Genomic DNA, 230,686 nt, shown 5'->3' with positions numbered 1-230,686 from the left:
TAGAACCGATGTTACCGCTGATCAACATTATATTCTTATTGCTGATATTTTTTATGGTATCTGCGCATATTGCGACGCCCATTACTGGGATTACGCTCCCCAACCAGTCAAAGGAAAATCCATTAGAGCACCAAAACAGTTCACAAGATAAGTGGCTTTTTGTCAGTAAAGACGGTGAATTAACTTATCAAAAAAACACCATGGACATCAAAACTTTAGCGACAAAGTTCAACGATATAGAAGAGCTTTCATTATTGGCAGACAGTGAGATAACGACAGGAATGTTAGAAAAAACAGCCAAAGAGCTCAGTAAAGCGGGAGTTAAAAACATCAAACTAGTCACACAGCTATCGCTGCCGAAAAAACAGGATGAGTCATGAACTGGCAAGCAAAGCCTATCGCGACAATAGTGACAGGATTAACTTGTGCGCTGTATTTTAACGTGATTTTTTGCGAAGAAATAGAAAGAGGCGGTAGAAAAAATCATCAAAGCTTGCAAGTAGTTGATATGAAATTGACCTTTGCAAGTCCGCTGGCAAATAAAAACACAAAAAACAATCAACAAAGCCCATCACCCGAAGTGTTGCACAAACCCCCAGAGCCAATTCATAAAACGCCTGTACTTAAAGCTGTGGCCACAATTAAAAAACAGGTGAAACACTTAGTTTCCGTATCGGTACAAAAACCTGTACCTGTAAAAAAGGTCGAGATAGAGCTGGCGAAGAATAATAACAATACAAAACCTAATGAAAATGATGTCGAAAAAAATAACGAAGCTACAACGATTGAAAATAGTAGCGAGTTATCGCATCCCCCCTCTCTCGTTAAAAGTACCAATAGTGTTGAAAGGAAGCCAAGTACTGGCGTGGAATCAGCTTTGCAGTTATACATGACGCAAGTGCGTGATTATATTGCTAAACACAAGCGATATCCTAAAGAAGCTAAAATTAGAAGACACCAAGGAAGAGTGAGCATCAGCTTTATTATTGATGCCGATGGGCGGGTATCGGAATCTAAAATAGTTAAGTCTTGCAAGAGTCGTTACATTAATAAAAGCGTTAAAGTATTACTTTCAAAACTCAGATTTAAAGTAGCACCGAAGACAATAAGACATCAATTTCCTAAGACTATTTTATTGGAAGTAAATTATCAATTTAGCTAACAAATTATCTAACCGTTTCAGCATCAGTACAGTAAACGATGATGCCTATATATCTCCTATCATTAGCGTTAACGCGCATAGTTGTTAGTGACATAAATTAGACCTGTGCAGCACTATAATATTTATCCTTTCAATCAAGCTATCCGCCACAATACATTGGACACAGCATGCAACATTTCATTTTTAAGCCATGGACGGCAATCATCGCCTTGGTCGCAGTTATTAGCTCTGCCGCTATTTTAGCAACATCACCAACCCAAGAGTTGTCCGCACAAACGGAAAAGGTATTATCGGTAAGTGTTATTGATGTTTTACCACAAGTATTTACGCCAAGTTATCAAGCTTTTGGAAAAATTGAGTCGCCTCACCTATTATCATTGACGGCTCAAGTTGAAGGAGAAATAACGTATATTAATAAAGCATTTATTGAGGGAGCCCACCTTTTAAAAGGCGAAATAATTTATCAAATAGATGGCAGTGACTATCGACATAAGTTAAAGCAACGGAACAGCGAATTAAAAATCGCTCAAGCGAACTTACAGTTAGAACTTGGTGAGCAAAAGGTTGCAGAAAGAGAGTATCAGCAAATTAGTGCTGATTTCAGTGGTGAAAACATCATTTTGCAAAAGTCACTGATGTTGCGTCAACCACAATTAGAAACAGCAAAAGCAAATGTTACTATCGCACAAAGCAATGTGAATCTTGCTAAAAAAAATCTGCAAAGGTGTGTTGTCGTCAGCAGTGAAAACTATACCGTATTAACGAAAACGATTTATCAAGGAAGTTTTGTTAACAAAGGCGATAATTTGGGAGAATTGGCGCAACTTTCAATATTACGGGTTTCACTCGCTGTTCCCAGAGATATCGCGACAGTGTTAAGCATAAACCAAGTCGTTAATATTTCAGCTGAGAGTAATAACAGTCATCAAGCATTGGTATCACAATTATCGCCTAACTTGCATGATAATAGCCAATTGCAACAAGTTTACCTGAGCATAATAAACCCAGAAAAACCCTTCATCTTGGGAGAGTTCATTACTGCCGACTTAACATTAACACCACAAAAAAACACGTTAAAAATACCGCTTAGCGCGATTGACGATAGTGTTTTCTGGGTTGTAAACGAAGACAATAAACTATCGGCAAAAGCTGCAAAAATTATTTGGCAAAACGAGAGCTATGCCATTATTAATAACAATATAGCCAAAGGTGAATCAATCGTTACCAGTGCAATTGCAGGTGCACAAGAAGGCATGCTAGCAAATATCGTGACGGGAGTTTTGTAATGACAGCAAAGAGCTTAATGAAAAGCAAGAGCATAACGTCAAATAAAAGCATACTGTCAGCTCCTTCACTTTGGATGATTGATAACCCTATAGCCTCAAGCTTATTAACCTTTTCGATTATTATTCTTGGCTTACTGTCGTTTAATAGTATTAACCAAGAGAGTAGCCCTTCGTTTCAGATTAATGAAATTTTAATCGAAACAAGTTACCCGGGTGCCACGCCAAAAGATATCGAACAAGGTATCATTTTAAGCATTGAACATCAGTTAAGAGACAATCCTAATATTGACCGAATAAGCGCCAATGCCTACGAAGGCTCAGCTGAAATCATAGTAGAGTTAATTGAAGGCGTTAACCCTGACACTATATTGTCGCAAGTTAAAAACAGTATCGAGGGCATAAATAGCTTCCCCGTTGAAATGGAAAATCCAACGATTACCTTTGTTGAGGAGCTTGACAGTATTGTTGAAATTGGACTGCATGGTAATGTATCAGAATTGCTGCTCTACCGTGAAGCCTCACAACTAAAACAAGCGATGTTAGACGCACTTGATTTAGCAAAAATTGACATCCAAGGTGCACGTTCCCCTGAAATAGTCATTGAACTTAATCAAGTAAAATTACGTCAATATCAGCTCACTTTAGCGCAAGTTTTATCTAAAGTGAAAACATCGGTGACCGATGTACCTGCTGGAAGTATTAATACGCAAGGTGGTGAAATTTTAATTCGAACCTTGGGTCGAAAAGAATTATCCGAGCAGTTTTCAGACATAACTATCATTACTGACGACAGTGGCAATAGCGTGACACTCGCTGACATTGCAACCATTAGCGATAGCTTTCAAGGGCAAATAAGACCGTTTAAAGTCAATAGTGACGCAGGATTAGAGCTAAAGGTTTATCAAAATAAAAACAGTAAACCAATAGAGATAAGTAAAGAAATTAACGCATTTATTACGGACTATCAATCAGAAATACCCGCAGGATTAACGTTAACCATACTGCAAGATCAGTCGGATCCTTTTAGTCAACGTATTAACTTGTTAATTAGTAACGGTCTTATTGGCATGTTGTTGGTTATCTTAGTGCTATCCATTTTTCTTGATTTAAGATTAGCTTTTTGGGTAAGCATGGGCATACCTATTTCGATTATCGGCACCTTAGGACTTATGCCATTACTGGATATTCCTATCAATATGATCACCCTCTTTGCTTTTATCATTACCTTAGGAATACTGGTTGATGATGCGGTAATTGTTGCTGAAAACATTTACCTGAAAATACAGCAAGGTATTACGATGAATATTGCTCTTAAAGATGGTGTGAAAGAGATGACTTTACCTGTGGTATTTTCAGTGACAACTAACATTATTGCGTTTATCCCTTTGCTGTATGTACCGGGTGAACTTGGTGTTATGTATAAACCCATGACCTTACTCATTTTCGCCATTTTTACTGTCTCGCTTATCGAAGCCTTATTGATTCTACCCCTTCATTTACGACATATTGACAAGCCAATGCGTTTTCGCGTTATATCTAACGTTCAAGCTCATTGCTTTAAGCGTTTCGATCACCTTAAAACAGCCATTTATGCTAAGTGGTTAAGAACCAGTTGTAATAACCCTGTTACGATAATTATCATCTTCTTATCACTGGCTACACTGGTTTTCTCGTGGGTTTATAGTGGCCGAGTTGATTCAAGCTTTGTGCCTAAAATTGAATCTACACGAATAGATGCCGAGGTTGAATTTCCAACGGGCGCGCCGTTAAAAAATAAAATCGACATTATTAATTATATTGAAGCGGCAGGTATAAAAGCTATTGAGAGCTTAAACGGGCAAGACGATTATAAGTTTCGCATGCAAGATATTGGCTCAAGCAGTGGTTCGTCAACTTTTATGATTGTTACAGATGATCAACGCAACTTTACCGCTAAAGAGTTTGTCGATGCTTGGCGGATAAATATTGGTGAAGTACCTGGCGTTAAATCAATTTTCTTTGATTATCAAGTTGGTCCAGGTGGCGGCAAAGAACTGGTAATAGAATTGGGCCATAAAGATGCTGATATATTAACCCTTGCTGCCAAGGAGTTAATGAACGGACTCAATAGAATATCAGGCGTAACTGACATTGATAGCGCTTTGATGGATGGCAAACTCCAATACAACCTTACGCCAACACCGTTAGGAAAAAGTCTTGGTTTTAACAGTGACAATTTAGGTGAATTGATTCGTTTACGCTTTTTTGGTGGCGAAGCCATTCGACAAATAGTGGCGGGCGACGAAGTAAAAGTAAGAGTGATGATGCAAAGAAGTCAGCAGTATTATGCCAATCAACTCAACCGATTAATCATTACGGCGCCTAATGGCGACAGTGTAGAATTAAGCCAAGTTGCCAGTATTACCACCACTAAAGCAGCCACAAGCATTAACCGTGTTGACGGCATTCAGTTAGTGGAAGTTACCGCCAGTATATTACGACAAGTAGCCAGTGCCTCGTTGATACTCAAAACGATTGAAGAAGACTTACTGAGCAATTTAAGCGCTAAATACCCAGAGCTTGAGGTAGAACTTGGCGGTGAGGCTCGAATTGAATCTAAAGTTAATGCGGAAATAATAAAAGGCATAGGCCTAGCATTCGCGCTTATTTTTGCCATGTTAGCGATAATATTTCGCAGCTATCTGGACGCTATTTTAGTACTACTTATTATTCCCTTTTGTTTGGCAGCCGCTATGTTAGGGCATATTGTGATGGGTTATTCGTTTAGCGTGATGAGCTTATTTGGCATGATTGCGCTTTCTGGTTTAGTTATTAATGGCTCATTCGTTATGTTGCTTAAAGTTAAAGCCTTGAGAAAGGAAGGTATGGGTCATAAAGAGGCGGTAATTGAAGCTGCTTTGAATCGCTTTCGCCCTGTGGTACTAACAGCAGTAACCACTGCAGCGGGTTTATTTCCTATGCTGTTTGAAACATCAACACAGGCATTATATTTAGTGCCGATGGTCATTAGTTTAAGTTTTGGTTCAGTATTCTCTATTGCCACAATTTTGTTGTTAAGCCCGGCAATGTTTACGTTATCAGAGCAATTTAAAGTCAATAATGAAAAAACTGAATCACTAACCAAGTCGACTATAAATACCTCGAAGGTAAGAGCATTCGGTTAGATATATCATCAAGGATTAAAGTTATTTCAATGCCGATAGGGTTTTGTTAATTTTATTACTCAAATTAACAAAACCTACATAAATATTAATTTTAGCGTTCTCTAAATTTTAGTGAAAATCACCTGACTCCAGCTTTATCGAGCAACTAAGGCATAAGAGCCAACTATCTATTGCTTATTTCTAATCGATTTTAGAGTCTATCGAGGTAATAAATTTGTTAAGGAGATTTAAGCCATATGACCACTCACCAATATTTGAATCTGCATTAACATGCTTCAAATCACCAACAATAGTTAAATCGCTCCCCCAAATATCAACAAAGTACTTAGATCTATCAAGTGTCGAGTATGGGTCATTTGTACTTGCCAAAAGCATACTAGGAAAGGGTAACTTCTCTAATGGAGGTAATTGATAGCCTGATATCTCCTTTGGAAAGTGCTCACACTGTACATCTGGTACCGCTACCATAAATGCACCAATTATATTGGCAGAGTACTTTTTACTCCATTCTACAATGGTGCTGCCACCCAAACTATGGCTCACTAAGAGAATAGGCCCATCTATAGATTGAACAAGCGCATTAAGACTTTCTATCCAATCAACACAATTTGGATTGTTCCAATCCTCTTGTTCAACCCAATAACTATTTTTTGTTATTTTGCACCATGAATTCTGCCAATGTCCCTCTGTCGAATTTCCATATCCTGCAACAAAAACGGTACTAAACATTATTTTTCTCATTTAATTAATATAAATTTGTGTAACTAAAACCCTAACAGGCTTACTAGTCGGATTATACCTGTATTGATGCCTTAAACATCCCAGACTAAATTATTATTTAGCCATTCAACGTCCCCTATCTACTAACTCGTTGCTAAAACAGTCAATACTTTATGATATGAAAAGGTGCTGTTATTAGATAGAAGCTAGCGATGTTCTCTAAGTAAAACATTCTACAAACACATTGTTACCATTTTAAAAGTTACTTTTAAAAAAATCGTTTTATAATTTATTAATAATAAATTTTTGAAACAACTGACGTTATCAACGGTCTATTGAAATACAGTGTATTAATGGAATTCAATATGAATAAAAGTTTTATAGCGTTATTTTTTATCACATCACTTATTACTACTAATAACGCAGTGGCTAACTCGGCGATAAACAAACTTGATAACCCAATAACCCAAGGCATAAACCATTTAGGTTTAACGGTCTCCAATTTAGAAAAATCTACACAGTTTTTTACAGAGACATTGGGTTGGAAAGTCGTTGGTGGTTATGATGATTATCCGTCAAAATTTGTCACTGATGGCAAACTATTTTTGACACTCTGGCAAGTAACACAGCCAGAAGAAAGTATCGCCTTTGACAGGAAAAATAACGTTGGTCTGCACCATTTAGCCTTAAGTGTTGCCAGTATAGAAGATTTAAATACGCTATATGAACGTTGTAAAAAGACAGATGGTGTCATTATTGAATTTTCACCTGAGCCTAACGGTGATGGTCCAACTATTCATATGATGATAAGAGAGCCAAGTGGTAACAGAATTGAATTTGCTGTTACGCCTAAATAAACATAATAATCACTGTGATGTTAGATTAGAACGATGTCGAAGTGTTAGCCATCCATCATAGTGATTTACTATTTTAAGCTATTGAAAATATCGCTGATAATGCAATTAGGTATACTAGTAATCAGACTGAAGTGCCCATTTACCGTTATAAGGCATTATCGTTAGTACTTTTAAACCGATAAATTGAAAGGGCTAGGCGCCTCGCTCATACTGCCAAAAAATAAGGAATAAACATGTTAACAAAACTTAAAAACTTCTTTAGCCAAGAGCTAAAAATTAATGACCAAGAAGATACACAAGATAAAATTCAGTTAGCCGCTGCTATATTACTCATCGAAGTTAATAGAGCAAGTTTAGAGAAATCATCTATTGAACAACAGGCAATTAAAGTCGCACTCGGAAAATCCTTTAATTTATCAGGACAAAAGCTTGATTCACTGGTTGAGCATGCAACCGCCCACGGTGAAGATGTTACCTCGCTTTACCCGTTTGTTAAGTTAATTAATGAAAATTATAGTGGCCAACAACGCGTTCAACTGGTGAAGACTCTTTGGGAGGTAGCATTAGCCGATCAAAAAATCAGTATTTATGAAGAACATTCCATTCGCCAAATTTCAGATTTACTACATGTACCGCACAGTGACTTTATTAAAACAAAATTGGAAGTATTAGAGTTAAACACTTAATTACTATTAGACTGCCAACACTATTAAAAATAACAAAGTAGTCATATGGCTGATTAATGCAGTTCTATTATTCAAGCGCGAGAATACATATCAAAAAAATGAGATAAAATGAATTTATTAATGGAACATGCATTAACCGTTTTCATGGCTTTTTTTGCCATAATGAACCCTATCGCCAACACCGCAGTTTTCGCAGGATTAACCGGAGATAAAAATAAGCTTGAACAGAGAAAAATTGCAGCTAAGGCCTTAATTATTACCTTTATAGTTATTGCTAGCTTTGCAATTTTAGGTAAATCAATCTTTCACTTATTTGGTATAACGCTCCCAGCGCTGCGAATAACCGGTGGTATATTAGTCTTTATTGTCGGTTACCATATGCTTCAAGGTTCCGGTTCTAAGCTTCATCATACCCAAGGTGATGATAGCTCTGATTCTGATGTAGCAGTGTCTCCATTGGCTGTGCCACTTCTTGCAGGACCAGGCACCATTGCCACAGCAATGAATTATTCATCATCTAACGGATGGATGGAAATAATAATCACCCTCTCAGTATTTGCAGCTTTATGCCTAATTACCTTTATTTGTTTTATCTTTAGTTCGCGTATTTTAGCCGCTATAGGTAAAAGTGGCTTGAGTATTGTTACTCGATTGATGGGGTTAATTTTAGCTGTCATAGGCGTTCAGATGTTATTAGTTGGAATCAAAGCAGTCATTAGCACGCTAGGCTAAAACATCGAGAAACAACATTAACGCTTCAAGTATGCGCTCAAAATTATGATTACTAAACCGAATGATTCTAACTGAAATTAACACAGTAACAGAAGATAGTTGACCATCCGTTAACGCGGGTAGTGCAAAGGTTGTACTGCTCAGTTAATGAAGATTAGCCTTTCTATCATCAACTCGATTTAATCATTCTATTGAGTTCACCTTGCTTTTTAGTCATCAATACACCAGCAATCATGGCATACAATAATGTTAATGACCAAAGCTGCATTTGAATTTGTACTAAATTATCAATGCTATCTCCCATCTGATTTAACCGCAAAAAACCATTAATTGCTGGCGTTGATGGAAAGAATTGAGTAATGATATTAATCACTGTAGGCATGTTGGATGTAGGCCATATAAAACCAGCTGAGAATACTAAAGGAAGCGAGCTTAATAATACAACAAGCGTTGCTAGCTCCTTTCTTGGTATTAATAAACCAACGACAGTACCTAAAAAAATCACAGAAAGTAAAAAAGGAAAAGCCAGTGTCATCAAATCAGGAATGGTGGCTAAGCGATTGATACCATAACTTTCAAAACTGTACCCAAAATAAAAGCTGAACAACACTAAATAAATAGTCAACATCAATAATGAGCGAACAAGCAAAACTCGCCAAACAGGATAAATAAGCCAGTAACTTGATTGTAATTTTGAAATTGGTTGTGATTTCACTTTATTTTCATACTGTCCAGCAGTGAGTAGGCCCAAAGCAATAAGCAAGGTTTGATGTAAAATTAAGACAAATACAGCTGGAACAATATAGTTTAAATACCCTAAACTAGCGTTAAAAGTGGGTTTAAGATTCAAACCAATTGCGGAATACTGTGAAGAAGCTAAAGCAATATTATCTCCTCGCATCACCATTCGACTTACTTTAACTTCAGCTGCTAACGTTGATGTTGAACGAACCAGCCCTTCAATGACAGTACCATAAACTAAAAAATACGAAGCGTTGCCTGCAAAAAGTAAATGTGGGCTTTTCTCAAGAAGTAAATCACGATAAAAATGTTGCGGGATCAGAAGAAACCCCGTTATATGTCCCTCAATGAGCAAGGCCTTCGCTTCTTCAATACTATAGACTTGCTGGGTAATATTAACTTGTGGTGTAGCATTAGCCATGCGCTCAATAGTGCGACTTAATTGGCTATCATCCAAATTAATCACAGCAATACTTTGTTCTTGTGGCGTTTGGTTAATATAAGGCAAAGGGTAGAGAAATGAATAAATGATCACGCCGCCAAATACGGTAACGAGTAAAGGAATATTAGTGAAGATAGCGTAAAATTCGCAACTTATTAATCGTTTCCAAGTCATAAATTACAACCTTTTTCGATAATTTCTTTCTTTGCTTCATGTAAACTATTTAAGCGTTGGCGTTTCTCAACCAGTAATTTTGCAATATACAAGCCACTCACAAAAGTGATTAAAGCAACAAAGCTTCCAATACTATGATTAAGGGTTGTTGCATAATTCACCTGCTGAATTTGTACGGTTATATAATGACTAATAGGTAATAAGGCCCGCCACAGTTGCGCTAATAAAGGCATATCGGTTGTTGGAAATGTGACGCCCATAAAAGCAAATGCAGGGGCTGCGAATCCCGCCACCAAACTCATGGCACGTGTGACATCAAGGGTAATAAAGAAAAATAACGTCGCAACACTTGCGCAGGCTAGGACCAAGAAAAATTGAGCTAATATCAATAAAAGCCAACTTCCATGCATGGGCCACTGAAGTGTGCCGTAAAACACACTGAGATATATAATACCCTGCATCCAAAAAATTAAAATATACGGGATTAACCTTTTCAGTTCTTCATTAAAATTAAGATGAGCAAGCCATTGTTCTAATGAAGAATTTTGCAGAGGTCTTGCCCAGACAAGTACGATAGTCGCAATAATAATAATTTGCCACATAGCAGGAATAACCGCAGTAACAAGAAATTGACCATAATGCGTATTAGCATTAAATAATGGCGATATTTGTGACGAAATAGGTAGTGCTTCCCCTATCGCTTGTTTTACGTTGCCACGCGTATTTGCTAAGTTTTTAAAGGTTTCTATTTGGGCGACATAAGTGCCATGAGCACTTAGCATGGCCGAATTAATTAACTTACCAATCAAAATGAACTGACTATTATAAAAGGCTGTCACTTGAGGCATTTTGCCCAACAAGGTGTTTTTTTCTAAGGAATTTGGAATAATGACTAACGCATAGATACTCCCTTCTCTAAGGGCTGCATTGGCATGCTCCATGGAGTTAAAATGCTTTACTACGGCTAAGGTAGGACTGGCATTATAATATCGTATGAGCGAACGTGATACTGAACTGTTGTCATGATCTACTACACCAATAGGTAAATCGCGCGCAATACCTGCAGAGAATACGCCCCATATCGCGATAGCAAGTATTACTGGCAACCAAAAAAGCAATGCTTTTAACCAAGCATCATGACAAATTAATTGCCATTCATTTTTAATGGTTTGTAATAGCTTCACGTTACTATTTAGTCACACTGGTTAGTAATACAGTCATACCGACTCTTAACAAAGGAATGTGCTCAAGTGGTCTCGCTTCAACTTCAAACGTTCTCATATCAAAGCCTTGAGCGCTATCTGTTGCTCGCCAAGTAGCAAAGTCACCCATAACAGAAATATGCGATATTTCAAAAGTAAAATTCCCCTCGCCTAGCGCTGGAATGGCCACTTCTATTTTTTGCCCTTTAGGGAAGTCTTTCAATTTATCTTCTCTAATATGAAAAATGGCCCATGCGTCATTTATATCTACAATAGTAACGACAGGAAAACCTTGAGGGGCTAATTCTCCTTCTTGAAGTAATACCTGACTGACTTCACCGTTATGCCAGCTTTCTATTTTAGTATCTGCAATGTAAGCCTCAACTTCGGCTACAGCACCAGCGGCCATATTCTCTTTTTCTTTTGCCGCTCTTTTTACTTCGTCGCGTGCGCCTTCTTTAGTTAGGGCATACATTTGATAAGCGGAGCCTTCATTATATTTTGCCGCTTGCCATTGCGTATAAACTTCATCACGCTTTTGCTCGGCGACAATACCATCGTTAAATAAGTTATTGACTCGGTTATAGGTTTTTTCCATTAACTCATTCGCTGCTTTTGCTTTTTCCCACTGAGTTTTAGCTGCGGCTATCTCCTGAATTCTTGCACCTTTTTCCGCTTGTTCAGCTAATGCCCCAGCTGCTTTTTCACCTGCTTTTGCTTGTTGAAGTTTTGCTTGTATCTCAGGACTTAACAGGGTGAATATCATCTGTCCCCTTGATACTTTATCCCCTTTTCTGACAAGTACTTGCTCTATTCGACCAGGTATTTTCGAAGATATACTAAAGTTTTGCGCCTCAATCTGACCTTGTATTCTTTCAGGGAGTGGCTGATAAGCTTGATAAAAAGTATAAATCAGCCAAATCACTAAAGCGATTATCATTAAAATTATTGGCCAAGTTCTGCTTGTTTTTTTCAAATTGTGCATCACTATTTAACCTCTATACCTTGATAAGATTGATAATGTTTAAAGTTATGAATGTCTACGCTTAATGCGAGTAGCTTAGAAAGAGATAACATGTATTGATACGCGGCAACAAAGCGTTGGGTTCTTATACTCGCAACAAATAATTCTGCATCCACGACATCTATTGATGTTGATACCCCCTGTTTAAAGGCTTTAGTGCGTAACCTTAAGTTTTCATTTGCTAAGGCTAAACTTGATGCAAGACCTTGATATTCTTCTAGAGATTGATTTGCTTCTCGGTAGGCTTTTTCCACCAAAACAGATAAATCTTGTACGGCTTGTGCTTTAAGATATTTTATTTGCATTACTGAACTATGCGCTGCTTTCATTTTTCCTGAACGACCAGAGGTATCGAGAATAGGGATCTTGACCCCAACCCCGATTTCCCAATCAGGTGCGATTTGAGAAGCTAAGTTATCTTCCTCATACAAGTTATAGTTTCCATAAAGATAAACTTCCGGATAATATTTACCTTTCTCTATCTCGATTAATCCGACTGCTTGTTTCTCTTTAGAATCAAGCATTTTTAGTGCTGGGAAATCAGCTAGTGATTTATCTAAATAGTTAGACATTTGAGGTAATGATTCATTAATGAATAGTGTCGTTGTAGGCGTGATTTTTGCTCGGGTTTTAAGTAATCGACCTAAGGCGATTTGTGCGATTTCAGCATCTCGAAGTGATTTTTTTCGCTCTACTTGTGATTTATCTAATGAAACCTGTGCTTGTAAACGTTCTAGTTTATTTATTTGCCCTTGTTCTTCTAGTTTTACAGCATTTTCATAGTGCGTCTTTAAACCTTGCTCTACATCTATTCTCGTTTGAAGTACTTGCTCAGAAAGTACTACTGCAAAATAATACTTCACTAAGTCTTCAAATTTTTCTAGCTGTTTCATCGTCAGTAAATGACTTGCTTCATCATTTTGGGCTTTAGCAATTCCTTGAACAGCACTGACACGTCCTCCTGTGTAAACAGGCCATAAAGCACGGATTGAACTAGTGAAAATATCACGTTCAGATAAAGTCGAAGTAAAAAAGCTATCTAAGTTATCTGTCGTGATACCAAAGGCTTCATTGATACTATCAATAGGCATGCTCGCTATCACTTCAGAAGGTCTAACTCTAACGGCATGGTCTAAACGCGTGTAGTTTGCCCCTATAGAAATACTGGGTAATAACAGGTCACTTGCGGCTTCCTGTAAATATTGAGATCGTTCAATATTTTGTTTTTCTGCCGCGAGTGCGTCACTTTCTTGCAGTACAGTTTTCCATGCTTGGGAAAAAGTGAATGTCTGAGCCAAAATCGGCTTACTTGATAAGCTTATAACTAATATTAAAACTGCCAGTAAAACTACATCATGTTTCATAATATAACCTATCATTTACCTTGTTTATCAAGCTGATAATAAACTCTACTCTCTATCATCTAGACCATAATTACAAGCATCTAAATATTTATTCAACCTAGCTTGTTAAAGTAAACTGCAATTAAGAAGTAAATAGAAGAAGTATTATTAGACCCAAATCAGTGATAAATTTATGGTCTCGTTGGATGAATTAATAACTAATAATTCATCCAACGAATCCTATTTATTGATATTTGATTTAAGAAATAAAATTAACAACAGCTATATTTCGATGTAATGAGTTTGAAAGGCACAAATTAATTGGAATGTGACAGGAGGAAAAACATTTGGCTGCACAGTCAACGATTAAGACGCTAAACTGACACTCAAAATTGAGCGCCATATTTAGCTTAAAAATCATTTAACTAATGAACGTTACTAACTAGTTTAGGCGTATTCGCCCACAAATAGCCGAGTGCACTACTATAAATTTAAAAACTGAAGGGATTTCAGCAATGCTCTAATTTGATGAAACTTTGTTACTATTTAATTGAGATTTAGTCATGATTTCTTCGTACATCAGTAGAGTCTCTTTAGCCAACGCCCCATATTCAGGGTGTCGAGTTACAATGGCGATAACTTGGTGGGTGTCCATTAAGACCTGCTCTAGGTAGGTTAGATCATGTTGTTCGAGTACAGCACCGTTACCAACTTTCTCTTCGAGCTGTTTAATTCTTGGGTAGCGTTCATGTTCAAAACGTTTGAGGAGTACTGCTATCACTCCTTTATCTTTTTGCTCTATATCCATATTACTTCCTATTGAATTGTCTGTTCCATAGAGTATGGGCTTAAAAATGATTATTTCCAATAACAACAAAAAAATACTACTAGCCGACGTTTTCTTGATTTTATTGATAACTTTACTAAGACACCTAGGTATCTAAAACAAAGTCCTAAACCTCATGGTCATCTGTGTTATCAATTAGTTTCTAAATTGGATAGGTTATCAAATCATCACAGCTATTGGTTCCCTAGTGACTTGCAGTCGTTAGCCAGTAAGGGAACTTCAACTATGTGAACTACATCTTTTTCTTTTTACTTACGGGTTTAACTGAAAAAGGATTGCTCGCTGTAAACTGGCTACCAGTAATATTGCTATCATTGATTGGCATTTCAATACTTACCAACCTAGGTAAACCTCGGCATAAATCGCGTTTTGTGCGGAAGAGACTGGCTTCTGCGGTATCATTATCTAGGCGCTTTAATCGTAAGTTAAAATTTTTCTCGCTAGTACAGCCATTAGACTTCACTAAAAACCATAAACCATCAGCTTTGATATCAAAACCATAAATAACTTCAAGAGAGTTAGCTTGTGTGGCCACGTTATCTTTCTTTTCTTCTGCTGATATAGCTGAGCAAGCTGATGTTGTCATAGCAAGCAATAATAGCAGCATGCTCTGAGTAGACTTTATTGATTTACTCATAAATTTCCTTAATAAAAAGATAAATGAGTGGGGAACGAACAGTGCCCACTCTAACAAAATATTATTACTTACGACTTCTTAGTGATAAAAATAACAACGAGAATAGCAGTATAAAAGCTCCTGCACCGCCGCTCTTTTTGGCCTCTACAGTATCTTTAGTCTCGGTAGTATCTTTAGTGATGGTTACACTTCCCACTTTACTTGAAGTAGCACCCTGCTGGTCCGTAACGATTACTTTAAAGGTAACGTTACCTGCTTTATCACCTGCAACAAACGTTGCTTGAGCTGAAGTAGCATTATTAAGCACAGAGCCGAGTTTATCGCCAACTAACTCCCATTTAAAATGAAGAGTATCACCCTCCTCATCTGCACTTTTAGACGCATCTAATGACACTTCCTTCTGAACTTTTACTGCATAAATGCTCTTAGATAAGTTAATAACAGGAGCAGTGTTCGTTGTACTATTTTGTACAAGATCAATATAGGCTTTATTAAAACCTACCTCAGCATCATCATCCGTCTCATCTTTTGAAAAGATAAAAGCAATTCGATCAGTACCAGGGGTTAAAACAACTTTTTCTTCTTTAAATATGGTTTGTGTTACACCCGTTGCGAAAAACTCTGTTTTACGACCATTAAGCGCTATTTTTAGACCATCATAGCCTTCTTCAGCTTGTACTATATAGTTAAACGAAAAATCGTTAACTTCAGGATTTTTAATAATCGCTAGTAAGACTGAATTCTGTGAATTGATAATATCGCCCGATTCGACGGCATTATCACCTCTGAGTACTTGAGTCGTTTGTGCTTGCCAAACTGCATCACCGCCAGAATACCATTCAATATCGTCATTATTAATATCGAGTAAAGTTTTCATGTCTAAACTTGTTTTTTCAAGGGCATTAATAGCAAAGAATTGCTCTGCTAAGCTATTCTCTGGATGAGTAGTACTAACGCTGATATTAAAACCCCCTTCGCCTAATTCAGTGCTTGTCACTTTAACGGTAAACTCACAGCTCTCATTTTGCTTTAGTGCTGCACTATTACAATTGTTCGTCTCAACTGTAGGCTGCGAAACCTTGTTTAAATCGGTGAACTTAATATCTGTAATCGTATATTCTGTTGCGCTTAAATTCTTAAATTTCAAGGTAGCAATGTCTTCATAACCATTTTCAACATAACCCGGATTAGGTTTTTGTTGGTATGATACGCCAGCTTTCTTTTCTTTTATCCAATCAAGGAACTTTGAAACACGCGCATACACCCCTGGAAAACCAGCTACAGCACATCCTTCACCAAAACTAACGACACCAGCTTGATACCACTCTCCGTTTTTATTTATCACTAACGGACCACCACTGTCACCTTGACATGAATCTTTACCGCCCAACTCAAAACCAGCACAAAGCATTTGTTCGGTAAGCCCCCCGCCATATGCAGCATTACACTTATCTCGGTCGAATAACGCAACGTCTACCTTATGCAAAACAGTAGGAAAAGACTGATCATCAACTGACAAGTTCCCCCAGCCCATCACCGTTAATAGATCGCCTGTTTTCAATAAGGATTCAAGTTCTACTGTTAAGGGTTTAATCGGCGTAACATTGGTAATAGCCGTTTCTAATTCAAGTATTGCGATATCATTGTTGGTAGCAACAGAGTCATAGTCTTCATGCATATAAATTTGCGCGACTTTATAACGAACTCCGGTAGTGCGATCTTTAAGATTGTGTTCACCAACAACCACATCGATGTCTGAAGCGGTAGATCCATCAACACAATGTGATGCGGTTAATATATAGTGACCACCTATAAAAGAAGCACCACAAAAAGGTGATATTTCTCCGCCTTCTTTAGTCGATGAAGCAATTAAGCCAGTAATAAACGGGTAATCGTCTTTTTTAGCTGCTACACCATTGATAATTCGTTGCGTTGCAGTTCTCTTTATGTGATCACCTGAATCCGAGGAAGGTGCTCCCGAACTGGTTTGGCTATAAAGAGTGATAGCTGAGCTAACAAACGCGATCACAAAGGTATTAAATTTCATTAAGTTTATTCCAAAATATATTACCGGTTAGGCAAAAAGGTACTGGTGACACCGAATAGTTATCAGGCTCTTACAGAGTAAGCCGATAAAGCAAGAATTCCACTCGTAAACCTAGCTAAATATCATATTAAAAACACATAAATGACTTAACGGTTTAGTTGTTGGTTGTTACATCTACACTCTATTTTTTCCTATTGAATAATATCAATATTTTTATTATTAACAATAGAATGCCATCAGTATATTTACATAATATTAACATTGTTTTACGTTATAATTAAGATAAAATTATTTAGTTGAATTTGAGACATTATTATCCTGTAAAAATTCAACTATTTTTTTGTAATCGCGGGAGGGGATTCTTTGTAAGCGTAGTATTTGATAATAAGGAGCGAGTATTGTTATAAACGCTATATTTTAAAGACGGTGCTAGACCACTGTTTAAATCGTACGAACAAAGGCAATAATGACCTTTCTACTAAAACTTGCACGCATGAATAGCATATAAAAATAAGGGAAAGCACACGCTATTCCCTTATAAAGTAAGATATTCTGCCAATTTGCTAAGCACTGTAAACGATTAATCTTCTAGTCGCTTAGCAAAAATTCTGTATCGACTTTTAGCCACTCAAACGTTAAATCAGCTACGAAACAATAAAACTGACCATGATCATGCTTATTCACTTGTTGAGTAAAGTCACTTAGCCAAGTCATTAAATAACTATTAATGAAATTAAGTTGTTGTTCAGACCCACTGGTAACACACAGATGAGCAATATAAGCCAAGATAACTGCAATATGATCGCCGGGTTCTGGAAAATCACTGTGTATTTGTAATTTGTTGTCCGTTAGAAATTCGGTCATTTGCTGATGAAGTTCACCAAACAGTTGAGCTTTATTTTTTTTACTTTTTGAACCTGACTCATTTATAGCGGCATTGCTTAGTTTTTCACTTGGTTCTCCACCTTGCTCGACGCTAAGGTATTGACCTGCATATGGCGACACGCTCGTTCTACCATCGACTAAGAACAAACCACAAAAGTCAGCAGCCAATTCAAGTAATGATTCCTTACTGTTCAGCTTGACTAATTTAGTATTAATCTCATTTACCGATGCAGACAAGCTTGGATCAAGCGCAAGTGATTTTAAAAAACTTTGCCCTTGAGCTGATGTTAATTGTGCCACTAAGTCACTAGTGACTTCTTTAGCAAAGAGTGAGGAGAGAAAGTTATACACTATCGCTCTTGCTTCTCTTTCTTCAGAAATTTCTTGTGCTGTTTCTTGGCTTACATGACTCATGCGCCGATCTCCAATGGTCCTTGAAATGAGGTTACTGGCGGCAATTTACCGCTAAACTTTTCATAATCTACTAAACAAGTATAGGCTGAACAAGCTTGAGCTAATTTAGATGAGCCAATATCTTGCGTTAAAGTATTAGGATCGCCATAACTACAAATCGCTCCCACTTTTGCGCCACCCGTAATACTACCATCATCGCCAACGGGTCCATACCAAGCGCCCTCATGAATCCGAATAACACCTTCAGGGAAGTTAGCACTTACCACTGCGCCAGCAAGTAATTGGCCTCGATCGTTAAATACTCTCACCACATCGCCATTTTTAATGCCACGGTGCTTAGCATCTGCTGGATTTAAATAAACCGGCTCTCTGTCTTGTACCGTGTAAGTATCTCGATATTCTTTTGATTCACACATTTGTGAATGCAAACGTTTGTCTGGGTGACAAGACTGCATCCAAATAGGGTGTTTATCTGAGCCAGGACCACCGTGACTGCGTTCTGATTTTTCCATCCATGTTGGGTGGCCTTTACAATCATCATATTGATAACGTTCTATTTTTCTACTGTGTATTTCAATCATGCCAGAAGGCGTGCCTAACGGATTTATTTCAGGATCTTCTCTAAAAGCAGCATGTCGAGTCCACGGCTTACCTTCACCAAAGTGTACATATCCATCTTGCCAAAATTGCTCAAATTCAGGCATAACAAACTTACCGTCATTGGCTTTTTTACAATCATTATATAATTTTGTTAGCCAATCAAACTCATTCATACCGCGGGTATATTCTTTTTCTTTGCCTAACACTTTGGCAAAGCGAGTGAATATTTCATAGTCAGATAAGCTATCAAATAATGGTTCAACCATTTTTTGCATAGCAAGCAAGCCACGATTGGCATAACTACCATAAATATCGATATCGTTTCTTTCCATGGTAGTACAGGCTGGCAGTACAATATCTGAGAAACGACAGGTTGCCGTCCAGTTGATATCGATACTGACCACACATTCCAGTTTATGAAATGCTTTTTTCATACGGTTTCTATCTTGATGATGGTTCCAAGGATTGTTCCCTGAGAAAATCATCATTTTAATATCAGGGTAAGTCACTTTAGCGCCATTGGCATCAATCACTTTGCCCGGCTCTAAAATCGCATCTATCCAACGGGCAACAGGAATAGTACTACTAGCGCCTTTAAAATCAGTGCTGTCAAATATCGGCTTTTGACCTTCATCTACATTGCGAGGAAAGGCACCCGGTGCTGCAGCGCCAGAAGAAGGTACACCAATACCAGAATAATGATGACCATAACTAATTCCACCACCAGGTAAACCAATTTGACCTATCATGGTCGCTAATACAGCAGCCATCCAATAAGGTTGTTCACCATGTTGCTGACGCTGAATACACCAACCCATTAATAATTGTGTACGACCAGCGACCATGGTTTTAGCGAGTTCTTTAATTACGTCGGCAGGTACAGCCGTAATTTTTTCTGCCCATTCGACTGTTTTAGCAATGCCATCTTCTTCGCCCGTTAAATACGGCACAAAGCGCTCAAAACCTAAGCTGTAACCTTTTATGAAATCTTTGTCATGTAAGTCGTTGGTGTAAAGCTCATACGCAATAGCGAGCATTAAGGCTACATCTGTTTGTGGATTTACATATATTTTTTCACAACCTAAGTAATCTTGAGTTTTTGATGCCACGGGATCTATGCTGATCACGCGGATCTCACCTTTTTTTACTTTTTCTTTTAGCTGAGCAAGATATTCAAAACTTTCATGGGTTTCAGCATTCCAGCCAACTTGTAAGTTTTTATAAGGGTCGTTTGCCCATAATACGATTGTCTTAGCATTATCTAAAATTAATGGCCATGATGTGCCTTGGGCATAAACTTCGGTTGAGCCTAAAACATAAGGTAAAATTGTTTGACCTGCACCCGTGGAGTAATCCCCAATTTTTTTAACAAAATTACCGTGCATACCAACAGCTCGTTGCATGTGGCTAGTACAAGAGTGTAACTGCCCGGTGGCACGCCAGCCTGTTTGTCCTGCGTGTAAACCAGAGGGGCCATAATTTGTTTGTATTTCATCAAGTGATTGTTTAAACAAGGTTAATGCTTGATCCCAAGTGACTCTAACAAAACGAAAATCACCGCGTTGACTGGTATCACTTTTATGACCTTTTAATAAAAAGTCTAAGCGAACCATAGGGTAGCGAATACGTGATGGATTATAAACTAAGCCTTTAATTCCGTTGATCATATCGGTTGGATATTTATCTAAATCAAATGGTTTTACTTGATCAATAACACCATTTTTACGTTTCATTTTAAAGGCACCAAAATGAGAACCTGTTGTTAGCCAATCGTCACGGTTTTTAGCTCCTATTTTTGCTAAAGCGGTCAATGGTGTCAAAACCGAAGCAGTGCTAATTACGGTAAATGATGTCGCTAAAATGCCTTTTAAAAAATTTCTTCTTTTCATGATACTTAGCTCCGATTAATGTTCTTTTTTAACAAAAGTTGATGAATGTTGTTGTAGATATTTTTGTACTAATGCTTGGGTATCTTGGTCCATGTTGACAAAAGCTATCATGCCTTGGAACATGCCTGGCCAAGTATTTGCGTCAAAGTGAGCTTCGTCTGGTTGCGTGTGGCAAACACTACAGCTGCTTCTAAAGGTTGTACGAGCATAATCCCAAAGTGGCTGTTGCTCGGTAATTAGGTATTCAGCATCAGTCCATAATGTTGTTTCAACACGTTGCCATTTCAAACCGGTCATCTCGTCTTCTTTTTCTTCAAAGCCATTGATGACACCTTCAGTTTTTGCCGCTTCTTTTGATAATTGTGCTGTTAACATATTGATACCAAAGTCATAATAAATAACTCGGCCAGCACCAATTTGTTTACGCCAACCACTAATTGAAACTTTAACTCTGTTCTCTTTGCTCTCTAATATTTTAACCTTGGTTGCGACATTTAACGTGCCTGCTTCTACATCACCTTTAGCGCTAAAAAATAGTGGCTTGGTCAATGCACTGAAGTAGTATTGTTCATTGGTGAATTTACTTGGTCCAGTGCCTACTTCAGCAATTAACTGCGGTGCTCTTGCGGTTCCCATATCGGGTAATATGTGTGCGATCCCTTTGTGGCAATCAACACAGCTTTGATCTTTTTCGGCGGCACGCTTCATTTGTTTTTGCGCCAACTTAGACATGGTGTCCCATTTCATCGAGTCATAGTTGTGACAATTCTTACAAGCCAACGAGTCATCTCTCTCGAAGCGAGCCCATTCACGTGACGCCATTTCTAAACGTTTATCTTCGAATTTTTCACTGGTGTTAACGGTGTTAAAAACCCAACCCCAAACATCACTGGATGCTTCCATTTTTCTAGCAATTTTACGACCCCAGCTATGTGGAACATGACAGTCTGGGCAAGTGGCACGTACGCCAGAGTGATTAGACCAATGCACTGTTTTTTGTAATTCTTGATAAGGTTTACTTTCCATACTATGACAACCAATACAGAATTCTTCAGTATTGGTTGCCTCTAAAGCGGTGTTGAATCCACCCCAAAAAACAACGCCCATAATGAAAGCTGTTAAACTGATGGAGCCTAAGGTTAAGTATTTGGCTGGCGTATTAAGTGTTTGCCAAAGGTTTTTGAGCCATTTCATGTTGATAATCCTCGTTATTCTTAATTTTTTACTTTGTTTGAGAGAATGCTAGTGGCTTTCCTAATGAGGAATTACGCCGCCAAATGCCTGAATTAACCAAATAATTAGGCCGTAACCACCAATAGCGAATACGCTGAGTACGGGAAATAGCACTACAATAATGAATCCTAATGCCTTAAGTTCTTTACGCTTTTTCTTTTCACCTGTTTCTTTGTTTATTTGTTCCGTGGTCATGTCGAAACTCCTCGCTTAATCAATATCTGGGATGTTTTTTGAATGACTTATCGTTTCATTCAAAGTTTTTTGATGAGCTAATTATAGTTGAAGAATGTGAATGACCATGAACTAGGAAATGACAGCTTGCGTGAAGTTGTGAAAAGATATGAACAGAAATGTTTATATTCGAGCGACTTGAAGAGACATAAGCTAAGCAACTGAAGAGCTTTAAGTACTGATAATTTTTATAACCGTAAAATGACAAAAACAGCAAAACTGTTAAGCTTCGCTGCTCTTCTGTCTTTTATTTATTACTTAAACACTAAACCGTCTAAACTAGGTAGCTTAGACCTGCTTTGTTAAAGTAGGTGACTAAAAGCTTTTGCTAACACTAAAAACAAAGCGTTCATCAAAGATTTTTTGGCCTTGTTCAGAGCCATAAACTTTATGTGAGCTATCAACATCTGAGTCGTGATAACGCACATCAACATTAAGGCCATAAACGTTTTTACTTATACCTAAGTTCCAATGAGCCCAACCTTCAGCACCTTCTCCTGATAGTTCTTGATAACCAATAGAGCCAGAAAGTTTAATACCATTATCAAACGTTTTGCTCGGGTGAACAGCGTAGTTAATACCGCTCCAGCCATCAACACCAAACCAATCATTTAGGGTTGGAGTTACTTCAAGTTCTATTTTTACAGGACCAAAGTCTTTAGCAACCTTCATCCAAAGTTCGGTATAGTCCATGTCTTCTACGCCCGGATAGGTATAATGAAAGACAAAAATATTGTAACTAATATCACTGTCGCCAAAAGTACCAAATTTGCCAATATACGGCGCTAGTACGGCTCTAATGTCAGGGGTAGATTCAAACTTATTGGTTGCGCCAAATACGCCCGCATAAACACCATTTTCATGAGTCCAGGTAAAGCTACCTTTAATGGCTGGAATATCGCCATCACCTGTTTCCGATTCACCACGAAATACGTAATCGGTTGCCATTTCTAGTGAACCACTGAAAGTGCCATTAAATAGTTCTTCTTTACTTTGTTCGCTACTTGCTAAAAAAGGGCAAGATAGTAACATTGTGCCAATTAGTACGCGGTTTGCTGTTTTTATTACTTTATTCATAACTTAGAACTCCAAAATTGATATAAATCAGATAAACTATTTTTGATGGCGTTATTGTATCGCTCAGTTATGAACAGCATTGTGTGGTTAAATGAACACAATATGTAAAAATGCATAAATACCAATTCAATTAAGTTATTCTCACTCAGCGAAAATTATTTGATTTGGTATGACTTATTGATAGTCTGTTACTTGGTGGTGTTGGTTTACTTCTGATAACAGTAGGATAGGAATAAAGCTTGAACGATAAACATATTTTAGTGGTAGAAGATGAAGCGATAACACGAGCCAAACTGGTGGGTTATTTCCAACATGCTGGTTATCGAGTTAGTGAAGCGGAAAATAAAAGCCAAATGATGGTGGTATTGGAAAATCATCACATTGATTTAGTCATGTTAGACATTAACTTGCCTGATGAAGATGGCTTGATGATCACTCGAAACCTGCGCAGCCATTCGAACATTGGCATTGTGCTTGTGACCGGGAGAACTGACTCTATCGATAAAATTATTGGTTTAGAAATGGGCGCTGATGATTATGTTACTAAGCCTTTCGAGCTAAGAGAGCTGTTAGTTCGCGTTAAAAACATTCTATGGCGCATATCATTAACCGAGCAAAAATCTGTTATAGCTACAGAAGATGAGGAAGATGACGATTTATTTCATTTTGGTCAATGCAGCTTTGATATTCCAAAACGAAAGTTGCTCAAAAATAATATTCCAATAAAACTAACTAAAGCTGAATACGATATTTTAGTGGCTTTTGTCGCTAACCCTAGCCGAGTACTCAGCCGTGATCGATTACTTAATTTAATTGAGCATAGAGTTGATGCACCCAATGATAGAACCATCGATGTGCTGGTTCGTCGTTTACGTCACAAAATAGAAGATAATCCGAAAGAGCCACAGATTTTCACGACGATTCATGGTGAAGGGTATTTATTCGCCGCTGATATTACCTAGCTTAACAAATAATTGATGTCATCAATGATCAAGCTTAAATACTACTAGCGCTTATTTTACTTCAGTAGCTTTAATACTATAAATAGGCTTAAAGTTACTTGGTGACAATGACAATTCAGTCTTTAGTTTTTTTATAGTCGCTTGATCTATCGTGATAATTGTAGGTGCCTGCAAAGTTTTCACCTTCCCTATTTTTAGGTAATCAACGGCTTGGTTAATGGCCATTTTACCTTGCAGTACCATTTGATCTGAATTGGCCATTAATATTTTATGACGCTTAATACCACGATAAACGCCATGGCTAAGGTAATGACTTAGGATCTCAGGTTGTTGTTCTTTAGGTAACCTTCCGACCTCATTTATTGCCATTTCAGCCATCACAGCATTGCCCGCTAAATAATCGATGTTATTATATTTTTTCAAGGTGTCTTTGAGCAAAGAAAACTGAGTTATCTTCTCATTTAAGCCGTGCTCGATAGCGATTATTTCAATAGGACTATTCACAAGTGCGGCTTGTAAACCTTTGGTAGATTGTAAACTGCCCCCTCCCCTTTTAGGGCCAGGAAACCAAGCAAGTGTTGCTGGTGTAGTATTGAAATTATTTTGATGGTGCTTAACCAGATATTCTCCCAACTGATAACCCATTTGATACCAAGAGACACCCGTTCTGCCACTAATATTGTTCGTGGCTATTTCATTTACTAAGGCAAAAACTGGCGTATGCTTGTTAACTTGTGCAAGTTTTTGATTTAATGCCTCAAAATTAACCGAGCCTACTAATATTGCGCTTGCTTGCCAATGAATACATTGTTCAATTTGTCTTAACTGTTCATCCTTATTCTGGTAGCCTCCGGCATCTAGGACTTTTAATTCAATTGATCTTTGTTTTGCCTGTTCAGTCATGCCAAAATTGATGCTAAGCCAATAAGAATCTTTTAGATGAGGGTAGACCGCACATAATTTAATTTTTCCTGTGGATACTTTACTTGTTGATAGCTCGCTTACTGCTATTGTACTCGTTGCACGATTGTTATTTAACTGGTCTTGATTAGCTGCGACTGCTGTTGATAAGAAAAACAAACAATAAACAATGTTGAGTAGTAGCACTAAAAGTATTTTCACAAAAAACTCTATTTAAAATTAATACACGGGCCGTGTAAAAGAGGATATTACATTGCACTTTCGTCGAAGTATAGGTAACAAACTATTATTTGCCTTTAGCTTTGTTGCGGGTTTACTGCTGTTTGTGAGTATTGTCGCTTGGAATGGTCTCAGCCTTATTGCCAGCACTGGTGATATTATTACTCAACAAACCTTACCTACCCTTTCAAGTGCAAGAGAATTAGCGAACCTTAGTTTGCAAATCACCCATAAGACGACGTTATTAAAAAATGTCACCGATGAAGAACAGCGTCAGGAAATCAGTCAGACATTAACATTGCTACATTTGGCGGTTGAAGATAAATTTATTGCTCTTGAGTTACTCAATCTCAACAAGAAAAATTTACCTTCGTTAATTAGTTTAAAGAAAGATATTAACCAAGGCATTGAGCAACTTGATCTCTATGCCAAAAATAAAATCACCAATCAACAACAACGTGATCAAGCCTTTACTGTGGTGAAAGCATCGGTTCATGAGATTTCTGTTTTATCTCAATCACAGGTAGCTAATGCGAGTACCTTTGCGTTAGTTCGTTTATCAGGGCTTTATGATTTAATTGAGCAGAAAAGTAATCTGCTACAAGCAAAACAAGATATTGATTTAATCATTGATGAAGACCTTAATTTACTTGATAAAATGGCCGCGTTAGAGCGAAATGCTTTGGAGTTAGAGCAAATTGCTAACTTGGTTATTACCACACAACAGTACCAGCCGCTTAATGAGCTAACCCACAATAAAAACAGACTAGTGTTGCTGATATCAAACTTAGTGGATTCAATTACTGATCCCTACAGAGCTAACTTGGCCAATATCGCACTTATTAAGCTTAATTTATTTGATAACTTGCTTGATAATCAACAAAGAGCCATTGAATTGGATCAAAAACAAAGCTTACTTCACCAACATATTTCTAATCAATTAACGCAATTAAACCAAGGAATATTGTCACTGGTTGAAAAGCAAGGTGAGTTAGCCAAAAAAACCAGTCAACAACATCAAAAATTGGTTTCTTGGTCCCAGAACGTATTTTTAATTACCACCTTATTATCCCTTATTGTCATTGTCTTTGTGATGTGGAAGGTGGTTTATCAAGGTATTGTTTTTAAGCTGCAAAAGCATACCGACGCAATAGAAAGATTAGCCGCTGGTGATTTAGAGATTACGGTCGAGTCATCAAATGATGAAGAGTTAAAACATTTAGCTGAAGCGCTCGATGTTTTTCGAGAGCATGCGATTAAAAAGCAACAGCTTGAGTATGAGCAGCTTCAAACAGAGCAAGAATTACGTTTGCATAAAGAAAACCTTGAGCAATTGATAAATATTAGAACGCAAGAGTTAAGGTTTACCAATGAGAAGCTAAACAGTGAATCTAAAGCGCACGCCTTAGCAAAGCAGCAAGCAGACGAAGCTAATAGAGCTAAATCGGTATTTTTAGCGAGCATGAGTCATGAAATACGTACGCCAATGAATGGCATGATCGGCACATTAGAGTTGTTAACCGATACCAAGCTCACGTCAGAGCAGCAAAAGTATGCTCAAACTATTTTATATTCAGGCGAAAGTTTATTAGATATTCTGAATGATATTCTTGATTATTCAAAAATTGAAGCAGGCCATATAGCGCTTTCTTACCGTGCCATTGATTTAGGCAAGCTAGGGGAAGATGTCGTGCATTTAATGCGAGCAAGAGCGCAGAATAAATCATTGCAGCTGCACTTTGAAAAAAAAGGAAATATTGAAAACTGGCGCGTTGCTGATTTAGGTAAGTTACGACAAATATTAATAAACTTGATTAACAATGCCATTAAGTTTACTCAACGGGGCAGTATTGTTTTATCAATAGGCGTTAATGATGAAAGTAGTTCTGGAGATTCAGAGGTAACATTTTCAGTGACTGATACCGGCTGCGGTATTGCTAAAGACAAGCAAGCTGACGTTTTTCAGGCGTTTACTCAGGTAGATAATCTTCAAAGTGCTGTCGGCACAGGCTTGGGTCTAGCAATATGCCAGCGACTTGTCAGTGCAATGCAAGGCACTTTATCTCTTGAAAGTGAAGAAAATCGTGGCAGTTGTTTTGCCTTTACGATTCCATTAGCTCGAGCTTCAGCAGAAGCGATTAGCGCACAGCAAGTACTATTTTTGCCACCACAAGCGTTATCTCAATATTATCAGGTGCTTATTGTCGAGGATAATGAAATAAACCTTGATGTCGCCTGTGCCTTGGTTGAAAAACTGGGTCATAAAGTAACAGCCGCCAAAGATGGTGCTAGCGCGCTGAAATGTATGCACAACAATCGATTTGATTTAGCCTTACTCGATATCAATCTACCTGATATTGATGGCGTGACTTTATCTCAACAACTCAAGGTTATTGCGAAAGAAAAGCAGACTCCTTTCAAAACTATTGCAGTGTCAGCTCATGTTTTTAATGAAGATATAGCTAAATTTATAAAGTCAGGCTTTGATGGTTTTGTTGCCAAACCCGTGCAAATGAAAAAATTAAAACCAAGTATTGCCAAAGTAATGTTTAATGTTAGAGGATTCGTTAATCAGGAAGTCGAAGGTGGGGCTGAGCAAGAAACGGAACCTTGTCTTGAACTAAAAGTTGAAATGCCTGAAGCCGTAGTCATTGCTTCAACGAATAAGGACTCTCTAGTTGAAAGTCAGGAGCTTAGTGAATTTTTATTATTTGATGCCGATATTCCCAACCAAGATATTGAGTACTTGGGCAGTGATAAAGTAATACAACTTACTCGGTTATTTTGTCAACAAATAGATAACGAATATAGTAATTTTTCAAGTTTATCGGCCATTGATCAACACGCAAAATTACATAAACTTAAAGGCGCTGCCATCGGTTTAGGTTTGGTTCGGTTATACCAACTTTGTCACACACTTGAAATCAACACTGAAGATAATAAACTGACCTCTTCACAGTTACTTATGATTAAAGATTTAGCTCAATTATCGAAGCAATCGCTTAATCAATATGCGCAAAGCCTTAAAAATATTTAGCATTGAAATTCTTTGGATAACAAAAACTGACATCTGACTAAACATCATCCTCTTCCGCTTTTAATCCCCAAACTCTTTTGCCGTATTGGTTTGGCTCAATGACTGAAAATTAAAACTAGTTATCTGCCAATAAAGCAGTAAATAACACCAATACATTCGCATCCGAAGGGGTTCCAGTAGGTAAATTTACTATTTATCCATCACCAAAAATAATTTTAGTAGACCTCTACTCTAATAGGTACAACTTAACCTTTGATAACCCCTTAAATTAATGACGATTCTAATTGATGATCTGATAATTCATATTTAGCTAAAAGATAATTTTTATTATCTTTTTTTAAATAAGTTTTGGTATTTTGAATCGACTCAATCAATATTTCTTTGCCAATAGCGTCTATCTTTAATGGATTATTCGTTAATAGATGTAGACTCGAAACATTCAGTGCTTTGAGCATATTTATTGCGTCATCATAGTTTCTATCATCGTCATTGAAGCCTAGTTTTCTATTCGCCTCATAAGTATCAATCCCCTGCTCTTGAAAAAGATATGCATCTAGTTTGTTATATAAACCTATGCCTCTCCCTTCTTGTCTCAGGTATAAAATTATCCCGCCATTATCTTTCATTATGTTGATTGATTCGTCTAACTGTTCACCGCAATCACATCGAGAAGAATGGAATAGATCGCCCGTCAAACATTCAGAATGAACTCTTACTAAAGGAGATTTCTGCTGTTTGTCTGCGCTTTTAAATACTATGGCAATATGTTCTTTATCATCAACAAGACCAGTAAAACTGATGATTTCTGCCGGAATATCTTCTTTTATACTTAACTTTACCCGTGCTCTTATTGCGGGTATGCTTTCATTTAACGTCATATTTATAACCTAGATTAAATCGATTAAGCTCGCTGCCATTTAAAGCAATAACGAAACTAAAATAAGTTTTATCCAATCTTTTACTTTTCATTGTCTAACTGAGTTCTAACAATAGAACTGAATATTGACCAAGTTGAACTAGCACAAAAACCGTACTACAAAATATTATTGCGGATAAAACTAAATACATTAGATACTTTGAAAATGAGGATAAAAATAGTGAATACAAGGTTTACTGGTAAATAATTGCTTTAGGGTTAATCAATTAAGGTATGAGTCCCATGTAAAATACTGCTAAATTTAACATCTTTTACGCCGTTGATATCGAACCATCACGTTGAAAATTATAACTAAATGATATAAAAGTAACCACCTCCGAATAGCTCAGAAGTTAATTATGCTCATTTTTATTTATTTGTGAATCAATCATTTTAATGGTGTTATCAATCACTGATAACGCATGCTCAAATTCACTTTTTTTCTCTTGCGCCAGGCGAATAGCAATAGAGAAATTATTTTTGAACATCGTGGTAAACACTACATCTGGGGCGATTATCTTTCCAGATTCAAAATCCATACTCTTATTAACTGCTGGTGCTGCATGAATCATCACAAGATTAGCCTGAGTATTTTCAAGTCGTTCTGTAATTTCATAAGTACGTTCAATTTCTTGCAGATTTTCAATGATTTCTTTGCTATTAACGTATTTGATTTCACCACTATAAACTAACGTTTGAAAGACACTGCTTTGTCGCCTAAAATCTCCATATTCGAGCAAGCGAATAACTTTACTTGCTAGGACCTCAAGATTTTCCTGATCATTTTCATTGATTAATTTCATCCCAACTAGATAATCATCTATTCGCTCATTCATACCATATATTTCTGCTGAAAGTTTTTCTTTATCTGCGGATAATTGGAGTTTAATAGTTAACAAATAGTGATGTTCGATTGCTTTTTTTTGCTGTGCTAAATCATAATTATTAACCTGAAGGGCAATGAGAATTCCAGTAACGACTAAAAAAATCTCACCAATGGCATAAAGACAATACTTACCAAACTTACCATCTCTAATAAGCGCATTTCTCACCTTTTTAAATTGTATTAGCATGACAATACCTTAAAGAGTTAATGATTAAATTTGGACTATCTGTGAGTTATATACCCGTTACCATTGATATTATAGTTGCCTAAGCACCTACTTGATTCAAAAGTGATACGCACATATTACTTAACTTGAGCAGCTCAATGACTAAGGTATTGAAAATATATTATCAATCCTGCAAGGGGCTTTTTATTTATACTGTCATCAAAGCATTGTATTTGGATGACAGGGTGAATAATCTCCAAGCGACCTTATAACGTTAGCATTATTCCCTATATGGCTCTCGACTTAGCTTATTTTGTCATTGTTTATAACAATCGATTTAGAGCAAAAATCATCAACTATTGATTCTTTATTCTGCCATGACATACCAAATAATAACCTTAAAATATTGACCCTTTTAATAAGTAGCTCATAGAGTAAGGCGCAAATAACAAAGGTACCCACCACTATGGTCAAAAACTCAAGAGTTCCAGACATGCCCCAATCGATCACGTAGAAACCAAAAATAATGATGACGGTTTGATGCAAAATAAAAAATGGATAAACAATGCTATTACAATACTTAAGGGAGCTATTGGTATAGTTCAGGTACTTTCTAGCAAAACCAATAATTAACGCTATCCAAGACCATTTAACTAATATTTCAACTATCCCCCAAACTAAACCAGTATCGAATGGAAACATCTCATTAGGTAAAAGGAAGAGTGTTAATAAAACAGAATAACTCGCTAGGCCTATTGCTAAAGATATAAAACGATTCTCTTGAAAAGATAGCCATATTTTCGGCATTCGGACAAAAATTAATCCCATGAGCACGGCAAAAAGAAAGATTGCGTGCCCATACCAATCATCGTAGAAAGTATGAGTGACTTCATGGTTATTGAAGGCGAAGAAAATAACAAAATAAATGGTTAGTGGTAACCAGATAATACGCGAACTTTTGGTAAGGAATTTTTCAATTTTTTGCAGTATTACTATACCTTTTTCACTATTAATAAAGGCACAAAGAGGTAACAACAAAACGGTATAGTGGAACAAGTACAACACATACCACATGTGATTATACGTTGGAAATGGAGCGTTCATACGCTTATCCCATGCGAAGGTAAAATAATGTGAACTCCAAAACTGCCAGAAGTTTCCCTCAAAAACACCTTTTTGAATCGCTTCATAATACGATTGTGGGGCTACAACAATAGCAATAGCAAAGAGAAGTGGTAGATATAACTTAACAATTCTTTGCCAGGTAAAAGACTTAAGTGGCATTTTAGTTATCATATAACTGATTGCCACACCTGAAACAAGAAACAGAATATCAAGTCGCCATTTAGAGCTAAGTATCATGATAGTTTTCAAAAAAGTGCTGTTATAGCCACTTTCAATATGAAAACCCCAATCAACAAACATTAATGCGCTGTGATAGAAAACCAAAAATGCGAAGGCTAGTATTCTGATCCAATCTAAAAAATACAGTCGGCTTCCGAGATTATTTTCCAGGTGTTTATTTAGTACTTGTGTTGTCATTTTGATTTTATCCTCTGCTCATTTATGCTGAGAATAGAAAAACAGAGCTAAAAAATAAATGACTAAGGGACAAGTGGGTCTTTGGACGTGTTAACAAGGAAACATGCCATTAATAAATGGTGTATTATTTTAATTAACTACTCAGCCGAGTCATTGTAAAATATGCAAACTCTGAAAGCTCTGCTACATTTTTATTCCACCATTACCGCTAAGCAGATTCTGATAGGGCTTGTTTCACTTTCTATCGTCGCTTTTTTTATCACACAAACCGCAATAGCCGATCGTAAAGAGTCGCTATCATGGGAACCTTGGCTTTTAGAGTACAGCGCTGTTTATTGTTATGGCCTAGTTTGTCCAATCATTATTTTTTGCTGTAAAAAGTGGTCACTAGATGAAACGCATAGATATAAATCAATGCTAAAAGTGGCGATTTTGTATATCCCATTTACCTTCCTTTTTATCTCACTAATGATCGGAACAAGGCATTTAGCCTATTTATTAATTGAGGGTAGGCTTTGGGATAACGGTGATTTACTTACAAGGTATATCTATGAATACCCTAAAACGATAGGCTTCTATTGTGCCATCGTATTCGGCGCTTACACTAAAGTTTATTTTGAAACATACCAAAAAGAACAAATTCACGCTGCAAAACTCAACGAGCAATTACTCACCGCACAAATAGCTGTTTTAAGGAATCAATTACAGCCTCATTTTTTGTTTAACACCTTGAATCTTATTTCTAGCACTATGTATCAAGATGTTGATAAAGCCGATTCAATTATTATGCGTTTAGGAAATCTACTGCGTTATTCATTAGCTGCAGAACAAAAGCCTTGGGTAACCTTTAATGAAGAGTTACAGGCTATGACTTCATTTTTAGAAATAGCTCAGTTACGCTTTGGTGATAGATTATCTACAAAAATAGAAATTGAACCACAAGTAGAATCCGTTTTGATCCCTGCAATGTTACTACAGCCATTACTCGAAAATGCCGTGAAATATGGTATTGAGCCTTCTGATGATATGGGCGGAGTTCACCTTAAAGCCTATAGTGAAGATGGGATGCTTTGTATTACTATTATGAATCCATTACTCGAATATGAAAACCAACAACCTTCTTTTGGTATTGGTTTACAAAATACCAAAGAAAGACTCGAACTGTTATATGGTGATTCGGCAAACGTTTCACTTGTTCAACAAGGTAACAACTCCATTATATTAACACTGACTTTACCTATGCAATAAACCCGACATAGCTTATCTAACAGGCATATTAAAAACACTGCTAAAAGTAATTGTCTTTGTTAGGATAGGATATAAATGCCCTACTCTTTTTATAGGTTAATAACATGTCAGAACTCGCTCAAGTCTCTAGCTCGTACAAGGTACTTGTTGTAGATGATGAACCTGCTGCACGTCAAAAGCTTATTCACTTTCTAAAAGAACACAGTGATTTTGACGTCGTTGCAGAAGCAAGAAATGGCGTGGAAGCACTAGAGTGCATTGATAAGTTTACCCCATCATTGGTCTTTTTAGATATTCAAATGCCCAAACTGGATGGCATTTCTGTCGCCAGTAATTTAGAGTTTAACAAAGAAGTTTCCATTGTATTTGTGACTGGTTTTAATGAATATGCGATAAGTGCATTTGAGTTAAATGCGGTTGACTATCTCCTTAAACCCTATGACAAAGCTAGGTTAGCTAAAACACTTAATCGCTTTCGTGAATTTTCTGGAACAACACAAAAATTTGATATTCCAAAGCTTGTGCAAGATTACCGAACAGACCAGCACTACCCAAAAACTTTACTATTTAAAGCTGAAGGCTCAATTGAAGTAGCGAAAGCAGATGAAGTTCAATGGATTGAATCTTCGGGTAACTATGTAAAAATTTGCCTTGAAAGAACGGCATTTATTGCCAGACAAACATTAACTGGCGTACAGAGTCAGTTAGACCCCACTATTTTTGTACGCATACACCGTTCGCACGTGATCAATATTAATGAAGTTATTCAAGTGACTCCCATTAGCAAAGGTGATCATACCTTACAGCTAAGATCAGGAACTGAACTAAGGTTATCTCGAGCTTACCAAGAGAACTTCTTTAAGGTATTCAACCTTACCTCAATATAAAATTCATTTCTTCAAGCTCGACTAGACCCTGCCTACTATGTATTGATTGTTATGTCCCCTGAACACTCAAACAACCCGACTCATCCCTATCATATTTATTCTCATTCACCGCTTATCTAGACTTGTGCTTTAAATTATGGGAATTGAAAGGGGTAAAATTAGCACTATGTTGCTCTAAATTCTGACCATCACGATGAAAAATTTAGTTTATATTATTTAATCTTCACAGCGGTGACAAAGGGTGTGTTGCTGACACAAGCGGTAATTCCAATAATGACCGCCTGCAATAACCGTCGATCCCACTAGGGTAAGTGCCTTTTCCCAAAATTCGTTACCTATCCATACTGCGAGAACTAATAAAATTAATCCCAAAAAGCCAATAAATAGTAATCTATAACGTTTATGCTGCTTACACCCCATAAATAGTGCGTAAACACTTGTCGGAAGAACAATTATTACCATCCAAGTATGAAACGCTTCATTGTTGAGTTGTAATACCATAAAACTTGGCAGTAATAGCAATAGTAAAGGCAAAGCTAAACAATGAATAGCGCAAGCAATTGATAGCGTAATTGCCATTTTATCAGTAACATTTTCTATTTTTATCATCTTTTAACTTCCTGACCACTATAGGTCTTTTTTATAATCTGTTTTTTAATAATCATAAACGCATTATTTTACGTTCAGCACTCAGTGTCACGACACCTTGTTTTGTATCTGTTATCCACATCGCACGAATTTTCTGAATTCCTGAAAACTGTTCAAAAGCAAGTACAGTAATAGCTGATAACGTTGATTTTTCTTCACAGTGATAGCGATAATTTGCAACTACTTGGCTGTGATTTTCATGACTTGTATCTTGATCGCTGTGAGCATCATGTGCTTTTTTGTTGTATTTCGGCTGATGTTCATGCTTATTTTCATCAAGTTTTATTAAACCTGATACATCAATCGCAGTATTAATGAGCGTACAACCACCACCTGAGAAAGAAAAAAGTGCTGCGGCATTACTCAATAGTGCTTTAGCATTATTAACAATCGTAATCTCTTCTTTGTTGCTTGCTTTATGCTCAAAACCAAAGAGATTGACCGTTGGAGAAATCAACTGAATATCCAGTATTCCTCCTTCAATCGCCATCGTCATTTCAGATAAACCATGTACATGGGCATTTAAGCTAGTGCCTTGTTCGTGCTTATTTTTTGCATGAACGTTTTGACCTAATAAAAAGACATTTAATAGTATTATATTTAACAAAAATGATACTAACTTTTGTACTTTCACTTTTAAATTTCCCTTCACTAACAATGTTTAATCGTTAATAAAATCAAGCGTTAATAATAAACGACGTTCATTTAGTAAACCTTCTGGCTGAACGGGTGAGCGATGTACTAAACCGGCACCTTCATTATCATGCCAAAACTCACCTTTGAGTAAGGCGACATCACCTTCGCTCAGTTGACGAATATCATCAGAGCTATCAAAAAGACCTGATTGTTCATCTGATTTACCTTGGTTTCCCGCACCTAATTTATTGCGGTCAACCAACTGATGAGGAAGCCACTCTGTGGCAATTCCATGATATGTTGTTACCAGTCGACACGGAATTCGATCAAAGTGAAATCTGGGGCACATAGCACGGTCGAGTGCCGTTAATCGTAATCCAACCTCTTTGAGATCAAACAAACAGCAAAACATATCAACCAATAGTGTTATGTCATCGCTCAACCTCCTCACAGCGATCGTCTCACCTAACGCATTACAAAGCGTAGCATGGACAGTTTTTACGCTAACTGCCTCTGCAATTTTTACTCTTACACCCGTTTTTAAAATCTCATCCACAGCCAGTACTAGTTTGTCAGACAATTTACGTTGCCAAATTGCAATATTGGTGTCATCTCGATAAATATCGGTAAATGACTCAGGCGAGTCACTTTCACTGGCACGTTTTGTCAGTGTTTCAGGTAAGAGTAGACTTGTTGATTGACTTTCATTAATAGTATTTATTGTATTCACGCGCTTTCACTCCACTCTGGAAACGGATCACTTAATGTTGCCCAGTAATTTTTCCCTTTTAGTAATTCATCATCTGTCAACAGGCATTCATTGAGTGCATTAGTCATAGCCCCTTGATCTAGTTGCTGACCAATGAACACTAATTCTTGACGCATATCACCAAATGGCTCAACCCACTGCTTCTCTATAGCGTTCAATGACTCCTCATCGATAGGCCAATCTTTTTTGGGCACCGATTTCCAGAACATAGCAGCAAAACCATAATGAGCAATGCCACCTGCCTGATTCCATTGACCTGAAAATTGGGGACGAGTGGCCAACCAAAAATACCCTTTGGAACGAATTAATTTACCAAATTTTTCAGTGTCATGAAGAAAGTGATAAAATTTCTCAGGATGAAACGGACGGCGAGCAAGAAAACTAAAGCTACTAATACCATATTCTTCGGTTTCAGGAATGTGTTCACCTCGCATCTCCTTCAACCACCCTGGCGCGCTCTGGGCGCGTTCAAAATCGAACAAACCAGTACTCAGCACTGCATCAATATCGACTTGACCTTGAGTAATAGGGCTGATTCGGGCATGGGTATTAAGCGTTTTCAGTATTGCTATTAGGCGATCAATATCAGAAATATCAACCAAGTCGGTTTTGCTAATCAAGATGACATCGGCAAATTCAACTTGGTCAACGAGTAGATCAGAGACACTACGTTCGTCTTCTTCCCCTAACGACTCTCCTACTTCTTGTAAAGAAGATGCCTCTTCGTAATCCTTTAAAAAATTTACCGCATCAACAACCGTAACCATAGTATCCAGTGTTGCCACATCTGATAATGAAATACCGTCCTCGTCGGAAAAAGTAAAGGTTTCGGCTATCGGCAATGGCTCAGAAATACCCGTAGATTCAATAACCAAGTAATCAAATCGTCCATCTTGTGCTAATTTCGTAACCTCTAAGAGAAGATCTTCACGCAATGTACAACAGATACAGCCATTACTCATTTCAACAAGCTTTTCATCGCTGCGGTTGAGAGATACTTCGTTAGCAACCGTAGCTGAATCGATATTGACTTCACTCATATCATTAACGATGACAGCCACTTTTTTACCTTGACGATTATTCAAAATATGGCTTAGTACTGTGGTTTTTCCGGCACCGAGAAAACCCGATAGAACAGTAACCGGTAACTTATTTTTGTGAAGCATGAGAGCACTCTCTGTTTTTATACCCAAACTACATGAAGATGCAGGTTTCAGCTGGAATTAGAAACGTCTTTAGGCAAGGCATTGATTGAAGAGAATAGTTATTCTATTGTCAAAATCAATAACGCAGCAAAAAGCGTTTAAAAACCAGCCCTGCGGGGACGTCTGAGCAAGCCATGCTCTTCGTTGTCTCCTTTTTTAAGAAAATAACCCTTAATAAAATGAGACGTCTTGATCATGAATCGCTCAGGTGTCCTGAAACACGCATATTCAAGTAGCTTGGGTAAATCATTAAAATTGACTAGAAGAACCATCCAGACATTAAGCTATTATGTTATAACATCACAATTATTTAATAAAGCATTATTGTGATATTATAACACTAAACCGATCTAGTTATTTTATTTTTGAGAGAACCTTGAAGGTTAATTGTATTGCATTGCTCTAATGAGAGATTGATCTAATGAATTAGTAATTAAGTGGCAAGCCGTTATCGCTAGTGATAATAGTGAATATCTAAAATTTACGTACCCTTAATCTTCGTAAATATAAGCCTTATTAAGCTGCAAACTATATGTTGATTTTCCTAGGAGGCTATCTGTTGTATCAATACTTAAAACCCCTTGAAACCAAAACGCGTCGTATAAAGAGGTTACTTCAATGCCCGCCGACGATTTTACGAAGATAATTTGATTTGGCGGCGGTGGTGGCATATGTAAGCATGCTCCAAAGTAGGGAACAATAAAGAATTGCGTTACCCGTTGTTTTTCATCTGTTTCTAGAGGCACGACAAAACCTGGAAGTCGAATGCTTTTACCATCAAATGTCTCTACAATCCTTGTTGATTCTAGCGCCTGTTGATACCTTTTTGCTGCTGCATCGGTTGAACTAACCCCTTTTAATGACTCCATATTATCGTTTTCTGATTGATCTTCTATATCAAACAAAAAGTCTGGCGGATTAAGTAATACCGCTAAATCATCAGCCGGGATTAATTCGGTCCATTCTATGTCGGTATACTCAACCTGTGCTCTTACCGTTAAACTAAATGTTAATACCACTAGCACAAGGATTATTGAGCATAAAACACATCGGCTATTCATTTTATCCAAATCACAAATTTTCTTTCCACCTTAGCCATCAATGTTATAACATAACATAAAACAGAAGCGGATAGGAATACCTATGCTGTGATTATCGAAGGTGAATAAGATTTGTCAACACTTGCTATCAACTTACAAAATATACACCACTATTATAAAGATACCCCTGCCAGTTATGCTGGGTTATCTATTGCTCAATGGCAAGTCGATATCACTGAACGTGTATTCTTACATGGAAGTTCTGGTTCCGGGAAAACCACGCTTTTAAATTTATTGTGTGGAATTTTACTACCAACGTCAGGCAGCGTTAGTCTATTCGATCATAATATCAGTGCGTTATCAAACAGCCAGCGGGACTTATTTAGAGCAAAAAATATTGGCGTGGTATCTCAAAAATTTAATCTTATCCCGTATCTATCGGTGCTTAAAAACATTCAGCTCGCAGCCTACTTCGCCAAAAATTCAAGGCCTGATGTGAATTCTGACGTGCAAACATTGCTTAACGCATTGCAGTTACCCAGTAATATTATGCACAGACAAGTTAACCAATTGAGTGTTGGACAGCAGCAACGCGTCGCAATTGCCCGCGCTCTGATTAATCATCCACGATTATTATTAGTTGATGAACCTACCTCGGCACTCGATGCATCGGCAAAAAATGCATTTATGGACTTACTTATGCAGATCTGTGACAACACTAAAATCACGCTTATTTTTGTCAGTCATGATGCCTCCTTGTTGCATCATTTTGATAGTAACCTCGACATTACTACATTGAGTAAAACTGAGGAAACCATGTCATTATGATATTACTTTCTGTTGCCTGGCACAGCTTATTAAGCCGAAAAAAAACGGCCATCTTGACCTTCATATCATTAACCATCAGCATTGTAGTATTGCTAAGTATCGAACATATTCGCCTGCAAGCAAAAGAAAGTTTTAATCGTACTATATCAGGCGTAGATTTGATTGTCGGCGCGCCTAGCGGTCAATTAAACTTATTGTTATATTCTATTTTTAGAATGGGCAGCCCTGCCAATAACATTAAGTACACGAGCTTTACCATGCTCGAAAAGCGACAACTAGTTGACTGGGCTATCCCTATTTCTCTTGGCGATTCTCATCGTGGTTTTCGTGTTATTGGCACGAATAACAGCTATTTTACTCACTATCGCTATGGTAAAAAACAGTCCTTAAAATTTGAACATGGCGGTAAATTCTCATCCTTATTTGACGTAGTTATCGGTGCCGATGTTGCAAAAGAACTTAATTATAATTTGGGCGATGAAATAATTATTGCTCATGGTATTGGCAATACAAGCTTTACCAAACACGAGCAAACAGCTTTTGTAGTAAGTGGTATTTTAGCAAGCACTGGCACGCCCGTTGATAAAAGTGTTCACGTAAGTTTAGGTGCCATTGAAGCGATCCACTTACCGCCATCAGCATTAAAAAAATGGCTAATAAATCCAGAAAAAACACCACCCGTACCTAAAAGTATTACGGCTGTTATGCTTAAGCTAAAAAGTAAATTATCAACATTTGGATTACAGCGAGAGATTAATAACTATCCAACAGATAGATTAATGGCAGTTTTGCCTGGTGTTGCCATGACAGAGCTGTGGAGTTTGATGGCAACCGTTGAAAATTTGCTGCGCGCCATAGCGGTGCTAGTGCTTATTTCATCCTTGTTTGGACTCACAACTATGTTGTTGGCCTCAATGAACGAGCGTCAAACAGAAATAGCAGTATTACGCATGTTAGGGGCTAGTCCTGTTACCCTATTACTGCTAATTTTGTTAGAAGCCGTTATTTTAGTAAGCCTAGCAATCATCATGTCAATAGTAGTACTAACACTCGCACTTTATAGTCTTGAGGCATGGTTGGCTGCTGAATTTGGTTTGTTTTTAAGTGATGATATTTTTACCATGGAATTGATGTGGTTAATCTCCATGATATTTATCGCAACATTGATTGTGCCTTTGTTGCCAGGAATAGCAGCATATAAGCATGCTTTACACGCTCAACTTTCAAGTCATTAAACATTGAACACTGTCTGATTTCTCAGACAGTGTTTTTGTAGCCTAAAATTTTATAAAATTAATCTTCTACGCGAACGACCCAAACATCATGTTCGTCTGCATGAATGATTTGTAGCCAAATACGGTCGCCTGATTTGGCATCATAATCATCTGACAAATAAACTTTACCGTCAACTTCTGGTGCATCCATATATGAACGGCCTACAATACCAAACCATTCACCTCATCAACAAGAATAAGGTATTCTTGACCAATGCGTGCTTGTAATTTATCGCTACTGATTTTCGCTTGCACTGCCATAAAACGTTGCAGACGGTCTTCCATTACTTCATCTGAAACATGATCAGGTAACGCATTAGCGGTAGCACCTTCAACGGGTGAATATTTAAAACAACCAACTTGGTCTGAGCTGCCAGGACGTTTCATTAATTTTAAGATACGTTTGTTAGCATGTTGAAAAGGAATATCTAAATACAGCAGTATTTTACCTTCAGCCATTAATGGAATGATTTTATCAACATGCGGATACGGATAAACATAATGAAGACTAATCCAAACGCCCTGCTTTGCTAATTCTTCACATAACTGCTGCATATGTGTTTTAACGGGCATGCCATCCCAGAAACCTGTTTTGTGTTTAACATCCACACCGTAAGCAGAGGTATCTTGTGAGATAACTAATAACTCTTTAACGCCAGCTTTTACTAAACGCTGTGCCTCATCTAACACATCACCCACTGGACGTGAGTCTAAATCACCACGCATTGATGGAATAATGCAGAAAGTACAACGATGATTACAGCCTTCAGATATTTTTAAATAAGCATAATGTTTAGGCGTTAATTTGACACCTTGTGGAGGTACTAAATCAATAAATGGATTAGGTTTAGGTTTAGGTTTAGCTACATGCTGATGTACTTGGCTTAATACTTCATCATAAGCATGAGGACCAGTAACCAACACTTTACCATCTGCAGCTAACGGCTCGCCGATGGTATCTAAAGATTCTTATACTGCCGAGTCAATAAAACCACAGGTATTTACGATGGCTTGTTCTCCATCATCGTAGCTATTAGTTACATCATAACTTTCAGTACGAAGTTGCGTAAGAATACGCTCCGAATCTACCAAGTTTTTCGGGCAGCTAAGCATACTTACACCAATCCCACCGGAGAGCTTTATTATTAAAGGCTTTGTTAATTTTTTGGCCGCTTTCAGCGAAGTTAAGCCAGTTGGTTTGATTAAGAATACTCGCTATTTTTCTGCAAAAAAAAATTATAAAGCGTATTTATTGATATTAATTTTTCTTGTATGGCTAGGTTAGAATAATTCTGTTGCTTTGCGTATTTACCTCTGAGTACTCCAAGAAGACTTAATACGGAGATAAAATGATTAAACTTATTCAACTTTCTGTTTAAAAAAAAACCATTCTTTAATCATACCAACAACCAGTTAATCTCACTGGTTGTTGGTATTTTATAACTTACTTTCTAAATAATCTTAAACCTGCAATTAGCAAAATAAAGTACCCAAAAGAGCCACCACTACTTTTTTCTATAGTGGGCGAAACTTCTGGCTCAGGTGCTGTATCAACATTATTAACCGTTACAGTTCGTGTATCACTACTAACTTCATCAATCCCGTCTGTAACAAATACTTCAACGGTTAGTGTTGTTGTGCTTGTAACGCTTGGAGCTGTAAATGTAACAGTATTAGTAGTTGAACCTATTAGTGTTACTGTTGCACCATTCACAACCCAACGATAAATAAGCGTATCGTTATCGGCATCTGTAGCGTTAATAGCTAGTGTCACAGTAGTGCGCTCATCGACTGCTTGGTCTACCGTAATATCCGTAATAACTGGTGCGGTATTAGGAGTAACTACTACTGCGATAGAACTGGTTACTGTATTTAAACCATCTGAAACTTCTAACTGTAAAGTGATTGTTTCTTCTCTATCTACATTTGGAGTAGTAAATATAATAGTTGCTGTATCGGTGTTTGTTAGCTCAACATCTGTACCATTAAGTTGAGTCCAAGTATAAGTAAGTTCATCACCTTCATGGTCTAAAACTCCAGCTATAATAGTCACATGGTCTGTTTCTTTTACGGTAATAATTTCTCCTAAAGTAATCACAGGAGCTTGATTAATGGCTATGGTTTCATCTGAAAATTGAATGAATTCAATATTAGTTAAGGTGTCTAAACCTTCGTTGCCACTTGGTAAAGTTAAAACAGTTACACTATTTCCAACATATTCGATTTCATATTGCACTTTCTCATTTGCGTAGACAGCAGTGTCAATGCCTGCTCCACCATCTATCAAGTCGTTACCACCATAACCTTGAATTTTATCATCCCCTGCATTTCCATTTAACTTGTTTGCCGTATAATTACCAATGAGTACATCATTATTGCTACCGCCTTCTGCGTTTTCAATACGAGTACCATAATCTATGGATAGGTTATTGTAACTGCGGTTTAAGTGTTCACTTTCAGTATCAGGGTCAAAGAAACCAGTTGGCCTAGACGCTATGGAACTAAAAGCGCCAGGGTGTAGATCTATAATATTACTACGTTGAGAGTTCACCACACTGATGGTATCTTCACCATCCTTATCAACAATCATTTGATGAAAATCATAACTATCATCATAGTTGTATGTCATATTCGGATCAGTTTCTACTTTGAAAGGTTTACCATAAAGGTGCTGTAGCATAACAATGTCATACTTTTTTAAAGTTGTTGGTGCAAAAGTTTCAGAAGATAAACCTGTTGCTTTTGGTGCCATCACTGAATAAAAGTCATTATTATTCTCTTGACCATCATTCCATCTCGTTAAACCGATAATTCTGCTTATATCGCGGAGTATAACCGCTTTAGATCGAGCAAAATCATGCTTATAGTCAATATCGTCATTTTTAACTCTTAAATAAAAATCATGATTAGGATTTAAATAGTGTAATGCATGAGACTGGCTAAACGTTACGGTTCGCCTATAACTATAACGTATGTAATCAGCTTCATCTATTGGCGGAACATTACTACCAGACCCAGTGTAAGCTCCAATTCGAAAAACAAAATCCGAATTTTCTCGAGTAAATTTTTCTTCAAAAGTAATTCCAGAAACTTCGCTGATGTGTGTAAGAACATCAACAATGACATCTTTTTCATACTGATAAAAATCACGCTGAATGTCATCTGGAAAAACATAGCCCATTTCGTCGCCTGTAAAACCATAAGTTATGGTAACGGGCGTTCCTAATTCTTGATTAAAATTCCAACGGTTGCCATCAGAATAAAGCATTTGTTCTAATAAATAAGGCTTTTCATGGAATCCACTTTGAAAATACACATGCTCCTTATTTAAATCTAGGTCTTCAGCAGCAGAGGCTATAGCTGGGATAGTTACAACAATGATGAATAGTGCTGAGCGCACAAAGTGTTTGAGCATATTAAATCCTTTAAGTATAAATTCCATATCTTTATTAGATAGATACAGTAACACTGTTAAAAACTTGAAAAATAAAAATTAGTTTAATAAATCTAAAAATATTGTTCACCGACAACTTTTAAATCACCATCAACCTCTTTAATTTCATAACTATTGTGTTTTTTAAAACTAACGACAAAACCTCCATCTTCTAATATTTCAGTTTTTTTAAATCACAATTAAGCATTTTTAAAATACGTTTCATTTGCGGGTCAGCACTTTCATGCATGACTTTGTTAATTTCGAACATTTCTTCATTCATCTAGTCACGTAAACCACCTAAATCACTATTTTTATCTGCGATACACGCTTGTTGTGCAATTTCACTGGCTTCATCTTTTGGGTCGCCACAAGCCGTTAAGGCTAAGCTAGCTAAAATCGAGATGATTATTGTTTTTTTCATAATAATTTATCCTTTTAAAATATGTTGTTTTCGTAATAAGCTGATGCGAGGGTTAAAAAATAAGTAGATAAAGCAACACAACCGATACCGAGAACACTGCTACTTTCACTTGTTCACGTTTGAGATTGGGTTGTTGCTGGCAAATAATATCTGCCGCTTTATCTAGCAGTGCATTTACCAAAGGTTTGATGATTTGATAGATATATTTGATTGCTCCAATAGCCTTGGTAATTACCGACACAACAAACGCTTTAACACTGTTTACAAGGGAAGGTTTTTTATTACTTTCTAGCTTGGCTTGAATGTTTGTTACTTCGTCTTGGCTTTCATCAATTGGCTGGCCGGTTATGGCAGCTTTTAACTGTTTATTCTCTTTATATCGAGGAGAAAAAACACAGCCGCTAATACCGACAAACGCGACTGTTAATAATATACTTGCCAGTGATATTAAATCGTCAGCACTGTTGATAGGCAAACCTTGAACCATACCTTTTATTGAACGTACAAAGTGTTTGAACTCAAAGTCACGCCCTCTTATTTCTCTTGCTGATTTTGCCAAGTCATAAATATCGTAAAGCTGAGTTAAAAACCAACCAACAACAAGAGCCACAAAAACTAAAGATACCCATCGTGAAGCTGTGCGGCTAAAGCCAGTTAAGTTAACAAGCACACCAATGGCTGCAATAATCAACAACACCATTGGGTTGGCAAGATTGTATAAACTTAATGTTTCATTAGACCAACCGCCTAAATCGGCCAAAGGTAAGAAAGATCCTACGATAAAAAGTATGAAAAAAGTGGTTCCTAGTTTGTTCATCCCTTGAAAATGGCTTAACGCATTAGTTTTTTTGTAGCTCACGATTTGTTGATTTTCCATATTTACAGATTACCTTCTCAAAAATTATGATGCCACCTTAGACTCTTATTTTTAAAACGAAAAGACACGTTGTAATGAACTAAAAACGAAAAAAATATAATGTTTATTTTTTGTTAAATAAACGTCCATTAAACTAGAAGCATTAAATGTCACGTGTTAGCATATTTATAACAACTCAAATAAAAACAGATATATGGACATAAAATATTTATCAGACGTGCCGGTAACTGAACTACTCACTCAATGGCAAAATGGCGATGAAACTGCATACGATGAATTGTTTATTCAATGCTACCAACAGTTTCGACATCAAATACGCAAGAGCAAAATTCAAAACCTAAATAACCAACAAACTAATGTCAATCAAGTCTCTGTTTGTATTGATTCAACCACTGATATTATCAATCACCTCTATCCTCGGTTAGGCAAAGTGACCAGTGCAAAACTTGATAACAGAGCAGATTTTTATCGACTTATTGGCAAGGTTGTTTATTCAATAATGAAGGATCAATCTCGCAGTAAAAATGCGCAGAAAAACACCCTACCTCAGGAAGAAAAACAGCCTGAATACGACTGTAATATTGCAGAAACAATGTGTGACTTGGAACGCGTTTATAATGCGCTGGTACAGGAGAAACCCCGGGCAGCAGAACTTCTTCAGCTCAATGTTTTTGCTGGATTAAATGCAAAGAAAATTGCTGATATGTACAATATATCTCTGCGTACAGTACAAAATGAACTCAAATTTGCGCATGCTTGGTATCATAGCCACTTCAACGGGTTTTAACCTATGTCTTTGCTTTATAAATTATTTACAGAATATTCTAGTTTGCCAAAAGAATTATTAGCGCAGAAAATGACACAACTGCACCAACAAAATCCAACAGTAGCAACCGAGTTATCCCGCTTATTAGATTACCGTGGTACTTCAGTTAACGAGATGCTCGAATACTTACATTTAGGAATCATTAATAACGAAGATACAAGTATTCGTATCGGACGCTTAATAAACAACAAATATAAAATTACAAAACTGCTCGGACAAGGTGGTATGAGTGATGTTTACCTAGCGGAAAGAACAGATGGCTTAATTAACCACACCATAGCCGTAAAATATTTTGCCTTGGCTGACTCAAACAACACAGCACTAAAGATGATAAAAAAAGAGGCACAAATACTCGCTGATTTAGACCACCATCACATTGCGAGTTTTATAGATATTAGCCATGATAATCATCAAGAGCCTAACATTATGATGGAATACATTGACGGTATTACTTTATATGAGTTCCTTAATACTTCGCCAAGTGAGGAAGCCAAAGAACAGGTTAACACTAGCTTAAAAGCGGCCATTGAACATGCAAAAAGCAAAGGTGTTGAACATGGTGATTTAAGTAAAAACAATGTACTGGTAGATATTAATGGTAACGCCAACATCGTCGATTTTGATATCGCTAATTTTAGCGATTCAACGACGAATGACACACAACCTTTATGCGTATAATGAATGTTAATTTGACGCCAAATAACGCTATAAATTTACTGGTACGTTTCTATCACAGTAACATGGGCTTTATTTGGTTTTTATTAGCGTTATTTTTTATTCGAAGTACGTTTATTAATTGGAATTACATTCCGTCTGCGTCAATGAACCCCAACCTAATTGAAGGTGATTATGTCTTAGTAAACAAACTCGCTTTTGATATTAAAATTCCTTATTGGGGTAAAAATATATTCCCGATAAATAATCCACAACGTGGTGATATTGTCGCTTTTGACAATAAAGGGTCATTATTTGTTAAACGAGTAATGGCAATACCCGGTGACACAGTACAAATTATTGACAATAATTTTTATATCAATGGCAGCATACTCCCCTTGAAAGCCACGACAATGGACGTTATCAAAAACAAAGAACTGCCCTATTCAAGTAAGTATTCATTTAGTGCATACCAAGAAACTAACAATATATCTGCTTCAAAAACGAAAAATTATAATATTATTTTTACTAGTGACTTACCTGATTATATTAAAAGTAGCTTAGTCACAAATAGTCCTCAATTCACTGTTCCAATTGGTAAGTACTTCATGATTGGAGACAACCGTAACCTGAGCCACGACTCACGTTATTTTGGCACTATAGAAAGAGAACAAATTGTTGGTAGTATTGACCGTGTTTTATTTAACTACCATCAACTGTGGAATAAAGTAACCCAACAACAAAAAATTGATAAGCTGAGGCTTTGGCAACAGCTTAACCCGTAGCTTATACGCATTAAAAGAACAAAATTAACCACATAGGGAAGTTGTATGCGAGTAGAGTTTATAGAAGCATTTTATATGGGAATACCTTTGGCTATTCTAATCAAGTTTCTCCATGGTTGGCTACACAACGACATTTTTCCAAATGAACCTTACCCAACAATGGATTTAATTTTAGTCATAGCGATCACATCACTTATCTTAAGTGCAATTGGCGCTGTGATATTTACTTGGTTCAAGTACTCAAGCATTGGTCTAGGGTTATTTGTTTCACATACCTTTCCCTTTTTTACTTATATATTTCCAAGTTTATGCCTTATAGGCATCATTTTTCACGTTTACGACAATAATGCTCATTACTCAAAGTAAGCAAACTTAATAATAAATACCATTAAAGGCTCAAGATGACACTGAATAAAAATTACAGTAATAAATTACCCTTCATTATTGGTATAACAGGGCACAGAGACCTGCTATGCCTTAAAAGCAATAAAACTTCACATGTCAACCTTGAGCCTATTAAAGAACAAATAAAGGCCGCGTTAACACATTGGCGAGATCAGTTTAATGATCCAAAGAATGATTCCAATAATACTCCTATTTGGATCATGTCAGGCATGGCTGATGGCGCGGATTTACTAGCCATTCAGGCAGCAGAAGAACTCTGGCATGATAAAGAATGGCCGAAAGAATCTTTTAGAATCATTCCATGTCTACCTATGGAACAAAGTGCTTTTACTAAAGATTTTTCAGAAGATAGCCTATTTACAGTTAAAGAGTTTGAAAAAACTTTAGATGACTATAAAAACAATCAAATATTACTCAGACACGGTTTAACGCAAGAACAATATAATTTTGCATTAACCGATATGAATTACGGCGAATGGAGAAACTCATTATATTTAAATTTAGGTGTATTTATTGCTAAATATAGTAATGTCTTATTAGCTCTGTGGGATGATGAAAAGTCTGATGGTTTGGGCGGCACAGGTGATGTCGTTAAAATAAAATGTGGAGTTAACGCTAAGTGGCCAGAGGGCGCTGAAAATAAGGCATTATCCCATTTTAGCGACTTTGATGGGCAACTAGGAGGCGTTGTTCACCACATACCTGTAATAAGAAAGGAAATTACGCAAAAAACTGCTGATAATATTGAATTAACGCGTGTTGACAAGTCAATGGGTAAAGCTGTTTTTCCTACTGAACACCAAGACTGTAAATTATATGTTTCTCATAATATAGCTCAAGGGAACATTTCGTCATCAACAAATCTCAATCAAACATTCTTGACCGAGGAGTTTGTTGAATTAATCCTACAACTAAACAAATATAATAACCAAGAACTCTCTAGTTTTGATATTTCATCTGTTAATCCTAAAGATGAAGAAGAACTCGAAGTACAACAAATTAGTCTTGGTGAATCATTTTCCACATTTAAAAGCGCAGATAAAACGGCTGAAAACCTCCAAACTAACTATAGAAGCATCACACTTTGGTTTGTATTTTTTGCATTATCAGGCTTTGTTAGTTACGAGCTAACATCTGCTTTTTTAGATAAGCCATTGGGCTTGATATTAAATTCAATGATTATTATTGCCATAATTACCGGTCTATTGATAAAGAGAGCTGCGAATAAAAAACAATCCAAATGGCACTTTCAAATCGCAAGAGGAATAGCTGAAAGCATGAGGCTGCGAGGCTTTTTGAATCTTGCGAACATCGCACCTACTAGTTCTCCACTCATACCAAGAAGATACCGAAAAAAGTTACCTATTTTAAATCATGCAATCGAAGTAACAGAATTACACTGGTGGAAAAATCCAATACAACAACAGCTAAACAGTGTAAGTAAACACTGGTTAAATGGACAAATTGGCTTTTTACAAGCGAGGCTAGACCTATCAAAAAATACTGAACAGCCTAATAGCAGCACCATAAGTAAGTTATTAAGCTCAGTTAATCCCAATAATATAAAGACAAAATTAAAAACATTTTTTTATAAGCGACCTGCCAGAGCTGAAGTAACGCTAACAAAGTGGACTACCATTTTGTTTTGGATTACTTGTTTATCTGTTATTAGCATGTGGGCAGCACAAATTATTTTATTGCAAAATGACACTATTAAAAATGGCGATTTATCAACATCAAACTGGGTAATGTTTGGCATTCAATTTTCATTACTACTAACAGCTGTCACTGCCTTATGGAATGAACTCGCAAACTACGGACATACAGCCAACGGTTATTTAAATTTACTTCAATTATACAAAAGAGCTGATCAACTTATAACGCAAGAGATTACAAACTCAAATATTCAGCCTTGCTCAAAGTATAATCAAGTACTTGAAGAGCTAAAATTTTTAAATAAGAAAATTAAAAACACTGACCCAAGTAATTGTTCTGACTTATATTCAGCATACAAAGATGCTTTATCTAAAATTGAAATAGGTTTAGAACAACCGTCAGAAGATATGGACAATGAAACGATTGAAAATCTGCTAATTGAATTAGCAAAAGAAGCAATGCAAGAGCATGCAGAGTGGAATCACTTTGAGTCATTAAGTGATTTAAAAAATAAAAAATAACTATTTAAAATTTTAATTATCAAAGAGATTCTATGCAAAGTTCAATAGTATTATTGGACTTACTTAGGAGAGGTGCTAATTAAAAAATAAGCTAGAAGCGGCCAAACAATATTAAGGGGCGCTTATTGAATTTAGACAAGTCTAATTTATTTGGGACTAATAATTTTAGTTAAATGACCTCCGGCAGAGCCGGAGGCTTATTAGATGACAGCCTAGAAGGCTTAAAGTAAGCGCCCGAGGCGCATTAACCCCCCAACTTCAGCTGATCCCGCTCTACGTCCTGTTTTTCTTGATTACGGATATATTCCCTCACCATATTTTCATCAAGCCCAACCGTGGATACAAAATATCCTCTAGCCCAAAATGCTTCACCAGTAAAGTTTCTTTGCTTTCCTTTAAATGTTCTCGCTATTGAGATCGCACTTTTTCCCTTTATAAAACCAACAACATTGGAAACTGCTAACTTCGGTGGAATACTCAAGCACATATGAACATGATCTGGCATTAAGTGTCCCTCCTCAATAATCACGCATTTTTGACGAGCCAACTCATGGAACACTTCCCCTAAATGTTTTCTGATTGAACCAAATATCATTTTGCGTCTTTTTGTAGGTATAAATACAATATGGTATTTACAATCCCATCCTGTATGGGACAAACTCCTATAATCTCGCATAGGTTTTCCTTCTTTCTCTTGGTCGAGATTAAAGGATACCTATACCGCGGTATAGGTAGAACCTATGTGAGTCTCCCCGGCAGAGCCGGGGGTTTACCTGCATTAATTAATTTATAGTGACCCTGTAACAGGTTTAGTTACAGACTCAAAACACCATCCTAGATTATTGCTACTGAGCATCTATAACTAGCGGCTCTATCCCTTCAAAATCTATACCTAATGCTTCACCTCTAATTGGAGGGAGTTTTTTATCGTTGCCATTGTAAACGTGTACTTTGGCTTCAAATACACCGCCAGATAGAGTCGACAATACGTCATTTTCAGAAAAGTAACCGCAACTAATCGACTCTTGTTGGCCATTTTCAGATTGAAAAGTTGCAGTCACTTTCACGACGGCAGTATTCCCCTCATTTAAAAAGTTAATAGATGGTATTATGTTAGGATCGTGGGAATAAGATAAAATGTTGTAATTTTTCTGTTCAAGATAACTTCGCACGACTTGAATTGCAAAGTCATAATTTTCCCAAGCAGTCATAACAGAAGAAGGCAAAGGCTCTTCGATACATCGATCAACTATCTCCATTGAAATTTCATTTCTTAATCCACTGCCACTATATATAGGTATGTAGTGTTCAGCTTCTTTTTTCATTTTCATCAAACAAGGGATTAAGCCGTTTTTTTCACAAAACCCACTAAAATGTTGATAGTTGCCATAGGGAGTCTCTGTATCAACAAGATCCAATAACACAAAATAAAGTTTTGTTCCCAATCTGAACCCTAAGTGGGCCGGCGATATACACTCTTTTCCAGTATAAAGCCAAGTAGAAAGCTTATTATCATTCGATGTACCTAAATCGTACATAAGCGTATCTTGAATATGTTTACCAGCATAATGAAGAGCTTTTAGAAATTCAAAGTCTTTAGGGAACTGCTCAATAATATACCGTTTATCTTTCGTCTCAGAGTTACTTAGTAGCGTCTTAACTTTGACAATAGTTGGATGGTCACTTCTAAGTTGCTGTTGCCAATCTTCCAATAATTTATGACATTGAGATTTAAATGCTGGATATAAATTAGAACTTGCAGCTACGGAGGTGAACAAGTCAATAAGCTCAATAAAGGTCTGATTGCCAGGAGGAAGCTGCGCTAGCATTATTTTCCAGCTTTTGTTCAGATACTCACCGGCTTTCTTATCATCATTTAATGCTATATGTAGACACGCTAGGTAAAATAGAGGCCGAATAAAGTACGCATGATTTTCACCATAAGATTTCAATAACTTCTCAATAGCTACATTAAATAAATGAATGGATAACTCACTGTCAGATAGTTCTGTGCCACATAATGTGGTGAGCTTAAGATCCTCAAGTCCCCAAATAGTTGTTCTAGGCCTTGATTGCTTAGATTGTATTATTTTGAATATGGCAATAGCCAATTGTAAAGTAGCATTTTCTTCTTCTATGTCCTGGCCATTAAGACTTCTTATAGAAGCAATAGCTTTAATGCACAAAAGGTACGATTGCTCGTACCTTTCCTGTTTTGTATTTATTGAAGCAGCAAGCGTATATAATTTATTTTCCATAAGGCGCTGAGAATCAGGTAACTGATTAACTCGCTCCAATAAAAAATTAGCTACTTGAACAGCATTTTGAATGTCGCCAAATAAAAGTTCATTTTCTACAAATATCAACTGATATTCAAACATTAAAGCAGCAGAAGTATCTGATACCTTTGATAGCTCAGCGAGTAGTCGCCGAGTGAGCATTGTAGCTATCCAAGTCATTCTATTGTAGGCAATATAATCTATCATAGATTTAAAAGCTGTTGGTAGAATGTCTGTCATTAACTCTTCAAAGCGAACGTTTTGAATAAAATATTTTGATGAATCAGCATGCCCGTTAGAGTCTTTATCAAAAGCCGTTAATAGCTCTTTAAAAACAGCAGTGCTATGTTGATAACATTTGATAAGGTTTGAGATCTCAGTCACATCATTGCCAAAGAGCTCAAAAATATCTAATTCATCATTTTTCTTCAGCTCTATTAACCGCAGCTTTTGAAAAATTCGCTCTGTAACATCTTCTGATCTATTTGATGAACAAAAATCAATCAGTGTCTGTCGAACTTTCATTTCATCAACCATTGATAAAGAAGCGCTAATAAGTGCGTTGTGCATTATTTTTTCCTTACCTAAAGAGCGGAATAAATAAGGTCTTACACTGCTTAAAACTCGACTTAAATAGTGACGCGAAATTTGGTGTAATTTACTATGGCTGTTTGCAACGTCACTTTTATCAGCCAGTAAAGCACCTATTACTGTTTCATCTAATCCGTTATGAGAGGCTGCTAATAAAGCCATTAAATTAGAAATAATATTGGGATGTTTATCGTCCGAAAACTCTCCATCAAGCGCCTGCAATATATGTTGAAATAGCGACTGGACTTCTTTATGAGCGAGGATATTTGCAATATCTAGCTCTAGTCGATGATGACTAGACCTTAACCTTAACTCTTCGAGAATTATATTTAAATACAAAGGTAAATCAGTAGCATCAGAGTTTACTATTTGCTCATAATTATCTGCAGAATGATACTTTCTATAGTTAGTCGAATAATTTTTTATGATGCCGACTTTTTCTTCTAGAGATAACTTTCCACATTGAAAAACCTCAAAACTTGTATCGTCGAACGCTAACTCTAGTGTAGCGCTTATGATCAAAATGATATTTTTTGAAAATTTTAACCCCTGTATTATTTTTATTGCCTCTTGGGGATCGTCTAATTGATTTACAGCATCAAGAATCAGAATAATAGGCGCTTCATCTCGACTGTATGAAACTTCGTTTAACTTTGTAGACAGGTAAAACCAAAGCTCTTCATTTGAATAGCCCTCTTTAGTATCATTCTCCACATTTAGGTGAGAGGATAATTCAACAAGAAGATTTTTTCTCCATTGTGTCAAGTTTATGCAATTGTCATTACCCAAATAATGCTCAAAAACTAATGCGTCTGATATTTGCTGTGGTAGGTATCTAACTAGATCGGCCATTAATGTACTTTTACCCGTTCCTGACTCTCCTTGAACCACACATAAACGAAGCTCTTCCTCATCTAGCCTGTTTTTGCAATGTGTTAACACCTTGGCTCTTTCTAGCTGTCGTGGAACGAAGTTATTAAGCTTTTGATATGCAAAAACCTGATTATTACGAGCTATTGATTCTTCAACGAGCTCAGTATTAGGGAACCTATCGTCTAGTGCTTTAAGTAGCTGCTGTTTTACCGAGTTTCCAAACTCTTCGACAGACTGGTAACCATCTATAACAACACTGTCTTTTTTGGTCTCAAATAACTCTTGTTTGAATTTCTGTAATAAGTCGCCACTGTCGTCATAAAATAGTGCTTTATTCAAATCAGGTGATCTTAGAAAAAGACTTTGAGTTAATTCTGGTGAACGAAAATATAAAAGAGTTTGTAGCTTGCTTTGTTCACTTAGTAATAACCCATAACGAAACTCCATTTCAGTAACGCTAATATTTTTATTACCTAATACATTAGAAATGTTCTGTTGTTCTTTATTTGAAAGTAAGGGTTCTAAATCTTCTTGCTCTGGAACCCAGCCGTAACGTTCACCTAACATCCCGATGAAAAAAGGTGGATACTTTTTACACCGTTCAATTTCTTCAAGGCAAATATTCACTGCCTGACCGACTTTCGACTCTTCTTCCGTTATTCCCCATCTTAAGTCAATTTCGGTGAAACCAACGTTTCGCTTTAAACATTCATCTTTTATTTGAGGAAATACATTTTTAATTAAATATTCCCTTTCTTCATTCATGTCATTGAACGTTGAAGATATAAATACTCTAATTTCACGATTGCTATTAACTTCTTTAACCATTTTCAATATCCTTATCACAAATTTCTAGTTATTTTTTATGTTGTTAGTCACTGAGCGATTCAAAGTAGCTCCAATTTGAATTTTCTAACATGGCTTATTTTGCTAACTCTATTAATAGCGTTTCTTTTTTTCTTAATTTCGGAACTTGTTTTTGGTTTACCCTTTTCATTAAATTTTTTAGATTCTTTATCATGTGAAAATCAGGGAAGTCGAATGCTCATTATCTATCAAATATGAGGTTAATCTCCTCACCTAATAATGACTCTTTATCAAGTAAGGTTTCAGCCACCAATGTTAGCTGTTGATAATGATCTTTTAGCAATTGCTCTACCTGCTGCTCAGATTGGTCTAGCCATTGTTTAACGGCCTGTTGAGCATTAGCTAATAAGTCACTTTCTTCAAACTTAGTGAGCATGGCAATATTAACTGGCCCAACGGTTGGTTCAATGCCCCCTTCATAAATAGCATGCATGGCAAGCTGAGTCGCTTTTTCTATATCGTTTGAAGCCCCGGTACTGACTTCTTCACAGTCTCCTGTACAAAGTTTTTCAGCCACCCTACCCGCTAACAATACTTGCAGTTTATGCATCACCCTACGTTTTGAATAACTTTCATATTCTTCTGAGGCACGGGTGGCAACAAAACCTAGCGCCTGGTTTCTTGGTTCGATGGTAATAAAATCTATCGGCTGCTTAGGAAAGAGTAATTTGTACGCTAATAAATGTGCTGCTTCATGATAGGCAGTACGACGTTTTTCTTCTGCCCCTAAGAAAATATGGTCAGAAGGAGCGCCGTAAACAATGCGGATCATGGTTTGTTTAATATGCTCAGTGGTTAATTGTTGGTTCTCGCCTACGGCTTGATAAATCGACTCACGCAGCACTTGATCTATTTCAGCTGATGACATGCCTTGTGCAGACGAAACTAATTGTTGTAGCTCTGTTTCTTGCCAATTCAGTTTATGTTTGCTGGCAAAACGCTTAAAAAAGATCAGTCGGGCATTTTTATTGGGTAAGTCACAATAAATTGTTTCATCAAATCGACCCGGACGAGTAATAGCGCTATCAAGCAACTGCGGATGATTAGTAGCTGCCATAACAAATACAGGAACTTCAGCGATTGAAAAACCATCCATTTCAGTAAGTAACGCATTAACCGTTAGATTTTTGTCTCTTGAACTGCCATCAGAATTATCGGTTCTTTGTGCGGCGATAGCATCTATTTCATCAATAAAAATAATTGAGGGTGCATATTTTCGCGCTGTGGCAAATAATTGTTTGATGTTTTCCGTTGTACCGCCGCTATGAGGCGTTGACAGCTCCGAAGCCGCAACACTAAAAAAAGGCAACTCACACTCCCCTGCAACAGCTTTTGCTAACAGGGTTTTTCCCGTTCCGGGAGGGCCAGAAAATAAAAAACCTGTCGGTATTTTTATACCAAAATTTAGCAGTTTTTCCGGAGCCTTTAACCAGCTAACTACCTCAATAAGGCGACGTTTAGCTCTTTCTAAGCCGATAACATCATCAAGTGAATTATCAGGCAGGCTATGATTAAATAAACTGGTTTCTTGCAAGTCTTTGGATTGTATAACCTGACGATAAGATAGGTTGGTAAATGAAACATCGAGTACCTTGTTATTGTGCTCTACTCGACATTGATACTCTAGCGTCTCATTACGCGTTGTCATACGTAATAGAGTTTTTTCCATAGTAAGGAAATAGTTAATTCGTTTAAGCATGGCTGGAAACGACAGAGAAAATGTGGCTAAATCCAATTCAAAATGCTCTCTTACATTATGATTTAGTGTTTGTTCTTTCAGGTTGTCTATTTGTATATCTACCACGCGGTAGCTGAATATTGGTATGCGACTGTTAATGCAATGAACGTGCTCTGTGATTTCATTTAAAGACAATTGACCATTGGCAATCGATTCTATATCAACTAAAAAGGCATCAGGTCGATGTTGCTCCAGCATGGCTCTTATATCTTCAAAACTATCAACAATGCTAGCTGAGAGTGAAAATTCAGACTGTGCTAGTTGGGCTTGAAGTCTAGTGTCATTGTCGAATAACACTAATTTTTTTACATCAATATTTGGCATATTTTCAGTTACACTGACAGCACAAGAAATTGGCGACATATCTTCAGTAATTAGGCTACTTGCTTTAACTAAAATGTCAGCCTTGAGCTTGGCCAAGCAACTTGTTAATTTTCTTGCCGTTATTTCAGGAGCCAAAGATTGCAACAAAAATGAGGCAAAGTTTTCTGGCCATTTAAAATCAAGCATCTCTTGGTAGTCATTGATTTTGTTGAGTTCTTTTTCTGCTAAATAAACAAAATGATTAATCTGTAAAGGAGAAAATGCTACTGAATAGCCTTTAGCTAGCCTATTAATTAATTCAACCGAGAGCTTGGTTTTAGTTGCCGGATTTTCTGCATGCCGTAATACATCAAAAATATTCAGTTGATGTTTTTGATGATTATTTGCTAGTACTTCCTGACCGAGGTTTGTTGTAAAAATAACAATACACTGGTCAAAGCTGATAAATTCTTGACTGGTTTGATCTTGGGCTATGCCTTTATCCAAAATACTAAGTAGTGATTGAGTAACATTTGAATGGGCTTTTTCTATTTCATCAAAAAGTAAAACCTGCCTTGGTTGTGCTCTTACGGCACTTGTTAAAACGCCAAGGTTAGCCTCATTGTATTGTAAACCGCTACCAAACAATTTCATCCCATCTTGCTTGTCTGCATACTGCTCCATATTGAAGGTAGTAAAAGCATATCCAGATTGTTCATATTGATTTAGCAAATCACAAAAAATAGAAGAGAGATAGGTTTTACCTACACCTGATGGCCCTGCGAAGGTAAATATCAGCCTTGGTCCTTCACTTAAAGCAATGTTGGAGGTGAGGTATCCTTTCGTTAAACTTTCAATAGCCTCTCGCTGGCCTATAACTTGTTTGTTTAAGTCAAGTTTGAGTTGTTGTTCAACTTTGATTGCTTTACTAATACGATTGCTGCATTGATTTAACACCGCAAGTTCCGCAATAATGTGATGTTTACATTTTAATAATGCTTCAATAAATAATGAGTCATTAAACTCGTTATCAATAAAAGAAAAATCACAGCAAGATTTTAAGTTTTCATTGAGTACAAGTTTAGAAGCAAAGCTTTTTGTTATTTGATACCAGTTTTTAGTCGTGTCATTGTTTACCGAAAAACTTCGGGTAACAGCCTTATGTTTTAGATTTTTCCGCGCATGGTAAACATCGTCAGGCATTAACACTTGACTTGGCTGGCACTGAAATTGGCTTGCCAAGGCTGCCAAAAAGCTTGGAGTACCAATAAGTGCAGAAAGCACCAGTTCACAGTCAATTTCAGGTAGATCTGTTACCTTAATATTTTGTACTTCAACTGATGGATGTACGGATAGGTAGGTTGAACAAGCTAAAACTGACAGTTCTTCAAAAAAATTCTGCGTAGATGATTTTAGCCTTACATACTGCTCTTTCAGCTTAAACGGTTGTCGTTTAAGCGCTTCACCACCTTCTATGTCGCCATTTACTGATAGATTATCCTTATACCAATAACTTTCTGCTACTTCTATTTGTGTTTCAATAAAGTCTTCATCTAACTCCAGCTTGAAAACTTGCAAATAATGCTGATAAAACTCTGCATTATCGTCTAAACTTTGTCTTTCTGGTATATTTTGCAAATACTTACGAAACATTGTTACTAAAGACTCTATCTCTACAAAACAGGGACGGTTATCTTCAATCTGCTCAATTGCATTATAACCTCCCAATTCTTCAATAATATTTAGCGCAATATATTCATCGATAAATTCAATATTTTCTGCGGCCAAATAACACAATGATTCTGTTTGCTTAACTAACTGACATTTCAATACTTTACCTTCAAGCTTGGTGTTTTTGATAGCCAACTTGATATAAAGTAAAACCAACGGCAGAACTACATCAGATTGCTCTAACATAGAATTATCCATTAGCATTTCCGAGCATTGTACTTCGCGATATTCAAAAAAAGTGTTAAGTAATTTTTTTAGATTCATTGTGATTATCTCTAATTTCGGGTGTACTTAGAGTGGGGGATAGTTCAGATACTTATTTTTTGGCGTGCCCAAGCCAAAGGCTAACTGATACTAGTAGAACTATGATGGCCATATATAAAATTTCAACAATATTTTGAGGCTTGATTTCAACAAGATATGAGAATAGCTTTATGACTAAAATCATCACAATAACCTTACCCAATTTTGCTTTTAGCTCATCAATACTACTAATTTGAAAGGCCTTTGACTGGTGTTTATTAGACTCTTCGATAGAACTGATAAATAGTTCATACAAACCAAAGGCAAAGATAAAGAGGATAGAAGAAAGTAAGAATGTATCAAGGATCTCGATCACCATGAGTACTAGATTATCTCGGGAAACATCTGAACTATGAGTAATTAGGTAGGAGAACATTCCTTGTAATAAGTGAAACACCTCGACACAACCTAATAAGATTAAAGTTGCCGCTGTGATCACACAACAAACAACACCAAAAAGTAGAAGTAATCTGCTACTCCAAAGCAAAGACTCAAAACGCTTTTCCATTTAACATCCTTATAAAAATAACTTTATTTTTCAATAGCATGATTGTGCCGCTTATGTTTTAAAATGTCAATTTCGTGTCAATTTAATGTCAAGCGTGGATCCTCTTGTAAATTTATATCGAATATATAAGTCAAACCTGCTGTCTAAACTTACATTTCACAGCTTTGGAGAATATTTACATATAGATTTTTAATTGAAACATACCTACTATGAAAGGAGAAACATTCTGAGCAGCATATTCTTTTATATGCGGGAAGACGTTACTTTGTAGTATCTCCCTTTCTCTTTTAAAGTCACTAAAAGTTGAGCTTATAAATAATCTAAACGTTTTTGAGTTAAACATATGAAAATTCCATTTATTGTTATTTAGCATCCCTTTTAAAATTATTATAGGGATGCCCGTTTAATCTAAAAGATAGGATATAACCTGATTCATTACTTCTGCTATATTCACTGTTTCTACTTGAATAAATCACATTACAAATCTAACCAATAGCTGTCATCCTCATAAATATTGTCTAAATCATTTAAGTAATCATTTAGTCGTGCCTGATTAATCGAATGAGCATAGTTACTTTGATACAATTCTAATTTATCTGAAAGAATACAGAGCTGCTGTCTGTAGAAATCAAATGCGACTTCATCAAAGTCAAATCTTTGGTTCTCATCATATTGAAACTGTTTTTTGTCATCTATTGTAATTGAATCATAATTTATCATCGCCTTTTGAACACCATCTGAAAAAAAGGCTTCGTAGGCATACGTAAAGTCCTCCTTGAAAGTGATTCCATGGGGTACATATAACTTCCTGGAGGGTCTACCAGTTGTGCTCGATGAATGATAAAAAGATGTTTTCTCTATAAAGAGTTTCAGCCGTAGCAAACACCATTGGAATAATTTCTGACTTAGTTCTAAATCTTTATGCCTTTTTATTGTAGAGGTGAGATGAATACATAAAGCAGACATCGCAGTCATATCATCCATATTTTTCACATCACGGAATAGTTTATTAATAAAAGCAGTTTTTAAATTATATAAATCTTTATACTCCTTGTTAAAAGGTAGAGGTCCGCTTGTAAAATTGGCGAACTTTCCAACGGTTAATTCTCTGTATAAATCTAATAATTCCCTACTGTTAGGATCTAATGTAAGAAGACTTTCTTCACATTTTATAGCAAAGGTATATAATTCAAGAATGCTTTTAATAAAACTTGAAGACAATGTGCAACTATCTGATTCTCCAGTTTCATTAGTAAATGTATACTGACCTTTTACCTCCCTGTTTTTATTTAGATTACTTTGTAGAAACTCACGCCAAAATACATCATTGAGGTTTTCATTTAAAAATTGGGGTCTGCACATTGGTTTCACATCGCCAACATTTAAAACTATCATCAATAACCAGTCATTACTTTTCTCACATCCATTCTTAGCACCATATTTTAAAATTTGGAAGGAAAGCTCTTCCCTAGCGTCAATATGCTTGTCATTTAAAATAATAGATACTACGTAAGCGTAATCCACCACCGCGTCAACTTTTATTATCCTTAATGCATCATCCAACTTATTATGAAACAATGAAAACATCATGAATGGCACGTCCATCAGTGACTTTTTAAAAGACTTTTCAGGTAAATCTTTATAATACATAAACAATAATGCGTAAAATTTTTGATAATCAGCTTCATCAAAATGAAAGCTATAAATGTTATTATCAATATATTCATCAATTATTGAAAGATCCCCTTTACCTATATCTTCTATCATCAAAGGAATCATATCGGGATTATTGCTCTTGCTGTATAAAGTGACCAATTTACGGCGGCACTTAGCGTTGCCAAAAGCAGCGCCACATTCAAGCATTGATATCTGTTCCTCTATTGATAAATGACCTTCATCAATAGAGAAATGTGAAGGATTAAATTTTAGGGTCCTATAATAGTCATATTTACTTAACAAACGTATCAAATCATAAGCACTATCAAAATAATTTAATGCTATGTTTTCTTGATGTTTCCTTATTCCAAATTCATGATTAGCAGTGAATCCTCCCTTTGTTCCCTCGAAGAATAAATGCCAATTGGCAAGGCGTTTTCTTGACCGACAACACCCTTGTTCTTCACCCGCCTGTAGGTAGTTCAAGCTTTCTCGTATATCTAGTGCAGGTATGCTATTGATTGTCTGATAATCTTCTATGTCATAGTCGAAATGCTTACAAGCTAACCAATAAATAGCAGGCAAATATCCTAAAACAGCCAATTTTTCTATTTGTTTAATAGCCTGTTCGGTATTTTTGTTTACTGAAATTTGTGTTAAACAAAATACATATTTTTCAGCCGTAGTTAACTCATTGTAATATTTTATTTTTTGTGAGATTTCGGTGACAAACTTATTTGAATGTTCTATGCCGTACTTTTCTTTTAAAAACTGGGTTGGGCAGTTTTTATTTTCAATATTATCGTCGAATAACAAGCCTAGGTGATATGTAGCCCGCATGTCACCTAGCTCATGTGCTTTAGTATAATATTCGGTGGCTTTATCTTCATCGCAACCATATTGATTATCATCGGCTTCATAAATTTGCCCTAATTCAAAAAAAGCTTCTCTACAATTGTTTCTAGCTTCATTTTCAAAATGATGATAAGCAATTTCAGTTGATATTTTTAATCCAAACCGGCCTTTTATATGAAATTTAGCCAACACAACATAGTCCATCGCGCTTTTTAACACCTTACGCTTTAATGTGTTTTTATATTCAATTGCATCACTATCGTTCCAAGGCATGTCTAATTTTAAATATGCATCTTCGCTCGACAATGCTGTACCAGACACGTTAACAGAGTGCGATACGGGTAAAATACTTTTTGCTTTTGAATCTTTTGAATAAATACGTTTATACAGTTTATTTAATATTATATGAAAGCATTGTTCTGATAAGTCTGTAGGAAACATTTGGAATTGTATGGGTTTCAAGGAAGGTACTAAGTCAAAACACGTTTTTATTTCTTCTACTGTTACACCTATACCAATAGGAATAAGTTTATTATCTTTAAGTGCCCAGTTCAGCTCTTCAATAATAAAATTATCGCCATTACAATTACCTTCAACCACTCTAGCAATGTAATCTTGAGTAAAAATTGCAAAAACATAATCGGATTGAGTAACCGAGTGTTGTAATTCATCGACCCAATTTTGTCCGGGCAGTAATGATTTTTTATCAACAAAAACTTTAAAATCATTGTCTTGCAAAAAACGAGATAACTGAAGGGCGACATTATCATCGGCCTTTACCTTATAACTTATAAAACATTCAAGCATCTTTATACTTCATTCCATTTATCGTATTTATTTCAAATAACATACTGTAATGCTACTGAATAAATAGTGTATTAATTTCGTCACTCAACAGAGATTCTTTCTCTAATAATGTATTAGCAACTAACTCAAGTTGGTGGCAATTATCATTTAATAATTTTTCTACACTTTGCTCTGCTGTAATTAACCATTGCTGAACAGCTTTTTGTGCCTTTGCTAGCAACTCGCTTTCTTCAAATTTGGTTAATATGCCCACATTTACGGGGCCTACACTTTCTTCTATACCGCCATCGTAAATAGCATGCATGGCAAGTTGTGTCGCTTTTTCAATATCGTTTGATGCGCCCGTGCTAATTTCATCAGCATTATTAGTGCAAAGCTTTTCTGCCACACGGCCAGCAAGTAAAACTTGTAATTTATTCATTACTCGGGTTTTCGAATAGCTTTCGTATTCTTCAGAAGCACGCGTAGCGACAAAACCGAGTGATTGGTTTCTTGGTTCTATGGTTGCAAAATCAATTATTTGATTCGGAAATAGCAGTTTATAAGTGAGCAAATGCGCGGCTTCGTGAAAAGCTGTTCGGCGTTTTTCTTCTTTACCTAATTTAATATTTTCAGACGGAGAGCCATATACAACTCTTACTATGGTTTGCTTAATATGCTCAATGGTTAACGGTTTCTCGGTACCTACGGCTTGATATATGGCTTCTCGCAATACTTGGTCTATTTCAGCCGACGACATACCTTGCGAAGATGATACAAGCGCGGTTAAGTCTGATTGTTGCCATTGCAGGTTCTGTTTTTGGGCGAATTTTTCAAAAAATATGGTGCGCGCTTCACTGTTGGGTAAATCACAAAAAATCGTTTCGTCAAAGCGCCCTGGTCGCAAAATGGCTTTGTCTAATAATTGTGGGTAATTGGTTGCCGCCATTACAAAGACAGGTGATTCAGAAGATGAAAAACCATCCATTTCAGTTAACAGTGTATTTACTATTGCATTACGTTCTCGTGAGTTACCTTGACTGTCTTCTGATCTTTGTGAAGCTATTGCGTCAATCTCATCAATAAAAACTATTGATGGTGCATATTTTCTAGCAACTGAAAATAACGCCATTATTTTTTCAGATGAACCTCCAATTATTGTTGATGAAAGTTCAGACGCAGAAACACTGAAAAAAGGTAAGCCACATTCGCCAGCAACAGCTTTTGCTAAAAAGGTTTTTCCCGTACCCGGCGGACCTGCAAATAAAAATCCTGTTGGTATTTTTACGTCGAAGTTTTGTAACTTATCAGGAAATTTCATCCATTCAATTACATCTAACAGTCGATTTTTAGCTCGCTGCAAACCAATAACATCATCAAGTTTTTCTGTAGGTAAACTCTGATTAAAGAAGCTAGTTTCTTGTATATCTTTAGATTCAATAACTTGATTAACTGACAATTGATGAAATGAAACATCAAAGTTTTCTATTTTACCAACTTGCTCTTGCTCATCGTTTTCTAACTGCTGATTTGTTATTTTACATTGGTAGTTTAGTTTTTCGTTTCTACTTAACATGCTAGACAATGATTTTTCAGTGGTTAAATAATAGTTAATTCTTTCTAACATTTCGTAAAAAGTAGTATCTAAATGATTTAGTGCTAGTTCAAAGTGCTCCCTTATGTTTTGATCTCGAGGTACTGAGTCAATATTACTCTCTCCGATAATTCGGTATGAAAACAAGGGAATAATAGAGTTAACAGCATGAACTTTATTAATGATGTCATTTAACGACTCAACAGCATGATCAACTGATTCAGTATCAATTAAAAAAGCGTCAGGTCGATGAAGCTTTAACATTTGCGCAATTTCGTCAGAATTATTCATTACATGAATATTCTTGTCTGAATGTGAGATTGACAATTCATTTTGCAGCCGATTGTCATTATCAAAAAGTAATATACTTTGGGCTACTAGCGACTCTTCATTGTCTTCAACATTGATAATATATTTTAGTGCTGTTGTATGCTCACCTACATTTGGAGCTGACTTGGTCAAAATTTCTGATTTAAGTTTAGCTACACACGTTGTTAATTGCCTTACGGTAACTTCTGGGGATAAACGCTTTAACAAAAATGAAGAAAAACTTGTCGGCCAACTAAATTGTACACCTGCGATATTCTCACTTTTATTATTCAACGCTTTTTCAGCAAGCGAAATCAAATGGTTTGTTTTTAAAGTGGAAAATGGAATTGAATAACCTTTTGATAAACGGTTAATGAATTCAATTGATAATTTAGTTTTGGTCGCTGGGTTTTCAGCATTTCTTAGTACATCAAATATATTTACCTGATGATTTTGTGCATTTTTAGCTAAGACATCTTGGCCAAGGTTAGTGGTAAAAATAACAATACATTGGGTAAAATCAACGGGTAAAGTAAGCGTTTGGTCAATAGCAACGCCACTATCTAATAGTGTAAGAAGCGATTGAATAACATTTGAATGCGCTTTTTCTATTTCATCGAATAATAAGATATGCCTTGGTTGTGCTTTTACCGTGCCGGTTAATACACCAACGCCTGAATCTATGTATTCAGAGCCAGAGCCAAATAATCTTGCGCTATTTTTTTCATTATTAAACTGTTCCATATTGAATGTACTAATAGCATAGCCAGAATGCTCACATTCATTTAAGTAATCACTGAAAACATTAGCTAAAAAGGTTTTACCTACACCTGATGGCCCTGCAAATGTATAAATTAAGCGTGGGCCATTTACCTTGCTTATACATGAGGTTAAATAGCCGTTAGCTAAATGTTCTATCGCTTGTTGTTGACCGGTAATTTTACTGTTTAGATACTCGGTTAAATTTTGTTGAACAAACATTGATTTTATTGTGTGATTAACTAACTTATTTGAGCGTGATAAGCTCTCTATACTCTCACTTTTTAGATCTAATAAAGCTTTAACAAATGTGAGTAGGTTCAATTTTTTTTCATTAAAAGCTATGCTTAAACAGTTTTTAATATCGGTTTTTATATCAAGTTTAGTTGTGTACTTTTCTGCAAGCTGATACCAACTTTTTGTATTATTTGCACTATCTTGCAGGGTACGCGTGCCTACTGAATCTTTAAGTAATTCACGGTTTTTATAAATGACAGATGGCATAACAATTTGAGAAGGCTGACAATCAAACTCGTCAGCAAGTACCTTAAGTAATTCTGGCGTGCCTATGATGGCTGATAACAATATTTCAGTGTCTATTGTAGGTAAATTATTGGTATTAATTTCTTGTATTTTAGCTTCTGGTGATGAAGACAAGTATTTCGCGCAAGCAATGAATGTCATTTCATTGAAGAAATTTTTAAGCTTACGATCTAAAGAGATATAATCTTTTTCAAGTATAAACGCTGTCTGCTGCTCGTTTATCGTGTTTTCTGTTACCGGGGATGGTGCATCAATATTGTGTTCAGATTCCTTTAGTTCAGCATCTCGATTAGCAATAAATTGTTCTAGATCTTTAACTAAGCGATTTTTATCAATGTTTTTTGATAAAACCACAGAAAACAATTCATCTAAATAAGCCCCGTCATTTAACTCTTCACCTTCAGGTACTATTTTTAAGTGTTCTCGAAAATATTCAACAACAAGTGTAATATCAATATCTCCATCCAATTGACTTTCAAACCATTGTAAAGATTGATAGCCACCCAATACCTTAAGTACATGATGAGCAAGTCTTTCATCTAACAAGTCGAATTTATCTACTTTTAAGTAGGTCAATGATTCTGTTGTTTTTGATAACGTACAGACTAAGCAAGAATTTTCAAACGAGGTGTCTTTTAATGCAAACTTTATATAAGCCAAAACCACAGGCAAAAACACGTCTTTTTGGCTGGCAATACCGTAATCTAAAGCGGAGGTTGAACATTTAAGAGAATTATTATCAAAAAATGTTCTAACTAACATTTCACTAATCATACAGGTACCTATCTATTAATTATTAGAATAAATTAATTTTATTACTGAGTTTTATACTGAGCTATATCAAAATCAATAATATTGGCATTGCCATTTTTATCGACTAATACGTTGTTTAAACTGATATCGCCATGAGTTACGCCTTGTTTTACTACGTACCCTTTCGCCTCGTCTAATGTGGCATAAACCTGAGATAAAACCGTCTCATCAGGTTTTGTTTTTAAAAATGCGAAAAGCGTTTGACCTTGCACATATTCCATCATGATATTAGGTTCGCCATTATCGTCATAACCAATATCTATGAAGCTAGCGATGTAATGATGGTCTAGTTGAGCCAATATTTGTGCTTCTTTTTTTATCATTTGTAAGGCTGTTTCAAAGGTGTCGGCAAGCGAAAAATATTTAACCGCTACGATATGTTCTATTAACCCATCACACCTTATGGCTTTATACACATCACTCATACCACCTTGACCAATTAGCTCAACGATTTTGTATTTATTATCAATTATCCTACCTAACCTCAGTTCTGGCTTGTCTAAAAAGGTTAAAGGAGAAAATATTTTTTCAATCAAAACGCCTGTTGACACATTCCGTTGCTTTAATAATTGTGCTAACTGTTGGGCTTTTTTAGGAGATTCATTCTCGAGTTGACTAAAGCAGTTTGACTGTAAAGGTTTCTCAATAAGGGCAAGCTTTTGAAATAATGCATATAAGTCGTTCATAATAGCCTAAGCGCTCAATTCATCTAAATACCAGGCTTTCGCAAAGTTCAAATCATTATGAACAGTACGAACAGATATATTTAATAAGGATGCTATTTCTTCTACCGGTAATGCAGCAAACAGACTAAGATTTAAGACGTTATTACAGCGCGATTTTTCTTTTGATAAGGACTTATCAGCTAATACTAATTTTGCTAATAATTCTGAAGATGCTCCTTCAAGATTTTCAGGTGGTAAATTGTTACTTGAATTTCTTTTTTGTGAAGCGGCTTTTCGATACTGATCGTAAAGAATAGATTTAACGACTTGAGAAATTAATACATATAAATCTTTACGATTGCAGACTGTTTGTTCTCTATGAGCGGATAATTTTAGATAAGCGTCATGAACAATTGAAGTAGTTGTTTGAATACAAAAATCTAATTGCTTAATATTACTTGTTTTTTTTAATTTTTGTTTTCTAACTTCATGTTTAAAATGCTGATAACAGATTTCGAATAATTCATTGAATGAAGTACTACTGCCTTTCTTCCATTCAACAATTAACTCTGTTACTGGTGCTTTTTCATTAATAGTAGACTTCATGTATTAATATAAAACTTGAGTTTTATTTCCCTATATATATGAACGTATAGTTACGTAAAAACCTATAATATTCAGACAATTATTTAAATTTTTATTATGTATTTATTCGTATTGCATTATTAATAATAAAATACGTATCTATCTCAATTTCATCCTTTCTATATTCTACAAACAGCTTTAAAAATCACCAACAAGTGCGTTAGGGCTGTAATAGAACACATCATGTATTAACCTAAAACTTAATTTTTATTTTCCTATACCTATGAACGTATAGTTACCTAAAAACCTATGGTATTCAAACTATTATTAAAATTTGTTTTTATTTATTAGGATTGCATTATTCATAAAAAATTACGTATCTACCTCCATTTCATCCTACCTATATTCTATACCCAGTTTTAAAATAACCAACAAGTACGCTAGGGCTGTATCAAATACAAACCATAGTGATGCTAAATGATTTAAGGAGTAAATATGAAAAACAAGATATTTTTAACCGTTCCATTACTCAGCATAGCTTTGTTTGCATGTAGCGATAACTCGCTTACAGCAAAAGAATTAAGTGGATTATCAAAAGAAAATTTTGCGACAAAAGCTTGTGAAGAGATTGTTGCAGCTAATTTTGAACAATTGAAAGTGATCCTTGACGATAAGCACTTTAATAAACTTCAAAAAAAGTATGAAAAAAATTCTGATTCATGGAGCCAACTATCAGAAAAAATGACGTGCACAATTAAGACAGTAAAAGAGCTAAAAGGTAAAACCAAGTTTTACTTTGAACAAGGTGCTTTCAGCCTAGTTATTAAAGAAATAAACGACCTTTATCTGGTCGTAGATATTGATTAACACATCACTTTCAAAGGATATTTTTATGAAAATTAAAACCATTTTACTATTAGCGGCAACCACATTTTTAACTGCGTGTAGTACTCCTGAAGAACAAGCAAAATCATTGATAGCAGATTATTGTGATGCATTTAAAAGTAACGATATTGACACGCTTAAAACACTCACCAATGATCCAAACCTTGCCGAATATAACTTGATGTCAGACTCAGAAAGGAAGAGTACTACTTGTGGTAAAAAAGTAAAAAAATTATCTGAAGATAAATATATTTTTCTTTTAGGTGACAAGGTGTTTTCACTGCCAATTGTAGTTGAAAAAGTAGATGGTGATTTCATCATCACTGGCGTAAATATTTAATTTTATTATTTAAAATAACAAGGACACTCCATGTTTAAGAAAACTTTAACTGCAATTGGATTTTTAATCCTGTCATTTACTGCTTCTGCTGGTTTAATTGACACTACTAATGATAGCTTCATTGATCAAACTACTGGCCTAGAATGGATGGATTTTGGTGTTAATAACAAAGATACCTATGACTATGTGGCATCGCAACTAGATACTCGTGATGAATATGAAGGATGGCGATTAGCTACCAAAGATGACGTATATTCTCTGTATTCAAACACATTTTTAACTTTAACTGCTGATTATATCTCACATCTTGATAGTTATGGTCGCTCAACCGTTGGAGATGGGAAAAATAAGTCAGTGTCAGTTTTAGATAACCTATTCGAAAAAATGGGTTACAACCAAGTAGATAATCAAGGGAATGCATTTGAAATAAAATACGCTACAGGACTTTTTCAAGGTGATGATGGCTTATCCTTGTTTAAAACTTATGATTTGGTGGGGAGTTTCCGAAAAAGTAGAAGCCATGATCAAGTGGACTTTTACGATCATATGAGTTTTGATTATCTCAGTAATAATACTAGTTTAGTGTATTCAACCATGCTGGTGAAAAATAAAAGTTTAGCTACTGTGCCTGAACCTTCAACCTTAACTATTTTCGCTTTAGGCATGTTCGGATTAGCCGCTCGTAAATTTAAGAAAAAAAACTAATAAATTATGTAAATCAGTTTTAATGTAACCACTTTCAATTCATAAGGAAACTTAAAATGAGTGACACTATTCAGCAAGCAAGATTACAAAACAAAATGAAAAACCCAATTGTCGCATTGGCTTTAGGTTTTTTTATCCCAGGGGCAGCTCAAATGTATGCAGGAAACGTACTATGGGGAGCTATTAACCTTATTCTTGTTATTGTACTTGCAATAACAGTTATTGCCTCGCCTTTAGCTTTTATTATATGGTTAGTATCAATGTTCCTTGGGTATAAGGGAGCTAAAACGTTTAATGACAAGGTTCTGGATAACGCTGAATCTGTAATGAAATAGTTCTCTGTATACACTATTTAATAGGAGCGTTAATTACGTACAATTTACGCTCCTGGACTATCATCATTTTATCGTAATCATCAAACAGGCGCATAGATCCAAATTCTTACTATAAAAGCGGTTAAGACATTAAAAGATGCTGTTAACGTTTAATTTTTGCTAAATTGTTTCAGACACAAAAAAGCCCAGCTTAATTAAAGTTGGGCTTTTTGATATGCGCTAATTCATAACTAAGGTTAACTAAGGTCAAGCCAACCAAAATAAAATAAAGTAAAAGCAATATTAATCTTCAACTCTCATACTCCAAACATCATGATCATCAGCATGAATAATTTGCACCCAAAGTTGCTCGCCAAGCTTGGCATGTAAGTTAACAGATTAGACTAAAAATATTTAAGCGTTTTATTCAAAACGAAGTCCTAAAAATATAAACGTAACACGGTTTCAGCCACACAGGCTAAACGCTTACTGTTTTCAACTTCAATACTTACTTCATTAACAACTTCGATACTACGCTTCATAGGAACTAAATTAACTAGTTTAATACTGGCCCTAACTCGAGTACCCGCTTTAACCGGATAAGGAAAGCGCACTTGATTCAAACCAAAATTAATAACCATCTTTGCTTCTGGATAAGGGTTACTATCTAAATCTACTGAATTAGTTAACTTGGGAATTAATGACAAGGTTAAAAACCCGTGCGCTATTGTCGCTTTAAAGGGAGACTCTTTCGCTGCACGTATCGGATCGGTATGAATCCATTGTTTATCACCTGTAACTTCGGCAAATTGATCAATACACTCTTGCTCTACCTCATGCCAATCACCTACAAATGTTACTGTATCGATTTTTTCAAGCAGGCTTTTGTAGGTTTTTTCTGCTTGTGGTACTTGTATCAATACCTCCTCGGGTTTACTTTCTTCCGCATCTACAGGACTAAATTGAGAGAACCAAGGGTTATTTAGCGTATTTCTAAAAGGCATGGTGATTTTGTTATTGAATAAATTTGATAAGTTCTTAAATTTAGGCTCTAACTTGGCGATAAACTGATCATTTTGGTGTTGTAAATTTTTTCTCTTTTCTCTAATAAACGCTATAACTTTCATATAGTAGCCTTATCAATATCTTGATGCCTAAATTTATTGTCTATCCGTATTTTAAATTAACTATACACTACGACATCAATAAATTATTAAAGTGAATCCATTCTGTCTAGATCAACTCGGCTTTGGAGTATTTCAATTAGTACAAGTGGCAATAATAGTTAGGCTTAAATTGAGTTAAGCCTAACTTAATACGATTAATCTTCTACGCGAACGCCCCAAACATCATGTTCATCGGCATGAATGATTTGTACCCAAATTTGGTCGCCTGGTTTGGCATCATAATCATCTGACAAATAAACTTTACCGTCAACTTCTGGTGCATCCATATATGAACGGCCTACAATACCTAAACCATTCACTTCATCAACAAGAATAAGGTATTCTTGACCAATGCGTACTTGTAATTTATCGCTACTGATTTTCGCTTGCACTGCCATAAAACGTTGCAGACGGTCTTCCATTACTTCATCTGAAACATGATCAGGTAACGCATTAGCGGTAGCACCTTCAACAGGTGAATATTTAAAACAACCAACTCGGTCTAATTGTGCTTCTTCTAAAAAGTTTAATAACTCTTCAAATTCTTCTTCTGTCTCACCCGGGAAACCAACAATAAAAGTTGATCTTATCACCAATTCAGGACAAATTTCTCGCCATTTAGCAATACGCTCTAATACTCGGTCTGAGCTACCAGGACGTTTCATTAATTTAAGAATGCGTTTGTTCGCATGCTGAAAAGGAATATCTAAATAAGGTAATATTTTACCTTCCGCCATCAATGGAATGATTTTATCAACATGCGGATACGGATAAACATAATGAAGACGAATCCAAACGCCCTGCTTTGCTAATTCTTCACATAGCTGCTGCATATGTGTTTTAACGGGCATGCCATCCCAGAAATCTGTTTTGTGTTTAACATCAACGCCATAAGCAGAAGTATCTTGTGAGATCACTAATAACTCTTTTACACCCGAATCAACTAAGCGTTTTGCTTCACCTAATACATCACCCACTGGACGAGAGTCTAAATCGCCGCGCATTGATGGAATAATGCAGAACGTACAGCGGTGATTACAGCCTTCTGATATTTTTAAATAAGCATAATGCTTAGGCGTAAGCTTAACCCCTTGCGGCGGTACTAAATCAATAAATGGGTTATGTTCAGGTTTAGCGACATGTTCATGTACTTGAGCCAATACTTCATCATAAGCATGAGGACCCGTAACACCTAATACATTGGGGTGTAACTCAATAATTTCATCTTTCTTAACGCCTAAACAACCAGTAACCAACACTTTACCATTTGCAGCTAACGCTTCGCCGATGGTATCTAAAGATTCTTGTACTGCGCTATCAATAAAACCACAAGTATTTACAATCACTAATTCCGCATCATCGTAGCTATTGGTTACGTCATAACCTTCAGTACGAAGTTGCGTAAGTATACGCTCACTATCAACTAAGTTTTTTGGGCAGCCAAGTGAAACGAAACCAACTTTAGCGCCTTTTTTTGATGCGCCTGAGTCAACAACGGCTTGATGTTGCTCTGCAATCATTTTAGAGGGAATATCTAAAGTCGTTGTTTGGCTTGCGGCTGAATTACTGCTTTTCTTTGGTGTTTGCGGGTCGAATTGTTCTACGGTCATATTGCTCTCAACTTACTCTAATTTTTTGTAACAGGTGCTTTTTCAAGTATCTAATCAAGAGAAGAGCAGCGTCATAAATGGTGGTTTTAACGCCTTTATTGCAAACTCAGGGTGTTTGCTTAGGCGATTGTTCAATGCGCGGGATTATACAGGAATGTTTTGTTGGATGGTAATAATCGTACAAGTAAAAACAATGTAAAGAAAGCAATTTTAAAACAACATCTTACAAACATCATAGTGTCCGATTACTTTACACTAAGGATGTTGTGCTCGATAAACACTCAGCTATCATAGTGAAAATTAACAATTAAATATAGCTGGCTCAATTAATGCTACACAAAGGTACAATAACTAGAATCCATTTCTATTCTCAGGAATGTATTACAAGGGAAAATACGATGAATATGAAAATGTTAAAAGCGGCTTTGGCTGGCTTGATTTTATCTATTAGTGGTTTTGCTAATGCTGGAGTTATTCCATTAGGTAACTTAGAAGATGGTACTGTATTTTCTGGTACTGTCATCGGTGACGATGATAGTTTTATAGCTTCACTCGGTGATTATTGGACTTTTAATGGAGCCGCAGGTGACATAATTGATATTGATATTAACAGAACTGAAGCATCACCAGATTTAATTGCTACTCTATTTTTTGGTGATGTTACAGGGTTGGATGTCGATTCACTTAGCCCTGACGGTTTAATCAATGGGCTCCTTGTATCAAATGGTGTTTTTGGCCCATTAACAGTAATAGATACTCAGGATGATACGGAAAATGATTCGTTTGGAGGTCCTTTTGGAGATCCACGGTTTAATTTATCCTTATCTTCTACAGGCACTTACACCTTACTTGTAGCTACTTTGAGTGCCCCTGGTTCGTATGAAATAAGCACTACTGGGATTACATCAGTCCCAGAGCCTTCTACCCTTGCGATCTTTGCATTAGGCATTATGGGTTTAGCTGCACGAAGATTTAAGAAACAATAAGCCAAACTACTCACTTTTAAACAAAGCACCATAGATAGTGGTGCTTTTTTATTGCCTGTAATTTAGTTAAATTCCCCCTAATCGTTTGCTCAAAACACTACTTCGACAGTAACTTACGCTTATTACTCATACCCAATAAGCCAGTTATGCTAGAAAACTATTCAAACAAAGCATCAGTCAATTACATTACTCGACACCGCTTAATTAGACCGTTGTTCAAGTAGGTTAATTATAAGAGCATTAAAATCAACTACTGATTTTGATAATTCCCACTGGTTTATCCCCTCCTTCGCTACCTTCCTAAGTAAAAAGTGCCACAACTACATACCCGGTTCGAATGATAAACAATCAGTCAGTAGTGGCATTAGTGCTTTTAAAGATAAGAATACAAAAGGCAGTGAAATTGGTCAGTTAATCAGAGTATTTTGAGCAGACTGGAGAATTTTTGAAGTATTATTGAAATGCGGTAGTGGCTTTTCCGCTGCAAAGTAACGGATGAATTAGTTTAGGAAGCCAAGAGATACAAAACCCATCTTCACAGCGCAATTTGAGTCTTTATTTGCATCCGCTGAAAAATGAAACGAACCAGTTTATAACGGAGAATAAATATAAACTGGTTTATTTATTAATGCCTCGTATTAAAGCGCTCTAAATATTTGCTCCACACTATCTTTAGCATCACCAAATAGCATTTGAGTATTGTCCTTAAAGAACAATGGGTTTTGCACTCCTGCATAACCCGTACTCATTGAGCGCTTGAACACAATAACTTCTTTAGCATTCCAAACTTCAAGCACCGGCATTCCTGCGATAGGGCTAGTTGGGTCTTCGGCAGCAGCTGGGTTAACGGTATCATTAGCGCCAATAACCAATACTACATCAGCCTCAACAAAATCATCATTGATTTCATCCATACCTAAAACGATATCATAAGGCACTTTTGCTTCAGCCAGTAATACATTCATATGTCCGGGTAGACGACCAGCCACCGGATGTATAGCGAAACGAACCTTTATTCCTTTATTCATAAGTTGTTGGGTCAGCTCATAAACAGGATATTGCGCTTGAGAAACAGCCATACCGTAACCTGGGGCGATAATGACAGATTTGGCATTACGTAATAAGTCAGCAACCGCTTCCGCATGCACTTCTGTGTGCTCACCGTAGTCTTTATCGTTATCAATAACAACGTCTGTACCAAAACCTCCGGCAATGACACTGATAAAAGAGCGATTCATTGCCTTACACATAATGTAAGATAAAATAGCCCCTGACGAGCCAACCAAAGCCCCCGTAATGATAAGCAAATCATTACTTAACATAAAACCAGCAGCAGCTGCTGCCCAACCTGAATAAGAATTTAACATAGAGACAACAACTGGCATATCTGCACCGCCAATTGAAGCAACCAAATGCCAACCAAAGACCAAAGCAGTAATAGTCATTAAGAATAAGGCTATATTTGAACCGTCATGATTGACAAAAGAAAGTAGCAATAAAAAGCTGAAAATCCCTGCGGCTAAATTCATTTTATGACGATGAGGTAACATTAAAGCACTAGAGCTTATCGTTCCACGTAGTTTCGCAAAAGCGACAATAGAGCCAGTAAAAGTCACAGCACCAATAAATATTCCGATGAAAATTTCACTTAAGTGTATTTTCATAGCGGTGTGCTGGGCTGCCGTAAGCACAACACTATGCCCCGAATCAAAATAGCTATTAAAACCAACTAACATGGCAGCTAAACCTACAAAACTATGCAAGATTGCAACAAGCTCAGGCATTTGTGTCATTTCAACTTTATTCGCTAATCTCAGTCCAATTCCTGAACCAACAACCATCGCAATAATAATGATAAAGACATTAGAAACCCTTGGATCAATAATGGTGGCAAGTAAAGCGATAGCCATACCAGCCATACCAAATAAGTTCCCCCTTTGAGCCGATTCTTGTTTGCTTAAACCTGCTAAACTGAAAATAAATAATAAAGCAGCAATCACGTATGCTGCACTAATGAAGCCATTAGACGCTATTTGTGTAGATTCCATACTACTCCCCTACTTACTAAACATTTTTAACATACGACTAGTGACTTTAAAGCCACCGACAATATTGATAGTTGCCACTAAAGTCGCTAATGTGGCGAGTATCTGTACTACAATATTGTCCGAGCCTATTTGTAATAATGCCCCAACAATAATAATGCCAGAAATCGCATTGGTGACACTCATCAAAGGTGTATGCAACGAATGACTGACGTTCCAAACCACGTAATAGCCAATAACACAAGCAAGTACAAAAACAGTAAAGTGAGTAAGGAAATCTGCAGGAGCAATACTAGCCACCCAGCCAAATAACGCTATTCCAGCCCCTATAAAAGCATATTTTTTAATTGGAGAAGCGGCTTCTTCAATCGGCTCAGCAGCTTCAACTGTTGCCTTTTTCACGGGCGCTGCACTTACTTGAATAGGCGGAGGTGGAAAAGTAATTTCATTCTCTTTAACTACTGTCATATTACGAATGACTACATCATCAAAATCAATATCAAGCGTTCCATCTTTGTTCTTACACAATAACTTAGTTAGATTCATTAAATTATTAGCATAAAGCTGTGAAGCCTGATTAGGTAAACGTGACACTAAGTCAGTATAACCAATCACTTTTACACCATACGTATCAACAACTTTACCCACGACGGTACATTCACAGTTACCACCACCTGCAGCAGCTAAATCTACAATCACACTGCCTGCCTTCATTGATTCAACCATTTTTTCAGTGATTAATTTCGGCGCTGGTCTACCCGGAATCATCGCGGTAGTAATAATTATATCAACATCCTTGGCTTGCTCTGCAAACAACACCATTTCGGCATCAATAAATGCTTTACTCATTTCTTTGGCGTAACCATCACCCGAGCCAGTATCTTCTGGCTCTTCATAGTCGAGTTCAAGAAATTCAGCTCCCATGCTTTCTATTTGCTCTTTAACTTCAGGACGCGTATCAAAAGCGCGTACAATTGCACCTAAACTACCTGCGGTACCAAGTGCGGCTAGACCGGCAACTCCTGCACCAATTATCATCACTTTAGCTGGCGGCATTTTACCCGCTGCGGTTATTTGTCCTGTAAAAAAACGACCGAAATGGTGAGACGCTTCAATAACAGCACGGTAGCCCGCAATATTTGCCATTGAGCTTAAAGCATCCATTGGTTGAGAACGGGTCATCCGAGGTACCATTTCCATGGCTAAGGTAGTAATTGACTTGCTTCGCAGGGCTTCTAATAATTCGGAACTTTGCGCTGGCGCAATAAAACTAAGGAGTGTTGAGCCATCATTCATTAACTCAACTTCTTCTAGTGTGGGTGCGTTTACTTTAAAGAGTATTTCGCTTTGCCAGCAGGCTTTCTTCGTGACAATTTCTGCATTAGCATCGCTAAACTCTTGATCTGTAAAACTCGCCTTAGTACCCGCGCCTTTTTGTACTTGCACAGTAAAACCTAATTTAATTAATGCACTAACCGAGCTTGGTGCTGCTGCAACCCGACGCTCACCTAAAAAAGATTCTTTGGGTATACCTATTATCATTTGAATTTCCTTAGTATATATATGAATATTTTTTGCTGATGTGACTTGTTCAAAATTAATACAATAAGTTACTAAATTGCAAGATATATTTAAAAGCATAGCTTACTAAAGTGTTGCGCTTCAAAAATTTTTAGAGGAATGTCTAACCTGATTGTTCGGTGCTGGGTCAAGTTGTTTGGGCTTTTTTCGAATCACTCTATTGCCAGATGATTCTAAAAAACCTTAAACTTTTGAAATGTTACTTTTAAAGTATCTAATCAAAAGAACGGCAGTATCATAAATCGTGGTTTAATTGTATTTATTACACACTCAAGCTGCTACCGAAGGCTCTTATTTAATGTGTGGGGTTATTCAGATTTTTTAATGGGTAATAATTATTGCACTTGTAAAAAATATGTAAAATATAAAGCACTATTTATTAGTGCTTTTTTGATTATATAAAATGTAAACTTATACCGTAATTATTCGAATTACTGCACAGTTAGTCAGTTTATTATTTTCTCGTTTCGTCCTCGTAGGTATCTTTTTAGTAAATAACAAAGCTTATCAGTTTCCTCCGTCAATTAAGAAGAACTCAATTTCCAAAATAGAGGATGACTAAATAGCCTGATTTAATTATTAAAATATTTATTTATTATCAGATCTTTCTAAATCTTTTATTAGTCTAGGTATGTAACTTTCTTCGTCAGCACTAAGCCTATGATTATCAGCAACATCTAAGACTTCAGTTGCATTACAAATAAATACTCTTAGAGCCTCTATTCGCTGAGAGAACCATGATTCATCAGAATGCTCTCTCACCTCTTCTTTCAGTATTACCCGAGCACCTGGGTGGCTATAAAATGGTTCAGGTGGTATATGAGGAACAACATCACCAAAATTTACGACTCTAAAATGAGGACCTATAATTTTATTATTTAAACCCACCTTAAAAGCTTCATTTCCAGGTCTAAGGCTAGCGAAAGTATATATCCCATATACTCTATATTTATTTTCTATCAACATACCAGCATAAAGAGAGCTTAATGCGCCACCAAGACTATGTCCTGTGATCCATGTTTTTTTATTTTTTGATAACACACTATCTAGCAAGTTGGTAATGCCTATAACCGCAGGAAATAGGGAATCTTGAAAACCTTCATGAGCTTTAGTACCCTTTAAAGGTCCAGGGTCATAAACAGCCTGAAAGTTTGCAAACCAGTCTTTTAAGGCGTCGCTACCTCGAAAAACCGCTACAATATTATCTGCATTCGACATAACATAACATTGAGTATCTACATCTGGTTTTTTTACAATTTCAATTGCACCATTAAATTGATACCCCCAACTTTCGACTACTGAAGCTATTTTATTTTCATCTTTTTCATAAGCTAAATCACATGCGATTGCTAAAGACAACGACGTTTTTTCATCGTAAGAATCGGTTTGCTTTATTCCTTGGAACTTATCGTAATAATTCATAACTATTTCCCTTAGTAACAATCTATTAATTTAGAAGATATCATTCTGAAAAAGTCCTCGTTAATGGGGTTTAGCTTGTATCTCCAAAGCTACGACTTATCAACAATGAATACTAACTAGTTATACTAAGCATAAAAGGTTCACTCAACCCCATATGTATAATTATAATATACTAAAAATAGCAGAAAATTCGAGTAGTACAAAACACACACGTAAATAGTAGTGTTTATAGCAAAGCAAGTTAGGTACAGGTTGGTATTGTATTTAAATAATTAGAGTAGAGATGTCTAAAATTATATTTTCCATTGAATTAAATCACTGATTTTTAGTAGATTTCCAATCTCGATTAGAGAAGATTAATCATTAGTTTAATAAATTAACTGTCTACCGAAGTAAAGTGCTGCTTCAAAGCTTCAATAAACGCGGTGGTTCTTAGTGAAATGAACTTTCTATTCGGGTATATAACATGGAGATCAGCCCCTCCGGTGGTTCCTGTTCGATTAAAGTCATATTGGTAATTATCCATAACCGTCACTAAGCGTTTTGCTTTTAGATCCTCAGCAATATCCCAATATGATTTTAATGCAATACCGGCCCCTTCAATGGCCCAGCGCCTAATCAAAGCACCGTCATTGGACGCTCTCGTCCCTTGAATTGAAATTGAACTGTTACCAGCGGTACCTTGAAAGTGCCAAGTAGTTAGTGGTTCAGCCATACGAACCATGGTCAAACAATCATGCTGTATTAACTCTTCAGGAAGCACAGGTATGCCTTTACGCTTCAGATAATCAGGTGAAGCACACAATACTCGACGATTACTCGCCAATCGACGTGCTATCAGCGTGCTGTCTTTCAAACTGCCGAAGCGGATCCCTAAATCAAAACCGTTCCCTACTAGGTCGACAACACTGTCAGAAAGAAAGAGATAAGGTGTGATGCTAGGATGCTCTTCTACAAACCTTGATAACACGGGTGCTATGTGTTGTTGTCCAAGATCAGATGGTGCAGTTATGCGTAGTGCGCCTGTAAAGCTTGTTTGACCCGTTTGTAATGAAGTTTCGGCCTGCTCTACTTCCGCTAAAATTCGCTCGCAGGAAACGTAAAACTTACGTCCTTCATCGGTTAGTGAAATCCGGCGAGTTGTTCGGTTTAACAATCTAACGCCGTACCTTTCTTCTAAGCCATTTATACGCGCAGTCATTCTTGCCGGTGAAAGCCCAACTTCTCTACCTGCTGCAGCTAAACCTTCATTTTTTATGACCCGCACAAACAATTCAATATCACCGAGTTTATCCATATTATTTTATACCGCTCATATTATTCCGAATTAAGGAAGAATGTTTTAATAATTATGGCAATTGTTTTGTTTATGAGCAAGACCTATTATTTCATTAACAAAACTCATCACGAGCATTTAAGAAGGTATTACATGAATATTAATCACGTATTAGTACTAACGACAGACCTTAGAGCAATGGAGTGTTTTTGGGTAGATCTGATTGGTTTACACGAAGGAAAGCGGCCACCTTTTCCATTTAATGGTCTATGGCTATATAGCGATGACAATCCGCTTATACATATTGCAGAGCAACCCTCTTCAGCCTTTGGTAATGGTTCAATTGCCCATGTTGCTCTTGAAGGGGCTAATTACAACGCATTACTCAAACGACTTGATAATAGCGCTTATTCCTATACCGAAAAAGCTTTGCCTATTTCAAACGAACGACAGCTATTTATTATTGGCCCTGATGGTTTAACGGTAGAAATGCTTTTCCCACTTGACGAACATCAGGAACTAACAGAGAAAAAACAAACTCTTGTTTATGAAACTAACGAAAATTTTGATTTTTTAGGAGGCAAAATATTATGAAAAACTCAATTCTATTTAACGCAAAAAAACTAGGTACATTTGAAGCGAGCAATCGCGTTGTATTGGCGCCAATGACACGTTCTCGTACTGCTCAACCTGACGATGTGCCAACGGATTTAATGGCAGAGTATTATGCGCAACGCGCCAGCGCAGGCTTTATTATAACTGAAGCAACACAAATATCTTCTCAGGGAAAAGGTTATTCATTTACGCCTGGTATGTTTACCCCTGAACAAGTCACTGGTTGGAAAAAAGTAACCCAAGCAGTTCACCAAGCTGATGGCCATATTGTTTCTCAATTATGGCATGTTGGCCGTATGTCTCATGCTTCCTTTCATGTTGATGGACTGCCTGTGGCTCCTTCTGCAATTGCGCCTGATGCACAAGTATGGGTTGTGGGTGAGGATGGAATAGGACGCATGGTAGATTGCCCCGTTCCACGTGAATTATCAAAGCAAGATATTAAGGATATTGTTCTAGATTACCGTCTCGCTGCAAGCAACGCCATAGAAGCAGGTTTTGATGGTATTGAAATTCATGGCGGGAATGGTTACTTGATTGATCAATTTTTACGTCGTAGTTCAAACAAACGTAACGATGAATACGGTGGTTCAATTACTAATAGATTACGCTTTGTTATGGAGGTTGTTGAAGCGGTGAGTGACGAAATTGGCGCAAATAAAGTCGGCATTCGTCTTGCCCCATTTATTACTCAACGTGGTATGCATGATATTGAAGCAATTGATGCCATTTTACTTGCTAGTAAGAAGTTTAATGATTTGGGCTTAGCTTACATCCACCTTTCTGAGGCAGATTGGGATGATGCACCGCTAGTGAGTGACCAATTTAGACAGGCTTTACGGTTAAACTTCAACGGTAGCATTGTTGTTGCAGGTAATTACACAGCAAAAACCGGCGCGGATTTAATCGATTCTGGCTTAGTCGATTTTATTGCTTATGGTCGAAAATTTTTAGCTAACCCAGATTTACCTTATCGTTTTAAGCATGATCTGCCATTAAACGACATTACTGACCCATCAACATTATTTGGCGGCGATGCGCGTGGTTATACCGATTATCCACGTTATTCAGATCAAGCTTCAGTTGCGCAAAGCAATGATAGTACAAAACCAACAGCGGAAATATTACCTTAACGACTCGATAGTTATTATGCTGTGATTCCAATAACATAAAGATATAAGGTAAAGGAGTGATTACTCCCTTACCTTTCTCGCTAACAGATACTCGTTCTGGATCTAACTAGTGAATGCAGAACTTACAATTTTATATGCTGCTCAAAAATTGATAAGTACTCATCTTTACGATGACTCACTAATAACATGGTACTGTGCTTTTGTTCGGATAAGTGTTCTAAAAAATTAAGTACTCTATGTCGATTAAGCTCATCTAAACCTTGTGTCGGCTCATCTAATATCAATAAATAGGGAGATTTAACCAAAGCTCTAGCAATTAAAGCTAACCGTTGTTCTCCATAACTTAAGCTGCGAAAAGAACTATGTTGGTGTGCTAATAAGCCAATTTTTTCTAACCACTGTCGAGCAATTTCAATTTTATGCTGATCAGCTTGTTGATAAAGACCAATAGAATCATAAAAACCTGAAAGAACTACCGTTAGCAGATCGCCGTTTACGCGATATTGTCGGTGTAATTCAGCACTGACAATACCCATGTCTTTCTTGAGTTCCCAAATACTTTCACCTGAGCCTCGTTTATAGCCTAAAACATGAATGTCATTACTATAACATTGGGTGCAATCCCCAGTAATTAACTGCATTAAGGTAGATTTACCACTGCCGTTTGGACCTGTGATCAAGGTATGCTGCAATGGTTTGATGTAAACATCTAAATTTTCAAAAACGCTTACCCCTTTGTACTGAACTTTACCCTTACATAGTTTTACTAGATAGTCGTGCTTGAAGTCACACAATTCTTGCATGTTAGTTGGCCAACTAACATTGTCAGATACTGGCATTAACAATGCGTCTAACTGTCGTTTGGTTTCGTCACTTTCTAGTTTGCCGACAACATCAAACTGTCCTCGTTCAATAAAGGCGATATTGTTACACCACGCAGGAATATCTTGTCGATTATTTAGCATCAGTAACACATTAATGCCTGTTTTCGATAAGCGTTCTAATGCATTTGACAAAGCGATACAGGAAGCTTCATCTAAGCTATCAAAAGGGTTATCGCATACAAGAAGCTCTACGCCATTAAATATCGCCTGTAAGATTAAGAGCTTTCTCCCCTCACCTGTACTTAACTGTCGATAACCACTTTCAAGTCGGTGGCTCAAACCAAATTCACTGATCAGCACATCATTAAGTTTATCTTTAGGTAAAAAGTCTTTAGCTTTAGTACCAATATCATTGGCATCGGTATAATCAGAAGCATCCATTTTTAATTCATGCTCATAAACCTCTTGTTGGCTTTCAAAAGAAACCATTCCGACCTTATCTGCATGGGGTATTTTAAATTCATCGACTGAATCTGGCTGTAAAGTACCCGTTAAAAGCTGATCAAGGTATTGTTTTCCTGAGCCATTTCGCCCCAAAATACACCAACTTTCATTTTCAAGTACTTGCCAGTTTTTAATCGCTAACTTGGTGTGTTCAAAATTTGTAATGTTTATCATAAGATCGTTAGGCTCAATTCGAAGTTTAATAAAGTTTGTTTGATTAATAGCATTAAATATAATGATTTAGATTATGGTAACCTTGCTTTATATACTCTATCAACAGCTTTATTTGATTCCGCTAATGTCTTATAAACGAATAAACAGCACCCCATGTAATGCCTGAGTTCAATAACAAATTAAAAGCAAACAAAATCAAACGTTTGAATAACACATAAGCATTACATCATCTTCTATAGCCAATACCCACTGCCAATCAAAATGAACCGCTAGACTCTTAACACGTTAAAGTAACGATACGCTTATAAATGTAACTTAAAATCAGCAAGGGCCAGATATGGATAAGCAAAAAAACTTACGTCACGGTTAACTGACGTAAGTTGGGTTGATTTATAAGCTTATTGTTACTGCACAAAAATTCTTTAAATAACAAACTAACTAAATTGCTTATCTCGGTTGTGCTGGGCGGTCCAATCTTGCTGGTGAGCAATAGGAACAATGCCATAAGGGTTAATCGCCACATGACTCGCATAATAATGACGTTTAATGTGCGCTTCATTTACCGTTTTAGCGACGTTAGGTACTTGAAACAGTTCCAACATATAATTGTAGATGTTGCTAAATTCTTTGATCAATTTTAAGTTACATTTAAAATGCGTATGATATACCGAATCAAATCGAACTAATGTTGCCCACAAGCGCCAATCAGCCTCGGTGATTTCATCACCTGTTAAATAACGTTGTTTTGATAACTTTTCATCAATCTGTTCTAATGCGGCAAATAATTCGTTTACATTTTTGTCATAGGCTTCTTGCGTTGTCGCAAAGCCAGTTTTATACACGCCATTATTAATTTTGTGATAGACCAACTCATTTTCATGATCAATTTTTTCACGTAAGTGTTCAGGATAAAAGTCTAGTGTATTACCCGTAATGTCATTAAAAGCACTATTAAACATACGAATGATCTCAGATGATTCATTATTTACAATCACTTTATCTTTCTTATCCCATAACACAGGAACACTATTAACACCGCTGTAATCAGGATCTTGGGCTAGGTATTTTTCAGAGATAAATTTTCCGTCATATAAATTATCTCCCGTTGTGCCATAGAGCTTGGCGGACTCTTCATCATGCTTAAAACTCCAGCCATTTTCATGCATATCTGGATGAACCACACTTACGGTAATTAAATCTTCTAGCCCTTTTAATTGGCGGAAAATCAATGTGCGATGTGCCCATGGGCAAGCAAGTGATACGTATAAATGATAACGGCCAGCCTCAGCTTGAAACCCACCGCGTCCTGTTATGCCAGCACTGCCATCAGTGGTGATCCAGTTTCTAAACTGTGATTCTTTACGTTGGTATTCACCATCTTTTATACTGCTGTTCCAACTGTTTTTTACTGATTTCATTGTAGTATCTCTCTGTTATATGTGAATAAATATTAAAAGGAATTATTTGCTTTATTAACCTAAGCGCTGTTTCAATACGTTATCTAGTGCTAACTTACCTGCACCACTAAACATCAACGAAATTGATATAGCGAACAAAGCAAGTGCGAACTCATAACCGTTATTCGTCATAAATAGTCCATTGGCAAAATGCACACTAAAGATGGCGACTACCATGGTGATGCTAAGCATCAATGCTGCTGGGCGAACCAGTAAACCAATTAATAAAGCGATACCGCCGAAAAACTCTGCACAACCGGCTAATAACGCCAATTGATATCCTGGCTCAAGCCCTATTGATGCCATCCACTGACCAGTTCCTTCTAAACCATAACCGCCAAATGAGCCAAACAATTTTTGTGCGCCATGAGCGATAAAAATAATAGCGGTTGGAATTCTAAGGGCTAACGCAGCAAAACCAGCATTAGTTGTCATAAGTGTTTTTATAAAAGAGGTGTTCATTTTATTCTCCAAAGTTTGTTATTAAAGTTCGTTGTTGTTGTTCAATGAAGCTATTATATTTAAAGACTCTAACGAATAATAACGGTTAAATCTGAACAATTAGTTCAAAAGTATTGATGTAAAGCCCGCTCCAATGACATTTAGTGCCTTACAGGTATAGGATACTGAACGTAAGCTAAGAAGAGCCTTGACCTCAAGTTATTTTAATACGGTAAACGCGAGCGCTGAACAAGTCCGCCAATAACGAGTTGATACTTATGGCAAAGCAAAGCAAAGCACTAACGATACAGGAGTAACTGAGGTTCAATACACGAGTAGCAGAAGCCGTGTTTGGTATCTTGCGGGCTGGCTTAGACGGCCTTGAAAAAGCCGCACAAGCTGAATTATTGATGGGAATTTGGGTAAGTTACCTACGAGATATAAGTAGTCAAACTCATATACCTTGTACGTAGATAACTTTATAAACATACCCAGTGTTTATAAAGTTTTTGATTTTGTGTCTGCGGTTTCTATCTCTATTGTCAGTGCTCAAAATTAAAAACCTAATCTGAGCGATTAAATCGCTAAATTTAACTGAAAACTCTTCTTTATTTCCGACTTAATTGAGCGTCTAGGTCTCTATTAATATATATTTCTAGGAATCCTGGCAGCCCGCCTGCTTTGACCATTTCCTCGAATGGCTGATGATATAGTGGATCATTATTCTCGGTCAAAATCACAATGCGCCAAGTATTTAAAGGAGCATCTTCAGTACCTGCGACGCCATGTTCAACATGGAATAAAGGCTGATATTCGTTGGTACGTATAGTTTTTCCAGTCTCATCTGTCAGTTTATCTCGACCAAGAAAAATCATTCGTCGTTCTTTGTGACTAATGAAAACTTCTTCAAATACTGGTCCGATCGCATCTTCAATTATCCAAGCCTTTGCTTCTATCTCTCTCACGAAATATTCACTGTCATCGTCGAAAGAATAACGACCCCACGCATGGTCTCGAGAGACAACATATGGAATGTAGTTAGCAGGGTTCCACGCCTTCTTAAGCTCCATATCCCAGACCATATTGCCCGTAAGGTGAACAGGTTTTCCAACCTCATAACATTCACTTAGTACCTTGTTAACATCAGGTGCCGGTAATTCAAAACGTGTATTTCTTGGGTTTTCCCATGCGTTTTCAAATTCCTGACTAGCCGCAAAGAACGAGTGCTCGATATTCGCTACATTACTCATTTAATAACTCCGGTTTATTTCATAAGACCGAATAATCGAATATTACCCTGGTAAGATTCGATTATTCTGACCTGACTGTATTTGTAAAATTACCTGTATAAAATTTTAATTCACATTACTGTTTAATACTCACAGTAAGATTAAGCAATGCTGCCAAACTTGCCCTGCTGATAATCTTCTACCGCTTGACGAATTTCTTGTTCTGTATTCATCACAAAAGGTCCCATGTGAACAATTTTTTCTTTGATTTTATTGCCAACTAAAATAAGTGCACCTGCACCGTCATCACTTGCTGTAATCGCTAATGCTTGCTGGGCATCCACAATCGCTAATTCTCCTGCGTTTAAACGAGGGCTAGAAAAACGCCCGCTGTGCACATAAACTAATACTTGCTCGGCATCAGATAAATCAAACTCAGCTTTAGCGTTACTCTCAAGCGTTAAATCTGCGAGTGCAGCATTTGCAGCCAACTCAGTTAGCGGCGATGAAGCGGTTTCTCCACCAAACGTCCATTGACCCGCCATTAATTTAAGACTTGCTCCTGTTGTATTGGTTAAATTCGGTAAACTTGTTGAATCTTGATAACGTGCAGGACGTAATTTGTCTTTCGCTGGCATATTCAACCATATTTGAAAACCGTGCATACCATCGTTTTCATCAGTTATTGGCATTTCAGAGTGAATTACCCCGTAACCGGTACTCATCCACTGAACATTACCCGCTGTAATTAAAGCGCTATTACCCAGTTGGTCTTTGTGTTCAAAGCCACCTTTGATCATATATGTAAAGGTTTCAATACCACGGTGAGGGTGTGCCGGAAAGCCACCAATAAAATCATTTTTATCATCAGACTTTAACTCATCAATCATCAAATAGGGGTCAAAGTATTTACCAGTAAAATCAGCAATACGTGAAATTTTGACGCCATCGCCATCTTGTGTTGGTTGTGAATTGACTTTATTTACTACAATCATTTTTTGCTCCTGAATAACTTTAATCGTGCACTAGGGTAGTATTCACCACCCTAGATACTAAATTTATACTTTACTGATGGTCTCTTAATTCACTACTTTTAGTGAATTAAGCTAACTTTTCCGCTAATAAATTATCTAGAGAAAGCTTACCTGCACCACTAAACATTAATGAAAATGATACCGCTAATAAGGCAAGCGCAAATTCATAACCGTTATTCGTCATAAATAAACCATTGGCAAAATGCACACTAAAAATGGCGACTACCATGGTAACGCTAAGCATTAACGCTGCTGGGCGAACCAGTAAACCGATTAATAAAGCAATACCGCCGAAAAACTCTGCACTACCGGCTAATAACGCCAATTGATACCCTGGCTCAAGCCCTATTGATGCCATCCACTGACCGGTTCCTTCTAAACCATAACCGCCAAATGAGCCAAACAATTTTTGTGCGCCATGAGCGATAAAAATAATAGCGGTTGGAATTCTAAGGGCTAACGCAGCAAAACCCGCATTAGTTGTCATAAGTGTTTTTATAAAAGAGGTGTTCATTGTATTCTCCAAAGTTTGTTATTAAAGTTCGTTGTTTTTGTTTAATGAAGCTATTATATTTAAAGGCTATAACGAATAATAACGGTTAAATTTGAACAATTAGTTCAAAAGGATTGATGTATGACTTCCCCGATAACACTTGATGCTTTAAAGGTGCTTGATGCCATTGAGCGTAAAAAAAGTTTTGCCGCTGCTGCCGATGAGTTATTTAGAGTGCCGTCAGCCATTTCCTATACAGTAAATAAACTTGAAGACGATCTTGGTATCGCATTATTTGATCGCAGTAAGCGCAAAGCAGAGCTGACATCTGTTGGCATTATGCTCGTAGAGCAAGGAAGACTGATATTAAAAGCCACCGACGAGCTGACTCATATGGCAAAACAATCAGCTGAGGGGTGGGAGCTGGAACTACGCATTTGTATTGATAGCATTTTACTGTTTCAACCCATTTACACCTTAATCGCACAATTTCAGCAGGAATACCCATGGATTAATATCCGTGTAACAGAAGAAGTGTTTGGTGGTACATGGGATGCATTGGTTGCTGGCAGATCTGATCTTATTATTGGTGCCACAGGTGAACCATACAATAGTGACTTTTCTCTTTATAAATTAGGCAATGTGGACTTTGTTTTTGTCGTAGCAAAAGATCATGCATTAATTAAAGAGCAACAGCCTCTTTCAAATGAAATAATAAAAAAATATCCTTCTGTAGTGGTGGCCGACAGCTCAAGAAATCTACCAGGTCGTTCTGCAGGTTTACTCGATGGACAATCGCGTATTACGGTATCAAGTATTGAAAAAAAGATAGAAGCACAGCTGCTAGGTTTAGGTGTAGGATTCCTGCCGATTCATCGCATTAAATCACAATTAGAATCGGGGCAGCTCGTTATCTTAGCTTTAGAAACTACCGAAAACAGAAATAGCGAATTATGTATGGCCTGGCGTAATGATAATCAAGGTAAAGCACTGGCTTGGTTTGTTAGCAATATCCAACAAATGGCTGTTAAGTTAATTTGATCGAACTATGGTAAAAGTAGCATTATTAAATATTACAAAACCAGCCTATATTTATAGACTGGTTTTTAGGTTACAACTAAATTATTTCGACGACTTTAAACAAACGCCGCTTTATTACTGGCAATAAAATCTTTTAATGTTGTTAATGGGCGACCTAATAGTTGCTCACCATCCGGGCTTACAACAGCCGCTTGATTCGTTGCAAATACTTCAAATAATTCTAACATACCTTCTGCTTGCCATTGTGGCCAACCTGTCGATAAAAGTGAATCTAAGGTTTGCTGTTTTGTAGGTGAAATATACGCTACGGTCTTCCCTGTAACATCGGTAAATACTTTCGCCATTTCTTCACCACTTAATAATTCTGAGCCAGTGATATTGTAAGCTTTATGCTCATGACCTGATGTGGTTAAAATATTCGCTGCCATTTCGCCAATATCAGCAACATTTAACGGAGCGAAGCTACCTTCACGGATCCCAAAATATAAGCCACCTTGTTTAACACCATCAGCCCAACCGAAAAAGTTATCTTGAAAGAAAATAGTGCGTAAGTGGGTCCAGTTAAGGCCTGATTGCTCTAAATATTTCTCACCCGCTCTAAATTGTTGAGCAAATAATATCGCTTCATATTCAGCGCCAACAACAGAATAGAATAAGAACTGCTTAACAGTGCCCGCTTGTACTGCGGCATCAATGGCGTTTTTAGCATGCTGTTCTCTTTCTTCAACATTACCCGGTATCATGAATACTTTTGTAACACCTTCATAAGCCGCGGTTAATGTTTCAGGTTTATCAAGGTCAATGATAACTGTTTTGATTGATGGGAATTTTTTCTTTAATAGCGTTGCTTTATCAGTACTACGAACTGCGGCAACAATAGTGTCTTTAGGTTGTTTACTTACTAAAGACTCGATAGTTGCCATACCATTGTTACCAGCAGCACCAATAATTAAGATAGTTTGATTGTTCATTATTTTTCTCCAAAGTTTATTTAACATTTTATTTAACCTAAGGGCATAACGCCTTTTTTTTAAGTGGTATCAATTTGATGGAGGCATATTAAAAGAAATCTAAGTCAAAAAATAACGCAATGATTTGTTCTTTGAGTTCAATATATTTGAACTTAATTAAGAGGGGATAATATTCGTATTCGTTACTGGTGTTAATTAGGTTTTTATTGAGAAGAAAGCGGCTTAGGAATAGATCCTAATGTTATGGAAGTTGACTCTATATAATTTCATACCATTGGCGGAAATAACGGAAAATAGTCAATAATACGAACAGAGTTAGCATTAAATAATAGGTTTTGTATTAATAACTGCGTTTTAAGTTGAGAGTAATAGAAACATAAGAAGTGAATATAATTGTATTGAGGCAACTGTAGTTTTTCTAATTATTCTAATTAAAACAGTGGACTTATCGAACGATGACAAGTCCACTGATAGCATTGTAATCTATTCAGTCGTTGCTGTTTTATCTGAATCCGATGCCTTGCTTTGTTTTAACAATTTAACTTGTTGGTCTTTCATGTACATTGGATGATATGGCCCAACTGGCATACTACCAATAAATCTACCATTCGCTTGTTTTGCATAAGTAGTATAATCCGCTGCTGCGGTATTGATTGCTGTTGCTATTGCACTAACAAGAAGGCCAGCTATTCCGCCGCCACCATTTACTGCTAAATCGACGACAACCGTACCATTGTATTGCCATAAAACCTCTGAGGTTTTAGTTGATTTTATCTCTGCATTGATAGAAACAGTCAGTGTTGAGGCTAAAACAGTATATGACGTATCCCAACTAACAATTTTTGTAAAAAGCACTGCGTCGGCACCAAAGTATTCATGAAACTTATTTAGCGGTACATCATAAACTAACTCACTATCATAAATCCCTTGTTGTCTTAATACATCAGCAGTAAGTTGATAAGGAAAAGTATAATAACCATGTAAAGCAATAGGCATTTCAACAGTCGTTGAATAATAATCCTTTGCTTCAGCATCAGTACTTAGATTTATTGGCGGCATAACAAGCAGTGAACGTGGCTTTTCTTCGTACATTTTAGGGAACTCTTCCCCTTTTGTTATGTAAGTTGGCGCTACGCAGCCACTAAGAAATAATATAGATAGGATTAGTAGTGAAGTTTTTATTTTTTCAATGTAATTCATTTTCTATTACCCTTTCACTTTTGCTTTTTTAATTAAGTTTTCCATAAATCGGCTTGATTCAGGGTAAATACTTTTTTCTTGTTCAAAAAATTCAATCGCTTTTGGGTAATTGTTTGATTTTAATTGAATATAACCTAAGTTCGCGTAAATTCCTGGTGGAACTCTTACCGCTTTCGCATTTGATTTTTGAACGATACTTTCTAATGAACTCTGCCATTGAGCATCACTTTCATGACCACTTTCTTTTTTTAAGGCATAAAAACTTTCAGAGTAATTTTCATACATATACATTGGTGGTGTTGATTTACAGCCACTAAGGAAAGCGGTAAATATCAAAAGTGTTAATACTAATTTCATGTTGATCCTATGATGATTTTTATTTTTGTTATTGGTATTTTTATTGAGGAATATTTATTTCTTTCTCATGACCATCACCAAGCAAGACGTTACGCTGAACAACTACCTTACCTTGTTTAGTGACTATAATTGTATGCTTACCTGGTGTTACTTTATATTGCTGTTTAGGACCGGCTTTTGTCACTATAAATGATGGGGCATCATCAATAGAAACTTCAGCGCCAGTAATATTTCCTGAGAAATAAAGATAGGATACTGGTTCAGCAGTCGTTTGACCTGAACTATAAGTATTGTAGCTACTGCAAGCTGATGTAATAGCCAGTAGTGAAAATATAAATAATGTCCGAATGATATTCATTTTAATGTCCTTATGTTGTTATTTAATAATTTCTTGAATAAACAAATTTGTATAATCATTTGCTTTGATATAGGAATCCAAGTTGCCTTCAATTATTTGGCTAAATGAAACTTCTGATTCCGGTGTCTCACCAAATGAGCTAGTCACTTTAACTTTGGCGATCGTTTTACCGGGTAAGGTGATAAACATACCTGTTTGTGGATTTTTAACTTTTTTACCTGACTTGACTACTTCAAAAGTTGACCCTGGTTTAATATTTTGAGACTTACCACCAGAGATTATTAAATTACCTTCATCATAAGAAAGAACATAAGAGCGCCATGCTTTACCTAACATATTTTCAACAATATTTGAGGCTAAATCTGTAATAGCAACATCTATTACTTTGTCATTTAATGAGCTATCGTAAGCCGCTTTGTCACCTACACCGAGCACAGTACCGGCTTCTGAATAAGCGATGCCTTTACCTTTTTCTGAATAGATAATTTGACCTGTAGATACATCAATAATGCGAATGTTCACAGTAGCATTGGCTTCTTGACGTTTAACACGAGAGAAAACCCCGACATCGCTAACTTCTTTGCGTCCAAACTCAGTAATTGAACCAACAATTATAAAATCAGCGGCATTTTTTAGTGCCGAACTACCAGACATAGAAAGTTCTTTTTCAATTTTACTTAAGTCAGCACGCTCAAGCATGATGAACTTACCTGTTTCAAATAATTTAGATGAAAGGATATCCATTGCTTGTTTACCAATACGATTATTATCGCTATCAATAAAAAAGCTCTGTCCGTAGGTTGTTTCGTTGGTGAAACGACCAATCGCTACTTTTCTTTTGAGATATTTAGTTTGATCGGCAGTTGCTGTGATTGTTTTACTTATAGCAGGAGCTTGTACAGGTGTTGTGTGGATTTCCTTTTTCTCAACGGTTGCACAGCCAGTAAATATTAGACTAACCGACATTGCTAGCATTAGTGTTTTATGATTCATCTTATCCCTTGATAACATTAATAATTAACAGGATAATAACATAGATAAATCAAATTATCGTATTGTTTTATGATGATATTTTTGACTACATCTCCAAACCATTTATTCGATTCTACATTGTCTATTACTATTATTCAGTCGATCACTAGATGGCCAATCCATTGAATTGAAAATTGACCTTTAATATCATCACAGAGCCCTTTAGAAGGTATTACTGAAATGATGACTGTCGACACTAAAAACATCAGATTCAATACAAATTTTTCAATATACCCCATGAAGAATTGATAAGACTCATAAAAGTTTAAGGGAAAATTAGTACTTAGAATTCAACAATACTTTGCTTAACCAAAAGTTCAGCAGTTTCTTGTTGAGCATGAACGAAAGATCTAATATTTATATCTGCCAAAGCAGCCTTTTCTTCAATCGTATTTACTTTAACCACTAAATTAGCATCAGGATAGTAATCAAGCACAGACTCACAAATTATTTGCTTATTTTTTAATGTGTTAACAGTAATAATAATACTACTGGTCTGATCTACATTGAGTGACTCCAATACGGGGAGTTTATCTAAATGTCCAAAATAGGCATCATAACCACGCTTTCTAGCGAGTAATACATGTTGTAAATTATCAGAAATAATTAAAAATTTAGCCTCACGTTTTGATAGTTCTTTAGCGACAATTCTCCCTAAAACTGCAAACCCACACACGATAGTATGATTAGTAGTTTTTACCGTGGCAATATTGTCTGCTTCAAAGTATTCGACCACAAAAACTGATGCTATTTTATAAATATTATTAACCATGAAAGGCGTTAAAATCATCGATAACACTGTAATCAATATCAGGAAACTGCCTAATTCATCGGCAATAATATCTTGATTCATTGCCAGAGCAAAAATAGCGAACGAAAACTCACCTACTTGGCATAAAGCAACCGCAGACTTAATTGAGTCACTTTTATTCAGCTGCTTTCTCATCAGCATATAAATGATGATCGCTTTGATCATCATAACCAATACTAAAATCCCCAGCACCCAATGTAAGTGGCTGATAAAATATTCAATATTAATTTTTGTTCCAATTGAAAAGAAAAAAGCCCCTAAGAGTAAATCTTTATAAGAAGAAATATCAGACTCTACTTTTATGTGAAACTTAGTTTCAGCAATGATCATACCTGCGATAAATGCGCCTAGTGAATAGGTAAAGCCCATTTCATGAGCAAATAATGATGCACCTAAAACGATTGTAAAAACAGAGCTTAAAAACAACTCCTCCATTCGAGCTTTAGAGGAGAAATGAAGTAACCAAGCAATAATTTTTTTACCTATCGTGAACATGAAGATAATAATGCCGCTGGCATATAACAATGTTTTTAATAAGACATCTGTCAGTGATAATTCATTATTCGAAAGGAAACTCATCAGCAATAAAATAGGAATAACAGCTAAATCTTGAAAGACTAAAATAGCAACAGACCTTTCACCGTAAGGGGTAACAATATCTTTTGATTTTTTAAGGTAAGGTAATACTATCGCCGTTGAAGACAAACTAAATGAAAGCGCAATAACGAGTGACGATACCGCATCAAGAGTGAAAGCATAAAACGCTATGATAAAAATAATTAAGGCACTGAATGCCATTTGCACAAAGCCATTATAAAATATCAATTTTTTCATTTTATCCAATTTAGAAAAAGACATTTCTAAACCAATAGTAAACATGAGAAAAACAATGCCAAATTCGCCAATGAGATCTAGGGAATGAAGATTTTTACTGCCATTAAAGTCAAAAAGAGTGCTAACCACAGTGCCCGTAATAATGTAGCCAATAATATGAGAAATAGAAAATTTGGTTAGTATAATATTTATAACGCTAGCAATTGTCAGTGATATGGCGATGATTACAAGAATAGAGTCCATTATGTCTCCTGAAGTTAACCTGAAAAGTTACATCAATAATTTATCAATGCTTATGTCGACGAAAAAAAATTGATGAATTCATTTTTTTATTAGTATCTTGCACATTACAGACCATAAAAAAAACAGGTAAAGAAAATTAAAATATCCTTATAATACAATAACATTTTTTATTTTTTGACTATTTAAAAAATGATTTATACAACGATGAGCTAGTTTGCGGTTTATTTTGAGGCAAAAGCACCTCTATGGTGCAAATTAATGGTCTGGGCCATTGATTTTATTCACATTATAAATGACGGTCGCTTAACTTACTTTCACCCAAATAAAAGCCTGCATTTAGCAGGCTTTTTATCTACAATAGTTTGCACTACTCGTTGGTAATTATATACTCGTTACCAATCAATATGCAGGTTTCAGAGTGTTTGAGCTATTTCAATTCAAGGCGCTGTGATGACGTAATGGTTTTTCCATTGTAAATCACTGCAACGATGAAGTGATATTTCTCAAGCGCTTCTTCGATGGGTTTATAATGACTTTATACGGCGTTAAATAATCAAACGATAGAATGACTATGCTTAAATTATTCTCCTTGGCTAAAGTCATTTTAATTCCCACTGAAATCTTGCACTTTGAATGGTAGCGGCTATATGACCTATTGCTCTGTGATTTGATAAACCGTAACCGTTCCTGATACTTCATTACCAATAATTAATAATGGTTTACTCGTTGGACTATCAATAGCCGATACAAACTTGATACTTTCAGGGCCTAAATCACCCGCACTGTTTACCTTAGTACAATCCATACCTTCGCTGCTATCACAAGGGTCAGCTAAATCATCATCCATTTCGTAATCAACAGTAAAGTCACGGTTGTTGTAATGTGTGACAAAAGCTGTTTTAAATGGGTTAGTGATATCATAAACAAATAAATCACCCGCTCGCTCTTGCGCAATAAAAGCGTAAGTTCTCCCCGCTATTTCACCAACATCAATGGCTTCAGGCTCGCCACCTTTGTCATCAGAGCGGTTATCACCTTTATTTTTTGTATGAGCAGCATTGAAATTATCTCCCATTATTGCTGCAGAAATTTTGCCGAAATCATCGCCCGAATCAAAAACTAAATTAGCATTTTTATCCCAGATAGAAAATGAACGAGCTCCATAAGCGAATAACTTTTCAAATTCGCCATTTTGATCTTCATCACCTAATGCGGTAGTAACTTTCAAGCGTCCTAGGTAATTTTTACCCCCTGAAACGTCATATTGACTTTGTAACTCACTTGAGAGTGTTTGGTTTAATTCGTCAGTATCAATAATATCTTTAACGCGAACTTCTTCAGAGAAACCGTCATAGTCTCTAGCATCGCCTTCGTTTGCTGAAACGATGAATGTTGTGTCATTCCAAGTATATGATGCAAGCGTATCAGGTTGATACATGCCATAAAGACCTTGAATACTTTTAAACTCAGGCACTTCATCTTTATTACTAAAATCTAGTTGGTATTTACCCCAATCTTTATAACCGAGGGCTTTCACTTCAATAGTTAACTCTTCAAGGTTGATAATGCCAATGGCATTATTTTCTTGCAGAGATACATAAGCCATTTTGCTGTTACTTGAGGTAGTAATATATTCTGGCTCTAAATCTTTAGCGACAGTATTGCCCGCTGGCCCTGCAAACTTAACACCTGCTTTAGACAAAATAGCCAAGCGCTTTGCATCGGTATCAAAATCTTCGGGCACTAAGTTATCATCACTAAAGACGATGTCTGTACTCAAATTAATTGTTTTGGCAACATTAGCAGGCATTAAATCAACAACAGAAATAACGGAGATAGAGCCCTCAGGGTCATTGGTATAATCAGTGTTTGGCTCGCCTTCATTAGCCACTAATGCTTTACTACCGTCAGGGGTAAAAGTCACCATATCAGGTAAAGCACCAACTTCTACCGCTTTAATAAAAGTCCCTTCTCCTAGTTCATTCAAGCTATAAAACAAAATAGCGCCATGCGCTTGTTTAATCTCACCTTCAACAGCTATGGCTAATAAGTCTTTTTTAATCGCAATGGAATTAACGGCGCCTAGTGACATGTCTTTTTCAACGCCAGCACTGTTTGTTACTGACACATTGAGTGGAAAAATAAAAGCGTTTGAAGTCAAACTTTCATCAGCAACTGGATTACCGACTGCAGTTGTTGAAAGGTTAGTTAAGCTAATAACTTCTATTTGATTGGAAGCGCCATTAATGGCAAAAGCAGCGTTTGAGCTTTTATGGAACTGTACTATTTCTGCGGCACTTTTACCGTAAATACCCGTAGCAAAACGGCCAACAACTTCAACATTCAGATCGCGGGGTAAACTTTTACCGTCATTGCCATCAACACCTACAACACCTGGTGCTCCTTGCTCGCCCTTCAATCCTTGTTCGCCATCATCACCGTCACTAACACAGCCGGTTAATGCCATTGATAACGCCAGCGCTAACACGCCTACTTTATAGCTATTATTTTTAAACATTTGTTGCCTCAGTCTTATCTCATTACTTAAATGAGATAAGACTAGGTAATCTACATGGCAGAATAATGACTTAACGATGAAAGAAAAATGACAAACCTTAAGACTTAATCCATAGTAATAGTGCTAAATTCTTTGTTTACCCATTGGTTTCGTCCCTGATTTTTTGCCTGATATAGCGCTTGATCAGCCACTTTTAACACTTGATTTATAGTTGTCCCTTCACTAAATTTCGTGATAAAACTTGAACCTATGCTGCATGTTAACGAAAGCGTTGGTTCATTGGGTATGTTCACCAATCTGATGTTATCGAGAATTCGTACTATTATTTTTTCTAATTCATCCTTAGATACATTTTTCAAGATAATAGCAAACTCGTCACCACCAATACGTGCGTGGAAGTCACTTTTTTGTCTTAGCGCCTTCGAAACAGCATTAACAACAGCGACTAAACACTCATCACCAATATCATGACCAAAACAATCGTTAACAGCCTTGAAATAGTCTAAATCATAAAAAATCAAAGCAATTGGCAGTATCGGATCTACATCATTAATCATTGCCTTACTAACCTCATCAAAATACCGTCGGTTAGCAATTTTTGTTAACGCATCTGTATAGGCTAATTCGTTGAGTAGCAGGGTTCTTTCTTCCACTTTCAGTTCAAGTTCTTTGGTGAGGTTATTTGATCGCTTTAAGGTAAAAAACATACAAAATAAACCAATCCCAGAAAAAGAGGTAAACATCACATAAGCGTAACCAACAGTCATAGCAACATCATCAGTATCAGCGGTTAATGGAATAGTTATATCAAGAGCACCGCGTACATCACCTACTTGCCAATCCTTTCTTGGGCTTGATAAATGACTATTATGGCAACCTATGCAGCTTTCCTTCATAAAGATAGCTTCAGCGCGACGCAAAACAGGAAGCCCATTAAGTGTTTCTACTCGTTCAAAAACATTGTTTTTCGTTGATAATTTTTCGAGTGCATATTGTTGAAAGTCATCTTGTGGACCCGCAGAATTTTTTCGCCCTTTAAATGGATATTTACTGTAAGTACTGAGAATGAAGCCTTCATCTGGCCTTGATATTGACTGACCTAACTCAATAGCAAAAGTAGCAGGGTTAGGAATGGCTAGATTATGGTCACGGTAATTAGCTTGAACGTGAATATCGGGGTGTAATCTTATTTTGGCAGCAGCATTAACACTGTAAGAAACTCTTGCTTGATTTATAGCTGAAGCCAGAACTTCAGCGGTTCTTGAGGCAAGCGCTCTTGAGGCTGAATATTCCAACTTTTGAATAGCGATTAATGAAATGATGGCCATTAAAATAAAGAACAATGCAAAGAAACTCAGCACTTTATTTTGAGAACTACTCATAAGAATGAAGTAAACCTTATAATAATCAATTGAGTTAGGCTTAAGATATTGACCTTTGAATAAAATGAAACATCACCGACATACTCCAATATTCAAAGCAATATAAAATGGTCAATGAAGTTAGATTTGGCAAGCTACTCTTAATAATAGTCGAGTTTTATTCATCTATGATGATAAAGCTCAATTTCAGATAGTTTCTACTCGATATACTTAGAAACGCTGTAACAGACTCGTTAATTAGCAACGAGCTTATATCCATAATGGCAAAGACACTTTATTGGAAACTAAAAGCTAATAACAATAGTTGAAATTAGCTTTTGATTAGCTCAACCTTTACTTTTGTGCAGCCAGTTTACGTGCTTGATGCAACTTCTTGTAGCTTTCAATCAATCTTAAATGTTTATCTAAACCTTCTAATTTCATGCTGGTTGGCGTTAGACCATAGAATCTAACCTCACCGTATACTGAGCCAACTACTTGCTCCATGTTTTCTGCACCAAACATTCTATTAAAGTTACCCAGATAGTCTTCGAGTTCCATCTCTTCATCAAGCGTAACTTCAAGAACAGCATGAACGGCTTGATAAAATAAACCACGTTCAACGGTATTATCATTATATTGTAAAAACTCACCCACTAGCTCAGTCGCATCTTCAAGTGCACCTAAAGCTAAACAAATAAGAATTTTCAATTCAAGAATAGTAAGCTGGCCCCAAACAGTATTTTCATCAAACTCAATACCAATTAACGTGCGAATGTCGATGTAGTTATCTTGTTGGCTTTCTTCTAAACGATCAAACAAACCTGTTAATGCTTCATCATCTAAACGATGAAGATTTAAGATATCTTCGCGGTAATCTAATGATTTGTTGGTATTATCCCAAATAAGATCTTCTACTGGATACACTTCTGAATAATCAGGAACTAGAATACGACATGCGGTAGCGCCCAATTGATTGAACTCAGCTATATACACTTCTTTGTCTAAATCTTTTAAAATGTCCATTAAACCGGCATTTTCTTCTTCATTCGTACCAGAAAAATCCCATTCAACAAATTCATAATCATGCTTAGCACTAAAGAAACGCCATGAAACTACACCCGTTGAGTCAATAAAGTGGTCAACAAAGTTTTCAGGCTCAGTCACTGCCATGCTATTAAAGGTAGGTTTAGGTACATCGTTTAAACCTTCAAAGCTTCGACCTTGTAATAACTCAGTTAAGCTGCGTTCAAGCGCTACTTCAAAACTTGGATGTGCTCCAAATGAGGCAAAAACACCGCCCGTTTTCGGATTCATCAAAGTAACGCACATTACTGGGAATTTTCCGCCTAACGAGGCATCTTTTACTACCACAGGAAAGCCCTGCGCTTCTAGACCTTCAATGCCTGCTAATATAGCTGGGTATTTAGCGATAACGTCTTTAGGTACATCAGGTAAAACAATTTCTTCAGCAATGATTTGTTTTTTAACTGCGCGTTCAAATATTTCTGACAAACATTGCACTTGTGCTTCAGGTAAGTTGTTACCTGCACTCATGCCATTACTTAAGAATAAATTCTCAATAAGATTTGAAGGGAAATAAACCGTTTCACTGTCTGATTGACGCACATAAGGAATTGAACAGATACCGCGTTCAGTCATACCTGAGTTAGTATCAATCAGGTTTGAAGCACGTAGTTCATCGTCTGGGTTGTAAATAGCTAAACAATAATCATCTAAAATATCGCTTGGTAGTGCATCATCTGCGCCCGCTTTAAACCATTTTTCATTGGGGTAATGCACAAAATCACTGGTGGCAATGTCAGTACCGAAAAATTGATCGTTATAAAAGAAATTACAATTAAGGCGCTCAATGAATTCACCTAAAGCTGAAGCAAGTGCACTCTCTTTCGTTGCGCCTTTACCGTTAGTAAAACACATAGGGGATGCGGCATCACGAATATGTAGAGACCAAACATTAGGTACAATATTACGCCACGAAGAAATTTCAATTTTCATACCAAGGTCAGCCAATAACTTTGACATATTGGCGATGGTTTCTTCTAGTGGTAAATCTTTACCTAAAATAAAGGTGCTAACACCGTCATCAGGTTGTTGCATCAACATTGCTTGGGCATCGTCTTCAAGGCTAGTAACAGCCTCAACTTTAAACTCTGGCCCTTGCTGAACTACTTTTTTCACGGTGCAGCGGTCAATTGATCTTAAAATACCTTTTTTGTCTTTTTCAGAAATACTTTCCGGCAACTCAACTTGAATTTGAAAGATTTGGTTATGTCTGTCTTCTGGGTCAACAATATTGTTTTGTGATAAACGAATATTCTCTGTCGGAATATCACGAGAATTACAATAAACCTTAACAAAGTATGCGGCACACATAGCTGATGACGCTAAGAAATAATCAAAAGGACCTGGTGCTGAGCCATCACCTTTATAGCGAATAGGCTGATCAGCGATGACACTAAAATCGTCAAACTTGGCTTCAAGTCTAAGGTTGTCGAGAAAGTTAACTTTGATTTCCATTGAATAATTTCCACAGTTATTTACGGCCAATCGGCGTATTGAGCTTTATGGCGCTAATTATCGGATTTTTTACCGCAATAGTCTTGGAAAACTTGTATTAATTTTCTAAATAACAGTCAAAGAAGTGATATTTATTTTACATTTGGTCGATAAGCAGCAACACCTTCAACAAAAAAGCACCTTGTAATCATATTCCAAGGTGCTTTTTATGTCTCAAAATTACGATTTAATCAATCGTAAGCAATTAACTTAGGTTTTTAACTTTTTGCTTGCTCTGATAAATAAGTCAGTGCCTCTAACCGAGTAGAAAAGACATGTTCTGCTGATATTTTATCGAGTAACTTCAATTTATCGAAATCAGCTTTCACTCGCTCGCAAACGCTTGACAGTAAAATGTCCCGCCCTTGATTTCGATAGCTGACAATAATTTCTTCAATGGCAATGGTACTGGTAATGCCAACAAAACGAGCATCCGTTAAATCGATCAACAAGGTTTTATTTTGATCCGACTCTGAAACGCTTTGTTTCAATCCGCGAGCTACGCCAAAACCGATAGGTCCAGAGATATTGAGCAATAAAACGCTATCGTCCATTGAAGCAAGTAATTCTCTTTCCGGGGCTGATAAATGCTCCGCTTCTTTAGCCGTGCACAACTTAATATTATCAAGCTGTATTTCTGATAAGCGACGAATAGTTACTAAGTTTGCTAAAAACACGCCAACTAATACTGCTGTAACTAAGTCAAAAGCGACTGACATAACTAAAGTCGAAAGCATCAAACCAGCACTAAACAACGGAACTTGATGAAGTCGCTTAAGAAAATTCCAATCAATAATGCTGATACCCACATGAGTCAAAATAGCGGCTAAAACAGCCACAGGAATATACGCAGTGTACTCCCCTGCCCACAAAACAATGGCTAAAATAAAAATAGCATGAAGAATGCCTGACAACGGCGTAGTACCACCAGCCCTTAAATTGGTTACCGTACGCATGGTTGCTCCACCACCTGGTAAGGCACCGAATAAGCCCGCAACAATATTACCGATGCCTTGACCAACCAGCTCTTGGTCAGAGTCATGTAATTCATTGGTAATACTGTCAACTGTTAACGAAGTCATTAATGAATCTAAGGTACTTAAGGTCGCAATTAATAACGCTGATTTAATCATTTCACTGGCTAAGACATTGTCCCAAATAGGCATATTAAACGAAGGTAGTTCGCTGGAAATAGCACCAACTACAGGCATTTCAGCACCCGAAAAAACAAAAAATATCGTTGCCCCTGTAACTGCAATAATACTGGCAGGTACTATACGGCTAAATCGTTGTGGCCATAAAAACAAAATGACCAAACAAGCCAGCCCCAATAAAGTATTGGTACTTGTTAATGTGCTTAATGACAACTGCAATTCTGGTAATGAATGACCAAATAATGGCTCTAGCTGGGAAAGGATAATTAATACGCCAATACCCGAGGTAAAACCTGAAATAACCGGGTAGGAAACAAGAATAAAGTACTTTCCTAGCTTAAAAATACCGAAGAGCATTTGAAATAGCCCCGCCAAACTCACCACGGTAAATGCCGCCGCTATGCCGTTATCAGGAGACTGCGCTACAAAGCTAGTTAAAATGGCAACCATGGCAACCGTTAAGCCGGTGTTAGGGCCAGAAATTTGTTGATTTGTTCCGCCAAATAATGAGGCGAATAACCCTGTTAAAATTGCACAATAAATCCCTGCACTTGCACCAGCGCCCGAAGTAACCCCGAAAGCCAAAGCAAAAGGTAAAGCAACAATGGTTGATGTTAATGCACCAAAAATGTCGCCTTTAATTGTTTGTCGATTAAAATGTGATAAAGAGAGCATGCTTACCTAATTTAAATGTTTTAGTTAATGGCACTATTAATCCTGTTTCAGGTATTACGTGCTAGATATTTTAGTCGAAATTACAAGTGCTATAAAAATATTCAGTTAAAAAGCGCTCAACAATTGTTACGACCTCTCAAGAGAGAACCAGACACTAACTGTACACTAAAAACCATTTCTTGACACTATTGACAAGTTTTCTAGTTTAGGTATAGGATTAATGGGTTGTTCATTAGTTAGGCACATTAAATACCAATAAAGATATTAGTAAAGTAAAACGATTAAGGAAGCTGTACGGATACCTTTAGATTACTTATAATTAAAGCTAACAAGGTCTTACGAGGTAAAATTTGACTATTTTACCTTTCACCATTTTCTCTAGTTACCTCTAATTTTATAAGATATAGCAAACATCTTAAAATCTAACCAGGTTTCACTATATGGAATTGACAAAGTGTTTTACTTGTTAACTTTGCTTAGTATTTATGTATTAATAAATCAGCTTCACTGAGGTTGGATACAACACAGTCTCTTTCAATGAATTAGCAACCGCTGGCATTATCGGCTTTAATTGATAGAACAGCGATAGGAAAGATAAGTTTTAAAATTATTACAAGCAGGTCAAACTTAAAAAAACACAAATAAACGACCTTAAATATAAATCAACTAGAGAACTGTAGTTATGGAACAGGTTAGCAAATCTCACGAAAATAAAGCTGAAGAGCAAACTGAAGGCGTCGGTCTGTTAGAGCGTCTTTTTAAACTATCACAGCATAAAACCACTGTAAAAACTGAACTCATGGCCGGTCTTACCACCTTCGTGACCATGTCTTACATTATGTTTTTAAACCCAATCATTATGTCTAAAACTGGCATGCCATTTGATGGATTATTTCTAGCAACGTGTTTAGGTGCTGCAATTGCAACCATCTTAATGGGGATGTACGCTAACTGGCCGGTAGGTCTTGCGCCAGGCATGGGATTAAATGCCTTTTTCACCTTCTCAGTCGTTGGTTCCATGGGTTACAGTTGGCAAATAGCCTTAGGTGCAGTATTCCTTTCTGGTGTTATTTTCGTCTTAATGAGTGTCACTCGACTTAGGGAATGGATGCTTGATAGCATCCCCATGAGTTTGCGCCTTGCCATGACTGCAGGTGTTGGTCTCTTCTTAGGTTTCATAGGTTTACGTTTCACCGGCATTGTTGTAGCGAACCCTGACAATGTTGTTGCATTAGCTGATATGACACATTTTGGTTTTGGTCAATTTGGACCTGAAGCCCCTGCATTAGGCTTCCTAAGTTTCCTATTAATCGCTATCTTAAGCTACCGTAAAGTATTTGGTGCGGTACTCATCGGTATAGCAGTAACAACGTTCATTGCCTTTGCGATGACTTGGGTACTCCCTACTGATTTCTTCGTTGTTGCTGAAGCGGCGAAATCATTTGCCCCCGCTTCTGGTTTTGTTGCCTATAAAGGGCTACTAGCCATTCCTGAGTTTTCTGCGCTTGAACCTATTTTGTGGAAAGCTGATATTGTTGGCGCTTTTGAAGTTGCTTTAATTCCTGTCATCGTTACCTTCTTATTTGTTAACATCTTCGATACTGCGGGTACCTTAATGGGTGTTGCTGAGCGTGCTAACTTGCAAGACGAAAATGGTAAAATTGAAGGTTTAAGCAAATCTTTAAAAGCTGATTCTATTTCATCTGTTATCGGTACCGCTTTTGGTTGTCCTCCTGTTACCTCGTATGTTGAGTCTGCTGCTGGTGTTGCTGCGGGTGGCCGAACTGGCCTTACTGCCGTTACTATCGGTTTGTTATTTGCTGCTGGTGTGTTCTTCTTACCGCTAGCACAAATGCTACCTGGTTTTGCCGTTGATGGTGCGCTTATTTATGTAGCCATGTTAATGATGAGCTCTCTTAGAGGCCTAGATTGGGACGACTTAACTGAATATGCTCCTGCAGTATGTACTACGGTTATGATGGCATTCACCTTCTCTATCGCTAATGGTATTGCCTTTGGTTTCATCACTTACACTGTTTTAAAAGTAGGTGCTGGTAAGTCTAGCCAAGTATCTAACGGTGTTTGGGCATTAACCGTATTATTTGTTGCAAAGTTCATCTTTTTAAATTAAAGATACAATAAGCACAAGTTATGTTTACTATGAATAAAAGCCTTTGCTAGCAAAGGCTTTTTTCGTCTAAGTACTATTTTAGTTACTCATTATCTTTATTTACGATCGACAAGAAAGAGACAACGATGAAACATACAATTGAAGTAATGATCTCAGAAGAAAAAATCAAAACACGTGTCGCTCAATTAGGGCTTCAAATTAGTGAACATTATCAAGACAGCGATAACTTAGTTATGGTCGGCCTGCTTCGCGGATCATTTGTTTTTATGGCTGATTTGGCAAGAGTCATTACTGTTAATCATAGCGTGGATTTTATGACAGCATCGAGCTATGGCAATGGCATGGAGAGCTCTCGCGATGTTCATATACTTAAAGACCTTGATGATAACATCGAAGGCAAAGACGTTTTGTTGGTAGAGGACATTATTGATACTGGTAATACCTTAAGTAAAGTATTACAGATTTTAAATTTACGTGGACCAAATTCTATTCAAATTTGTACGTTATTAGATAAACCTACTCGCCGAGAAGAAGATGTTGCGGTTAAATGGATAGGCTTTGAAATCCCCGATGAATTTGTCGTTGGTGTTGGTATTGATTACGCACAAAAATATCGTCACCTACCCTATATTGGTAAAGTAATACCTACCGAATAAATAAAGTTGATGGTAAATTTAGCATATAAAAAATCCGATACTGAATCGGATTTTTTGTTCTTATCTCAAAATTTGATAATAATAGTGACTTTTTAATTAACGACGTGAACGTTTATGTTTCATTGAACGAAATTTTGCTAATTGTTCCTCAGTTAATACACTTTTCATAGCAAATTTACTTTTTGCTTTAGTCAACGCCATCGCAGCAAAAACATCTTGGTTGCCTGCCTGTAATTGCACAAAAGCTTCCTCGTCAAAGTTATCAGCAGACATTAACGTTTTAACTTGCTCTCTAAAAGCTTTCATCGCCGGCTTTAAGACTTCCATCTGCGCTTTCTCTTCGCTTCTCAGTGCTTTAATATCGGCTTGTTGGCTTTCTGACAGATCTAATTTACGACTGAGCTTCGCGAATTTTTTTTCACTCATTTGATGATAACTATTATCACGCTCACCTTGATAGTTAACACCGTTATGACCTGCGAAGCTGGCAGGAGCTAAAACCAATGCTGAACAAAGTGAAGTGACTACTGCAATATTTTTGAATGTGATTTTCATTTGATAGTTCCTTTTGGGTATATTATTTTTTAACTAATAATTAAGTTCAGCGTTAGTATATCGAGCCTTTATGCAAAGCAGTGCAAGACTATGTAAAGCTATGTAAAGTTATTCTCTGCTTCACTATAATCACGTAAACTAGCTGGTAGTTACTACTAAGCAATTGCAAAACTAATTTATTATTTCTAAAAAGCAGCCACTCATATGACACAATCCACAGTGCAAACTAAACACATTTTATTAATTGATGATGATGCCGAACTTTCCGAATTATTAACCGAGTACCTTGAGAGTGAAAATTTCAAGGTAACTTCATGTTTAGATGGTGCCAGTGGTTTAGCAAAAGCGTTTGACGATAGTTTCGATTTGATTTTACTCGATGTCATGATGCCAATATTAAATGGCTTTGAGGTATTAAAGGCCCTAGGCGGTAATCATAAAACGCCTATTTTGATGTTAACGGCTAAAGGTGATGATAATGACCGAATTTTGGGGCTTGAATTAGGCGCTGATGACTACTTAGCAAAACCGTTTAAACATCGTGAATTATTAGCACGTATTAAAGCGATATTAAGACGTATCTCCATTGTTAAAAGTCAAAGCACATTAGCAGTAAATGCCCCAACCAAACAACTTACCATTAATCAGGTCAAAGTTAACCAAGCAACCCGTGAAATAACTTGTCGAGAGCGTTTACTTGAATTAACAGGTACCGAATATTTAGTGCTGGTTTATATGATTGAAAATCACAGTAAAATCATCAGTAAAGCTGAAATATCTGAAAAAGTACTACAACGTAAACTCAGCCCATACGATAGAACTGTTGATGTACACGTGGGCAATGTTCGTAGAAAACTACTTGCTATTGATCCCATAGATAAGATGAAAACTGTGCGTGGGGCTGGTTACGTCTTTTTACAAGGAGAAGAATAGGTATGTTCAAGTTACCACCGGCATGGTCTAAAAAATTTTCCTTAGGCATTAGCTTAAAGCTATTTTTGGCTTTCTGGCTAGTTATACTTACCTCTGTGCTTATTAGTTACCTCGTTACTATGCAGTTTCGTCATAGTCCTATCCAAGAACAAGCTAACCCACAACAATTAAAACTATTAAAGCAATACACGCAAAAACTAGCAGATAAGGATCAGGTAAGACTTAAAAAGGTACAAGAGAACTTCCGCCGTAAATATCACCAGTATTTACTCATAAAAAAAATAAGTAACAACAAAGTTTATACACCAAGAAAACGAGGCTGGTCAGAAGTAAGAGATTATTTAACAAAGCATCCGCTCGAAAATCCCGTCACTGTTGATTTTGCTTTTACCAAGGTGACGTCTTCTGAGCCCATAATAATTAATGGCGAGCAGTTCCAACTGTTCATTGCCAATGAAGTTCACCGTAAACGTTTAGTGAGTTTGGTCAATCAACTACCTGTTGCTTTGCGTTTATTGATGTTATTAACGATTAGTTTCCTATCATGCTGGTTACTAGCGAAAAGCTTTACTAATCCATTAATAGCCATACAAAAAGCAAGTGAGAGTATAGGCGAAGGCAAATTAGCGACTCGTATAACAAAGTTTGACCAGCGCTCTGACGAGTTTGGTACCCTTGCACGTAGCTTTAATAAAATGGCTGAGCAACTAGAAAATAATATTACTGCGCATCAGCGTTTATTGGGTGATGTGTCTCATGAACTTAGATCGCCATTAACTCGTTTACAACTTGCCGTTGCCTTAGCTGAAAAAAATATGGGCAATGACGTTGAACAACAAAAACATTTGAACCGCTGTGAAACTGAAGTTGAGCGATTAGATGAAATGATAGCCGATGTGCTTACCCTTTCAAGACTAGAACATAACCAAAATGTTTTTGCTGCTGATGATATTGATCTCAGTACTTTAGTCGCTCAAGTTGTTAATGATTGTCAATACTTTGCGACCAGCAGAAATGTCACTATCGTTCTCAAAACTCAAGCTAACTGTGCTCTTTTAGCTGACAGTAAACTGCTGAGCAGTGCGATCAGTAATGTGGTAAATAACGCAGTAAAATATTCGCCAAACGACCAAGTAGTGACAGTTGAATTACGTCAGATAAATGAGCAGATAATGTTAATCGTTTCTGATCAAGGACCTGGTGTACCGAATGAAATGATAGAGAAACTTTTCACTCCTTTTTTTCGTGTGGCCGATGGTAGAGAAAGAAGTAGCGGAGGCACAGGTTTAGGCCTAGCAATAGCCCAACAAGCCATACTATTCCACCAGGGTGACATAGTTGCACAAAATCAAGAATCAAGCGGTCTTAAAGTCATCATTACCCTACCGACTTTATCGAAGCAGAATAAAAGTAATACCTAATTAACAATGACTAATACCAAGTGCATTAATTTATTGACCACTTAGCGAGAATCAAAAGGCTTAGAAGCAAGGCATTGGTTGAAGAGAATGGTTATTCCCTTGTCAAAATCAATAACGCCGCATATAAGCCTTTTAAACTCGCCCTTCGGGAGTTTATTAGCACGCTGATAACATCACAGAATGAATGAAATATAGAATAACTATGTTTAAGTAATTTTACTTGTTCTAAGCTCGCAAATATAACTCTAAGTTGACCAATTAATTAGTGCAATTGGTATAAACGGGTGTGTAGCGCATTAAGTAGGCAACTGGTCGTATTAAGCTGTCATTACCGAAAGATTAAAGATAGCTTTATGCTCTTATACCAAACGGATTAATACCAATAACTACAATAGGAATTGTCATGTTACGTCTAATCACTACTTTATCGTTCGCAAGCCTGCTTATTACTGCAAATAGCTTTGCTGCTGAAATCACGCTAACCACTCCAGATAACTTCGCTTTAAAAGCTGATTATTACCCAAGTAAAAATAGCGTGAAACCCGCTAATAATCGTGCCGTGTTAATGCTCCATCAATGTAATTACAACCGTACTATGTATAACAATATTGGTGCTCAGCTAGCTCAGCAATCTATCCATGCCTTGAGTCTAGATTTTAGAGGTTTTGGTGAGAGTATAAGTAGCGAATTTAATGTTGCAGACGTTCGGAAATTACCACAAGCAGAACGAGGAAAAGCTTGGTCTAACATGTCATCACACTGGCCTGAAGACGTACAATTAGCTTTTGATTATTTAAAAGAGAAAGTGGGTAACAATGGTAAAGTAGGCATCATTGGTGCTAGTTGCGGAGGGAGCCAAGCTATCAACTTAGCAGAAAAAGAAAACATCAGTGCGATCAGCTTTTTCTCTTCCTCTCAACGAGATGAAAACATTGCTCGCTACGGTAAAACACTTGTTGATACGCCTACCTTAATCATCGCCTCAGAAGACGATGGTAGAACGTTCACCAGTGCTCAACAGTTGTTTTCAACCGCCAAAAATCCTAGTAGTAAAATGATTTCCTACAAGGGCAGCATGCATGGCTATCCATTACTAGCTAGTGATAAGGCATTAGAAACAACCATTGTCACTTGGTTTTCCAACGAATTGAGCAAATGATATAAAAACATTGGTTATGGCGGTAAACACCAGTAATTAACTACGCTTGTGTTTACCAGTACTGACTGTCTATAAAGCGGTCACCTGAGTAGTGGCAGAGTTCCTAAAGTTGTCTTTATTGACTTGATAGCAGGCAAATATCTTTCCACATTTAATTTTGCTGGCTTCAATGACAATGTCATCCTCAGTGGTGACATTTTTCATACCAAACGAAGCGTAATTAAACACGTTTTCAAGTGAATCATTTTTCATTCTATTGGCTGTGCTATTTGGCAAGTTTAACCATTGAATTTCGGTCGATGGTTTAGATAACCTTTCTGTAAACTCTTCATCTTTAATAGTTTGAACTGACAATTTACTAATAACTTTATTGACTTTAATATAATGTTCTTTATCAACCTGACCCGTTTTATACAAATAAGCAGCATATTTTTGTGCGAGCAGGTGTTTATCTTCAAGCGCTTTTACCAGCCACTTGTCCGATTCACCTACGTCTTTAATGCCCAGTTCGCCTGTGCCAAAAATAGCCCCTAATAAAAAGGCTGATTCAACATTGCCATTTTTAGCGGCTTTTCTTAAATACTTAATACCTTTATCCGTATCAATAAAGTCCTCTTCCATTAAATAAAAAATTCCTACTCGATACTGTGCATAAGCAGATTGGTATATTGACGCTTTACGAAAGTATTGAATGGATTTCTCGAGGCTTTTTTTAGTACCATGACCTTGATAATAAAGCTCAGCTAGCATCGACATTGCATCAGCGCTCTTCCCTTTAGCCATAACTTGCCATTTATTGAAATAATCGACACATTGTTTTTCCATGCATTCTTCGACAGGCAGGGCCAAACTTGGTATAGGTGCGGCAGTGAGGGTGAAAATGGTGACGAATAAATATAGCTTGAAGTAAGTAATTGTTATTATTCCGTTAATACAATAAGTGACTTAAAATCATACTATATAAAAAGCGATAGGACTACAATTGGAATTTAATAAATAATAACGTTCAAATCTTTGTTCACTGTTAACAAAAATGGACATCAAACGCTTTTAATTCAACATCGGTGACAACTGCCGTTATGTATCATCTAACATTAGTTACTCGTTATTGAACACACTACTAAAACGTTATTAACAACAGTAAAAGGCCATTGACTAACTTTATAACTCAAATAATTAATAAGGTTTTGTAACCTTAGCTACAAGTTTTATTAAAATTACTATATTCTCAATTAAGGTAATACCTCGTTTAAGTGGCTAACCCTTCAATAAATCAAGGACATCATCAGGCTCACATTATGATAAAACTCACCCATTCAGAAAGTTTTAAAAAGCTATTTTTTACTTTATTTAGCGTGGTTATCCTTTTATTAAGTGTCAATGTGCCAGGTACTTTGGCCGCTAATAATGATGAAGATTACCTCGCGGTTACCACTGAAAACCCCAATATTGACCTTGGCGAATTAGAGTTTTCCCTTACGCCTTTAACTAAAGGTGAATTAACGATAGAGGTAGATGCTTGGTTAGCCATTTTAAAAGCAAGAGCCACTATTGTTAGTGAAGCAGAAATTCTAGTTAGTCAAAAACAAAAAAAGATTTTGGCTGCCCAAGAGATTTCTGATATCAGCACTGAAAGTGCAATCCTACTTGATAAAAGTAAAAACGATAAAGCGGCAGCGAAAGAATTAAAAGAAGATTTGGATGAAATTAAATCGCTTGCCAGAGATATAAAGCACAAAAAAGCAGATAAAGCGGTAGATGAACTATCAAAAACACCTGAATCTCTCAACCAGCTCGCCAAAAAAGCAGACTTGTACAGTCATAAAATGCAAAAAAGGCGCGAGTTGTTAATTAAAAATCTTACTCAATTAAGAGAAAAGAAAAATGATGCGTTAGAGCGTTTTCAATTGGTGCTTAGTAGCTGGGAAAGCAAAGGTGGAGATGGCACTGAGTTGCACCTATATGCCAACGCACTATCAGGTACAAACGTTGATTTAACTGATAGTGATGCAGCTTGGCTAACGATTAAAGGCTGGCTCTTATCCCAAGATGGTGGCTTACGTTGGTTAGCAAATATCATCAAATTCACTTTAGCATTGTTCTTTATATACATACTTTCTAGAACCGCCGGAAAAATAACTGATGCAGCACTTAATCGTAATAGTAATTTATCAACGTTACTAAAATTATTTATCAAAGTATCTGTTCGTCGAGTAATTTTAATTATAGGTTTTATTGTTTCACTGACTTTAATTGAAATAAATGTCGCCCCGGTATTAGCTCTAATTGGTGCCGCAGGTTTAGTGGTTGGTTTAGCGCTACAAGGTACGCTAAGTAACTTTGCCAGCGGCATGCTCATTCTAATTTATCGCCCTTTTGATGTCGGTGATATCATTGAAATTGATGGTGTGACTGGAACCGTTCATTCTATGACCTTATTATCTACGTCTATCAAAACATTTGATAACCAACACTTGGTGGTGCCTAACAACAATATCTGGGGTACAACTATTGTTAACGTGACAGGAAGTAGAACACGCCGTGTTGATCTTGTATTTGGCATAGGTTATGGCGATGACATGGTTAAAGCTGAAAAGATTATGCTTGATGTAGTAAGTAGGCATGAACTCATACTCGAGAACCCGGCTCCTGTCGTTAAAGTTAATGAATTAGCTGATTCGTCAGTTAACTTTGTTTGTCGTCCTTGGGTGAAAACAGAAAATTACTTAGATGTTTATTGGGATGTTACTCGCCAAGTTAAAGAAGAGTTTGATAAACAAGGTGTCTCAATACCGTTCCCACAACGCGATGTACATGTCCATCAGGTTGCTGAAATCACTGAGAAGTAACAACCTATCAGCTAAGGTGAGTTTACATTAGTTACACTAAACCAGTAAGGTGGGTTTAAACCAACGCCTTATTGGCCAGTAACATTAACCACTGTAAGCTTTACTTGATAGCAAATATCTAAGAAGTAGATTCTAATAAATTGCGATGATTTCCTACCAAAGAGTTAGTTCAGCCAATTATCATTTTAGATGGCAGCACTGCAAAAAAATTAGGAATTTCGAATTGAGCTTTTAACTTATATTGTCATGGTCAAGGTATTTGGGATCTTCAACTTGAATATGATTTACTAACCAATCATTTAAAAAGTAAAGCAACTCCAAAGAAATAGTACCTATTCTTAATGATTGCTGCTTTATTTTATCAAGCTCATCGATAAAAAATTGATGCTCACTTTTATGCTGTTCAATCCCCCCTTGAGATAACGTAGTAAAGTATTGCTCTTCTTCATCGAAGTGGTATTTTGTGTAGTCTTGAAGCTCATCAAATAGAGGCATAATAACGTCTATGTCACTGTCTTCTTCAGAAGCGACATAAATCTTATTCATTATGTCAAAGAGCTGTTTGTGTTGGGTATCTATCGTATCAATACCAATAGAATAACTATCCTGCCATATTACCTGTGTCATGCTGCTTCCAATAATGTCTTTGAGCACATTATATACAACTAAATAAATACTTAAATTAACGTTCACTACGTTTTTGATTTAAGTCAATGTTTTAGGAGGAATTTGAAAGTGTTGATTTAAATCAGCGTTAACTTTTAGTTTGTATGTATACTAAAATACTTAATTAATTATGAAATATTTACAGTCTTTATGAAAACATTTATTTGGAATAGTAATTACGAAACAGGTGTTGCTAAAGTTGATGATCAACACCAATGTCTCGTCGAAATAATTAATGAATATAGTCACTTATTAGCAAACAATACAACAACCGAAACGGATATCGAACTAACACTGAATAAGCTCATTGATTACACCAAATTTCATTTTAAGGATGAGGAACAGTTGATGTACAGTGTGGGTTTAGATACTCGTCACATCACGCATCACGAAAAATTACACCGTGATATCCTTGATGAAATATCTACCTTGTTATCTGATCAAGTGACGGATAAGTTATCTATCGCACGCTACATTTTAGACCTTATTATACACTGGCTTGTTTATCACATTCTGGGCACAGATATGAATATGGCAAAACAAATGAAAGCAATACAAGGAGGACTCTCAGCACGCGATGCCTATGACTTTGAAGAGAAAATTAAAGACAAGTCCACAGAGCCATTACTTGAAGCACTTAATGCACTATTTATTCAAATCTCCGAAAGAAACAAAGATTTAATGGAGCTTAATAAAACCCTTGAAGCCAAAGTTATTTCACGCACCCAACAATTAAGTGAGCGTAATAAAGAGTTAGCGATCTTATCATTAACTGACCCATTAACTAACATGGCAAACCGTCGTCATGCTATGCAACAGTTAACCTTGTTATGGGAAGAGTCAGTCAATAATAATTTACCACTTAGCTGCTTGATGATAGATGTTGATTACTTTAAGCAAATTAACGACACACATGGTCATGATATAGGCGATGTAGTGTTAATTGAATTAGCCAGAGTTTTTCAACATGCGATAAGAACGGACGATATTGCTTGTCGTTTAGGTGGCGATGAATTTTTTATAATTTGTCCCGCTACGGAGCTGGAAGGTGGTTTACTTATTGCTGAGTTAATAAATGAACAAGTAGAGTCGCTAAGTATTGATATATCTGACAGCCAACTTTCACTAAGCACCAGTATCGGCGTTGCAACAAAAACCGCACAGATGACAAGTATTGAAGATCTGATGAAAGCTGCTGATGACGGGGTTTATTCTGCTAAATCAAATGGCCGTGGTTGTACTAAAAGTATTCAATAATTAGCATTTTCAAACGTCCTAACTTAAAGCCTATTAACTTAAAACCTACTGATTACCATATTCAAAGTCAGTTAAGTACTGAGAAAGTAACTCAGGTGCTAATGGTTTTGAAAAGTAATAACCTTGGATATAATCACAACCTAATGAGACAAGAATATCAACTTCTTGTTTTAATTCGACACCTTCTGCAACAACAGAGATACCAAGTGCTTTAGCCATTGAAATAATAGCTGACACAAGCACTTTATCACCTTCTACTTTTGTCATTTCAGAAATAAAACCTCTATCTATTTTTAAAGTATCTATTGGAAACCTACGTAAATAGTTTAATGACGAATAGCCAGTACCAAAGTCATCTAATGCGATGGTACAACCCGCGCTTTGCAGTTTATTGAGTAAAGTTATGCATCTATCATTTTCAGGCGCAAGAACACTTTCAGTTAACTCAAAACATATGCTTTCAGGGTTAAGGTCATATTTTTTTATCGTATCAAGCCATGAAATATCATTAACTCCAGAAGAGAATTCATAGATAGAACGGTTTACATTAAAAACGATATCACTAAAGCCCATTTTTCTCAGCTTGCATAATTCGGTACAGGCTAGATTTAAAACCAAGTCTCCTATTTTCGATATCAAACCAAACTTTTCGGCTGTCGGAATAAAATCTACAGGAGAAACCCATTTGCCATGCATATTCCATCGAATTAGGACTTCAAATTTAGTAACCGATTTATTTTTCAGTGATACGATAGGTTGGTAAACCACACAAAAGTCATTATTTTCAATAGCGGACTCTAGCGATAGCTTTAATTGTTCTTCTTTATTTGCTTTATCAGATAGCAGTTGACTATAAAATTCATAAGAATTTCGGCCATTGTCTTTAGCAGCAAACATAGCTTGTTCTGCTTTTTCAAATAACCGATGTACATCCTGTGTATCTTGTCTAAAGCAAGCAACACCGATACTCAATGTTATTTTTATATTAATACCTTCTATGACAAAGGGTTTTAAGAATGCATGCGTCACTTTGTCGATAAAATAAACTATCGAATCCTGATTAGTTATGTGGTTAATAAATAATGCAAAATTATCGCCACTAGTACGCGCTACAATATCGCTTGATCTAATCAATGACTGGAGCCTACTAGAGACTTGCATAAGTACTTCATCACCGAATGCATGACTATAAAGACTATTAAACTTATTAAAAAAATCAATATCTATAACGAGTAAGGCCGCAGGAGTAGTACATTCAAGCTGATTTGAGTATTGTATTATTGACCGTTCGATAAAGGTGAATAATGTTTTTTTATTGGCTGTTTTGGTTAAATCGTCATATGAATCTTGAAATTTTATTTTTTCTTTCGCTATATATTGCTCTGTGATATCAGAAAAAAAAGCGGTGTAATGTGTCAATTCATTAGACTCATCTACAATAGCAGTAATAGAAAGCCATTCTAAATATTCACTACCATTTTTACATTTATTCCAAATCTCACCTTGCCAGTGACCATTTTTATTGATGTCTGCCCACATGGTCTGATAAAAGGCTTTAGTTTGCTTTCCAGAATTTAAAATTTTGGGTGTTTTGCCATGCAAATCAGCTTGTGTGTACCCAGTCATACGCGTAAATGACGGGTTGATATAAGTGATAAATTTGTCTTTATCGCACACCATGATAGCTTCGTGAGTATTAGCAATGATATTATTAGAAAATTCTATTTTTTTTAAGTAGCTACTTTTATGTATTTCTTTCTCTATCAAACCAGAAAAAAGCATAAAGAGTGTTTCCACTTCCAGAACATTACTAATATTATCTTCAAACAAAGCGACCAAAATTGCACTAACTTGCCCTTTACTCGTTTTTAAAGGAATGCCTACATAACCATCAATTTTCATATCTTTGAGTAAGAGGTCATCTGGATACAGATGTTGAATATTACAACGATGGGTACAAATAGATTCATTAGAAACTTCAGCACAGGGAGAAGATTTAAGTGCATAAGTAAAGTTGTCAACTATGCAACCTCTATTAGCGACAGCAATAGAGGTTGCATTGGTTTTGGAGTCATCAATACTCGCTATAAAAACAAAATCTGCATCAATGGCACGACTTAGTGACAAACAAATTTCATCAAAAAAATTATCACTATTGATGTCTGAAATGCTTTTTACGATACTTGTTATTCGATGAACATTCATAAATATCTTTCACTCAGATAAGTTTTTTATAAGAGAACTATATTAAGGATATTTTATTTAGAAAGCCCTTTTCCACCGATGGCTAAATCCTTTTTTATACAATATAACAAGTTAGTTCAGTTATTAATATGATGGGTGTCAACAAACAATCGTTTAAATGAACGTTGAAATGCCCATCTAGGTTTAGATGTATGCTTTACTGATGAGTGGGGATTGAGCTAAGTAATTTGGAAGTAGCAATATAACTTGTCTTTTTTGTGGCAGAATTTTTACCGTAGTTAAGAACGAAAAAGCCCCTGTAAAACAGAGGCTTATCTATAGAATATGGCGGTGAGCGAGAGATTCGAACTCTCGAAAGGGATAAACCTTTACACGCTTTCCAGGCGTGCGCCTTCAGCCACTCGGCCAGCTCACCAAATTTTGTATGATATTTAAAATGTTATCTTCATCATTGCTTCCAATTCAGTACTCAGTTGATATACACGTTATACATGTAAAATCACCATACTAACCATTAAGCTAGGTACCTTATCGTCAACAGGCGCTATGGTAGAAAAAAAGCCTTGCTGGTGCAAGGCTATTTTAATTTTATCGTTAAAAAATGGTTTAAGTGCTGTTTATTTATTCATAAATATTAAAAATGAATGAATTACACGACAAAGCTAGGCATTACCTTTTACTTTTAATTTATTTTCTGCGGCAAAGTTAAGCATTCTATTTAAAGGAATTAAGGCCTGTGCAGCTAGATTTTCATCAACGTTGATTTCTTTACCAACAGGGCTGACTAACGCATCATGAATAGATTTAAGACCATTCATTGCCATCCAAGGGCAACTAGCGCAACTTCTACAGGTTGCACCGTTACCGCCTGTAGGAGCGGCTACAAAGGTCTTTCCAGGGTTAGCTTGTTCCATCTTATAAAAGATACCTTTATCCGTTGCGACGATAAAGTGGGTATTAGGCATGTCTTGGCTTGCTTTAATTAGCTGGCTGGTTGAGCCTACAGCATCGGCCATTTCAACAACGTTAGCAGGTGACTCTGGGTGAACAAGTACTGCTGCCTCGGGGTATTGTAGCTTGAGATCACGAAGTGCATTTGCTTTGAATTCATCATGAACGATACAAGCGCCCTGCCACATCAGCATTTTGGCACCTGTTTCTTTTTCGATGTATGAACCCAAGTGACGATCTGGCCCCCATAGAATAGGCTTACCTTCACTCTCAAGCATATCAACTATTTCTAGTGCAATACTCGATGTTACCACCCAATCAGCCCTAGCTTTAACTGCTGCTGAGGTATTTGCATAAACAACAACCGTATGGTCTGGATGCTCATCACAAAAAGCAGAAAACTCTTCAATAGGACAACCTAAGTCTAACGAACAGGTCGCTTCAAGCTCAGGCATTAAAACAGTTTTTTCTGGTGTTAAAATTTTAGCCGTTTCGCCCATAAACTTCACACCAGCAACAATTAAGGTCTCTGCCGAGTGCTGTTTACCAAAACGAGCCATCTCTAGAGAATCAGCGACACAACCACCGGTTTCTTCCGCAAGAGCTTGAATCTCAGGGTCAGTATAATAATGCGCAACCAATACGGCATTCTTTTCAATTAAGAGCAGTTTAATTTTCTCTATGTATTGTGCCTTTTCATCATTGGCTAAAGGTTTTGGTTTGGCTGGAAATTGAAAATCAAAATCTACCGCAGTATTACTTATACTCATGGATTCTCTCTAATTCAGGACACGTAAAAACGCGGTAATTATAAGGGAAAGTAATACTAATGTGTAGTGGAGAATGGTCAGCTTAAACGGTTAAACGCTTTGGTTATGAGTTATGTGAATCTTAAAGGGTATTTAGAATAGTTATTGAATTACTGATTGAATTACTGATTGAATTACTGATTGAATTAAAAGTGGATAGCTGTGCAGGGTTTGAGGCTTGGCTTTAATTCTAAGAAGTTATATCACTGTAGAAATTTATGATGAGGCTTATCGTTATTCTTTAAATTAGGAGTGGTCGGCCGTGGAGGATTTTAAGCTTTGAATCAATTGGACTTAAACGGTTAAAAGCCTTGGCTTTAATTCTAAGAAGTTATATCACTGTAGAAATTTATGATGAGGCTTATCGTTATTCTTTAAATTAGGAGTGGTCGGCCGTGAAGGATTTGAACCTTCGACAAATTGGTTAAAAGCCAACTGCTCTACCAACTGAGCTAACGGCCGTTCCTAACTATAAATAAATGATAAATGTTCTTGAATTGGTCAACCGTGAAGAATTTTAAGCTTTGAATAAATTTAGCTTAAACGGTTAAAAGCCTTGGCTTTAATTCTAAGAAGTTTTATCACTGTAGAAATATGATGAAGCTTATTGCTGTTCTTTAGATTAGGAGTGGTCGGCCGTGAAGGATTTGAACCTTCGACAAATTGGTTAAAAGCCAACTGCTCTACCAACTGAGCTAACGGCCGTTCCTAATAATATACACTTTTACTTTCTTGAAATGGTCGGCCGTGAAGGATTTGAACCTTCGACAAATTGGTTAAAAGCCAACTGCTCTACCAACTGAGCTAACGGCCGATTCAAGATTTGTTTCGATTTACATGCTCAATTATCTATTATAATAACGAGACTTTTAATTCAAACTCAAAGTTATTACTTTGAATTAGAAAGTGGTCGGCCGTGAAGGATTTGAACCTTCGACAAATTGGTTAAAAGCCAACTGCTCTACCAACTGAGCTAACGGCCGTTTTATCTTATAAGTAAATATTAATCGTTCTTGAATTGGTCGGCCGTGAAGGATTTGAACCTTCGACAAATTGGTTAAAAGCCAACTGCTCTACCAACTGAGCTAACGGCCGATTCAAGAGTTACATTATAAATTTACTTGCTCCATTATCTTTACGATAAAGAGACTTTTTATTCAAAATAAAACATCACTTCAACAAGCGAATATTTTACCTTAGAAATTGGTCGGCCGTGAAGGATTTGAACCTTCGACAAATTGGTTAAAAGCCAACTGCTCTACCAACTGAGCTAACGGCCGACATGCATTGAGTCACTGCCTCAATGCGGGGCATATAATACTCATAATTTATTTAAGTGCAACAATAAACTTCGTTTTTCTTAATATAATTTACTGTTCGAGCAATTTGTCAGCAATGCGCTAGTTTTATCATCAACAAAAAGCAATTTAGTGCCAATAGCCTATAAATACTTTACTTAGTTAAACTGGCTAAACGTGGCTTGCCAAGTTTTGCCGCTGTTGATTCTGGGTACTCTTTTATCAACTGTTGATAGGTTGAAATCGCTTTTTTAGCATTATTTTGCTTTTGAGCAACCATAGCAAGCTTTAATAGTGCATCAGGACGCTTAGTTGAGTCTTTATGTTTGTTAACAACAATTAAGAACTCTTGTTCAGCTTGTGCAAGTTCGCCTTGATTAAAGAGTAATTGGCCTAACCAATAATGGGCGTTAGGTGCATAGCTTGAATTTGGAAAGCTTTTATTAAAGGCTCTAAATTCAACAATAGCTTGCTGGTAACGTTTATCTTTTAAAACGAGATTAAGTGCATGGTCATAAGTTTCATTTTCAGTTAAGTTATTACTGTAACTAGTGGCATTGCCTGCGGTGCTAATCGTCGCAACTGGGCTCATAGTAACTGAAGCAGTTTTACTTGTTGATTTAAGTACTTCATTAACTCGTCTATCAATTTCTTTATACAGCTCTCGTTGACGCTCTAATACTTGACTTAATTTGTGGGTATGCAATTCAGTCACGCCACGAAGTTCATTCACTTCATTTTGTAAAAGATCCAACTGACGTTGTATATTCACTTGTGCCTTATTACGTGAGTCTAACTTACGTGACAAGGTTGTTAATTGCTCTGTTAACGCGGAAGAGTCGATAGAATTGGCGTTAACATCAATGACTGGCGCTTGAGCTACAGCTAACGCACTAACGGCGCTAGCTGTAAACATCATGCCAAATAAAACTTTATTCAGTTTCATTCAGTTACCTGCTTAGTTGAGACTTATTAAGTCTTAGTAAGTATTAGTAAGTATTAGTAAACTAGTACGGCACGACGGTTTTTAGAGAAAGCATTTTCGCTACGATCTTTAACCATTGGTTTTTCTTCACCGTAGCTAACTACAGTAAGTTGGCCTGCAGCAACACCCATGTTTTCTAAATAAGTAACTACTGACTTAGCACGACGTTCGCCTAGTGCAATATTATATTCAGGTGTACCACGTTCATCGGCATGACCTTCAATTAATACTTTTACATCTGAGTTAGCATTTAAGAATTTAGCATGTGCATCTAAAATAGCTGAGAACTGGTCGTTTACGTTAGAAACATCAAAATCAAAGTAAATGATGTGTTCTGAACGTAATTGCGCTAATTCTTGACGTTTTTGTTCTTCAATTTCTGCAGCACGTTTTGCCGCTGTAACTTGAACTGCTTCTTGAGCTTTTTGAGCATCTTCCGCATTTTTAGTAATTTGGGCATTAGTATCGACTTGGCTTTGCTCATCGGTGTCAGAGTTTGAGCTACAAGCAGATAGAATGGTAAGAGGTAAAGCAATTGCTAAGCATTTTACTATGTTATTAAAGCGCATTTTATTTTCCTTTGTTCTAAAATTATAAGTTAAAATTCAATTAGTTATTTGTATATCTTATTATTATAAAAATGGTGACCAAGCAGGTGCTTTCACTTGACCATCAAGTGCAGGCAATCTAGCTTTAAAGCGACCATCTACCGACACTAAACCCAATACTTGTCGATTATTATGTAAGGTACTGTATATGATCATACCACCGTTTGGTGACACACTTGGCGATTCATCTAAACGAGTTTCGGTTAACACCTGAAATAAACCAGATGATAATTCTTGCTTCGCTAAACGATATTTACCACGCGTTCTGTTGACCATAATCAGTTGTTTACCATCAGGTGTTACTGAACCTCCTAGGTTCACCTCGCCATCAAAAGTTAAACGTCTTACTTTCCCCCCGGCTAAATCTACGCGATATAGCTGCGGTTTTCCACCCCGTTCTGAACTAAATATCAATGAATTACCATCTGGAGTCCAACTCGGCTCAGTATCTATCGCTCGATTACGTGTTATGCGACGTAATTTCATGGTAGCTAACTCCATAACATATAAATCTGGATTACCATCTTTTGATAAGACCATTGCCATGCTCTTTCCATCAGGAGAAAATCGTGGGGCACTGTTTATACCATTAAATGAGCTAATTGATTTTCTCACGCCGGTATAAATATCAATACTGTGGATTTGTGCTTGACGGTTTTCAAATGAAACATACGCTAATTGGTCACCATTAGGATGCCAAGATGGTGACATTAATGGTTCTTTAGAACTTAACAATACATGTTCATTAAAACCATCATAATCAGCAAAAGCGAGTTGGTATGGATACTTTCCTTGATCGCGAACAATAACATAGGCAATTTTGCTTAAAAATGCGCCTTTACTTCCCGTAAGTTTTTCATAAATAACATTACTGATACTGTGTGCATAACGACGTGCTTGATTCAGTTGTATGTTAGCGCTACTTTGCGCCAATATATGATCCTTAGGATTAACTAATTCACCATTACTGAGCATTGAGGTTTCACCGCCGGTGATCTGTCCGCGTATCACGTCAACTAACTGGTAACTGACTTGATAACGACCTGGTGCAACTTCGTTGATATTACCTAATAATACGGCTTCAGCACCCAAGTTAGCCCAAGCACTGTAATCAATTGCTTTAGCATCCGAGATAGTTTGCGGAAATCTATCTATTGCAATAGGGCTAAACTTGCCACTACGTAATAAATCATCACTAATAACTTTTGATAATAATTCTGGTCGCTCGCCGGTACCAGTCCAATTGAAAGGGATTATAGCTATTGGTCTTGCGCTATCTACGCCCCCGGTAATGACAATTTCTAATGCCGCCATTGCCTTAACAGAAGTGAATGCAATCAAGGCACCAAATACAATGTTTGATAATAATTTCATATTTTTAATACTTTTCCTTTAAATAGCTTGAGGTATTGCTATTAAATTAACTGGTTTAATATTTTAATAAAACCATGTAGCCAAACACGGTCCTATAATCTCTATTAAAATATACTGATAAATAATATCAGTTAAAATTTGGGTTCTACCGTAACCGCAATTTCTCGCATTTCTTTAAATACTTCAGGATCTTTAGAAACTGGTAACGTACCTGCTTTACCAATGGCTATATTGGCGGCATCACACACCACTTTATCGCCTTGCCCTACTTTTACATCAATAACGAAGCCAGAAGGTGCCAGCGTGAGCGTTAATCGACAAGATTTATCTGCCATAGTGCTGCGATCTGTAATCATACGTTGATTAATACTTTGTTGAATCAACGCTGAATAACGTTGTACTTCCGTCATCACTTGTTGGTGTCTTGCTTTATTACGGGTCGCCATTTCATCAGCCATTTGCTCTGCTAACATAGCATCTTGAATAGCTTGTTCTTTTGCTGCTATTTCTTGACGTTTTCGATCTGCAATTTTTTTAAGGCGTAAATCCTCTGCTTTTTTGGCATCCGCTTCTTCTTTTATACGTTTACTTCTGGCAGCAGCAGCGGCCTTTTCAGCAACTTGTTTCTCCTGCTCTTTTTGTTTACGTACTTTTTCAGCTTTAGCTGCTTTAGCTTTTGATGATTTAGCCGCTTTATCTGCCTTAATCTTTTCTTGTTCTTTTTGCTTACGTTGTTTCTCTAATTTTTTAATGCGTGCTTGTTCTTGTACACGACGCTTTTTAGCATCTGACGCACGTTTTTCAACGGCTTTCAGTCGCTTTTTCTCAGCATCACGCTCATTAATTTTCTGTCTCTTAATTTTGTTTACTGCTTGCTCAAACTTTGCCTTATCAATAACTACTGCCTTAATTGGCTCAGCTGATTGGCTTGTTGGCGTAGGTAACGGTTTAGGCTCTGAAGAAAAGTCTCCTGACAATAAACCAACGAGTAAAACAACATGCAATGCGATACTTAGCCACACAGCTTTAAAATAAGGTGACTTCATATTAAAAGGAGAAGTTGATTGCTGGACCACGCTATTCCCCCACCGAATCTGTCATTAAACCAACCGAAGGAACACCTGCAACGTTCTGTAACATCACCATCAGTTGTATAACTGCATCATATGATACCGCGCCATCGCCATTAACAACTACCGGAGTACCCGGTTCAATAGCTAGGTGTGCTTTAACTAATATCGCAACTTCTTCAGCAGACATTGGCTCTTTATCATTGGCTCCAACGGTCAAATAGTAACGCCCTTGCGCATCTACGCTGGCAACCAGAGGTGTTTTACTGTCTTCATCAAGCGGCTCTGCATCTGCTTGCGGTAGATCAACCTTAACCCCTTGGGTTATTAAAGGTGCGGTAACCATAAAAATAATGAGTAATACCAACATTACATCGATATACGGAACCACATTTATTTCAGCCACTTTGCGGCGTCTAACTCTTTGGTACATAGTAATACCCTATTTAGTAGATTGCTCGGCGGCTGATTGTCGTTGTAAAATACTCGAAAATTCATCCATAAAATTACCGTAGCTATTTTCTAACTTCTCAACTTTATGACTAAAACGGTTAAAGGCAATTACCGCAGGAATGGCAGCAAATAACCCCATTGCGGTGGCAATCAATGCTTCCGCAATACCTGGAGCAACCATAGCAAGCGTGGCTTGCTTTACCGCACCTAGAGCAATAAATGAATTCATGATGCCCCAAACTGTACCGAACAAGCCAATGTAAGGACTAATAGAGCCTACTGTTGCCATAAAAGGTAAATGCGTTTCTAGACTATCTACTTCACGTGATAGAGCAACACGCATAGCTCTGTGCGTACCATCAACAATAATTTGAGGGTTATCAATATGGCTTTTTCGCAAACGGGCAAACTCTTTAAAGCCTGCTATAAATAAACTTTCAATGCCTTGTATTTGTGACTTTGCAGAAGTTTCGCTATAAAGCTTACTTAAATCAGCCCCACTCCAGAATTTATCTTCGAATGCTTTCAATTCAGCCGCGGCGGTACGTAAAATTTTTCTACGTTGAAATATCATCGCCCAACAGACAATAGAAAAAGTAAGCAAAACAAGCATTACAAATTGCACTAATATGCTTGCTTCTAAAAACAAATGGAAAATAGATATTTCAGCTGACACGTTTAAACGCTCCTAGTATTAATTCGGGAATAGCACAGGGTTTATTTTGACTAAAATCAACGCACGCTATACGTATTTTAGCAGTACACAATACTTGTTTTTCTTGGTTGGTAATTTGTTGTTGAAACACTAAACTTGCACGCTTCAGCGTTATGATGGTTGAACTCACTTCAAGTAAATCATCAAGTTTTGCCGAGGCAACATTGTCCATTTCAACCTTTCTGACCACAAAACCCAACTTTTGTTGCAAAAATACTTCTTGGTTTATGCCTATTTTTCTAAGCCACTCTGTTCGCGCGCGTTCAAAAAATTTCAAATAGTTCGCATAATAGACAATTCCACCGGCATCGGTATCTTCGTAATAGACACGAATTGCGAAATGATGGGCTGATTCAACGTTTGGTTGGGATGTTATTTCAGACATTACTATTAGAATTATTTTTATTGTACTTTGGGCTCTATAGTAATAGATAAAGCAATAGGCAAACAAGGCGACGGAGATAAAAACTTACACTTTTTAGCATAAAAAGCCCTAAACCAGCTTTTATCATTGCGAAAAACAAAAAAAGCGCCATAAGGCGCTTTTTAAAGTGACACCATCTCGCATAAAAAAGTATTCACTCTCTTATGCGTAATGGTATAAAGCTATCGCATCAATTAAGTATGACGTGGTGCTTTTTCAGTACGACGAGCTGGACGCTGTTGTTGGCTAACAACTGCTTCATCTGAAGTAGTGATTGAAAGAGGTTGACGACGAACGCGTACTCCTTTCAACTGGTTAAACAAGTCAGTTGGGATACCTTTAGGTAACTGAACAAAACTATGTTTGTCATGTAAATTAATAGCACCGATGTAGCTACTATCAAGCGATATTTCATTAGCGATAGCGCCAACAATATCACCTGGACGAGCGCCATGTTCTTTACCGACTTCTAGGCGGTAAGTTTGCCAATCAACATCACTGCGATTAACTTTAGCTTTACGTGGTTTTTCATCACGGTTACTACGGTTCTCACCACCACGTGAATCACGACCAGCACTACGGCTATCATTACCACGGCTATTGCGATCATTACCACGGCTATTACGGTCGTTACCACGGTCATTGCGATCAGTACGTTCACGTGCATCACGACGAGGCTTAGGATCTTCTTTTGGTTGAAGTGGTTGCTTCATTTGCTTTTGGAAAAGCAATGCAGCAGCAAGATCAATCATAGAAACTTCAGATTCAGCAGCCATGCCTTCAACAATTTCACGCATGCTTGAGATATCTTTATCAGCAACAATTTTTGCTACTTCAACACGAGTACGCTCAATACGTATTTTACCAATATCTTGGATATTTGGTAAATCGTAATTAAGAACAGTACCATTCGTTAAACGCTCATAATGACGAATTGAGTACATTTCACGTGGACGTACAAAAGCAATTGACATACCTTCACGACCAGCGCGACCAGTACGACCAATACGGTGAACATATGCTTCGTTATCGCCCGGTAAGTCATAGTTAATTACCAAAGAGATACGAGGAATATCCAAACCACGAGCAACAACGTCTGTAGCAACTAGGATAGATGATTTACCAGATTTCATTTGGTCAATACAACGTTCACGTTGTGCTTGGTTCAAATCACCATTTAGTGCTAATGCAGGGTAACCGGCACGTTCTAATTTTTCAGCAATATCAACAGTATCGTTACGAGTACGAACAAAGATAATCATTGCATCGTATTCAACTACTTCAGCAATACGCTCTAACGCAGTCATTTTAGTGATGCCACTAACTTTCCATGCGTACTGAGTAATGTTAGCTTTTGCTTTTTTAACAGCAGCAACTTTAATGTGCTCAGGATCTTTTAAGAAACGGTTAGCAATTTTACGAATCGCTGGTGGCATGGTCGCAGAGAACAAACACATTTGTGCAGTTTTTGGTATATGATCCAAAATCCACTGGATGTCTTCTAAAAAGCCCATGTTTAACATTTCATCTGCTTCATCAAGCACACAAACACGTAATTCATCTAATTTAAGGCTTTTGCGACGTAAGTGGTCCATTAAACGACCAGGAGTACCAACAACAACTTGTGCGCCACGCTCTAGTTGTTGAAATTGTGGTCCATAAGATTGGCCACCGTATAATGTAGCAACACGTAAACCTTTCATGTCTTTACCGAAAGATTCGATTGCTTCAGCAACTTGCATTGCTAATTCACGAGTCGGTGCTAAAACCATTAATTGTGGTTTTTTAATTGAAGTATCAATTTTTGCTAATGCAGGTAAACCAAAGGCAGCAGTTTTACCTGTACCTGTTTGAGCTTCACCTAACACATCTTTACCAGCAAGTAATGGTGGTATAGTTAGTGCTTGAATATCGGTAGCAGAAGTAAAGCCAATAGAAAGAACGGCAGATAATAAGTTTTCAGGTAAGCCTAAAGAGGCAAAAGCTACAGCTTCAGGTTCTGTTACAGTTTCAGTTTTTTGATCAGTCATAAATAATTTTCATCTTCGCAAGGCAGGCGCATTACTTGAGCATAATTACTTGGGCGTAATTATAAAAATCAATCACAAAGCTGCCGCCAAATTAACGGGTGTTAATTAGCTGCACTTAATAGCATTTGATTTAAATTGCTAAGTCTTAACCTGCGTAAAATATATACGAGGAAACCACCAGGAAGACTTAAGGCGCATAGCGTTCTATTGACGCTATATTTCTTGCTAATTCTAGGGGCGAATTAGCTGGGAAGTCTATTGGGCGGTAAAACCCCACTCATCTCAATATACTTATACATCCATTAAACTATTGCTAGTTAGTATAAGTAAGTCGCTTATTGGACTAACTTTGGCTGAAATTCATTCAACCTGTTATCGAGGCGCGCATTATACAGAGATATTGCTATTTGACAAGAACTTTATTAAATAACGTCTTGATAAAGGTTGGAGTACTTCAGTTGATGTGAGTTGAATAGGAATTTTCTTAATGCTTCCTTCCCCTCTTGTAAATCTTTAAATTTAGCTGCAACAATATTTTTATCACGTCTGACTAAGTCTAGCTCAAGCTTCAGCGGTTCTTCACCTGCTAAACTCATTTCAAACGAATACTGCTGTAGATCAATATAATTGTTACCTGAGTTAGGTACTTTTAACGTTAACCCTGTGGCCGAAAGTGACAAAATTTCAATTTTTTGATCATGAAAAATATCAATAACGGCTACATTTTTAGGCGTTTTTATTCGCCAGCTACGCTCGTGCCCTCTTATATCAATAACTTCAGGAGTGCCTAATTTAGGTGAGAAATCACCTTGCTCATTTATTGATAGAGAGATAGGGAACCATAATTGGTAATGACCAATTTCTGCTAATAGCGTTAATTGACTACCCACTAAAACTTGTCTTAAATTCTGAGGCACACCTGATTTCACACCAAGCTTGTGATGTGAGTCACTAGTCATACAATCTGTTGATTTTTCAGCAAAGATATTGTTGAAAAATTCCAATTCTTCCGTCGAAAATTCCACTTGAATTCCATGCGACTTGTTGTTTTGTTTTACTATTATAAACAAAAGCACTAACAAGAGCAATTTTCGAACTATTTGCGCCTACTTATCAACCATAACTAAAGATTATAATATTACTCTTCAGAGCCATTAAGTATATCGGAAAAATTCTCTAACTTATCAAGCGCCAGGCCATGAATAGATTTACGCGGATAACGACCGGTCTTACTGATAATGCCAGCATCCACATTCATCAATAACTCCAGTGCTTGATCAATACTTTCAACGGCATGTATTGAAAACTCTCCGCGAGCTACAGCATTAATCACTTCATCATTAAGCATTAAGTTAATGACGTTAGTTTTCGGAATAATAACTCCTTGTGTTCCTGTTAAACCTTTATCTTGGCATAACTGAAAGAAGCCTTCTATTTTCTCATTTACACCGCCAATTGATTGCACTTCACCGTGTTGGTTAATGGAACCAGTTATCGCAAGACTTTGATCTATTGGTAATAAAGTAATAGCAGAAATAAGAGCACAGAGTTCAGCCATAGAAGCACTGTCACCGTCTATATGTCCGTAAGATTGTTCTATGGCAATGTTGGCAGAAATACTTACAGGGAATGTTTGTCCATACTTGTGGCCCAAATAACCCGTTAACAGTAAAACACCTTTGGAGTGAATAGACTTACCTAAGTCAACCTCTCGTTCAATATCTGTAACGCCTTCACTACCGGCATAAACGGTTGCCGTTATACGTGCAGGAGTACCAAAAACACTATCTCCTATCTCAAGTACCGTTAAGCCATTCACTTTACCGATAAAGCCACCTTCGGTATTAATCAGTACTTGTTGCTCTTTAATTTCACTGAGCCATGTTTCGCTCAACCGACCGATACGACGTTTTTTAGCGGCTTGTGCTAAAGCAATATGTTGAGCCTTTAATGGGCCTTCGCTACCCTGCTTTTGCCAACAGTAATTTGCTTCGTCGAGTAAATCATTCACCTGTACAATATTTGCTGACACTTTATATTTATGTTCGCCTCGTCTAAGGGCATAACGAACTAGTTCTAAAACTGCATCATCACTCACTTCAGGATAATTATGTTTATCAGCACGTTGTCTGATTAATTGTCCAAACGCAATTAAATTACTATCCGTTTTATCAAGATGGCGGTCAAAGTCGGCTAAGACTCTAAATAACTCAGTAAACTCTTGGTCGTAATCTTGTAAGGTGTAATAAATTTCTGCATCACCAAGTAGTACTACTTTAACTTGCAGCGGGATTTTTTCTGGCTGTAAGCTATATCCGCTAGGTGGGCTATATTCTGAATAAGGATTTTCAATGGTGATCTGTTGAGTTTTTAACGCTAACTTCAAGCGTGACCACACCATAGGTTGGCTTAACACTTTATCAGCATCTAATAGTAAGTAACCACCATTAGCTTTGTGCAATGCGCCTGGTCTGATCAAGCGGTAACTGGTATAGCTACTCCCTTGAAAACTAGCAAAGTCGACATGACCAAATAAGTTTTGATAAGTCGGGTTTTGTTCATAAACTACCGGTGCCCCTTGTGTGTTATCTCTTGGTACCAGTAGGTTTGGTAAAAATCGTTCAACCATTAATTTACGTAATTCTTTATCTGTAGGGGTATCATCAGACTCGGTTACTAAAATCTCTAAAACGGCATCGACTACGTGGCTTTTCACTTTGCCTAAATAGCTTAGTACGCCTTCGTTATTACTAAACTCTTTTTCTAATTCAGTTATATAAGGTTTGATAGCACTCTCGGCGGTATCACTTTTAAGTTTTCGTAACTGGTCAAAAGAAAGCCGCTTCCATAAGGGTAACTCTAATAGTTGCTCAGACAGCACGTTTTCTAATTCATTTAATGATTTATAAAAATTAGCTCTATCTGTTTCATTTAGATTAGAAAATTCTTTATCACTTAATGGCTTGCCTTCAACTAAAGGTGAAAAACCTACTTCGCCATTTTCTTCATACAGAACCACATTCTCTTTTAGAGCAAGCTCTTCAACCACTGAAATAGCTTGATCGTATTTTTGATTAAACTCTCGATCAATGGCTGATTTTTGTCTTTGGTAGCCCGGATTATCAAAAACCTCTGGAAATAAACTCAGTAAGCCATCAATAAATTTATTCATGCTTACTAATAATTTTTTACCATCAGCAGGCTTAACCGACAACGTTAACGGAATATGACTTTCGTCAAAGTTATTGGTATAACACCATTCATCTGGTGCCGTTTTCGCACTAGCGAGCGAAGTTAACATTTGTTTAATTAATGTTTGCCTCCCTGTGCCATGTTCCCCCATAGCAAAAACATTAAAGCCAATAGCAGACATAGATAAGCCAAATTCTAAAGCCTCTTTTGCTCTTTCATGACCGACAAATCCCTGTGCGTCAAATTCATTGCCTTTATTGACTGGTTTTATCCCATCGGAAAATAATGAAGCTGACAAAGAAGAAGTGAGGTCATCAATACCCAGACGGGTTTGATCTGCAAGGCAAGTAGGCATTTTAGTCATATAAATCCTTTAAAGAGCGTTATGAGTCACGCTCCTAATAATGAAAGAATCGAACTTAGCATATCGAAATTAACATTTCTAAATATGCGCATCGAAATTTTGGCGCTAGTGTACTTGCTAACATTTATGCTAACAAGTAATTGTAAAGTTAAGGTTTGAGAGGGAGGCGAACAAACTCTTTTGAACCACAATGAACACAGTCACTAATTTCACTAAAATGCATAATTGTTGTTTTTTCATCACATTGTTCACATTGCAGCTCACCAAAACCAATGAAATCACCACTTTTGTATAAACCGTCATGATTAAAGTCATCAACAAGCTCGGCCCATTCTACTTGGGATTTATCGGTTAATTGAGCGAGGTTATCCCATAATGTTTCATTTAATAAACCTAAATAGACCGAATTTTTGGCTTGTGCTCGATTTAATTGATAAAAGTCATGTAAATCATACTTTAAGTTATCGGTAAATTGTTGCAGTTTTTCTTCTGACATTGTTTCAGCAGCACCCGCATATAACTTAGCCTGCTTGATAAACTCGTCAATATGTGGCTTTTGCTCAACTTTTATCTCGACCAACCAGTCGTTCAGCTTTTGATAAATATCGGCAAAGTAATCATTTTGTTGTGACATTAGTATTCTCCCTTAAGAGTATTACTTTAACTATAGGTTCAAGTATAGGAAAAGTTATAGTTTACGCTTAATTATGCTTGTTGTTACCCAGTTATATAAGGTATTCTACAGCGATAATCTAACATCGATTTGACCGCAGTTTATGCAATTTTATGTCGCATAGCAGGCAATTCGGTAACATCTTAAAAGCATTAGAGAAAGTCTTAATGGAAGCCATTTATAATCCCCAAGCGATTGAAGCAACAGTACAAAAATTTTGGACTGATAACAACACTTTTCAAGCTATTGAAAACCCAGACAAAGAAAAATTTTACTGCTTAGCTATGTTCCCTTACCCAAGTGGTCGATTGCACATGGGTCATGTACGTAATTACAGCTTAGGTGATGTTATTTCTCGCTACCAACGTATGCAAGGCAAAAATGTCATGCAACCAATGGGTTGGGATGCTTTTGGTTTACCCGCTGAAAATGCTGCGATTAAAAACAAAACAGCGCCAGGGAAATGGACCTATGAAAATATTGACTACATGCGTAATCAATTACAATCACTAGGTTTTGGTTATGACTGGGGCCGTGAGTTAGCTACCTGTAAACCTGATTACTATCGCTGGGAACAGTGGTTCTTTACCCAGCTTTTCGAAAAAGGTTTAGTGTATAAGAAAAATGCCACGGTAAACTGGGATCCAGTCGATCAAACTGTACTTGCAAACGAACAAGTGATTGACGGTAGAGGCTGGCGTTCAGGTGCTCTAGTTGAGCGTAAACAAATTCCACAATGGTTTATTAAAATCACTGATTACGCCGAAGAATTACTTGATGATTTAGATCAATTAACCGAATGGCCTGAGCAAGTAAAAACCATGCAACGTAATTGGATTGGTCGCTCTCAAGGTGTTGAGATGACTTTTGCCGTTGCTGACTCGACTGAAAGCTTTGATATTTACACCACTCGACCTGATACGTTAATGGGTGTTACTTATGTTGCGCTTGCCGCTCAGCATCCTTTAGCAGTAGCTGCCGCCGTGGATAATGCAGATTTAGCTGCTTTTATTGATGAATGTAAAAACAGTAAAACCACTGAAGCTGATATGGCTGCAATGGAAAAGAAAGGTGTTGATACCGGTCTTAAAGCCATTCACCCGCTTACCGGTAAATTAGTGCCCGTTTGGGCCGCTAACTTTGTGCTAATGGATTATGGCTCAGGTGCTGTAATGTCTGTACCAGGACATGATCAACGCGATTATGAATTTGCGCTTAAATATGGTTTGGCTATTGAGCAAGTTATTGCTGGGCAAGAGGCTGATGATATTAACAAGGCTGCTATCACTGAAAAATCTACCTTAATCAATTCTGGTGAATTTGATGGCTTAGATTTTGAAGAAGCGTTTAAAGCCATCAGCGACAAGTTAATCAGCGAAAACAAAGGTAAAACGACGACTAACTACCGCTTACGTGATTGGGGTGTTTCTCGTCAACGTTATTGGGGTACGCCAATTCCAATGATTAACCTTGCCAATGGTGAGTCAGTACCCGTACCGACAAATGAATTACCGGTAGTATTGCCAGAAGATGTGGTAATGAATGGCACCACTTCACCGATTAAAGCAGATCCAGAATGGGCAAAAACCCTTTATAACGGTGAAGAAGCCCTTCGTGAAACCGATACCTTTGATACCTTCATGGAGTCTTCTTGGTATTACGCACGTTATTGTTCACCAAATGACGACACCCAAATGATTGATCCTGCCAAAGCAAACTACTGGTTGCCAGTAGATCAATATATTGGTGGTATCGAACATGCAATCCTACATTTATTATACTCTCGCTTCTTCCATAAGTTATTGCGAGATGTCGGTTTAGTTAAATGTGACGAACCGTTTAAAAAGCTTTTATGTCAAGGCATGGTGTTAGCTGAAACCTACTATCGTGAAGCTGACAACGGCGCACAAGAGTGGATTGCACCAACGGATGTTGAAGTTGAGCGTGACGAAAAAGGTCAAATAACTTCATCCATTAGTAAAATTGACGGCCAACCTGTGTTATCTGCAGGTATGAGCAAAATGTCTAAATCGAAAAACAACGGTATTGACCCACAAGAAGTTATCGAGAAATACGGTGCTGATACGGTACGTTTATTTATCATGTTCACTTCACCACCAGAGCAAACCTTAGAATGGTCTGATGCCGGTGTTGAAGGCGCACATCGTTTTGTGAAACGTGTTTATAAATTAGCGCATGAATTTGTTGAAAGTACCAATAACTCTGCCGTGGTCGATATTGCTGAGTTAACATTAAACGCTGATCATAAAAAGCTGCGTCGTGAGTTACATAAGACCATTGCGAAAGTGACCGACGATATAGGTCGTCGCAATACTTTCAATACCGCCATTGCTGCCATTATGGAGTTAATGAATCATTTGGGCAAAGCTAAAGTAAACAGTGATGAAGATAAAGCGGTAATGCAAGAAGCTGTTCGCGCAGTGGTATTAATGTTAACGCCAATTACCCCACATCTATGTCACCATTTATGGCAATTAGTTGGCGGTAGTGATGAGAATGTTGAAGATGCTAGCTGGCCTGTCGTCGACAATAGTGCTTTAGTTGAAGATGAAAAACTTATCATTGTACAAGTTAACGGCAAGGTACGTGCAAAAATAACTGTTGCCGCCGATGCGAGTAAAGAAGATGTTGAGGCACTTGGCTTAAATGATGAAAGCGTTTTGAAATTTACTGATGGTAACACCATACGCAAAGTTATTTATATTCCAGGTAAATTACTTAATATTGTCGCCAACTAACGTATGCAGCAACTAACAGGTTATAGATAAATGTATAAATTAAGCCTTGTCATTAAAAGCTTAATTATCGCATTGTTGACCACAAGCTTATTGTCCGCTTGTGGTTTTCAACTACGTGGTGATTACTTGCTCGATGATGACTTACAAACGCTTTATGTTAGCTCAAGTGATATTCATGGAGAGTTAACGCGCCTAGTTAAACTCAATTTAACACGCAACCAAGTTAACGTATTAAAGCATTCAAAAGCTGACGTTCCTGAATTGCGTATTCTTTCTGATAAATTAGATAGACGAACGTTATCGTTATTTTCTAATGGTCAAGTAGCAGAGTATGAACTGATCTATTCAGTGCATTATCAGGTCCGTTTTACTGGTGAAGATGCGAGAGATTTTCGCTTTGAACTTTATCGCGATTATCAAGATGATCCTAATATCGCTCTAGCAAAAAGCCGAGAGTTATCTTTATTGTTAAGTGAAATGAGAACATCGGCTGCCGATAAAATATTACGTGATTTGGCAAGAATTCAACGCTAGTTAAAGTCATTAAATTTTGATTAGTTTTACAACTCACTGTAAAAAATTTATAGCAAGTTATTATAGATAACAAAGGCCTTCATGAAAATTTACCATAACCAACTAGACAATACGCTACGACAGGGTTTTAAACCTGTGTGGTTGGTTTTTGGTGATGAGCCATGGCAAAAAGATAACAGCTTAGCTGCTATTAAAAATAATGCTAAAAGCCAAGGATTTAGTGAGATCATTCGTTTTAGTAGTGATACTGCTTTTGATTGGCAGCAGTTGCTTGATGAATATCAATCACTAAGCCTTTTTGCCAGCCAACGTATCATTGAAGTAGAGTTAACAACGGTAAAAGTTGGCGATGCAGGAAACAAGGCTTTACTCGCTTTGGCTGAGCGCTTAACGCAAGACATTAATAGCGGTCATGTTCCACAGGATGTTATTTTTATATTCCATGGCGCAAAACTTGATGCAGCTAGTGCAAATAGAAAATGGTTTAAAAGTCTAACCCAATTAGGCTGTTATTTACCCTTGTATGATATCGAGCTAAAGCTCATGCCTCAATGGTTGAATAATCAAGCCAGACAGTTGAAACTTAACATCTCTCCCGAATTAAACGCGCTACTTATTGAACTGTTTGAAGGTAATTTACTTGCCCTTGCCCAAGAGCTAGATAAACTGGTGTTACTCTTTGGTTCACAAACAATTAGTGTTGAACAAGCAGAGCAGTTAATCATTAAACAAGCGAAGTTTAATCCTTTTCAGGTCATCGAAGTTTTATTGCGTGGTGATTGTGCTAAATGTATCACTATGCTCGATCAACTGCAGCAAGAAGGCATGGCGCCCGCGCAACTGATTTGGGTGTTCCATAAAGAGATAAACCAGTTATACGCCATGTTAAATCAGTTAGCCCAAGGTGAAAGTATTGCTAATATTTATAAACAATACCGTATATGGGATAAACGTAAACCTTTGTACCAACATGCCTTAACTCACATCAAACTTGATAACGTAAAGCGAGCCATGATGCGTATTGCTGATATAGACTTATTAAGTAAAACCAGCAGCGAGTTTAATATTTTTATTCTATTAGCTGATTTGTGCATCACCTTGTATCACGGTGAAAAAACAGCAGCCTTTAGTCTTAATTATGGCTAATGCCACAATATAAAATGCAGATATAGCTAAAGAGATGATGACGAATCGAAAAATGGCTAATAAAAGTAAAGAAAACAATTCAGACAAACTTGGCCTAGATAAAGGTATTGGCATTTTAGGTGGAACCTTTGATCCTATTCACTTAGCCCATACTCGATCAGCTCAAGCCGTTGCCAATGAGCTCGATTTACAAAAAGTACTATTAATACCGGCACACATTCCACCCCATAAAATCTCACCTGACTTAGTCCCCCACGCAAGTGCCGAGCAACGTGCAGCTATGGTTGAGATTGTTTGTGAAGATAGTACATTATTTACCTGTGACCAACGAGAATTAAAGCGTTCGGGACACTCTTACACGGTAGATACGCTCAATGAACTGAAACAGCAATATCCTAATCAGCCTTTATATTTTATTATTGGCATGGATTCTCTGATGTCATTTACTCATTGGCATCGATATCAAGAAATTTTGTCCTTATGTCATCTGGTCGTTAATACTCGACCAAATTATCCTGTTGAACGATTAAATGATGAAACAAAGGCATTACTGAATAATCATCAAACAACTGACATGACTGAATTAATGCAACATGAATCAGGTAAGATATATTTTGTCCATAAATGTTTTTTTGATATTTCATCAACACATATTCGTCAAGAATTGGTGCAAAAACAAAGTTGTAATCATCAATTACTCCCTTCAATTTCAGAATTTATTAACAAAAATAATCTTTACCGTTAACCCTGCGCGCAAAAAGTGTTAATATCGCACTATTATTTATAGTCGCTCGATAAAGAGCACATCAAAAGTTACGATTAACGATAGGAATAACACCTTGCAAACTGAACAACTTAAAGCATTTGTCATAGAAAAACTTGAAGACATGAAAGGCAGAGATATCATCGCTCTTAATATTAGCGACAAAGCAAGCTTTGCTGATTACATGATTATTTGTTCAGGTAATTCAAACCGTCATGTAAAATCTATTGCCCAATCAGTTGCTATGGAGTGTCGTGCTCAAGGTACTGAACCACGTGGCATGGAAGGTAACGATGTTGGTGAATGGGCATTAGTCGACTTAGCCGATATCATCGTTCATGTAATGACTGACGAACAACGTGATAAGTATAACCTTGAGCAGCTTTGGGCTGAATAAGTTACTTGTTAACATTGTTTAATAATAAAACGAGTGTAGTGCGGTGTAAATCTAAATAGACGATTACTCTTCTATAGCCCCTGCTCTCGTTATTTTATCAAAATTTCGATCTAGTCAACTTCAACCTAGTTACTTAAATCGACTTATTTCAATCGGCTAAGTAGCTCAAAAACCTTTCATGATAATAAACCTAATAGTCCACATAGATTTATGAAACTCACTTTATATGCCGTTGGTAGTAAAATGCCTGCATGGGTTAGCCAAGGGTTTGCAGAATACAGCCGTCGTTTCCCTCGCGATTTAAGTTTTAACTTAGTTGAAATTCCTGCAGGAAAACGTGGTAAAAATGCTGACATCAGCCGTATACTCGCTAAAGAAGGTGAGTTATTACTTGCTGCAATTCCTAAGGGAAATCGTATAGTTACCCTTGAAGTTGAAGGGCAATCCTGGACAACACCAAAACTTGCCAAACAGCTTGAACAGTGGCAACTTGATGGCAGAGATGTCGCATTACTTGTAGGTGGACCCGAAGGTTTAGCGCCCGCTTGTATTAAAGCTTCAGAGCAAAAGTGGTCATTATCAGCACTTACGCTACCTCATCCAATGGTTCGAATACTCATAGCTGAGAGCTTGTATCGTGCTTGGAGCGTAAACACTAACCACCCTTATCATAGAGAATAGCTTTTGTTAATGACTACCTTAGCCATACTTTTAGTAAATATTTTTAATAGAGTGCGCTAATGTCTCCACGTCGCATTGTTATTCGAAATCAATCCGCTGAAGCAAATTTATTTGCTCGACGTACCTTCATCGCTTTTGCTGGCGTTGTGCTGGTCATATTAGTGCTTTTTGGCAATGTATTTAACTTACAAGTTGAATCTTTCGAAAAATATCAAACACGCTCCAACTCTAATCGAATTAAGTTACTGCCTGTTGCGCCAAATCGCGGTTTAATTTATGACAGAAATGGTGTCTTACTCGCCGACAATAAACCGGTATATAGTTTAGAAGTCATCGCTGAAGATGTTGATGATATTAAAGCCAGCATTGAGCAAGTCAGTCTGTTACTCAGTATTAGTCCGGAAAGACAAGCTAAATTTTTCAAATCCATGAAAAGTAAACGTCGTTTTAAACCGGTAGAATTACACTCGCGTTTAAGTGATCAACAAGTTGCATTATTTTCAGTTAATCAGCATAAGTTCCCTGGTGTTTTTGTAAGCGCTCGCTTAAAGCGCTATTACCCTTTTTCCGACTTAACCACGCATAACCTAGGTTATGTTGCTCGCATAAACAGAAAAGATGCTAATAAATTAGAACGAGAAGGTAAATCTGAAAATTATGCTGCGACTTATGGCATTGGTAGACTAGGCATCGAAAGATACTATGAAGATATGCTTCATGGCACCATTGGCCATCAAGAGGTTGAGATAAATAACCAAGGCAGAATAATTCGTACCCTCAATTATACTCCGCCAGTGCCAGGTAAAGACCTCACACTAACCTTAGATATTGAATTACAAATGATTGCTAAACGTGCTTTATCAGGTAAGCGCGGCGCAATTGTAGCAATGGATCCTCGTACAGGTGGAATTTTAGCCATGTATTCCAACCCAAGCTACGACGGTAACTTATTTGTGCACGGTATCAGTAGTAAAAATTATAAAAAATTACTTGAATCAAAAGATTTACCTCTAATAAATAGAAGTGTGCAAGGCTATCCTCCAGCCTCTACCGTTAAACCTTTTCTCGCGTTAACAGGTTTAGAAGAAAATGTTGTTACGCCAACTACCGAAATTTACGATCCTGGTTGGTATCAACTAGATGGCTTGCCTAATAAATACCGAGATTGGAAGCCTTGGGGACATGGCATGGTTAACTTAACCAAGGCTATAGAGCAGTCCTGTAATATCTATTTTTATGATTTGGCCTTTAAATTAGGCATCACTAAAATCAGTAATATGATGGAAAGGTTTGGCTTTGGTGACTATACCGGCATCGATATCCACGAAGAAAGTAAAGCTATAATGCCGAGCGTTGCTTGGAAGCGTGAACGATACAATAAGTCTTGGTACACAGGCGAAACGCTTTCTGTTGGTATTGGCCAGAGTTACTGGACGGTTACACCACTACAATTAACCCAAGCGCTAACCACCTTGGTAAATCATGGTGAGCGCAAGGTGCCACATTTATTAAAAGCCAATAGTGAATTGATCATTGAGAGTAGTGGTAACGCTTATCACCAAATTACGCCAACAATCTATGAACCACGTGCGCCATTAAAGCTTAAAGATGATAAAAATTGGGATGTTGTGTTACATGCTATGCATAATACCGTACAAAAATTTGGTGCTACCGCATATAAGCCATTTAAAGGGTCTACCTATGATGCATCAGGTAAAACCGGTTCAGCGCAGGTTGCACGCATAAAACAAAATGAAAAATATGATGCAAAAACCACTTCGGAAAATAAACGCGATAACGCTATGTTTATAGCTTTTGCACCTTTTGATAAACCTGAAATTGTTATTGCCGTTGCCATTGAAAATGTAGCTAAAGGTGGTGGTGGAACCAATGCAGGGCCTGTAGCAAGGCAAGTGATGGATCAGTATTTCGGTGATAGAGTCATTACCAGCCAAACACATAAAGCTAAAGCAAAAGTAAATTCAGCCACAGCAACCAAACATCAAGAGGCTGACTGATGCGCAGTAGCGGACAAGACCAACAAAAAATCCACACCCTTTGGCAACGACTTCATATCGATGTTCCTCTATTAATAGGTCTATTAACATTATTGGCTTTAGGGCTGTTTCTTGTGTACAGCGCAGGTGGTCAAGATATAGCCGTTGTTTATCGAAAGGCTAGAAGCATTGGTGTTGCCCTGCTAGGAATGTTTATTGTGGCGCAAATACCACCATTAGTGTATCGAAAATGGGCAGTACCGGTATTTGTATTAGGTTTATTAATGCTGGTAAGTGTATTGCTGTTTGGTCATGTTGGTAAAGGTGCTCAACGCTGGCTTGATTTAGGTTTTATAAAATTTCAGCCTTCTGAGATCATGAAACTCATAGTGCCTATTATGATTGCTTGGTTTGTTAGCCAAGATAACTTACCTGTAAAAATATCCACGGTAGTACTTGCTTTTATCCTAGTGCTACTACCCACTTTACTTATTGCCAAACAGCCTGATTTAGGGACCTCTCTGCTTATTGCCAGTTCAGGTATTTTTGTTATTTTTCTTGCTGGAGCAAGTTGGAAACTGATTTCTGCTTGTGTTGGTTTGGCCTCTGCATTCGTTCCTATTTTATGGATGTTTTTGATGAAGCCTTATCAAAAACAACGCGTACTTACTTTTTTAAACCCTGAGCAAGACCCCCTTGGTTCGGGTTACCATATAATTCAGTCTAAAATAGCTATTGGCTCTGGAGGTATTGAAGGTAAGGGTTGGTTGCAAGGTACACAATCACAATTAGAATTTTTACCTGAACGCCATACCGATTTTATCTTCTCAGTATTTAGTGAAGAATTTGGTTTGATTGGTGTTGCTGCCTTACTTGCCGTGTATTTATTTGTGGTAATGCGCGGCTTGTGGATCGCGGTCAATGCTCAGCATGCCTTCACAAAATTACTCGCTGGTAGCCTTACCCTAACCTTTTTTGTTTATGTTTTTGTTAACATTGGTATGGTGTCTGGATTATTACCTGTGGTTGGCGTACCGCTCCCCTTAGTTAGTTATGGTGGAACTTCAATGGTGACATTAATGTTAGGTTTTGGCATATTAATGGCTATTAGTACGCATCGACGCTTCCATGTTTAGATTAAAATAAACGGGTCTATTCAACTGAAGCCTTACTCTTTATTGTGAAACTTATAAAAGTTATGAACGTTATGAACCAAGCTATTAAACACCTGTATTTTATTGTGCTGATTTCTTTATTAAGTGCTTGTAGCTCTGATCGTTATCAACAAAAACATGACAGCACACCGACACGTATACCAAGCCAAGCGGAGCTAAAAGATGCCCTTGCCCGCGCAGAGCCACATAGCCGCGGTGGTAATAAAGACTATCGTGTTTTTGGCAAACCTTATAAGGTATTAGCAAGTGCACAAGGTTTTGAACAAACAGGTACGGCCTCTTGGTACGGCAAAAAATTTCATGGTCATCTCACTTCTAATGGTGAAATTTATGATATGTATACCATGAGCGCCGCTCATAAGAACTTGCCTTTACCGACCTATTTAAAAGTCACCAATACCGCGAATAATAAATCAGTTATTGTACGCGTCAATGATCGCGGTCCTTTTCATCAATCACGAATTATTGATTTATCCTATAGTGCTGCTTACAAACTTGATATGTTAAAAACGGGTACTGCACAAGTAAAAATCACCGCAATAACTGATTTTGATAAAAAAACAGGCAAGGTTATAGTTCCAGCAATAAAACCAGCGTCCTCTGTAGTTAGTTCGGTAACCCCTGCCCTTGTTAAATCAGCGATTCCAAAACAAAGTGCTCTCCAAAAAGAGACTACTATGGGTATTACTACCCCCTATATTCAAGTATTGGCAACTAGCAAAAAAGAGCTTGCTATGAACACAGCTAAAAAACTAGAAATTCAGTATAAACAACAGACCAGTTACCCTGAACATCAAGGGCTTTACCGCATTCAAATCGGTCCTATTGGAGATATTGCAACATTGAATGCCTTATTGCTGTCATTAAAAGAAAATGGCTACCCTAATGCTTACCCGCGAACCTCTCCAAAATAAACATCAAGCACAAATATCCAATAGAGAAGGCAATAGCGTCGATTAACACCAAATATTATAAACGTTGTTACATTTTTAACGTGTTTTCTGCGAAATTATGCACAATATCTATTTTTTGCCCATAGCCAAGTTTTTTAGAAGTGGTATACTTTCGTCCAGTTGATTTTCCTTAATTTCCCCACATACGACTAACACTATGACTAAAAAAATAAAATTCTCTGGCAAATATTCTACCAATAAAGTATTTGCCTTTTTTACTGGCGCTCTATTTAGCACAGCAATTGTACTTATACCGGCCGCACACGCTATTACTATTATCCCCGATGCGCCACAAATCAATGCCAAGGGTTTTATCTTAATTGACTACACCACGGGTAAAATCATTGCTGAAGAAAATGCTGACACCCAGTTAGCTCCTGCAAGTTTAACCAAAATAATGACCAGTTATATTATTGGTAAAGAGCTTGAAAATGGCAATATTAAAAATACTGATAAAGTAATGATCAGTGAAAAGGCTTGGGCTAAAAAATTCCCTGACTCTTCCAAAATGTTCATTGAAGTAGGTACTGAAGTACCTGTTAGCCTATTAAATCAAGGGATTATTGTTGCCTCTGGTAATGATGCTTGTGTTGCAATGGCTGAGCATATAGCCGGTAGTGAAAGTGCTTTCGCTGATTTAATGAATGCACATGCTGAGCAATTAGGTATGTCTAGCAGCTTTTTTGAAAATAGCCATGGTTTAGACAGTACTTCACATATGACTACACCAAGAGATATGGCAACACTGGCTATCGCGCTTATTCGCGAAGTACCTGAAGAATATGCAATTTATAAACAGAAATCGTTCACATATAACAACATTAAGCAGTATAACCGTAATGGCTTGTTATGGGATAAAAGCTTAAATGTTGATGGCATGAAAACTGGTCACACTTCTAATGCGGGTTATAGCTTAGTTACCTCAGCAACAAAAGGTGACATGCGTTTGGTTACCGTAGTAATGGGCACTGCAAGTGAGCGAGCTCGAAAAGTAGAAAGTAAAAAATTGTTGAACTATGGCTTCCGATTTTTTGAAACTATTACACCTTATAAAGCAGGTGAAAAATTTATTGCTAATCGAGTTTGGATGGGTGACAAAGAGAATGTAGATTTAGGCATTATCTCTGATACGCCAATTACCATTCCTCGTGGCCAACGTAAAAACTTAAAAGCTAACTTTGAGTTAAACCAGCAGCTGACGGCACCACTAGCTAAAGGAACTGTTGTCGGAACATTATTTCTACAGCTAGATGATGAAGATATAGCTCAGTACCCATTAGTAACATTAGAAGAAGTTAACGAAGGTAGCTTATTTAGCCGTTTAGTAGATTATGTTAAGTTGCAGTTTGCTAACTAAAAAAAGCTAAAAACACATCAAAAAAAGCCTCTTTATTGAGGCTTTTTTATATTTTGTAATAAAGAGTTATAAACAAAATAATATCAGCCCTGAATTTTTAATGATAAAATGCCGCTATTACGTTTCAACCTAGCGCTAAAAGAAGTAAATAAAATGAATACCAAGTTTGACGAATTATTAGAATTTCCTACAGTATTGAACTTTAAAATCATGGGGGTTGCCTGTGACGAGTTGCCTGATTTGATCATAGCTGAACTACAAAAGCATACACCTGGTGATTACGTACCTAAAATAAAACCAAGTTCAAAAGGCACCTATCATTCTGTTTCTATTGCCGTAACAGTTACCAGCAAAGAGCATATTGAAACTATTTATAAAACATTAACCGCTATTGATCAGGTTCGATACGTTTTATAACCCCGTTTAATACCATTAATTTTTGAAAATCTAGATTGACGAGGTTTGCTGAATGCACTCAAATTCAACAATCGAAAAAAGTGTTAACAGCCTTGCTGATTCATTGGTCATCCGTCAGCTAAATACCATGGATTACAGCCAAGTTTGGCACGCCATGAAAGATTTTACCGATAATCGTGATGACACTACTGCCGATGAACTATGGTTAGTAGAGCATCCTGCCGTTTTTACCCAAGGGCAAGCAGGTAAAGCTGAACACTTATTAGTACCAGGTGATATTGAAGTGGTAAAAGTTGATCGAGGTGGTCAAGTAACTTATCACGGACCAGGTCAACTAGTGGTTTACGTTATGATTAACTTACGCCGTAAAAAAATTGGTGTAAGACAATTAGTAACTTTGATCGAAAACAGTATAGTGTCCGCTTTAACCGATTATGATATCGCCGCTTACGCTAAAGCTGACGCGCCAGGTGTTTATGTTGATGAGAAAAAAATTGCCTCATTAGGATTACGAGTTCGCAAAGGATGCTCTTTTCATGGTTTAGCTATGAATGTGAATATGGATTTATCACCATTTCTTCGTATTAACCCTTGTGGTTATGCTGGTCTAGAAATGGTACAAACTGCCGATTTACAAGGCCCGAAAGATACCGCTAGTGCAAGTACTGCGTTAGTGAAACATTTAATAAACTTGCTTAAAGCTAATAATGTTAGCCATCAAGTAGGCTTACCAAACGAGAATAATAAGTATCATGAGTAACGACTTAACATCAGAATCAAAAACAGCCAACCGTGCTGCTGGCGAAAAATTTCGCGATGCAGATAAATTAGCTCACATCCCTATTAAAGTTGTTAGTTCAACAAAAGCGACCATGTTACGTAAACCAAGTTGGTTACGTATCAAGTTACCAAAATCTAGTGAACGTATTGATAACATCAAAGCTAATTTACGAAAAAATGACCTTCATTCTGTTTGTGAAGAAGCATCATGCCCTAATTTATCTGAGTGTTTTAACCATGGTACTGCCACCTTTATGATTTTAGGTGATATTTGTACGCGTCGTTGCCCTTTCTGTGATGTTGGCCATGGTCGTCCACTGGCTCCAAAAAGTGATGAACCAAAAAAGTTAGCCAATAGCCTTAAAGATATGGGCTTAAAGTACGTCGTTATTACTTCAGTTGATAGAGATGATTTACGTGATGGTGGCGCACAGCAATTTGCAGATTGTGTGAAAGAAATTGGTGAACAAGCGCCAAATACTAAAGTCGAAATATTAGTACCTGACTTCCGTGGTCGTATGGACCGTGCGCTTGAAATACTGAATCAAAACCCTCCACACGTTTTCAACCATAATATGGAAACAGCACCACGTCTTTATACTAAAGTTCGTCCAGGCGCTAACTATCAATGGTCATTAGACTTACTTAAACGTTTTGGTGAAGCAAACCCAGACGTAACCACTAAATCTGGTTTGATGGTTGGTTTAGGTGAAACTAACGAAGAAATTTTAGAAGTAATGCAAGACTTACGCGATCATGGTGTAACTATGCTTACCGTTGGTCAGTACCTTCAACCAAGTAAAGATCACCTTGCCGTTGAGCGCTACGTTCACCCTGATGACTTTGCTATGTTTGAACGTGAAGCAAAGAAAATGGGCTATGAACACGCTGCTTGTGGTCCACTTGTTCGTTCGAGCTACCATGCTGACAAACAAGCTGCTGGTGAAGAAGTTAAGTAAGCTTTAACTTTTATAACCTAGCTAGAAAAGTACAAAAATCTGATCTATATAATTGAAAAGCCAGTAGCACTACTGGCTTTTTTAGTTCACAACTAAAAATCGTAAGCATTTTTACCTGAAAAATTCATTGATGTAAAACAATACAAACACAAATAACTTACCTTTGTAAACTTTACTCCCCACACAATTGTAAACATTAACATACAACAGTTTGATTACCTCCTATCAGCAAGATTAACACTTAGCGTTAGTTGTGCTTATTTGTTTGAGTAAATAATAACCTGTAAGTGTTTCCCTCCTTAATTTGAATAATATCGTTATACAATAATCACAACACCCACCATTGCTTTCATAGGTCTATATCCACACAGCCATCCTTATACGGACAGATGAAAGCTATCAAGCTTCAACTTAATTTGCACAAACAAGTATATCCAGCCCACTTTGTTTAGTTATTCACTATGCATTCATTTCTAAATTTAACATTTAACGTCACTGACACACAAAATACCGATCAGATCAGACCAGATGCTGTAATGAAAATTTCACACTCTATGCACTAACGTATCGCTGACTAAATAACCATTCAGTATGACTTAATAATAATTCACTACTATGAGTATTGCGCCGATGAAAGTTTTCATTTATGTTACACATTACTTGCGATAATAAATTCAAATAGAACAACTCATAAAAGATTAATGAGTAACAAAAAATGAATATTTATCACTTATAAAGCAAGCCTAATAAAAATACTTAAGGGTCTATAACATGAAAAAACGTTTTAACTACAGTACGCTAGCACTGTCTGTCTGCCTATCTTTAGGTAGCACAGTAACTTTTGCAGCGGAAAAGGACACTTCTGCTGGCGCAGAACATGCTGACATTGAACGTATAGTCAGTGTTGGTACACGTATATCTAACCGTACTGTTGCCGACAGCCCTTCTCCAATAGATATTATTTCATCAGAAGCAATTAAAAATTCAGGCGCAACCAGTACGCCTGATATGTTACGAAAGTTGGCACCTTCATTTAATATGAATAATACCACCACGTCTGATGGACAAGATTTAATGCGTCCCGCTACATTACGTAGCTTAGGGCCAGATCAAGTATTAGTATTAATCAACGGCAAGCGTCGTCATCAACAAGCAGTAGTTGCAGTACAAGAGAATGTTGGTCGCGGTAGTGCAGGTACAGATTTAAGCTCTATCCCTATGACAGCTATTTCACACATTGAAATTTTACGTGATGGTGCTGCAGCACAGTATGGCTCTGATGCTATTGCTGGTGTTATTAACATCGTACTAAAAGACGATTTAGGCGGTAGTGTTTGGGCACAATATGGCCAAACAAGTGAAGGCGATGGTGAATCAACTGAATTTGGTGGCAACTATGGCTTTGGCGTTGGTGATAAAGGCACATTAAACTTAACGTTTGAATATGCTGATAATGGAGAGATGAACCGAGCAACGCCAACCACATGGTTTGACGCAATTGACGAACCTCGCCAATTATTACTTGTTGGTGAAGCAGCTACAGAGATGACTAGCCTCTGGGCAAACTTTTCTTATGAATTAGGCGAAAGCAGTGAATTATACGCTTTTGGTGGTTTCACCACTAAAGAAGGTGAATCTTTAGGCTTTTATCGTCCTGCCGATGATAACCGCGTATGGAGTTCATTATACCCTGAAGGTGTAACACCTAAGCTTGGCTCAAAATCAGAAGATTATTCAGTCGCTGTTGGTTTTAAAACACAAGTTGCAGACTGGGATATAGATGCCAGTGTAGTAACGGGTGAAAATAGATTTGAATTTAGTAACTTAGAATCTTTAAACGCAAGTTATGGTCCAGATAGCCCAACATCAGCTTATGATGGCGCGCTAATTTATAGTCAAACCACTTTTAATCTTGATGCAGTAACCGCTGTAGACTTAGGATTTTTTGATGAAACCTCTTTAGCTTTTGGTGCTGAGTTTCGTATAGATGGTTTTGCTCAAGAAGCTGGTGACATGGTTACGTATGCACGTGGTGATACCCTTTGTGCAGAATCAGTAAATCCAACGGGCGACCCATTAATGACTGGTTGTATGGGTGGTGATATCACTACACCTGGTATGCAAGGTTTCCAAGGATATAGCCCTGCAATGGCAATAGATACCGACAGAAATAGTTTTGCGTTATATTTTGATACTGAAACAGCAGTTACTGAAGACTGGTTAGTTGCTGCAGCCGTTCGTTATGAAGACTATGATGACTTTGGTAGCACGGTTATTGGTAAGTTATCGACCCATTTAAGCTTAACAGAGAATCTTGCTATTCGAGCTTCAGCATCGACAGGTTACCGTGCACCAGGTATGCAACAAGCTAACTTCACTCAACGTTCAATTTCGTTAGATAATGGTGAACTTGCCGATTTAGTAACTTTACGTCCAAATGAAGAATTGGCTGAAGAATTAGGTTTTACTGACCTTAAAGAAGAAAATTCTACTAACTTCTCGGTTGGTGTTATTTACACTAATGGTAACTATTCATCGACTCTAGATGTTTATCAAATAGACATCGATGATCGTATTGTTTATTCAGGTAATATTTCTCGCGGAATTAACGATGAGATTGATGCTTTCTTCGATCGTCACTCTGGTCCTGGTGACTCGTTAGATGGCGTAAAAAATGCTTCAATATTTACCAACGCAATAGATAGTGAAACCTTTGGTCTTGATTGGGTAAACCAATATACGCAAGAACTGAGCAGTATGGATGTTGTCTATGAGCTTTCTTATCACCATAACAATACTGAAGTAAGTGCGATCAATACTTCTTCTTCTATTGTACCAAATGAAGTTGTTTTTGATAACGCACAAAGACTATTAGTAGAAAAAGCACAACCTCAAGACAGAGCCTCTTTATCAGCCATGTTTGATATGGACACCTGGTCGGTAACAGGTCGCATGACTTATTACGGTGAAGTAACTTCAGCTTCTTACGGTACGCCTGAAAATACTTGGGGTGCTAAAAGTTTATTTGACGTAACGGCTCAATGGGAAGTTACCGATAATATTAATATTAGCGGTGGTGTTCTTAACTTAACTGATGAATATCCTGATGAATGGGGCACAAATGGTTCTCCATTTACTGACCTTGGCTTCAAATATGGTTGGACTAGTTTCCCGTTCTCTCTTGCAGGACGTGAATATTACGTAAGAGCTTCATATAACTTCTAACGTTAATTAGTAAATCAAACAATAAGCCAGCTTTGCATAACTTGCCTCGCTGGCTTTTTTATCCCCTCTATTTCACTTAACCAACTAATGCTAAAGTTTAGGGTTTTTTGGATAAAACTTGTCTGGCATACTGCTGATGTGTTCAAAAAAACGGGTATCTTTGTAGGGAAGTTTCATAAAACCTGAAATGCCAACACCGTCAATAGTCGGTAACAATGTCAGTACCTTCGCTAAACAGTCTGTAAACTCGGCTTCTTTCTCATGATTCAACAACATTAAATAGCTATGAATCTTTAAATGCTTGGGTAGCACTTCAAAAATAATACAACCAGTATGATGAATTAAATTGAGCTCGGCCAAAACAGACATTAACTCATCTGGTAGGTGTAAGTATTCATCAGGATCTTTACCATCCTCAAAATAAGAATGTAAGCGGGTTATATCATCAACATCAGGTACATCACTCACTTCAAACTGTATCACTTGAGTTTCATCGGCAACAAAGGGCTGATTTTCTTTAATACGTTCTACGTGAAGCGTGTTTCGGGCGTTAAATAAACAACTTTTGAACATACCGACACGAAATATGCCCTGAGCCAAATAAATAATATTGTTCACTGCACTAGTAAACGCGGTTTTGAGTGCTTCATCAAATAACGTTAAGTTAGAATCAATGTAAACCCCCTCTTTCGCCCAACGAATCGCAATGCCGCCTACCACAGGAAAATTACCAAGCCGACTTAATGCAGCAATGAACGCTTTTTCATTATCCCCCATACCCATAAGATAGTTTTTATAGTATTTGTCCAACTGAGCATCATCAATGTTCGATAAACTATCATGCCCTGTTTGCTCGCGTAAAAATGATTTTCGTGAACCATATACTACGGTATCAATTTGCTCACCTTGAGGTTTTACCCAAACTGGAATTTGTGCAATGGCGTTAATCTTGGTTGGTTTATCTGCCAGAACAACTTGTTTAAGGTAAGTGAGATTATTAAAAAAGTAATCACCTGCTTGCGCTCTAAGTTTCTCATCATCGCTTAACATCCCCGTTAAGACTTGAGCCAGTAATTTTGGTAAACCCAAGGCATTCGGTGGTATCACTTTTACGCCATATCGGCATGACTGACCTGAAGCGAGTGCATATAACGTCGCTGCTAAGCCCTGTTCATCAAAACGAGGACTAGATAGACCACCATTGAGCTGTTCAGGCCCAATAAAATAAACATCTCCTAAACGTGCATTGCTATGTTGTAAGTCACTGCTCATTAGGTCCATCACATTAGTACTAGTGCTTTGCTTGTCACAATCAAGTTGTGCACTAACGGATGAGCCCCAATCAATAAGTTGTACCTTGCCTGTGCTTTTATCGTAAACCAAGTTTGAAGGCTTTATATCGCCATGCACAATAGGTTTTAACTGTCGGTGATTATTAGCTTGGCGTAAGTACAGTAATATATCGGCTAATTGCAATGCGATACTGACCACCAACTCTGGTGCTAATGGCCCTACTTGCAACGACAATTGCTCTAAATCTATGCCAGGGGCTCGCGTCATTTGCAGAATTGATTGTCGCTTTATTTTCTGATAATCAATTACTTCTGGAATTTGTGGGTGGCTAAGTTGCCCTTGAATCTCGGCCTCTTCTGCCAACCTATCTTGCACATGTTGAGGTAAATTAATGCGAGAAAACTTAAAGACAACGGGCAATTGATCTGCTGAACTACCTTTGCGCTTGATACCTGAGAAAACAAAGCCATAGGCTCCTTTACCTAACAGTGCAACATCCTCAAAGCCGAGTTGCTTTAATTGCTGCTGACAAAGATCAACCCATTGTTTTAACTTAGTCGCATCTTTATGACTGAGTAAGTAAATGGATTGCTCTTGGGCAATGTAGAAATGCTGTAATTTTTTATTAGTCACAAGTTGTTTCTATTGTTATGAGGTAAGAAAAATATTCAGTAAAAGAAAATAACGCTTGCTGAATACGCTACCGATTATTGTTTTAAACTACAAGATTAGAATGAAATTTCAGCTTTTTCTTTTACTGATTTAGTAAATTTAAATCTACACTCAAACATTATTTTATGCCATGTTCTCTTAGTTTCATCGCTATTTTATTGTGTGAGACATTTAAACGCTCAGCCAATTTTCGTGTTGTCGGAAATAACGGATGGAGATGTTCAAGTAATTTAGCTTCAAAATCAGCTTGAGCACTAGACCAATCTTTAATTGTTTGAATATCTATATCATTACTAAGCTGTTGTTTACCAGCATGCTTATTGAGGACTTGTAACAAGTCATCAGCACAAATATCACCGCCATTATTCAAAGCAACAACACTGAATAAAACATTTTGTAGTTGCCTAATATTTCCTGGCCAAGCGAATCCCTGTAATAAACTAAGTGCTTGTGCAGTAAGTTTTGGCTTTGCAATATCTGTTTGTTGACTGTTACTGACTTGTTTAGCCGCATTTTCAATAAACAAGTTAGCCAAGAGACTCATGTCTGCCATACGCTCTCTTAGTGGTGGTAAATCGATACTCAGCACATTTAAGCGATAATAAAGATCTTCTCGAAAGGTTTTCTGACTAATGAGTTTGGCTAAGTCTTGGTGACTGGCACTGACAATACGTATATTAGCAACCAGTTCTTTAGTACCACCAACACGACGATAAGTGAGATCTTGTAAAAATCGTAACAATTTTGCTTGTAAATACGGTGACATTTCTGCAATTTCATCTAAAAATAAACAGCCACCTTCAGCTAGTTCAATTAATCCAGGTTTACCGCCTTTTTGGGCCCCCGTAAATGCGCCACTAGCATAACCAAATAGCTCACTTTCTAATAAATGTTCAGGTAGTGCTGAGCAGTTTATCGCTAAAAAAGGCGCTTTAGATCTTGAGCTCGCTTGATGTAATGCTCGAGCGATTAACTCTTTACCTGTACCGGTTTCACCACTGATTAATACCGGTAAATCTAATTCCGCAAAACGTTTACTTTGCGCCTTAATTAAACTGATACTTTTTGATTGACCAATAATGCTATCAAAACTGTGATCTTGATGACTTTGCATTAATGAAATTTGACGCCCTAGGGTATTCATTGAGCGAAAAAGTAGCACTGAGCCACTTACTTGCCCAGTATTGTCTTGTTCTAAGGTTGAACTGTTACTTGATATTACGGGACTTACATCAAGAATGTAGGCCCTCCCTTCAATAGTCACGGCTTGGCTGGTAGCGGCATTGGTGAGCATAGTTTTATTAATTTGCCCAAGAAACGCTTCGATTGGCTTGCCCAAGTAATCCGTTGTAACCAACTCAGGCTCAGTTGCATCCTTTGACGGCTTAAGCTTATGACTTGCCTTGTTCATAGCCAAAATTAGTCCATTACTATCAACATCGATAATAGGCTCAGGCATTTTATCTAATAAGGCTTGTAAATGACTCTCTCGTTGTTCACTAGGTAATAAATTAATCACCTCTACACTGTTAACGCCAATAACTGAGGCTAAGCATTCTCTAATTGACGAAAGCGTTAACGCAGCATATTCAACATGCACATAGGTAAAACAGCTGGTAATTTCTACGGTTTTTAAATTCCAAGCTTGCTTGGCAAATATAGCTAATATTTCTTGGGAAATACCTATTCTATCGCTTGATTCAATAACAACACGCATAAGATGACACATCTACAGATATAGTGTACTACAAATATTACACAGTAATAAAATTAGTACAAGCTGTATTTATCCCATTAAAACAGTGAATAACTAGTGCTTCGAGGATGCAATAGGAAAACACACTATCATTTTGTAATTATTTTAGTACAAGTATTATTAAGTTTATTTTAAAAAGCCTGTATCTACTTGTTAAATAAACGTTTTATTTAGTTGGCAACATAGTTGCAGGCTAGTAAATAAAGAATAAATGAAAGAATGAAGAAATCAATAGATTAAGAAGAAACATGAGTTCTACATGGCTGCTTAGTGATATAGCTGCAACAAATCATTCTGTCTATATCACTGAAACCCATGTTTCCTCCATCAAATAAAGCATAATAATAATTACAACTTATAGAAGAGAAACTATGACCCAATTTAAGAGCAAAAATATTGAAACTAACGCTATTCATGCCGGCAGAATTAATGATACACAGTTTGGCTCGCTTGCTACGCCTTTATATCAAACATCTACGTTCATCTTTGATAATGCTCAGCAAGGTGGCGACCGTTTTGCCGGTGAAAGCGAAGGTTATATTTACACGCGCTTAGGTAACCCAACAACTCGCCAATTAGAACAGCGCGTTGCGGCTATGGAATGCATGGATGATGCAGCTGCAACCGCAACAGGTATGGCTGCTGTCTCAGCAGCGTTACTGACTAACTTGCAAGCTGGCGATCATATGATTTCATCTAAAGCTGTTTATGGTTGCTCATTCGCGCTAATGAATCACATGCTGAAGAAGTTTAATATCGAGGTGACGTTTGTCGATATGACTGAGCCTGACAATATCAAAGCAGCCATCAAAGAAAATACTAAGTTAGTCTTTTTAGAAACCCCCATCAATCCAAACTTAGTGGTATTAGATTTGGAAAAAATTTGCGCCATTGCCAAAGCGCACAACTTATTATCAATAGTAGACAATACTTTCCTTACCCCTGTATTACAACAGCCTGCAAAATTTGGTGCTGATATTGTGGTGCATAGTGCAACTAAATACCTTAATGGTCATGGTGATGTTGTCGCCGGTGTCGTCTGTGCTAATTTTGAAATGATCAACGAAATAAAAATGACGACCCTTAAAGATATCGGTGCCACCATAAGTCCTCATGATGCTTGGTTGATTATGCGCGGCCTTAAAACTTTGCCGATTCGAATGGATAGACATTGTAGCAATGCACAAACAGTCGCAGAGTTTTTAGAACAACACCCTATGGTTGATGAAGTTTACTATCCTGGTCTTAAAAGTCACTCTGGGAACAAGTTTGTGGGTAATCAAATGAAAGCCGCAGGTGGTGTAATTGCTTTTGAATTAAATACCGACTTGACGGGTGGAAAAACCTTTATTGATGCAATGGAGCTTTTTTCAATTGCCGTCAGCTTAGGTGATGCAGAGTCATTAATTCAACACCCTGCGTCAATGACACACTCGCCTTATACCCCCGAAGAAAGAGCAGATGCGGGCATCAGTGATAGTTTAATTAGAATCTCTGTAGGTTTAGAGAATGTCGATGATATTATCAGTGATTTAACCCAAGCTTTGGAAAAAGTGAAACTGCCAAGCAGCGATAAAGTTACCAATATTAATCAAGCAAATAATGCAGCATAACGAGTTGTAGCGATATTCATTCAAGATAAATGTTATAAGTTAATTATAAAAAAGCCTCCATAAGCAATTAGCTTGTTGAGGCTTTTTATTACAATCATCGGTGATATATAGAATAACAAACTAGCTTTTAGTCATTGCATACCAACTGACCATTATCTATTTACCAATTACTGACCAATTATTTATCAGAGAAAATAACCGCTAATTGCGGTAATAACTTTTCTTTGAGTGTCGCTATTTCTTCATCAGAATAAGGTGTTAATGGTTGTTGGCCCCAAATTGGCTTCGGCCATTGTGCATCATCTTTAAAACGTACAACATGATGAACATGCAGTTGCTCAACAACATTACCTAACGCAGCAACATTCATTTTGTCACCAGCAAAGACTTGCATTAATAACTCACTCAATAAGCTCGACTCATTAAGCAATTGTTGCTGTTGGTCCCACTCAAGTTGGAACACTTCACTAATATCGGCAACTTTAGGTACTAAAATAAACCAAGGGTAAGCACTATCATTACATAGTAGTAATTTACACAAAGGAAAATCAGCCAACTCAATACCATCTGTTGCTAGTTGAGGGTGTAAATTAAATGTTGTTACTTCACTCATTATAAATACCTTGTTATGAATACATATTATGTAAATTGACTATGATAATTTACCGTTAAATAGCTTGCCGTTAAAAACTGACTATACAACTAATTAACGTTTATTTTTACGACCACGACCACGGGCTGCCTTTTTAGCTTCTCTAGCGGCAATGCGTTTCTCTTCAAGTTCAGTGAAGTGCGCGTTCTCAGCATCGATGATATCCGGTAATTCAAAGGAAATAGCACCCAAGGTTTTATCACGGATTTCATTTATCAAAATGACAGACGCTTTATGCAAATCAACACGACCGCCACTTTTAATACAGCTGCGTTTACGGCCAATCGCTTCAATTAAGTCTTCTTCGTGTGCAGGTAACTCGCTAAGTTTATAACGCTCCATTATACGTTTAGGATAATTCTTAAGTAGGTAATCCGCAGCAAAATAAGCAATATCATCATGATCAAATGCTGTATCTTTTACCGCACCTGATACCGCTAAACGATAGCCAGAATTTTCATTCGCTATTTTAGGCCATAACATACCTGGGGTATCGAAAAGGTATAACCCCTCTTCAAGACGAATACGTTGCTGCCCCTTAGTTACCGCGGGTTCATTACCCACTTTTGCTTTTGCTTTGCCTACTAAGGTATTGAGTAATGTCGATTTACCAACGTTAGGTATCCCCATTATCATCGCGTTAATTTGCTTACCTTCTTCATCTTTATTCGGCACAAGTTTACGTATTAAGTTGACAAGGTTCTTTGCTACACTCGGCTGCTCTGTGGTTAGAGCAATCGCTTTTACATTATGCTGCGACTCTAAATAATCTAACCAAACTTTGGTGCTTTCAGGATCAGCTAAATCACTTTTATTAAGGATCTTTATCAGTGGTTTATCACCTCTGATCTCAGTGATCATAGGATTTTCACTACTAAAGGGTAAACGCGCATCACACACTTCAATCACCACATCAATTTGCGGTAATATTTCTTTTATTTCTTTTTGTGCTTTGTGCATGTGGCCTGGAAACCAGTTAATCGCCATGAAAATCCTAATGTAACTATTATAATGGCGCAATTTTAACAAGCTTTTAGCTAACGTGGCTAGCCATACTCGTTAATAATACTAAACGAATTCATTAATGGGTTAAGTAATGCTCTTTGTACTGACGGTTTTGATACGTTAAAGCTGATTAAAGCTGTGACTGATATAGTTAATATTGGTTTCATCTAGTGAAAAATATCCTTGGATTGATTGCTAATTTCACGTTTGGTAGATGTAAGAATCAGCTGCTGATTATGAAATCCATAAAATGGTATTAGATCAATACTCAACTAAGAGTAAATTTACAGATTAATCCGTCAGCTTGTGTATTCACTCGCTTTAAAGGAATGTTCCTCGTTATTTCCTTAGATAACTATCCCCCTTCTTTCAAGCTTTCTGGAGAGTATATACCGTTTATTCAGCGCCAAAATACCCCCGTTATTGAAAAATGACTTACTATGTCCGTTGGCAGTAATTTTAAAATCCTCCCTAAGGGGGATATAACTAAACGGGTATAACGGCTAACATATACTCAATACAAAAACACAAATAGCGTCGAGAGTTGTACTTTGTTAAATAAATTAATATCTAATGAATTATCTGAAAATACAGTACTACCTTTATCTTCGTTGCATAAAATAGCGATTCATCCGTTACGTGAAAAACTTTATAACGAATTGCATAATAGACCTTTTCAATCAATATCATCGCCCGCTCAGCTCACGCATATTGCTATTCAGCATCAAGGGGAATTAAAGCAGCAAGAGCATGATTTCATCTCACTTTTATGTAATAGATTTCAAGTAAACTCTCCCGCTAAGTCAATGCCATGTTTCTATCAAGACTTTGGTTTATTCAGTCTTCGCTGGGAGCGCCATTTAGAATATTCCACCTATACCTTTATCCACCAAGCGCCATTAACTGACCAACCTTTTGTTAAAAATGCGATTGATTATGTTCCCAGCAATTGGTTTGAGCAAATGCCCGGTCAAGTTATCGCGGCAGTTCATTTGATTATTGAATCTGAGAATATAGATAAAGCGAAAACACACAAGGTTGAACAATTTTTTGACAATATGTCATTGATCGCCAGTGCTCCCGTACATTCACAGGCGAAAGTCTGGAGTTCATTTAAATTACATGAAGATGGTTTTGGTCGTTTTCTGATATACCAAGAAGACTTGTCACCTGCACAGCTTGGGCGCCTAGCACAGCAATTATTACAGCTTGATACCTACCGTTTAATGGCAACACTGGGTTTACCGCTAGCACAAGCAATTAATAGTGAGCTGAATCAACTCGACATCCAACTGCAACAAGTGACAACTTACATCGCGTTAGGTACTGAAAAAAGTGATAGAGAGCTACTAACACAAGTCTCTAAAATAGCAGCAAAAGTGGAAGATTATCGTAGCCAAAGCACTTACCGATTTTCTGCTACAAATGCCTATTACGACGTGGCATTGCAACGAATGGAAGAATTAAAAGAAGAAGAAATCCCTGGTTATATGACCTTGCAAGAATTCTTAATGCGTCGAATTACCCCGGCAGTTAAAACCTGTCAAACAGCGTCAAATCATTTAGAAGATATCTCTAAAAGAGTGACCCGTGCCAGTGATTTATTACGCACCCGTGTTGAAATGGTACTACAGGAGCAAAACCAAACCTTATTAAAATCAATGAATCATCGTGCTCACGTGCAAATGCGCTTGCAACAAACCGTTGAAGGTTTATCTGTTGCTGCAATAAGTTATTATGGCATGCAATTATTCGAAACTATGCTCACCTCATTACCAACCTTAGGTGTTGAATATAATCATGAACTAGTGAGTGGTTTTGCTGTACCTATTGTCATTGGCATTGTATTTGTTGGCACACGCTTAATACATAAGCGCTTGATGAAAGGGTTAAAATAGTTCTTATAGCCGTAAACATTCAAACCAAGGTAAAAGCAAAAAGTTCCCCTATGTCCCCTCTCTTTTTGAGGGAGCACCCTTAATAAAAAAATGTGCTTCGGTCATGAATTGCTCGGGCATCCTGAAAATCCTATCTTGAAGTTTCATGGGTATAAGCACTTGAGCAACATCACTTCATCGTTGCTGTGACTTATAATGGAACAACCATTATTTCATCACAGCGCCTTGAATTGAAATTACTCAAGTACTCTGAAACATGCATCTTGAATGATAACGGGTATATAATCCCTTTCTTCCTATTTTTTAGTAGCTAAGCATTAACTTATTGCTGATAATGCAAATCATTAAGTATCTTTATCATTAAATATCTTCAAATAAGAGCTAGCTATTAAGTTATGAGTAAAAAATTCTATGTGATCTGGAAAGGCGCGAAAACAGGTATATTTACCACGTGGCCAGAAGTTCAGCAACATACTGCGGGTCGCTCAGATGCTCAGTATATGGGCTTTGAATCAAAAAGTGCTGCCGAGCAAGCTTTCGCAACAACTTACACAAAAGCATTGATGCAACGCTCTTTAAGTAAGAAAGGTACAGCAAGTTCTGCACCTACCTCGAGTCGCACAGCAACCAGCAAAAAAACCAGTAAAAGTGCTAGCGCTAAAACTACCGCTGTTAGTCCAAATGGTCCAAGCGATATTGAAATATACTGTGATGGTGCTTGCTCTCCTAATCCAGGTAAATCAGGCACGGGCCTTGCGGTTTATGAATTAGGCAAAGTTACCTCGCTGTATTACGGTTTGTATTTGCCTAATGGTACCAATAATACTGCCGAGTTAAGCGGTATGCTTTCTGCTTTTCAAATTGCACAACACTTTATCGATAAAAACAGCGAGCAAAGTATTTGTATCTTATCCGACTCTAAATACTCTATCGATTCAATTACAAAATGGGCGAAAGGTTGGAAAGCAAAAGGCTGGACCCGTGGTAAAGGTGAGGAGATTAAAAACTTAGCATTAATACAACAATGTTATGCGCTTTATAAAACCATGCATACCAAAATAACCATTCGCCATGTTAAAGGTCACGCAAATATAGAAGGCAATGAACTGGCAGATAGAATGGCAGTACTTGCTAGAAAGCAGCAACAAGTTAATATGATCCGCTATAGCGAAACAATCAACATAAAAGCTATTCTTGCTATGGACTCTGGTTAGACTGATGTTGATGCCTACGTTAATTGACCATAACTTAAGCTGAGTTGAACTAAACTAAATGAACAATAATAGAGCTGAGCTAACCAGATCTTAATTAAACTGATGAGAATATGCTAACGAATATCCTAATTACTATTACGTTATTATTAATAACAGCCTTTGTTCTCTCTCGCGTATTTACCTTACCGAGAAACATTTGGATATTATTTATCTCTCAGCCTTTAGTGATGTCTGCATCGCCTATTATTGTTTTTATTGGCGGTATTTTATCCAGTAAAATGGCCAACGATCCTTCGCTAGCAACCCTGCCAATTACCTTAATGATTTTAGGTGTCGCTGCAGGCTCTATTCCTGCTGCTATGTTAGCTAAAAATAAAGGCCGAAAGTTTGCCGTTTACACCGGATTAAGTTGCTCTTTAATTGCCGTAATTGTTGCGTTATTTTCAGCAAAACTAGCGCTGTTTGAACTCTTTTGTTTTGCTAGCATGTTAATTGGCATCGGTGGAGCCTTCACACAACAGTTACGCTTTGCAGCAATTGAGAGTAGCTTGAATAAGGAAGATGTCCCTAAAATATTATCTATTTTAATGCTAAGTGGCGTCTTTGCTGCATTTCTAGGTCCTGAAGTAGCTGTAGCGGGAAAAGATTGGCTAAACTCTCCTTATGGTTATGCGGGCTCTTTTCTATTTTTAGCCGCGCTGATCCTTTGCGCCATGATAATGATGTTAGCCTTTAAAAATCCTCCCGTTAGTGCAAATGAGACCATTGGAGAGCCAAGAGAATTAAAGGTTATAGCTAAACAGCCTATCTTTTTAATTGCTGTTTGTACCGCGACCATTGGATATGCATTAATGAGTTATTTAATGACCGCGACACCTATTAGCATGCACCATATACAAGGACACAGCTTACAAGAAACTAAATGGGTCATACAAAGCCATATTGCCGCCATGTATATTCCGTCGTTATTCACCCCTTGGTTAGTAAAATATCTAAAACTAAAAGGGCTGATGGTCATTGGCATATCAATTTATGCTGTAGTTGCTCTGATAGCCTTATCAGGCCATGAAGTGATGCATTATTGGTGGGCACTTATTTTATTAGGTATTGGTTGGAACTTCTTATTCTTAACTGGCACCTCTTTATTACCCGAGAGTTATCACGCCAGCGAGCGTCATAAAGTTCAAGCAACCAATGACTTTGTCTTATTTGGTTTTCAAGCAGTAGCTTCTCTATTAGCTGGTTGGGTATTGTTTAATGCGGGTTGGCACTGGGTTGTGATAACGAGTCTCCCCTTTATTCTTGTACTGTTTACTGTGGTTGGTTTTTATCATAAACATCAGAAAAAGTTAACATTGAATATGCTGAAAACTAATTAAGACTATAATTTATACCAATCGAATTAAAGTATTATGGTCGAGAACCTTAAATCAATAAAAAAAGAAGGATGTAATTATGAGTGGAACAACTATGGTCGTTGTTATTGTCTGTGTCGTCTTCGGTATTTTATATAAAATGTATAACAAACATTTAGAGTTTAAAGCGAAAACGATTAGCCATAACAATAGTACTGACTCACTAAATGATGAACTAAAAAAAGAAATTATAGCACTCACCGAGCGCGTACAAGTATTAGAAAAAATTGTCACCGACGAAGGCTACCAAGTGCAAAAAGATATTAATAAACTTTAAAGTAATCTAAAAGGTAAACTATAAGACTAGCTATAAATTATAGGCATAACTTATAGGTACAAACTTCACCTATTATTGACGGAGTGCTGATGCAATGAAACTCATAATGAAAACTGAATTTGATAACCTCAGAGTCAATCCTCTACATGATTATGAAACCGATAGTAATGGAGAAAAGCAGGTCGTCAAAATTTATTGTGGTGAATTACTGATTGCCAAAAAATTAAAAATTAAAAAATCCATTCGCTTTTTTGGCATAGCGACTTATCAGCAGTATCTAACGCAAGAAGATGTATTGAAGTAAGAGTTATTTCTTCAACATTGATTTTAAATCCGCAAAGGGATTATACGTGGCAGTATCTTGGTTGGTATCGCCCGCTTTTACTTCGGTTGTATAATTAGCATGGTCAGTATATTTAGCATGCTCATTATCGTGACAGTAAATACACAATAGTTCCCAATTGCTACCATCATTTGGATTATTGGTATGATCATGATCCATATGATGCACGGTTAATTCTCTTAAGTTAGAAAACTCAAAAGCACGGGCACAGCGACCACATACCCAAGGGAATAATTTTAATGCTCGGTCACGATAACCTTTTTCTTGTTGTTTGTAGTTGGCACTTGTGCCAAAGCGATCTGAGGACATAGGAATATAAGAAGGTAAATAAATTATATTACTAGTGTATTGCTAAGCGCGAAGCTTAGCAATAGCTGGATATAAAGGAATACTACTGATTAAGGGTATTTTTTTTACGCTATACCCGAACAACTTCAAACGGCATGATTCAGTTTAAAATAGCTTTAGTCTAATTTACTGATCTAGTGATTCCAGTGTTTTACCGTGTGGAATAGGTAAACGTGTTTTCGCATCAACTTGTACAAAAACAATGTCATCCGCCAAACAAATGGTTTTTTTAGTCACTTTATTACGGACTAAACACGTCACAGTAATAGAGGTACGACCTACTTTTTTAGTTTCTAAACCAAACTCTACTACATCACCTTGCATAGCGGCCGACTCAAAACTAATTGCACCTATATGTTTTGTTACTAAGCAGTTGGTTTCTAATTGACAGATAGCGTAAATAGCAGCCTCTTCATCAATCCATTCGAGTGCGCGACCACCAAATAGAGAGTTTGCGTAATTTAAATCGTTGGGCATAACAAGACGACGGGAAAGAAAGCGCATAAAAAGCCTTTAAGTAAAATGTATATCTAAAATAGTAAGGCTTATTATAGCAAGCTTTCTTGCTAATTACTGAGCATTAACTCTAATTGATGCCCGGTTATACTTATTTGCTTTAGCTATTATTTTTGGATCTCCACAAACAGTATGAATCGATACAAATAGTTTTTTACCTATAAAAAAGCTCCCTAACAAGTAGAGAGCTTTTAACGTATTCTAGGTCGAGACAGTTTAAATGTAACGCTTTATTCCACTGCTATTAACTGACAGTAGTCATTACAGTTTTTTGCTAATATTGATAGTCGGTGTTGTCGGATCAGGCCCTGTAACCGTAACAATATAAACACCATCATCTACAATAGTGACACTCAAATTATCTTGTGAGTTTTGTAATAATGTTAACGGAGAATCCAGGGCAACAACGCTAGTGTCCGCCGGCGCACCTAAATTGAATGTTGACCAATCACCCGAGGCAATTTTAAAGCCATAGTCACCTGCGGTTAGGTTTAATTCCACTGAATAACTACTTGCACCAGCATAACTAAGCTGATCAACTTCACCCCAACCATTCATGTCACCACGAATAAATACCGGTGTGGCACCAAATATTTCAGCTGAATATATACTCAACGTTGCTTCAGCTAAATCAGAGGCGTCAAAAACAAAAGTGTAATCTCCATCGACAGTAAAGTTCATACTGAAGTTATCACCACTACCTGATAACAATAATTGATTTTCACCTTCAGTTATTTCCATATCATCAGCTGGTGCGCCCATATTTACTGTAGACCAATCAGCGGAAGCTATTTTAAAGCTAGGCGTTGAAACACTAATGGTTATAGTGGCTTGATATTTACCATTACCTATATAAATTAATTCGTTATCTTCACCCCAACCATTCATGTCGCCACGAATAAATATCGGTGTTCCAACAAACGGCTCTTCATTTTCTACTAACAAAGTAGGAGCGTCGGTATTAGAGGCATCAAGGGTAAAGAAGTAAGTCCCATCAATCGCAACAGTAATACTTAAATTGTCATTACTGCCCGGTAATAAATTAAAAGTTTGATCTTCTAATACTTCACCACCTGATCCTGGAGCACCTAAGTTAATGTTTGATGACCAATCAAAATCTGCCACCTTGAAACCATAAGATCCTGCTGCAAGGGTAATTTTAGCTTGGTAGACTCCATCTCCAATATAAGTAAATGCATCATCAGGATTCCAACCATTCATCTCTCCACGAACGTAAGCAACGGTATCGCCATAAGGAACCACATCAGGTGCGCCTGCTGTTACATAAGCGGATAAACCGCTTGCTTGGCTTTCACCTTGTACTTTCACAAAAACAGCGGTAGTTAGCGGAGGAACCGTAAAGCTGCCTTCATCTGTACCCTGCTCAAAGGTAGCGCTAGCAACGGTACCATCAACAGAACCAGCTAATAATGGATGCAAGGTAAAATTACTTGCGGAGGCAATAGTATGTGTTTGTTCGCTATTAGTACCATTTACCACAACCACTAATGCATCATAATTTGGGTCGATATCAGTAAGAGTTGATCCGTCATCTATACTCATCACAATCAAACCTTGCGTTTGATTTTTACCAATATTATGAAAACCAACGCGATTGATAATATCTGTCGCAGTGGTCAATCTAAATAATGGACTGCTTGTACGAATCGACAAAAACTCATTGAACACATTTGATGCGAATAATATATCCGTCATTGAAACAGTACTTGATGAACTTGACGCTAGAGAAACTATGTCATCGTAGTCTCGACCACCATTATCTAGAGGCAAACCTTTATTCCAGTTATTTAACTCAAATGTAAAATCAACTAGGTTATACCAATCACCGGCATCATAAGTATTACGGTCTAACGACTTAGAGCGAAGGAAATCACCACCCATTTGTAAAAATGGAATACCTTGTGACAATAATACGATTGATTGAGAAATGTTTTGCGCACGAACACGTTCGCTATTATTCATTTCAGGGCTTAACTTAAATTGTAAGATATCCCACAAGGTTTCATTATCGTGTTTTGAAACATAGTTAATAATATCAGCAGGGTCCTTGGCATACATACCTGCAGAGCTACCGACTACGTCAGTGCCCTTAAAGGTTTTCAATACATAGTCAGTTTGCGTGCCTGCCATGCCAAATTTAACAATATCTTGTTGCTCAAACGGGTAGTCTGAATCACTTTCGTTGTTAAACAAAGTCGCATTTCTAATACCGTCACGAATACGATCGTTATAGGTGGCAATTTCAGTACCGGCCATATTTTCTTGGTCAGCGCGTTCAAAACCTCGAGAATCTTTGTACCAACCTTCACCATAAAAATGATTATCAGGGTCTATCGCTTGAATAGCATCACGTGCTGCTAACATCTGTTCTTTAGAGCCTTGGCTCATAATATCGAAACGAAACCCGTCAAACTGGTATTGTTCAGTCCACTGTTTAAGTGAGTCGACCATCAACTTGTCCATCATGCGATGTTCAAGGGCTGTATCACTACAACAAGTACTATTTTGAACAGCGCCAGTAGTAACATCACGGCTGTGATAGTAGCCAGGTACAAATTTATCAAGTACCGAGTTATCCCATAAACCAGCAGAGTTAGTATGGTTATAAACAACATCTAATACCACACGTAAGCCAATGTCATGCAAGGATTTGATCATCGCACGCATTTCTTTAATCCGGCTTACTCCGTCTGGATTTGAAGCATAAATACCGTCAGGCACATTAAAATGTTTAGGATCATAACCCCAATTAAAACTATCCGTATCACGCATCGCTTCTGTTAGTTTTACTGCCTCGTTTGAATAAGGAGAATAACTTTCAAAAACAGCACGCAATGTTTGGTCATCTAGATTCTGATAACAAGGTGGTGCTTTGAAATTGACTTTACATAACGCTAAGACCGTACTATCCAAATCGATAATCTTGTCTGCATCTTCATCAATAGTTGCTATATCATTCGCAGGTAACATATGAAAATGCGTTAAACCGTTAGCGACTAGCTTTTGTAAATGCTGCATAGGTGCAGAGTTAATTTCAGTAAACGCTAAGAATTTACCTCTATTTTCAACTGAAGTACTTTCATCTTGTGCACTAAAATCACGTATATGCCCTTCGTAAATTACCGCATCTTCGTAGTTTTCAATGGTAGATACTGCATGGCCATCCCAGCCTTCAGGTTGTAGATCTTCATCAGATAAATTTACAAACTGAGAATATTCACCATTGGTTGATAAACTTAACGAATATGGGTCTGTGCTCTCTATTTCTTCAATCGCTTTATTTTCTGGATGATAAAGCGTTAACGCGAAACGATAAAATTGACGGTCAAGACTTGCATCACCCGTATAACTCCAAACACCAGTCATTGAGTCTTCAGTCATATCATGACTTGAAACCATTTCTTTATCCGCGTTATAGACATTCAATTTAAGCTGTTGAGCGGTTGGAGACCACACAGAAACTTTAACGGTTCCATTGTCATAAACAACACCTAACGTTGCTTCATTAGCATCCATTTCGCCTTTGGTATAAAGATCATCTAATACTAAATCAGCTTGCACATTAGTGGCAGCAACCGCTAGCCCTTCTGCGTTATAACCAACTAAAACCAATTGATTTTTAGCAATCGCTTTTGCTTCTTCAATTGACCAATTACCCGAAAAAGCAGGCCAGTCTGCAACTAAAGGCGCCGCAGCTTTTTGTTCGTCAGTTAAATCAACTTCCGACAACTCAACAACCGTCCCTGTGATAACGTCTTCGTTAGCTTCATCGGCACCAATACCTGCAGTCGCTGAATGGTGTAATTTTACCGATGTAACCAGATCAAAATTAACATTCCATGTAAAGGTATTGCTATCAATCCAATGTGCTGAAAAACCACTAATTGCTAATGCTTGTTTACCCAAAGTTACAACAGGATATTCAAAAATAGAAGCGACACCTGAAAAGGTGAAATTCATACGTTGGTATGTTTCATCATCCTGAAACAGTGGCATTTTAAAATCACCACCACCAAACTCTTTTCCTGCGTCATCAGTGCCTTTGTGAATAATAAAGTGACCACATTCGTTATGATCGTCTTTAAGATTTAATAACCAATACGCACCGTACACAGGATCAACCCCGGTATGCGCTAAGCCATTATCCCAAGAAGGCGCCAAAGAATCTGCCGCATACGCATCACATTCAGCACTGTTCCAATTATGCATTTTGTAGTCACTGTATTCACCGTCTGCACGGTTATAAAATAGCAACGCCTGATTTTCGCCTGCAAAAATAATAGGCTCAGGTGCCTTGGGATCTATACCAACAACACAACTTTCATTTAATGCATCAGGCACCGTTGGAACGGGACATTCAATAGGCTCTGGCGCAACACAACTTGTGCCAGCAGCATCAGAAACCATTGGCACATCACAACTAAGTAGTACTTCACCTGGCTCGGTAGACTCTGAGCCACCACACGCGACAAGTACCATTGATACTGATGCTAAGACAATAACTCTTAACACCGATTTTTGACTAAACATAACTTTTACTCCAAATGAATAATTGGCGAGTTAATACCGGAATTAAGACGGAAATTATTAGATTTTTTTTATTTGAATAGTTAATTTCATTCATTTTGAATAACTCCTGACTAATAAATACTGGTTAATAACTCAAAACTAACTGCCGCTATAACGCGTAGGTCATGCCTAAAAAGAATTGACGACCAAAGTACTGAATGGTGCCCGTTTGGCTTTGTACGCCAAAGTAACTTTTAGTCGGTTCGTCGGTTACGTTGTTCACCTGAAAAACCACACCTAAATTGTCATTAAACTGATAAGAAGCCTGATAATCGATGACTAGTTCGTCATCGTAATTAACCGTTTGTGCTTCAACCGCTACTTGCTCTGATACAAACTCATCTCGATAACGCGCACTAATGCGGGTTTCAAAACCCTCATAACCCCAGAAAAGTGTCGTTTGTAAAACATTTTCAGATAAGCCGGGCAGTGTAATAGGTAAGTCTTGCTGTCCTAATTGTGAAATTTGTTGAATTTCACTTTTGGTATGTGAGTAACTTGTACTAAGTCCTAAGCCAGACCAAAAATCAGGTAAGAATGAAAAGATTTGGGTGTAACTCACTTCAAGCCCTTTTATATAACCGCCTTTATCATCATTAAACGCGGTTTCAAAATTACCGTTACGAATTTCTAATGGCACACCACTTAACGGATCGATAAATTCGTCTGGCACTATTAAGCCATTACCAGCAAAGTCATATTCACTGATTGTTTGCGTAACAATACCAGCCGATTCTATGTCTTTATAAAAAATCGCAAAAACGAAACTACCATCAGATTCTGAAAAATATCGTTCATAGGAAATATCATACTGATTGGCATAAAACGGTTTTAAATGTGGGCTGTTTTTCGCGTTACCACTGATTTCAGCATAAGTGCCACTGTCAGTTGTTACTTTGTTGATGCTCACACTGCTGTTAGAAGCAAGTCGGTCAATATTAGGACGACTCATTACTTTAGCCGCAGCAAAACGTATTTGGTCGTTCGGCGTTATATGAAAATTTAAATTCATTTGAGGCAGGTAATCGGTGTAAGTATTTTCGATAATACCCGGTGCATATTTTTGATTGATTAGGCCAGCATCATCTGTAATAAACTGCGCACCTAAATCTGCATTCGCTTGAACAATAACATCGCCATTTTCGTCAATAGCGTCTTGTCCGTACGCATCTTTTACCCTTGTTTCACCAACATCTTGCAATGAAGTAGACGCTTGTTTAGTTCTAACAACACGAACACCAAAGTTACCAGTTACCGGAATATCACCAATTTCTACATCAATATTTGCCATGATATAGGCCGCAAAGATATCTTCAAAAACTTGACCACTTTCTTTCACGGTCCAAGCTGTATCTTTACCTAATGGATCGCCATTAATTACACCGCTTGCAGAGCCGCCCCATGTTTGCACCGGTTGAGGAATGCCCTGAGGAAACCAAGCATTTAATACTTTGTTTTGATCAAGTGCTAAGTAACTTGGAAAAGAAGAAAAATCGCCCTTCCAGTCAACCACGGTCGCCATATCTTCAGTGATATTTAAGGGTTTTTCTTTCGAATTAAAGCCACTATCACTACCAAATTCATATACTGAACGATCGCTGCTGTACTCTCTTTCAGAATAACGTGCGCCAAATTCTACAGACGAAATATAATCTGAATCAAGGGAGTACTGAAAATCAACACGAGCTGCAATAACTTCATCAGAATTCACATAAGGATAAATACCGTATTTAGTTACCATAACGCGACTTAAATCAGTTAAAGCATCAGCTTGATTTAAACTGACATCAGGTAAATCTAAGCCGTTTAATAAGTAATTAATTGAAACATTATTATCAAATTCAGGTTGCGCAGCATTAGCATCATCAGCAACTAATGACCAAATCAAGCCATTTCTAAAATCACTGGTGGCTGATGAATACGATAAATCTACCGCCATATTAAAATTATCAGTGATTTGCCAGTCGGCATTTATCCCAAAACTTTGTACTTCATCAGAATCACTGTTGTCATCATTAACAATTTCAACACGCGTTGAACTGTTAGACGTTCGATTGAACGTCCCGCCTATGACTGAATTGTCTATAATGGTGGCATTACCTATTGCCGCTTGGCTGCCATCAAATTTCACTCGATAACCACGGGCAAACTCTTCCGAATCAAATTTCGAATAGAAACTATCAAATTTTAGACTAAAGTTATCAGCGGGCTGCCACTCAAGGGTCGCTACAAAACCATCTCGGGTTTCTTCCCCTCCTTTGTGTTGCAACTCAAAACCTTCACCAACATATTCTTTAGCTAGGTGAATCCCCTCTTCCTTGGTTGGTCCATTGGTATCATCAGCTAAGCCGTCTACATCTCTTAATTTACTGTAGTTAAGGCCAACAAATTGTGTGGTGGCACTTGGTTGAAATAAACGCGCGTAACCTAGAGCGACACCAAAGGTGTCATCAGCAAATTTACCTTGGTAGGAAACACTAAAACGATGACCAGTTGATGTGGCATCAGGTACGTCACTTGCCAAATCGTTATACATCCCACGAGCATTTACATTAAAAGAATGCTTGTCTTCATTTTTTAAAGGGCTGGCAGTTTTTAATTCAACCGTACCTGCCACACCACCTTCAATAAGCGATACTTTGGGTGATTTGAATACTGAGGCTTGTGATATAAGTTCTGATGGATATTGGTCAAATTCAACGCTACGCTGACCGCTGGTTGATACTTGCTCGCGACCATTTAATGTTGTCGATACAAAACCGCCTGACATACCACGAATATTAATCTCAGCGGCCTGCCCACCTGTTCTTACGGCAGAAATACCCGGTAAACGTGTTAACGCATCAGCCATTGAAACATCAGGCAATGCGCCTAAATCATCAGCAGTTATTTGCTCTGATACCGTATCCGCAAAACGTTTCTGATTAATAGATTTAATAAGTGAACGTCTAAAGCCAGTCACTTCAATCACTTCGATTGCGTCAACCTCTTGTTCATCACTCTTTTTTGCGGCAACGTTTTCTGGTTCGGGTGTGGCTTTCACCGCTTCTTGAGCATAAAGCCCGCCAGAAGACACCATAAAACCACAGGAAAGTAAGGCTATAGAGAGCTTACTCGGTTTAAATGTACGCATAATTTTTCCCTCATATTCATCCTTGAAATATTATTATCATCAGTTTTCTAACTGACTTCGTTTTTATAATTTCAACTTAATATAAGGGGCGAGTTTTTCTTTAGATATGTTTTGCATACGTATTCAAAAATACGTGAGTAATAACAAAAAGACTAAAACAGACATAAAAACCGTAACCGTTACATGGTTAATAATAAGCCAATAGCCCATTAACATTGATGTTGAGGATGTATACATAACAGTGAGAAATCAGAATAAAAATCAGACAAAATGTAACAATTGATTACATGTGAATACGTATGCAAAACAGCTCTATACAAGTTGTATTTAGCTTTAACGAGGGTAAGTTGAAATAAAATTAAAGCAATTATGAATAAAGAATAACAAACGTTAAATGGAAGATTTATGACGTGAAGGGATACGATCTATATGATGTATTGTGCCCAAGAGTAAGATTGGGGCTAACCGTAACTATTGCCACAGAAGACTAGGAACAGCTTATTTTTAATTCAATTTCTTTCTCCATGTAACAACAATGGACTTCAAAGTTTTGTACCCCCGCTGTGATAATTTAAAGGATAAGCTTGGTGAACTTGTAATGACTAATACCTCATAGCGTTTCACATCAACTAGTTATGCTCTTGAGGATTGAATCGACTAAATCCAGTGTCATCATTCAGCTCTAATATTCCCTTTCGCAATAACGATTCAACGGCTTTATTAATACCATTGCATAACTTAATGCCATCGGCATCATTTTTACAAACATAAAAACTTTCTAGAACAGCTACGGGTTTATCTAGATTGTAATGGATTTTATTGGCCGCATCATTCTTTTTTACTGCTATCACAGTTCCTGGATAACCCCCCAAAACACCACCTATACGCTTATTTAACAACAATTTAATATTTACAATATCATCCTCTTGGGAGGTGAAATGTAAGCGTGGATTTGATTTGATTTCTCTTCCGTAAGAAAACCCCTGAACAACACCTAAAAGTTCATTTTCAAAATCGGAGAGTTCAAGCAAACCAGAACCTTCTAATGTGAACAATATTATGCGTTTATAAAAAATGGGTCTTGAAACAACATATTGATGCTTTTCTCCAGGTAGGTTCTCCCACAATTCAGGAAAATAAACATCAAACGTTCCATCTTTGATACCTTTTCTCGTCCTATTTAAAGATGTTAGCGTTAATTCGGCATCTTTACTCATTTCCATGAATATAGCATTATTCAATTTATTAAATATGCCTGTGCCATCTGCTTTAAGTAAGCCTGGCATCAAATAGCTTCCTATTTTTATAGGTTCTTTGGTATCGTCGATAGATGCCCAAACTATAGGCATAAAGGCTAATTGCCAGCTGATTAAAAAGAGAAAAATCAGCTTAAAATTCATTACATTGATTATATATTTAGTCAAAATTTACGTTCCGCAACATGAAAAGCTACTCAATAGTTTTTCATACTCTCGTTGATAGTCAGGTAATAAAGTAGCAGCGTATATTAGTCGCCACAACCTAAATAAAGACTTATTAATTATTTTTAATATCAGAAATATGTTTATAACATCCAGATAAATATCTGCTCTGTATAAAGTGAATTCGGATTATTTTTGTCTCGATAACGCCTCATTTAAAGGCTAAAAATAGTTGGTTAAATATTAGACGACGGAGCAAAAACAACTGTTTTGTCCTTTTGACTGACCTGCTAAGTGCCTTTATACATATTCTCTCTGTGAGATTTCATCTCATCTAGTAAACAGTAATGATCGTGGAAATCGTTACTATTTATAAAAACCACAAGTAATTATTCTAATAAGTTATCCGTGTTTTTCTGCAATATCAAAGGCTCTTCACTGTTTACGATTAACGAGGTTTAGCAAATACTTGTGTCCAGTAATAGGTATAAGTTACATTGCTGTTTTCACTACACGCTAAGCCCATTTCCGTTGGGTTTTCGCTCATAATATTCTTACAATGTCCGACACTACCCATCCACGCATCAACTACAGACTGCGCATTAGGTTGACCCCCAGCAATATTTTCTGCCACATAAGACCACGTGTAACCTTGAGCTGTAACCCGGGTCGAGACTGTACTTCCGTCAAGGCCTGTATGGCTGAAAAAATCATAGTTAGCCATATTATCCGAGTGCTCTTGTGCAGCCAAAGTTAATACAGCATTCCAGTTTAGTTCAGCTACAGGGCCATAACTTTCACTGCCACAAGTTTGTTCCTGTGCACGCTTTTCATTAATCAAAGTCAAAACGGCAATCAAGTCATCGTTACAGCTGATTTTGCTATAATTGGTATCACTTTCTGTGTCACTGCTCGAGTCGGTACTCTCATCAGGGCTTTCATCATTAGAGACAGTTTCATCAGATCCCTGGTTGTCACTAGATGATCCATCATCACCACCACAGCCAGAGATCAGGCCCACACAAAAAAATCCCACTAACCAATAACGCATATTGCTCTCTGACTATTATTAAATATAACAAGCCTCATCATAGCAAAAGTTTTAACGCTTTAAAGTAATTGATTTAAGATTTTATAGTTCTGGTGAACCAAGTGTTGATAGGCACTAACGCCCTACTAAGAGGCAAATAAATACTTGGAAAAATCTGGCATGCATTGACAAAAGCCAAGCTTTATTTGTCCTGCTTTAGTAACTTATTATGTGGCAGATACACTCTGACTTGGAAATGAAACTTCCAAAACTAAACAGTCTTGCTCACAAATGAATGGCCCATGAATTTCACCTGGGGGACGACTAGCAAAATGACCAGCCTCTAACCATTGATCAAATGCCACATCATAAAGTCGGCCAGAAATTATATATATTTCCTCAGGATAAGCATGTGATTTACCACCAAATAATTTTGTATCGGCTCCAGCTTTGAATCGTGTCAACCTAGTGTAATCGCCTGTAATTGAATCCATAGCAACGGTTAGCTGTTCTAGCATTCCATCACTACCTTCTATAGATTCCCATTTATGGGCATTACCTGCGGATAAAGTATTCCAATATGTTGCAGTATTTTTAGACATCGCAGTCTCCATGACACATAACTGTTCTCCAAAGTGGCACAAGATCTAAGCGGAACCTAACCAACTGCTTTTGTTCCGTTCGAAGTTCTTATTATGTGATTTTTTATCAAGAATGATCAATTTGTATATCATTTGGAAAGGGGGTTCCCTTACCAATTTCAAGCGCATCCTTGAGGCTAAGTAAGAATACTGCCCATTTAGTATTACAATGAGCCATAAAATCAGTTGTTTCATGCCAGTTAGAATGAGTAAACCTTACAAATGTTTGATTCTCTACAGTTTCTAACTGAAATGAAATCTCTGTACCCATCCATGATTCGGGCATATTCCCAGCATGTTGCCAACATACAGTTTTATTTGGAATGAGTTTTGTAACCTTAAAATCGGGACCTCCACCGTTAAAACGAAACTTAATCGTTGAGCCCACAACTCCTGCTCCAGATATATCGTTAGTCCACCATTTTTTTAGTCCATCATCTGTAGTCAATGCTTGATATATTTTTTCAGGTGAAGCCTTAATACCAATTCGGTGATTTATATTAACCATAACAATCTCCTAAAGTTGAATAAGCACATAACGCCCTGTTAACAGACAATAATATAGTTAGTTTAAATGAGTGACTAAGGAGAAAAGCCAACTGTATTTTGTCCCTGTTTAACAGCTAGTGATAATTCATTTTACTCTAACTCCCCGACTTTAAAAAGAACCAGGCAGCAACAATAATAATAAAGAATGCAGGAATCCTTGCTATAAACCATGAAGTCATTTTTGGTAGGTTTATTTTATTCACAATAAAATTAGGGTGAACGGATAATAATAATAATGCTAACCAAACAATTGGATAAAACCAAATTAAATAATCCCACGTGCCAAAGAGGATTTTTTGAAATAGATAAGGAAAAGCTCTCAATAATATTAATGCTGCCAATCCTCTAGTAGTAACATCAATAGTAGAAAGAATGACCTTGCTATGACTCATACACTATCCATGGTTTATAACGCCCAAATAAGGTTTTGTTATTAATTTTCTCAAATTGTTGATCGAAGCGAAACTGAGCAAACTGTTAGCAGTGATCTTCCCCCGATAAAGTGGACACCATCCACTTTAATTCACCGCCAATTCAAACTCAGCAGGTGTTTTATATCCTAAACTTGAATGCAATCGTTGTCTATTGTAAAAATAGTTCATGTAACCTTTTAATTTTGAATGTAATTTATCAGTAGTCGCGAAGACATTCCCTCTGATTAAATCAGCTTTTAATGAATGAAAAAATGATTCAACTTCAGCATTATCAGTACAACAACCTGGACGGTTCATACTCGCCGTAATGTTATGTTTAACTAAGAACTGCTGCACTACATGTGCTCGATATTCAGCGCCTCTGTCAGTATGAAATAACAAGGGTTGTGTCGGTTTACGCTTCTTTATTGCTAGCTGCAGCGCTTTCAGTGTCAGCGCTGTTGATTTGTTCTGACCAAAAGCCCAACCAATGATACGACGTGAAAATAAATCTAATACAACGGCTAAGTAATACCAGCGCGATCCTACTTTCAGGTACGTAATATCTCCCGACCATTGCTGATTGATAGCATCAGGCTTACTTATGTTTTTACGATTGTTTTTGATCGCTTTATAAAAGAACTTCACCTTAGCTGGCCTGCTATAAGTCTTGAGCGCTCTAGCGCGTAAGCCATTTTCTCGCATCAACCGTGCAACACGCTTCTCACTCGTTGTAATACCTTCACGCTTTAATGCATGAAATACGCGTGGGCTGCCGTAGGTTTGATGATTGTTATTAAAGACTTGTTTGATATTTAAAAGTAAATCCGCATCATTAATAGCACGCATTGAACGTGGACGTCGTCGCCATGCATAAAAGCCACTACGAGAGACATCAAGCCATGAGCAAAGGTATTTAACACCTAAGGCTTCTTTGTGTTTTTCGATGAATCCAAATCGCTCTGATGGACTTCCGCCAGATACCGTTGCCACTTTTTTAGTAAATCATTTTCCATTTTTAAACGGTCGTTTTCTTTTTGCAGCTGTTTAATTTTATTTAGTTCTTTCTTTGTGGGGATTTTACTCATGAGTTCACTATTGCTCTGATAGTGTTGGTTTTTTTTAAACTTCCCTTCTCGGTATTCTTTACGCCAACGGCTTAGCATTAACGGGTGAATATCCAACGCTTGAGCAACATCCTTAGATAACATGTCGTTTCGTAAGCTTAGCTCGACAGCTTTAATTTTGAAATTAACAGGGTAAAACCACGTCTTTTTAGGTTGGGTATATCTAGGCATTTTAGCCTCCTCAATGTTATGAGGAGGTGTCCACTAAAACGGGGGAACTTCACAGTCCCGCTTTAAATTCTTGTTAGCTGAAAAACTCCATTAGTTCATGAACAATGCCAGATGGATCTTTAAAAGCCGAATAACGTCCCCATCTATTTTGGTTTGGTGATTCATGCACAAAAACAACACCTTTTGACTTCAAATCTCTAATTTTTTCATCCAAATTTTGAACAGTAAAAACCAAGGTGGAATTAGCATTATAACCATGCTCATATTCGATTGATTCCATCCCGCTCTGGAACATAAACACTATATGATGACCAATATTTAATTTTAAACAGTCGTTATGCTCTTCCATCAATTCAAGTCCTAAAACATTCACATAAAACTCTTTTGAAATATTAAGGTTATGAACGACTAATAACGTTGATGGATTCTCCATAGTTTACTTTGCTCCTAACGCCCCAATAAGGGGCTAAAAAGTTGTTGGCTAAAATCAGCGAGGCACGAGCATGGCCAACTGTTTTTAGTCCTGCTTTATTGACTCGTTATAAATCGCTTGCACTAGAGTTCTTGTGTCGCTTTACAAAACGCCTAACTTTCAATGTTGGCACCCAAATTCCAGCAAGAATAACCATTGCAGGTAAATACAAACTCATTATTGAGTCTCCACTAATATCATAGTTCACACTAACTAAACCAACCTGAAGTAAGAGCATTAGCATAGCTGTTGAAACAAGAGGATATGATAAATCTCCTAGCTTATTAATTTCTACACTTTCTTGAGATTTATTCATTTAATGATTTCCTTTGTGATAGCTGCACCACCGTTTTGAACTAGACTCATAACAGCTTATTATGTATATGTCTCAGTAATAACGCCCACTTCAAAGTTTAATAACATAACAGAAGACATCATAAATTCAATCTGTTAAACACACGGTTACATAGAGTTGTTTATAGTACTAGATATCCAACCTTTACAGATGAACTAATCTATTTACTCCCTATGAACCAGAAAAGAAACTAACTAGAATAAATAATAAAGTTGCAAGAGCAATTAGTCGAATTCCTTACAAATCTTATGACTCTATGACTCTATGACTATCACACGCAACATTCACTTTTTATTATTAGTCTGTGTATTTAACTATTAATTAAAAAGACTGAGAGACACATTTATAGTCTCTTTCAGATCTTCTAAGTTACTCCCATTTCTCGCAGAAATAGCTAAACCGAATTGCAGTGTTAAAAGATAATTTGCTATTGCTTTTGGCGAGTTTTCATCTATCCCCCTCCCTGCCTGTTGTTCTTCAAAAAACTCAGTCAACGTCAATAGGGTTTGCTGATTAATGCCATTAATATTCATTGCCGAATTTTCAGGTAAACAACAGCCCGCTATTTCTGAAGTAGATTGACTAATCAGGCAACCTTTAGGTAAGTCTGGGTTTGTTAACATGTTCGCTATCGAGAATAAGTAGTTTTTGACTCGTTCCTTTAAGCTTAGTTCTGTTTTAAAAAGCTCAGCTAAGTGCACTACACCATGTTTATTTAAATAATACTCAATAGCTTGATTGAATAAATTTTCTTTATTGCCAAAAGCAGCATACAGGCTCGACTTGTTAATACCCATTGCATTTGTTAGATCTGTTAACGAGGTGCCTGGATAGCCATTTTTCCAAAAAACCAACATGGCTTTTTCAAGTGTTTTGTCTTTATCAAAGCTGCGATGTCGGCCTGCTGTCATCATCATTTTCTCATTTTATAAAATTCATGCTTGCAATTCTGAACCGTTCGGTTTAAATTGTCAACATCTGAACTGAACGGTACAGAATTATTTTAAACTTATAAAGGGAATACACGAATGAATGATCTAACAGGAAAAGTCGCGGTAGTAACGGGTGGTAACAGTGGTATTGGTTATGAAACTGCAAAATATTTTAAAGAAGCTGGCGCGAATGTAATTATTACAGGTCGTTCAGCAGATAAAATCTCTACTGCGGCGGCTACATTAGGTGTTAGAGGTATTGTTGCTGATGTTATAGATTTATCTGCAATTGATGCCCTTGTAGAGCAAGTAAAAAATGAGTTTGGCACTGTTGACGTGTTATTTGTTAATGCCGGTATTTTCAGTCCAGCTTCTATAGGGGAAAATACTGAAGAAATGTTTGATACTCAAATGGGAATTAACTTCAAAGGTGCAGTATTTACCACTGAAAAGTTTTTACCGATAATTAATGATGGCGGATCTATTATTAACCTTTCTTCTATTAATGCTTATACCGGTATGCCAAATACGGCTATTTATGCTGCCTCTAAAGCGGCACTAAATTCATATACTAGAACAGCAGCAACTGAACTTGCGCCAAGAAAAATACGTGTAAATTCAGTAAACCCAGGCCCAACATATACCCCTATTTTTGGTAAAACAGGTATGCAAGAAGAACAGTTAAATGAGTTTGCAGCTGCTATGCAGAATAGGATTCCATTAAAACGTTTTGGACAACCGGAAGATATTGCAAAACTCGTTACCTTCTTAGCTTCTGACGATGCTTCATTCATTACAGGTGGAGAATATAATATAGATGGCGGCATTAATATAAACCCCATTTTGTCTTAATGAAATCAATGTAAATATTTTTCACCTACTTAAACTGAACGGTAGGTGTTTATATTATTCAATATTACAACGAGAGGAAGTATGATTATGAACATTTTAAGGCTTGATGCAAGCATGAGAAAAACAGGCTCATATAGCCGAATTTTAACTGATAAGTTAATTGAACAACTTACAAGTGGAAAAAATAACGAAGTAACAATTAGGGACTTGGCTGATGGTATTCCGTTGATTGATGAAAATTGGATTAAGGCTAATTTTACTGATGTTGATGAGCGAACTTGTGAGCAAAAAGTGTGTTTGGTCGCGTCTGATATATTAGTTGATGAACTATATAAAGCAGAACATATTGTAATCGGTCTTCCTATTTATAATTTTGGTGTACCGGCAGCCTTTAAGGCATGGATTGACCAAGTTGTTAGATCTAAATTAACCTTTCGTTACGGTGATAATGGGCCAGTTGGTTTAGTAGAGAATAAAAAGGCATATATCATTATTGCTTCTGGTGGCACAAAATTAGGCACTGAAATTGATTTTATTTCTGACTATTTACGGCATATATTAGGCTTTATTGGCATTACCGATGTCACCTTTATTGACAGTAGTGGTCTTGGGCGAGATGAATCTCAAACTTTAGCTCATGCACATAAAGCCATTGAACGTGTTTAAACAGTAAATACATTGATAACGCTAATTTCAGTTCGTTCGCCTGCGGTTAGGTATTAATTCAAATTGCTTGCTGTACTGATATTAATAAGGAATTAAATAAATGAACAATCAGAAAACTCCAGTTAATATTCATGACTATTACCATGCTCATGTTTATTTTGACCAAGAAACTTTAGAATTTGCTAAAGATTTATGTATCAAGGCCGGTGATTTGTTTTCCTTGAAAGTTGGTAGGGTGCATCAAAAGCCTATAGGCCCTCACCCTAAGTGGAGTTGCCAAATAACTTTTTCATCAAATAATTTTGATCAACTTATTCCATGGCTTGAAGATAACCGTCAAGGGTTAAGTGTATTAGTGCATGGGTTAACCGGTGACAACCTCCAAGATCATACTGAGTATGCATATTGGCTTGGGAGTGATGTTGAGTTAAGTTTAGCTATGTTTCAACCTTAGCTAACTCGTAGATTATTCAATAAAGGCATGTGTCTAAATTTGTATAGTTCGTAGTAATGATTTTTATTGCTCTATTAATCAGTGTTAGTTATTGGACAATCACATTGTTGTAGGCGGTATTTATTGAACATTTTATTAACCAAGACAGTGCCAACGTGCATGAATAATAGGAAATTTGATGAGCGTTATAAAACTAAAAAGTAAATTGAAATACTGCCACTATGCTTATGATGATGAAGGGTATGTTATTCATATGCTGACATCAAACGAGCGTACATTTTTTACTAATGCATATATTATAGAAACGAAGAATTCCATCGTTGTTGTTGATACTCTAATGGTTAATTCTGATGCTATATTATTGCGACAATATATGGATAACATTAATAAACCATTAATTGCGGTTATTATTACTCACGGGCATCCTGATCATTATAATGGCACCGAGATTATTACTGGTTTTAAAGAAGTTCCAATCATTAGTACCAAGGGAATAAGGGACTGCATCCAAGACACCGTTGATTCAAAAGAAGTAAAGTGGAAGCCATATTTTGGTCAAGATTGGCCGGAGCATAAAATACTACCGAACCAATTAGTTATAGATAGTGAAGTAGTCAATTTAGATGGCCTAGATTATAGTTTCAGAGATCTGGGAGCTGCGGAATCTAGCAGTGACTTATTTTTTACATTGGGTGAAAAACGGTCGGTTATTTTTGTAGGAGACGTAGTTTTCAACAACATGCACGGATTTATGAATGATGGTAATAGTGCACAATGGTTGAAGGTATTGCAGAAGTTACTAACCGAAATAGCTGATGTTAAGCTGCTGTTTACTGGTCATGGTGATCCAGGAGACACACATCAATTAGTTCAAAGACAAATTGACTACATTAGTCATTATAGATCTAATCTTCTTGCAATAATTAGGGGTAACCAATTATTAAATGACACACAAAAGCAATCATTCGAGCAATTGATGATGGCGAATTACCCTGAATTTCAATTAAGCTCTTTTATCAAAGCAGGTATTGATGCGGTTTCTCAAGAATTGATAGTTGAACAAAATGATAAACCCTAACAATCTAGACTTAATATTACCCCAAAATATACTCACTTTATCAAAGTATTTTCACCTACAATTTATGGCCTTGCGCGCAGTGCTTGCTTTATTTTTTTAACAAAATAATTCAGGAGTTCAACTGTAGTGGTGCAGTAATTTTGGTCACTAATGTAGAGTGCTTGAGTCATGTTTTTAAGGTGCTCTCTTTTGCCACAGAGCAGAATTGAGCACCTTAAAGTTAATCTTGATTCGAAATAGAGCTTATATCGCTAACGCTAATAAATCACTTTGACCAAGCGAACTCTTTAAAAGCTTCATCTATAGGCGTTTCGGATAAATGATTTATATAGTTACTCATTATTTTTTGAGAAATGCCTAGCACTATTTCTAACAATTGACGGTTTTCATAGCCTACTTGATAAAATGAAGAGATTATCGTGGGATCTGGACGCCCCCTATCGCGCACTAAAGCTAGCGTGGTTTCATGTAGTACCTGTAATTTTTGAGTCGGCAATGTAGTGCTATTTCTTAATGCCTCAGTAATTTCATCATCAATACCCATCATTTTTGCAATGCCTGTGTGTGCAGGCACACAATAATGACAATCATTTTCTACGTTAATCGTTTGCCAAATAACGGTTAGTTCTTCATTATCAAAACTCGTCTTTTGAAACAAATCATGCAGTAATTTGTATGCTTTCAAAACGTTCGGTGCTTCTGCCATTACCGCATGTAAATTAGGTATCATGCCAAAGGATTTTAATGAAGAGTCTAACTGTGCTTTACTTTCTTCTGGGGATGATTCTTGCGTATGTAATTTAAAATTCATGCTAATAATTCCTGTAGAGGGTTAATTTATGGAAAATAATAATGCTTAAATAAACTTAGCCAATTAATTGAAATTGCGAGTCCATCCCTAGATCTCGTGTTGAAATAAGTGCCTGATACTCCTCTGAGTGATACCAGTTATAAGCATCCTCTCTTGAAGGAAACTCTAAAATCACCTGTGCTTTATGCTCAAATTTCCCGTGTAATTGCTCAACGCTTCCTTTAACTAAAACTTCACCAGAATACTTGGCAAGTGTAGAGGCTACCCTTGCACCATATTGCTGTAATTTTTCCGCATCTTTTGGTGTTAATCCAACAATAATATAAGCAGTCATGATTTTGTCCTTTGGTTAATTTTTAACTAAACCGGTGTGATTCAGTTGATAAGTTCATTGTATGGAGGCAAACCAATCTATACAATACCGAAACAATGAACTCACTGTGTAGTATTTATGGACAATATAAAACAGCTATCTCGATTAATAATATTTGCTGAAGTAGTGCAACAAGGTTCATTTACTGGCGCTGCAAAACAATTAGGCATTACGAAATCAGCCGTAAGCCAACAAATAAAATCACTCGAAGCTGATATGGATATTCGTGTGTTAAACCGTACTACCAGAGGAGTATCAACTACGGCTTTAGGACAAAAATTGTTATCTAGATGTCAGGTATTAAAAGATCAGGTAGATTTGATTTTCAAAGATATAGTGAATGCTGAAGAGAACCCAAGAGGTCGATTTGCTATTACCTTGCCACATTCTTTAGAAAGTAACGTGGTGATGCCGGCCATTGAACAATTATGTATTGAATACCCAGGAATTGAGCCTGAGATTATTGTGAGTGATAGTAGCTTAGATTTAGTTGAAAATAATTTAGATGTTGCTATTCATGCCGGCGATTTACCTGATAGTAGTTATCGCGCCCTACCTATAGGTACTATCACTGAAATATTTTGCGCTACTCCACTGTATTTAAATAAAAACTTTACGCCTCAAAAATTATCAGATTTAGCACAATTAAAATGGATTTCTACCAGCTGGCAAAAACAAAAAATGTCAGTTTACAATAGTACGAATAAAGAGAAAGTAACGATTGAGCTTACACAATTTTCAAAGGTAAACACTTTTTCTACTGCACTAGCTATGGCACTTCGGCATTTGGGTCTCGTGCTCTTACCTGACAACGTAGCAAAACCTCTTATAAAGTCAGGAGAACTGGTTCACATAATGGAGCAATTTACCGGCCCTGTGTGGCCTGTACATACATTACACGCATATCAAAGAGAAAAGCCGGTTCATTTAACTAGGTTTCATCAATTACTTTGCAATCATTTCCATAATTTATGAATTTAATATCATAAATCACGATGAAATTACTGCACTGAATTATTAAGTAAAACATCAGGATAGTAGATTTTTAACTTAATCAAAAACACATAAAATATGCTCAAGGAATGTTATTAATACTTATGAGCATCATGGCTAACCATTACATTAGAAAATAGAACAATTGAGGATAACCTCTTTCGTTCGCACAAAGTGAGCATATTTTTTAATGTGCTTTGTGACTCATAATTCCACAAGAATTTGAAATTTATTCCAGCTCTATTGCTGAGAGTTAGCCAAACCCTAAGGAGAGTCAAACTGTTTGCAAAGAGCACTATCGAAACATGATCACTTTTGCCACAAAAACGACCTAATTTAGACCTGAATTCATCTTAATATATACTCCGCACTGCCACCAAGTTTTTATCAATAGTTATAAAAAAGAGTATTACCTCTAAAGCGCTTTCCCACCTATTGCGAGGTAGGATATATAAACCAATGACCCGAACCACTTAGCCACTAGATCTAGGAAATGATTTAGTTCCCCCCGACACTCCATGCCGCAGTAGTAGATTCCCAATCCCGACAACGTCGATAAAGTTTTCCATAAGAGTTAAAAAATACTCACATTCCCCCCTGTGAGTGAACAATGAGTTGACGATTAGCGTATATATCAGCTACTTAAAATACAATAAAATTAGTAAGGAGAGCAATCACCATTAATTTTTATCTAAGGACATTTTTTATGAAAAAACTACTACTTACTTATTCACTTGTTTTATTGAGTCTTTTTTCAATGACATCAATACACGCAAGCGAAGCTGATATGCGTAATACCTATGCTGTCACATGGACGATTGAAACGAATGATACTAGACTTTTTCAGCATACGATTAACGAACAAATGACTAAAATGTTAAAGTTATGGGGCGAAGGCATATTAGAAAACGTCTACCTAGATAACAAAAAAGACGAAGTTAGTGTTCATAAAGGCGATGTAGGCAAAGTGATGTTCTTTATCAAAGCTAAAACTGAGGAAGAAGCTAAAAGCGTGCTAGATACAATGCCTTTAGTTAAAAATAACGTAGCAAGCTACCAATTAAGACTAGCTGGCGTACTTTGGTTAAAGCAGTATTAATCTAAGGTTAGGATAGCCTCAAGGCTTATTTCGTGTTTTGCCGCCATTAATAAATTGCGTTAATGGTGGCTTATATCCCTCTCTTTTATTCTCCGACTGTCATTGATACTTTAGGTAAAAAATGTTTTTAGGATTAGCCGCCAACGTTCGGCACTAAAAAGTGCGATAAAAATGAAGTTGGGCACTATAAATAATAGGTATCCTTAGAGAACTTCATACATAAAATTATACAGATAATCGCTCAGATAAATAATCGATTAATAGTCTAATCCTTCGTGATAGGTTTCGATTTAGCGGGTATAGGGCAGAAATAGCAGTGGGGGGTTGATAGTAATCGCTAAGTAATAATTTTAATCGACCTTTTTCTACGTGCTCATTGAACAAAAAGCTTGGCCCAAAACCAATACCTAACCCATTGAGCATGCCCTCAACAACCAAACCACCATCATTACTTATAAAATTTCCTTTGGCTTTAACAGTAATTGATTCACCGCTAGGAGAACGAAATGGCCAACCTTTATTTATTTTAGAATCGCCATAAATTAAACAGTTGTGCTGCATCAAATCTGCCGGTTGAAAAGGTTCTCCCCACTTTTTGATATAGTCAGATGAAGCAACAACCTGAAAGGTGCAGTCCATTAATCGACGAGATATAAGACTTGAGTCTTCAAGTTGCCCTACTCTTAGCGCAATATCTATCCCTTCTTTTACTAAATCTTCAATACGGCCACTAGCAATGACCTCTAGTTTTATTTCAGGGTATTGAAGTTGAAAGTCGATTAGTAGCTGACCAAAACCTGAAATGATAAGACTCTGTGGGATTGTCATTCTAATTTTCCCCCGAGGTGCTCCTTGTCTATCCATAACTTCAGCACGAGCATTCTCTGCTTCAGCCATAATTATCTTACAGTGGTTATAGAATTGGCTACCTTCATCAGACAAGCTCAATGTTCGCGTGGTGCGATAAAGCAAACGGCACCCTAGCTCTACTTCTAATGTTGAGACTTGTTTGCTGACAAATGATTTAGAGAGTCCAAGCTTTTCAGCTGCCCCAGTAAAACTTCCTGCCTCTACAACCGCAGAGAAAGTTTCCATCAATGTTAAAATATTCACATTAGAACCTGTGAGTAAACAATAAGTTGACCACCAGCATATATATCACTATCAAAAATTACAATAAGCTGTGGTTAAGAAATTAGGTACAACTCGTTAGAGACGACATTAATTGTCAGTAATATGATTAAAAAGGTAGTGATGAACACTAGAAATGGGACTATTAGCCAAAAAAGCGCATTTTTTACTGGTTTATAAACTTATTGCAGCATTATTTGCGCATGTTACCGGCGCACTAAAACATCGTTTTCTAGATAAGCCTGAAGCCGATGTATTGCCACGTATGTTGCCGACACGCGTATAAAAGCAGTTTATCGTTGTTTAATTAGACTATTAACGGTTATTCAAATTTAACTCTACGGGAGCTAACACAATGACATCATTCATGCTTTACCATCATCCTTTATCGGTATGCTCAATGAAAGTGAGACTGGCACTCGAAGAAAAGGGACTTGCTTGGTCGGGACGTGTTATCGATATTGTACAAAAGCAAGAGCAGCTTGAACCTTGGTATTTGAAACTTAATCCAAAAGGAGTAATTCCCACAGTAGAGTTTAGAAACGGAACCACAAAAGTATTGACTGACTCTGCTCATATTATTCGGGCAATTGCTTCGTTATCCGAAGGAAACGCTTTGCTCCCCAAAGATGAAAGTGATAGGCCATTAATGGATCAATTAATTGATTTAGCTGATGATATTGATCTGCATATTCTCAGTTATGCCCGACATCCATCGATGGAAAAATCTGAAGAAATATTGAATGAAAGAATACAAAAAACATTATTGATGTCTGAAAAACATCCTAAACTTAGCGCTAACTATGTTGTATGTGCTAATCGCTCAGAAAAGACTAAGAAATTTCGAGTTGATAAACAATATATCGAAACAGTTGAAAACAACGCATTAGAAGCAATTATCTTTGTTGAAAAACAATTGCAAGATAATGATTTTCTGCTGGGTAATACCTACACCGTAGCTGATGTTATTTGGACGGTAGCACTCTCAAGGTTTGATTTATTGGGTTATAGCAGCTGGTTAGATAAAAATATATTTCCACGCCTCGCATCCTACTACTTAAGAATGCAACAACGAAAAAGTTACACACTTGCTCAAGTTCAGAGTCACTGGTGGAGCAAATAAAGATCTACATTAATTTTTAAAGGAATAGTTTATGAGAACAATATTGCAAAAGGTCACGTTAATCGTTGGCTTGCTCATCTCTTCACTTGTCATGGCATCGTCAACATTTCCAACACAAGAGCCTATGGGGGGTAAAACATTTGGCCACAGTGTTAAGCATGTCGGTAACGGCATATACGTATTTCGTTGGTGGGTTTATCGTAATTTTTTTGTGGTAACTGATGATGGCGTGATTATTTCAGATCCCCTAAACCCGAAGGCTGCGAAGTTAATGCAGAGTGAAATTCGAAAGATAACAGATAAGCCAGTTAAGTTTGTTATTTATAGCCATAATCATCATGACCATGTCTCTGGTGGTAATGTATTTAAAGCAGAAGGCGCAAAATATATTGGCCACAAAAATATGTTAAAGCAGCTTGAAGACCACCCTAGTCCTGTATTGCCAACTCCTGATATTGTTTTTGACGATAACTACACAGTGAAGTTAGGTAAACGTACCATTGAGCTATCTTACTTTGGACCTAATCATGGTGATAGCCTTATTGTGATGCGATTCCCTGAAGAAAAAATTCTTTTTGTCACAGATATTGTAACGCCACGCAGAGTTGCCTTTAGAGGCATGCCAGATTTTTGGCCTGACGAGTGGGTTCGTTCTTTAAAAGAAATTGAAAGAATGGATGTTGATTATGTTATCTCTGCTCATGGCCCAGAAAGTGAACCCGCCATTGACCCTGCCTCCGTAATAAAAGAGCAACGCGTTTACATAGAAGACTTAATGACTGCAGTTAAAAAAGCAATGGATGCTGGAGTCCACAGTCCTGATGCCTTAAGAAAACAGGTTAAATTACCTAAGTACGAAAACTGGCAATATTACCAACAATGGCTACCAATGAATATTGAACGCATATGGGCTTTTTATCATATGGGCTGGTAATGCTAAGCATTTTTGTCTTATTAAATAGTGTGTCTTTATTATTTTAAATCAAAGAAGACTTTGAAATCTATTGATTGGACAGTAATTATCATCTATATAAATTCACCAGTGTTAGAGTATTACTATGTAAATAACACATTAAAAATGATCGCTACAAACTGATATATAAGGATTTTAAAAGAATTATTTGTTCACGACACCAAAATTTTAGCAAACAGTTTTTACCTGTCTTTAAGTATTAACTGAATTTAGTCATCAATATGGAGATAAATACATGATTAGAAAATTAGTTTGTATAACAATGACTTCCGTCTTTATTAGTGGAACGTTTTCCACCGCCTTTGCCGCAAGCAGTAGCGGAGAAATAAAAACAAGCGATCCAAGTAAGCATTTTGATGTAAAAGGTAAAATGCCATCAAAATTCACCATTGAATTACAAGAGGGACAGCGTAAAAGTCTACCCTTTGAAGACAAACGTGATTTTGAAGAAGCAAAAAGAGGCTTTATTGCTGCGCCAAAATATAAACAGATTATGGCAGAAGCTGGTCACGTAGCATGGGACATGGGAAGTTATGAGTTTCTACTTAAAGAGGGCCAGAACTTCGACAGCATGCACCCTTCACTACAGCGTCAAGCTACGCTTAATATGGCCTATGGCTTGTATGAAGTATTGCCTGGGAAAATATACCAAGTACGTGGTTATGATCTAGCCAATATTAGTTTTATTAAAGGTGATACCGGCTGGATTATTTTTGATCCACTAACGACTAAAGAAACGGCTTCAGCCGCGCTTAAATTCATTAATGAACAACTTGGCGAAAGACCTGTTGTTGCCGTTGTTTATTCTCACTCTCATGGAGACCATTTTGGTGGCGCTCGTGGTGTTGTTGATGAAGCCGATGTTAAAAGCGGTAAGGTAAAAGTTATTGCATCAACAGGTTTTATGCATCATGCAGTTTCCGAGAACGTAATGGCCGGTAATGCCATGACTCGACGATTATTCTTTCAATATGGTGCTCTTCTGCCCCGCAGTCCATTTGGTCATGTTGATCAATCCATTGGTAAAAACATTGCAAGCGGCAATGCTGGCTTGCTTGCGCCGAATGTCATTATTGAAAAAGACTTTGAGACCATGACCGTTGATGGTATCAAAATGGTCTTCCAAAATACCCCTGGCACCGAAGCACCAGCCGAAATGAATACCTGGTTCCCAGAGATGAAAGCGTTCTGGGCAGCCGAAAACATCACAGGCACCATTCATAATATTTATACTCTACGTGGGGCATTAGTGCGTGATGCACTGGAATGGTCAAAACAAATCAATGTAGCACTATACAAGTTTGGCCAAGATGCTGATGTTATGTTTGCATCACACAGTTGGCCACGCTGGGGAAATGAGCGTATTCAGGAAGTTATGCGTACCCAACGTGATACTTATGCCCACCTAAATAACCAAGTTTTGCATTTGGCTAACGAAGGTGTAACGGTTAACCAAGTTCACAATGTTTATAAATTGCCTGATAGCTTACGTAACCAATGGTCAGCACATAGCTACCATGGCTCTGAAGAACATAATAGCCGTGCGGTTATTAACCGTTACTTAGGCTATTGGGATGCTAATCCTGCGACATTGATGCCTTTGTCTCCTGAAGACTCATCTCCCTTGTATGTTGAAATGATGGGTGGTGCTAAGAAAATAATGAAGAAAGGTAAAGAGCTGCATGATCAGGGGAAATATTTTCACGCCATCGAAATTCTAAATAAGTTAGTTTATGCCGAACCTAACAACCAGCCTGCAAAAGATTTACTGGCCGACGTATATGAACAAATAGGTTATCAAAAAGAGAGCCCGAGCGTTCGCAACAGCTTCCTAGCTGCAGCTTACGAATTACGCCATGGTATGCCAAGCGGTGCATCCCCCTCAGCGGCTGGACCTGATGTAATTCGTGGTATGTCTACCGCGTTATGGTTGGACTTTTTAGCCGTACGTTTAGACGTTAGTAAAACGGAAGGTAAGCATTTCACCATTAACTTTGTTACTCCAGATAATGATGAGAAATACTTGGTTGAACTCAGCAATTCTGCTCTAACCAATATTGAAGGTATTCAGTCGCCAAAAGCTGACCTAACCATAACCATGAATCGCACTGAACTTAATGATGTGATGATGGGCATGGCAACCCTTGATGATAAAATTAAGGCAGGTAAAGCAAAGTTAAAAGGCAATAAAAAGCCTTATGACGAACTGAAAAACATGTTGACTACTTTCAGTATAGATTTTGAATTGATACCTGGCACCTTGCCTAGTGCTAAATAGCTTTTCATCGTACATTTCTAGTGTGAGTACTGCCCATTACTGGTAGTTAATAAATAGTTTCAGCGGATGGTTCATAGCCACCGCTGAATCTATAACCTACCAAAACACACTATTTCTAGCTTATAAAACTCCAACAACCTTTTCTCTATATTGAGTTAACTTAGAAGTCGAAAAACAAGCAACTGAATACGCCTAATTACATGGGAGCGAATTATTGGATGGCAAAACTAACGAGTAGACCGAAATGTGTTAGATTCCAACTAACGTTATATTTGCTAAATAATGACATTTTCGAGATATCCACCTCCTTGTATTTTTTTATTTACTCAAAAAAAAGAACAATTAATTGTGAGTATAATTTCGATTAAATTGGAATAAATCAATGCTGTTAAAAACTACGGTAGGCTTAATTTTATTTGTATTTTGTACTTTTTGCTGTGCAAAAGATCTTGAGGATAAAGTACGACCTAGAGCCGACCTCTTTCAAAGTAAACTTAATAATATGATGCAAGATACCGCTTCTTGGTTAGATGATATTGATGGCTCTACTGAGGGCGGCGCGTCTGCAAAAGGGTATTTACAGTTAGGTTGGTTACCACGTACAGCAGATTTAGATGAGTTTGATGCCAAATTTAAAGTTGCCTTTAATTTACCTAACTTGGATGAAAGACTTGCCTTAATTATTGATAACGACAATGAAGATGAGCTTTTACTTGATTATGAGTCAGACCCTTTTCAAGACAGCCAAGAAAGTGTGAACTTAGCAGTTCAGTATGCAAAAGAATTTAACAAAAATAACAATATAAAAACCAGAGTCGGCGTTAGTCGTAAGCAATTATATGTAAGAACCGAAGCGAGCTTAAATTGGGAAAGTGAAACGTTTAAGTTTGAGCTACTCCCACGAGTTGACTATTTTTATAAAGATGGTTGGGGTCCAGGTTTAAAAGGAGCGATTGCCTATTACCTCGAAGGTAGTACTGTCTCTTTTTCAGCAAGTTGGCAAAAGCTCGAACATGAGGCTAGATCTAGAAGAAAGGTAGGGTTATTTCATGTTTTTAAGTTAGAAAAAAATCAATTACTAGTAAGTGGTATTCAATATAATAAAAGTAATAACAAAGAAGATATATCAAATGAAACCTATTATTTATCATTACGATATAGAAACTTGTTCTATAAATCATGGCTATATTTTGAAGTTGAACCTTTTATTGAGTTTAACCAAATTAGAAATTTTAGAAGGGAACACGGTATTGCATTGAGTTTGATCAGTTATTACGGTACTTAATTTTTAGCGCTAATACTCCGACTTATAAGGGTATAGGTTTAATCACCTCTTCTGCCAAATTCAATGGTAAATTAGGGAGATTTTTCAGCCACTTTGTGCCAAAAGCAGTAAGAGATAAATGATTATCCAATTGACACTAAAAGAAACGCATATTAATGGGGACTTTCACTTATCTTGTGGTTTTATCTTCGTTTGTATAACAAATAATATTATGAAATACAGCCTGATGTTCTGACACATTGCGATAACCGTGCTTTTGATTGGCATTGAACTTTACCACGTCACCTTTGCTTAAATGGTGCCACTGCCCATTGAGAAGATATTCCATATCTCCTTCTATCACCAAAATATGCTCTATCACTCCATCATTATGGGGAGCAGAAATTTGCTGGTGTAACGACGCTAAGGTTAGGGAAAAAACCTCACTCTTTGTTTCAACATCGAAGGGAAATAAAGTAGAGATAGATATACCTGCCTCACTATTTAACATATTTTTAGATACGTCATCGTCCTCTATCGCTAGAAAAAAATAGCTTAACGGTAAATGAAAACCAGTGGCTATATCCCACAAACGCGCAACAGTTGGGCTTGATTCGCCTCGCTCAATTTGCCCTAACATTGCCTTTGAAACGTTAGTGTTCTTACTTGCAATATCAAGACTCCAACCTTTATTGGTTCTCGCCAATTTTAGTTGACTACCTATGGCATTGTTGAAATTTATACTCATTACTTCCCTTGTGCGTTATAACGCATAGTGGTACATTGTGCGCTATAACGCACATTAAAATCATTGTGAGGGAAATAGGTATGTTAGTCAATCGCATAATAAGCGCGACTGTTGCTGGATTGGTTGCCGTTGTTATTGGTTTTGCCAGCTCCGTAGCTTTGATCTATCAAACAGTTATTAACTTAGGCGGTGATGCAAGTCTCGCATCAAGTTGGATATTAACGTTAGGATTATCAATGGGCATAACGTCGATTGCCCTCTCATTTTATTACCGTGTTCCAATACTGATTGCTTGGTCAACACCAGGCGCAGCATTACTTATTGCAAATACTCAAAATTTTAACCTCAACGAAGCGATAGCTGGCTTCATGTTCTCAGCATTGCTAATTTTCTTGTGCGGTATTACCGGTTGGTTTGAAAAATTAATAAACAAACTGCCCTTTCAACTTGCTTCTGCAATGCTGGGTGGAATTTTGGTTAATTTTGGCATTGATGTTTTTAATCAAATGAATAAGGCGCCACTGCTGGTGATCGTCATGTTTTTTACCTATTTAGTTTGTAGACAATTGATGCCAAAATTCACCATGTTATTCGTGTTGATCATTAGTGTAGTGCTTGCGTGGCAACTTAAGTTAATGACGTTTACTGCATTTTCTTGGCAGCTAAGTGAATTTACCTATATTTCACCTGAATTTAATATGTCCGCGGTACTTGGTATTGGCATTCCCTTATTTCTTGTCACGATGGCAGCACAAAATCTGCCAGGCATTGCGGTATTAAAAGCTCATAATTATAAAGCCCCGGTATCGTCGATATTAAGTGTTACCGGCTTTGTGAATATGCTTGCCGCTCCCTTTGGTGGTTATGCCATAAACCTAGCGGCAATAACAGCAGCGATATGTATGACTAAAGACGTGGATAAAGATCCTAAAAAGCGTTATTGGGCTGGAATCTCTGGTGGTGGCTTTTATATATTAATGGCCATTTCTGCTGGATACCTGATGCAAGCTTTCGCATCATTACCTAATGCACTAATTTATTCATTAGCGGGTATGGCTTTATTTACCACTATCAATAGTAGTATTCAGCAAGCGCTCTCTGACGATAAAATGTCTGAAGCGGCAATCATTACCTTTCTCGTGACAGCGTCTAACTTGTCACTATGGGATATTAGCTCTGTATTATGGGGATTAATCGCCGGCTCAATAACCTTAATGACTCAAAGCTTGCTGAATAGATCCAACGACAAATTATGCTAACTATAAGTACGATTTGAAAATTAAATACTTTAAGATATGTTAAGAGATAATAATACTGTAGATTTCATACATATGAATGCTCATACCTATGAGCATTCATAAACACTTAAGGTACTGACATGGAAAAATATGTAATACTTTTTAGAGGAATTAATGTTGGGGGTAAAAATTTATTACCTATGAAAGCGCTTGTTCCTCTGTTAGAAGAAGCTGAATTTGAAGAGATATCTTCTTATATTCAAAGTGGTAATGTGGTTTTAAAAAGCTCAACTAATCCAGCCGATGTCATTCATAAACTTGTAATGGACAATTTTGGCTTTTCTCCTGAACTCTTCATTTTGAATGAAGCAGAATTTAGTAGCGCTATGACAAATAACCCCTATCAAACATTCGAAGGTAAGTTCGTGCACTTTTATTTTTGCCATAATGCCATCGAGTTAAACCAAGAAAAAATGACTAAATACCTCGCTGAATCAGAAGTCTACCTTGTAAAAGACAAGGTATTTTATTTACATGCCCCACATGGTATCGGCCGCTCTAAACTAGTCACTAATATAGAAGCTTGTCTAGGCCAGCCAGCTTCAGGTCGCAATTTAAATACCACCAATAAAGTCAGTGCTATGTTAAAAAAAATGTAAAAGGCCCTACTAAAAGTAGCACCTTTTAACTATATAGAAGTCTTACGTTTGATGTGAGATAAACTGAACTCTTATTACGAAAATATATTTTTCAAACTATCTGCCAGCTCAACAAAGCGCTCTTTCATACTTCGTCTTACTTTAATACTAACACCGCTGAAAATAGAGAGTCCTTCAATTATAATAGTCGGTTTATTCAAACTACTCTGATTAGCGCCTGAAGACCTTGATTGGCTTGGCGCTATATTATCAATGCCACCAAAGATACAAAATGCTTTTGATATTACATTGACATTCTCTGGGACATAAATTGTATCGCCGCTAAATAAGCTAAACATTTTAATACGCACAACTTCTTGGCTAAATTGAGCATCAGTAAAATCAATATCCGTACCACTAAATATGCTTAGATAGCGAGTTTCTTTTGCTACTCGCCATACACCTCCACGTGTGCTGCCGCTAAAAATATTTACCATGTAGTCCAGTTCTTCTGTTTCACCTCCTACATAATTAGGGGCTAAATCTTGTTTTTTACTTTCGACAAAAGCTTTGTCAACAGCTAAGGGTAAGTCGCTGGTTAGATCAACTAAGTCTTGATGGTTAGCCAATTCCATAGCTTGGTCTAAACGACGTTCAAAAGCCTCATAAGATAATTCAGCATGACTATAATTCATGATCAATTGGTCAATCACTTCACTACGTACTGTTTCAATAGGTCTATCTTTTAGGGTAACGGTCATTTTACTTTCCTTGTTTTTTTAAGTTTCGTGATTACTTATTTACAAATGAGTAACACTCTAACAAATAAAGAAGCAACGACAATGCCAAAAATATTTATCTTTAAATACAAAAAGTTATGAACACAAAGAAATATTCGAGTGATACATATACAATTATATGGTGATTTTGACCAAAATAAGGGGAATACGGTAGAGTAATATTTGAGATGTTTAATAAGTAATTCAGAAAGAAAGAGAGGTTTTCAGTTTAAAGATGTGCTGCGAAAATATAAAATGAAAGCACTCATTGTTCAAACATTCGATGTTAGTCAATGAGCACTTTAGACGTATTAATGATGCAATACACTACTATGATGAATAACTACTAGTGAAGTACTGCGCGGATAGGGAGACCTGCACATATTTCTGCTTCAGCGATTAATATTTCTTCTAAACGCTGATCAACTTCTGCTTTATCGCAATACTCGTATGCAAGCTCAACAAATAAGTTTTTATGCTTCTCTTCTGATTTAGCAATCGCTTCATAAAGGTCTTTGTCTTTACCTTCAGGCAGTGCTTGTGAAACCAACCAGAACTTCTCATAACCACGGGCTTCAATAACTGCTGCAACAAGCAATCTATCCATTAAAAAGAAGCTAGTACCGTTACGAAATAAGGCACGAATTTGAGTAATGTATGGGTCTTTTTTATCTTGACCTAAGGTAACATCGCGAGCCACAAGTAACTTTAGTACTTGTTTGAAATGAATAAGCTCTTCAATAGCTAAATCAGTCATAGCACGGACAAGTTTAGCTTTGTCTGGATAATGAGATAACATTGCCATTGCCATACCTGAGGCTTTCTTTTCCGCTGCCGCATGGTCTTGTAAAAAACGGTTAAAATCAGCCATTACAGCATCAACCCAATCTTGACCAGTGTGGTGTTTTAATTCAAACATAGTTACTACTCTCTAAGACTATACCCGTTCCACTTGAAGATGCTCGTTTCAGGAAGTCTGAGCGATTCATAATCAAGGCGCATTTTTTTATTAAGGGTCATTCCCTTAAAAATAAATGTAACGCTGAGTATGATTTGCTCAGCCTTCCCCCAAGGGGCTGGTTTAGAAACGCTTTACGCTACGTTATTGATTTCGACAATAGAATAACTATTCTCTTCAATCAATGCCATGCCTAAAGGCGTTTCTAATTCCAGCTGAATCATGCATCTTCAAGTGGAACGGGTATATATTTATTTAATGAAATTTAATTGACGAAATTGGCATGATTTTACCTGTGAACTTTTCACTCTACAATAGCTAACCACTGAGGGGTTTAATAATTACTTTTATCGCAGCTAATAAAGCACCTTATCAATGCGGCCCTTATTAGTCGACTCTACTTTTAGCGGATTATTAAGGTGCTGCCAGGCTCTCACTTTACCGCCAATATTTATTTGTTTAAAACCGCCCTCTCTTGCTTTTTCTTTTTCAATATTAAGGAAAGACAACATGGCTAAGTAACTCCCTTCGTCACCTACATCTATGGTAAGCAGATCTTGAGGTCTGTCTTGAAAGTGTTCAGTAATCCCTTGCTGATGACGGGTGTAACAATCTAGCAAGAACTCATCACTGTTAATATTCTCTTCGGTTAATGGAGAGAAGGTTTCACTGTAACAACGCTTTATATGGGGATTAAACCCTCCATCAGTACGTTGTAAGTTAACTAACATGCGTTGTAAAAGTTGCTTAATTGAAGGAAGCCAAAGCTCTGGAGCACGCGTTAAGTGAATGAACCGACTATTAGGGAAGTCTTTATCAAGTGTTTGATAGTCACAAAATATTGGCGTATCAGCTAACACTTGTGCTTGAGAAAATGAATCCTGTGTATACGCATTATGAGCCGTTTTATAACCTTGCTCTAACATTGCTAAACACACGCTGGTGGTTGCCGTTCTCGGTAAACCAATAATAAAAATTTTCTCTGTCGACACTTAAGCTAAACCCTTTAAAAGTAAAAGTTGATTGCAGTAAAACACTCTGAAATCACGTTAAAAACATGCGATTATAACTTATTTGTTTGGCGCTGTTGAATTTTGATGTGCAAAGTTGGTTCAATTAAGTGCCTTTAGAACGTACCTTAAGAAATACGAACGTCAGTTTGTATTAAAAATAGATAATTGACAGCATAAATATCGACAAATATCTATATAACAAACGTCCAATTGACAGTGATCAATAAATGCCTTATTTATGAGAGCATACTGAATTTACCCGTTATCATTCAAGATGCAGTTTTCAGAGTGCTTGAGCAATTTCAATTCAAGGCGCTGTGATGAAATAATGGTTGTTCCATTATAATTCACAGCAACGATGAAGTGGTATTGCTCAAGTACTTCTTTGATGGGTTTAAAATCACTTTATTCGGCGTTAAATAATCAAACCATAGAATGACTATGCTTAAATTATTTACCTAGCCTAAAGTGGTTTTAATTCCCACTGAAATTCAGCACTTTGATTGGTAACGGGTATATACCTAGTACATATCTAGCACATAACGAGTAAATATTAGTCAAGGAAATTTCATGACAGCACAAGACGAGCAACGTGATAGTGTCAAATGGGGTGATTACTTAAAATCAGGTAATCGTATTTTTATCGGCTCTAATGCCGCCGTACCTAATGCCTTAATAGATGATTTGATAGCCAATAGCAAAGGGCTACATGATATTGAAACCGTTCATATTTTAACTTTGTCTGAGAATGTTTGGGCGAAATCTGAACATAAAGACTTATTTAAAGTAAATAGTTTGTTCATTGGCGGTAAGAATATTCGTGAAGCTATCGCCGAAGGGCGTGGTGATTATACACCTTGCTTTATTTCTGATGTTCCACGTTTATTTAATGAAAATAGTTTACCGCTTGATGCAGCACTGATCATGGTGAGTCCACCTGATGAATACGGTTACTGTTCATTAGGCGTGAGTGTAGATATTGTTTCTGCAGCAGTAAAAGCTGCCAAATATGTCATCGCCCAAATAAACCCTAAAATGCCACGTACCAATGGTCATAGCTTTGTTCATGTAAATCAAATTCATAGTTGGATAAATGCAGAGCAAGATTTACCACAAATTTTTGCCCCTGAAATGGATAGACGTACTGAACAAATTGGTCAATACGTTTCTATGCTAATAGACAATGGTGCTACTTTACAAATTGGTATCGGTAAGATCCCAGAAGCGGTATTAACCTATTTAGGTAATCATAAAGATTTAGGCATTCACAGTGAAATGATCTCAGATGGTGTGATTGATCTCATGCTAAAAGGGGTTATCAATAACCGTAGAAAAACCTACCACAAAGGCAAAGCCGTAGTAACCTTCTGTATTGGCAGCCAAAAATTATATGACTTTGTTGATGGTAATCCTCATATTGAGTTTTATCCTTCAGAACATGTTAACTCACCCGTAAAAATTGCCAAAAATGACAACATGGTGTCAATCAATAGCGCCATTGAAGTTGATTTAACCGGACAAGTAGTTTCTGACTCTATTGGTTATCAATTCTATAGTGGCATTGGTGGACAAGTAGATTTTGTTCGTGGCGCTTCTTTAAGTAAAGGCGGTAAGGCAATTATAGCTCTACCTTCCACAACCAAAGATGGTACAACTTCTCGTATCGTTGCCCATATAACTGAAGGCGGTGGCGTAGTGACTTCTCGCGGTCATGTTGCTTTCGTCGTTACCGAGTTTGGTATCGCCTCGTTGCAAGGTAAAAGTATTCGCGAACGCGCACTAGAGCTGATTCGTATCGCTCATCCTAAATTTAGAGATAAATTGCTTAACGATGTTCGTAAACATTATTGGGTGCCTGAGTATCAAGAAAGCTCTCCTAGCTCGGTGCCTGAATTAGGCACCATAGAAATGAAACGCTTTAATTTTGCCGATATTAATTACACATTAAGGGCATTAGCGCCGGCTGATGAACGTAAATTACAAGAGTTCTTTTATTCTCATAATAAAGAAACGTTAATCATGCGTTATAACCATCATATTACCCAGATGACGCGTGAAAAGTCCTGTAATTTGGTCAGCGTAAATCAACACACAGACCTTGCTCTTTGTTTTACCAAGAAAAACTCTTTAGGTGAATCGATACAAGCCGTTGCTCGATATTATTATATTGAAAGTATGAATAGCGGTGAGGTGGCTTTTGTTATTAAAGAAAGTCTACGTGGTCGAGGCATGGCAAGTACCCTATTGGGTGAGATGATCGCCATAGCTAAAATTCGTAAGCTTGATAGTTTAGTTGCCTGTGTGCGACGAGATAATGGCTCTATGTTAAAAGTCTTCGAACGTGCAGGTTTTGTGCGCCAGCCAAGTGAAGATTTTGATGAAGTTAGCTTAGAGCTAACGTTAACGACACCGGAAACGGGTGATACTGAAAAACACTAAAATTATAAGGGATAATTATGCCAGTAGGAATAATAGGCCACTATCGATGTGGCGAACATAATATGGGTGAGCATCACCCGGAAAATGGTAAGCGCTTAACGGCTATTTCAGACCAATTAATTCGAAGCGGTTTAGATTATGTGGTGCGTCAATTTGATTCTAAACCTATCGATAAAAGCTTGCTAGCCTTAGCGCATACGCAAGAACATATCGATTTTGTTTTTGATAATGCCCCAAATGAAGGTGAAGAAAATTTTACCGTGGGTGAAGATTCTGTGATGAATGAAAAAACCCTCACTTCTATTATGTATTCAGCAGGCGCTGCTGTTGATGCTGTAGATTTAGTGATGGAAGGCACCTTAGGTGCTGCATTTTGTGCCACAAGGCCCCCTGGTCATCACGCAGAACACGATAAAGGCATGGGTTTCTGCTTTTTTAATAACGTCGCTGTAGCTGCCGCGTATGCCAAACAAAAGTATGGTTTAAAACGCGTCGCAATCGTGGATTTTGATGTTCACCACGGTAACGGCACTGAAGATATTATAACCAATCATTTTAATGCCACCCCTGAAGATGACAAAGGTTATCTATTTTGCTCAAGCTATCAATATCCGCTCTACCCGTTTGAAATTCAGGAGAGTGATACTCCGCCGATTATCAATACACCATTAGCCGCAACCACTAAGGGAGAGCAGTTCCGTGAAAAATTAACTGCACACTGGTTACCTGCCTTGCATAAATTCAAACCTGAACTGATCCTTATCTCGGCTGGTTTTGACGCCCATATTGAAGATGAGATGTCACACGTTAGCTTAACAGAGGCAGATTATCGTTGGATCACCGATGAACTTAAAATCATCGCTGAAGAATATGGTAAAGGCAGAATTGTTTCTGTGCTTGAAGGCGGTTATGCACCCAGTGCGTTAGGAAGAAGTGTCGTTGCTCATGTTAATGGTTTGATTGGTAATTAATTTCCTTTCAACTGTCATTCTTTAAGGTTTCTTGCAATAAAAAAGCCAATCAGTTATGTCACTTATTGGCTTTTATTTTGAAGTATTGTTCATTAACAGATTAAGTAAAAATTCTAATTTACTAGAAATACCAAGCGAGAGACAACTGTGCATGATCATCACTGCTTAAGGTGTACAATAAGTCATTCGATTCGTTACTTTGTAATAACCGCACATCAAAACTCGCAATAAAGTTATCACCAAAACGACGACTAGCTTCAATAAGGAAACTAAAAGCGTCGTGATCTAAATCACTGCCAAAGCCCATCAATACCTCGCTACTCTGCATGTCGTTAAAGGCTAATCGAGCCCCAAAAAACAAATCATTTTGCATTAACGAGCCTTGCGCGCCAAGAGCAACTTCACCACGAGAATCCCAGCTATGTTCCATCAATAAACCTAAGTCGAGGTTCGAATCAAACACACCAATAAAGCTGTATTCAAATCCTGCTTGCGTTGCCCAAAAATCTTCAAGGCTAGTGCTACGATAGATACTTTCAAACTTCCATAACCAATCACCTAAGGTTGCTTGAACATCAACGCCTAACTGGTCCATTTGAGAATAGTATTGCACTAAACTCGACGATGGCGCTTGGGGTGATGGACTTAAATAAGCCTCTCTATTGGTACCATGAAACCAGTAAGCGCCTAAATCAAAATCACCGACACTGTGCGCCCAACGAAGGGCAAAATCTAAATGCTGTTGACCCGCAGACGATTCATAACTGACATTATCCTCATCGACGACTAAAGGTCCACGTAAACGCCCTTCTTCGCCAGCATAAGTTCTTTCTCGAAAACCTGGTAGTAAAAATACATCAACAATTCCCCAGTCATTCACTAGTGATAAGTTAACCATTTGCTGACCGAGTTTATCTTCGCCATCAAAATCTTCCACACCATCCGTTTGGTTAATCACGTCAACCAAGTGTTGAAATTCGGTAACGCCCCAGAATTCTTTACGAATACCAACCCGCAATTCCCAATCATCACTGGCATGAATATAAGCGAGTTCACGAATGTCACCATGAGTTCGCTGGTCATCATGGCTATCAACGCGATAAAAAGGCGTAAAGACAAGGCTGTCACTGCCATCATTCCACTGCCAATAAAGCTCAGGTTCGACCGAGAAAGAGGTTTGGCTATGACTCAATTGCTCAGAATAAAGTGCATCTTTAAAAAAGTAACGCTGTTCAATAGCTAGATTACCCGATGCCTCAAATTCAACATCACTAGCGACTTCACTGGCAGATAGAGGGCTACTAAGCACTAAACTTGCGCATACTGCCAGGGCAGTAACAGACAATTTTAGTGTATTACCTAACATATTACTTAGGGCTTTAGTTAAAGGCTTATCTAAAGCCTGACTTAAGGACTCATTTAAAGAAAGGTACATCAGCTTAGCGCGCTCGTTTTAATGAGTTACGGTTAAAATCACTGTCTGATAAACCTGTTTTAAAAGCGTAGTTAGTCCATTTAAGCTCAGTGCTTTTACCATTTTGGTGATTAATCATTTCTTGGATATCAGCACGCCAATGCTTTGCTAAATACTGCTTATAACCTTTAAACGATAGAGTCTTTAGTAATGAATCTTTACGGTCATAAAAATCAATTTTATGAACGCGGTACTCTTCGGTATCAATCCATACTATTCGACGGGTATAACCTGAGTTCTCATCTGCTGGGTATTGCTCAACTTTAAAGGTTTTTAAGCCATTTAATTCTTCTTCACCTAAAAACTTATAAGTGTACTTTTCCACTTCAAAAGAACTTAAGTCTTCAAAGGCAAATTCAGAGCCCATAAAAGGTCCCGATTTGTTACGTGATGATATACGTTTAACACGCTTTAATGCCGGTAAAAATAACCATTGTTCATCGGATGCAATTGGATGAGAAAAACTCAAAAATGCGGTACCTTTTACATCACGTGGTTTATTAAATATTGTTAAGCTTTTATCCCCATCATCAAGAACTTCTAGTGACTTCATCTTAATTTCGCGAATACTTTCTTGGCCCTGCTTATTACGCAATAACATCAACATATCAGCAGTACTATCTTGCCAGCCTAAATCACGTTTTTTAGCTTCTAAAGAAATATCTAAGCCCTTTTGCTCTTCGGTACTCAAGGCAAAAGAAACATTTGAAACAAGCAGCAAACTGAGTGCAGACAAAGTACTGATCAGTATTTTTTTAGTTAACATGTAAAATCCTTATAAAAATTTATCATCAAAAATTGGTAAAATTGTTTGGTAAACAGCGGCTCTATTAAACCGCTTTAATTGTTGGTGCTTCAGTGGTCACTGCAGCACTCTCTTTTGTTTCACTTTTGTTCTTGTCTAATAACATCAATAACGGAGGCAGGAATAAAAAGTCAACCACAAGCGCTACAAAGATAGTTAATGCAGTTAAGAATCCCATATCGGCATTCATTTTAAATGATGACTGTGCCAGTACAGTAAAGCCTGCAACGAGCACAAAAGTAGTCACCCAAAGCGCTCTACCAACATTATCAAAAGCATAATGTACGGCTTCTTTGGTATTGGCATTTTTGTCACGTCTTGCATGAAGGTATTTACTCAAAAAGTGAACGGTATCATCAACAACAATCCCTAACGTCATACCAATAACAACCGATAAACCTAGACCGACTTGCCCACTGTATAATCCCCAAATACCGAATCCTATAGCTGCTGGTGCCAAGTTTGGCAATAAACTGATAAGACCAAAGCGCCAACTTTTTAACGCCACACCTAATAAAATAGAAATGAGTATTAACGCCAGTGTTGTGCCAATTAGCATACTGGTAATGTTACGTTGACCAATATGGGCAAACATTAAACTAGGGCTAGCGAAATCAACTTCATACTGCGGCGCATGTTTTCTAAACCACTGGATCATGTCACGTTCAACATTAATCAATTCATTACTGGTCATATTTTTAAAGGTAGCAACAATTCTTGATGATGATTTATCGACATCTAATTGATTATTTAAATCTAAGCCGTAAGGTAAAGACATTTCATACAATAAAAGATACTGGGCTGACATTTCCTGACTGTCCGGTAATTTATACCAACTAGGATCGTCACCATGCATATTTTTATTTAAACGTTTTAATGTATCTGTAATTGTATTTACGTGATCAGTTTCAGGGCGAGCACGCAACCAATCACTAAAATCTGACACACTGTTCAAATATTTAGGATTGTTTATACCGCTTGGTTCACCGGTTTTAACCGAAATCTCAACCATCATCATGCCTGATAAGTTCTCTTGCATAAAATCAGTCGCCACGCGATACGGCACTGTTTTATCAAAGTACTTCACAAAATCATCATTGAGCTGATTGTTAGGAATAAACATAACAGAGGCGATGATAAACACACTGGTTAAAGGCAATAAGACTTTACGCTTGGCAATAACAAAATCGGCCAGTTTTGCCATAATATCTTTTTTATTTTCTGGCTGCACTTTAACGCGTACAGGTAATACGGTTAGCAATGCCGGGAATATTGTAATTGAAAAAACAAACGCCAACATTACGCCAATGGCAACTAAGTTACCTAAGTCTCTAAACGGTGGTGAATCAGAGAAGTTCATACTTAAGAAACCAATAGCAGTGGTAATACTGGTTAAGAATATTGGCTGTAAATTAATTTTTATACTGCGTGCAATCGCAGTACGCTTATCAGCGCCTTGACGCATCTCATAAAACATAGAGGTTAAAATGTGAATACAATCTGCTACAGCGAGCGTCATAATCATGGTAGGTGCAGATGAAGAAGGTCCCGTTAAATAAAATCCTAACCAACCAGCAAGCCCCATGGTTGTCACAATACTCATAATAATAATAAGTACGGTAGAAATGGTACCTGTAATGGTTCTTAGTAATAAACCGATAGTAACGATAACAACAAGAAACATCAGAGGAATGAGGGTTGAACTATCACTGATTGAAGATTCACCAAATGAAGTGTTCATCATCGCCATGCCTGAAAGGTAAACATCAAGCTCAGGGTGTTCCGCTAGAAATTGAGTTTTAATAGCGCGAACGCTGGCTGCAACCTCTGGCGTTTCGGCCATTGGGTTAATACCAGGGAATTGCACTGTCACATTAACAATTGAAACATGGCCCGTTTGAGAGATAATTTTATTCACTAACAGCGGTTCACTGATAGCTATTTGTTTTATCTTTTCGAGCTTATCGCTGGTTAAGTTTTTAGTCGACATAACAAGATCTTCAACGATCATGTCATCTTCTTCAGCATAGGTATATTGGAAGTTAGTAACTGAATCAACTCGGGTTGAATATGGTACTTGCCAACTCTCTTTAGTTAACACTTTTAACGCAGCTAGATGCTCAGCAGTAAAAACATTGCCATCTTTAGGTACAACAACAAAAGAAACATTATCGCTTTTGTTATAGACCTTTTGCATGGATTCAAAAGCCGTTAATTGTGGGTTTTCTTCACTAAAGAACACACGATAGTCATTTTTAAACTCTAACTTTTGTGCCCCCGTTCCTGCCAGCACCATAAACGTAATACAAACAAGTATTACCCAATATGGATTTTTTCCGACAAAATTGTAAAGTTTGTCTCTCATTGTTAAGTCCTTATTTATCTTTATAAAAGAAGTGTTTTATCGATGACGAATCGTCACCTTATAGGTCAAAAAAATGCGGCTATACACCGCACTTCCTTTGTATTTATTTAGCTAAAACTATCAAAGTTTAGCTCTCGTCCTTTTGCACTAATAAGCGCTAATTCTTCTGGAAATAATTCAGCCAATGCAATTTTTAGTTCTGCACAATGACTTCTGTCTTTTGTAAAAGGTTTCCATCCCATACCGTCAAATAACATGTTACTCAGGTTAAAAAGCTCACGTTCAACAATTAAACTGGTTCTGCCACTGCACTGCTCAACTTCACCTGAAAGCAAAGTGATAGCACCATACGCCATAGACCAGTTACTAAAACATAGTTGCTGTATATCCATATTCATAAGAAGTGAGAGACTATTATCGTTTAAACCGTCTTCTACTATGCCGTGAATAGAGGTCATTAATTTAATTTCTAATTGCTCTCCATCATTAATGTGCTTTTCACTTGATTTTCCCACTACGTTAGGCGATTTTGAGCAAAGCACCGTTTGAAATAATGCAGGATATAACATTGCATAAATAAGGTAAGAGAAATTTAATAAAAGCATTCGCGAACGTGAACAACCTTTAAATTGATATGCGCGATGAAAAAGATCGCCAAGTACTTTGATTGAGTAATTACTGATAGCTAACAATAAATCTTCTTTACCAATAAAGTGTTTATAGACGGTACCTTTTGAAAATGGCACTTGGGCAACCACTTTATCCATGGTGAGGTTTTCAATACCATTTTGTTGGATAAGAAGCACAGCTGAGTTAATTATCAATAACTCTCTTTCTTTAAGCGCTGTTTTATCGAGTAACTTAGGTGGTGTCATAATGTCTACTTTTATAAATGTGACGAATCGTCACTGACGTTTCGTCATCATATAACAAGTGTAATTATTGTCAATACATTTGTAACTAAAATGTACATGTGCATTTTCTTTCATCCACATAATATGTGTCACGAGTGATTTTTGTAAAAGCTATTTCTGAACTACAAACTATGAAGTGGGGTCTGGGAGTCAATTTTTACCACTAAGTAAACATTGGCACTAGCTTAGGATTAGTGCCAAAAATCAAACTGCTTTGGGTAGTCGGTTTATGATCACTATTACCACAAAGAAGACGTTAGCAATAACGGTAATTTGGGCAGGTTGGATTAGATTTTGTATCGATAACGCCTGCGTAATAGGCGCGAGCTTGCGAGCGTCCCAATTGACGCAATTGTTATGTATTTGTCAGTTTGCATGCTTTGATTCTAATTAAAAAACATAACTTGGCACTCACAATTACTGCAACGCACAGGACGCATGATGCAATGATAAATGCTATTACTTGAAATGCATTCTTATCAATATACACGAAACCAGAAGTAAGGTAGAACAGCATCAAGATTACAACCACAACCCAAGATATTATAGCTATTATTAAATCATTATGAATAAGAGATAAACTAAAGAAGCTGTTTTCATTGGTGAGATTGTTATTGCAGAATTTCAAATTGGACAACATCTGTAAGAAGATCAACGAAACAACTAGGATGGATCCAGGAACAATGAAATTACTTGAAAAATCAAAACTACTAAACTGTAATTTTTGAGCGTCGCTCTTATATCTATGTATTTTTTCTCGAAAATCATCAATGGTTTTTACATCTCCAAGAATCTCAGAAACCTGCTGGTAGCTAGGAGGGCTTGAAATAGGCAGTGGTAGTTTTTCTTTTTTTTCTGATAGAAATGCAGATATTGATGAATTTGGAACACTAATCACCTTGCACGCTACTGCTAGACTACCTGTATTTATAGCTTCGCTATCGATACACAGCCCTTGCGTCGTATCAAGTTTAAAATATTGAGCCCCCGATGGGTAATTCGAAGGATCCATACTTTCCTTCTCGTCACAGAATGTCCAAAACCTTTTATTTGAACTGCAATTAAAGCTACCATTTTCTAGTGCATTACTTAATGAATTAACCTCGAAGAGGCTTATTTCAGCGTTTTGTTTAATCTTGAAAGGTAACTCATTTAACCAATATGTAATTTCTCTAGGAAGAATGGGCATAGTTGCATATCTTAGCCCCTCAACCGTAGAAATTTCTTTTCTGGCTATTGTTACAGGGAGGTTTGACTTTCCTGAAGTAGGAAGCTCTACCAGCTTAAACTTTGTAGACTTCTCCACATTTGAAAAGATTTTCTCGTACTCACTCGCTGAGTATGTTGAGAGCTTTTCTTTTACCCAAGATTTATATTCATTAAGAACTTCAGGTTGCCTATCTAATGACTCTGCAGCAATTGAATATTCCACAAGGGTATCTTTAGAGTTTTCTATTGCGGTTAAAAACAGAGCAGATAGCGTCAGCATTACAATTACTGCGTTCCTTATATTTGAACGCGCTTTATCAAAGCCATCAAATACCGCATCATTCTTTTTTGACATATCCATTCACCCTGAAATATCCATAACTACATAACGCCCACTTAAGCGGACAAAAATAGTTGGTTAAAATGTGTAGCGAAGCGGAACTTAACCAACTGTTTTTGTTCCGTTTAAAGCGCTTGTTATGTTTTTACCTATACTGCCCCGCAGAAGTGCTAACAAGAATATCTTTGTTCCCAGTAGCTAAAAGCATAAACTCCAAATCTTTTTTTGAAATATTACACTTAGGACCAAGCTTAACGGTTTGGATTGAAGAAGCATCTGCGTTGCTTAGATTTACTTTACAGTAAGGCACTAATCCGAATTGTGACAAACGAAATTTCACATCAAATAATTTATGCTTTTTAAGCGATTCATCTAAATAAATATCTGAACGCTTTGAATGCTCTAGAATTGCCCTAATTTCCTGCTCAGTTTTATAGAAGTCAGATTTGAAAGAACAAGCTAACCTTGATAATCCAATGGATAACTTAAAGCTCTCAACTGTGTCATTAATAAAATCACCAATATTATCTAATAGTTCTTTAACCGAATTTTCAAATTCTTGTTTATCATAAATCACTTTATGGAAATGTACGAAACTAGCTGTTCTTTCGTCTTTTTTATAAAATGCGGGTATCGTTAATGTGTTACTTGCACTTAAAATTCTTCTGTTAATCCCAATAACTACGCCTTTCCCATCGTCACCATAAGCTCTCCATTGGCTTAAGTCGTCAGGATTTTCAGAAAAAGAACATCCTAAAAGGAGTTGCTCATTATCTAAGCCAACGAATCGATCGTTTTCAAACCAATGTAATAAATCTGGAAATTTTTTCTGATAGAATTTTTTAATTAGCTCAATACCAATTGTAAACTCTTGGGGATCATTCATTTTTGAAAGATCAGAAGCCCAGATTGCTTTGCTATCTAGAATCTTTAAAAAGGTATCTACAGTTGTGTAATGGTAAATTAACATATGCACACTCATCGAAAACATAACGCCCTGTTAACAGGCAAAAAATAGTTGGTTAAAATTAGCGACGAAGAAGCAAAACCAACTGTTTTTTGTCCTTGTTTAACAGCTTGTTATATACCTTTTACTCTAATCACAGTCACCGCCTCCTGTACCACCATCACAACCTCCGCTGGATGGGGGAATATCAACGGAAGTAGTGCCGCTATTTGAGCTATCACCTTTAATTGAACCTAACGTCCCAATACGATGATGTGAAAATATTGCACCAATAAGTGGAATTAACCAAGTTAGCAAAAACAAACCTAACTTCTCATTACCAAACCTGAATGGACAACTCAAAATTGATATTGAAACTACAAAAGCGACTAAACCATGGGCAGCAAAGAATAAGATTAATATGGTCGAAAATTCCATGCAGCCTCCAAGGTATATAACGCTAAGCTAAGTGGAAGAATACAGTTTGGCTAAACTGCGCGAAGCGCGAGCCAACTGTAATTTTTCCGTTTAAGCGCCTTGTTAGAAAACTAGGCCGCGACAGGCGCTTGTTTTATTTTTGGTTCTTTAATGCCCATAAACTTACTAATTTCACGTTTGATTCTGTGCAACTCTTGAAGCTCTACATAGATAAAACCTTCTGTAGCTCTACCTAACACAGTATCGGCATCTGATGAAAAAGTTATTAACATTATACTTTCATTAGTTTCTGGGTGAGCACTAGTAATAATTTTAAGCTGCTCATCAGCTACAACTTCAAAAGTCACAATTTGCTTAAGGTTAAGATAGAGGTTATCAAAAATTTTTGTACACTTGCTCATCGATATATTCCTTGTGAGTTTTCTAACAGCTTATTATGGAGACTTCTCAGTAATTTCCATCCCATAACCTTTAATTAATTCGTATTAATATCCCATAATTTCAAAGCTTTAGAAACGATAAATGTTTTATTTTTATCGTAACTTGGATATTACTGAGAAGTCTCAGTAATATCCAACATAGAATAATGGGTTATTACCCATAAAATCAATACATTAGGGTTTTATACGGATGTTTTTAGGTTATTACTAAGTCTTCTCAGTAATACGACATGAATTATTCATTAGAAAATATATGGCAAAATATTTTAGGCTAATGTCTTCAATGCACTAAGGGAACATTGCCACTAGGTTAGTCCCCAAAACTTAACCGCTTGGGATAGCTACTTTAAGGCTACTTAAACGCTTAATCTGACTCTCGATTCATCATCAATACTAACTAATATTTCTATATTATTTAACGTCAAAGACTCTTCGTTGTCGATAATCCTAATTCGGTCACGTATAGGAACCCCTTTTTTAGAACTAATCATTCTATATCCTACGGATTCCATTTGTTCGGTTAATTGAGTGAGAGTAAATTTAGGTTCAAGCCCTTTTTTTCGCCAAAATATCATTTTTTGGTCAGCATTCCTTTTCAGCTTTAGATAATATTCCGTTCTTGTCACGGGGGATAAAATAAGGTTTTCGATGGTTACTGGTGAGTTTTCGTTTTTTAGTATGAAATACTTTTTCTTGATATCAACCTTATCTCGAATAATTTGATAAATATCATCAATGCTAACGAAGACTGGCTGGTTAAAACGGCTTAACGTTGTATGAAGCAATGTAGCTTGATTACGAGCTTTGATGTCTAGCTTATAAATATTATATTCATCAGCAGATAAGCTTAGGAGGTTTTTTAAGGTGATTGCCTGCTTCTTATCAATAATCACAAGCTTTCCTCTTGGACTCTCAGCATATACTGAAAATAGAGGCTCTAATTCATCGAGTGACAACTCACATTGAAAGCCCGTTCTTAGCCATCTAGATCTAATTTGAGCAGCTCTGGTTCTGATATTCATATGCTTAAAAAATCCCTTTTAATGCGCTTAGCTACTCACACTTCCACTTCAAGCTTCTAATGCACTAGCCAAATTATCCGTGTTACGACACTATTTGCCACAAAACGGACTTTAGCTTTTAAAAATAATCAATACATCGGATTAGGTTTTGTATCGATAACGCCTTGCTTATCTGTTAGTAAGTTGATGTGATTTTCCCTGTTTGTGTTTTAGCAAAGACTGCGTTAATTCTACCGAGTCAGAGTGCGGCAACATGTCCATGCCATTAGTCAATTGATGCTTGAAGTTCAATTGTTTGCCAATCTACCGGACCAACATCTAAAAGTTTCAATATGCTATTACGGGCAATCTTAGCAGCTTGGGGTAGCAAATCTACATTTTTGGTAGGCATTTTCCCTTCATGAACAGCAGTAGAAGTCACATCGTAAGATTTTTTCATTATATTCATGATTTCCTTTTTTTCTTCTAGTGAATCCCCTACAAACAATGCTGAACGAAGCGCCAAAGTGTACCGAAGTTGCTCCTTATTCCCATCGCTTAGAAAAATGGATTCAAGGCAAATGCGCAAATCAATGGATTTTTCAACCATAGAGGCACCAGAACAATAACCATTAAATCTCTCAATGGAAGTGGCAAGCTTAATTTTAAAACTTTCTGGCAATTTACGTAACTTCAAAAGTAACTCGTCAGCAATTTTCATCTCGATTTCTAATATAGATGGCGCCATACCAGGGAGTTTGAATGAATGCATTGACCAGCCAGTACATGATCGGATGAAAGGCAAGTGATCTGGAGCAATAGTACCACTAGCTATAACTTGGATACTTCTACTACGCGCTAAGACTAAACACAATTTAGTTTCTTCCAAGGCATTACTCGGGTACTCTGTCATTGGCATCTTTGTTTCACTTTCTGTATTTGGCCAATGAAATCTTTTCTGTGAATATGGGGAAACTAATAAGCTGTAAACACGAGGCAGTGGGAGCCTGCTCGAAAATGAGTCATTCAGAATTGTATCAGCAAAAGACTTATTTGGAAGACTGGTAGAATTAATAATTTCAACATTGTTACAAAATTTATATTCAGCATTGAGATAAACATCTGCGAGTAGCATTATTGCATAAACTTCAATTTCATCAGAATCTAAATATTGCAAAAGGTCACGTTCAGCTCCCTTACCCCCTACCACCTTAGCTCGTTCAACCAGCCAATCAGCTAATTGGGATAAATCAGTGACCGATGCTCCATTTCCAAGCAATTGAAGGTGTTTGTCAAACTCTACAAATTTTGGATCAGAACTTATACGATCGACTAAAGACTTACCCGCATCAGTTAGCGCCCAACATGGTCCTTGTCTTGCTCTTTCAATAGGGCTCTGCATCACAGGAACAGTTGTTTCTATGACTGCATCGATTAGATCACTTAATGATTCTCTCATATTCAAAAGATTCTCTCATGTTTGAAAAGCCAAGGGGATGTAACAGATTATTGTGGTTAACATCCCATAATTTCAACCACTTAGATACTATAAGTTTTTATTTTTTGTCATATAGGATAATAGTGAAAAGTATCAGTAATAGGTCACGAATAATGCATTAGAAAATATATGGCTAAAAGTTTTAGGCTAATGTCAGGAATGCGCACCAAGAAGAAGTTAACACCCAATCATTTTATGATATGTTTGAATCATTTTTTAAGGCTAACTAATACCACAAAAGCCGACATTATGCGTGAACTTGAATTGATGCGCTTAGATTAGATTTTGTATCGATAACGCCCCAATAAGAGGCTAAAAATGGTTGACTAAAATAGTGAGGCACCGAACGACAGCCAACTTTTTTTAGTCCTGCTTTATTGCCTTGTTAGGCAGATTTTATAACTACTAGAGCTAGTTCTTTATTTTGTTTACACCACATAGAGTTGTTGCTAACCCACGATTCAACTCCCAGCTACCGCTGTTGCCGTAACATGCTAGAGTATTCTTTGCGTTTACGGAGCCTGCACATAATTCAACAGCAGTCCCTCGAGGAATTTCGTCATCTATTTTAGATGCTCCAGCATAACACTTTGCAGGTTCAGGTGACCAAGCGGCAGAGCAAAGTTCAGTTGCTAACCCATTTGTTATTTTCGGATCTATTCGAGCAACATCATTAAGACAATCGTAGGGATCATATGTATCCTTAGCGATAACTAAATTAGTAAAAGTAATCATTACAAAAATTAAGATGTATTTCATATGATGCAACCTCCGTTATTCATATCTACCTAACGCCCAAATAACAGGCTAAGTAATGGTTGGCTAAAATTGTGTAGCGAAGCGAAACGTAGCCAACTGTTACGTGTCCTTGTTTATTTTCTTTTTATGTAGCTACTAGTTACCAATGCTTTTTACGATCAATATAATATTTCATTGTTGCAAATATATAAGCCAAGAGAAAGAATGCTGGAGTAGCAAATATATCTGGCTTTACAATCCAAGTTAAAATGCCCAATGCCAAACAAAGAAACTCCATAGTTAAAACCTGCTTTCTCGCTTTAACACCCCAGAAAAAAAATTTCACTAAAAATGATTCTGATTTCCATGATTCCGAACTTTTATCTATCACAATGATTTCCTCTTTTAGTTTAGAAATATCTATTTCAAAAACAGAGGCGAGTGATTTTAGAGATTCAATACTAGCTTTATTACCACTTTCAATTCGCTGGATTGTTCTCGTACTTAATCCAGCCATTATTGCAAGTTGCTCTTGAGACCAATTCCGTTTCTCTCTTAATTTTTTAACTATCATAAAATACCCTCGTCCATCTGTGAGGAAAATCTAACTTGAAAATATCATTGGCGGTTACGAAATCAACCTGACAGTGGCACGACACGTCTCGATTTAGCTACATAACGCCCAAATAACAGGCTAAGTAATGGTTGGCTAAAATTGTGTAGCGAAACGTAGCCAACTGTTACGTGTCCTTGTTGATTTGCTTGTTAAGCCTACGATGCAACATCCCATCGGAAAAGACCTTTAATATCGAGGTTGGCACCTAAACGCTCATAAAACTTGATTGCACCGTGATTGTCTTGTTCAACTTCCCACTTGATTCGACTAGCACCTTTAGCTAAACATACTTCTTTAGCTTTAAGCATTAATAATTCGCCTATCTGCTTACCTCTGAACTTTTCCCATACGAATACATCATCAATATTCATATAAGTTGAACCAAGCCAAATTGAATAATTCCACGTGTAAGAGCAATATCCTGCAACCTCACCATCAATTTCCGCTAACAGCACGCCAAATGATGGGCTATCTCCAAATCCAGAATTGATTAATTCATCTTTAGTAGTTACTACGTATTGCTCTTGGTCATGATGCTTTGCGATAGCAATAATCAAATCATGCACAATACCAATATCCGATAGTGTCGCTTCTCTAACAATTACCACTGAAATCTCCGAGTAGGTTTAACGCCCTGTTAACAGGCAATAAAATAGTTGGTTAAAATAAGCGACGAAGGAGCAAAAACCAACTGTTTTTTGTCCTTGTTTAACAGCTTGTTAGGCATTTATTCTACCGGAGTTACAATCTGTATTTTTTTATCTGTCTCAGGGATATGCACAATTACGTTATGTAATGACCATGCTTCCATTTCCTTATATGCCAGGACATAAACATCAGCTTCTCCTTTAGGCCCCGAAATAGAATATTGTAAAGATGCCTCTCCTTTAGCTCCTGAAGTCTGAATACTCCCCATAACAAAGTAACCAGCTTCAATTGGTTCGCCGACAACCTCAATGACCTCAGTGTTTTGAGATATAGAAACCATTGATTGATCAAAGGCTTCACCTTTAAGCATGCTTCCGATAAGAGTAAAAAATAAGGGGAAAACAACAAATAATAAGATTAAACCAGCATTACGCCATTTTCTTTGTGTTTGTTTAAAGTGCTCAATATCTCTCCATGTTCTATTTCTCCATGCCCATTCATTTCCTTTGGCACCAAGCATAAAAAGCATTACGATATTAACCAAAGGAACAAACATTAAAAAAGCTATATAAGTGCTATTGCCTATTCCCCATATCCAATTAAGTAGAAATGATCCCCAATTCCATCCCTTTAGTTCTGGAGGTACGACAGAATCTTTTCCTAAACCTGAAATATACTCTTGTTCTTGATTCATACTTTAAATTTACTCCAATCCTTGGCTAAATGCCTAACAGCTTATTATGTATACGTCTTAGTAACACACGCACCATAAATAACATTTAATTTACATTAATATCCCATATTTTCAAAGCATTAGAAACTAGTAATGTTAAATCACATGTGTATTAAGGCGTGTTACTAAGACGTCTCAGTAACACGCCTTAAGCACAAAACAAACAAAACATCATAAATTCAGGTGGTTAAGTGACTGTATTGAGTATTTATCATAATAAATGGTGTGTTACTAAGACGTCTCAGTAACACACCATGAAAAATCATACAGACTTCCATAGAAAGGGAATTACATCGTTTACACTAGTAGTTAATTCATTAGAAAATATATGGCAATATTTTTAGCTGTAATGTCAGCAATGCGCACTTTTTTGACGTTAGATTTTGGTGAGGGCAAAACTACCAGTGTTCATTGTCCTAAGGTCACTAGCTGCCACAAAGCGGTCATTAGGTTACTAGCGTCGAACAGCACTTTGGATTAGATTTTGTATCGATAACGCCGCATTAAGCGGACTAAAATTGTTGGTTATAATGTGGAGCGAAGCGGAACCTAACCAACTGTTTTAGTTCCGTTTAAATGCCTTGTTATAAGGTTTTGGATAGCCACTCTTCTTTTGTTATTTTATAAAGAACGTGCTCTTTCAATTTAATATTATTAACTAATGGGTGTTGGAAGTTTTGCTCTGTATTGGTCATTTTTATACGCTCCATAACTTTCACCGAAGGTTTATTCACAACTGCTGTAAATGAAACAACACTAGCAATATTTAAGTCACTAAATGCAAACTCTAAAACTTTCTCAGCAGCTTCTGTAGCATAACCTTTACCCCAAAATTTTTTTGATAAACGCCAGCCAATTTCTGTTGCTGGACTTATTTCAAGTTCTGCGGGTGAATTATGTAAACCAACAAAACCCATAAATTTATTCGATTGCTTTTCTTCTACAGCCCAAAGTCCCCAACCACGTTCAGATATTAATTGCGAAAGTTTTAAAGCTAAATTGGTACTTTCAATCTCAGTTAAAGTGTTTGGAAAGTATTCCATTACATCTTTACATGCGTTTAACTCTGCAAACGGAATATTATCTTCGCTCTTCCACTGTCTTAAGATCAAACGTTCTGTCGCTAAACTTTTAATTGGATTCATATGCAAACTCGATTGACCTTATAACAGCTTATTATGGAGACTTCTCAGTAATGTCCATCCCATAACTTTAATTTAATTCGTATTAATATCCCATATTTTCAGTGCCTTATAAACTAAAAATATTTTATTTTTGTTAGGTCTTGGATATTACTGATACTTCTCAGTAATATCCAACATAGAATTAAAGCCTATTTCAAATAATATCAATTAGTTAGGGTTTAGAAATGTTGATTTTTATTTATTACTGAGACTTCTCAGTAATATGACACAGTCAATTCATTAGAAAATATATCGCAAATATTTTGAAGCTAACTTCCGCTTAGCGCACTTTTGAGAAGTTTATAAAATGAGATTGTAGGACGTTTTCTAAAGAGAAATACCTGATAACTGGATCATACTATCGTGCCTGCATATACATTCGTTATAAATATAATCCAACCATAAATCGACCACACATATTAAGCTCAACAGTTTATCTTAGGTATTTCTGACCAGTTACTCGTAGAGCGAGGTGATAAGAAGTTTCGCCTCATGGCCCACTTTTCATTTTTTTCAGCGATAGCCACTTCAACAGCCCCACGACCATAACGATGATTTATTTGGTCATAGCATTTCATTAAAGGCGGGTTATTCACACTAAGACTAAACATATCTTGTTGCTGAAATTGACTATTCTCTAATTCAACGCCACCTACTCCACAGCGATAAAAGCTAACACCTTGTCTATAAATATTATCAAATACGTAAGAAATAGCACCGACTAGCTTTAAGATATTGTCAGTCGCAATGGGAAACTCATAAATGACCGATTTTTTATAGTAACTGTCATCATGTGGCGAACTTGATGCAAAAATAACTAAGCGTTTAATCAAAGAGCCTTGTCGTCTAACTTTTGCCCCTACAATACTGGCGTGACTTGATAGTGCAGCTTTGAGTGCATGACCGTCGGTTACTCGTTGCCCAAAACTACGTGTAGAAAATATCTCTTGTTTGTCTTGCCCTATTTCATCCCATTGTAAGCACGGCATGCCGTTCAGTTCATTCACTGTACGTTCAACGACCACACCGAACTGACCTCGCATTGCTTTAGGTGATTGATTAGCTAAATCCCAGCCATTTTTAAGCCCTAATATACTTAGCCGTTTACCCAACTTGGAGCCAATACCCCAAACCTCAGTGAGCGACATTCTAGAGAGGATTTCTTTACGAGAGGCTTTATCATCTATCACAGCGACACCATCAAAACCTGACAGCTTTTTAGAGGCATGATTCGCTGCTTTGGCTAATGTTAAGGTTGCACCGAAACCAACACCAACGGGTAAACGTGTTTCTCGCCACACCGCCTTACGTATTACATGGCCGTATTCGTGCCAGTTATCAACACAGCTAAAGTTTTTGAAATGTAAGAATGATTCATCAATAGAATAGACATAATGGTTATCTGAGTAACGCGCAATAACATTCATCATTCTTTCACTTAGGTCTGCATACAGTTCATAGTTTGAAGAACGAACAACGACACCGTGCTTTGCTAGAAAAGACTTAACCTTAAAATAGGGGACAAATTTAGGTACACCTAGCTGCCTCGCAATAGGACAGACAGCACAAATACAGCCGTCGTTATTCGTTAAAACGACAACAGGTTTATGCCTAATGCTTGGGTCAAAAACCTTCTCTGCACGTGCATAGAAAGAAACAGCATCAACTAACCCAAACATGACAGCAGTACGGGGAGTTTTTTGTGCAACCTGAAGGAAACATTTACTACTCCTTCTATTTGAAAGTCATCGCTTTCGCTTATTTTAATGGGCTTGTGTTCGTCAGAGGCAGATAACAATAATGCATTATCGGTATCAATTATTTTGCACACAAAGCACCCATTAAAATTTGCTACAATGACAGAGCCATTACTAATATGCTCCACCCTATCAACAACAAGCACATCGCCATTAAAAATCCCTCTGCCTTCCATTGAGCGTCCATTAGCGAGACCAAAGAAAGTCGCATTAGGGTGCTGAAGAAGTAACTCCTCTAATGAGAGATTTAGTTCTCGATATTCTGCTGCGGGTGATTCAAAGCCGGATATTCCTGCTTCAATGTAAACGGGTATTACTTTCATAAAAAACCAACGCTATACTGTACATAAATACAGTATAGTGTTTTTTGGCTATATTTTGAAGTGCGATCATCAATTAGGTATTACTAAAAACAATAGCGCAGTAAAGTATTGCTGGTGAATTAGACTTAATACTTTGATGTTAAATAGTATTAAGGTAAGTTGGGCGTTATTAGGTTGGTTTTAGTTCCTGTGGGTTTTCAACGTGAGTTTCTATGAACTTATTAGCAAGAGAAGACCTAGAAGCCAAAGATATCTCTCTAAACATTACTGCCAAACCAAAACATTTATTCGGTACTTATAACATGACACTCAAAAACTTATTATTCCCCTGTGTACTGCTCAGCCTTATTTTACTCTTACCTGAAGCTAACGCTGAAACAATTAAAAAATCCAAATCAGGTATATGCCACGACCTAAAAAGCCCATATTACAAACGTACCAAGAATTTTACTTCGTTTATTAGTTTAGCGTCGTGTATCGAATCTGGTGGTCGACTACCTAAAAATTCTTCCTCTACTCCCGCTAACACTCAGAAACAATCAACTATATCGTCAAATTATTCACGAAAGATGTTTGGGCATGGCTGGGCTGACAGTAACAAAGACTGTCAGAATTCAAGAATGGAAACACTCATCGCTTATTCCTTGTCGCCTGTTCGGTTTAAAACAACAAAGGAATGTGAGGTAGTATCGGGAAAGTGGATTTCACCCTTTTCAGGGAAGACTATATATGCAGCCTCTGAGATAGATATTGACCATATTGTATCGCTGAAGTGGGCGTGGGTTCACGGTGCAAATCACTGGACTAAAGCCAAGCGAGTGAAATTTGCAAATGACCCTGCAAATCTTTTGAGTGTAGAAGCTAGGTTAAATAGGCAAAAGGGATCTAAGGGGTTAAATGCGTGGTTACCGCCAGCGAATCAGTGCCAGTATATATCTCGATTTATCAGGGTTTATAAGGCATACAACTTAGAGCTGAGCAACAAAGAGCAAGTGATTTACGATAAAATAATGAAGCAACACTGTCACTAATGAGACTTACATCGCCCTACTTTTACATAAGGCTGTTTTTATAGAGCTCAATAAATTTGAGCTCTCCTGCGGTATATTTACCTCTTATACCGAACAAATAATCTATCAAATCGTGTTTCAGACTCTTTCAACGTTTTATCATAACTATTAAGAAAACCGTCTAATGCATGCAAAGGGGAATTACGAGTAAGCCCTGTATGAAAATCACTACTACCGTAACAGATGATTTTTAAGACGTGCTCAACAAAAACTTCACGAACAATGTTTTTATCTTCACAAAACAAGTCTAGCCTTTCGAATAACTCTTCATCGCCGGAGATTTTTAATTGTTTATGCTTAGATGAGAATAATTTACGTGTATCAAATTGATGCTTAACTGCTTCAGGGTAGTTTTTACCTTTGTGCTTAAATTCTCTCTTAACATGAGTCAGTTCTTTGTCTAAAAATAAGCAAAACCACACTTTCTTAACCAAGCCATATTGTTTAGTTAAGGTATTAAAGTCTTCTACTAATTTTGAATGGACTCTGAATGTACAAACTTTGTTCATTACCTAACCACCAACATATACCTTTAGGTATATAGAATATTTCAGATTAAAAAATTTGTTCTTTATTCCTAATAGCTATGTAAGAACATGAATATAAAGAGGTATATTTTAAAATATTTTTTTTAAAAGCAGAGTCTAACACGTTTTAAAAAATACTTAATTAATTAAAACTTAAAAGCATTACCGTTTGATATATATATACAAACTCAATCGTAGCCATTTTCCGTCTATTTTTCACCCAGCTTTACAAATCCAATTTTTAACGATTTACTCCCTTTTCAACTGTAGTTTTAAAACACAGAAAGTGCCCTTTACAGTCAAAGCTCGAACCGAGACTCACTGGGGCAACCTTTAAACGTAACGCAATAAAGCTACACTTATTGGACTTACTTTTGTTTTAGGAAAAATGTAATTGTATAAAAAAGCCACTAACTAAAGAGGGTAATAAGATGGGTGATAAAAAATATCTCTATTGTGCAAACAAAGGCAGAATCGATGTTTATTGCCATAAGCTTGGAATAAAATTATGGACACAAACGTCGCATGAAGCTGCCTTTGTTTTGATGCTTGATAATGACCCAAAAGTTAAGTCTTTCTCTTCGCAGCCAGGGAAATATGCCTACAAGGGCAAAAATTTTCAGCCAGACTTCTTAGTTGAATACACAGATGGAAGATTCGAGTTCATCGAAGTACACTCTAGAGAAGACAAAAGCGAGAAGTTTAAAGCGCGAATTGCCCTATTTACCGAGGGCTTTAAGGAGAAACTTGGTGCTGAACTTACGTGTAAATATAACGACGAGATAGACTTTCAATACATCAGAAATATTGAGCACTTATCTCAATACAACCGTATGACCGACACTGACATTGATAATATATTACGCGTCGCCTGGTTTTTTCCTCAAAACATCACTTTAGGTGAAGCTGAACACCACTTAAAGCAACAGCTCGGATTAGGGTTTTCTATGAGGGTTTTAATGTGGTTACGCTTATATGATTTTGACTGGTATACAAAAATCAATGCAAACACCCCCTTAACGAGAGCGACAGTATAATGAGCTCCAGACCTTCGTTCAAGTATCGTGAATTCAATATTCCCAATCATGGGCTGTGTCGAGTTATCCAAGATAAAAATGAAAAAATTGGGTTCGAAGAGGTCGCTAACACACAAAATGCTTACTATGTTTCTCGTGATTATTTTACCAGTAACTTGAATGACGATGTGATAACGGCAGCGCCCGCTGCTAATGATGAGGTTATCCTTACAAACCGCATTAAGCGTCACGTTGAAAAAAGGAAGCATACCTTAAATATCTTGGAAGAATTGGTCATTAATGGTCATAAAGCGACCTCTGAAATAACTTATGAACTACTTAAACAACAACTACTCAAGCTATATGGTGAAACTGAAACAATCTGGGCCCACTCAACAGTTTGTGAGTGGTGGCGTGAGTACAAGAAAACAAAAAATATTGCCAAGTCTGTTGGTCAAGACCCTGTAGTAAGAAAGCGAATTTCAGAACGACAAGAAGAGCTGATTTTTAAACATTTAGAAACTGTATTCTTAACAAAGGATACCTTTAGCGATAGTGTAAGCGAAGCACATAGTAGTTACTCTAAAGATGAATATTTTGAAAATTCTGACGAAGAACCTGTCTCTTACTCAACATTTATTCGAAGACGAAACGAAATACTCGATGTAATAAAGGTGTTTGCTACAGGAAGTGATGCTGAAAAACGACGTAAAGCCTATAGATATAAAGGAAAAATGAAAGTTGAAAGGGTCTTAGAGCGTGTTGAACAAGATGCCTCTCCCTATAACCTTTCGCTATTAGACGATAACGGCAAGACAACAGAAGGAGTGCAACTTTTTGCAGCAGTAGATTGTAAATCCAACTACCCAATGGGCGTTTATGTAAAGTTTGGCAAAGGCGAGAGCTCGGAAGATTACCAAAGATTATTTAGGGAGATAATCACAGGAACTTGCCCAACTTTAAATGCGAATGGTATCCCCTATTGTATCGTGGGTGATAATAGTGGTGGCGCAAGAGCTACAAATACTCGCGAAGTTTATCATAACAGCAAAGTTAAATATCACACGTTGTCACCACATACCCCATGGGGTAAAGGTCATATTGAGGGTTTATTCAATATTTGGGAAAAGAATTTTTTTCGTAATTTTTCACATGTGTATACTGATACCAAAGGAAATAAGGTTCAAGTAACAGGCATACCTGGTTACTTACCTGATTCTGAGGATTATCGAGTTCATAAAACGCAGAAAGACCGAGCTGTCATGAAGAAGAGTGAGTTCTTAAGGTGTTTAAATATCTATTTAAGCCAATATATAAACACCACGCAACCTGAACTTGGTGGTAGAACTCCTCAGCAAGTATGGAATGAAGGTATTGCTGAGCAAAACCCTCCTAAATTGACAGTGAATGATTTAAATTATGCGTTTATGTTGTCGTCTACTTCTGTTGATAGAACGCTTTATGAGACAGGCACCGTCTATTTTGATAATGCATTTTATCAGCATGAGGAACTGAAAGATCTTCATAACGAGTTAAGTACCAAGGGCCACAAAGAGATAATTGTAAACGTTTATCATAGTCGCTGGGATGTTAGGACAATCAAAGTGGTTGGTCAAAACCCGACAGGCCAAGGTACTGTAGTTATTTATCCAGAGCGTATTACTCATCTAGAAATGGACTCTGAAATACCATTTGGAACGGATAAACCAGTTAAGGTTGAGAAGCCTTACTTTCCTCCTACTGAAACTGATGCGCCGTTAGATAAAAAGAAAAAGGAAAAGAAAAATAAAGCTGAAGAGACTAAAGAAGAAGATTTTCAAAAGCGTAAAGTAGAAGCATTTGACTTAGACAATCAGATAGTACCGAGCTTAAGTGCAATGATTCAGGCAAGCAATGCGATATTTAACACGTCTGTTCCTGTTAACTCTACTGCAAACTTCTTTATGAAAAGGCGTAATAAAAGGAAAGAACACAACATCGAGAATGACCTTCAAAGTAAATTGTTTGATGAGCATGAAAACCCTCCTACAGAGTCAGACTTGAATAAGTGGGGTTATGATGAAGATATTAAAACATAGCTTATTTACCTCGGTGGTGAATAAAATGAGATTAATTCACCACCAAGACGATACGGCTAAGCTTAGCCTTTTAATTACAGGCATGTCAGGAACAGGTAAATCAACATTAGTGGATTGGTATGAACAACAATATCCCGTTGAATATACGCCAGAGGTAACACTTAAAAGAGTCATTTGTGTTCACCTAACTAAACCCAATAGCCCTATCAATCTACTTGAGCAGATAATCAATGCAATGGGGACTTCGTATATACCTAGGCGAAGAACGTTAAACAAACTGCTCCATCAACTAAAGTGTTTATTAGAAGCATGCCAGACAGAGCTAATCATATTGGATGAGGCACAAGAGTGCCTCCCAGATTCCGATGGTATAAAAGCTCAATCAATGGCGAAGGCATTTGTTGCAATTATCGATAAGTGCAACGTCCCCCTCATCCTTATAGGTACGCCAGCGCTTAAGCGATTACTCAAACTAAAATACCTCGCTGATGTTAAAAACATTTCCCGAGAGGAGCAGCTATCTCGTCGATTCATTGCTCCGTGCCAGTTAAATATATTCCTTAGCCATTGTGATGCCTGGGTAAATGTCATTAATTTTTTCGGTAAAACAAAAGGACTAAGAAATCTGAACACCAAAGATGCTGACATCTTAGATAGATTATATGTAGCAACTTATGGCCGTATCGGCCTAATTAAAAAGCTTTTTGCCTTTACACAACTCAATGAAACATCAGACTTACAAGCTACTTTCTACGACGCGTATGAACTTGTTGATACCACGGGAGAAGCAAACCCATTTAATCAACAGGACTACACCTACGCTGCCATCATTAAAAAGGCAGAAAACATTGAAAGAATTTACTTCACTCACAATAAGACTCATCCCTCAGAAAAGAGAGTCGCTGATAGGTTATTTCATTAGGCTTGCGCATGCTAATGGGTTATCTACCGTCTATGATTTAATATCTACAGTCCAACTTAGCCGTTTAGTGCAGGCAAAGTTATCTATTAGTGACTCACTTTGGTTGAATCAAATTTTAGGTAGAGAAACCACCTTTGAGAGTGAGATACCTCCACTAAAAAGCAATCAACTTTATGTTTCTCACCGCCTGCTAAAACCTAAAGTATGCATATTCTGCTTAAAAGAAAATGGTATCCATAAAGATAACTGGCAGCATGCCCACCACTTAGTGTGCGAGATACATGAAACCCTGCTGATTTCAACATGCCATACCTGCAAGGCTCCACTAGAGTGGGACACCGCATTACTTGGCGGAAGGTGCGCAAATAAGGCATGTAACGAACACTTAATCTTGGAAGATACCGCACTACCCTCGTTATCCGCTAAACAAATTGACGACTGTCTATTGGTTGATTTAATAACTACAACTCAGGCCAAGTGCTTAACTCAAAAGCGAGTCTACTGCGATGTGAAAGATATAAATAAAGCCCTATACCAAAATTGTCAGCGCCTAAATGATAAGGACTTATTTTATAATCAGGTAATCAAGCCTGTACTATCAAGCGACCTCTGCACCTCTGCTTACCCTATAAGCATAAAAGTCCTCCCATTGAGTTTTATAATAAAACACTTAAAGGAGGACTGGTCTGTGCTTCTTTGGCTGAAGGCTTATATTCAAACAGGTACAAGAAACCTAGGAAATAATGAAACCTTTCCTGATGTATGGATGAAAGTACAAGACATATCTGAAGTATTGGAGCTATCAAGGGAAGACATCAAGCACCTATATAAAACAAAACACTTTAAATCTAAAACTGGTGCTCACTTCATCAATAACAGTTCAATTTTGGAGTTGTCTGGTTTGTTCAGCGCATTACAGTCAACCCCAACTGAAATGCAAAAGCGCTTTCTTAGTTACTCAGAGGTAATCATCAACACTAAGGCCTATCACACGCCTATATTCGCCATTATTTATGCAATGCTAAGTGGTAGGCTAAGTTATCACTATTACACTAATAGAACGCTACTGTGTTCGCTCTTTGTTGATGAGGGTGAAATAACAGAGTTTGCTAGAGAATGGTTATTAGCTCATAAAGAAACCTGCATGACGATTAGGGAATTCATCTCTCTTTTTGAATTAAATTCTAATGATATTAGTGAGCTTTTCAATGCAACCGCCGACATCAATAAGCCTGTTAAACTGTCCAAGCTGAAAGCTATCGTCTTACCTAATTACCTCCACAAATTAACTTTCAAAAACTGACTGGCAACTTGCTTAAGCTAAGAGAATAAATCTGACTTAAAATATATAACGCCAGAGAATTACTGCTGTTGCCACATTCGAGACATAATTACTTTCACCACAAAGCCGACCTAATTCACCAGTTAACATCAGACAAATTCATAATTATTATGTTGATAATTTTAGTGTCAGGTTGTTTTACAGTATTACTCTGCGGAAATTATCGTTGATTATCACGCTATTGATATCATTAGATATTGCCTAGACGGTATACTTTTTGCTGATCTTTAACACATGGATAATAGGCTACGCTCTAAAATTGATACATTAAGGAATAAAATGTTAAAAATAATAACTCAGATGGCGCTAACAGCAGTAATTGGTTTAACTTTATCAATACCTGCCAATGCAGGCATCATCATCAACGAAATATTTCAAAACCCATCTGTGGTTACTGATTCTAATGGTGAATGGTTTGAGCTATTCAATTCAGGTTTAACTGATATCGATATAAATGGATGGACATTTGGTGATAATGATATTGATAGTCAGGTCGTTAATAATGGTGGTTCATTAATCATTTCATCTGGTGGCTTTTTGGTTTTAGGTAGAAACGCCGATACCTTAACCAATGGTGGTATATCTGTAGATTACCAATACAGTGCAGTATTCTTGGCAAATGGCGCTGACGAATTAGTTTTATTTGATGATGTATTGAATGAAATTGACCGTGTAGAGTGGGATGGTGGTCCAGTATTTCCTGACCCTACTGGTGCCTCTATGGCACTAACATCAATATCGCTTGATAATAACTTAGGTAGCAGCTGGGAAACATCTACTTTTTTACACGCAAGTGGCGACTTTTCGACTGCTGGAAGATGTAATGATGATGTTGGCCAAGTATGTAGTGTCTCAGTACCTGAGCCATCTACACTTGCTATTTTTGCATTAGGAATGATTGGTTTAGCGTCACGTCGCTTTAAGAAATAGTCTTAATCATTTAAATTTTTTCTATAAAACATCAATTGTAATGATTGGTGTTTTTTTTGTTTCTGGTAATTAGATAAAAGGTTATTTCACATTTAAATCATCGCCATAAGATAACTAATAAGCTCTCTACTGGCTTAACCAAGCGTAAACAAACTATCACCACCTTGAATATTATCAACCGTGAACTAAAGTTGAAAGTAGCAGTTAACTTTCAAGGATTGAATGAAATGCCTCAACAATTTCCACCACCAGCACTAATAGCAACTTGGCTTAACGTAATACACAGCAAAACATGCCGAATGCTATCGTGATCGAACGCTCGTACACACTTTGTTATTACTTTGGATCGATTGACTTAGCTTATAAGTACGTTGAGCAGAATGGGTTTTACCAACAAAAAGTGTAATGAGTTATCTGTAGAACGTTCAGTTCGTGCACCGTAATAGGAGAACAGCTGATATCCATATTGGAGACATGACTTCTTTTGCCACATTCGAGACATTAGCAACAATCTACTAGAATTGAATTCGGATTAGTTTTCATATCGATAACGCCCAATTAACAGGCAAGAAGTTGTTGGCTAAAGCAAGCGACTAAGAAGCAAAAGCCAATTGCTTTTTATTCTTGTTTAATTAATTGACTTTCTTTTCGCACTCACCCAAAAATACAATGTTAGTTGCCGTTAAATGCAAGGTATAGCTCACAAGAGTTTCTGATACACTCTTGATTTCGGATCCTTGTCCATGACCACCTTCTTTGTTTCTAACCGTTGGAACACCACTTTCAAGCAAAGCTCTAAACTGACTAAATTGTTCTTGCATGTACGTAGGTATAAGCCCATTTGTTAAGCATACATTTATTAATTTTTTTGCCGCATCGTTTTTCCCAAATTCCCAATCATGCTTTTCACATATAGCTTTCATTAAGCTTTCAAATGACTTTAAACAATCTACAAGAGCTTCTTTATAACGCTGGCTACGATAATGAGTATGTGCTGATAAAAACTCATTTCTAGCACCTGCAAATATGGCATCACCTTGTAAAATATATAAAGCTGGCTTTACAACTTCACTGTGAATAAATTGAGAATCGATTTTTATAATTTCACCAGATACAAACTCATAGCCCACACCTTCATCTTTAAATCTTTGATTTAACTCTATAACAGCATCTTCAGCTAATTGTGTAGTTCCTTCTTCACGTGAGAATTGGTATTGTTTTTTTCTTACATGAATATCAATAAATTTAAATGTTAATTCAATAACATCTAAACATTCATCTATATCACCGCTATCAAGAAAATGGTTATAAACAGCGTTAAAATCACTTATGTTTGATATTTTTGCTAAAGAAAAAACACCATATTCCTTACAAAGGATTTCATGGATATCATGATAGACAGTCTCAGAATAACCCTCTCTACCATATGAAGCGTTCGTTCCTACTGTTTGTTTAATAATATGTACTATTTGAACCTTTAATTTTTGCGGAATATCTTCGTATTGATATACATCAGGAGTTTCCCCGTTGTTTTTTCTTTTTTTCGTTGAATAAAGTTCAAAGATTGCCATAAATACTCCATTTTGGGCACATACATAGAGAGAAAGTTAACGCCTATTTAAGGGGCTGATAATAGTTCGCTAGAATTGGTAGCGTAGCGAAACCAAGAAAACTGTTAACAGTCCCGCTTGAAATTCTTTTTAGGTTTTTGTGCATGGGAACGCTTTTTTAAGTCCTTTTATCACAAGTGATGCCGCACCTTTATTCCATTTTTCAGGATTGTTTTTTATGTACTTAGACACAACAGCAATAGCTTGCCCTCTGGTTACTCCAGTGCTTAAACAAAAAGCATATTTATTACCAACATCAATAACACCTGAAACATAACCTTTGTACAAACCGGAATTAAAGTCAGGTTGTTTTTTATTTTCACTAATACTTAGCCATTGCTGTAATTCATTTCCAGATGTAAAGCCTGCAAGTGAATTAGAGCTGATAAAGATGAAGCTAACAAATAAAATTAATTTCTTCATAACACAAAAATTTCCTATTAACTCAGAAAACACCTAACAGCAGGTTAGGAGGCATGGTACCTTATTTAAACAAGCTATCATGGCTTTTCTAATTTATTGAGTTCAACCATAACGGTTAATTCACTGATTTTCAATGCATTAACAAGAACTAGGTTTCATGCCCTAAGTGAAAAGAAGGCGCTATACCTTTTTTCTCATGAAAAGTCGTAGTCTCTGGTGGAACTATACATAAAATCAGCTACATCACAGACATAATTCATTAGAAAACATATGGAAAAATATTTAAAGTTAATGTCAGCAATGCGCACTTTTTTGACGTTAGCTTTTGGTGAGGGGAAAGTTACCAGTGCTCATTCTTTAAGGTCATTAGCTGCCACGCAGCAGACTTAAGCCCATAATAATTTCAGTGTCATTCGAAAAGCGATTAAAGGACTTTATTTTAAATTAGCAGTTAAACAAAATGTGTTACAGGTTTGCTTTTGGCGAGATCCTATATCTCAGAAGTTCGAGCTAATAGCTGTAAAAAATCATCTGCTGGTATAGGCCTTGAGAAGTAATATCCTTGACCATAATCACATCCAGAATCAAGGAGTAATTTCCTTTGCTCCTCTGTTTCGATACCTTCAGCTATCACTTTTAATCCTAGCTTCTGAGCCATTGTGATAATAGCTTCTGACAAAATCATATCCTCTGAACCCTGCGCTAAGTTTTTAGTAAATGACTGATCTATTTTTAGGTAATCAAGCTCAAATTTTTTCAAGTACGAAAGTGATGAATACCCTGTTCCAAAATCATCCATAGACAGTTTAATATCAGCAGCTCTAAGCCGAGATAGCTTCTCCATTGTGCTGGTATTATTATTCATTAACAGACCTTCGGTTATTTCAATAACAATGTTTTTCCCTGATAATTGATTTTCGGTAAGGTAGGTTAACCAATCTAATTGACTTACCGTTTCTCTAAATTGTACGGGTGATTTGTTGATACTGATTTGTATATCTAAACCAAGCTGTTTTTTACATTCTTTAATGTGCTGAACGGTTTGTTTAAATACCCAATCACCTATTTCTATGATTAATCCAGATTCTTCTGCTAGCGGAATAAATTCTGCGGGACTCACCATGCCTCGAACGGGATGTTTCCAGCGTAAAAGGGCTTCTGCTTTACGAATAATACCTGTCTGTAATTCAATAATAGGTTGATAAAACACGGCGAGTTGATTCAAGCTAATTGCTGTACGCAAGTCATTCATTAATTCTAACTTATTTTGAGCTTGCTCCTGCATTGATGCGGTAAAATAACAAAATTGATTACGACCGAGATCCTTGGCAAGGTACATGGCTTGGTCAGCATTTTTTAGTAGTTCCAACGTGGTACTTGCATCATTTGGATAGATTGTGACCCCTAAACTAGCAGATATATATGTATACAACTTAGAAATACAAAAAGGTTGGCTTAAGGCGAGTAATACTTTCTGACAAATAGATTCAACATTATATATTTCTGATAAGTCAGACAAAAGAATTGTAAATTCATCACCACCTAATCGTGCAACTGTGTCTACTTCTCGAACACAATGAGTAATTCGTTTTCCAGCCTCAGTAAGTAATTGATCACCAAAGACATGACCCCTAGTATCATTTATATTTTTAAAGTTATCTAGGTCAATGAAAATTAGAGCGAATTTTTGCTTCTTACGATGAGAAACCTTAATTTCTTGTTCCAACCTATCAATAAACATTCTTCGGTTGGGCAGATTAGTCAGGCTGTCATAATTAGCTTGCCTTAATATCAGTGCATCTTTCTTTTTCTTTTCTGTTATATCTGAAAACAATGCAATTCGTCTGAAAACCTTGCCATCATCATCATAAATGGTGTTAATTGAAAGCCATTCAGGATACTCATCCCCATTTTTTCTGGTATTCCAAATTTCCCCCTGCCATGTTCCGGTTCGTTTTATTTCTTCCCACATTGACTGATAGAATTGTAGGCTTTGTTTACCAGAACTAAATATCTTAGGATCTTTCCCGATTAATTCACTTGTGCTATAACCCGTAATATCAGATAAAGCAGGATTAATCGCAATAATCTCATTATTAATATTGGTAATCATCATCGCTTCAGAACTATTTTGATATACTATGTCTGCAAGCTTTAAATCATCTTCCTGTTGACGTTTATTTGTTATATCTTTGCTGATACCGATCAAGCCAACAACCTTACCTCGTGTATTTTTCAATTTTACTTTAGTGATTTCAAGAAGGTATGGTTTTGCATTTAAACGGGGGATTGTTTCATAAGAAACATGAGCCAAATCTTGTCCTAAAGCAGCTCTATCAGAGTCTAAGCAATTATGTGCTATTTCACTTCCTAATAACTCGGCTAAATTAGATGAAGGTGTATTAAGCATATCTTCTTCTTCTATTCCCACTAAATTACAAAATGTCTTATTAACGAAATGATAACGACCATCCGTACCTGTAAACCAAATTCCTATGGGTGAATTATCAATAATAGCGAGCAGTCTTGTGCTTATTTCTTCTTTCTCAATCAGTAAATTTTGAAAGGATGAAGCCATCTCATTGAATCCGAGCGCTATACTATTGAGCTCATCACGAGTATAAAGCGTTACGCGAGCATCAAGATCACCACCGTAAAACTTACCCGTAACTTTAGTTAAATAATTGATACTTCTTATTGTTGAGAAATACAATCCTATTAAAAAGTACAGAACAATAAGAAATAGCGTTGACGAAAAGCCAATGCTCACAATTAATTCAGTGTTTGCTTGTTTAACACGGTTTTTAAGCAAATTACTTAGTGTAAAAGAAAGTGAGTTATCTAAAAATTGATACCCTATATCAATGGCGGAAGTAGATAGTTTATAAAGCTCAAGAGAACTCAAAGAAGTTGAATCAGCTAAGATCCCATCTAAGGTTAATTGGATATGCTGCTCAATTGTTTGAATTAGCGCTTGAGCAGAAATTTTTTCTCCATCCGAAAGCAATTCCCTTTTAACCTTGTGCATATTTCCTTTAAATACAGCCAGAGGTACAATCGTACTTGAGAAGTATTTATCTATTTTCTCTCTTGATTTCTTATTTTTATTAACTAAATATGAAGCACCAACGGCACGAGCTTGTCCGAGTAGCTCCAACGTGATGGGTATTGTGAATAAATAGCTATTTGTTAAATAATATGAATCAAGATCATCCATTACAAGCAAGTAGTAATAGTCAGCCACCCTGAGCTGTAAAGAATTTATATTTTGAATTAATTTTGTATGTAAATTAAAATTTTCATCTAGTTCTAAAGTAATTCCCTTAGTATTTAAATATTTCCATTGCTCGATAATAGTAGACCATTTTGCTATTTTCTTTAACTCGAAAGGCAATGCACTGCTTATTTTTAGAAAGTTATCATTTACTTTTTTATTCACTGATATCTGACCATTAGCACTATTATAAACACCTGCAATAACAGCTGCTGAAATGCCTCTATGTTGTTGTAGTGATTGGATCAGTCTTGATGTATTTTGTGTCTGATGTAATCCTGTTAACTGCTGATTAGCGGTACTAATTGATCCAGACAAATAAGAGATTAAAGAAATTGAAACAATCAATAACGCAAGGAGTGAAAGCCCTCCAATTACTATGAACTTGCGAGAGTAACTCAAATTGTTCATTAAATTTATAGCGGGAGTAAATAGTTTTTTCACAAAACAGTCCTGAAATACATAAGTGAATAAAGTAGGGATAACTTAATGGCAGACGAAAAGGCGAACAGCTTGGATAGTATCCCTATCTACATCTTGGTAGAACGCAACGATATTGATACAAGCTCATGATAAAAAATAATTTTACTATTTAAATGTATCACTTAATGCATCTATTATCGCTGCATTTTCATACACATCAACACCACTTTTATTGACTTGCTGCGCCAATACAGCATTATTTTTGGATATTGCATCAATGTTAAGGATACTTTGATTTATTTGATTGGCTACCACACTTTGTTCCTCTGTTGCCGTTGCTATTTGAGCGGTCATATCACTGACATCAGTAACATTGATGATAATACTTTCCATTGCATATTTAATATTCACAGTATCTTCTGAGCATTTCTCAGCGTTAGATTTATTCACAAGCATTACCTTACTCCATTCTTTTAAGGTTGTTTGCAACTCTTGAACGGAAGCCTGAATTTGAACAGTCGCATCTTGTGTTCTACTTGCCAGTGTTCTTACTTCATCAGCAACCACGGCAAAACCACGGCCTTGTTCCCCAGCTCTTGCAGCCTCGATGGCAGCATTCAAAGCTAATAAGTTGGTTTGATCAGCAATCCCCTGGATTTCAGACATAACTTTAGAGATTTTATCGACATCTGTTACTAAAGCTATTGCATTAGTCGCT

Annotated in this window: 190 protein-coding genes, 7 tRNA genes and 1 pseudogene (2 of these 198 only partly in view); 73 read left to right on the top strand and 125 right to left on the bottom strand. The window is 37.0% G+C overall.

Going from position 1 to position 230,686, the window contains the following annotated elements; genetic code table 11:
- The 4 genes from CPS_RS22845 to CPS_RS08175 all read left to right on the top strand — a co-directional run.
- Positions 1–380: the 3' portion of a biopolymer transporter ExbD gene (locus CPS_RS22845; protein WP_138140255.1), read on the top strand. It extends 52 nt beyond the left edge of the window; the window shows 380 of its 432 coding nt (coding positions 53–432); the start codon falls outside the window, past its left edge; the stop codon is at positions 378–380.
- On the top strand, positions 377–1,162 hold the full coding sequence (locus CPS_RS22840; protein WP_049757806.1) for an energy transducer TonB: 786 nt from the start codon (positions 377–379) through the stop codon (positions 1,160–1,162). The genes CPS_RS22845 and CPS_RS22840 overlap by 4 nt, the downstream gene beginning before the upstream one ends.
- Positions 1,163–1,329: 167 nt before the next feature.
- The gene (locus CPS_RS08180) at positions 1,330–2,448 is read left to right on the top strand and encodes an efflux RND transporter periplasmic adaptor subunit (RefSeq protein ID WP_011042673.1); all 1,119 of its coding nucleotides are present in this window, start codon (positions 1,330–1,332) and stop codon (positions 2,446–2,448) included.
- Entirely contained in the window at positions 2,448–5,612 is a 3,165-nt protein-coding gene (locus CPS_RS08175) for an efflux RND transporter permease subunit (RefSeq protein ID WP_011042672.1), read from the top strand. The genes CPS_RS08180 and CPS_RS08175 overlap by 1 nt, the downstream gene beginning before the upstream one ends.
- A gap of 180 nt (positions 5,613–5,792) precedes the next feature.
- Here the strand turns inward: CPS_RS08175 and CPS_RS08170 are convergent, their stop codons facing one another.
- Positions 5,793–6,341 carry an RBBP9/YdeN family alpha/beta hydrolase gene (locus tag CPS_RS08170; protein ID WP_011042671.1) on the bottom strand — a complete coding sequence of 183 codons (549 nt, stop codon included), beginning with the start codon at positions 6,339–6,341 and terminating at the stop codon, positions 5,793–5,795.
- Positions 6,342–6,697: 356 nt separating this feature from the next.
- Here CPS_RS08170 and CPS_RS08165 point away from each other — a divergent pair, with 356 nt between their 5' ends.
- From CPS_RS08165 to CPS_RS08155, 3 genes are all read left to right on the top strand, one after another.
- A complete protein-coding gene (locus CPS_RS08165; protein ID WP_081428704.1) occupies positions 6,698–7,189 on the top strand; it encodes a VOC family protein in 492 nt (163 codons plus the stop codon).
- Between the two features lie 233 nt (positions 7,190–7,422).
- Positions 7,423–7,875 carry a TerB family tellurite resistance protein gene (locus CPS_RS08160; protein WP_011042669.1) on the top strand — a complete coding sequence of 151 codons (453 nt, stop codon included), beginning with the start codon at positions 7,423–7,425 and terminating at the stop codon, positions 7,873–7,875.
- Between the two features lie 108 nt (positions 7,876–7,983).
- Positions 7,984–8,607, top strand: coding sequence for a MarC family protein (locus CPS_RS08155; protein WP_011042668.1), 624 nt, complete (start codon positions 7,984–7,986; stop codon positions 8,605–8,607).
- Positions 8,608–8,776: 169 nt separating this feature from the next.
- Here the strand turns inward: CPS_RS08155 and CPS_RS08150 are convergent, their stop codons facing one another.
- The 12 genes from CPS_RS08150 to CPS_RS08095 form a co-directional block, all read right to left on the bottom strand.
- Positions 8,777–9,964 (bottom strand): ABC transporter permease, encoded by a 1,188-nt coding sequence (locus tag CPS_RS08150; RefSeq protein ID WP_011042666.1) that lies wholly within the window; start codon positions 9,962–9,964, stop codon positions 8,777–8,779.
- Positions 9,961–11,148, bottom strand: coding sequence for an ABC transporter permease (locus CPS_RS08145; protein WP_011042665.1), 1,188 nt, complete (start codon positions 11,146–11,148; stop codon positions 9,961–9,963). The genes CPS_RS08150 and CPS_RS08145 overlap by 4 nt, the downstream gene beginning before the upstream one ends.
- A gap of 4 nt (positions 11,149–11,152) precedes the next feature.
- Positions 11,153–12,151, bottom strand: a complete 999-nt coding sequence (locus CPS_RS08140; protein WP_011042664.1) for an HlyD family secretion protein — start codon at positions 12,149–12,151, stop codon at positions 11,153–11,155.
- Between the two features lie 2 nt (positions 12,152–12,153).
- Positions 12,154–13,554, bottom strand: coding sequence for a TolC family protein (locus CPS_RS08135; RefSeq protein WP_011042663.1), 1,401 nt, complete (start codon positions 13,552–13,554; stop codon positions 12,154–12,156).
- A gap of 499 nt (positions 13,555–14,053) precedes the next feature.
- A complete protein-coding gene (locus tag CPS_RS08130) occupies positions 14,054–14,341 on the bottom strand; it encodes a hypothetical protein (RefSeq protein WP_011042662.1) in 288 nt (95 codons plus the stop codon).
- Positions 14,342–14,612: 271 nt separating this feature from the next.
- Positions 14,613–15,017, bottom strand: a complete 405-nt coding sequence (locus CPS_RS08125; protein WP_011042660.1) for a hypothetical protein — start codon at positions 15,015–15,017, stop codon at positions 14,613–14,615.
- Between the two features lie 64 nt (positions 15,018–15,081).
- Positions 15,082–17,064, bottom strand: a complete 1,983-nt coding sequence (locus CPS_RS22835) for a S1 family peptidase (RefSeq protein WP_011042659.1) — start codon at positions 17,062–17,064, stop codon at positions 15,082–15,084.
- Positions 17,065–17,652: 588 nt separating this feature from the next.
- Positions 17,653–18,363, bottom strand: coding sequence for a molecular chaperone TorD (gene torD, locus CPS_RS08115; RefSeq protein WP_011042658.1), 711 nt, complete (start codon positions 18,361–18,363; stop codon positions 17,653–17,655).
- Complete coding sequence (gene torA, locus CPS_RS08110; RefSeq protein WP_011042657.1) at positions 18,360–20,852, bottom strand: trimethylamine-N-oxide reductase TorA; 2,493 nt, start codon at positions 20,850–20,852, stop codon at positions 18,360–18,362. Before torA ends, torD begins: the two co-directional genes overlap by 4 nt.
- Before the next feature lie 15 nt (positions 20,853–20,867).
- On the bottom strand, positions 20,868–22,046 hold the full coding sequence (gene torC / locus CPS_RS08105; RefSeq protein WP_011042656.1) for a pentaheme c-type cytochrome TorC: 1,179 nt from the start codon (positions 22,044–22,046) through the stop codon (positions 20,868–20,870).
- A gap of 60 nt (positions 22,047–22,106) precedes the next feature.
- The gene (gene torE, locus CPS_RS08100) at positions 22,107–22,280 is read right to left on the bottom strand and encodes a trimethylamine N-oxide reductase system protein TorE (RefSeq protein WP_011042655.1); all 174 of its coding nucleotides are present in this window, start codon (positions 22,278–22,280) and stop codon (positions 22,107–22,109) included.
- Positions 22,281–22,634: 354 nt separating this feature from the next.
- Positions 22,635–23,396, bottom strand: a complete 762-nt coding sequence (locus CPS_RS08095; RefSeq protein ID WP_011042653.1) for a TorF family putative porin — start codon at positions 23,394–23,396, stop codon at positions 22,635–22,637.
- Positions 23,397–23,635: 239 nt separating this feature from the next.
- Here CPS_RS08095 and torR point away from each other — a divergent pair, with 239 nt between their 5' ends.
- Positions 23,636–24,358 (top strand): two-component system response regulator TorR, encoded by a 723-nt coding sequence (gene torR / locus CPS_RS08090; protein WP_011042652.1) that lies wholly within the window; start codon positions 23,636–23,638, stop codon positions 24,356–24,358.
- Positions 24,359–24,409: 51 nt separating this feature from the next.
- Here torR and torT read toward each other — a convergent pair whose 3' ends face one another.
- Complete coding sequence (torT, locus tag CPS_RS08085; RefSeq protein WP_011042651.1) at positions 24,410–25,480, bottom strand: TMAO reductase system periplasmic protein TorT; 1,071 nt, start codon at positions 25,478–25,480, stop codon at positions 24,410–24,412.
- Between the two features lie 52 nt (positions 25,481–25,532).
- On the opposite strand from torT, the gene torS reads away from it, so the two are divergent.
- Positions 25,533–28,535: a TMAO reductase system sensor histidine kinase/response regulator TorS gene (torS, locus tag CPS_RS08080; RefSeq protein WP_011042650.1), complete on the top strand. Its 3,003-nt coding sequence runs from the start codon at positions 25,533–25,535 to the stop codon at positions 28,533–28,535.
- A 263-nt stretch (positions 28,536–28,798) separates the two neighbouring features.
- On the opposite strand, the gene ribA is transcribed toward torS, so the two are convergent.
- The 3 genes from ribA to CPS_RS08065 form a co-directional block, all read right to left on the bottom strand.
- On the bottom strand, positions 28,799–29,395 hold the full coding sequence (gene ribA / locus CPS_RS08075) for a GTP cyclohydrolase II RibA (protein ID WP_198560025.1): 597 nt from the start codon (positions 29,393–29,395) through the stop codon (positions 28,799–28,801).
- Positions 29,396–29,804: 409 nt separating this feature from the next.
- On the bottom strand, positions 29,805–30,524 hold the full coding sequence (locus CPS_RS08070) for a hypothetical protein (protein WP_011042646.1): 720 nt from the start codon (positions 30,522–30,524) through the stop codon (positions 29,805–29,807).
- Between the two features lie 282 nt (positions 30,525–30,806).
- On the bottom strand, positions 30,807–32,045 hold the full coding sequence (locus CPS_RS08065; RefSeq protein ID WP_011042645.1) for an acyltransferase family protein: 1,239 nt from the start codon (positions 32,043–32,045) through the stop codon (positions 30,807–30,809).
- Between the two features lie 162 nt (positions 32,046–32,207).
- Between CPS_RS08065 and CPS_RS22830 the strand changes: the two genes are divergently transcribed.
- A complete protein-coding gene (locus CPS_RS22830; RefSeq protein WP_011042644.1) occupies positions 32,208–33,293 on the top strand; it encodes a sensor histidine kinase in 1,086 nt (361 codons plus the stop codon).
- Positions 33,294–33,397: 104 nt separating this feature from the next.
- Positions 33,398–34,180 (top strand): LytR/AlgR family response regulator transcription factor, encoded by a 783-nt coding sequence (locus tag CPS_RS08055; RefSeq protein ID WP_011042643.1) that lies wholly within the window; start codon positions 33,398–33,400, stop codon positions 34,178–34,180.
- Between the two features lie 216 nt (positions 34,181–34,396).
- On the opposite strand, the gene CPS_RS08050 is transcribed toward CPS_RS08055, so the two are convergent.
- The 5 genes from CPS_RS08050 to CPS_RS08030 form a co-directional block, all read right to left on the bottom strand.
- Positions 34,397–34,789 carry a MerC domain-containing protein gene (locus tag CPS_RS08050; protein ID WP_011042642.1) on the bottom strand — a complete coding sequence of 131 codons (393 nt, stop codon included), beginning with the start codon at positions 34,787–34,789 and terminating at the stop codon, positions 34,397–34,399.
- 52 nt (positions 34,790–34,841) lie between these two features.
- Positions 34,842–35,462: a DUF2796 domain-containing protein gene (locus CPS_RS08045; RefSeq protein WP_011042641.1), complete on the bottom strand. Its 621-nt coding sequence runs from the start codon at positions 35,460–35,462 to the stop codon at positions 34,842–34,844.
- A gap of 27 nt (positions 35,463–35,489) precedes the next feature.
- Positions 35,490–36,194, bottom strand: coding sequence for a DUF1826 domain-containing protein (locus tag CPS_RS08040; RefSeq protein ID WP_011042640.1), 705 nt, complete (start codon positions 36,192–36,194; stop codon positions 35,490–35,492).
- A complete protein-coding gene (zigA, locus tag CPS_RS08035) occupies positions 36,191–37,399 on the bottom strand; it encodes a zinc metallochaperone GTPase ZigA (protein WP_011042639.1) in 1,209 nt (402 codons plus the stop codon). The genes CPS_RS08040 and zigA overlap by 4 nt, the downstream gene beginning before the upstream one ends.
- A 530-nt stretch (positions 37,400–37,929) precedes the next feature.
- A complete protein-coding gene (locus CPS_RS08030; protein WP_011042638.1) occupies positions 37,930–38,499 on the bottom strand; it encodes a DUF3299 domain-containing protein in 570 nt (189 codons plus the stop codon).
- A gap of 111 nt (positions 38,500–38,610) precedes the next feature.
- Here CPS_RS08030 and CPS_RS08025 point away from each other — a divergent pair, with 111 nt between their 5' ends.
- Together CPS_RS08025 and CPS_RS08020 are read left to right on the top strand one after the other, a co-directional pair.
- Entirely contained in the window at positions 38,611–39,306 is a 696-nt protein-coding gene (locus tag CPS_RS08025; protein WP_011042637.1) for an ABC transporter ATP-binding protein, read from the top strand.
- Positions 39,303–40,541, top strand: a complete 1,239-nt coding sequence (locus CPS_RS08020; protein ID WP_011042636.1) for an ABC transporter permease — start codon at positions 39,303–39,305, stop codon at positions 40,539–40,541. The genes CPS_RS08025 and CPS_RS08020 overlap by 4 nt, the downstream gene beginning before the upstream one ends.
- A 58-nt stretch (positions 40,542–40,599) precedes the next feature.
- Here CPS_RS08020 and CPS_RS08015 read toward each other — a convergent pair.
- The 4 genes and pseudogenes from CPS_RS08015 to CPS_RS08005 form a co-directional block, all read right to left on the bottom strand.
- Positions 40,600–41,726 (bottom strand): annotated as a pseudogene (locus tag CPS_RS08015) (radical SAM protein).
- Between the two features lie 298 nt (positions 41,727–42,024).
- A complete protein-coding gene (locus CPS_RS08010; RefSeq protein ID WP_011042634.1) occupies positions 42,025–43,995 on the bottom strand; it encodes a PKD domain-containing protein in 1,971 nt (656 codons plus the stop codon).
- Between the two features lie 301 nt (positions 43,996–44,296).
- Positions 44,297–44,437, bottom strand: a complete 141-nt coding sequence (locus tag CPS_RS23870; protein ID WP_011042632.1) for a hypothetical protein — start codon at positions 44,435–44,437, stop codon at positions 44,297–44,299.
- Positions 44,438–44,489: 52 nt separating this feature from the next.
- On the bottom strand, positions 44,490–45,314 hold the full coding sequence (locus CPS_RS08005) for a hypothetical protein (protein ID WP_011042631.1): 825 nt from the start codon (positions 45,312–45,314) through the stop codon (positions 44,490–44,492).
- A gap of 193 nt (positions 45,315–45,507) precedes the next feature.
- Between CPS_RS08005 and CPS_RS08000 the strand changes: the two genes are divergently transcribed.
- From CPS_RS08000 to CPS_RS07980, 4 genes are all read left to right on the top strand, one after another.
- Positions 45,508–46,101, top strand: a complete 594-nt coding sequence (locus CPS_RS08000) for a sigma-70 family RNA polymerase sigma factor (RefSeq protein WP_011042630.1) — start codon at positions 45,508–45,510, stop codon at positions 46,099–46,101.
- 3 nt (positions 46,102–46,104) lie between these two features.
- Positions 46,105–46,818 (top strand): protein kinase domain-containing protein, encoded by a 714-nt coding sequence (locus CPS_RS07995; protein WP_011042629.1) that lies wholly within the window; start codon positions 46,105–46,107, stop codon positions 46,816–46,818.
- Positions 46,818–47,579 (top strand): signal peptidase I, encoded by a 762-nt coding sequence (gene lepB / locus CPS_RS07990; protein WP_011042628.1) that lies wholly within the window; start codon positions 46,818–46,820, stop codon positions 47,577–47,579. The genes CPS_RS07995 and lepB overlap by 1 nt, the downstream gene beginning before the upstream one ends.
- 614 nt (positions 47,580–48,193) lie before the next feature.
- On the top strand, positions 48,194–50,161 hold the full coding sequence (locus CPS_RS07980) for a hypothetical protein (protein ID WP_138140252.1): 1,968 nt from the start codon (positions 48,194–48,196) through the stop codon (positions 50,159–50,161).
- A 244-nt stretch (positions 50,162–50,405) separates the two neighbouring features.
- Here CPS_RS07980 and tnpA read toward each other — a convergent pair whose 3' ends face one another.
- The 8 genes from tnpA to CPS_RS07940 all read right to left on the bottom strand — a co-directional run bounded on the left by tnpA (position 50,406) and on the right by CPS_RS07940 (position 67,940).
- Positions 50,406–50,837, bottom strand: coding sequence for an IS200/IS605 family transposase (gene tnpA / locus CPS_RS07975; RefSeq protein WP_011042625.1), 432 nt, complete (start codon positions 50,835–50,837; stop codon positions 50,406–50,408).
- 169 nt (positions 50,838–51,006) lie between these two features.
- Positions 51,007–54,732 carry a DUF4062 domain-containing protein gene (locus CPS_RS07970; protein ID WP_011042624.1) on the bottom strand — a complete coding sequence of 1,242 codons (3,726 nt, stop codon included), beginning with the start codon at positions 54,730–54,732 and terminating at the stop codon, positions 51,007–51,009.
- 220 nt (positions 54,733–54,952) lie between these two features.
- Entirely contained in the window at positions 54,953–58,741 is a 3,789-nt protein-coding gene (locus CPS_RS07965; protein WP_041736809.1) for an AAA family ATPase, read from the bottom strand.
- A 118-nt stretch (positions 58,742–58,859) separates the two neighbouring features.
- Positions 58,860–59,354: a YqhA family protein gene (locus tag CPS_RS07960; RefSeq protein WP_011042622.1), complete on the bottom strand. Its 495-nt coding sequence runs from the start codon at positions 59,352–59,354 to the stop codon at positions 58,860–58,862.
- Positions 59,355–59,831: 477 nt separating this feature from the next.
- Entirely contained in the window at positions 59,832–62,672 is a 2,841-nt protein-coding gene (locus CPS_RS07955; protein ID WP_011042621.1) for a toll/interleukin-1 receptor domain-containing protein, read from the bottom strand.
- Between the two features lie 52 nt (positions 62,673–62,724).
- Positions 62,725–66,630 carry an AAA family ATPase gene (locus tag CPS_RS07950; protein WP_011042620.1) on the bottom strand — a complete coding sequence of 1,302 codons (3,906 nt, stop codon included), beginning with the start codon at positions 66,628–66,630 and terminating at the stop codon, positions 62,725–62,727.
- Positions 66,631–66,671: 41 nt separating this feature from the next.
- Positions 66,672–67,355, bottom strand: coding sequence for a protein kinase domain-containing protein (locus CPS_RS07945; protein WP_011042619.1), 684 nt, complete (start codon positions 67,353–67,355; stop codon positions 66,672–66,674).
- 6 nt (positions 67,356–67,361) lie between these two features.
- Complete coding sequence (locus CPS_RS07940; RefSeq protein ID WP_011042618.1) at positions 67,362–67,940, bottom strand: sigma-70 family RNA polymerase sigma factor; 579 nt, start codon at positions 67,938–67,940, stop codon at positions 67,362–67,364.
- A gap of 474 nt (positions 67,941–68,414) precedes the next feature.
- On the opposite strand from CPS_RS07940, the gene CPS_RS07935 reads away from it, so the two are divergent.
- From CPS_RS07935 to CPS_RS07920, 4 genes are read left to right on the top strand one after another with little or no spacing between them, the layout of a single operon-like run.
- Entirely contained in the window at positions 68,415–68,786 is a 372-nt protein-coding gene (locus tag CPS_RS07935) for a hypothetical protein (RefSeq protein WP_011042617.1), read from the top strand.
- Between the two features lie 25 nt (positions 68,787–68,811).
- On the top strand, positions 68,812–69,144 hold the full coding sequence (locus CPS_RS07930) for a hypothetical protein (protein WP_011042616.1): 333 nt from the start codon (positions 68,812–68,814) through the stop codon (positions 69,142–69,144).
- Positions 69,145–69,174: 30 nt separating this feature from the next.
- Positions 69,175–69,849, top strand: coding sequence for a PEP-CTERM sorting domain-containing protein (locus CPS_RS07925; protein WP_011042615.1), 675 nt, complete (start codon positions 69,175–69,177; stop codon positions 69,847–69,849).
- 56 nt (positions 69,850–69,905) lie between these two features.
- Positions 69,906–70,184: a hypothetical protein gene (locus CPS_RS07920; RefSeq protein WP_011042614.1), complete on the top strand. Its 279-nt coding sequence runs from the start codon at positions 69,906–69,908 to the stop codon at positions 70,182–70,184.
- 419 nt (positions 70,185–70,603) lie between these two features.
- Here CPS_RS07920 and CPS_RS07915 read toward each other — a convergent pair whose 3' ends face one another.
- Positions 70,604–71,290, bottom strand: a complete 687-nt coding sequence (locus tag CPS_RS07915; RefSeq protein ID WP_011042613.1) for a MaoC family dehydratase — start codon at positions 71,288–71,290, stop codon at positions 70,604–70,606.
- Positions 71,291–71,484: 194 nt separating this feature from the next.
- Positions 71,485–72,939, bottom strand: coding sequence for a 30S ribosomal protein S12 methylthiotransferase RimO (rimO, locus tag CPS_RS07910; protein ID WP_041736806.1), 1,455 nt, complete (start codon positions 72,937–72,939; stop codon positions 71,485–71,487).
- Between the two features lie 398 nt (positions 72,940–73,337).
- Between rimO and CPS_RS24060 the strand changes: the two genes are divergently transcribed.
- Positions 73,338–73,925 (top strand): PEP-CTERM sorting domain-containing protein, encoded by a 588-nt coding sequence (locus tag CPS_RS24060; RefSeq protein WP_011042611.1) that lies wholly within the window; start codon positions 73,338–73,340, stop codon positions 73,923–73,925.
- Positions 73,926–74,563: 638 nt separating this feature from the next.
- Here the strand turns inward: CPS_RS24060 and pntB are convergent.
- The 4 genes from pntB to CPS_RS07885 all read right to left on the bottom strand — a co-directional run bounded on the left by pntB (position 74,564) and on the right by CPS_RS07885 (position 80,270).
- Positions 74,564–75,973 carry a Re/Si-specific NAD(P)(+) transhydrogenase subunit beta gene (pntB, locus tag CPS_RS07900; protein ID WP_011042609.1) on the bottom strand — a complete coding sequence of 470 codons (1,410 nt, stop codon included), beginning with the start codon at positions 75,971–75,973 and terminating at the stop codon, positions 74,564–74,566.
- 9 nt (positions 75,974–75,982) lie between these two features.
- A complete protein-coding gene (locus CPS_RS07895) occupies positions 75,983–77,512 on the bottom strand; it encodes a Re/Si-specific NAD(P)(+) transhydrogenase subunit alpha (protein WP_011042608.1) in 1,530 nt (509 codons plus the stop codon).
- Positions 77,513–78,139: 627 nt separating this feature from the next.
- Positions 78,140–78,973, bottom strand: coding sequence for a lipase family protein (locus tag CPS_RS07890; RefSeq protein ID WP_011042606.1), 834 nt, complete (start codon positions 78,971–78,973; stop codon positions 78,140–78,142).
- A gap of 376 nt (positions 78,974–79,349) precedes the next feature.
- A complete protein-coding gene (locus tag CPS_RS07885; RefSeq protein ID WP_011042605.1) occupies positions 79,350–80,270 on the bottom strand; it encodes a LysR family transcriptional regulator in 921 nt (306 codons plus the stop codon).
- A 132-nt stretch (positions 80,271–80,402) separates the two neighbouring features.
- Here CPS_RS07885 and CPS_RS07880 point away from each other — a divergent pair, with 132 nt between their 5' ends.
- The gene (locus CPS_RS07880) at positions 80,403–80,843 is read left to right on the top strand and encodes a hypothetical protein (RefSeq protein WP_011042604.1); all 441 of its coding nucleotides are present in this window, start codon (positions 80,403–80,405) and stop codon (positions 80,841–80,843) included.
- Positions 80,840–81,997, top strand: coding sequence for an alkene reductase (locus tag CPS_RS07875; RefSeq protein ID WP_011042603.1), 1,158 nt, complete (start codon positions 80,840–80,842; stop codon positions 81,995–81,997). Before CPS_RS07880 ends, CPS_RS07875 begins: the two co-directional genes overlap by 4 nt.
- Positions 81,998–82,119: 122 nt before the next feature.
- Here CPS_RS07875 and CPS_RS07870 read toward each other — a convergent pair whose 3' ends face one another.
- From CPS_RS07870 to CPS_RS07845, 6 genes are all read right to left on the bottom strand, one after another.
- Positions 82,120–83,499 carry an ATP-binding cassette domain-containing protein gene (locus tag CPS_RS07870; protein ID WP_011042602.1) on the bottom strand — a complete coding sequence of 460 codons (1,380 nt, stop codon included), beginning with the start codon at positions 83,497–83,499 and terminating at the stop codon, positions 82,120–82,122.
- A gap of 434 nt (positions 83,500–83,933) precedes the next feature.
- Positions 83,934–84,917 carry a glutathione S-transferase family protein gene (locus tag CPS_RS07865; protein WP_011042600.1) on the bottom strand — a complete coding sequence of 328 codons (984 nt, stop codon included), beginning with the start codon at positions 84,915–84,917 and terminating at the stop codon, positions 83,934–83,936.
- Between the two features lie 54 nt (positions 84,918–84,971).
- Entirely contained in the window at positions 84,972–85,418 is a 447-nt protein-coding gene (locus CPS_RS07860; RefSeq protein ID WP_011042599.1) for a DoxX family protein, read from the bottom strand.
- 587 nt (positions 85,419–86,005) lie between these two features.
- Complete coding sequence (locus CPS_RS07855; RefSeq protein WP_011042597.1) at positions 86,006–86,647, bottom strand: hypothetical protein; 642 nt, start codon at positions 86,645–86,647, stop codon at positions 86,006–86,008.
- A 140-nt stretch (positions 86,648–86,787) separates the two neighbouring features.
- Positions 86,788–87,621, bottom strand: a complete 834-nt coding sequence (locus CPS_RS07850; RefSeq protein ID WP_011042596.1) for a pirin family protein — start codon at positions 87,619–87,621, stop codon at positions 86,788–86,790.
- 106 nt (positions 87,622–87,727) lie between these two features.
- A complete protein-coding gene (locus CPS_RS07845; protein ID WP_011042595.1) occupies positions 87,728–88,174 on the bottom strand; it encodes a DoxX family protein in 447 nt (148 codons plus the stop codon).
- A 120-nt stretch (positions 88,175–88,294) separates the two neighbouring features.
- Between CPS_RS07845 and CPS_RS07840 the strand changes: the two genes are divergently transcribed.
- On the top strand, positions 88,295–89,194 hold the full coding sequence (locus CPS_RS07840; RefSeq protein ID WP_011042594.1) for a LysR substrate-binding domain-containing protein: 900 nt from the start codon (positions 88,295–88,297) through the stop codon (positions 89,192–89,194).
- A gap of 95 nt (positions 89,195–89,289) precedes the next feature.
- Here the strand turns inward: CPS_RS07840 and CPS_RS07835 are convergent, their stop codons facing one another.
- The 10 genes from CPS_RS07835 to CPS_RS07790 all read right to left on the bottom strand — a co-directional run bounded on the left by CPS_RS07835 (position 89,290) and on the right by CPS_RS07790 (position 103,288).
- A complete protein-coding gene (locus CPS_RS07835) occupies positions 89,290–90,165 on the bottom strand; it encodes an SDR family oxidoreductase (RefSeq protein ID WP_011042593.1) in 876 nt (291 codons plus the stop codon).
- A gap of 483 nt (positions 90,166–90,648) precedes the next feature.
- On the bottom strand, positions 90,649–91,257 hold the full coding sequence (locus CPS_RS07830; protein WP_011042591.1) for a GNA1162 family protein: 609 nt from the start codon (positions 91,255–91,257) through the stop codon (positions 90,649–90,651).
- A gap of 114 nt (positions 91,258–91,371) precedes the next feature.
- A complete protein-coding gene (locus CPS_RS07825; RefSeq protein WP_011042590.1) occupies positions 91,372–91,722 on the bottom strand; it encodes a DUF4810 domain-containing protein in 351 nt (116 codons plus the stop codon).
- Between the two features lie 40 nt (positions 91,723–91,762).
- Positions 91,763–92,080, bottom strand: coding sequence for a hypothetical protein (locus tag CPS_RS07820; RefSeq protein ID WP_011042589.1), 318 nt, complete (start codon positions 92,078–92,080; stop codon positions 91,763–91,765).
- A gap of 18 nt (positions 92,081–92,098) precedes the next feature.
- On the bottom strand, positions 92,099–93,073 hold the full coding sequence (locus CPS_RS07815; RefSeq protein ID WP_011042588.1) for a CsgG/HfaB family protein: 975 nt from the start codon (positions 93,071–93,073) through the stop codon (positions 92,099–92,101).
- Between the two features lie 322 nt (positions 93,074–93,395).
- On the bottom strand, positions 93,396–95,000 hold the full coding sequence (locus tag CPS_RS07810; protein WP_011042586.1) for a cation:proton antiporter: 1,605 nt from the start codon (positions 94,998–95,000) through the stop codon (positions 93,396–93,398).
- Positions 95,001–95,652: 652 nt separating this feature from the next.
- Positions 95,653–97,518 carry a choice-of-anchor I family protein gene (locus tag CPS_RS07805; RefSeq protein ID WP_011042583.1) on the bottom strand — a complete coding sequence of 622 codons (1,866 nt, stop codon included), beginning with the start codon at positions 97,516–97,518 and terminating at the stop codon, positions 95,653–95,655.
- Positions 97,519–97,622: 104 nt separating this feature from the next.
- A complete protein-coding gene (locus CPS_RS07800; RefSeq protein WP_041736800.1) occupies positions 97,623–98,900 on the bottom strand; it encodes a diguanylate cyclase domain-containing protein in 1,278 nt (425 codons plus the stop codon).
- Between the two features lie 333 nt (positions 98,901–99,233).
- On the bottom strand, positions 99,234–101,420 hold the full coding sequence (locus tag CPS_RS07795) for an OsmC domain/YcaO domain-containing protein (RefSeq protein WP_011042581.1): 2,187 nt from the start codon (positions 101,418–101,420) through the stop codon (positions 99,234–99,236).
- Between the two features lie 257 nt (positions 101,421–101,677).
- Positions 101,678–103,288: a SulP family inorganic anion transporter gene (locus tag CPS_RS07790; protein ID WP_011042579.1), complete on the bottom strand. Its 1,611-nt coding sequence runs from the start codon at positions 103,286–103,288 to the stop codon at positions 101,678–101,680.
- A gap of 682 nt (positions 103,289–103,970) precedes the next feature.
- Here CPS_RS07790 and CPS_RS07785 point away from each other — a divergent pair.
- Together CPS_RS07785 and hpt are read left to right on the top strand one after the other, a co-directional pair.
- Positions 103,971–105,419, top strand: coding sequence for an NCS2 family permease (locus tag CPS_RS07785; protein WP_011042578.1), 1,449 nt, complete (start codon positions 103,971–103,973; stop codon positions 105,417–105,419).
- Positions 105,420–105,544: 125 nt separating this feature from the next.
- The gene (gene hpt, locus CPS_RS07780; protein ID WP_011042577.1) at positions 105,545–106,075 is read left to right on the top strand and encodes a hypoxanthine phosphoribosyltransferase; all 531 of its coding nucleotides are present in this window, start codon (positions 105,545–105,547) and stop codon (positions 106,073–106,075) included.
- A 96-nt stretch (positions 106,076–106,171) separates the two neighbouring features.
- Here hpt and CPS_RS07775 read toward each other — a convergent pair whose 3' ends face one another.
- Positions 106,172–106,630 (bottom strand): Spy/CpxP family protein refolding chaperone, encoded by a 459-nt coding sequence (locus CPS_RS07775; protein ID WP_011042576.1) that lies wholly within the window; start codon positions 106,628–106,630, stop codon positions 106,172–106,174.
- Between the two features lie 204 nt (positions 106,631–106,834).
- Between CPS_RS07775 and CPS_RS07770 the strand changes: the two genes are divergently transcribed.
- The 3 genes from CPS_RS07770 to CPS_RS07760 all read left to right on the top strand — a co-directional run bounded on the left by CPS_RS07770 (position 106,835) and on the right by CPS_RS07760 (position 110,143).
- Positions 106,835–107,563 carry a response regulator transcription factor gene (locus tag CPS_RS07770; protein WP_011042575.1) on the top strand — a complete coding sequence of 243 codons (729 nt, stop codon included), beginning with the start codon at positions 106,835–106,837 and terminating at the stop codon, positions 107,561–107,563.
- 2 nt (positions 107,564–107,565) lie between these two features.
- On the top strand, positions 107,566–108,984 hold the full coding sequence (locus tag CPS_RS07765) for an ATP-binding protein (RefSeq protein WP_011042574.1): 1,419 nt from the start codon (positions 107,566–107,568) through the stop codon (positions 108,982–108,984).
- 403 nt (positions 108,985–109,387) lie between these two features.
- Complete coding sequence (locus CPS_RS07760; RefSeq protein ID WP_011042573.1) at positions 109,388–110,143, top strand: alpha/beta hydrolase family protein; 756 nt, start codon at positions 109,388–109,390, stop codon at positions 110,141–110,143.
- Between the two features lie 69 nt (positions 110,144–110,212).
- On the opposite strand, the gene CPS_RS22825 is transcribed toward CPS_RS07760, so the two are convergent.
- On the bottom strand, positions 110,213–110,968 hold the full coding sequence (locus tag CPS_RS22825) for a tetratricopeptide repeat protein (protein ID WP_049757799.1): 756 nt from the start codon (positions 110,966–110,968) through the stop codon (positions 110,213–110,215).
- Between the two features lie 473 nt (positions 110,969–111,441).
- On the opposite strand from CPS_RS22825, the gene CPS_RS07750 reads away from it, so the two are divergent.
- On the top strand, positions 111,442–112,992 hold the full coding sequence (locus CPS_RS07750) for a mechanosensitive ion channel domain-containing protein (RefSeq protein ID WP_049757798.1): 1,551 nt from the start codon (positions 111,442–111,444) through the stop codon (positions 112,990–112,992).
- Positions 112,993–113,223: 231 nt separating this feature from the next.
- Here CPS_RS07750 and CPS_RS07745 read toward each other — a convergent pair whose 3' ends face one another.
- Positions 113,224–113,619, bottom strand: coding sequence for a bacteriohemerythrin (locus CPS_RS07745; protein ID WP_011042570.1), 396 nt, complete (start codon positions 113,617–113,619; stop codon positions 113,224–113,226).
- Between the two features lie 189 nt (positions 113,620–113,808).
- On the opposite strand from CPS_RS07745, the gene CPS_RS07740 reads away from it, so the two are divergent.
- The gene (locus CPS_RS07740; protein WP_011042569.1) at positions 113,809–114,915 is read left to right on the top strand and encodes a GGDEF domain-containing protein; all 1,107 of its coding nucleotides are present in this window, start codon (positions 113,809–113,811) and stop codon (positions 114,913–114,915) included.
- A 45-nt stretch (positions 114,916–114,960) separates the two neighbouring features.
- Here the strand turns inward: CPS_RS07740 and CPS_RS07735 are convergent, their stop codons facing one another.
- The 20 genes from CPS_RS07735 to CPS_RS07640 form a co-directional block, all read right to left on the bottom strand.
- Positions 114,961–117,120: a GGDEF domain-containing phosphodiesterase gene (locus CPS_RS07735; protein WP_011042568.1), complete on the bottom strand. Its 2,160-nt coding sequence runs from the start codon at positions 117,118–117,120 to the stop codon at positions 114,961–114,963.
- Between the two features lie 325 nt (positions 117,121–117,445).
- Positions 117,446–117,535: transfer RNA gene (locus CPS_RS07730), tRNA-Ser, on the bottom strand.
- Positions 117,536–117,782: 247 nt separating this feature from the next.
- A complete protein-coding gene (gene nadA / locus CPS_RS07725; protein ID WP_011042566.1) occupies positions 117,783–118,841 on the bottom strand; it encodes a quinolinate synthase NadA in 1,059 nt (352 codons plus the stop codon).
- Between the two features lie 425 nt (positions 118,842–119,266).
- Positions 119,267–119,342, bottom strand: a tRNA-Lys gene (locus tag CPS_RS07720).
- Positions 119,343–119,509: 167 nt separating this feature from the next.
- Positions 119,510–119,585, bottom strand: a tRNA-Lys gene (locus tag CPS_RS07715).
- 33 nt (positions 119,586–119,618) lie between these two features.
- Positions 119,619–119,694 (bottom strand) — tRNA-Lys (locus CPS_RS07710).
- A 93-nt stretch (positions 119,695–119,787) separates the two neighbouring features.
- Positions 119,788–119,863: transfer RNA gene (locus CPS_RS07705), tRNA-Lys, on the bottom strand.
- Between the two features lie 36 nt (positions 119,864–119,899).
- A tRNA-Lys gene (locus CPS_RS07700) sits at positions 119,900–119,975 on the bottom strand.
- 109 nt (positions 119,976–120,084) lie between these two features.
- Positions 120,085–120,160 (bottom strand) — tRNA-Lys (locus tag CPS_RS07695).
- Positions 120,161–120,332: 172 nt separating this feature from the next.
- The gene (ybgF, locus tag CPS_RS07690) at positions 120,333–121,124 is read right to left on the bottom strand and encodes a tol-pal system protein YbgF (RefSeq protein WP_011042565.1); all 792 of its coding nucleotides are present in this window, start codon (positions 121,122–121,124) and stop codon (positions 120,333–120,335) included.
- Between the two features lie 53 nt (positions 121,125–121,177).
- The gene (pal, locus tag CPS_RS07685) at positions 121,178–121,732 is read right to left on the bottom strand and encodes a peptidoglycan-associated lipoprotein Pal (protein ID WP_011042564.1); all 555 of its coding nucleotides are present in this window, start codon (positions 121,730–121,732) and stop codon (positions 121,178–121,180) included.
- Positions 121,733–121,795: 63 nt separating this feature from the next.
- A complete protein-coding gene (gene tolB / locus CPS_RS07680; protein ID WP_198560023.1) occupies positions 121,796–123,154 on the bottom strand; it encodes a Tol-Pal system beta propeller repeat protein TolB in 1,359 nt (452 codons plus the stop codon).
- A 122-nt stretch (positions 123,155–123,276) separates the two neighbouring features.
- Positions 123,277–124,221: a cell envelope integrity protein TolA gene (gene tolA, locus CPS_RS07675; protein ID WP_232769055.1), complete on the bottom strand. Its 945-nt coding sequence runs from the start codon at positions 124,219–124,221 to the stop codon at positions 123,277–123,279.
- 1 nt (position 124,222) lies between these two features.
- Positions 124,223–124,648: a protein TolR gene (gene tolR / locus CPS_RS07670; protein WP_011042561.1), complete on the bottom strand. Its 426-nt coding sequence runs from the start codon at positions 124,646–124,648 to the stop codon at positions 124,223–124,225.
- 9 nt (positions 124,649–124,657) lie between these two features.
- Entirely contained in the window at positions 124,658–125,344 is a 687-nt protein-coding gene (tolQ, locus tag CPS_RS07665; protein ID WP_011042560.1) for a protein TolQ, read from the bottom strand.
- A complete protein-coding gene (gene ybgC, locus CPS_RS07660; protein ID WP_011042559.1) occupies positions 125,334–125,768 on the bottom strand; it encodes a tol-pal system-associated acyl-CoA thioesterase in 435 nt (144 codons plus the stop codon). Before ybgC ends, tolQ begins: the two co-directional genes overlap by 11 nt.
- Before the next feature lie 233 nt (positions 125,769–126,001).
- Positions 126,002–127,837: a DEAD/DEAH box helicase gene (locus CPS_RS07655; protein ID WP_011042558.1), complete on the bottom strand. Its 1,836-nt coding sequence runs from the start codon at positions 127,835–127,837 to the stop codon at positions 126,002–126,004.
- A 422-nt stretch (positions 127,838–128,259) separates the two neighbouring features.
- Positions 128,260–128,862 carry a hypothetical protein gene (locus tag CPS_RS07650; RefSeq protein WP_138140249.1) on the bottom strand — a complete coding sequence of 201 codons (603 nt, stop codon included), beginning with the start codon at positions 128,860–128,862 and terminating at the stop codon, positions 128,260–128,262.
- Positions 128,863–128,975: 113 nt separating this feature from the next.
- Complete coding sequence (locus CPS_RS07645; protein ID WP_101153738.1) at positions 128,976–131,393, bottom strand: Lon protease family protein; 2,418 nt, start codon at positions 131,391–131,393, stop codon at positions 128,976–128,978.
- A gap of 148 nt (positions 131,394–131,541) precedes the next feature.
- A complete protein-coding gene (locus CPS_RS07640; protein ID WP_011042555.1) occupies positions 131,542–132,027 on the bottom strand; it encodes a zinc ribbon-containing protein in 486 nt (161 codons plus the stop codon).
- Positions 132,028–132,233: 206 nt separating this feature from the next.
- Between CPS_RS07640 and leuS the strand changes: the two genes are divergently transcribed.
- The 14 genes from leuS to CPS_RS07570 all read left to right on the top strand — a co-directional run bounded on the left by leuS (position 132,234) and on the right by CPS_RS07570 (position 149,209).
- Entirely contained in the window at positions 132,234–134,825 is a 2,592-nt protein-coding gene (leuS, locus tag CPS_RS07635; RefSeq protein WP_011042554.1) for a leucine--tRNA ligase, read from the top strand.
- 30 nt (positions 134,826–134,855) lie between these two features.
- Positions 134,856–135,359, top strand: coding sequence for an LPS assembly lipoprotein LptE (gene lptE, locus CPS_RS07630; RefSeq protein ID WP_011042553.1), 504 nt, complete (start codon positions 134,856–134,858; stop codon positions 135,357–135,359).
- An 81-nt stretch (positions 135,360–135,440) separates the two neighbouring features.
- Positions 135,441–136,505: a DNA polymerase III subunit delta gene (gene holA / locus CPS_RS07625; RefSeq protein ID WP_011042552.1), complete on the top strand. Its 1,065-nt coding sequence runs from the start codon at positions 135,441–135,443 to the stop codon at positions 136,503–136,505.
- A gap of 52 nt (positions 136,506–136,557) precedes the next feature.
- Positions 136,558–137,250: a nicotinate-nucleotide adenylyltransferase gene (gene nadD, locus CPS_RS07620; RefSeq protein ID WP_011042550.1), complete on the top strand. Its 693-nt coding sequence runs from the start codon at positions 136,558–136,560 to the stop codon at positions 137,248–137,250.
- Positions 137,251–137,344: 94 nt separating this feature from the next.
- Complete coding sequence (gene rsfS, locus CPS_RS07615; RefSeq protein WP_011042549.1) at positions 137,345–137,665, top strand: ribosome silencing factor; 321 nt, start codon at positions 137,345–137,347, stop codon at positions 137,663–137,665.
- A gap of 210 nt (positions 137,666–137,875) precedes the next feature.
- Positions 137,876–138,346 carry a 23S rRNA (pseudouridine(1915)-N(3))-methyltransferase RlmH gene (gene rlmH / locus CPS_RS07610; protein ID WP_011042548.1) on the top strand — a complete coding sequence of 157 codons (471 nt, stop codon included), beginning with the start codon at positions 137,876–137,878 and terminating at the stop codon, positions 138,344–138,346.
- Between the two features lie 59 nt (positions 138,347–138,405).
- Positions 138,406–140,364 carry a penicillin-binding protein 2 gene (gene mrdA, locus CPS_RS07605; protein ID WP_011042547.1) on the top strand — a complete coding sequence of 653 codons (1,959 nt, stop codon included), beginning with the start codon at positions 138,406–138,408 and terminating at the stop codon, positions 140,362–140,364.
- Positions 140,364–141,479: a rod shape-determining protein RodA gene (rodA, locus tag CPS_RS07600; protein WP_011042546.1), complete on the top strand. Its 1,116-nt coding sequence runs from the start codon at positions 140,364–140,366 to the stop codon at positions 141,477–141,479. Before mrdA ends, rodA begins: the two co-directional genes overlap by 1 nt.
- A 71-nt stretch (positions 141,480–141,550) precedes the next feature.
- Positions 141,551–142,432 carry a septal ring lytic transglycosylase RlpA family protein gene (locus CPS_RS07595; RefSeq protein ID WP_011042545.1) on the top strand — a complete coding sequence of 294 codons (882 nt, stop codon included), beginning with the start codon at positions 141,551–141,553 and terminating at the stop codon, positions 142,430–142,432.
- Between the two features lie 196 nt (positions 142,433–142,628).
- The gene (locus CPS_RS07590) at positions 142,629–143,828 is read left to right on the top strand and encodes a serine hydrolase (protein WP_011042544.1); all 1,200 of its coding nucleotides are present in this window, start codon (positions 142,629–142,631) and stop codon (positions 143,826–143,828) included.
- A 153-nt stretch (positions 143,829–143,981) separates the two neighbouring features.
- A complete protein-coding gene (gene ybeD, locus CPS_RS07585; RefSeq protein ID WP_011042543.1) occupies positions 143,982–144,245 on the top strand; it encodes a DUF493 family protein YbeD in 264 nt (87 codons plus the stop codon).
- A gap of 52 nt (positions 144,246–144,297) precedes the next feature.
- Positions 144,298–145,005, top strand: a complete 708-nt coding sequence (gene lipB, locus CPS_RS07580) for a lipoyl(octanoyl) transferase LipB (RefSeq protein ID WP_011042542.1) — start codon at positions 144,298–144,300, stop codon at positions 145,003–145,005.
- Complete coding sequence (gene lipA / locus CPS_RS07575) at positions 144,998–145,984, top strand: lipoyl synthase (protein ID WP_011042541.1); 987 nt, start codon at positions 144,998–145,000, stop codon at positions 145,982–145,984. The genes lipB and lipA overlap by 8 nt, the downstream gene beginning before the upstream one ends.
- A gap of 771 nt (positions 145,985–146,755) precedes the next feature.
- Positions 146,756–149,209 (top strand): TonB-dependent receptor plug domain-containing protein, encoded by a 2,454-nt coding sequence (locus CPS_RS07570; protein ID WP_011042540.1) that lies wholly within the window; start codon positions 146,756–146,758, stop codon positions 149,207–149,209.
- A gap of 90 nt (positions 149,210–149,299) precedes the next feature.
- Here the strand turns inward: CPS_RS07570 and CPS_RS07565 are convergent, their stop codons facing one another.
- A complete protein-coding gene (locus CPS_RS07565; RefSeq protein ID WP_011042539.1) occupies positions 149,300–151,135 on the bottom strand; it encodes a protein kinase domain-containing protein in 1,836 nt (611 codons plus the stop codon).
- A gap of 157 nt (positions 151,136–151,292) precedes the next feature.
- Complete coding sequence (locus CPS_RS07560) at positions 151,293–152,891, bottom strand: sigma 54-interacting transcriptional regulator (protein WP_011042538.1); 1,599 nt, start codon at positions 152,889–152,891, stop codon at positions 151,293–151,295.
- A gap of 410 nt (positions 152,892–153,301) precedes the next feature.
- Between CPS_RS07560 and megL the strand changes: the two genes are divergently transcribed.
- Positions 153,302–154,543, top strand: a complete 1,242-nt coding sequence (gene megL / locus CPS_RS07555) for a methionine gamma-lyase (RefSeq protein WP_011042537.1) — start codon at positions 153,302–153,304, stop codon at positions 154,541–154,543.
- 178 nt (positions 154,544–154,721) lie between these two features.
- Here the strand turns inward: megL and CPS_RS07550 are convergent, their stop codons facing one another.
- Complete coding sequence (locus CPS_RS07550; RefSeq protein ID WP_011042536.1) at positions 154,722–155,156, bottom strand: HIT domain-containing protein; 435 nt, start codon at positions 155,154–155,156, stop codon at positions 154,722–154,724.
- Positions 155,157–155,249: 93 nt separating this feature from the next.
- Positions 155,250–156,182, bottom strand: a complete 933-nt coding sequence (gene ylqF, locus CPS_RS07545; protein WP_011042535.1) for a ribosome biogenesis GTPase YlqF — start codon at positions 156,180–156,182, stop codon at positions 155,250–155,252.
- Positions 156,183–156,751: 569 nt separating this feature from the next.
- On the opposite strand from ylqF, the gene CPS_RS07540 reads away from it, so the two are divergent.
- The 5 genes from CPS_RS07540 to CPS_RS07520 all read left to right on the top strand — a co-directional run bounded on the left by CPS_RS07540 (position 156,752) and on the right by CPS_RS07520 (position 161,308).
- Complete coding sequence (locus CPS_RS07540) at positions 156,752–158,098, top strand: DUF3422 family protein (RefSeq protein ID WP_011042534.1); 1,347 nt, start codon at positions 156,752–156,754, stop codon at positions 158,096–158,098.
- Between the two features lie 395 nt (positions 158,099–158,493).
- Entirely contained in the window at positions 158,494–159,312 is an 819-nt protein-coding gene (locus CPS_RS07535; protein ID WP_011042533.1) for a ribonuclease H family protein, read from the top strand.
- 110 nt (positions 159,313–159,422) lie between these two features.
- Positions 159,423–160,691, top strand: a complete 1,269-nt coding sequence (locus CPS_RS07530; protein ID WP_011042532.1) for an MFS transporter — start codon at positions 159,423–159,425, stop codon at positions 160,689–160,691.
- A 76-nt stretch (positions 160,692–160,767) separates the two neighbouring features.
- Positions 160,768–161,004, top strand: a complete 237-nt coding sequence (locus tag CPS_RS07525; RefSeq protein ID WP_011042531.1) for a hypothetical protein — start codon at positions 160,768–160,770, stop codon at positions 161,002–161,004.
- A 106-nt stretch (positions 161,005–161,110) separates the two neighbouring features.
- On the top strand, positions 161,111–161,308 hold the full coding sequence (locus CPS_RS07520) for a hypothetical protein (protein ID WP_238383598.1): 198 nt from the start codon (positions 161,111–161,113) through the stop codon (positions 161,306–161,308).
- 3 nt (positions 161,309–161,311) lie between these two features.
- On the opposite strand, the gene CPS_RS07515 is transcribed toward CPS_RS07520, so the two are convergent.
- From CPS_RS07515 to CPS_RS07450, 13 genes are all read right to left on the bottom strand, one after another.
- The gene (locus CPS_RS07515) at positions 161,312–161,656 is read right to left on the bottom strand and encodes a YajD family HNH nuclease (RefSeq protein WP_011042529.1); all 345 of its coding nucleotides are present in this window, start codon (positions 161,654–161,656) and stop codon (positions 161,312–161,314) included.
- Positions 161,657–161,821: 165 nt separating this feature from the next.
- A complete protein-coding gene (locus CPS_RS07510) occupies positions 161,822–162,199 on the bottom strand; it encodes an acyl-CoA thioesterase (protein WP_011042528.1) in 378 nt (125 codons plus the stop codon).
- Between the two features lie 273 nt (positions 162,200–162,472).
- The gene (locus CPS_RS07505) at positions 162,473–166,762 is read right to left on the bottom strand and encodes an alpha-1,6-glucosidase domain-containing protein (protein WP_011042526.1); all 4,290 of its coding nucleotides are present in this window, start codon (positions 166,760–166,762) and stop codon (positions 162,473–162,475) included.
- A gap of 148 nt (positions 166,763–166,910) precedes the next feature.
- Positions 166,911–169,934 (bottom strand): TonB-dependent receptor, encoded by a 3,024-nt coding sequence (locus CPS_RS07500; RefSeq protein WP_011042525.1) that lies wholly within the window; start codon positions 169,932–169,934, stop codon positions 166,911–166,913.
- A gap of 629 nt (positions 169,935–170,563) precedes the next feature.
- Complete coding sequence (locus tag CPS_RS07495) at positions 170,564–171,358, bottom strand: transporter substrate-binding domain-containing protein (protein ID WP_041736795.1); 795 nt, start codon at positions 171,356–171,358, stop codon at positions 170,564–170,566.
- A 445-nt stretch (positions 171,359–171,803) separates the two neighbouring features.
- Positions 171,804–172,406, bottom strand: coding sequence for a CAP domain-containing protein (locus tag CPS_RS07490; protein ID WP_011042522.1), 603 nt, complete (start codon positions 172,404–172,406; stop codon positions 171,804–171,806).
- A 206-nt stretch (positions 172,407–172,612) separates the two neighbouring features.
- Positions 172,613–172,987: a cupin domain-containing protein gene (locus CPS_RS07485; protein WP_011042521.1), complete on the bottom strand. Its 375-nt coding sequence runs from the start codon at positions 172,985–172,987 to the stop codon at positions 172,613–172,615.
- A 106-nt stretch (positions 172,988–173,093) separates the two neighbouring features.
- Positions 173,094–173,534, bottom strand: a complete 441-nt coding sequence (locus CPS_RS07480; RefSeq protein WP_011042520.1) for an SRPBCC family protein — start codon at positions 173,532–173,534, stop codon at positions 173,094–173,096.
- A gap of 136 nt (positions 173,535–173,670) precedes the next feature.
- Positions 173,671–173,967 (bottom strand): hypothetical protein, encoded by a 297-nt coding sequence (locus tag CPS_RS07475; protein WP_011042519.1) that lies wholly within the window; start codon positions 173,965–173,967, stop codon positions 173,671–173,673.
- A gap of 126 nt (positions 173,968–174,093) precedes the next feature.
- Positions 174,094–175,286, bottom strand: a protein-coding gene (locus tag CPS_RS23250; RefSeq protein ID WP_076611770.1) for an IS3-like element ISCps9 family transposase whose coding sequence is annotated in 2 segments (ribosomal slippage) — positions 174,094–174,978 and positions 174,981–175,286 — 1,191 coding nt in all. Because the reading frame shifts where the segments join, the coding sequence is not laid out codon by codon here.
- 73 nt (positions 175,287–175,359) lie between these two features.
- Positions 175,360–175,719: a VOC family protein gene (locus CPS_RS07460; protein ID WP_011042516.1), complete on the bottom strand. Its 360-nt coding sequence runs from the start codon at positions 175,717–175,719 to the stop codon at positions 175,360–175,362.
- Positions 175,720–175,825: 106 nt separating this feature from the next.
- On the bottom strand, positions 175,826–176,074 hold the full coding sequence (locus CPS_RS07455) for a hypothetical protein (protein WP_011042514.1): 249 nt from the start codon (positions 176,072–176,074) through the stop codon (positions 175,826–175,828).
- A gap of 356 nt (positions 176,075–176,430) precedes the next feature.
- A complete protein-coding gene (locus CPS_RS07450; RefSeq protein WP_232769054.1) occupies positions 176,431–177,030 on the bottom strand; it encodes a TetR/AcrR family transcriptional regulator in 600 nt (199 codons plus the stop codon).
- Between the two features lie 111 nt (positions 177,031–177,141).
- Here CPS_RS07450 and CPS_RS07445 point away from each other — a divergent pair, with 111 nt between their 5' ends.
- From CPS_RS07445 to CPS_RS07430, 4 genes are all read left to right on the top strand, one after another.
- Positions 177,142–177,897, top strand: coding sequence for an SDR family NAD(P)-dependent oxidoreductase (locus tag CPS_RS07445; RefSeq protein ID WP_011042512.1), 756 nt, complete (start codon positions 177,142–177,144; stop codon positions 177,895–177,897).
- Positions 177,898–177,984: 87 nt separating this feature from the next.
- Positions 177,985–178,563 (top strand): FMN-dependent NADH-azoreductase, encoded by a 579-nt coding sequence (locus CPS_RS07440; RefSeq protein ID WP_011042511.1) that lies wholly within the window; start codon positions 177,985–177,987, stop codon positions 178,561–178,563.
- A 100-nt stretch (positions 178,564–178,663) separates the two neighbouring features.
- On the top strand, positions 178,664–179,017 hold the full coding sequence (locus CPS_RS07435; protein WP_011042510.1) for a DOPA 4,5-dioxygenase family protein: 354 nt from the start codon (positions 178,664–178,666) through the stop codon (positions 179,015–179,017).
- A 178-nt stretch (positions 179,018–179,195) separates the two neighbouring features.
- Positions 179,196–180,095, top strand: a complete 900-nt coding sequence (locus CPS_RS07430) for an MBL fold metallo-hydrolase (protein ID WP_011042509.1) — start codon at positions 179,196–179,198, stop codon at positions 180,093–180,095.
- 265 nt (positions 180,096–180,360) lie between these two features.
- Here CPS_RS07430 and CPS_RS07425 read toward each other — a convergent pair whose 3' ends face one another.
- Both CPS_RS07425 and CPS_RS07420 read right to left on the bottom strand, forming a co-directional pair.
- A complete protein-coding gene (locus CPS_RS07425) occupies positions 180,361–180,906 on the bottom strand; it encodes a carboxymuconolactone decarboxylase family protein (protein ID WP_011042506.1) in 546 nt (181 codons plus the stop codon).
- Positions 180,907–180,961: 55 nt separating this feature from the next.
- Positions 180,962–181,240 (bottom strand): DUF1330 domain-containing protein, encoded by a 279-nt coding sequence (locus CPS_RS07420; protein WP_011042505.1) that lies wholly within the window; start codon positions 181,238–181,240, stop codon positions 180,962–180,964.
- A gap of 117 nt (positions 181,241–181,357) precedes the next feature.
- Between CPS_RS07420 and CPS_RS07415 the strand changes: the two genes are divergently transcribed.
- Complete coding sequence (locus tag CPS_RS07415) at positions 181,358–182,254, top strand: LysR family transcriptional regulator (protein WP_011042504.1); 897 nt, start codon at positions 181,358–181,360, stop codon at positions 182,252–182,254.
- A gap of 724 nt (positions 182,255–182,978) precedes the next feature.
- On the top strand, positions 182,979–183,371 hold the full coding sequence (locus CPS_RS07410; RefSeq protein ID WP_011042503.1) for a hypothetical protein: 393 nt from the start codon (positions 182,979–182,981) through the stop codon (positions 183,369–183,371).
- A 225-nt stretch (positions 183,372–183,596) separates the two neighbouring features.
- Here the strand turns inward: CPS_RS07410 and CPS_RS07405 are convergent, their stop codons facing one another.
- Positions 183,597–184,484, bottom strand: coding sequence for a LysR family transcriptional regulator (locus tag CPS_RS07405; RefSeq protein WP_011042502.1), 888 nt, complete (start codon positions 184,482–184,484; stop codon positions 183,597–183,599).
- Positions 184,485–184,638: 154 nt separating this feature from the next.
- Here CPS_RS07405 and CPS_RS23695 point away from each other — a divergent pair, with 154 nt between their 5' ends.
- The 5 genes from CPS_RS23695 (at position 184,639) to CPS_RS07385 (ending at position 190,161) form a co-directional block, all read left to right on the top strand.
- Positions 184,639–184,788 carry a hypothetical protein gene (locus CPS_RS23695; RefSeq protein WP_011042501.1) on the top strand — a complete coding sequence of 50 codons (150 nt, stop codon included), beginning with the start codon at positions 184,639–184,641 and terminating at the stop codon, positions 184,786–184,788.
- A 69-nt stretch (positions 184,789–184,857) separates the two neighbouring features.
- Positions 184,858–185,625, top strand: coding sequence for a glutathione S-transferase family protein (locus CPS_RS07400; RefSeq protein WP_011042500.1), 768 nt, complete (start codon positions 184,858–184,860; stop codon positions 185,623–185,625).
- Between the two features lie 31 nt (positions 185,626–185,656).
- A complete protein-coding gene (locus tag CPS_RS07395) occupies positions 185,657–186,559 on the top strand; it encodes an MBL fold metallo-hydrolase (protein ID WP_011042499.1) in 903 nt (300 codons plus the stop codon).
- A gap of 274 nt (positions 186,560–186,833) precedes the next feature.
- Positions 186,834–188,876 (top strand): alkyl/aryl-sulfatase, encoded by a 2,043-nt coding sequence (locus CPS_RS07390; RefSeq protein WP_011042498.1) that lies wholly within the window; start codon positions 186,834–186,836, stop codon positions 188,874–188,876.
- Positions 188,877–189,258: 382 nt separating this feature from the next.
- Positions 189,259–190,161 carry a hypothetical protein gene (locus CPS_RS07385; protein ID WP_011042497.1) on the top strand — a complete coding sequence of 301 codons (903 nt, stop codon included), beginning with the start codon at positions 189,259–189,261 and terminating at the stop codon, positions 190,159–190,161.
- A gap of 169 nt (positions 190,162–190,330) precedes the next feature.
- Here the strand turns inward: CPS_RS07385 and CPS_RS07380 are convergent, their stop codons facing one another.
- Positions 190,331–190,888 carry a helix-turn-helix domain-containing protein gene (locus tag CPS_RS07380; protein ID WP_011042495.1) on the bottom strand — a complete coding sequence of 186 codons (558 nt, stop codon included), beginning with the start codon at positions 190,886–190,888 and terminating at the stop codon, positions 190,331–190,333.
- A gap of 59 nt (positions 190,889–190,947) precedes the next feature.
- Here CPS_RS07380 and CPS_RS07375 point away from each other — a divergent pair, with 59 nt between their 5' ends.
- Positions 190,948–192,147 carry a benzoate/H(+) symporter BenE family transporter gene (locus CPS_RS07375; RefSeq protein ID WP_274377089.1) on the top strand — a complete coding sequence of 400 codons (1,200 nt, stop codon included), beginning with the start codon at positions 190,948–190,950 and terminating at the stop codon, positions 192,145–192,147.
- A 119-nt stretch (positions 192,148–192,266) separates the two neighbouring features.
- On the top strand, positions 192,267–192,785 hold the full coding sequence (locus CPS_RS07370; protein ID WP_011042493.1) for a DUF1697 domain-containing protein: 519 nt from the start codon (positions 192,267–192,269) through the stop codon (positions 192,783–192,785).
- A 74-nt stretch (positions 192,786–192,859) separates the two neighbouring features.
- On the opposite strand, the gene CPS_RS07365 is transcribed toward CPS_RS07370, so the two are convergent.
- The 3 genes from CPS_RS07365 to CPS_RS07355 all read right to left on the bottom strand — a co-directional run bounded on the left by CPS_RS07365 (position 192,860) and on the right by CPS_RS07355 (position 195,493).
- Complete coding sequence (locus tag CPS_RS07365) at positions 192,860–193,525, bottom strand: LiaF domain-containing protein (RefSeq protein ID WP_011042492.1); 666 nt, start codon at positions 193,523–193,525, stop codon at positions 192,860–192,862.
- 364 nt (positions 193,526–193,889) lie between these two features.
- Complete coding sequence (locus CPS_RS07360) at positions 193,890–194,462, bottom strand: tRNA-(ms[2]io[6]A)-hydroxylase (protein ID WP_011042490.1); 573 nt, start codon at positions 194,460–194,462, stop codon at positions 193,890–193,892.
- A gap of 395 nt (positions 194,463–194,857) precedes the next feature.
- Positions 194,858–195,493, bottom strand: coding sequence for a sulfotransferase (locus tag CPS_RS07355; protein ID WP_011042489.1), 636 nt, complete (start codon positions 195,491–195,493; stop codon positions 194,858–194,860).
- A 591-nt stretch (positions 195,494–196,084) separates the two neighbouring features.
- Here CPS_RS07355 and CPS_RS07350 point away from each other — a divergent pair.
- Both CPS_RS07350 and CPS_RS07345 read left to right on the top strand, forming a co-directional pair.
- Complete coding sequence (locus CPS_RS07350; protein ID WP_011042488.1) at positions 196,085–197,953, top strand: GNAT family N-acetyltransferase; 1,869 nt, start codon at positions 196,085–196,087, stop codon at positions 197,951–197,953.
- Between the two features lie 17 nt (positions 197,954–197,970).
- On the top strand, positions 197,971–198,924 hold the full coding sequence (locus tag CPS_RS07345; RefSeq protein ID WP_011042487.1) for a histone deacetylase family protein: 954 nt from the start codon (positions 197,971–197,973) through the stop codon (positions 198,922–198,924).
- 121 nt (positions 198,925–199,045) lie between these two features.
- Here the strand turns inward: CPS_RS07345 and CPS_RS07340 are convergent, their stop codons facing one another.
- The 17 genes from CPS_RS07340 to CPS_RS07260 all read right to left on the bottom strand — a co-directional run bounded on the left by CPS_RS07340 (position 199,046) and on the right by CPS_RS07260 (position 216,353).
- A complete protein-coding gene (locus tag CPS_RS07340; RefSeq protein WP_011042486.1) occupies positions 199,046–200,359 on the bottom strand; it encodes a hypothetical protein in 1,314 nt (437 codons plus the stop codon).
- Between the two features lie 4 nt (positions 200,360–200,363).
- A complete protein-coding gene (locus tag CPS_RS07335; RefSeq protein ID WP_011042485.1) occupies positions 200,364–201,164 on the bottom strand; it encodes an outer membrane lipoprotein-sorting protein in 801 nt (266 codons plus the stop codon).
- Between the two features lie 64 nt (positions 201,165–201,228).
- On the bottom strand, positions 201,229–203,568 hold the full coding sequence (locus CPS_RS07330; protein ID WP_011042484.1) for an efflux RND transporter permease subunit: 2,340 nt from the start codon (positions 203,566–203,568) through the stop codon (positions 201,229–201,231).
- A gap of 107 nt (positions 203,569–203,675) precedes the next feature.
- Complete coding sequence (locus tag CPS_RS07325) at positions 203,676–204,443, bottom strand: TetR/AcrR family transcriptional regulator (protein ID WP_011042483.1); 768 nt, start codon at positions 204,441–204,443, stop codon at positions 203,676–203,678.
- A 394-nt stretch (positions 204,444–204,837) separates the two neighbouring features.
- A complete protein-coding gene (locus CPS_RS07320; RefSeq protein ID WP_138140247.1) occupies positions 204,838–206,046 on the bottom strand; it encodes a hypothetical protein in 1,209 nt (402 codons plus the stop codon).
- Positions 206,047–206,176: 130 nt separating this feature from the next.
- Positions 206,177–207,001 carry a DUF2971 domain-containing protein gene (locus tag CPS_RS07315; protein WP_011042481.1) on the bottom strand — a complete coding sequence of 275 codons (825 nt, stop codon included), beginning with the start codon at positions 206,999–207,001 and terminating at the stop codon, positions 206,177–206,179.
- Between the two features lie 126 nt (positions 207,002–207,127).
- Positions 207,128–207,415, bottom strand: coding sequence for a hypothetical protein (locus CPS_RS07310; RefSeq protein WP_011042480.1), 288 nt, complete (start codon positions 207,413–207,415; stop codon positions 207,128–207,130).
- A 110-nt stretch (positions 207,416–207,525) separates the two neighbouring features.
- Complete coding sequence (locus CPS_RS07305) at positions 207,526–207,816, bottom strand: hypothetical protein (protein WP_011042479.1); 291 nt, start codon at positions 207,814–207,816, stop codon at positions 207,526–207,528.
- A 395-nt stretch (positions 207,817–208,211) separates the two neighbouring features.
- Positions 208,212–208,877 carry a hypothetical protein gene (locus CPS_RS07300; RefSeq protein WP_011042478.1) on the bottom strand — a complete coding sequence of 222 codons (666 nt, stop codon included), beginning with the start codon at positions 208,875–208,877 and terminating at the stop codon, positions 208,212–208,214.
- Between the two features lie 265 nt (positions 208,878–209,142).
- Positions 209,143–210,321: a HEPN domain-containing protein gene (locus CPS_RS07295; RefSeq protein ID WP_138140246.1), complete on the bottom strand. Its 1,179-nt coding sequence runs from the start codon at positions 210,319–210,321 to the stop codon at positions 209,143–209,145.
- Between the two features lie 444 nt (positions 210,322–210,765).
- Entirely contained in the window at positions 210,766–211,113 is a 348-nt protein-coding gene (locus tag CPS_RS07290; RefSeq protein WP_011042474.1) for a hypothetical protein, read from the bottom strand.
- Positions 211,114–211,252: 139 nt separating this feature from the next.
- Positions 211,253–211,666: a helix-turn-helix domain-containing protein gene (locus tag CPS_RS07285; RefSeq protein ID WP_011042473.1), complete on the bottom strand. Its 414-nt coding sequence runs from the start codon at positions 211,664–211,666 to the stop codon at positions 211,253–211,255.
- Between the two features lie 197 nt (positions 211,667–211,863).
- Entirely contained in the window at positions 211,864–212,316 is a 453-nt protein-coding gene (locus CPS_RS07280; protein WP_011042472.1) for a GNAT family N-acetyltransferase, read from the bottom strand.
- Between the two features lie 119 nt (positions 212,317–212,435).
- The gene (locus CPS_RS07275; RefSeq protein WP_011042471.1) at positions 212,436–213,050 is read right to left on the bottom strand and encodes a cytochrome c oxidase assembly factor Coa1 family protein; all 615 of its coding nucleotides are present in this window, start codon (positions 213,048–213,050) and stop codon (positions 212,436–212,438) included.
- Between the two features lie 623 nt (positions 213,051–213,673).
- The gene (locus CPS_RS07270) at positions 213,674–214,234 is read right to left on the bottom strand and encodes a GNAT family N-acetyltransferase (RefSeq protein ID WP_011042469.1); all 561 of its coding nucleotides are present in this window, start codon (positions 214,232–214,234) and stop codon (positions 213,674–213,676) included.
- 464 nt (positions 214,235–214,698) lie between these two features.
- A complete protein-coding gene (locus CPS_RS07265; RefSeq protein ID WP_011042468.1) occupies positions 214,699–215,952 on the bottom strand; it encodes a Y-family DNA polymerase in 1,254 nt (417 codons plus the stop codon).
- Positions 215,940–216,353, bottom strand: coding sequence for a LexA family protein (locus CPS_RS07260; RefSeq protein WP_011042467.1), 414 nt, complete (start codon positions 216,351–216,353; stop codon positions 215,940–215,942). The genes CPS_RS07265 and CPS_RS07260 overlap by 13 nt, the downstream gene beginning before the upstream one ends.
- Positions 216,354–216,565: 212 nt before the next feature.
- Here CPS_RS07260 and CPS_RS07255 point away from each other — a divergent pair, with 212 nt between their 5' ends.
- Positions 216,566–217,384, top strand: a complete 819-nt coding sequence (locus tag CPS_RS07255) for an HNH endonuclease family protein (RefSeq protein ID WP_011042466.1) — start codon at positions 216,566–216,568, stop codon at positions 217,382–217,384.
- A gap of 77 nt (positions 217,385–217,461) precedes the next feature.
- On the opposite strand, the gene CPS_RS07250 is transcribed toward CPS_RS07255, so the two are convergent.
- The gene (locus CPS_RS07250; protein WP_011042465.1) at positions 217,462–217,932 is read right to left on the bottom strand and encodes a hypothetical protein; all 471 of its coding nucleotides are present in this window, start codon (positions 217,930–217,932) and stop codon (positions 217,462–217,464) included.
- Positions 217,933–218,381: 449 nt separating this feature from the next.
- Here CPS_RS07250 and CPS_RS07245 point away from each other — a divergent pair, with 449 nt between their 5' ends.
- The 5 genes from CPS_RS07245 to CPS_RS23865 all read left to right on the top strand — a co-directional run bounded on the left by CPS_RS07245 (position 218,382) and on the right by CPS_RS23865 (position 224,238).
- Positions 218,382–218,987: a hypothetical protein gene (locus tag CPS_RS07245; RefSeq protein WP_011042464.1), complete on the top strand. Its 606-nt coding sequence runs from the start codon at positions 218,382–218,384 to the stop codon at positions 218,985–218,987.
- Positions 218,987–221,044, top strand: a complete 2,058-nt coding sequence (locus CPS_RS07240; protein WP_011042463.1) for a hypothetical protein — start codon at positions 218,987–218,989, stop codon at positions 221,042–221,044. The genes CPS_RS07245 and CPS_RS07240 overlap by 1 nt, the downstream gene beginning before the upstream one ends.
- A complete protein-coding gene (locus tag CPS_RS07235) occupies positions 221,022–221,966 on the top strand; it encodes an AAA family ATPase (RefSeq protein ID WP_041736786.1) in 945 nt (314 codons plus the stop codon). The genes CPS_RS07240 and CPS_RS07235 overlap by 23 nt, the downstream gene beginning before the upstream one ends.
- A complete protein-coding gene (locus CPS_RS07230; RefSeq protein ID WP_187148293.1) occupies positions 221,893–223,269 on the top strand; it encodes a TniQ family protein in 1,377 nt (458 codons plus the stop codon). The genes CPS_RS07235 and CPS_RS07230 overlap by 74 nt, the downstream gene beginning before the upstream one ends.
- 318 nt (positions 223,270–223,587) lie before the next feature.
- Positions 223,588–224,238 (top strand): lamin tail domain-containing protein, encoded by a 651-nt coding sequence (locus tag CPS_RS23865; RefSeq protein ID WP_011042459.1) that lies wholly within the window; start codon positions 223,588–223,590, stop codon positions 224,236–224,238.
- 632 nt (positions 224,239–224,870) lie between these two features.
- Here the strand turns inward: CPS_RS23865 and CPS_RS07220 are convergent.
- The 4 genes from CPS_RS07220 to CPS_RS07205 all read right to left on the bottom strand — a co-directional run.
- A complete protein-coding gene (locus CPS_RS07220) occupies positions 224,871–225,809 on the bottom strand; it encodes an STM4504/CBY_0614 family protein (RefSeq protein WP_011042457.1) in 939 nt (312 codons plus the stop codon).
- 129 nt (positions 225,810–225,938) lie between these two features.
- The gene (locus CPS_RS22820) at positions 225,939–226,271 is read right to left on the bottom strand and encodes a Rap1a/Tai family immunity protein (RefSeq protein ID WP_011042456.1); all 333 of its coding nucleotides are present in this window, start codon (positions 226,269–226,271) and stop codon (positions 225,939–225,941) included.
- A 490-nt stretch (positions 226,272–226,761) separates the two neighbouring features.
- On the bottom strand, positions 226,762–229,989 hold the full coding sequence (locus CPS_RS22815) for an EAL domain-containing protein (RefSeq protein ID WP_011042454.1): 3,228 nt from the start codon (positions 229,987–229,989) through the stop codon (positions 226,762–226,764).
- A 144-nt stretch (positions 229,990–230,133) separates the two neighbouring features.
- Positions 230,134–230,686, bottom strand: the final stretch of a protein-coding gene (locus CPS_RS07205) for a methyl-accepting chemotaxis protein (protein ID WP_011042453.1). 989 nt of this gene lie beyond the right edge of the window; the window shows 553 of its 1,542 coding nt (coding positions 990–1,542); its start codon lies beyond the right edge, outside the window — the gene reads right to left on this strand; its stop codon occupies positions 230,134–230,136.

This window comes from Colwellia psychrerythraea 34H (genome assembly GCF_000012325.1).
Taxonomy (GTDB): domain Bacteria; phylum Pseudomonadota; class Gammaproteobacteria; order Enterobacterales; family Alteromonadaceae; genus Colwellia; species Colwellia psychrerythraea_A.
This window is presented reverse-complemented; position numbering and strand designations above follow the sequence as displayed.

Excerpts from the sequence above, each read along its gene's own strand:
- CPS_RS08175 (WP_011042672.1), top strand. The coding sequence starts at position 2,448 with ATGACAGCAAAGAGCTTAATGAAAAGCAAGAGCATAACGTCAAATAAA.
- CPS_RS07450 (WP_232769054.1), bottom strand. The coding sequence starts at position 177,030 with ATGATGATGACAGCAGGCCGACATCGCAGCTTTGATAAAGACAAAACA.
- CPS_RS07860 (WP_011042599.1), bottom strand. The coding sequence starts at position 85,418 with ATGAACACCTCTTTTATAAAAACACTTATGACAACTAATGCTGGTTTT.
- CPS_RS08155 (WP_011042668.1), top strand. The coding sequence starts at position 7,984 with ATGAATTTATTAATGGAACATGCATTAACCGTTTTCATGGCTTTTTTT.
- CPS_RS08135 (WP_011042663.1), bottom strand. The coding sequence starts at position 13,554 with ATGAAACATGATGTAGTTTTACTGGCAGTTTTAATATTAGTTATAAGC.
- CPS_RS07360 (WP_011042490.1), bottom strand. The coding sequence starts at position 194,462 with ATGTTTGAATTAAAACACCACACTGGTCAAGATTGGGTTGATGCTGTA.
- CPS_RS07765 (WP_011042574.1), top strand. The coding sequence starts at position 107,566 with ATGTTCAAGTTACCACCGGCATGGTCTAAAAAATTTTCCTTAGGCATT.
- CPS_RS07920 (WP_011042614.1), top strand. The coding sequence starts at position 69,906 with ATGAGTGACACTATTCAGCAAGCAAGATTACAAAACAAAATGAAAAAC.
- ylqF (WP_011042535.1), bottom strand. The coding sequence starts at position 156,182 with ATGGCGATTAACTGGTTTCCAGGCCACATGCACAAAGCACAAAAAGAA.
- CPS_RS07855 (WP_011042597.1), bottom strand. The coding sequence starts at position 86,647 with ATGAGTAATGTAGCGAATATCGAGCACTCGTTCTTTGCGGCTAGTCAG.
- CPS_RS07850 (WP_011042596.1), bottom strand. The coding sequence starts at position 87,621 with ATGATTGTAGTAAATAAAGTCAATTCACAACCAACACAAGATGGCGAT.
- CPS_RS07455 (WP_011042514.1), bottom strand. The coding sequence starts at position 176,074 with ATGAATAAATCTCAAGAAAGTGTAGAAATTAATAAGCTAGGAGATTTA.
- CPS_RS07840 (WP_011042594.1), top strand. The coding sequence starts at position 88,295 with ATGACTTCCCCGATAACACTTGATGCTTTAAAGGTGCTTGATGCCATT.
- CPS_RS08150 (WP_011042666.1), bottom strand. The coding sequence starts at position 9,964 with ATGACTTGGAAACGATTAATAAGTTGCGAATTTTACGCTATCTTCACT.
- ybeD (WP_011042543.1), top strand. The coding sequence starts at position 143,982 with ATGAATACCAAGTTTGACGAATTATTAGAATTTCCTACAGTATTGAAC.
- CPS_RS07345 (WP_011042487.1), top strand. The coding sequence starts at position 197,971 with ATGCCAGTAGGAATAATAGGCCACTATCGATGTGGCGAACATAATATG.
- CPS_RS07485 (WP_011042521.1), bottom strand. The coding sequence starts at position 172,987 with ATGTCTAAAAATACTGCAACATATTGGAATACTTTATCCGCAGGTAAT.
- CPS_RS07505 (WP_011042526.1), bottom strand. The coding sequence starts at position 166,762 with ATGTTTAGTCAAAAATCGGTGTTAAGAGTTATTGTCTTAGCATCAGTA.
- CPS_RS07350 (WP_011042488.1), top strand. The coding sequence starts at position 196,085 with ATGACAGCACAAGACGAGCAACGTGATAGTGTCAAATGGGGTGATTAC.
- CPS_RS07510 (WP_011042528.1), bottom strand. The coding sequence starts at position 162,199 with ATGCGCTTTCTTTCCCGTCGTCTTGTTATGCCCAACGATTTAAATTAC.
- CPS_RS07890 (WP_011042606.1), bottom strand. The coding sequence starts at position 78,973 with ATGAATTATTACGATAAGTTCCAAGGAATAAAGCAAACCGATTCTTAC.
- rimO (WP_041736806.1), bottom strand. The coding sequence starts at position 72,939 with ATGACCGTAGAACAATTCGACCCGCAAACACCAAAGAAAAGCAGTAAT.
- CPS_RS07915 (WP_011042613.1), bottom strand. The coding sequence starts at position 71,290 with ATGAAAGTTATAGCGTTTATTAGAGAAAAGAGAAAAAATTTACAACAC.
- CPS_RS07810 (WP_011042586.1), bottom strand. The coding sequence starts at position 95,000 with ATGGACTCTATTCTTGTAATCATCGCCATATCACTGACAATTGCTAGC.
- CPS_RS07290 (WP_011042474.1), bottom strand. The coding sequence starts at position 211,113 with ATGAAATACATCTTAATTTTTGTAATGATTACTTTTACTAATTTAGTT.
- nadA (WP_011042566.1), bottom strand. The coding sequence starts at position 118,841 with ATGAGTATAAGTAATACTGCGGTAGATTTTGATTTTCAATTTCCAGCC.
- CPS_RS07240 (WP_011042463.1), top strand. The coding sequence starts at position 218,987 with ATGAGCTCCAGACCTTCGTTCAAGTATCGTGAATTCAATATTCCCAAT.
- CPS_RS07945 (WP_011042619.1), bottom strand. The coding sequence starts at position 67,355 with ATGAACGACTTATATGCATTATTTCAAAAGCTTGCCCTTATTGAGAAA.
- CPS_RS08010 (WP_011042634.1), bottom strand. The coding sequence starts at position 43,995 with ATGCTCAAACACTTTGTGCGCTCAGCACTATTCATCATTGTTGTAACT.
- CPS_RS07410 (WP_011042503.1), top strand. The coding sequence starts at position 182,979 with ATGAAAAAACTACTACTTACTTATTCACTTGTTTTATTGAGTCTTTTT.
- CPS_RS07305 (WP_011042479.1), bottom strand. The coding sequence starts at position 207,816 with ATGAGCAAGTGTACAAAAATTTTTGATAACCTCTATCTTAACCTTAAG.
- tnpA (WP_011042625.1), bottom strand. The coding sequence starts at position 50,837 with ATGCGAGATTATAGGAGTTTGTCCCATACAGGATGGGATTGTAAATAC.
- CPS_RS07645 (WP_101153738.1), bottom strand. The coding sequence starts at position 131,393 with ATGACTAAAATGCCTACTTGCCTTGCAGATCAAACCCGTCTGGGTATT.
- CPS_RS08160 (WP_011042669.1), top strand. The coding sequence starts at position 7,423 with ATGTTAACAAAACTTAAAAACTTCTTTAGCCAAGAGCTAAAAATTAAT.
- CPS_RS07790 (WP_011042579.1), bottom strand. The coding sequence starts at position 103,288 with ATGCTCTCTTTATCACATTTTAATCGACAAACAATTAAAGGCGACATT.
- leuS (WP_011042554.1), top strand. The coding sequence starts at position 132,234 with ATGGAAGCCATTTATAATCCCCAAGCGATTGAAGCAACAGTACAAAAA.
- CPS_RS22830 (WP_011042644.1), top strand. The coding sequence starts at position 32,208 with ATGCAAACTCTGAAAGCTCTGCTACATTTTTATTCCACCATTACCGCT.
- CPS_RS07250 (WP_011042465.1), bottom strand. The coding sequence starts at position 217,932 with ATGAACAAAGTTTGTACATTCAGAGTCCATTCAAAATTAGTAGAAGAC.
- CPS_RS07935 (WP_011042617.1), top strand. The coding sequence starts at position 68,415 with ATGAAAAACAAGATATTTTTAACCGTTCCATTACTCAGCATAGCTTTG.
- CPS_RS08020 (WP_011042636.1), top strand. The coding sequence starts at position 39,303 with ATGATATTACTTTCTGTTGCCTGGCACAGCTTATTAAGCCGAAAAAAA.
- CPS_RS22840 (WP_049757806.1), top strand. The coding sequence starts at position 377 with ATGAACTGGCAAGCAAAGCCTATCGCGACAATAGTGACAGGATTAACT.
- CPS_RS07220 (WP_011042457.1), bottom strand. The coding sequence starts at position 225,809 with ATGGCAATCTTTGAACTTTATTCAACGAAAAAAAGAAAAAACAACGGG.
- CPS_RS07320 (WP_138140247.1), bottom strand. The coding sequence starts at position 206,046 with ATGTCAAAAAAGAATGATGCGGTATTTGATGGCTTTGATAAAGCGCGT.
- lipA (WP_011042541.1), top strand. The coding sequence starts at position 144,998 with ATGAGTAACGACTTAACATCAGAATCAAAAACAGCCAACCGTGCTGCT.
- CPS_RS07795 (WP_011042581.1), bottom strand. The coding sequence starts at position 101,420 with ATGGAAATCAAAGTTAACTTTCTCGACAACCTTAGACTTGAAGCCAAG.
- CPS_RS07245 (WP_011042464.1), top strand. The coding sequence starts at position 218,382 with ATGGGTGATAAAAAATATCTCTATTGTGCAAACAAAGGCAGAATCGAT.
- CPS_RS08050 (WP_011042642.1), bottom strand. The coding sequence starts at position 34,789 with ATGATAAAAATAGAAAATGTTACTGATAAAATGGCAATTACGCTATCA.
- CPS_RS07265 (WP_011042468.1), bottom strand. The coding sequence starts at position 215,952 with ATGTTTGGGTTAGTTGATGCTGTTTCTTTCTATGCACGTGCAGAGAAG.
- CPS_RS07965 (WP_041736809.1), bottom strand. The coding sequence starts at position 58,741 with ATGGATAATTCTATGTTAGAGCAATCTGATGTAGTTCTGCCGTTGGTT.
- torA (WP_011042657.1), bottom strand. The coding sequence starts at position 20,852 with ATGAAAAGAAGAAATTTTTTAAAAGGCATTTTAGCGACATCATTTACC.
- CPS_RS07480 (WP_011042520.1), bottom strand. The coding sequence starts at position 173,534 with ATGGTTAATATAAATCACCGAATTGGTATTAAGGCTTCACCTGAAAAA.
- CPS_RS07445 (WP_011042512.1), top strand. The coding sequence starts at position 177,142 with ATGAATGATCTAACAGGAAAAGTCGCGGTAGTAACGGGTGGTAACAGT.
- megL (WP_011042537.1), top strand. The coding sequence starts at position 153,302 with ATGACCCAATTTAAGAGCAAAAATATTGAAACTAACGCTATTCATGCC.
- CPS_RS07535 (WP_011042533.1), top strand. The coding sequence starts at position 158,494 with ATGAGTAAAAAATTCTATGTGATCTGGAAAGGCGCGAAAACAGGTATA.
- mrdA (WP_011042547.1), top strand. The coding sequence starts at position 138,406 with ATGTCTCCACGTCGCATTGTTATTCGAAATCAATCCGCTGAAGCAAAT.
- lipB (WP_011042542.1), top strand. The coding sequence starts at position 144,298 with ATGCACTCAAATTCAACAATCGAAAAAAGTGTTAACAGCCTTGCTGAT.
- CPS_RS07595 (WP_011042545.1), top strand. The coding sequence starts at position 141,551 with ATGAACCAAGCTATTAAACACCTGTATTTTATTGTGCTGATTTCTTTA.
- CPS_RS07805 (WP_011042583.1), bottom strand. The coding sequence starts at position 97,518 with ATGTTTAAAAATAATAGCTATAAAGTAGGCGTGTTAGCGCTGGCGTTA.
- CPS_RS22820 (WP_011042456.1), bottom strand. The coding sequence starts at position 226,271 with ATGAAGAAATTAATTTTATTTGTTAGCTTCATCTTTATCAGCTCTAAT.
- CPS_RS07440 (WP_011042511.1), top strand. The coding sequence starts at position 177,985 with ATGAACATTTTAAGGCTTGATGCAAGCATGAGAAAAACAGGCTCATAT.
- torC (WP_011042656.1), bottom strand. The coding sequence starts at position 22,046 with ATGAAATGGCTCAAAAACCTTTGGCAAACACTTAATACGCCAGCCAAA.
- torD (WP_011042658.1), bottom strand. The coding sequence starts at position 18,363 with ATGAGTCATGTAAGCCAAGAAACAGCACAAGAAATTTCTGAAGAAAGA.
- CPS_RS07880 (WP_011042604.1), top strand. The coding sequence starts at position 80,403 with ATGAATATTAATCACGTATTAGTACTAACGACAGACCTTAGAGCAATG.
- CPS_RS08095 (WP_011042653.1), bottom strand. The coding sequence starts at position 23,396 with ATGAATAAAGTAATAAAAACAGCAAACCGCGTACTAATTGGCACAATG.
- CPS_RS07865 (WP_011042600.1), bottom strand. The coding sequence starts at position 84,917 with ATGAAATCAGTAAAAAACAGTTGGAACAGCAGTATAAAAGATGGTGAA.
- CPS_RS07520 (WP_238383598.1), top strand. The coding sequence starts at position 161,111 with ATGAAAACTGAATTTGATAACCTCAGAGTCAATCCTCTACATGATTAT.
- ybgC (WP_011042559.1), bottom strand. The coding sequence starts at position 125,768 with ATGTCTGAAATAACATCCCAACCAAACGTTGAATCAGCCCATCATTTC.
- lepB (WP_011042628.1), top strand. The coding sequence starts at position 46,818 with ATGAATGTTAATTTGACGCCAAATAACGCTATAAATTTACTGGTACGT.
- CPS_RS08130 (WP_011042662.1), bottom strand. The coding sequence starts at position 14,341 with ATGGATATAGAGCAAAAAGATAAAGGAGTGATAGCAGTACTCCTCAAA.
- CPS_RS07550 (WP_011042536.1), bottom strand. The coding sequence starts at position 155,156 with ATGAGTGAAGTAACAACATTTAATTTACACCCTCAACTAGCAACAGAT.
- CPS_RS07825 (WP_011042590.1), bottom strand. The coding sequence starts at position 91,722 with ATGAAATTAGTATTAACACTTTTGATATTTACCGCTTTCCTTAGTGGC.
- CPS_RS07275 (WP_011042471.1), bottom strand. The coding sequence starts at position 213,050 with ATGAATCAAGAACAAGAGTATATTTCAGGTTTAGGAAAAGATTCTGTC.
- CPS_RS07955 (WP_011042621.1), bottom strand. The coding sequence starts at position 62,672 with ATGCTTGAATGTTTTATAAGTTATAAGGTAAAGGCCGATGATAATGTC.
- CPS_RS07500 (WP_011042525.1), bottom strand. The coding sequence starts at position 169,934 with ATGCGTACATTTAAACCGAGTAAGCTCTCTATAGCCTTACTTTCCTGT.
- ybgF (WP_011042565.1), bottom strand. The coding sequence starts at position 121,124 with ATGAAACTGAATAAAGTTTTATTTGGCATGATGTTTACAGCTAGCGCC.
- CPS_RS07425 (WP_011042506.1), bottom strand. The coding sequence starts at position 180,906 with ATGAATTTTAAATTACATACGCAAGAATCATCCCCAGAAGAAAGTAAA.
- CPS_RS07365 (WP_011042492.1), bottom strand. The coding sequence starts at position 193,525 with ATGACCGTTACCCTAAAAGATAGACCTATTGAAACAGTACGTAGTGAA.
- CPS_RS07885 (WP_011042605.1), bottom strand. The coding sequence starts at position 80,270 with ATGGATAAACTCGGTGATATTGAATTGTTTGTGCGGGTCATAAAAAAT.
- CPS_RS07970 (WP_011042624.1), bottom strand. The coding sequence starts at position 54,732 with ATGGTTAAAGAAGTTAATAGCAATCGTGAAATTAGAGTATTTATATCT.
- CPS_RS07845 (WP_011042595.1), bottom strand. The coding sequence starts at position 88,174 with ATGAACACCTCTTTTATAAAAACACTTATGACAACTAATGCGGGTTTT.
- CPS_RS07750 (WP_049757798.1), top strand. The coding sequence starts at position 111,442 with ATGATAAAACTCACCCATTCAGAAAGTTTTAAAAAGCTATTTTTTACT.
- CPS_RS07760 (WP_011042573.1), top strand. The coding sequence starts at position 109,388 with ATGTTACGTCTAATCACTACTTTATCGTTCGCAAGCCTGCTTATTACT.
- CPS_RS07560 (WP_011042538.1), bottom strand. The coding sequence starts at position 152,891 with ATGCGTGTTGTTATTGAATCAAGCGATAGAATAGGTATTTCCCAAGAA.
- CPS_RS07310 (WP_011042480.1), bottom strand. The coding sequence starts at position 207,415 with ATGGAATTTTCGACCATATTAATCTTATTCTTTGCTGCCCATGGTTTA.
- CPS_RS07330 (WP_011042484.1), bottom strand. The coding sequence starts at position 203,568 with ATGAGAGACAAACTTTACAATTTTGTCGGAAAAAATCCATATTGGGTA.
- CPS_RS08065 (WP_011042645.1), bottom strand. The coding sequence starts at position 32,045 with ATGACAACACAAGTACTAAATAAACACCTGGAAAATAATCTCGGAAGC.
- nadD (WP_011042550.1), top strand. The coding sequence starts at position 136,558 with ATGGCTAATAAAAGTAAAGAAAACAATTCAGACAAACTTGGCCTAGAT.
- CPS_RS07930 (WP_011042616.1), top strand. The coding sequence starts at position 68,812 with ATGAAAATTAAAACCATTTTACTATTAGCGGCAACCACATTTTTAACT.
- CPS_RS07255 (WP_011042466.1), top strand. The coding sequence starts at position 216,566 with ATGAACTTATTAGCAAGAGAAGACCTAGAAGCCAAAGATATCTCTCTA.
- CPS_RS07460 (WP_011042516.1), bottom strand. The coding sequence starts at position 175,719 with ATGGAGAATCCATCAACGTTATTAGTCGTTCATAACCTTAATATTTCA.
- CPS_RS07925 (WP_011042615.1), top strand. The coding sequence starts at position 69,175 with ATGTTTAAGAAAACTTTAACTGCAATTGGATTTTTAATCCTGTCATTT.
- CPS_RS07315 (WP_011042481.1), bottom strand. The coding sequence starts at position 207,001 with ATGTTAATTTACCATTACACAACTGTAGATACCTTTTTAAAGATTCTA.
- rlmH (WP_011042548.1), top strand. The coding sequence starts at position 137,876 with ATGAAACTCACTTTATATGCCGTTGGTAGTAAAATGCCTGCATGGGTT.
- CPS_RS07995 (WP_011042629.1), top strand. The coding sequence starts at position 46,105 with ATGTCTTTGCTTTATAAATTATTTACAGAATATTCTAGTTTGCCAAAA.
- CPS_RS07940 (WP_011042618.1), bottom strand. The coding sequence starts at position 67,940 with ATGAAGTCTACTATTAATGAAAAAGCACCAGTAACAGAGTTAATTGTT.
- CPS_RS07285 (WP_011042473.1), bottom strand. The coding sequence starts at position 211,666 with ATGATAGTTAAAAAATTAAGAGAGAAACGGAATTGGTCTCAAGAGCAA.
- CPS_RS07235 (WP_041736786.1), top strand. The coding sequence starts at position 221,022 with ATGATGAAGATATTAAAACATAGCTTATTTACCTCGGTGGTGAATAAA.
- CPS_RS07430 (WP_011042509.1), top strand. The coding sequence starts at position 179,196 with ATGAGCGTTATAAAACTAAAAAGTAAATTGAAATACTGCCACTATGCT.
- holA (WP_011042552.1), top strand. The coding sequence starts at position 135,441 with ATGAAAATTTACCATAACCAACTAGACAATACGCTACGACAGGGTTTT.
- CPS_RS08140 (WP_011042664.1), bottom strand. The coding sequence starts at position 12,151 with ATGCACAATTTGAAAAAAACAAGCAGAACTTGGCCAATAATTTTAATG.
- CPS_RS07785 (WP_011042578.1), top strand. The coding sequence starts at position 103,971 with ATGGAACAGGTTAGCAAATCTCACGAAAATAAAGCTGAAGAGCAAACT.
- CPS_RS08030 (WP_011042638.1), bottom strand. The coding sequence starts at position 38,499 with ATGAATAGCCGATGTGTTTTATGCTCAATAATCCTTGTGCTAGTGGTA.
- CPS_RS08125 (WP_011042660.1), bottom strand. The coding sequence starts at position 15,017 with ATGAGTAAATCAATAAAGTCTACTCAGAGCATGCTGCTATTATTGCTT.
- CPS_RS07815 (WP_011042588.1), bottom strand. The coding sequence starts at position 93,073 with ATGAATCATAAAACACTAATGCTAGCAATGTCGGTTAGTCTAATATTT.
- CPS_RS07435 (WP_011042510.1), top strand. The coding sequence starts at position 178,664 with ATGAACAATCAGAAAACTCCAGTTAATATTCATGACTATTACCATGCT.
- CPS_RS07835 (WP_011042593.1), bottom strand. The coding sequence starts at position 90,165 with ATGAACAATCAAACTATCTTAATTATTGGTGCTGCTGGTAACAATGGT.
- CPS_RS07735 (WP_011042568.1), bottom strand. The coding sequence starts at position 117,120 with ATGAATGTTCATCGAATAACAAGTATCGTAAAAAGCATTTCAGACATC.
- CPS_RS08070 (WP_011042646.1), bottom strand. The coding sequence starts at position 30,524 with ATGCTAATACAATTTAAAAAGGTGAGAAATGCGCTTATTAGAGATGGT.
- CPS_RS07820 (WP_011042589.1), bottom strand. The coding sequence starts at position 92,080 with ATGAATATCATTCGGACATTATTTATATTTTCACTACTGGCTATTACA.
- CPS_RS07400 (WP_011042500.1), top strand. The coding sequence starts at position 184,858 with ATGACATCATTCATGCTTTACCATCATCCTTTATCGGTATGCTCAATG.
- CPS_RS07390 (WP_011042498.1), top strand. The coding sequence starts at position 186,834 with ATGATTAGAAAATTAGTTTGTATAACAATGACTTCCGTCTTTATTAGT.
- CPS_RS07385 (WP_011042497.1), top strand. The coding sequence starts at position 189,259 with ATGCTGTTAAAAACTACGGTAGGCTTAATTTTATTTGTATTTTGTACT.
- CPS_RS07380 (WP_011042495.1), bottom strand. The coding sequence starts at position 190,888 with ATGAGTATAAATTTCAACAATGCCATAGGTAGTCAACTAAAATTGGCG.
- CPS_RS07300 (WP_011042478.1), bottom strand. The coding sequence starts at position 208,877 with ATGAATATCAGAACCAGAGCTGCTCAAATTAGATCTAGATGGCTAAGA.
- CPS_RS07335 (WP_011042485.1), bottom strand. The coding sequence starts at position 201,164 with ATGTTAACTAAAAAAATACTGATCAGTACTTTGTCTGCACTCAGTTTG.
- CPS_RS07960 (WP_011042622.1), bottom strand. The coding sequence starts at position 59,354 with ATGGAAAAGCGTTTTGAGTCTTTGCTTTGGAGTAGCAGATTACTTCTA.
- CPS_RS07980 (WP_138140252.1), top strand. The coding sequence starts at position 48,194 with ATGGCTGATGGCGCGGATTTACTAGCCATTCAGGCAGCAGAAGAACTC.
- CPS_RS07525 (WP_011042531.1), top strand. The coding sequence starts at position 160,768 with ATGAGTGGAACAACTATGGTCGTTGTTATTGTCTGTGTCGTCTTCGGT.
- CPS_RS07590 (WP_011042544.1), top strand. The coding sequence starts at position 142,629 with ATGACTAAAAAAATAAAATTCTCTGGCAAATATTCTACCAATAAAGTA.
- CPS_RS07770 (WP_011042575.1), top strand. The coding sequence starts at position 106,835 with ATGACACAATCCACAGTGCAAACTAAACACATTTTATTAATTGATGAT.
- CPS_RS07415 (WP_011042504.1), top strand. The coding sequence starts at position 181,358 with ATGGACAATATAAAACAGCTATCTCGATTAATAATATTTGCTGAAGTA.
- CPS_RS08055 (WP_011042643.1), top strand. The coding sequence starts at position 33,398 with ATGTCAGAACTCGCTCAAGTCTCTAGCTCGTACAAGGTACTTGTTGTA.
- CPS_RS07800 (WP_041736800.1), bottom strand. The coding sequence starts at position 98,900 with ATGAGTAGTTCTCAAAATAAAGTGCTGAGTTTCTTTGCATTGTTCTTT.
- CPS_RS24060 (WP_011042611.1), top strand. The coding sequence starts at position 73,338 with ATGAATATGAAAATGTTAAAAGCGGCTTTGGCTGGCTTGATTTTATCT.
- CPS_RS07745 (WP_011042570.1), bottom strand. The coding sequence starts at position 113,619 with ATGACACAGGTAATATGGCAGGATAGTTATTCTATTGGTATTGATACG.
- CPS_RS07640 (WP_011042555.1), bottom strand. The coding sequence starts at position 132,027 with ATGTCACAACAAAATGATTACTTTGCCGATATTTATCAAAAGCTGAAC.
- torE (WP_011042655.1), bottom strand. The coding sequence starts at position 22,280 with ATGACCACGGAACAAATAAACAAAGAAACAGGTGAAAAGAAAAAGCGT.
- CPS_RS07260 (WP_011042467.1), bottom strand. The coding sequence starts at position 216,353 with ATGAAAGTAATACCCGTTTACATTGAAGCAGGAATATCCGGCTTTGAA.
- CPS_RS07370 (WP_011042493.1), top strand. The coding sequence starts at position 192,267 with ATGGAAAAATATGTAATACTTTTTAGAGGAATTAATGTTGGGGGTAAA.
- CPS_RS23865 (WP_011042459.1), top strand. The coding sequence starts at position 223,588 with ATGTTAAAAATAATAACTCAGATGGCGCTAACAGCAGTAATTGGTTTA.
- CPS_RS07740 (WP_011042569.1), top strand. The coding sequence starts at position 113,809 with ATGAAAACATTTATTTGGAATAGTAATTACGAAACAGGTGTTGCTAAA.
- CPS_RS23695 (WP_011042501.1), top strand. The coding sequence starts at position 184,639 with ATGGGACTATTAGCCAAAAAAGCGCATTTTTTACTGGTTTATAAACTT.
- hpt (WP_011042577.1), top strand. The coding sequence starts at position 105,545 with ATGAAACATACAATTGAAGTAATGATCTCAGAAGAAAAAATCAAAACA.
- CPS_RS23870 (WP_011042632.1), bottom strand. The coding sequence starts at position 44,437 with ATGAAAAAAACAATAATCATCTCGATTTTAGCTAGCTTAGCCTTAACG.
- CPS_RS07570 (WP_011042540.1), top strand. The coding sequence starts at position 146,756 with ATGAAAAAACGTTTTAACTACAGTACGCTAGCACTGTCTGTCTGCCTA.
- CPS_RS08170 (WP_011042671.1), bottom strand. The coding sequence starts at position 6,341 with ATGTTTAGTACCGTTTTTGTTGCAGGATATGGAAATTCGACAGAGGGA.
- CPS_RS07490 (WP_011042522.1), bottom strand. The coding sequence starts at position 172,406 with ATGCGTTATTGGTTAGTGGGATTTTTTTGTGTGGGCCTGATCTCTGGC.
- pal (WP_011042564.1), bottom strand. The coding sequence starts at position 121,732 with ATGCGCTTTAATAACATAGTAAAATGCTTAGCAATTGCTTTACCTCTT.
- CPS_RS22835 (WP_011042659.1), bottom strand. The coding sequence starts at position 17,064 with ATGAAATTTAATACCTTTGTGATCGCGTTTGTTAGCTCAGCTATCACT.
- CPS_RS07530 (WP_011042532.1), top strand. The coding sequence starts at position 159,423 with ATGCTAACGAATATCCTAATTACTATTACGTTATTATTAATAACAGCC.
- CPS_RS07870 (WP_011042602.1), bottom strand. The coding sequence starts at position 83,499 with ATGATAAACATTACAAATTTTGAACACACCAAGTTAGCGATTAAAAAC.
- CPS_RS07395 (WP_011042499.1), top strand. The coding sequence starts at position 185,657 with ATGAGAACAATATTGCAAAAGGTCACGTTAATCGTTGGCTTGCTCATC.
- tolR (WP_011042561.1), bottom strand. The coding sequence starts at position 124,648 with ATGTACCAAAGAGTTAGACGCCGCAAAGTGGCTGAAATAAATGTGGTT.
- CPS_RS07420 (WP_011042505.1), bottom strand. The coding sequence starts at position 181,240 with ATGACTGCTTATATTATTGTTGGATTAACACCAAAAGATGCGGAAAAA.
- CPS_RS08165 (WP_081428704.1), top strand. The coding sequence starts at position 6,698 with ATGAATAAAAGTTTTATAGCGTTATTTTTTATCACATCACTTATTACT.
- CPS_RS07270 (WP_011042469.1), bottom strand. The coding sequence starts at position 214,234 with ATGAATCCAATTAAAAGTTTAGCGACAGAACGTTTGATCTTAAGACAG.
- CPS_RS07655 (WP_011042558.1), bottom strand. The coding sequence starts at position 127,837 with ATGACTGATCAAAAAACTGAAACTGTAACAGAACCTGAAGCTGTAGCT.
- CPS_RS07775 (WP_011042576.1), bottom strand. The coding sequence starts at position 106,630 with ATGAAAATCACATTCAAAAATATTGCAGTAGTCACTTCACTTTGTTCA.
- CPS_RS07875 (WP_011042603.1), top strand. The coding sequence starts at position 80,840 with ATGAAAAACTCAATTCTATTTAACGCAAAAAAACTAGGTACATTTGAA.
- CPS_RS22825 (WP_049757799.1), bottom strand. The coding sequence starts at position 110,968 with ATGGAAAAACAATGTGTCGATTATTTCAATAAATGGCAAGTTATGGCT.
- CPS_RS08005 (WP_011042631.1), bottom strand. The coding sequence starts at position 45,314 with ATGGAAAATCAACAAATCGTGAGCTACAAAAAAACTAATGCGTTAAGC.
- CPS_RS07830 (WP_011042591.1), bottom strand. The coding sequence starts at position 91,257 with ATGTACGAAGAAAAGCCACGTTCACTGCTTGTTATGCCGCCAATAAAT.
- CPS_RS07895 (WP_011042608.1), bottom strand. The coding sequence starts at position 77,512 with ATGATAATAGGTATACCCAAAGAATCTTTTTTAGGTGAGCGTCGGGTT.
- pntB (WP_011042609.1), bottom strand. The coding sequence starts at position 75,973 with ATGGAATCTACACAAATAGCGTCTAATGGCTTCATTAGTGCAGCATAC.
- CPS_RS07515 (WP_011042529.1), bottom strand. The coding sequence starts at position 161,656 with ATGTCCTCAGATCGCTTTGGCACAAGTGCCAACTACAAACAACAAGAA.
- zigA (WP_011042639.1), bottom strand. The coding sequence starts at position 37,399 with ATGCTTCACAAAAATAAGTTACCGGTTACTGTTCTATCGGGTTTTCTC.
- CPS_RS07950 (WP_011042620.1), bottom strand. The coding sequence starts at position 66,630 with ATGATTAGTGAAATGTTAGTTAGAACATTTTTTGATAATAATTCTCTT.
- CPS_RS08180 (WP_011042673.1), top strand. The coding sequence starts at position 1,330 with ATGCAACATTTCATTTTTAAGCCATGGACGGCAATCATCGCCTTGGTC.
- CPS_RS08000 (WP_011042630.1), top strand. The coding sequence starts at position 45,508 with ATGGACATAAAATATTTATCAGACGTGCCGGTAACTGAACTACTCACT.
- CPS_RS07325 (WP_011042483.1), bottom strand. The coding sequence starts at position 204,443 with ATGACACCACCTAAGTTACTCGATAAAACAGCGCTTAAAGAAAGAGAG.
- rodA (WP_011042546.1), top strand. The coding sequence starts at position 140,364 with ATGCGCAGTAGCGGACAAGACCAACAAAAAATCCACACCCTTTGGCAA.
- CPS_RS07475 (WP_011042519.1), bottom strand. The coding sequence starts at position 173,967 with ATGAGTCATAGCAAGGTCATTCTTTCTACTATTGATGTTACTACTAGA.
- CPS_RS07340 (WP_011042486.1), bottom strand. The coding sequence starts at position 200,359 with ATGTACCTTTCTTTAAATGAGTCCTTAAGTCAGGCTTTAGATAAGCCT.
- lptE (WP_011042553.1), top strand. The coding sequence starts at position 134,856 with ATGTATAAATTAAGCCTTGTCATTAAAAGCTTAATTATCGCATTGTTG.